The sequence below is a fragment of the Novosphingobium profundi genome (assembly GCF_020524485.1).
In the GTDB taxonomy this organism is placed as follows: Bacteria; Pseudomonadota; Alphaproteobacteria; order Sphingomonadales; family Sphingomonadaceae; genus Novosphingobium; species Novosphingobium profundi_A.
In genome coordinates this window covers 55,282-282,725 of the sequence record NZ_JAIVLF010000006.1, presented here as the reverse complement: position 1 = coordinate 282,725, position 227,444 = coordinate 55,282, and the positions used below count along the sequence as shown (strand labels likewise).

General features: G+C 66.3%; 200 protein-coding genes, 2 tRNA genes and 1 pseudogene (1 of these 203 running past the window's edge). 96 read left to right on the top strand and 107 right to left on the bottom strand.

Features of this window, described 5'->3' with window-relative positions:
* Window positions 1-345 precede the first annotated feature (345 nt).
* Complete coding sequence (gene trmB, locus LC060_RS17705) at window positions 346-1,065, top strand: tRNA (guanine(46)-N(7))-methyltransferase TrmB (RefSeq protein ID WP_226637949.1); 720 nt, start codon at window positions 346-348, stop codon at window positions 1,063-1,065.
* A 167-nt stretch (window positions 1,066-1,232) separates the two neighbouring features.
* Here the strand turns inward: trmB and LC060_RS17700 are convergent, their stop codons facing one another.
* Both LC060_RS17700 and LC060_RS17695 read right to left on the bottom strand, forming a co-directional pair.
* Window positions 1,233-1,850: a hypothetical protein gene (locus LC060_RS17700; protein ID WP_052322114.1), complete on the bottom strand. Its 618-nt coding sequence runs from the start codon at window positions 1,848-1,850 to the stop codon at window positions 1,233-1,235.
* Window positions 1,851-2,097: 247 nt separating this feature from the next.
* Complete coding sequence (locus tag LC060_RS17695; protein WP_226637947.1) at window positions 2,098-4,368, bottom strand: NADP-dependent malic enzyme; 2,271 nt, start codon at window positions 4,366-4,368, stop codon at window positions 2,098-2,100.
* A 113-nt stretch (window positions 4,369-4,481) separates the two neighbouring features.
* On the opposite strand from LC060_RS17695, the gene mutS reads away from it, so the two are divergent.
* Both mutS and LC060_RS17685 read left to right on the top strand, forming a co-directional pair.
* Window positions 4,482-7,097 carry a DNA mismatch repair protein MutS gene (gene mutS, locus LC060_RS17690; protein WP_226637940.1) on the top strand — a complete coding sequence of 872 codons (2,616 nt, stop codon included), beginning with the start codon at window positions 4,482-4,484 and terminating at the stop codon, window positions 7,095-7,097.
* A 23-nt stretch (window positions 7,098-7,120) separates the two neighbouring features.
* Window positions 7,121-7,324: a hypothetical protein gene (locus LC060_RS17685; RefSeq protein ID WP_226637938.1), complete on the top strand. Its 204-nt coding sequence runs from the start codon at window positions 7,121-7,123 to the stop codon at window positions 7,322-7,324.
* A 30-nt stretch (window positions 7,325-7,354) separates the two neighbouring features.
* Here the strand turns inward: LC060_RS17685 and LC060_RS17680 are convergent, their stop codons facing one another.
* The 5 genes from LC060_RS17680 to gluQRS all read right to left on the bottom strand — a co-directional run bounded on the left by LC060_RS17680 (window position 7,355) and on the right by gluQRS (window position 10,589).
* Complete coding sequence (locus tag LC060_RS17680; protein WP_226637937.1) at window positions 7,355-7,672, bottom strand: hypothetical protein; 318 nt, start codon at window positions 7,670-7,672, stop codon at window positions 7,355-7,357.
* Window positions 7,673-7,885: 213 nt separating this feature from the next.
* The gene (locus LC060_RS17675) at window positions 7,886-8,755 is read right to left on the bottom strand and encodes a 3-hydroxyacyl-CoA dehydrogenase family protein (protein WP_226637935.1); all 870 of its coding nucleotides are present in this window, start codon (window positions 8,753-8,755) and stop codon (window positions 7,886-7,888) included.
* 76 nt (window positions 8,756-8,831) lie between these two features.
* Window positions 8,832-9,404 carry a cob(I)yrinic acid a,c-diamide adenosyltransferase gene (locus tag LC060_RS17670; protein WP_226637933.1) on the bottom strand — a complete coding sequence of 191 codons (573 nt, stop codon included), beginning with the start codon at window positions 9,402-9,404 and terminating at the stop codon, window positions 8,832-8,834.
* Between the two features lie 110 nt (window positions 9,405-9,514).
* On the bottom strand, window positions 9,515-9,748 hold the full coding sequence (locus tag LC060_RS17665) for an HIG1 domain-containing protein (protein WP_148627077.1): 234 nt from the start codon (window positions 9,746-9,748) through the stop codon (window positions 9,515-9,517).
* 4 nt (window positions 9,749-9,752) lie between these two features.
* On the bottom strand, window positions 9,753-10,589 hold the full coding sequence (gene gluQRS, locus LC060_RS17660; protein WP_226637931.1) for a tRNA glutamyl-Q(34) synthetase GluQRS: 837 nt from the start codon (window positions 10,587-10,589) through the stop codon (window positions 9,753-9,755).
* A gap of 164 nt (window positions 10,590-10,753) precedes the next feature.
* Here gluQRS and LC060_RS17655 point away from each other — a divergent pair, with 164 nt between their 5' ends.
* Entirely contained in the window at window positions 10,754-11,362 is a 609-nt protein-coding gene (locus LC060_RS17655) for an HNH endonuclease (RefSeq protein ID WP_226637929.1), read from the top strand.
* A gap of 10 nt (window positions 11,363-11,372) precedes the next feature.
* On the opposite strand, the gene LC060_RS17650 is transcribed toward LC060_RS17655, so the two are convergent.
* Window positions 11,373-12,653, bottom strand: a complete 1,281-nt coding sequence (locus LC060_RS17650; RefSeq protein WP_226637927.1) for a dicarboxylate/amino acid:cation symporter — start codon at window positions 12,651-12,653, stop codon at window positions 11,373-11,375.
* Between the two features lie 132 nt (window positions 12,654-12,785).
* Here LC060_RS17650 and glmM point away from each other — a divergent pair, with 132 nt between their 5' ends.
* The 3 genes from glmM to thiD are packed head-to-tail and all read left to right on the top strand — an operon-like array spanning window position 12,786 to window position 15,119.
* A complete protein-coding gene (gene glmM / locus LC060_RS17645; protein ID WP_226637925.1) occupies window positions 12,786-14,126 on the top strand; it encodes a phosphoglucosamine mutase in 1,341 nt (446 codons plus the stop codon).
* On the top strand, window positions 14,126-14,356 hold the full coding sequence (locus tag LC060_RS17640) for a DUF1272 domain-containing protein (protein WP_226637924.1): 231 nt from the start codon (window positions 14,126-14,128) through the stop codon (window positions 14,354-14,356). The genes glmM and LC060_RS17640 overlap by 1 nt, the downstream gene beginning before the upstream one ends.
* 13 nt (window positions 14,357-14,369) lie before the next feature.
* The gene (gene thiD / locus LC060_RS17635; RefSeq protein ID WP_226637922.1) at window positions 14,370-15,119 is read left to right on the top strand and encodes a bifunctional hydroxymethylpyrimidine kinase/phosphomethylpyrimidine kinase; all 750 of its coding nucleotides are present in this window, start codon (window positions 14,370-14,372) and stop codon (window positions 15,117-15,119) included.
* 150 nt (window positions 15,120-15,269) lie between these two features.
* On the opposite strand, the gene LC060_RS17630 is transcribed toward thiD, so the two are convergent.
* A complete protein-coding gene (locus LC060_RS17630) occupies window positions 15,270-16,142 on the bottom strand; it encodes an LOG family protein (protein ID WP_226637920.1) in 873 nt (290 codons plus the stop codon).
* A gap of 83 nt (window positions 16,143-16,225) precedes the next feature.
* Between LC060_RS17630 and LC060_RS17625 the strand changes: the two genes are divergently transcribed.
* The gene (locus LC060_RS17625) at window positions 16,226-17,296 is read left to right on the top strand and encodes a S66 peptidase family protein (protein ID WP_226637918.1); all 1,071 of its coding nucleotides are present in this window, start codon (window positions 16,226-16,228) and stop codon (window positions 17,294-17,296) included.
* 23 nt (window positions 17,297-17,319) lie between these two features.
* Here LC060_RS17625 and LC060_RS17620 read toward each other — a convergent pair whose 3' ends face one another.
* The 8 genes from LC060_RS17620 to LC060_RS17585 all read right to left on the bottom strand — a co-directional run bounded on the left by LC060_RS17620 (window position 17,320) and on the right by LC060_RS17585 (window position 30,357).
* On the bottom strand, window positions 17,320-17,700 hold the full coding sequence (locus tag LC060_RS17620; protein WP_226637916.1) for a hypothetical protein: 381 nt from the start codon (window positions 17,698-17,700) through the stop codon (window positions 17,320-17,322).
* A gap of 296 nt (window positions 17,701-17,996) precedes the next feature.
* Complete coding sequence (locus tag LC060_RS17615; RefSeq protein WP_226637914.1) at window positions 17,997-21,029, bottom strand: TonB-dependent receptor plug domain-containing protein; 3,033 nt, start codon at window positions 21,027-21,029, stop codon at window positions 17,997-17,999.
* A gap of 557 nt (window positions 21,030-21,586) precedes the next feature.
* Window positions 21,587-23,566, bottom strand: a complete 1,980-nt coding sequence (locus LC060_RS17610) for a TonB-dependent receptor (RefSeq protein ID WP_226637913.1) — start codon at window positions 23,564-23,566, stop codon at window positions 21,587-21,589.
* A gap of 65 nt (window positions 23,567-23,631) precedes the next feature.
* Window positions 23,632-26,766: a WD40/YVTN/BNR-like repeat-containing protein gene (locus LC060_RS17605; RefSeq protein ID WP_226637911.1), complete on the bottom strand. Its 3,135-nt coding sequence runs from the start codon at window positions 26,764-26,766 to the stop codon at window positions 23,632-23,634.
* Window positions 26,767-26,820: 54 nt separating this feature from the next.
* Window positions 26,821-28,164 carry a M20/M25/M40 family metallo-hydrolase gene (locus LC060_RS17600; protein ID WP_226637909.1) on the bottom strand — a complete coding sequence of 448 codons (1,344 nt, stop codon included), beginning with the start codon at window positions 28,162-28,164 and terminating at the stop codon, window positions 26,821-26,823.
* Between the two features lie 166 nt (window positions 28,165-28,330).
* Window positions 28,331-29,818 (bottom strand): DUF2779 domain-containing protein, encoded by a 1,488-nt coding sequence (locus LC060_RS17595; protein ID WP_226637908.1) that lies wholly within the window; start codon window positions 29,816-29,818, stop codon window positions 28,331-28,333.
* A 75-nt stretch (window positions 29,819-29,893) separates the two neighbouring features.
* Window positions 29,894-29,978, bottom strand: a tRNA-Leu gene (locus LC060_RS17590).
* Window positions 29,979-30,075: 97 nt separating this feature from the next.
* Window positions 30,076-30,357, bottom strand: coding sequence for an integration host factor subunit beta (locus LC060_RS17585; protein ID WP_039390108.1), 282 nt, complete (start codon window positions 30,355-30,357; stop codon window positions 30,076-30,078).
* Between the two features lie 354 nt (window positions 30,358-30,711).
* Here LC060_RS17585 and LC060_RS17580 point away from each other — a divergent pair, with 354 nt between their 5' ends.
* The 4 genes from LC060_RS17580 (at window position 30,712) to LC060_RS17565 (ending at window position 35,878) form a co-directional block, all read left to right on the top strand.
* Entirely contained in the window at window positions 30,712-32,298 is a 1,587-nt protein-coding gene (locus LC060_RS17580; RefSeq protein WP_226637906.1) for a peptide MFS transporter, read from the top strand.
* Between the two features lie 66 nt (window positions 32,299-32,364).
* Complete coding sequence (locus LC060_RS17575; RefSeq protein ID WP_226637904.1) at window positions 32,365-33,747, top strand: amidohydrolase; 1,383 nt, start codon at window positions 32,365-32,367, stop codon at window positions 33,745-33,747.
* Window positions 33,744-35,045, top strand: a complete 1,302-nt coding sequence (locus LC060_RS17570; protein ID WP_226637903.1) for an amidohydrolase family protein — start codon at window positions 33,744-33,746, stop codon at window positions 35,043-35,045. The genes LC060_RS17575 and LC060_RS17570 overlap by 4 nt, the downstream gene beginning before the upstream one ends.
* Window positions 35,046-35,119: 74 nt before the next feature.
* Complete coding sequence (locus LC060_RS17565; RefSeq protein WP_226637901.1) at window positions 35,120-35,878, top strand: SDR family oxidoreductase; 759 nt, start codon at window positions 35,120-35,122, stop codon at window positions 35,876-35,878.
* A 128-nt stretch (window positions 35,879-36,006) separates the two neighbouring features.
* Here the strand turns inward: LC060_RS17565 and dxs are convergent, their stop codons facing one another.
* The 5 genes from dxs to purH form a co-directional block, all read right to left on the bottom strand.
* Window positions 36,007-37,941, bottom strand: coding sequence for a 1-deoxy-D-xylulose-5-phosphate synthase (gene dxs, locus LC060_RS17560; RefSeq protein ID WP_226637899.1), 1,935 nt, complete (start codon window positions 37,939-37,941; stop codon window positions 36,007-36,009).
* Window positions 37,942-38,089: 148 nt separating this feature from the next.
* Window positions 38,090-38,593 (bottom strand): Fur family transcriptional regulator, encoded by a 504-nt coding sequence (locus tag LC060_RS17555; RefSeq protein ID WP_226637897.1) that lies wholly within the window; start codon window positions 38,591-38,593, stop codon window positions 38,090-38,092.
* 68 nt (window positions 38,594-38,661) lie between these two features.
* Window positions 38,662-38,811: a hypothetical protein gene (locus LC060_RS17550; protein ID WP_213499743.1), complete on the bottom strand. Its 150-nt coding sequence runs from the start codon at window positions 38,809-38,811 to the stop codon at window positions 38,662-38,664.
* 193 nt (window positions 38,812-39,004) lie between these two features.
* Window positions 39,005-39,226 carry a hypothetical protein gene (locus LC060_RS17545; RefSeq protein ID WP_213499741.1) on the bottom strand — a complete coding sequence of 74 codons (222 nt, stop codon included), beginning with the start codon at window positions 39,224-39,226 and terminating at the stop codon, window positions 39,005-39,007.
* 30 nt (window positions 39,227-39,256) lie between these two features.
* Complete coding sequence (gene purH / locus LC060_RS17540) at window positions 39,257-40,849, bottom strand: bifunctional phosphoribosylaminoimidazolecarboxamide formyltransferase/IMP cyclohydrolase (protein WP_226637895.1); 1,593 nt, start codon at window positions 40,847-40,849, stop codon at window positions 39,257-39,259.
* Window positions 40,850-41,500: 651 nt separating this feature from the next.
* Here purH and LC060_RS17535 point away from each other — a divergent pair.
* A complete protein-coding gene (locus LC060_RS17535) occupies window positions 41,501-41,890 on the top strand; it encodes a hypothetical protein (RefSeq protein ID WP_226637893.1) in 390 nt (129 codons plus the stop codon).
* Between the two features lie 111 nt (window positions 41,891-42,001).
* On the opposite strand, the gene LC060_RS17530 is transcribed toward LC060_RS17535, so the two are convergent.
* From LC060_RS17530 to rpe, 3 genes are all read right to left on the bottom strand, one after another.
* Window positions 42,002-42,385 carry a hypothetical protein gene (locus LC060_RS17530; protein WP_226637890.1) on the bottom strand — a complete coding sequence of 128 codons (384 nt, stop codon included), beginning with the start codon at window positions 42,383-42,385 and terminating at the stop codon, window positions 42,002-42,004.
* A 306-nt stretch (window positions 42,386-42,691) separates the two neighbouring features.
* Complete coding sequence (locus tag LC060_RS17525; RefSeq protein WP_226637888.1) at window positions 42,692-44,533, bottom strand: heparinase II/III family protein; 1,842 nt, start codon at window positions 44,531-44,533, stop codon at window positions 42,692-42,694.
* 110 nt (window positions 44,534-44,643) lie between these two features.
* Window positions 44,644-45,306, bottom strand: a complete 663-nt coding sequence (rpe, locus tag LC060_RS17520) for a ribulose-phosphate 3-epimerase (protein ID WP_226637887.1) — start codon at window positions 45,304-45,306, stop codon at window positions 44,644-44,646.
* Between the two features lie 310 nt (window positions 45,307-45,616).
* Between rpe and LC060_RS17515 the strand changes: the two genes are divergently transcribed.
* Window positions 45,617-46,108 carry a DUF2141 domain-containing protein gene (locus LC060_RS17515; protein WP_226637885.1) on the top strand — a complete coding sequence of 164 codons (492 nt, stop codon included), beginning with the start codon at window positions 45,617-45,619 and terminating at the stop codon, window positions 46,106-46,108.
* Between the two features lie 236 nt (window positions 46,109-46,344).
* Here the strand turns inward: LC060_RS17515 and LC060_RS17510 are convergent, their stop codons facing one another.
* The 3 genes from LC060_RS17510 to LC060_RS17500 all read right to left on the bottom strand — a co-directional run bounded on the left by LC060_RS17510 (window position 46,345) and on the right by LC060_RS17500 (window position 49,287).
* Complete coding sequence (locus LC060_RS17510) at window positions 46,345-47,088, bottom strand: nucleotidyltransferase family protein (RefSeq protein WP_319005444.1); 744 nt, start codon at window positions 47,086-47,088, stop codon at window positions 46,345-46,347.
* Between the two features lie 53 nt (window positions 47,089-47,141).
* Window positions 47,142-48,131: a hypothetical protein gene (locus tag LC060_RS17505; RefSeq protein ID WP_226637883.1), complete on the bottom strand. Its 990-nt coding sequence runs from the start codon at window positions 48,129-48,131 to the stop codon at window positions 47,142-47,144.
* 91 nt (window positions 48,132-48,222) lie between these two features.
* The gene (locus LC060_RS17500) at window positions 48,223-49,287 is read right to left on the bottom strand and encodes a diacylglycerol/lipid kinase family protein (RefSeq protein WP_226637881.1); all 1,065 of its coding nucleotides are present in this window, start codon (window positions 49,285-49,287) and stop codon (window positions 48,223-48,225) included.
* A gap of 250 nt (window positions 49,288-49,537) precedes the next feature.
* Here LC060_RS17500 and LC060_RS17495 point away from each other — a divergent pair, with 250 nt between their 5' ends.
* From LC060_RS17495 to LC060_RS17485, 3 genes are read left to right on the top strand one after another with little or no spacing between them, the layout of a single operon-like run.
* Entirely contained in the window at window positions 49,538-50,710 is a 1,173-nt protein-coding gene (locus tag LC060_RS17495) for a CDP-alcohol phosphatidyltransferase family protein (RefSeq protein ID WP_226637879.1), read from the top strand.
* A gap of 2 nt (window positions 50,711-50,712) precedes the next feature.
* Entirely contained in the window at window positions 50,713-51,141 is a 429-nt protein-coding gene (locus tag LC060_RS17490; RefSeq protein ID WP_226637877.1) for an HIT family protein, read from the top strand.
* A gap of 19 nt (window positions 51,142-51,160) precedes the next feature.
* Window positions 51,161-52,315, top strand: a complete 1,155-nt coding sequence (locus LC060_RS17485; RefSeq protein ID WP_226637876.1) for a glycosyl transferase — start codon at window positions 51,161-51,163, stop codon at window positions 52,313-52,315.
* A gap of 86 nt (window positions 52,316-52,401) precedes the next feature.
* Here the strand turns inward: LC060_RS17485 and LC060_RS17480 are convergent, their stop codons facing one another.
* The gene (locus LC060_RS17480) at window positions 52,402-53,148 is read right to left on the bottom strand and encodes a sugar phosphate nucleotidyltransferase (protein WP_226637874.1); all 747 of its coding nucleotides are present in this window, start codon (window positions 53,146-53,148) and stop codon (window positions 52,402-52,404) included.
* A gap of 151 nt (window positions 53,149-53,299) precedes the next feature.
* Here LC060_RS17480 and LC060_RS17475 point away from each other — a divergent pair, with 151 nt between their 5' ends.
* The 6 genes from LC060_RS17475 (at window position 53,300) to LC060_RS17450 (ending at window position 63,690) form a co-directional block, all read left to right on the top strand.
* The gene (locus tag LC060_RS17475) at window positions 53,300-54,643 is read left to right on the top strand and encodes a lipopolysaccharide biosynthesis protein (RefSeq protein WP_226637872.1); all 1,344 of its coding nucleotides are present in this window, start codon (window positions 53,300-53,302) and stop codon (window positions 54,641-54,643) included.
* Window positions 54,644-54,690: 47 nt separating this feature from the next.
* Window positions 54,691-55,908 carry a M20 metallopeptidase family protein gene (locus LC060_RS17470; protein ID WP_226637867.1) on the top strand — a complete coding sequence of 406 codons (1,218 nt, stop codon included), beginning with the start codon at window positions 54,691-54,693 and terminating at the stop codon, window positions 55,906-55,908.
* 292 nt (window positions 55,909-56,200) lie between these two features.
* The gene (locus tag LC060_RS17465; RefSeq protein WP_226637866.1) at window positions 56,201-59,797 is read left to right on the top strand and encodes a hydantoinase B/oxoprolinase family protein; all 3,597 of its coding nucleotides are present in this window, start codon (window positions 56,201-56,203) and stop codon (window positions 59,795-59,797) included.
* A gap of 136 nt (window positions 59,798-59,933) precedes the next feature.
* A complete protein-coding gene (locus LC060_RS17460) occupies window positions 59,934-61,535 on the top strand; it encodes a carboxyl transferase domain-containing protein (protein WP_226637864.1) in 1,602 nt (533 codons plus the stop codon).
* A gap of 2 nt (window positions 61,536-61,537) precedes the next feature.
* The gene (locus LC060_RS17455; protein ID WP_226637863.1) at window positions 61,538-61,855 is read left to right on the top strand and encodes a DUF3088 family protein; all 318 of its coding nucleotides are present in this window, start codon (window positions 61,538-61,540) and stop codon (window positions 61,853-61,855) included.
* Window positions 61,852-63,690 (top strand): acetyl/propionyl/methylcrotonyl-CoA carboxylase subunit alpha, encoded by a 1,839-nt coding sequence (locus LC060_RS17450; protein ID WP_226637861.1) that lies wholly within the window; start codon window positions 61,852-61,854, stop codon window positions 63,688-63,690. The genes LC060_RS17455 and LC060_RS17450 overlap by 4 nt, the downstream gene beginning before the upstream one ends.
* Window positions 63,691-63,923: 233 nt before the next feature.
* Here the strand turns inward: LC060_RS17450 and add are convergent, their stop codons facing one another.
* The 4 genes from add to LC060_RS17430 all read right to left on the bottom strand — a co-directional run bounded on the left by add (window position 63,924) and on the right by LC060_RS17430 (window position 70,569).
* Window positions 63,924-65,051, bottom strand: a complete 1,128-nt coding sequence (gene add / locus LC060_RS17445) for an adenosine deaminase (RefSeq protein ID WP_226637860.1) — start codon at window positions 65,049-65,051, stop codon at window positions 63,924-63,926.
* Between the two features lie 32 nt (window positions 65,052-65,083).
* Window positions 65,084-66,400 (bottom strand): NCS2 family permease, encoded by a 1,317-nt coding sequence (locus LC060_RS17440; RefSeq protein ID WP_226637858.1) that lies wholly within the window; start codon window positions 66,398-66,400, stop codon window positions 65,084-65,086.
* Window positions 66,397-67,527 (bottom strand): nucleoside hydrolase, encoded by a 1,131-nt coding sequence (locus LC060_RS17435; RefSeq protein ID WP_226637856.1) that lies wholly within the window; start codon window positions 67,525-67,527, stop codon window positions 66,397-66,399. The genes LC060_RS17440 and LC060_RS17435 overlap by 4 nt, the downstream gene beginning before the upstream one ends.
* A 96-nt stretch (window positions 67,528-67,623) precedes the next feature.
* Entirely contained in the window at window positions 67,624-70,569 is a 2,946-nt protein-coding gene (locus LC060_RS17430; RefSeq protein ID WP_226637855.1) for a TonB-dependent receptor, read from the bottom strand.
* A 243-nt stretch (window positions 70,570-70,812) separates the two neighbouring features.
* On the opposite strand from LC060_RS17430, the gene LC060_RS17425 reads away from it, so the two are divergent.
* Window positions 70,813-71,769: a LysR family transcriptional regulator gene (locus tag LC060_RS17425; protein ID WP_226637853.1), complete on the top strand. Its 957-nt coding sequence runs from the start codon at window positions 70,813-70,815 to the stop codon at window positions 71,767-71,769.
* 159 nt (window positions 71,770-71,928) lie between these two features.
* Here the strand turns inward: LC060_RS17425 and LC060_RS17420 are convergent, their stop codons facing one another.
* From LC060_RS17420 to LC060_RS17320, 21 genes are all read right to left on the bottom strand, one after another.
* Complete coding sequence (locus LC060_RS17420; RefSeq protein ID WP_226637851.1) at window positions 71,929-73,311, bottom strand: McrC family protein; 1,383 nt, start codon at window positions 73,309-73,311, stop codon at window positions 71,929-71,931.
* Window positions 73,308-75,968, bottom strand: a complete 2,661-nt coding sequence (locus LC060_RS21080; RefSeq protein ID WP_226637850.1) for an AAA family ATPase — start codon at window positions 75,966-75,968, stop codon at window positions 73,308-73,310. The genes LC060_RS17420 and LC060_RS21080 overlap by 4 nt, the downstream gene beginning before the upstream one ends.
* A complete protein-coding gene (locus LC060_RS17410) occupies window positions 75,969-79,358 on the bottom strand; it encodes a TM0106 family RecB-like putative nuclease (protein WP_226637848.1) in 3,390 nt (1,129 codons plus the stop codon).
* A gap of 88 nt (window positions 79,359-79,446) precedes the next feature.
* The gene (locus LC060_RS17405; RefSeq protein WP_226637846.1) at window positions 79,447-82,089 is read right to left on the bottom strand and encodes an AAA family ATPase; all 2,643 of its coding nucleotides are present in this window, start codon (window positions 82,087-82,089) and stop codon (window positions 79,447-79,449) included.
* A complete protein-coding gene (locus LC060_RS17400) occupies window positions 82,086-83,204 on the bottom strand; it encodes a metallophosphoesterase family protein (RefSeq protein ID WP_226637844.1) in 1,119 nt (372 codons plus the stop codon). The genes LC060_RS17405 and LC060_RS17400 overlap by 4 nt, the downstream gene beginning before the upstream one ends.
* A gap of 110 nt (window positions 83,205-83,314) precedes the next feature.
* Window positions 83,315-83,533, bottom strand: a complete 219-nt coding sequence (locus tag LC060_RS17395) for a hypothetical protein (RefSeq protein ID WP_226637842.1) — start codon at window positions 83,531-83,533, stop codon at window positions 83,315-83,317.
* A 58-nt stretch (window positions 83,534-83,591) separates the two neighbouring features.
* On the bottom strand, window positions 83,592-84,530 hold the full coding sequence (locus LC060_RS17390) for a metallophosphoesterase family protein (RefSeq protein ID WP_226637841.1): 939 nt from the start codon (window positions 84,528-84,530) through the stop codon (window positions 83,592-83,594).
* 84 nt (window positions 84,531-84,614) lie between these two features.
* Window positions 84,615-87,107, bottom strand: coding sequence for a TonB-dependent receptor domain-containing protein (locus LC060_RS17385; RefSeq protein ID WP_226637839.1), 2,493 nt, complete (start codon window positions 87,105-87,107; stop codon window positions 84,615-84,617).
* A gap of 81 nt (window positions 87,108-87,188) precedes the next feature.
* Window positions 87,189-88,172, bottom strand: a complete 984-nt coding sequence (locus LC060_RS17380) for a FecR family protein (protein ID WP_226637838.1) — start codon at window positions 88,170-88,172, stop codon at window positions 87,189-87,191.
* On the bottom strand, window positions 88,130-88,702 hold the full coding sequence (locus LC060_RS17375; RefSeq protein ID WP_226637836.1) for an RNA polymerase sigma factor: 573 nt from the start codon (window positions 88,700-88,702) through the stop codon (window positions 88,130-88,132). The genes LC060_RS17380 and LC060_RS17375 overlap by 43 nt, the downstream gene beginning before the upstream one ends.
* Window positions 88,703-89,243: 541 nt before the next feature.
* Window positions 89,244-91,451, bottom strand: coding sequence for a TonB-dependent receptor (locus LC060_RS17370; RefSeq protein ID WP_226637835.1), 2,208 nt, complete (start codon window positions 91,449-91,451; stop codon window positions 89,244-89,246).
* Window positions 91,452-91,540: 89 nt separating this feature from the next.
* Window positions 91,541-91,723 carry a hypothetical protein gene (locus tag LC060_RS17365; protein WP_226637834.1) on the bottom strand — a complete coding sequence of 61 codons (183 nt, stop codon included), beginning with the start codon at window positions 91,721-91,723 and terminating at the stop codon, window positions 91,541-91,543.
* Window positions 91,720-92,916 carry a PepSY-associated TM helix domain-containing protein gene (locus LC060_RS17360; protein ID WP_226637833.1) on the bottom strand — a complete coding sequence of 399 codons (1,197 nt, stop codon included), beginning with the start codon at window positions 92,914-92,916 and terminating at the stop codon, window positions 91,720-91,722. Before LC060_RS17360 ends, LC060_RS17365 begins: the two co-directional genes overlap by 4 nt.
* 179 nt (window positions 92,917-93,095) lie before the next feature.
* Entirely contained in the window at window positions 93,096-93,722 is a 627-nt protein-coding gene (locus LC060_RS17355) for an FMN-binding negative transcriptional regulator (protein ID WP_226637832.1), read from the bottom strand.
* Window positions 93,723-93,773: 51 nt separating this feature from the next.
* Window positions 93,774-95,348: an amidase gene (locus LC060_RS17350; RefSeq protein ID WP_226637831.1), complete on the bottom strand. Its 1,575-nt coding sequence runs from the start codon at window positions 95,346-95,348 to the stop codon at window positions 93,774-93,776.
* Between the two features lie 31 nt (window positions 95,349-95,379).
* Window positions 95,380-97,395, bottom strand: a complete 2,016-nt coding sequence (locus LC060_RS17345) for an alpha/beta fold hydrolase (protein WP_226637830.1) — start codon at window positions 97,393-97,395, stop codon at window positions 95,380-95,382.
* 93 nt (window positions 97,396-97,488) lie between these two features.
* Window positions 97,489-100,431, bottom strand: a complete 2,943-nt coding sequence (locus tag LC060_RS17340; protein WP_226637829.1) for a TonB-dependent receptor — start codon at window positions 100,429-100,431, stop codon at window positions 97,489-97,491.
* A 188-nt stretch (window positions 100,432-100,619) separates the two neighbouring features.
* On the bottom strand, window positions 100,620-101,711 hold the full coding sequence (locus tag LC060_RS17335; RefSeq protein WP_226637828.1) for a FecR family protein: 1,092 nt from the start codon (window positions 101,709-101,711) through the stop codon (window positions 100,620-100,622).
* On the bottom strand, window positions 101,708-102,268 hold the full coding sequence (locus tag LC060_RS17330; protein WP_226637827.1) for an RNA polymerase sigma factor: 561 nt from the start codon (window positions 102,266-102,268) through the stop codon (window positions 101,708-101,710). The genes LC060_RS17335 and LC060_RS17330 overlap by 4 nt, the downstream gene beginning before the upstream one ends.
* A 98-nt stretch (window positions 102,269-102,366) precedes the next feature.
* On the bottom strand, window positions 102,367-103,269 hold the full coding sequence (gene ctlX / locus LC060_RS17325; protein ID WP_226637826.1) for a citrulline utilization hydrolase CtlX: 903 nt from the start codon (window positions 103,267-103,269) through the stop codon (window positions 102,367-102,369).
* Window positions 103,270-103,301: 32 nt separating this feature from the next.
* The gene (locus LC060_RS17320) at window positions 103,302-104,333 is read right to left on the bottom strand and encodes an ornithine cyclodeaminase (RefSeq protein WP_226637824.1); all 1,032 of its coding nucleotides are present in this window, start codon (window positions 104,331-104,333) and stop codon (window positions 103,302-103,304) included.
* 117 nt (window positions 104,334-104,450) lie between these two features.
* On the opposite strand from LC060_RS17320, the gene LC060_RS17315 reads away from it, so the two are divergent.
* On the top strand, window positions 104,451-104,879 hold the full coding sequence (locus tag LC060_RS17315) for an Lrp/AsnC family transcriptional regulator (RefSeq protein ID WP_226637822.1): 429 nt from the start codon (window positions 104,451-104,453) through the stop codon (window positions 104,877-104,879).
* Between the two features lie 180 nt (window positions 104,880-105,059).
* On the opposite strand, the gene LC060_RS21075 is transcribed toward LC060_RS17315, so the two are convergent.
* Complete coding sequence (locus tag LC060_RS21075; RefSeq protein ID WP_226637816.1) at window positions 105,060-105,341, bottom strand: zinc-binding dehydrogenase; 282 nt, start codon at window positions 105,339-105,341, stop codon at window positions 105,060-105,062.
* Between LC060_RS21075 and LC060_RS21070 the strand changes: the two genes are divergently transcribed.
* Window positions 105,267-105,566 carry a hypothetical protein gene (locus tag LC060_RS21070; RefSeq protein ID WP_226638251.1) on the top strand — a complete coding sequence of 100 codons (300 nt, stop codon included), beginning with the start codon at window positions 105,267-105,269 and terminating at the stop codon, window positions 105,564-105,566. The two genes, LC060_RS21075 and LC060_RS21070, sit on opposite strands and share 75 nt — an antisense overlap.
* Window positions 105,567-105,990: 424 nt before the next feature.
* Here the strand turns inward: LC060_RS21070 and LC060_RS17300 are convergent.
* The 4 genes and pseudogenes from LC060_RS17300 to LC060_RS17285 form a co-directional block, all read right to left on the bottom strand.
* Window positions 105,991-106,635 (bottom strand): annotated as a pseudogene (locus LC060_RS17300) (transposase).
* A gap of 60 nt (window positions 106,636-106,695) precedes the next feature.
* Window positions 106,696-107,376 carry a hypothetical protein gene (locus LC060_RS17295; RefSeq protein ID WP_226637813.1) on the bottom strand — a complete coding sequence of 227 codons (681 nt, stop codon included), beginning with the start codon at window positions 107,374-107,376 and terminating at the stop codon, window positions 106,696-106,698.
* Window positions 107,363-108,556: an MvaI/BcnI family restriction endonuclease gene (locus LC060_RS17290; RefSeq protein ID WP_226637812.1), complete on the bottom strand. Its 1,194-nt coding sequence runs from the start codon at window positions 108,554-108,556 to the stop codon at window positions 107,363-107,365. Before LC060_RS17290 ends, LC060_RS17295 begins: the two co-directional genes overlap by 14 nt.
* A complete protein-coding gene (locus LC060_RS17285) occupies window positions 108,549-109,979 on the bottom strand; it encodes a DNA cytosine methyltransferase (protein WP_226637810.1) in 1,431 nt (476 codons plus the stop codon). The genes LC060_RS17290 and LC060_RS17285 overlap by 8 nt, the downstream gene beginning before the upstream one ends.
* A 266-nt stretch (window positions 109,980-110,245) precedes the next feature.
* Between LC060_RS17285 and LC060_RS17280 the strand changes: the two genes are divergently transcribed.
* From LC060_RS17280 to LC060_RS17260, 5 genes are all read left to right on the top strand, one after another.
* Window positions 110,246-111,889 carry a nuclease-related domain-containing DEAD/DEAH box helicase gene (locus tag LC060_RS17280; RefSeq protein ID WP_226637809.1) on the top strand — a complete coding sequence of 548 codons (1,644 nt, stop codon included), beginning with the start codon at window positions 110,246-110,248 and terminating at the stop codon, window positions 111,887-111,889.
* 111 nt (window positions 111,890-112,000) lie between these two features.
* Window positions 112,001-115,258, top strand: a complete 3,258-nt coding sequence (locus LC060_RS17275; protein WP_226637807.1) for a DEAD/DEAH box helicase — start codon at window positions 112,001-112,003, stop codon at window positions 115,256-115,258.
* Window positions 115,236-117,098: a DUF1998 domain-containing protein gene (drmB, locus tag LC060_RS17270; RefSeq protein WP_226637805.1), complete on the top strand. Its 1,863-nt coding sequence runs from the start codon at window positions 115,236-115,238 to the stop codon at window positions 117,096-117,098. Before LC060_RS17275 ends, drmB begins: the two co-directional genes overlap by 23 nt.
* Window positions 117,099-117,100: 2 nt before the next feature.
* Window positions 117,101-118,390 (top strand): AAA family ATPase, encoded by a 1,290-nt coding sequence (locus LC060_RS17265; protein WP_226637803.1) that lies wholly within the window; start codon window positions 117,101-117,103, stop codon window positions 118,388-118,390.
* Window positions 118,387-120,006, top strand: coding sequence for a hypothetical protein (locus tag LC060_RS17260; RefSeq protein ID WP_226637801.1), 1,620 nt, complete (start codon window positions 118,387-118,389; stop codon window positions 120,004-120,006). Before LC060_RS17265 ends, LC060_RS17260 begins: the two co-directional genes overlap by 4 nt.
* 163 nt (window positions 120,007-120,169) lie before the next feature.
* Here LC060_RS17260 and LC060_RS17255 read toward each other — a convergent pair whose 3' ends face one another.
* Window positions 120,170-120,376 (bottom strand): helix-turn-helix domain-containing protein, encoded by a 207-nt coding sequence (locus tag LC060_RS17255; RefSeq protein WP_226637799.1) that lies wholly within the window; start codon window positions 120,374-120,376, stop codon window positions 120,170-120,172.
* The gene (locus tag LC060_RS17250) at window positions 120,373-120,777 is read right to left on the bottom strand and encodes a hypothetical protein (RefSeq protein ID WP_226637797.1); all 405 of its coding nucleotides are present in this window, start codon (window positions 120,775-120,777) and stop codon (window positions 120,373-120,375) included. Before LC060_RS17250 ends, LC060_RS17255 begins: the two co-directional genes overlap by 4 nt.
* 669 nt (window positions 120,778-121,446) lie before the next feature.
* On the opposite strand from LC060_RS17250, the gene LC060_RS17245 reads away from it, so the two are divergent.
* Window positions 121,447-121,809, top strand: coding sequence for a hypothetical protein (locus LC060_RS17245; protein ID WP_226637795.1), 363 nt, complete (start codon window positions 121,447-121,449; stop codon window positions 121,807-121,809).
* 21 nt (window positions 121,810-121,830) lie between these two features.
* On the opposite strand, the gene LC060_RS17240 is transcribed toward LC060_RS17245, so the two are convergent.
* The 3 genes from LC060_RS17240 to LC060_RS17230 form a co-directional block, all read right to left on the bottom strand.
* Window positions 121,831-122,760 (bottom strand): HEPN domain-containing protein, encoded by a 930-nt coding sequence (locus tag LC060_RS17240; protein ID WP_226637793.1) that lies wholly within the window; start codon window positions 122,758-122,760, stop codon window positions 121,831-121,833.
* Window positions 122,761-122,844: 84 nt separating this feature from the next.
* Window positions 122,845-123,129: an RNA polymerase sigma factor gene (locus tag LC060_RS17235; protein ID WP_226637785.1), complete on the bottom strand. Its 285-nt coding sequence runs from the start codon at window positions 123,127-123,129 to the stop codon at window positions 122,845-122,847.
* Window positions 123,126-124,013, bottom strand: coding sequence for an ArdC family protein (locus LC060_RS17230; RefSeq protein ID WP_226637783.1), 888 nt, complete (start codon window positions 124,011-124,013; stop codon window positions 123,126-123,128). The genes LC060_RS17235 and LC060_RS17230 overlap by 4 nt, the downstream gene beginning before the upstream one ends.
* A gap of 555 nt (window positions 124,014-124,568) precedes the next feature.
* Here LC060_RS17230 and LC060_RS17225 point away from each other — a divergent pair.
* Window positions 124,569-125,069, top strand: a complete 501-nt coding sequence (locus LC060_RS17225) for a Panacea domain-containing protein (RefSeq protein WP_226637781.1) — start codon at window positions 124,569-124,571, stop codon at window positions 125,067-125,069.
* 44 nt (window positions 125,070-125,113) lie between these two features.
* Entirely contained in the window at window positions 125,114-125,830 is a 717-nt protein-coding gene (locus LC060_RS17220; RefSeq protein WP_226637778.1) for a hypothetical protein, read from the top strand.
* A 67-nt stretch (window positions 125,831-125,897) separates the two neighbouring features.
* Here the strand turns inward: LC060_RS17220 and LC060_RS17215 are convergent, their stop codons facing one another.
* Both LC060_RS17215 and LC060_RS17210 read right to left on the bottom strand, forming a co-directional pair.
* On the bottom strand, window positions 125,898-127,127 hold the full coding sequence (locus tag LC060_RS17215; RefSeq protein ID WP_226637777.1) for a tyrosine-type recombinase/integrase: 1,230 nt from the start codon (window positions 127,125-127,127) through the stop codon (window positions 125,898-125,900).
* A 197-nt stretch (window positions 127,128-127,324) separates the two neighbouring features.
* Window positions 127,325-127,398, bottom strand: a tRNA-Gly gene (locus LC060_RS17210).
* A 193-nt stretch (window positions 127,399-127,591) separates the two neighbouring features.
* Here LC060_RS17210 and LC060_RS17205 point away from each other — a divergent pair.
* Window positions 127,592-129,457 carry a methyl-accepting chemotaxis protein gene (locus LC060_RS17205; RefSeq protein ID WP_226637776.1) on the top strand — a complete coding sequence of 622 codons (1,866 nt, stop codon included), beginning with the start codon at window positions 127,592-127,594 and terminating at the stop codon, window positions 129,455-129,457.
* Between the two features lie 4 nt (window positions 129,458-129,461).
* Here LC060_RS17205 and LC060_RS17200 read toward each other — a convergent pair whose 3' ends face one another.
* Window positions 129,462-130,550 (bottom strand): bifunctional transcriptional activator/DNA repair enzyme AdaA, encoded by a 1,089-nt coding sequence (locus LC060_RS17200; protein ID WP_226637775.1) that lies wholly within the window; start codon window positions 130,548-130,550, stop codon window positions 129,462-129,464.
* Window positions 130,551-130,849: 299 nt separating this feature from the next.
* Here LC060_RS17200 and LC060_RS17195 point away from each other — a divergent pair, with 299 nt between their 5' ends.
* Window positions 130,850-131,059: a GXWXG domain-containing protein gene (locus LC060_RS17195; RefSeq protein ID WP_226637773.1), complete on the top strand. Its 210-nt coding sequence runs from the start codon at window positions 130,850-130,852 to the stop codon at window positions 131,057-131,059.
* Between the two features lie 110 nt (window positions 131,060-131,169).
* Here LC060_RS17195 and LC060_RS17190 read toward each other — a convergent pair whose 3' ends face one another.
* Window positions 131,170-131,637, bottom strand: a complete 468-nt coding sequence (locus LC060_RS17190) for a TlpA family protein disulfide reductase (protein WP_226637772.1) — start codon at window positions 131,635-131,637, stop codon at window positions 131,170-131,172.
* Between the two features lie 172 nt (window positions 131,638-131,809).
* Here LC060_RS17190 and argH point away from each other — a divergent pair, with 172 nt between their 5' ends.
* The 4 genes from argH to LC060_RS17170 all read left to right on the top strand — a co-directional run bounded on the left by argH (window position 131,810) and on the right by LC060_RS17170 (window position 135,620).
* Entirely contained in the window at window positions 131,810-133,183 is a 1,374-nt protein-coding gene (argH, locus tag LC060_RS17185; RefSeq protein WP_226638236.1) for an argininosuccinate lyase, read from the top strand.
* 22 nt (window positions 133,184-133,205) lie between these two features.
* Window positions 133,206-133,463 carry a hypothetical protein gene (locus LC060_RS17180; protein ID WP_226637770.1) on the top strand — a complete coding sequence of 86 codons (258 nt, stop codon included), beginning with the start codon at window positions 133,206-133,208 and terminating at the stop codon, window positions 133,461-133,463.
* A gap of 67 nt (window positions 133,464-133,530) precedes the next feature.
* Window positions 133,531-134,790: a diaminopimelate decarboxylase gene (lysA, locus tag LC060_RS17175; RefSeq protein ID WP_226637768.1), complete on the top strand. Its 1,260-nt coding sequence runs from the start codon at window positions 133,531-133,533 to the stop codon at window positions 134,788-134,790.
* A 35-nt stretch (window positions 134,791-134,825) separates the two neighbouring features.
* The gene (locus LC060_RS17170; RefSeq protein ID WP_226637766.1) at window positions 134,826-135,620 is read left to right on the top strand and encodes a bifunctional precorrin-2 dehydrogenase/sirohydrochlorin ferrochelatase; all 795 of its coding nucleotides are present in this window, start codon (window positions 134,826-134,828) and stop codon (window positions 135,618-135,620) included.
* Window positions 135,621-135,764: 144 nt separating this feature from the next.
* On the opposite strand, the gene LC060_RS17165 is transcribed toward LC060_RS17170, so the two are convergent.
* From LC060_RS17165 to pyrE, 9 genes are all read right to left on the bottom strand, one after another.
* On the bottom strand, window positions 135,765-136,316 hold the full coding sequence (locus LC060_RS17165; RefSeq protein WP_226637764.1) for a CAP domain-containing protein: 552 nt from the start codon (window positions 136,314-136,316) through the stop codon (window positions 135,765-135,767).
* A gap of 114 nt (window positions 136,317-136,430) precedes the next feature.
* A complete protein-coding gene (ruvX, locus tag LC060_RS17160; RefSeq protein ID WP_226637762.1) occupies window positions 136,431-136,904 on the bottom strand; it encodes a Holliday junction resolvase RuvX in 474 nt (157 codons plus the stop codon).
* Window positions 136,904-138,067, bottom strand: coding sequence for a DUF3089 domain-containing protein (locus LC060_RS17155; protein WP_226637760.1), 1,164 nt, complete (start codon window positions 138,065-138,067; stop codon window positions 136,904-136,906). Before LC060_RS17155 ends, ruvX begins: the two co-directional genes overlap by 1 nt.
* Before the next feature lie 58 nt (window positions 138,068-138,125).
* Window positions 138,126-139,304 carry an AI-2E family transporter gene (locus LC060_RS17150; protein WP_319005442.1) on the bottom strand — a complete coding sequence of 393 codons (1,179 nt, stop codon included), beginning with the start codon at window positions 139,302-139,304 and terminating at the stop codon, window positions 138,126-138,128.
* Window positions 139,301-140,221: a signal peptidase I gene (lepB, locus tag LC060_RS17145; protein WP_226638234.1), complete on the bottom strand. Its 921-nt coding sequence runs from the start codon at window positions 140,219-140,221 to the stop codon at window positions 139,301-139,303. Before lepB ends, LC060_RS17150 begins: the two co-directional genes overlap by 4 nt.
* A gap of 18 nt (window positions 140,222-140,239) precedes the next feature.
* Window positions 140,240-140,662 (bottom strand): holo-ACP synthase, encoded by a 423-nt coding sequence (acpS, locus tag LC060_RS17140; RefSeq protein WP_226637758.1) that lies wholly within the window; start codon window positions 140,660-140,662, stop codon window positions 140,240-140,242.
* Complete coding sequence (locus LC060_RS17135) at window positions 140,659-140,925, bottom strand: hypothetical protein (RefSeq protein ID WP_039390190.1); 267 nt, start codon at window positions 140,923-140,925, stop codon at window positions 140,659-140,661. Before LC060_RS17135 ends, acpS begins: the two co-directional genes overlap by 4 nt.
* Window positions 140,922-141,665 carry a pyridoxine 5'-phosphate synthase gene (locus LC060_RS17130; protein ID WP_226637756.1) on the bottom strand — a complete coding sequence of 248 codons (744 nt, stop codon included), beginning with the start codon at window positions 141,663-141,665 and terminating at the stop codon, window positions 140,922-140,924. Before LC060_RS17130 ends, LC060_RS17135 begins: the two co-directional genes overlap by 4 nt.
* A gap of 71 nt (window positions 141,666-141,736) precedes the next feature.
* Window positions 141,737-142,321: an orotate phosphoribosyltransferase gene (pyrE, locus tag LC060_RS17125; RefSeq protein ID WP_226637754.1), complete on the bottom strand. Its 585-nt coding sequence runs from the start codon at window positions 142,319-142,321 to the stop codon at window positions 141,737-141,739.
* A gap of 207 nt (window positions 142,322-142,528) precedes the next feature.
* Here pyrE and coxB point away from each other — a divergent pair, with 207 nt between their 5' ends.
* From coxB to LC060_RS17080, 9 genes are all read left to right on the top strand, one after another.
* Complete coding sequence (coxB, locus tag LC060_RS17120; RefSeq protein WP_413465132.1) at window positions 142,529-143,521, top strand: cytochrome c oxidase subunit II; 993 nt, start codon at window positions 142,529-142,531, stop codon at window positions 143,519-143,521.
* A 35-nt stretch (window positions 143,522-143,556) separates the two neighbouring features.
* Window positions 143,557-145,242, top strand: coding sequence for a cytochrome c oxidase subunit I (gene ctaD, locus LC060_RS17115; RefSeq protein WP_226637752.1), 1,686 nt, complete (start codon window positions 143,557-143,559; stop codon window positions 145,240-145,242).
* 110 nt (window positions 145,243-145,352) lie between these two features.
* Window positions 145,353-146,273 carry a heme o synthase gene (locus LC060_RS17110; protein ID WP_213499660.1) on the top strand — a complete coding sequence of 307 codons (921 nt, stop codon included), beginning with the start codon at window positions 145,353-145,355 and terminating at the stop codon, window positions 146,271-146,273.
* Window positions 146,274-146,281: 8 nt separating this feature from the next.
* Entirely contained in the window at window positions 146,282-146,425 is a 144-nt protein-coding gene (locus LC060_RS17105) for a hypothetical protein (RefSeq protein WP_226637750.1), read from the top strand.
* 3 nt (window positions 146,426-146,428) lie between these two features.
* On the top strand, window positions 146,429-147,061 hold the full coding sequence (locus LC060_RS17100) for a cytochrome c oxidase assembly protein (protein WP_226637748.1): 633 nt from the start codon (window positions 146,429-146,431) through the stop codon (window positions 147,059-147,061).
* Window positions 147,062-147,144: 83 nt separating this feature from the next.
* Window positions 147,145-147,966 (top strand): cytochrome c oxidase subunit 3, encoded by an 822-nt coding sequence (locus LC060_RS17095; protein WP_226637747.1) that lies wholly within the window; start codon window positions 147,145-147,147, stop codon window positions 147,964-147,966.
* A gap of 261 nt (window positions 147,967-148,227) precedes the next feature.
* Window positions 148,228-148,791 (top strand): SURF1 family cytochrome oxidase biogenesis protein, encoded by a 564-nt coding sequence (locus LC060_RS17090; protein ID WP_226637745.1) that lies wholly within the window; start codon window positions 148,228-148,230, stop codon window positions 148,789-148,791.
* A gap of 149 nt (window positions 148,792-148,940) precedes the next feature.
* Window positions 148,941-150,341, top strand: coding sequence for a threonine synthase (thrC, locus tag LC060_RS17085; RefSeq protein ID WP_226637743.1), 1,401 nt, complete (start codon window positions 148,941-148,943; stop codon window positions 150,339-150,341).
* Between the two features lie 17 nt (window positions 150,342-150,358).
* Entirely contained in the window at window positions 150,359-151,246 is an 888-nt protein-coding gene (locus tag LC060_RS17080; RefSeq protein WP_226637741.1) for a class I SAM-dependent methyltransferase, read from the top strand.
* Between the two features lie 336 nt (window positions 151,247-151,582).
* On the opposite strand, the gene LC060_RS17075 is transcribed toward LC060_RS17080, so the two are convergent.
* Window positions 151,583-151,981, bottom strand: a complete 399-nt coding sequence (locus LC060_RS17075) for a VOC family protein (RefSeq protein ID WP_148629212.1) — start codon at window positions 151,979-151,981, stop codon at window positions 151,583-151,585.
* Between the two features lie 322 nt (window positions 151,982-152,303).
* On the opposite strand from LC060_RS17075, the gene LC060_RS17070 reads away from it, so the two are divergent.
* On the top strand, window positions 152,304-152,885 hold the full coding sequence (locus tag LC060_RS17070; protein WP_226637739.1) for a hypothetical protein: 582 nt from the start codon (window positions 152,304-152,306) through the stop codon (window positions 152,883-152,885).
* Window positions 152,886-153,119: 234 nt separating this feature from the next.
* On the opposite strand, the gene LC060_RS17065 is transcribed toward LC060_RS17070, so the two are convergent.
* The gene (locus tag LC060_RS17065) at window positions 153,120-153,347 is read right to left on the bottom strand and encodes a hypothetical protein (RefSeq protein WP_226637737.1); all 228 of its coding nucleotides are present in this window, start codon (window positions 153,345-153,347) and stop codon (window positions 153,120-153,122) included.
* Between the two features lie 73 nt (window positions 153,348-153,420).
* On the opposite strand from LC060_RS17065, the gene LC060_RS17060 reads away from it, so the two are divergent.
* From LC060_RS17060 to LC060_RS17035, 6 genes are read left to right on the top strand one after another with little or no spacing between them, the layout of a single operon-like run.
* Entirely contained in the window at window positions 153,421-153,753 is a 333-nt protein-coding gene (locus tag LC060_RS17060) for a hypothetical protein (RefSeq protein WP_226637735.1), read from the top strand.
* Between the two features lie 48 nt (window positions 153,754-153,801).
* Window positions 153,802-154,173, top strand: coding sequence for a dihydroneopterin aldolase (locus LC060_RS17055; RefSeq protein WP_226637733.1), 372 nt, complete (start codon window positions 153,802-153,804; stop codon window positions 154,171-154,173).
* Between the two features lie 10 nt (window positions 154,174-154,183).
* Entirely contained in the window at window positions 154,184-154,519 is a 336-nt protein-coding gene (locus tag LC060_RS17050; RefSeq protein WP_226637731.1) for a Rossmann fold domain-containing protein, read from the top strand.
* 8 nt (window positions 154,520-154,527) lie between these two features.
* Window positions 154,528-155,532: a GTP 3',8-cyclase MoaA gene (gene moaA, locus LC060_RS17045; RefSeq protein WP_226637729.1), complete on the top strand. Its 1,005-nt coding sequence runs from the start codon at window positions 154,528-154,530 to the stop codon at window positions 155,530-155,532.
* Window positions 155,533-155,539: 7 nt separating this feature from the next.
* A complete protein-coding gene (locus tag LC060_RS17040; RefSeq protein ID WP_226637727.1) occupies window positions 155,540-155,782 on the top strand; it encodes a MoaD/ThiS family protein in 243 nt (80 codons plus the stop codon).
* Window positions 155,779-156,258 (top strand): molybdenum cofactor biosynthesis protein MoaE, encoded by a 480-nt coding sequence (locus tag LC060_RS17035; RefSeq protein ID WP_226637726.1) that lies wholly within the window; start codon window positions 155,779-155,781, stop codon window positions 156,256-156,258. Before LC060_RS17040 ends, LC060_RS17035 begins: the two co-directional genes overlap by 4 nt.
* Window positions 156,259-156,805: 547 nt before the next feature.
* On the opposite strand, the gene LC060_RS17030 is transcribed toward LC060_RS17035, so the two are convergent.
* Window positions 156,806-157,360: a hypothetical protein gene (locus LC060_RS17030; protein ID WP_226637724.1), complete on the bottom strand. Its 555-nt coding sequence runs from the start codon at window positions 157,358-157,360 to the stop codon at window positions 156,806-156,808.
* A gap of 361 nt (window positions 157,361-157,721) precedes the next feature.
* Between LC060_RS17030 and rplU the strand changes: the two genes are divergently transcribed.
* From rplU to LC060_RS17010, 4 genes are all read left to right on the top strand, one after another.
* Window positions 157,722-158,018: a 50S ribosomal protein L21 gene (gene rplU / locus LC060_RS17025; RefSeq protein ID WP_039390312.1), complete on the top strand. Its 297-nt coding sequence runs from the start codon at window positions 157,722-157,724 to the stop codon at window positions 158,016-158,018.
* A gap of 26 nt (window positions 158,019-158,044) precedes the next feature.
* Window positions 158,045-158,317: a 50S ribosomal protein L27 gene (rpmA, locus tag LC060_RS17020; protein WP_226637721.1), complete on the top strand. Its 273-nt coding sequence runs from the start codon at window positions 158,045-158,047 to the stop codon at window positions 158,315-158,317.
* A 256-nt stretch (window positions 158,318-158,573) separates the two neighbouring features.
* Window positions 158,574-159,155 (top strand): GNAT family N-acetyltransferase, encoded by a 582-nt coding sequence (locus tag LC060_RS17015; RefSeq protein ID WP_226637719.1) that lies wholly within the window; start codon window positions 158,574-158,576, stop codon window positions 159,153-159,155.
* A gap of 228 nt (window positions 159,156-159,383) precedes the next feature.
* Window positions 159,384-159,962 carry a GNAT family N-acetyltransferase gene (locus LC060_RS17010; protein WP_226637717.1) on the top strand — a complete coding sequence of 193 codons (579 nt, stop codon included), beginning with the start codon at window positions 159,384-159,386 and terminating at the stop codon, window positions 159,960-159,962.
* Window positions 159,963-160,162: 200 nt separating this feature from the next.
* On the opposite strand, the gene LC060_RS17005 is transcribed toward LC060_RS17010, so the two are convergent.
* Both LC060_RS17005 and LC060_RS17000 read right to left on the bottom strand, forming a co-directional pair.
* The gene (locus LC060_RS17005; protein WP_226637715.1) at window positions 160,163-160,924 is read right to left on the bottom strand and encodes a YgfZ/GcvT domain-containing protein; all 762 of its coding nucleotides are present in this window, start codon (window positions 160,922-160,924) and stop codon (window positions 160,163-160,165) included.
* A 51-nt stretch (window positions 160,925-160,975) separates the two neighbouring features.
* A complete protein-coding gene (locus LC060_RS17000) occupies window positions 160,976-161,893 on the bottom strand; it encodes a LysR family transcriptional regulator (protein ID WP_039390316.1) in 918 nt (305 codons plus the stop codon).
* A 219-nt stretch (window positions 161,894-162,112) separates the two neighbouring features.
* On the opposite strand from LC060_RS17000, the gene LC060_RS16995 reads away from it, so the two are divergent.
* Complete coding sequence (locus LC060_RS16995) at window positions 162,113-162,832, top strand: pirin family protein (protein WP_226637713.1); 720 nt, start codon at window positions 162,113-162,115, stop codon at window positions 162,830-162,832.
* Between the two features lie 107 nt (window positions 162,833-162,939).
* The gene (locus tag LC060_RS16990) at window positions 162,940-163,530 is read left to right on the top strand and encodes a nitroreductase family protein (RefSeq protein WP_226637710.1); all 591 of its coding nucleotides are present in this window, start codon (window positions 162,940-162,942) and stop codon (window positions 163,528-163,530) included.
* A gap of 129 nt (window positions 163,531-163,659) precedes the next feature.
* Here the strand turns inward: LC060_RS16990 and LC060_RS16985 are convergent, their stop codons facing one another.
* The gene (locus LC060_RS16985) at window positions 163,660-164,019 is read right to left on the bottom strand and encodes a hypothetical protein (RefSeq protein ID WP_226637708.1); all 360 of its coding nucleotides are present in this window, start codon (window positions 164,017-164,019) and stop codon (window positions 163,660-163,662) included.
* A 169-nt stretch (window positions 164,020-164,188) separates the two neighbouring features.
* Between LC060_RS16985 and LC060_RS16980 the strand changes: the two genes are divergently transcribed.
* On the top strand, window positions 164,189-165,523 hold the full coding sequence (locus tag LC060_RS16980; RefSeq protein ID WP_226637706.1) for a dihydroorotase: 1,335 nt from the start codon (window positions 164,189-164,191) through the stop codon (window positions 165,521-165,523).
* 3 nt (window positions 165,524-165,526) lie between these two features.
* Here LC060_RS16980 and rarD read toward each other — a convergent pair whose 3' ends face one another.
* The gene (rarD, locus tag LC060_RS16975; RefSeq protein ID WP_226637705.1) at window positions 165,527-166,444 is read right to left on the bottom strand and encodes an EamA family transporter RarD; all 918 of its coding nucleotides are present in this window, start codon (window positions 166,442-166,444) and stop codon (window positions 165,527-165,529) included.
* Between the two features lie 307 nt (window positions 166,445-166,751).
* Here rarD and LC060_RS16970 point away from each other — a divergent pair, with 307 nt between their 5' ends.
* On the top strand, window positions 166,752-167,195 hold the full coding sequence (locus LC060_RS16970; protein WP_226637703.1) for a glycine zipper 2TM domain-containing protein: 444 nt from the start codon (window positions 166,752-166,754) through the stop codon (window positions 167,193-167,195).
* 379 nt (window positions 167,196-167,574) lie between these two features.
* The gene (locus LC060_RS16965; protein WP_226637701.1) at window positions 167,575-168,300 is read left to right on the top strand and encodes a hypothetical protein; all 726 of its coding nucleotides are present in this window, start codon (window positions 167,575-167,577) and stop codon (window positions 168,298-168,300) included.
* Between the two features lie 168 nt (window positions 168,301-168,468).
* On the opposite strand, the gene LC060_RS16960 is transcribed toward LC060_RS16965, so the two are convergent.
* Window positions 168,469-169,881, bottom strand: coding sequence for a succinylglutamate-semialdehyde dehydrogenase (locus tag LC060_RS16960; protein ID WP_039390322.1), 1,413 nt, complete (start codon window positions 169,879-169,881; stop codon window positions 168,469-168,471).
* A 142-nt stretch (window positions 169,882-170,023) separates the two neighbouring features.
* Window positions 170,024-171,445: a protein adenylyltransferase SelO family protein gene (locus LC060_RS16955; protein WP_226637699.1), complete on the bottom strand. Its 1,422-nt coding sequence runs from the start codon at window positions 171,443-171,445 to the stop codon at window positions 170,024-170,026.
* Window positions 171,446-171,648: 203 nt separating this feature from the next.
* Here LC060_RS16955 and LC060_RS16950 point away from each other — a divergent pair, with 203 nt between their 5' ends.
* The 5 genes from LC060_RS16950 (at window position 171,649) to LC060_RS16930 (ending at window position 177,569) form a co-directional block, all read left to right on the top strand.
* Window positions 171,649-172,551: an alpha/beta fold hydrolase gene (locus LC060_RS16950; RefSeq protein WP_226637698.1), complete on the top strand. Its 903-nt coding sequence runs from the start codon at window positions 171,649-171,651 to the stop codon at window positions 172,549-172,551.
* Between the two features lie 29 nt (window positions 172,552-172,580).
* Window positions 172,581-173,720 (top strand): glycosyltransferase, encoded by a 1,140-nt coding sequence (locus LC060_RS16945; protein WP_226637696.1) that lies wholly within the window; start codon window positions 172,581-172,583, stop codon window positions 173,718-173,720.
* 117 nt (window positions 173,721-173,837) lie between these two features.
* Entirely contained in the window at window positions 173,838-174,692 is an 855-nt protein-coding gene (locus LC060_RS16940) for a tetratricopeptide repeat protein (protein WP_226637695.1), read from the top strand.
* Window positions 174,693-174,715: 23 nt separating this feature from the next.
* Window positions 174,716-176,095 carry a PQQ-binding-like beta-propeller repeat protein gene (locus LC060_RS16935; RefSeq protein WP_226637693.1) on the top strand — a complete coding sequence of 460 codons (1,380 nt, stop codon included), beginning with the start codon at window positions 174,716-174,718 and terminating at the stop codon, window positions 176,093-176,095.
* 106 nt (window positions 176,096-176,201) lie between these two features.
* Window positions 176,202-177,569, top strand: coding sequence for a methyltransferase family protein (locus LC060_RS16930; RefSeq protein WP_226637690.1), 1,368 nt, complete (start codon window positions 176,202-176,204; stop codon window positions 177,567-177,569).
* Window positions 177,570-177,584: 15 nt separating this feature from the next.
* On the opposite strand, the gene LC060_RS16925 is transcribed toward LC060_RS16930, so the two are convergent.
* The 3 genes from LC060_RS16925 to LC060_RS16915 all read right to left on the bottom strand — a co-directional run bounded on the left by LC060_RS16925 (window position 177,585) and on the right by LC060_RS16915 (window position 181,427).
* A complete protein-coding gene (locus tag LC060_RS16925; protein WP_226637688.1) occupies window positions 177,585-178,958 on the bottom strand; it encodes a glutamate--cysteine ligase in 1,374 nt (457 codons plus the stop codon).
* A 76-nt stretch (window positions 178,959-179,034) separates the two neighbouring features.
* Complete coding sequence (locus tag LC060_RS16920) at window positions 179,035-179,787, bottom strand: 16S rRNA (uracil(1498)-N(3))-methyltransferase (RefSeq protein WP_226637686.1); 753 nt, start codon at window positions 179,785-179,787, stop codon at window positions 179,035-179,037.
* Between the two features lie 230 nt (window positions 179,788-180,017).
* Window positions 180,018-181,427 (bottom strand): M20/M25/M40 family metallo-hydrolase, encoded by a 1,410-nt coding sequence (locus LC060_RS16915; RefSeq protein WP_226637684.1) that lies wholly within the window; start codon window positions 181,425-181,427, stop codon window positions 180,018-180,020.
* A gap of 114 nt (window positions 181,428-181,541) precedes the next feature.
* On the opposite strand from LC060_RS16915, the gene ubiA reads away from it, so the two are divergent.
* Window positions 181,542-182,492, top strand: a complete 951-nt coding sequence (gene ubiA / locus LC060_RS16910; protein WP_264191958.1) for a 4-hydroxybenzoate octaprenyltransferase — start codon at window positions 181,542-181,544, stop codon at window positions 182,490-182,492.
* 21 nt (window positions 182,493-182,513) lie between these two features.
* Complete coding sequence (locus LC060_RS16905) at window positions 182,514-183,188, top strand: SOS response-associated peptidase (RefSeq protein ID WP_226637680.1); 675 nt, start codon at window positions 182,514-182,516, stop codon at window positions 183,186-183,188.
* 8 nt (window positions 183,189-183,196) lie between these two features.
* Here LC060_RS16905 and LC060_RS16900 read toward each other — a convergent pair whose 3' ends face one another.
* Entirely contained in the window at window positions 183,197-183,568 is a 372-nt protein-coding gene (locus LC060_RS16900; protein WP_226637678.1) for a VOC family protein, read from the bottom strand.
* Window positions 183,569-183,853: 285 nt separating this feature from the next.
* Between LC060_RS16900 and soxR the strand changes: the two genes are divergently transcribed.
* Window positions 183,854-184,294, top strand: coding sequence for a redox-sensitive transcriptional activator SoxR (soxR, locus tag LC060_RS16895; RefSeq protein WP_226637676.1), 441 nt, complete (start codon window positions 183,854-183,856; stop codon window positions 184,292-184,294).
* 168 nt (window positions 184,295-184,462) lie between these two features.
* Here soxR and LC060_RS16890 read toward each other — a convergent pair whose 3' ends face one another.
* From LC060_RS16890 to LC060_RS16870, 5 genes are all read right to left on the bottom strand, one after another.
* Window positions 184,463-184,987: a DUF3598 domain-containing protein gene (locus LC060_RS16890; protein WP_226637674.1), complete on the bottom strand. Its 525-nt coding sequence runs from the start codon at window positions 184,985-184,987 to the stop codon at window positions 184,463-184,465.
* A 309-nt stretch (window positions 184,988-185,296) separates the two neighbouring features.
* Window positions 185,297-188,719: an AAA family ATPase gene (locus LC060_RS16885; protein ID WP_226637673.1), complete on the bottom strand. Its 3,423-nt coding sequence runs from the start codon at window positions 188,717-188,719 to the stop codon at window positions 185,297-185,299.
* A 45-nt stretch (window positions 188,720-188,764) separates the two neighbouring features.
* Window positions 188,765-189,526, bottom strand: a complete 762-nt coding sequence (locus LC060_RS16880) for a DsbA family protein (RefSeq protein ID WP_226637671.1) — start codon at window positions 189,524-189,526, stop codon at window positions 188,765-188,767.
* Between the two features lie 127 nt (window positions 189,527-189,653).
* Window positions 189,654-190,439 carry a DsbA family protein gene (locus LC060_RS16875; RefSeq protein ID WP_226637669.1) on the bottom strand — a complete coding sequence of 262 codons (786 nt, stop codon included), beginning with the start codon at window positions 190,437-190,439 and terminating at the stop codon, window positions 189,654-189,656.
* Window positions 190,436-190,978, bottom strand: a complete 543-nt coding sequence (locus tag LC060_RS16870; protein WP_239026257.1) for a DUF721 domain-containing protein — start codon at window positions 190,976-190,978, stop codon at window positions 190,436-190,438. Before LC060_RS16870 ends, LC060_RS16875 begins: the two co-directional genes overlap by 4 nt.
* Before the next feature lie 80 nt (window positions 190,979-191,058).
* Between LC060_RS16870 and LC060_RS16865 the strand changes: the two genes are divergently transcribed.
* The 3 genes from LC060_RS16865 to nudC are packed head-to-tail and all read left to right on the top strand — an operon-like array spanning window position 191,059 to window position 194,376.
* Complete coding sequence (locus LC060_RS16865; protein ID WP_226637667.1) at window positions 191,059-192,126, top strand: A/G-specific adenine glycosylase; 1,068 nt, start codon at window positions 191,059-191,061, stop codon at window positions 192,124-192,126.
* Window positions 192,127-192,176: 50 nt separating this feature from the next.
* The gene (locus tag LC060_RS16860) at window positions 192,177-193,433 is read left to right on the top strand and encodes a serine hydrolase domain-containing protein (RefSeq protein WP_226638231.1); all 1,257 of its coding nucleotides are present in this window, start codon (window positions 192,177-192,179) and stop codon (window positions 193,431-193,433) included.
* 1 nt (window position 193,434) lies between these two features.
* Window positions 193,435-194,376, top strand: coding sequence for an NAD(+) diphosphatase (nudC, locus tag LC060_RS16855; RefSeq protein ID WP_226637665.1), 942 nt, complete (start codon window positions 193,435-193,437; stop codon window positions 194,374-194,376).
* A 182-nt stretch (window positions 194,377-194,558) separates the two neighbouring features.
* On the opposite strand, the gene LC060_RS16850 is transcribed toward nudC, so the two are convergent.
* A complete protein-coding gene (locus LC060_RS16850) occupies window positions 194,559-194,963 on the bottom strand; it encodes a DUF1489 family protein (RefSeq protein WP_226637664.1) in 405 nt (134 codons plus the stop codon).
* Window positions 194,964-195,019: 56 nt separating this feature from the next.
* Entirely contained in the window at window positions 195,020-196,495 is a 1,476-nt protein-coding gene (gene mgtE / locus LC060_RS16845; RefSeq protein ID WP_226637661.1) for a magnesium transporter, read from the bottom strand.
* A gap of 196 nt (window positions 196,496-196,691) precedes the next feature.
* On the opposite strand from mgtE, the gene LC060_RS16840 reads away from it, so the two are divergent.
* Together LC060_RS16840 and LC060_RS16835 are read left to right on the top strand one after the other, a co-directional pair.
* Window positions 196,692-197,156, top strand: a complete 465-nt coding sequence (locus LC060_RS16840) for a peptidylprolyl isomerase (protein WP_039390356.1) — start codon at window positions 196,692-196,694, stop codon at window positions 197,154-197,156.
* A 154-nt stretch (window positions 197,157-197,310) separates the two neighbouring features.
* Window positions 197,311-198,018 carry a rhomboid family intramembrane serine protease gene (locus LC060_RS16835; RefSeq protein WP_226637659.1) on the top strand — a complete coding sequence of 236 codons (708 nt, stop codon included), beginning with the start codon at window positions 197,311-197,313 and terminating at the stop codon, window positions 198,016-198,018.
* A gap of 79 nt (window positions 198,019-198,097) precedes the next feature.
* On the opposite strand, the gene LC060_RS16830 is transcribed toward LC060_RS16835, so the two are convergent.
* The 4 genes from LC060_RS16830 to LC060_RS16815 form a co-directional block, all read right to left on the bottom strand.
* The gene (locus tag LC060_RS16830; RefSeq protein ID WP_052322151.1) at window positions 198,098-198,982 is read right to left on the bottom strand and encodes a LysR substrate-binding domain-containing protein; all 885 of its coding nucleotides are present in this window, start codon (window positions 198,980-198,982) and stop codon (window positions 198,098-198,100) included.
* Window positions 198,983-199,045: 63 nt separating this feature from the next.
* Complete coding sequence (locus LC060_RS16825; RefSeq protein ID WP_148627708.1) at window positions 199,046-199,963, bottom strand: hemolysin family protein; 918 nt, start codon at window positions 199,961-199,963, stop codon at window positions 199,046-199,048.
* A 23-nt stretch (window positions 199,964-199,986) separates the two neighbouring features.
* Window positions 199,987-200,478 carry an rRNA maturation RNase YbeY gene (ybeY, locus tag LC060_RS16820; protein WP_039390360.1) on the bottom strand — a complete coding sequence of 164 codons (492 nt, stop codon included), beginning with the start codon at window positions 200,476-200,478 and terminating at the stop codon, window positions 199,987-199,989.
* 320 nt (window positions 200,479-200,798) lie between these two features.
* Window positions 200,799-201,851 carry a PhoH family protein gene (locus LC060_RS16815; RefSeq protein ID WP_226637657.1) on the bottom strand — a complete coding sequence of 351 codons (1,053 nt, stop codon included), beginning with the start codon at window positions 201,849-201,851 and terminating at the stop codon, window positions 200,799-200,801.
* 361 nt (window positions 201,852-202,212) lie between these two features.
* On the opposite strand from LC060_RS16815, the gene LC060_RS16810 reads away from it, so the two are divergent.
* Together LC060_RS16810 and LC060_RS16805 are read left to right on the top strand one after the other, a co-directional pair.
* Window positions 202,213-202,704 (top strand): RcnB family protein, encoded by a 492-nt coding sequence (locus LC060_RS16810; protein WP_226637655.1) that lies wholly within the window; start codon window positions 202,213-202,215, stop codon window positions 202,702-202,704.
* A 334-nt stretch (window positions 202,705-203,038) separates the two neighbouring features.
* On the top strand, window positions 203,039-203,671 hold the full coding sequence (locus tag LC060_RS16805) for a hypothetical protein (RefSeq protein ID WP_226637654.1): 633 nt from the start codon (window positions 203,039-203,041) through the stop codon (window positions 203,669-203,671).
* Between the two features lie 35 nt (window positions 203,672-203,706).
* Here LC060_RS16805 and LC060_RS16800 read toward each other — a convergent pair whose 3' ends face one another.
* From LC060_RS16800 to LC060_RS16790, 3 genes are all read right to left on the bottom strand, one after another.
* Complete coding sequence (locus LC060_RS16800) at window positions 203,707-204,414, bottom strand: alpha/beta fold hydrolase (RefSeq protein ID WP_226637652.1); 708 nt, start codon at window positions 204,412-204,414, stop codon at window positions 203,707-203,709.
* A gap of 19 nt (window positions 204,415-204,433) precedes the next feature.
* Window positions 204,434-205,780 (bottom strand): tRNA (N6-isopentenyl adenosine(37)-C2)-methylthiotransferase MiaB, encoded by a 1,347-nt coding sequence (gene miaB, locus LC060_RS16795; RefSeq protein ID WP_226637650.1) that lies wholly within the window; start codon window positions 205,778-205,780, stop codon window positions 204,434-204,436.
* Window positions 205,781-205,843: 63 nt separating this feature from the next.
* Window positions 205,844-206,743 (bottom strand): bestrophin family protein, encoded by a 900-nt coding sequence (locus LC060_RS16790; protein ID WP_226637648.1) that lies wholly within the window; start codon window positions 206,741-206,743, stop codon window positions 205,844-205,846.
* A gap of 367 nt (window positions 206,744-207,110) precedes the next feature.
* On the opposite strand from LC060_RS16790, the gene LC060_RS16785 reads away from it, so the two are divergent.
* The 9 genes from LC060_RS16785 to tatC all read left to right on the top strand — a co-directional run bounded on the left by LC060_RS16785 (window position 207,111) and on the right by tatC (window position 214,670).
* Window positions 207,111-207,467, top strand: coding sequence for a DUF4168 domain-containing protein (locus tag LC060_RS16785; RefSeq protein WP_226637646.1), 357 nt, complete (start codon window positions 207,111-207,113; stop codon window positions 207,465-207,467).
* Window positions 207,468-207,708: 241 nt separating this feature from the next.
* Complete coding sequence (gene argS, locus LC060_RS16780) at window positions 207,709-209,457, top strand: arginine--tRNA ligase (protein WP_226637645.1); 1,749 nt, start codon at window positions 207,709-207,711, stop codon at window positions 209,455-209,457.
* A 39-nt stretch (window positions 209,458-209,496) separates the two neighbouring features.
* Window positions 209,497-210,405 carry an SPOR domain-containing protein gene (locus LC060_RS16775; RefSeq protein ID WP_226637643.1) on the top strand — a complete coding sequence of 303 codons (909 nt, stop codon included), beginning with the start codon at window positions 209,497-209,499 and terminating at the stop codon, window positions 210,403-210,405.
* A 105-nt stretch (window positions 210,406-210,510) separates the two neighbouring features.
* Window positions 210,511-211,524 (top strand): beta-N-acetylhexosaminidase, encoded by a 1,014-nt coding sequence (nagZ, locus tag LC060_RS16770; protein ID WP_226637641.1) that lies wholly within the window; start codon window positions 210,511-210,513, stop codon window positions 211,522-211,524.
* A gap of 108 nt (window positions 211,525-211,632) precedes the next feature.
* On the top strand, window positions 211,633-212,418 hold the full coding sequence (locus LC060_RS16765; protein WP_226638230.1) for a segregation and condensation protein A: 786 nt from the start codon (window positions 211,633-211,635) through the stop codon (window positions 212,416-212,418).
* Window positions 212,415-213,065 (top strand): SMC-Scp complex subunit ScpB, encoded by a 651-nt coding sequence (gene scpB / locus LC060_RS16760; protein WP_226637639.1) that lies wholly within the window; start codon window positions 212,415-212,417, stop codon window positions 213,063-213,065. Before LC060_RS16765 ends, scpB begins: the two co-directional genes overlap by 4 nt.
* A gap of 66 nt (window positions 213,066-213,131) precedes the next feature.
* Window positions 213,132-213,374 carry a twin-arginine translocase TatA/TatE family subunit gene (locus tag LC060_RS16755; RefSeq protein WP_226637637.1) on the top strand — a complete coding sequence of 81 codons (243 nt, stop codon included), beginning with the start codon at window positions 213,132-213,134 and terminating at the stop codon, window positions 213,372-213,374.
* Window positions 213,375-213,395: 21 nt separating this feature from the next.
* On the top strand, window positions 213,396-213,857 hold the full coding sequence (gene tatB, locus LC060_RS16750; RefSeq protein ID WP_226637634.1) for a Sec-independent protein translocase protein TatB: 462 nt from the start codon (window positions 213,396-213,398) through the stop codon (window positions 213,855-213,857).
* Between the two features lie 15 nt (window positions 213,858-213,872).
* The gene (gene tatC / locus LC060_RS16745) at window positions 213,873-214,670 is read left to right on the top strand and encodes a twin-arginine translocase subunit TatC (RefSeq protein WP_226637632.1); all 798 of its coding nucleotides are present in this window, start codon (window positions 213,873-213,875) and stop codon (window positions 214,668-214,670) included.
* A gap of 155 nt (window positions 214,671-214,825) precedes the next feature.
* Here the strand turns inward: tatC and LC060_RS16740 are convergent, their stop codons facing one another.
* Window positions 214,826-216,562: an amidohydrolase gene (locus LC060_RS16740; RefSeq protein WP_226638229.1), complete on the bottom strand. Its 1,737-nt coding sequence runs from the start codon at window positions 216,560-216,562 to the stop codon at window positions 214,826-214,828.
* 29 nt (window positions 216,563-216,591) lie between these two features.
* Complete coding sequence (locus tag LC060_RS16735; RefSeq protein WP_226637630.1) at window positions 216,592-217,560, bottom strand: NAD(P)-dependent oxidoreductase; 969 nt, start codon at window positions 217,558-217,560, stop codon at window positions 216,592-216,594.
* A gap of 125 nt (window positions 217,561-217,685) precedes the next feature.
* Between LC060_RS16735 and LC060_RS16730 the strand changes: the two genes are divergently transcribed.
* The 7 genes from LC060_RS16730 to LC060_RS16700 all read left to right on the top strand — a co-directional run bounded on the left by LC060_RS16730 (window position 217,686) and on the right by LC060_RS16700 (window position 226,999).
* Window positions 217,686-218,939 carry a threonine ammonia-lyase gene (locus tag LC060_RS16730; RefSeq protein WP_226637627.1) on the top strand — a complete coding sequence of 418 codons (1,254 nt, stop codon included), beginning with the start codon at window positions 217,686-217,688 and terminating at the stop codon, window positions 218,937-218,939.
* Between the two features lie 264 nt (window positions 218,940-219,203).
* Window positions 219,204-220,043 (top strand): arginyltransferase, encoded by an 840-nt coding sequence (locus LC060_RS16725; RefSeq protein ID WP_226637626.1) that lies wholly within the window; start codon window positions 219,204-219,206, stop codon window positions 220,041-220,043.
* 217 nt (window positions 220,044-220,260) lie between these two features.
* The gene (truB, locus tag LC060_RS16720; protein WP_226637624.1) at window positions 220,261-221,178 is read left to right on the top strand and encodes a tRNA pseudouridine(55) synthase TruB; all 918 of its coding nucleotides are present in this window, start codon (window positions 220,261-220,263) and stop codon (window positions 221,176-221,178) included.
* A gap of 5 nt (window positions 221,179-221,183) precedes the next feature.
* Window positions 221,184-221,453 carry a 30S ribosomal protein S15 gene (gene rpsO / locus LC060_RS16715; RefSeq protein ID WP_039390382.1) on the top strand — a complete coding sequence of 90 codons (270 nt, stop codon included), beginning with the start codon at window positions 221,184-221,186 and terminating at the stop codon, window positions 221,451-221,453.
* A 259-nt stretch (window positions 221,454-221,712) separates the two neighbouring features.
* Window positions 221,713-223,986 (top strand): polyribonucleotide nucleotidyltransferase, encoded by a 2,274-nt coding sequence (gene pnp, locus LC060_RS16710; RefSeq protein ID WP_226637621.1) that lies wholly within the window; start codon window positions 221,713-221,715, stop codon window positions 223,984-223,986.
* A 149-nt stretch (window positions 223,987-224,135) separates the two neighbouring features.
* A complete protein-coding gene (locus tag LC060_RS16705) occupies window positions 224,136-226,262 on the top strand; it encodes a hypothetical protein (protein WP_226637618.1) in 2,127 nt (708 codons plus the stop codon).
* Entirely contained in the window at window positions 226,232-226,999 is a 768-nt protein-coding gene (locus LC060_RS16700; protein ID WP_226637616.1) for a DUF3142 domain-containing protein, read from the top strand. The genes LC060_RS16705 and LC060_RS16700 overlap by 31 nt, the downstream gene beginning before the upstream one ends.
* On the opposite strand, the gene map is transcribed toward LC060_RS16700, so the two are convergent.
* Window positions 226,990-227,444, bottom strand: partial view of a type I methionyl aminopeptidase gene (gene map, locus LC060_RS16695; protein ID WP_226637614.1) — the 3' portion only. The gene runs 376 nt beyond the window's last position; the window shows 455 of its 831 coding nt (coding positions 377-831); its start codon lies off the right edge, out of view — the gene reads right to left on this strand; the stop codon is at window positions 226,990-226,992. The two genes, LC060_RS16700 and map, sit on opposite strands and share 10 nt — an antisense overlap.

Sequence of the window (227,444 nt, the reverse complement as noted above, 5' to 3'; positions counted from 1 at the left end):
TTCGCCCCGCCTTGGTGGGGGTATGGCCGGGCCGGGGCGTGCGTGCAATTCGTCCTTTGCGTGGTTTCAAGGAACGAAGCCATCTGCGGACAAGGATGGAAAGGTGATTCCGAGGGCCATCGCCCTCGGGCTCCCCGAACTGTCGACCTCTGGGTTCTCGCGCCACGTAGCCTGAGAATGGTGAGGTCGCCCATTTGGGGGTCAAGGGGTAATAACCCCTTGAATCAGGACTTCCTTCTTCATCTCTTCTATATTTGGCCTTGCCGCAGGAAAGCTAGGCCCTGCTGCCCCGCCTGCCACGTGCAATATTGACCCGCACGCGCTTGCCTGCCAGTGCCGCGGCCCATGACTGCGCACAAACCCGGCGATCCCACGACTCTCAACCGCCTCTATGGCCGCTCCAAGGGCAAGCCCTTGCGTGCGGGCCAGCAGGGCCTTGTCGACAACCTCCTGCCCAAGATTGCGATGCCCGAGGACGGGCCGATCACGGCCGAGGGGCTGTTTGGCGATGATCGCCCGCTCCACTTCGAGATCGGCTTTGGCGGCGGCGAGCACATGGCCGCGCGTGCCGACATGCTGCCCGGCCACGGTTTCATCGGCGCCGAGCCCTTCATCAACGGGGTCGCGCAGGCGCTGATGCACGTTGCGGGCGATAACGGCGCGCATCCGCCGCTCGGCAATGTGCGCATCCACCACGGCGACGCGCTGGAAGTCCTTGCGCGCATTCCCGACGGTTCGCTCTCGTTCCTCTACCTGCTGCACCCCGATCCCTGGCCCAAGGCGCGCCACGCCAAGCGCCGCATGATGAACGATGGTCCGGTGGACATGTTCGCAGCCAAGCTCAAGCCCGGCGGCGAGTTCCGCTTCGGCACCGACCACGCCATCTACCTGCGCCATGCGCTGATGGTCATGCAGCGCCACACCGACCAGTTCGAATGGCTCTGCGACAAGCCCCTCGACTTCCAGAAGCGCCCGGGTGGCTGGCCCGAAACGCGCTACGAGGCCAAGGCCCGCGCGGTCTACAAGCACGAGGTCTGGTACTTCCGCTACCGCCGCAAGGGCTGAGCGGAAAATCAGGAAAATGGTTCCGAGGGCCATCGCCCTCGGGCTCCCCGAACTGTCGACCTCGGGGTTCTCGCGCCACGTGGCCTGAGAATGGTGAGGTCGCCCATTTTGGGGTCAAGGGGTGATGACCCCTTGAATAGTTGTCTTCTTGTTCTTTTCGGACAGGCTCAGAGGTACTGCTGCACCTTGTTGAGCAGATCGCGGCGGCGGCGGCGCTGGCGGATCTGGTCGGTGGCGATGCTGAGCGGCTGGACGCGCGGGCCCTTGGGCACGTTGCGTTCAAAGTGGAAGCTGCGCGTCGCGCCCACGGGCAGGTCCTCCAGCGCGTAGAGCGCGACCACGGTAAGGTCGAACTGGTCGACCTCCTCTTCCTGCACGTCGGTTTCCTCGTTGGCGTCGAGCAGGGTGCGCACGATGTCATCGAAGTGGCCGATGTTCATGAACTGGCCGGTCGCAAGGCTGCCCTGGCCCATGATCGAGCGCGGGTCTTCGCCAAGGTCCCCGGGCAGTTCGCGCAGGTCCGTGAGCGCCAGTTCGATCTGGCGTCCGCGCACATGGACTGTCGCGATGAGACTGGAGACGTAGAGCGGCTGGCTGCTCATGTTGGTGACGAGGCAGCGGCTGCGCATGCCCCGGCCCGCAGCGCGGGTGATGAGGATCGTCGAGCGCTTGGTGCCCCGGAACTGGACCAGCAGCAGCTGCAGGTAGATCACCCAGACGATCAGCATGGCAAAGCTGAGGGCAACGCTGACGACCTGCGTGTTCCCTGTAAACCATTGCCACACGGGGCACCTCCTTGATCCGATGCTGCGAGCCCGTGCCGCAGCGAGGGCCAGCCTTTAGGATGGACCCGGGGTGGGTCAATTGAAATTCGCGCCGATCAGGCGGCGTTCGGGCGCTGGATGGCGCTTCGCAGGCCAAGCGTTGCAAAAAGGCCCCGGCAGGAGGGTCCTGCCGGGGCCTTTTTGTCAGGTGTCGCCGGGAACAGGGCCGTCCGGGAAAGCGGCCCCCTCCGGTTGCGTTGCCGCGGCCTCAGCCGGCGATGCCGGCAGCCGCAAGCACGGCGCTCGTCAGAACGTCGGGCGCGATCGCGGTCATCGGTACGATCTGGACCGGCTTTTCCATGCCCAGCAGGATCGGACCGATCGAGGTCGTGCCGCCGATCTCGCGCAGCAGCTTGGCCGAGATGTTGGCCGACTGCAGACCCGGCATGATCAGGACGTTGGCCGGGGCCGAGAGGCGGCAGAACGGGTAAAGCGCCATGATCTTGGGGTTGAGCGCGGCGTCGGGAGCCATCTCGCCTTCGTACTCGAAGGGCACGTCGTCACGTTCGTCGAGGATGTGCACGGCATCGCGGGTGCGCTCGACCCACTGGCCCTCGGGGTTGCCGAAGGTCGAGTAGGAGAGGAACGCGACGCGCGGTTCGTGGCCCATGCGCTTGGCGACCGAAGCCGCTTCGGTGGCGATGATCGCCAGTTCCTCGGCGCTCGGACGCTCGTTGATGGTGGTGTCGGCCAGGAACACGGTGCGGTTCTTGCCCACCAGCATGTGCATGCCGAAGGGCAGCTTGTCCGGGGCCGGATCAAGCACGCGGCGCACGTTCTTCATCGACTGCGCGAAGGGACGCGTCATGCCGGTGATCATGGCATCGCCCACACCCATCTTGAGCAGGCCCGAGGCGAAGGTGTTGCGGTCGGTGTTGACCATGCGCTGCACGTCGCGTTCCAGATAGCCACGGCGCTTGAGGCGCGCGTAGATCATCTCGACCATCGGCGCGACGTGGTCGGACACCATCGAGTTCTCGATGTGGAAGCTCTCCGGGTTGGGCACGCCCAACTCGCCCATGAGGTCGAGGATGTTCTGGGTGCGGCCGACCAGGATCGGTTCGCCGTAGCCGAAATCGCGGTACTGGATCGCGGCGCGCAGCACCACTTCGTTGTCCGCTTCGGCGAAGATCACGCGCTTGGGGTTCGCGCGGACCTGCGCGTAGACCGAACTCAGCACCGAGGTCGTCGGGTTGAGGCGGCCCTTGAGCTGCAGGCGGTAGGCGTCGAAGTCCTCGATCGGGCGCTGCGCGACGCCCGAATCCATCGCCGCCTTGGCAACGGCAGCGGGCACCACTTCCATCAGACGCGGGTCGAAGGGCGCGGGGATGATGTAGTCACGGCCGAACTGCTGGACCGCACCGCCGTAGGCCGCCGCGACGTCCTCGTGGACCTGCTCGCGGGCGAGTTCGGCGATGGCCTTGGCCGCTGCGATCTTCATCTCTTCGTTGATCGCGGTTGCCGACACGTCGAGCGCGCCGCGGAAGATGAAGGGGAAGCCCAGCACGTTGTTGACCTGGTTCGGGAAGTCCGAACGGCCCGTGGCGATGATCGCGTCCGGACGCACGGCCTTGGCCTCGTCGGGATTGATCTCGGGAACGGGGTTGGCCATCGCGAAGATGATCGGCTCGTCGGCCATCTTCTTGACGTATTCGGGCGGAAGCGCGCCGGCGGCCGAGAGGCCGAGGAACACGTCGGCGCCGACCAGCGCCTCTTCCAGCGTGCGCGCTTCGGTGTTGGCCGCGTGGGCGCTCTTCCACTGGTCCATCTGCTCGGTGCGACCCTGGTAGATCGTGCCCGAACGGTCGCAGATGATGACGTTGTCGTGGCGCACGCCCATCGACTTGATGAGCGAGGTGCAGGCCAGCGCCGCCGCGCCCGCGCCGTTCACCACGACCTTGATCTCGTCGATCTTGCGGCCGGTGATGAGGCAGGCGTTGATGAGGCCGGCTGCGGTGATGATCGCGGTGCCGTGCTGGTCGTCGTGCATGACCGGGATGTTCATGCGGTCGCGCAGGGTCTGCTCGATCACGAAGCACTCGGGCGCCTTGATGTCTTCAAGGTTGATGCCGCCAAAGCTCGGCTCCATCATCGCGATGGCTTCGATCAGGGCCTCGGGGTCCTCGCTGTTCAGCTCGATGTCGATCGAATCGACGTCGGCGAAGCGCTTGAACAGGACCGCCTTGCCTTCCATCACCGGCTTGGACGCAAGCGCGCCCAGGTTGCCCATGCCCAGGATGGCCGAGCCGTTGGAGATGACCGCGACGAGGTTGCCCTTGGCGGTGTAATCGTAAGCCTTCTGCGGATCGTCGGCGATGGCCTGGACAGGCACGGCGACGCCGGGCGAATAGGCGAGCGACAGATCGCGCTGCGTTGCCATCGGCTTGGATGCGATGATCTCGATCTTACCCGGACGGATTGTCTGGTGGTAAAACAGAGCCTCGCGCTCGGTAAACTGGACCTTGCTTTTCTCGGACAATGAATTTCTCCCGGATGAGCGAGGGCCGATAACGAAAGATTCCGGGACGCGATAGGGGAAAGGCAAGGGGCTTGCGCTTCACAAGCCCCGGGGAGCGGGGCTAACGCAGCGCCATGAGTTCCGGCGCAACACCCATGATGGCCCAGTATCTCGCGCTTCGCGAGGAAGCTGGCGAATGCTTGCTGTTCTACCGTATGGGGGACTTCTTCGAGCTTTTCTTCGAAGATGCAAAAATCGCAAGCCAAGTTCTCGATATCGCACTCACCACGCGCGGTGAGCACAACGGAACCCCGATCCCGATGTGCGGCGTGCCGGTCCATTCGGCCGAAAGCTACCTTGCCCGGCTGATCAAGGCGGGGTGCCGCGTGGCCATCGCCGAGCAGACCGAGACGCCCGCCGAAGCCAAGAAGCGGGGAGGCTCCAAAGCCCTTGTCGCCCGCGATATCGTGCGCTTCGTGACGGCGGGGACGCTGACCGAGGAGGCTCTCCTCGAACCGCGCCGGGCGAACGTTCTCGCCGCGGCCTGCGAGGTGCGCGGCGTGATCGGTCTTGCCGCCTGCGACATCTCGACCGGGCAGATGGTGCTTGAGGAATGTGCACCTGATCGCTTTCTTGCAAGCCTTGCACGTCTGGGCGCGCGCGAGCTTGTCGTGCAGGACGGCTGGGAACTGGCGCCCGAGGACGCAATCGGGCGTTCGGGCCATGAATTCTCCTCCGAAGGCGGCGAGGAGCGCCTGAAGGGCATCCACGGCGTGTCCACGCTCGACGGCTTTGGGGCCTTCACCCGCCCGATGCTGGCCGCCGCCGGTGGCCTCATTGCCTATCTCGACCATGTCGGGCGCGGCGCGCTGCCGCTGCTGCTGCCGCCCGAGGCGCGTTCGGGCGAGGCGACGCTGGCGATGGACGAGGCCACGCGCGCGAGCCTGGAAATCCTCGAATCCGCGCAAGGTTCGCGCAAGGGCAGTCTGATCGACGCGGTCGACCGCTGTGTGACCGGTGCGGGTGCGCGCCAGCTGGCTGAGGATCTTGCCGCCCCGCTGACCGAGCGCACCGCGATTTCCGCGCGTCTCGAACTGGTCGGCTGGCTGCATGAGGACCCGATGCTGCGCGAGGACCTGCGCGCGGCGCTGCGCGCGCTGCCGGACGTGGGCCGTGCGCTGGGCCGCGTGGTTGCAGGGCGCGGATCGCCGCGTGACCTGGGCCAGCTGCGCGATGGTCTGGCCGGGGCCCATGCCATCGGTGGGCGCCTTGCGGGCCGCGAGGATCTGCCGGTGCTGCTCGACAGCCTGCTTCCTGTGCTGGGCGGCCATGTCGCGGGCTGGGGCGAAATGGTGGAGCACTTCACCCGCGCGCTGGTCTCTGCGCCGCCGACCGAACGCGGGCAGGGCGGCTTCATTGCCGAAGGCTACGACGCCAGCCTCGATGAGCTGCGCGTCACCTCGGGCAACGCGCGCAAGGCGATTGCCGCGCTTGAGGCGAAGTACCGCGAGGATACGGGCGTTACCGCGCTCAAGATCAAGCACAACAACGTGCTGGGCTACTTCATCGAGGTGCCCTCGCGCCACGCCGACACACTGATGCAGGCCGAAAGCGGCTTTACCCACCGCCAGACGATGGCCGGGGCCATGCGTTTCAACGCGCTGGCGCTGCACGAGGAGGCGAGCCGCATCACCGAGGCGGGCGCCCATGCGCTCGCGGCCGAAGAGGCCCACTTCGAAGCGCTGGTCGAAGAGGCGGTCGCCGCGCGGCAGGTCATCGCCGCCACCGCAGCCGCGCTCGCCCGCATCGACGTTGCGGCCGGACAGGCCGAGCGCGCTGCGGAAGGGGGCTGGGCACGCCCCGAAGTGGTCGAGGGACTTTCGCTGGAAATCGAGGGCGGGCGACATCCCGTCGTCGAGGCGGCCCTCAAGGCGCAGAACGAGCGTTTCGTCGCCAACGACTGCCGCCTCGCCAGTCACGATCGGCTCTGGCTCATCGGCGGCCCCAACATGGGTGGTAAGTCGACCTTCCTGCGCCAGAACGCGCTCATCGTCCTGCTCGCGCAGGCGGGCGGGTTCGTTCCGGCGGACGCGGCGCGGATCGGTCTGGTCGACCGCCTGTTCAGCCGCGTCGGCGCTTCGGACAACCTGGCACGCGGGCGCTCGACCTTCATGGTCGAAATGGTCGAGACCGCCGCGATCCTCTCGCAGGCGACCGAGCGCAGCTTCGTGATCCTCGACGAGGTCGGGCGCGGAACGTCCACCTACGATGGTCTGGCTCTTGCCTGGGCAGTGGCCGAGGCGGTGCACGAGACCAACCGCTGCCGCTGCCTTTTCGCGACCCACTACCACGAGATGGCGCGCCTTGCCGAAACGTGCGAGGCGTTGTCGCTCCACCATGTGCGGGCGCGTGAGTGGAAGGGGGAACTGGTGCTCCTCCACGAGCTGGCCGAAGGTGCCGCGGACCGCAGCTATGGCCTCGCCGTCGCGCGCCTTGCCGGGGTTCCCCCCAAGGTCATCAGCCGGGCCAAGTCGGTGCTCGAAAAGCTGGAAAAGGGCCGCGCGGAAACGGGCGGCCTGGCCGCCGGTCTTGGCGAGCTTCCGCTGTTCGCCGCCGCCGAAGAGGCGCGCGAGGAAGCCTGCGACAGCTTGCGGGAAAAGCTGCGCGACATGGATGTCGACGCGCTTGCCCCGCGCGACGCACTGGAAATTCTCTATGATCTCAAACGCGAGGCGGGAACCGAGGATTAACCGGGAAGGTCCACAAGGGGGCCATGATGTTTCTCGGTCCGCGCCTCACCCGCGTCTTCCGCAGCCGCTGGCACGCTCTCTTCTGGGCGGCCAGCGTGCTGCTGACCGCCTACTGCACTGTCCCGGCGTCCGAAGACGGGGGGCGCGACAAGCCGGAAGCTGTCGCCAAAACGCATGGCAAGCATAAGAACCCTTGGGCGATAGAAACGCCCACCTCTCCCGATTGATTTTCGTGTTTCTGACGAGAGGTCCTAGCCTCAACTGCCGTCGGACGCCAGATCCGGTTCGGGCGCGCTTTCCCGTCCGTAGCGGTCTTCGAGGTCATCCATCGCCTCTTCGCCGGCGTAGGCGGACATGTCGATGGTGCCGCTCGTGTCCATCTGGCGCATGTGGTCAACCAGATCCTGCGCGTTCGCGCCGTCGAGGCTGGCGGAGAGCTTTTCGCTCTGTTCGAGCCCCAGCACCGAAGTCGACTGGTTCAGGGCCTGCTCAGCCACTTCCTGCGCCTGCATGGGCGCATCGGCCTGCTCGGAGTTGACCGTCTCGGGGGCGAAGTCGTCGTTACGTTGGGCCATCGGATATCTCCTTTGACATCTGTAACGGAGCGGATGCGAGTCGCGTTCCCCGTGCAGGGATAACGAAGAAGGGAAAAGGAGGATTCCGAGGGCCATCGCCCTCGGGCTCCCGGACCAGTCAACCTCACTTCCCGCGCGCTGCGGCAGCCGAGAATGGTGAGGTCGCCCGTTCTGGGGTCAAGGGGCGATGGCCCCTTGAATCCTCTTGTTCTTTCAGCGGGTAGGGACCGGCTCGTCCCCCGAATAGTCATAGAACCCCTTCCCGCTCTTGCGGCCGTACCAACCCGCCTCCACGTACTTCTGGAGTAGGGTGGCCGGACGGTACTTGGGATCGCCGGTGCTCTCGAAGAGGACCTTCATGATCTCGAGCAGGGTGTCGAGGCCGATGAAGTCGGCCAGCGTGAGGGGCCCCATCGGGTGGTTGGCACCAAGCTTCATCGCCGCGTCGATGTCCGCGACATTGGCAACGCCCGCGCCCAGCACGCAGATCGCCTCGTTGAGCATCGGGCACAGTACGCGGTTGACCACAAAGCCGGCCTCGTCGCCCGCGAGGACAACCGTCTTGCCAAGTTTCTCCCCGAACGCCTTCATCTTGGCGATGGTGTCCTCGCTGGTGGCAAGGCCGGGGATCACCTCGATCAGGCCCATGACCGGCACCGGATTGAAGAAATGCAGGCCGCAAAAGCGCGTGGGGTCGATCGTGCCTGCCCCCATGCGGGTGATCGGGATCGAGCTGGTGTTGGAGGCCATGAGCGCGCCGTCCTTGAGCACCTTGCCCGCCGCCTCGAAGATCTTCGCCTTGATGTCCTCGCGCTCGGTCGCGGCCTCGATAATGAGGTCGCACTCGGCCATCGCGGCGTAGTCGCCAGTCGGCGTGATGCGTGCAAGGAGTGCGTCTGCATCGCCTTGCGTGATCTTTTCCTTGGCGATCAGGCGGCCCAGGCTCTTCTCGATCTTCGCCTTGCCCTTTTCGGCCGCTTCGAGGCTGATGTCGGTCAGGACCACGTCCATGCCCTTGCCCGCGACGGTCTGGGCAATGCCCGTGCCCATGATTCCTGCACCGATGATACCGATTGTCTGCACGCTGTGTGCTCCCTCTCGAACGTCTGGCCGCAGGGACGCGCAGGTCCGGGGCCTTGTGGAAATTACATCTGCCGCATTAGCGGTTCTGCCCGGGCACCCACAATACGTCGCGCGCGCCGTTTTCGTTCAGCGCGCGGGCGAGCACGAAGAGGTAGTCGGACAGGCGGTTGAGATAGGCAAGTGCGGCCGGGTTGACAGGCTCGTCCCCCGCCAGCGCGGTCGCACAGCGCTCGGCGCTGCGGCATCCCGCGCGCGCGATGTGGACGCGTGCCGCCGCTTCGCTGCCGCCGGGCAGGATGAAGCTGGTCAGCGGCTGGAGCTCGGCGTTGACCGCGTCGATGGCGCCTTCCAGCCAGTCGACCTGGGCGGTGACCATGCGCAGGGTCATCTCGCCCGGGGTGAAGTCCTCGCCCGGGGTCGCGAGGTCCGCGCCAAGGTCGAACAGGTCGTTCTGGATGCGCACGAGGTTGGCCCTGTGCGGGGCCTCGGTATCGAGCGCGCAGACCGCGAGGCCGATCGCGCTGTTGACCTCGTCGACGCTGCCGATGGCCTCCATGCGCCGCGCGTGCTTGGGTAGGCGCGATCCGTCGACAAGGCCGGTGGTGCCGTCATCGCCGGTGCGGGTGTAGATCTTGTTGAGTTTGACCATGGTTCTCTCTCGCCGGGGTGTGGCCGTCCCTAGTCCGTCGGTCAGGCGAATGCACCTCCCAAAGGGAGGGCAACTGCTTGTCGGATCGCTCAGGAAAGAGGTGGCGGCGCTTAGCGTGCGAAGGCCAGGAGCAGCGCGCAGACCAGGACTGCAGCGGCCTGATACTTGATGCGGTTGAACATCATCCGGTTCTGCATCTGCTGGCTTTTCGACGGGCCGGTCTCACTGGGATCGCGGTTGAGGTCCTCCTTGGTGCCATTGAGGAAGGCGATGATCCCGCGCACCAGGCTGATCACGACCGCGATCATCAGGGCGACAATGACGATGACGAGTAGAGTGTACATGGCCTCAGGCTACGCCTTCGCCCAGCGAAAGGCCAGCGGGGAAGGCATGGGCGCGCAAGGCCGCGGCGAGCGCGGGGCCGTCCTCGCCCGCACGGCGCCGGTCGGCGAGCGAGGGCGAGCCGCGCCGCTTGGCAAGCTTGCGGCCATCCGCCTCGACCAGCAGGGGGTGGTGGTGCCAGGTGGGCACGGGCAGGTCGAGCAGCGCCTGGAGCAGGCGGTGGATGTGGGTGGCGCCGAACAAGTCCATGCCTCGGGTGACGAGGGTGACGGCGTCTGAGGCATCATCAAGCGTGGCGGCGAGGTGGTAGCTGCCCGGAAGGTCCTTTCGCAGCAGCACGACATCGCCGTAGGGCGCCGGATCGGCCTGCTGCACTCCGGCCCGTTCGTCTTCCCAGATGAGGGGCCCGGCGCGTGAGATCGCTGCCTCCATGTCGATCCGCCAGGCCGCGCCTTCGGGATCGAGGGTGCGGTGCTTGCAGGTGCCGGGGTAGACTGGCCCATCGGGTCCCATTTGGGTGGCGGCGGCGGCTATTTCGGCGCGCGTGCAGCGGCAGGGATAGAGAAGCCCCATCGCCTTCAGGCGCTCACCTGCGGCGACGTGTGCGCCGACGTTGCGCGACTGGATGCGCACCGGTCCGTCCCAAGTGAGGCCCAGCCAGGCAAGGTCCTTCAGCGCCTCTTCGGCGAGTTCCTGGCGGCTGCGAGCCCCGTCGATGTCCTCGATGCGCACGAGGAATTCGCCGCCGCGCGAACGGGCCAGATCATGCGCGACGATGGCGGCATAGGCATGGCCCAGGTGAAGCGAGCCGTTGGGGCTGGGCGCAAAGCGTGTACGGATCATGAAAAAGGCTCGTGAATTGAATATGATGTTCTGAACAGCGCGCAGGTGTTCGTCGCATTTCGGCAGGGCTGTACCATAGGGGACTTGACGCCGAGTCGCGCAAGTGCTGCAAAAGACTTCATGTGCTGCCATGAACTTGTCATCACGGCCTGCGACAGGAGGCCATGCTCAGATCGGAGCTGATGGAGCGCGCGGCCCGTTTCCGCAGCGCGGAGGATGATCCCTCCCGAAGTCTTTCGGACTGCCCTGCGCTTGTTCTCAATGCGGATTACACGCCGCTCTCCTATTACCCGCTCAGTGTCTGGCCCTGGCAGACCGCGATCAAGGCGGTGGTGCTGGAGAAGGTGGACGTGGTCTCGTGCTACGACCGGGCGGTGCGCAGCCCCAACTGGACGATGCAGATCCCCTCGGTGATCGCGCTCCATGACTACGTCAAACCGTCCGAGTTTCCCGCCTTCACGCGCTTCAACCTGTTCCTGCGCGACAAGTTCACCTGCCAGTACTGCGGATCGCCGCACAATCTGACCTTCGACCACGTGGTCCCGCGGCGTCTGGGCGGAAAGACGAGCTGGGAGAACATTCTCACTGCCTGCTCGCCCTGCAACCTCAAGAAGGGCGGGCGCACGCCCAAGCAGGCGAACATGCCGCCGATGGTTGCGCCCATCAAGCCGACCAGTTGGCAGCTGCAGGACCGGGGCAAGGCCTTCCCGCCCAACTACCTGCACGAGACCTGGCGCGACTGGCTCTACTGGGACATCGAGCTGGAGCCCTAGGCTCAGGGTCCTAGTGGACTGTTGGCGCGTCTGGCGCGGCATCGTCCTCGTCTCTCTCTTCCGCTGCTACCGCCGTCGTCACCGCGACGTCCATCGTCACGTTGCCCAGCGTGCGCATGATGTCGGGCAGCATTTCCACGGCCACAAGGATGCCGAGCGGCCAGAGCGGCGCGCCCATGGCCGCCGCAATCGGCCCGGTCGAGGCAATGAAGCTGACCGTACCGGGGAGCGAAACCGTGCCGAAGGTGGTGACGAAGGCGACGAGAACGCCCGCCGCGATGGCGCTGGCCGAAAGCTCGTACCCGGCCAGCTGCGCGGCGTAGACGGCGACGCCCACGTTCATCGCCGGGCCGGTTGCGCGAAACAGCGTGACAGCAAGGGGGAGGGCAAATTCGGCCGCCGTGGCCGGAACTCGCAGCGCCCGTGCGGCGGCCAGCATCGCGGGCAGGCTGGCGAGCGAGGACTGGGTGGAGACGGCCACCGCCTGTGCAGGCAGAACCGCGCGGGCAAAGGCGCCGAGGTGCCGCCGCCCGACCAGCACCGCCAGCGGGTAGGCGGTGAGCAGGAACACCGCACCCAGCGTCGCGACGAGCAGGATGTAATGGCCCAGCGTTCCGATGGCCGCCGCGCCAGTCCGGGCGGCGAGCGAAAGGCCAAGGGCAAAGACGCCGAGCGGCGCGAGCTTGAGCACCCATCCGATGACGACGATCATCGCGCCCGCCAGCCCCTCGAACAGGAGGGCCAGTTGGCGGCGCGGTTCCTCGGCGAGGCGGGTGGAGGCCAGCGCAAAGAGGGCGATGAAGACGATCACCGGCAGCATCGCGTCCTCAGCGGCTGCGCCCAGCACGTTGGAGGGGACGAGTGAGCCGAGGAAATCGCCCAGGCCGGGGAGGTTGGCTTTGGGCGTCTCGCCGTGCCCGGCAAGATCGAGCGCGGGGGCGGGAAACAGGCGCAGGAGAAGCGGCATCAGGAGGCCGCCGAGGCAGGCGCTGGCCGCCAGCACGCCTACGATGAGACCGAGCGTGCGGCGGGCCATGGCGCCTGCCTGCGCGGCCGCGGCGGTCTCGACGATGCCGGTGAACAGGAGGCCGGCGACCAGCGGCAGAATCGTCATCTTGAGCGCGCGCAGCCACAGGTCGCCCAGCGGTTCGGCCAGAATCAGGATATCGCGCAGAGGTGCCGAACCCTTGAACAGGGCGCCCGCGGCCAGCCCGGCCAGAAGACCGCCCAGCGTGAGGAAACCCGGAACGCGGATCTCAGGCATGCGGCTGGCGCTGGAAGGCTCGGTCATCAAGGTCCCTGGTCATGTCTGGAAGGGGGTAGGAAAAGGCGCATCCGGGTGAAAGGACGGGCGAGGGGGGTGACATTACCAGTCCGGCGCGGCATGGCAATTTGCAAGACGCACGGCAGGTGACGGACAGGCATGAACAAGCAATTCTTCGGAACCGACGGCATTCGCGGCCGCACCAACCAGGGGGCGATGACCGCCGCGACGGCCGCCAAGGTCGGCCAGGCGGCGGGCAAGCTGTTCCAGCGCGGCACCCACCGCCACCGCGTGGTGATCGGCAAGGACACGCGCCTGTCGGGCTACATGCTCGAGAACGCGATGACCGCCGGTTTCACCAGCGTGGGCATGGACGTGATCCTCCTGGGCCCGATGCCCACGCCTGCGGTCGCGCTGCTCACCCGCGAATTGCGCGCCGATGTCGGCGTGATGATCTCGGCGAGCCACAACCCTTACGAGGACAACGGCATCAAGCTGTTCGGCCCCGACGGTTTCAAGCTTTCCGACGCCGACGAACTGGCGATCGAGAAGATGCTGGGCGAAGACCTGGAGCTTGCCGATGCCGAAGACATCGGCCGGGCGCGGCGTATCGATGACGCGCGCGGGCGCTATATCCACGCGGTGAAGGCCTCGCTGCCCAATACGGTGCGGCTCGATGGCCTCAAGATCGCGGTCGACTGCGCCAATGGCGCGGCCTACCAGGTCGCCCCTTCCGCGTTCTGGGAACTGGGCGCCGAAGTGGTGACCGTGGGCGTGACGCCCAACGGCAAGAACATCAACAAGGCCTGCGGCTCGACCCACCCCGAACTGCTGCAGGAAACGGTCGTATCGGGCGGCTGCGATATCGGCATAGCGCTCGATGGCGATGCCGACCGGCTGATCGTCGTCGACGAGAACGGCAAGGTCGTGGATGGGGACCAGATCATGGCGCTGCTCGGCACGCAGATGGCCGCACGTGGCAAGCTGTGCGGCGGGGGCGTGGTCGCCACCGTCATGTCGAACCTGGGCCTGGAGCGCTATCTTCAGGGCCTTGAGCTGACGCTGGAGCGTACCAAGGTGGGTGACCGCCACGTGCTTGAACGCATGAAGTCGGGCGGTTTCAACGTGGGTGGTGAACAGTCGGGCCACATGATCCTGCTTGACCATGCGACGACCGGCGATGGCACCGTGGCGGCCCTCCAGGTGCTGGCCGCGCTTGTCCAGTCGGGCAAGAAGGCGAGCGAGGTGCTGCACCTCTTCGATCCGGTCCCCCAACTCCTGCGCAACGTGCGCTTTGCAGGCGGCAAGCCGCTGGAGGATCCGCGCGTACAGGCTGCCATCGCCGAGGCCGAGAGCACGCTGCGCGGCGAGGGCCGCCTCGTCATCCGTCCCTCGGGCACCGAACCGGTGATCCGGGTCATGGCCGAGGGCGATGATGCCGCCAAGGTCGAGGCGGCGGTCGCTGCGATCTGCGCCGCCATTGAAGAGGTAGCCGGCTGATGGCTCTGGAAATGCGCCCCGATTGCGCGCGCTGCGGCGCCGATCTTCCCGCCGAGGCGCCCGGCGCCTTCATCTGCTCGTTCGAGTGCACCTACTGCGCCGAGTGCGCCGAGGATCTCGACGACCTGTGCCCCGAATGCGGGGGCGAACTGACCGACCGCCCGACCCGCGCCAAGAAGCACCACGACGCCGCGCCCCCGTCCAAGGTGCGCCGCTACACGGCGAAGTGACACGCCTCAGGCCATGACCACACCTCCTCGTATTCTTTCGATCGCCGGCTCGGATTCCTCAGGGGGAGCGGGCATCCAGGCCGACATCAAGACGATCACGATGCTGGGCGGCTACGCCATGACCGCGATCACCGCGATTACGGCGCAGAACACCTGCGGGGTGACCGACGTCGTCGCGCTCTCGCCCGAGATGGTGGGCGCGCAGATCGACGCCTGCATCAGCGACATCGGGGTCGATGCGGTCAAGATCGGCATGCTGGGCTCGGCCGAGATCGCGCATGCCGTCGCCGCGCGGCTGGAGGCGCTGGGCGTGCCTGTCGTGTTCGATCCGGTCATGGTCGCGACATCGGGATCGGTGCTGGCCGACGCGGCGACGATTGCGGCCTTCTCCCGGCTTATGGCCTGCGCCGCGCTGACGACGCCCAATGTGCCCGAATTAGAGGCCCTGGGCGGCGATGCGGCCCTGGAAGCCAAGGGCGTGGCCTACCTTGCCAAAGGCGGCGATGCCGAAGGCGACGTGGTCGAGGATCGCTTGATGGTGCCGGGCAGGGACCCGGTCATCTGGCGCGCACCGCGCATTGTCACCCGCCACACCCACGGCACCGGCTGCACGCTTTCGAGCGCGATTGCGACCGGACTTGGACAGGGAATGTCGCTGCCCGAGGCGGTCGAGGGCGCGCGTGAATTTGTTCGCCGTGCCCTCAGCGCGGCCCCGGGGCTGGGCGCCGGGCATGGCCCGATGGGCCACCAGGCGGTCCGATAAGTTCAGGAAAAACAACTTGATTCAAGGGGCCATCGCCCCTTGACCCCGAAATGGGTGACCTCACCTCTCTCAGCCAAGTTGGCGCGCAAAAGGTGAGCTAGACAGTTCGGGGAGCCCGAGGGCGATGGCCCTCGGATTCATCGTCCTGCCTCACCCGCAGTCGAGATCGTAGAAGGCACGGATCGCCTTCCACCCGTCCTCGGCGGTTTCGCACCAGGTAAACAGGTCGAGGTCCTTGCGGGCGATCACGCCTTCCTCGGCCAGCGCCTCGAAGTTGATGACCTTTTCCCAGAACTCGCGTCCGTAGAGCAGCACCGGGATCGGTTTCATCTTGCCGGTCTGGATGAGGGTGATCATCTCCAGCATCTCATCGAGCGTGCCAAAGCCGCCGGGGAAGACCGCGACCGCGCGGGCGCGCAGCAGGAAGTGCATCTTCCTCAGCGCAAAGTAGTGGAACTGGAAGGAGAGGCGCGGCGTGACGTAGGGGTTGGGCGCCTGCTCGTGCGGGAGGACGATGTTGAGCCCCAGCGATTCCGCGCCGACTTCGTGCGCGCCGCGGTTGGCCGCTTCCATGATCGAGGGGCCGCCGCCCGAGCACACGACGAACTGGCGCATGCCCTTTTCCACCAGACCGCACTGGCTGGCGATGCGGGCGAGCTTGCGCGCTTCCTCGTAGTACTTCGCCTTGGCGACGAGCCGCTCGGCGACCTTCCTGTCCTCGTCGCTGGTGGCCTTCGCGAGCACGTCGTCGCACTTTTCGGGGGAGGGAATGCGGGCCGAGCCATACATGACGAGGGTGGAGCCGATGTTGGCTTCTTCCAGCAGCATCTCGGGCTTGAGCAGTTCAAGCTGGAAGCGGACCGGGCGCAGTTCGTCGCGCAGCAGGAAATCGGTGTCCTGGAAGGCCAGCTGGTAGGCTGGGTGCTGCGTCTGCAGGGTGCCGGTCTGTTCGCCGGCGAAGGTGGCTTCCTGTTCCGCCTTGTAGAAGCGGCGGTCGGTGAGTTTCTTTTCTTCTTCTGTCATTTGCCTATCCATGGACCGGGAAGGCCGGTCCGTCGAGAGATTTGCCGAGACGCCGCCGCGGGGCGTGGCTAGGGTGCCACACCATGCAGTCCAGACGCCAATGCCTGAAAACCGTCGCGACCTTGGCCGGGGGGCTTGCCCTTTCGGGCTTCCCATTTGCCGCCACCGATCACGCGCATGCGAAGGACAACGCGGGCAGGGGCGAAAGGCTCCGCGCCCCGCGCCTGCGGCCCGGCGACGGGCTGGGCCTGGTCGCGCCAGCGGGCTTCATCGGCGACCGGTTCGGGATCGAGGAAATCGCCGAGGCCGTGCGGGCGATGGGGCTGGAGCCGATCCTGGCGCCGAACCTGACTGCGCGGGCGGGCTACCTTGCAGGTGAGGACGCGGCGCGGGCCGCTGCCTTCATGGAGACCTGGCAGGATCCGCGCGTAAAGGGCGTCATGGCCGTGCGCGGCGGCTGGGGCACAGCGCGCATCCTGCCCCGGCTGGACTTTGCCGCGCTGCGCCGTAGTCCCAAGCTCTTCACCGGTTTCAGCGACAACACCGCGCTCCATGCCGCGCTGGCTGCCCATGGCTGCGCGCCCAGCGTGCATGGCCCCAACGCTTCGGCCAGCTGGCCGCCCGTGGCCTGGGACAGCTGGCGTGCCCTGGCCTTCGAGGGCGCAACGCCCACGCTTACGGTTACAGGCTACACAGGTCCCAGTCTTGGCGGAGGCCGCCGCACCCCGCGTGTCTTTGCGGGCGGACAGGCGCAGGGACGCCTTCTCGGCGGTAATCTCAGCGTGCTCTCGGCGCTGGTCGGCACGCCCTATTTCCCCGACATGCGCGGCGCCGTCCTGTTCCTGGAGGACACCAACGAGTCCGAGTACCGGATCGATCGCATGCTGACCCAGCTTGCCCTGGCCGGTGTCCTGAAAGGTCTGGCGGGCATCGTCTTCGGACAGTGCACCAATTGCCGCAACCCGGGACCCGGCTATTCCAACTTCACGATCTACGAGGTGCTCGACCAGCATTTCGGGAAGCTCGGCATTCCGGCCTTCCAGGGCCTCTCGATCGGCCACATTGCCGCGCAGGCGAGCGTGCCGGTGGGCTGCCAGGTGCGCCTCGATGCCGATGCGGGCACGCTCGAGGTCCTCGAACCGGTCGTGACCTGAACGGCCGTCCCATTTCGGGTGGGTCAGTCCCGCTCTCCGGGCAGCGCGTAGCGGCGCACGAGATCCCCGTAGACATAGAGGTCGAGCGGTTCGGCGAACTCCAGCCCGGCGCAGTGCGCGTTGGACCAGGCGACGAAGGCAAGGGCCGGGCGCTGGCCGGGCAGGGCAAGACGCACCGCCTCATCGGGTTCCAGCCCCTCCACCCCCTCGATCCGGGCGCCATAGGGGGTGAGATCCTTCAGCATGACCGTGCTGCTGGAAATGGTGCGGCGAAAGCGCGCCAGCATCTCGACATGTTCGCGCGGCGCCCGCCGCCCGAACGGCGAACAGGGCGCTTCGGGCGCCGCCTCGACAAGGCTCTCGGTTCTATCCCGCGATGCTGCGGGGAACAGGGCACGGACCATCCGATCTCCTTCCGGCCATTCGGTTAGCCAGCCAATCAAGCGGCCTGGAGAGGCAATCTAGGTCGGATAGGGTTAGCGGATCGCAAGCGGCAGCCTATGGATATGCACGTGGTCTGCAGGCACGAAAAAGGGGCGGCCTCGTGGGGAGGCCGCCCCTTCTCGGGGCCCGGTCTATCCGGCGGGAGGATGCGCTGCGATCAGGGTTTCAGGCAACCGCAGCGGGGAACCGGACGACGGGCGCCGTCCTGTCCGACGATCAACAAGGGACCGGACCGCCGGACGAGACGTGAGTTGCCTTAGAAGTCCACCTTCGCGCCGATGCGGAAGTAGCGGCCCATGAAGAGACGATCCTGCCATGCGGCGTTGAAGTTGTAGATGCCGTAGGCGGCGTTGGGGTCGTACTTCGGCTTGCCGTCGAGGATGTTCATGACATCCGCGTAGAGCGTGAACTTGCCGTCGCCGATCTTCGTCTCGGCGTGGCCGTCGAGGTTGAAGGTGCTGGGGCCATGGCACTGCACGGCACGGCCGCTGTCCGGGTAGGTCACGAGCTGACCGGCTGCGGCGCTGGCTTCGCAGTCCTTGTAGGTGCCACCGGCATCGGACGCGGTGCTCGAGTAGCCGCTGGTGTAGTACGCGGTGAGCGTCACGCTGGTCTGCTCATCGAAGTCCAGCGTGTTCTGCCACGAGGCGCGGAAGCGCGGCGCGCCCGAGCACGAGGTCCAGTTACAGCCACCCAGCGAGCCATCGAAGCGGTTGATCGTGCCGTCGATGTCCTGCTGCAGACGGATCAGGTACGAGGCCGTGGCGTTGGTGCGCCAGGTGATCGTGTCGGTGATCCCGAAGTAGGCCGAGCCCGAGAAGTCGATACCCTTGCCGAGCATCGAGTTCGCGTTCTGGAACGAGCTGCCGACCTCGCCGATCAGCGGAAGCGCGCCGAGGTTCTCCGGATCGGGTGCCCCCTGCGTCACGGTGATGCCCGGCATGTCCACCTGGCCGTTGTTGCCGTAGTAGGCGGCATAGAGCGCATCGGTGGGGTTCACCGAGGTGATCAGGTTCTTGATCTTGGTGCGCCAGTAGTCGACCGTCAGCGTGATGTTGCGGGTCGGCTGGATCACCGCGCCGAAGGTGTACGAGGTCGACTTCTCGGACTTCAGGTCCGGGTTGCCGGCCGAGGTGATGCCCAGGTTGTAGCCGCCCTCGTAGTAGCCGGGGTTGCTCGCGTGGGCCGCGCAGAAGTCCTCGAAGGCCGCGTTGCTGCAGTTGATCGTGGCGTTGATGTAGCCGGTCGAGGGCAGCTGGAACGATTCGTTGAGGTTCGGGGCACGGAAGCCCTTGGTGAACGTGCCGCGCAGCTTGAGCTCGTCGATCGGCTGGAATTCGGCCTCGAACTTGGGCGCGAAGTTTTCCTGGCCGGTCGAGTAGTGGTCATACGAACCGTCGGCCTTCACGCGGAACTCGTCCATGATCGGAACCGAGATCTCGTAGGCCGCCGACCACACGTCGCGGTGGCCCTTCACGCCGATGGCGTTGATGCCGTAGTAGCGGTCCGCCGGGTTGACGTCGTTGGGGGCGTTCGAGCTCGGGTTGTTGATCGACTCGTAGCGGTACTGGCCCTGGATCGCGACGTTGACCATGCCGCCGGGCAGTTCGAACACGTCCTTGCTGAGGGTCGCCATGACCTGCGCGAGCTTTGAGGTCGCGCGCTTGTGCTGGTCGGGGAACACGCCCTGGATGGCTTCGGCGGAGTTGGCCGAGGGATCCATGAAGTTGTAAGTGCCCTGCGCCACCGCGTCCATCAGCCCCTGGGCGTTGATGTAGCCGGTGTTGGTGACGTCCAGCGTGACTTCCGAAGCGGTCGCGCCGATCATGTAGTCCCAACCGTCACCGAACGAGCCGTCGACGCCGCCCGAGATGCGGTAGGTCTTGGCGTTGGTGTAGGTGTAGCGCGGCATGTCGGGCATGCCGAGCAGGCGGGCCGACTGGCCCTGCGCGGCAAACGGGTTGTTCGGGTTGAGCGTGCCGTTGCTGGCATCGCAGCCGGTGCCGGTCAGCTGGTTGTCGGCCGAGAGCGTGCCCACGCCGTTCGCGCAGACATAGGCGGGCAGGTAGATCTGGCTGATCGTGACGCGGTCGCCGCCTGCGGCCGTGCGGCCCGTCCAGCCCGAGGGGGCCATGCGGTTTGCCGTGGTCACGTTGTAGTAGTTGAACATCAGGAACGCCTCGGTGAGGTCGTTCAGGCGCACCGTGCCGCGCAGCGTGCCACCGATACGCTTGGTGCGCGCGGTGTAGGCCTCGTAGTCGTTGGTGAGGTCCTGCTGGCAGACCACCGACGGAGTGCCGGCGATGCCCTGGGCCTGCTGCTCGGGGGTGAGCGTGACCGCGTTCAGGCGGCCGCAGCCCGCAGCCGGGTTGAGCAGCTGGTAGTCGCCCTGCGCGACATAGTTGCCGTCGGCGTCCTGCGTGAAGGGCTGGACGAAGGGAACGATGGTCGACTGGATGCCGTTGAAGCCGCCGTCAGCCTGGATGCCGTTGCGCACGCTGTTGGTCAGGCAGCCGTCGGTCGGGCCGCCGCAGATCGAGGACTGGTCGGCCGTGCTCCACGGACCCTTGCGGGCCGAGAGGTCCATTCCGGCGTTCTTCTGGTACTCGAAGTTCGCGTAGATGTTGAAGCCCTGGTCGTCGAGATCGCCGTAGCCGTAGGTGCCGTTGATGCGCTGCTCGTCACCGTCGCCGCGCTGCGAGACGCCCATCGAGGCATCGAGGTGCAGGCCCTGGATCTGGCGCTTGGTGATGACGTTGACCACGCCCGCGATGGCGTCCGAGCCGTAAGTCGCCGAGGCGCCGTCAAGCAGCGTGTCGACGCGGTCGACAACCGAACCGGGCATCGAGTTGATGTCGACGATGTTGCGCTGGCCGTCGTCCGCAAGCGGGTAGTAGGCGGTGCGCATGCCGTCGAACAGCGTCAGCGTGTAAGCGTTGTTGAAGCCGCGCAGCGACGGGGCGGTGGCGCCGGTGGTGAAGCCGTTGCCCGACCAGCTGGCGGGAATCGTGCCCGCGTTGTTGGCCGTCAGCGTCTGCAGCGTGTCGGCGACGGTCTTGATGCCGCGTTTTTCCAGATCGTCCGAGGTGATCGAGACGACCGGCGAGGCCGTGGCGGCCGCCGGGTTGCGGGTGATCGAGCCGGTGACGATGATGACATCGTCGGCGCCTTCACTGGCGGCCGGGGCCGGAGCGGTGGCGTCCTGAGCCTGGGCGGTGCCGCACAGCAGTGCGAAAGCGGTCAGGCTGGTGGCGCCGCGCAGCGCGGCCTTCCGGAAAGTGGTTGTCACGTAGTTGTCCTTGTCCCTTGGAGCCGGGCAGCGTGGGGGCGCTGGGGGATCCCGGCTCGGTTGCAGGGCTTTCGTGATCGGCGGTCGCGAAAGCCGTGAGCGCTGCCTGTTGGCGGGCAGGGCAGGGACGTTCAACGCTTTTGGAAATGTTCAAGAAATATATTTGCGAGGCGTTGCAATCATGCAACGCTTTGGTTTTAAATAAAAAATGTATCCGTTTGCGAAATTGATCCAACAAGGCACGGGAGGTGTAGAAACAAACTGCAACAATTTGTCCGTACGTAAGACGGGCGCATTGTGCGACGCAATATTTGCAGGAAAGCAGATATCATTCCTCTCCTGAGTTCGATTGCGTCTGTCAACTGATGTGGGAAATGTCCTCTGGATTTTTCGCAGGCGCAGTGTGGCGAACAAAATTGCCATAAAAGTGCAATAAAATTTCCGTCTGTGCCAAGAACTGACGTGCCGCCAGATCCCATCGTCGCACGGCTATCTCGAGCGTCCGGCGGGCGTTAATGGCAAGGCCCGGATCTGTTGCCCCGGACCTCGAGGATGGGTCAGAGCACCTTGAAGCCGACCAGCAATGTGCGTCCAGGCCCGGGAAGGCCGAGTTGCGGGGTGACGACTTCGTCGGTGAGATTGGCCAGGTTGACGAAGAGCCGCAGCGGCAGGCTAGGCCCCTGAAGTGTGTAGCTGGCCTGCAGGTCGAACGTGGTGGCGCGGCCGAGCGGGACGAGCGTGCCGTCCGCGTCCGCGGACCAAGCGCGTCCGATGTGTCGCGCGCGCAGCCATCCGGCAATGCCTGCCGGACCCGTGTAGCGCGCGGTCATCGTGGCGAGGAGGGCAGGCCGTTCGGCAAGGCGGTTGATCTGGCCTGGCGGGGGATCCTTGCGGCGGGTGCGCGTCCAGGTCAGGTTCCCGCTCAGGGCAAAAGCTTCGCTGGCCTGCCAGTTGCCCCCGGCCTCGAGCCCCTTTACCTGTGAACCTGGAAGGTTGATGCGCTGGCGCAGGCCGTCAACCCGGTGCTGGTCGATGGTGTCGTCAAGGTCCTGGAGGAAGGGGACAAGATAGAAGGATGAGCCCTCGCCGCCGGTCCATTCCGCTCCCAGTTCGGCGCTGACGATGGTCTCGGGGCGCAGGTCCTCGTTGGCCAGGAAGCGGTTGATGCCCGACCCGAACAGTTCGCGCATCGTGGCGGAGCGCGTTTTGCGGCCAAGGGCGGCCCGCAGTGTCCAGCCCCCGCCTGCGTCGGCCAGGAGCGCAGCGCGTCCGCTCCACGCGCCCACGTCTTGGATCCGGGGAAACGCGCCCGTGCGCCGGTATTCGACGACGTCGTAGCCCACGCCTAACTCGGCGCGCAGCGCCCGGCCAAAGGCATATTCGAGCTCGCCCCCCAGGCTCCAGGTGCGCTGGGTGTAGCGAGCGGTGGGGCCTAGCCCCGCTGGCAGGACATTGGCGTCATAGTCGGCATCGCGCTGGCGGTGGGTCGACTGCAGGAAGTTGAACGAGCCCTCGAACGTGGCTGCACCAAAGCTGTGCTGCAGCAGTTCACGAAGGCCCCAGGTCCGGTCCCGGTCGGCCTGGAGGCTGTCGCGCGCGGTGTAGCTTGCCTCGGCATAGGCCACGATGTCCTGGTCGAAACGCTGGACCCAGCCGGTGCTGTCGAGCGTGGTCGCCGGACCGAGCGGGGAATGCAGGTTGGCGGTCAGGACCGTGTGGGCGATGCCGTTATAGCGCCAGTGACGCGCCCCCTCCGTGACGTTGCCTTCCGGTGCGATGCCCTTGTCGCCCCAGACGTGGAAGGCGGTCACGCGCAGGTCCTGGCCGGCAAGATCGGTTTCGAAATGGGCAAAGACATCGCCCAGGCGCCGGTCGGTGTTGGTGCGAAGGTCGCGGTCGTCCTGCGCATGGGGCAGGTTGGCTCCGCGTGCGAGCGCGATCCCGTCGCGCGCCGAATAGCCCCCGCCCAGTAGCGCTGGCCCTGCGCGTATGGCGACGGTGCCGCGCGTCAGGTTGCCGGTGCCATGGGCAAGGCTGCCCCCGTCACGGTTCCGAGCCCAGAAGCTGATCGCGCCCAGCGCGTTGACGCCGTAGTGCGGAGCCAGCGGGCCCGCCGCGCTCTGCACGCGGCCCACGAGGCCAGCTGGAAGCAGCGAAAGGTCAAGCCGGTTGTCCCAGGGGATATTGAGACTGGCCCCCTCGAAGAAGGTGGAGAGCTGGCGTTCGCTCGCACTGCGTAGCACCGCGATGGCCTCGCCGCGCGAATTGACCGGGATTTGCACGGCCGGAAGGCTGGCGGTGAGCTCGTCGAGCGTGGTTGCATTGAGTTCCGCGATCCGTGCGGCCGATATGTCATGGCGGGTCTCGAAGGCGGCGAGCGGGCCGAGGTTCTCGTCGGCCTGGACCACGATGGTCTCGGAGATGGTAAGCCTTTGGGCTAGGGCAGCTTGCGGCAGGCCCAGGGTAAGCGCGCATCCCGCAGCGAGCGCGCGGGATGCGCGTCGTAGCGGTACGGAGGGAACGAGAGGCCGGGTCAACAAAGTGCGGAACGTCCTTTGGCCATGCGCTGCGTCTTGCGCATGCCTTGGCGGGATGGCCGGCTTCAGGTCTCCGGGACGGGGGGGGCGCCCTGAAGGTAGGCGTTGAGTTCGGCTGGAGTGACCGGCCCCAGCGCGGCGTCAAGGTCCTGCACGATCCCACCCAGGGCCTGGCGCAATTCGGCAAGGCGCACGACGGCGTCGCGCCCGACCGGTTGGTCGGCCGCTGTGGTCTCCCGGTAGAGGTAGGTCACGTGGGTCTCGAGGCCGGGCTGGCTGTAGCGGATCGGCGGGGTCAGCAGGCGCTGCGCGATGGGGGTGAGCGTCGCTTCGGCCACGCGGCCCGTGGCCTGGGCCCGGCGCAGACGCCAGGCCGCCAGTCTGGTGTCGTGGACCAGCGCCAGTACGCTCCGGTTGTGCGCGAACTGGGCTTCAAGGTCGGCCTGGGTGACCCCGCTTGCGACGATGCGCGGGTCCTCAACCACGGTGAGCGGCTGGGTGGCGGTAAAGCCGCCTTGTTCGATGCGCACGCTGTAGGAGCCCGGCACGGCCATCGGACCTTGGGGGAAGTGGTCGGTCTTCGTCATGTCGGTGAGCAGCGTGCGGCTCTCCGGCGTAGTGGCAAGGCCAAAGGGCTTGCCGGTGGTGCGCAGGTCCCAGATGAAACGGTGCATGCCCGGGTTCGCGTCGGGATGGGCGGAGGTGCGCGCGCGGTAGCCGCCCGAGGTATGGCCTGCCCCGTCCTTCTTCGGGCTATCCCCGGCGCTGGTGAAGCGGCGGACCAAGTTGCCCTGATCGTCGAGCACGGTGAGGGTAAGTGGACCTGAAGCGCCGGGGGCCAGGTAGTAGTCGATCTCGGCCCCGGGCAGGACATGGCTCGGGCCTTCGCCGGGGGCGGGCCCCTTGTCGGCGCGGGCGTTGACGCGCACCGCTTCGACGGGCCGATAGAGGCGGCTGGACGAGGCCGAGGTTCCGGCGGGGGGCAGCTGGCGCAGGACGCCAAGGTTGTCGAGGATCCAGAAGCCGCGCCCTTGCGTCGAGAGCACGAGGTCGCCGTGCGCTAGACGCAGGTCGGTGATAGGTGTTGCCGGCAGGTTGAGCTGGAAGGGCCGCCAGTTGGCCCCCCGGTCAAACGAGACATAGAGGCCGAACTCGGTGCCCGCGTAGAGAAGGCCCGGGCGCTCCGGGTCCTCGCGGATGACGCGGGTCGGCTCGTCCGCGGCGATGCCGTTGGTCCCGTCGGTCAGCCTGGTCCAGGTCCGGCCGAAATCATCGGTGCGGTAGAGGTAGGGCGCGAAGTCGCCAAGCAGGTAGCGGTAGATCGCGACGTAGGCGGTGCCCGCCGCGTGCTTGCCCGGATCGATGTTCTGGATGCGTCCGCCTTCGGGCAGCCCCTCAGGCGTGACGTTGGCCCAGGTCTTGCCGTCGTCCCGTGTGACCCAGACCAGCCCGTCGTTCGAACCGGCCCAGATGACGCCCGGCTGCACGCGGCTTTCGCGGATCGCGTAGAGCGTGGAGTAGACCTCTTCGCCCGTGGCATCGCGGGTGATCGGCCCGCCCGAGGCCTTCTGCGTGCCCTCGGGCGTGGCGGTGAGGTCGGGGCTGATGACCTCCCAGCTTTCGCCCCCATTGCGTGAACGGTGCACGTACTGCGAGCCGTAGTAGACGGTGTCGGGATCGGTGGGTGAGGTCTCGAGCGGGGCGACGCGCTGGAAACGGTAGCGCAGCTGGTCGGGATCGTTGCCGTAGAGCGATTCGCTGCCGATCCAGAACTGTTGCTCGTTGCCGTTGGTGCGCATGTCGAGGCGGGAGAACTGCCCTTTGCAGCCGCCCCAGACCACGTTCGGATCGTCGGTTTTGGGGATGATCGGGCCGGTCTCGCAGCCCGGGCCGATGAGGTAGTCGGGGCGGTTCTGGCCCAGCGGCTGCGAGGGCACGATGACGGTCGTGTTGTCCTGCTGCGCGCCATAGAGGCGGTAGGGGAACTGGTGGTCGACCGCGACCTGGTAGAGCTCGGCCGTCGGCTGGTTGGCCTGCGTGCTCCAGTGGTCACCGCCGTCGAAGGAGACGTTCGCGCCGCCGTCGTTGGCCTGGATCATGTTGGCGGGATCGGCCGGATTGATCCAGACGTCGTGGTTGTCGCCGTGGGGCACGGGGCGGGTGATAAAGCTCTGCCCTGCGTCCACCGACTTGAACCAGCCTTCGTTGCCGACGTAGACGATATCCGCGTTGCTGGGGTCGACTCCCAGCGTGGTGTAATAGAAGGGCCGGGTAATCAGGCGCTTTTCATCGTTCACCCGAGTCCAGCTCGTACCCTCGTCGTCCGAGCGGTAGAGGCCGTGGCCCGGGTCGGCCTCGATCAGGGCGTAGAGGCGGGAGGGGTCGGCGGCGCTCACCCCCACGTTGGCGCGCCCGAACAGGCCGGTGGGCAGGCCTCCGCCCAGCTTTGCCCAGGTGTCGCCGCCATCGGTGGACTTGAAGATGCCCCCGTCCAGACTGCCCGAGATGATGGTCCAGGGCTTGCGGAGCCCGTGCCACATGGTGGCGTAGAGGACGCTGGGATCGCCTGGCTTGAATTCGATGTCGGCGGCGCCCAGCGCGTCGGAGAGGAACAGGACCTTCGTCCAGCTCTGGCCGCCGTCGCGGGTGCGGTAGACGCCGCGCTCCGGATTGTCCGTGAACGGATTGCCCGTGGCCGCGACGAAGACCTCGTCGGGGTCTTGCGGGTTGATGCGGACGGCCGCGATCTGGCCCACGTCACGAAGGCCGATGAACGTCCAGGTCTCGCCCGCGTCGGTGGACTTGTAGATGCCGCGCCCGATTGAGACGTTGCTGCGGATCTTGGAGGAGCCGGTGCCCGCGTAGACGATGTCGGGGTTGCTCGCGGCCACCGCGACCGCGCCGATCGAGCCTACCTTTATCTGCCCGTCGCTCACGTTGTTCCAGGTGTGCCCGCCGTCGGTGGTCTTCCAGACCCCGCCGCCGGTCGTGCCCATGTAGTAGACCAGAGGTGCGCCCTCGACGCCCGTCACCGTGGTGACGCGCCCACCGCGCCAGGGGCCGACCTCGCGGTAGGCAAGGCCCGCCCATTCGCTGTCCTGATAGGTCGGCCGGTCCTGGGCCAGGGCGGGCGTAGGCAGAGCTGTCGTGGTCAGGGCCGTGCTCGCGGTAAGCAGGGCCAGCGTGCGGATCAGTTTCATCAATCCCCCCTTTAAAATGTGTCGTGGCGCCAGGCGCTCGCGCCTCCTTCGGATCTAGTCGGCCTCGGCGAGGAGCAGCAGCGTGGCGAGCCCGGCGCTCATGCTGGCAAGGTCGCTCGCGCGGTCGAGTTCCAGGTACTCGTCGAGCGAGTGCGCGCGGTGCGTGGTGAAGCCTGAGCCAAGCGTAACGGCCGGAATGCCCAGGCTCATCGGGAGGTTGCTGTCGGTCGAACTGCTGCCGTAGCGGACCTTAAAGCCCATCGCCTCGCTGGTGGCGCGCGCATATTCGACGATGGGCGCGGTGCGCTGGGTGAGGCCGACCGGACGGTCGCCGATGAGCGTGGTCTCATAGGTGATCTCGCCTTGCTCGGTTGAGCGCGCGGCGTTCTCGCGCGCGGCGGCGCCGGGCAGGATGGCGAGGAAGGCGGCTTCCTCTTTTGCCAGCTCCTCGGCGCTCTCCGAGCGCATGTCGACAGTCATCGAAGTCGCGAAGGGGATCGAATTGACCGAGGTGCCGCCCTCGACGATCCCCACGCTGTAGGTCGTCTTCGGCGAGGCGGGGACCTGCATCCTGGCGAACTGGGTGATCGCATCGCTCATTGCGTAGGCAGGATTAACCAGTCCGAAAGCCCCATAGCTGTGCCCACCAGGGCCCTTGAAGGTCACCGTGTAGCGCTTGGAGCCGATGCCGCCATGGGTGATGCGCCCGGCCTTGCCCGGCTCGAAGGAGATGAAGGCGTCGATCTTGCCCGCGTAGGGGCCTTCGTTGAAGAGATGGCGCATGCCGCGAAGGTTGCCCGGGCCCTCTTCGCCCACATCGCCCAGGAACAGGATGTCGGCCCTGGTCGTGTACCCGGCCTTGTCCATGGCGCGGATGAAGGCGAGGAGCACCGGCAGGCTGCTGGTGTCATCGCCGATCCCGGGGGCTGTCAGGCGGTTGCCCTCGCGCTTAACGGTGACATTGGTGCCTTCGGGGAAGACCGTGTCGAGGTGTGCGGCGACCGCGATCAGCGGGCCGCCCCCCGAACCCTTGCGCAGACCCATGACATTGCCTTGGGCATCGGTCTGGACCTTCTCGAGTCCGGCCGCCTTCAGCATCTGCGCGTAGGCCGCGGCGCGCCGGGCTTCCTTGAACGGGGGCGCCTCGATCTCGGTCAGGGTGATGAGATCGGCGACAATGGTGTCGTAGTCGGCGGCGAGCGATTTTTGGGCGGCTTCGAACCTGGGGCTGGCGAGGAGGCGGCTGGCCTCGTTGTCATAGTCCTGCGCCGCGGCGGGCAGGGGTGCCAGCGCAAGGGCAGCCAGGCTGGCGGCGAAGCTCCATGCACGTGCTTTTGTATGTGTATGTGGAAGCGCGGACGCATGGCAGCGTGCCGGAAGGACGTGCTGTGTGGTCATGAAATCGGCGGTGCCCCTGTCTGTGTTCGGACGCGCGCGCCTCGCGGTGCGGATGGAACGGCGCGGCGATGCCCGAGCTACTGTACCGATGGTACGGGCGCTGACAATGCGCCGGGATCAGGGCGGGATCAGGTATGGTCCCAACTTTCACGGGCCGAGGCGGCCTCTATTCGTTCGCGCGCCCTTCCTGTGAGGCGGCAAGTCGCCGGGCGAGGACCACCATCGCCCAAGTGTCGCGGGTGCAATAGGCCCGCAGCGCCTCTTCCAGCGCGCGGCGGCGCTCGGGCGAGGTGGCGGGCGAACTGGCTTCCAGAAAGCTGTCCTGAGCCATTGCGCCGTCCTGAACGGCAAGCTGCGTGTAGGCGAGCTGCGGCGCAATCGTGGGCAGCACCGCCTTGATCGACCAGGAGCCACGCTGGTCGCGGTGGTACCAGTGGTTGCGGGCGACGGGGAGCAGGTCGACCGTGCGTTCGGCCCGCGCCATCAGGGGGGCTTCGAAGGCAGGGACCTGGCGTGCCAGCGCGCGCAAGATCGCGCGTTCGAAACCGGCGTTGTAGGCAATGATGGTCGCGTTGGGCGGGATCGTGCGCGCCAGTGCCTCCGCGCAGCCCGGCCGCGGGTCGTTGCCATCGACGCACAGGTATTGATGGTGGGCCATCGTGCCATCGGCCTGCTCGAGGTGGAGCGAGAACTGGAAGGGCACCTGCTGGTAGGGTTTGGTGCCCGCCCAGAGCGGAACCGAGGCGGCGATCGTCTCGAAATCGAGCCAGGCGCGCGGCCAACTCCAGGACGCCATGGCGCGGCGCGCACCCTGGGCGTCATGGAACGGGGTGCCGCTCTGGGTGGCCGCCACGATGCGGGCCTCGCGCGGCTTGGCCATTGTCGCTGCGTCGAGTTCGAGAAGGTCGCACACGCCCTTGCGGGCCCACTTGCGTCCGCCTCCGTCCGGCAGAAGCGTGACCGGCCATTCAGGCGCGCCCTCCAGCGCCTGGCAGTGCGGGGCGAAGGGGCAGGGGGCTGGCTTGCGGCAATGCGGACCGGTCGGACAGTCCGGTTCTGGTCCCGAAACGACCCGGCGGGCTTGCCCGAGCAGATCCGCCATGTCGGATTGCTGCGCGCGCGCGGAGGCGGTGACGTCGGTGTCGGTGAAGAGGCCGCGATACTCCCCTGGCGTTTCGAGAACGAAGTTGGAAGCGATATGGCGGATCTGGGCGCGCGAGATCGCTAGCCCACTCTGTTCGAGGGTCCACATCTGGGCCGCCAGCCTGGCGACATGGTGGGGTTTGGGCTTGGTGGCTCTGTGGACGGCGGTAAGCCGCCAACGCCCCGGCGCCAAGGGATCGCGGGTGAGCAGGTCTGTATCGGCCACGAGGCCTTCGTGGACGAACCGGGCCTCGAAGATAGGACCTGGGTGTCCGGCGGCGAGGATCTGGCGGGTACGTCGCAGGGCCGTTTCGTGGCATTCGTGAGGTCCCAGGCGGATGCCTGCGTTTTCGTCGTCCCGGGCCAGTTCGTGAATGTCGAAGGGCGCGCTCTCGAAATGGGGCGTGGCTCGCGCGAACTCGGGGCGATGGACCTCCAGCCAGAGACGACGCGGGCACTGGGCCAGCGCGGCCAGATGGCGCGGGCGCAGCAGCCGATCAGGGCCGGGCAACGTGAGGATCGAAAGCAGGCATCGACAAGGAGCGCTCCACGGGCAGGCCGCGCTCGGCCGTCCCGGACAGGCGTATGGTGCGGGCGGCGGGACTCGAACCCGCACGATCAAGGATCAGGGGATTTTAAGTCCCCGGCGTCTACCATTCCGCCACGCCCGCACAGGCGTGGGCAGCGATCTGGCAGATCGCGGGGCTGGCGGCAACGGGGAACTTGCAGGCGCGCGCGAAGCTCCGGGCCCCGGCGCGGCCCGCCTGGTCAGGTGACGTTGAGGCGGGCGCGCATTTCCTTGCCCGGCTTGAAGTAGGGCACGCGCTTTTCGGGGACCTCCACGCTTTCGCCGGTGCGCGGGTTGCGGCCTACGCGGCTGTCACGGTGGCGCGTCGAGAAGGCGCCGAAACCGCGCAGTTCCACGCGACCGCCATCGGCGAGGCGCTGGCCGATCTCGTTGAAGAAGGTGTCGAGCGCGCTTTCCACGTCCTCGGCACGCAGTTCGGGATTTTCCTTGGCGAGTGCCTGCAGCAGTTCGGATCTGATCATTGCATCCCCCAATTGCACCGGGTCCGACCACGCCGGACATTCCGGAACTGGTTCCAACAGCGGCCCGAAAAAAGGGCCGCACCCCTTCGAATCATAAAATTGCGTATTCAAACGTCCGCGTCGAAAGGGAAAATGACATTTCATGGCGCATGACGCAACGCCTAACCTTTGCCCGTCCATTTCCGGGGCGAATCGCGGGCCTTCGCGCCGTGACATGGGTGTGCACGAGGCAAGGTCCCCCCTTCACAATGACCGTTTTGGCGCTAGGCTCGCCCGTCATACGCGGCCCGCGCCCCTTTGCTGTGCGGCGCACAGGGCCGAACAACACGATCAATCAAGGGAATTCCGGGGTCGATGGCGACACACTATGCCGAAAGCGGGGATGCCCGCGGCACCATATTGGGGCATCCGAAAGGCCTCTTCGTCCTGTTCTTTGCCGAGATGTGGGAGCGCTTCTCCTACTACGGCATGCGCGCGCTGCTCATTTTCTATCTGACCAAGCACTGGCTTTTCTCGGACGGGGAAGCGGGTGTCATCTACGGCGCCTACACCGCGCTCGTATACATCACACCGGTGCTGGGCGGCTACCTTGCCGACCGCTATCTGGGGCAGCGCAAGGCGGTCGCCTACGGCGCGATACTTCTGACATTCGGCCATTTCCTGATGGGCTTTGAAGGTTCGGGCGGACAGGATGCGGCCAGCCTCAACGTGTTCTGGCTGGCGCTGGCCTTCATCATCGTGGGGTCCGGCTTCCTGAAGGCGAACATCTCGGTGATCGTTGGTCAGCTCTACCCGCGCACCGATGCGCGCCGCGATCCGGCCTACACCATTTTCTACATGGGCATTAACCTCGGTGCCTTCCTCGGTTCGCTGCTGTGCGGCTATCTGGGCGAGGTCTACGGCTGGTCCTATGGTTTTGGTGCGGCGGGCGTGGGCATGCTGCTCGGCCTTGTCGTCTTCGTCGTCTTCAAGCCGCTCCTGATGGGCCGCGGTGAAGCGCCCAAGCCCTTGTCGAAGGGCTTTGAATGGGCGCTCTACGGCGTCGGCCTCGTGGCCGTGCTGGCTTGCTGGTGGCTGGTGCAGAACCAGGCCGTGGTCGGCACGCTGCTTGGTATCTTCGGCGGCATTCTGGTGCTGGGCGTGATCCTCTATTCGGTCGTGAAGCTGCCCGGACATGACCGCGACCGCATCTTCGCCGCGCTGTTCCTGATCTTCGTGTCGATCGTGTTCTGGGCGCTGTTCGAGCAGGCGGGCAACTCGCTTTCGCTCTTCACCGATCGCGAGGTTGACCGCAACATGCTTGGCTTTGAGGCGCCTGCCTCGATGTTCCAGTCGCTGAATGCGGCCTACATCTTCTTGCTGGCTCCGCTCTTCGCCGGGGTCTGGACGATGCTGGGCCGCCGCGGGTTCGAGCCTTCGGCTCCGTTCAAGTTCGGTCTTGGCGTGATCCAGGTGGGCCTTGGCTTCCTCGTCCTCGTCTGGGGCGCGAAGGCTGCGGGAATGGACAACGCCGTGCCGGTGCTTTTCATTTTCCTGATCTATCTCCTCCACACCACAGGTGAGCTGTGCCTCTCGCCGGTCGGCCTGTCGGCGATGAACCGACTGGCGCCCGCACACATGGCCTCGCTTATCATGGGCACCTGGTTCTTCGCTTCGGCGACGGGTAACTTTGCGGCGGGCCTTATCTCGCAGGCGGCCGGCGGCGATGGCCTCGAAGGCGGCGAAGCGGGCAAGGAACTGGTGCTGGGCGTCTACAACACGGTGGGGTGGTATGGCGTGGGGATCGGCGTTGCCGTTCTCGTCCTCAGCCCGCTGGTGAAGCGCCTCATGCACCTCGACAGCTTGCGCGACGACGGCGCGGAGGACGATCTTGCCGGGCAGGGCGAAGCGGGCCTCGAAGCCCAGGAAGGCGGCGTTCACCCCGAGGTGAAGCCAAACTAAGGACACAACCCTCCGGCCCGGTCAGCAATGATCGGGCCGGAGTTCTTTCAAGCAGGGGCATGACACATGAGGATGACGTCGCAGATCGGGCGGTGGAGCAGCGCACTGGCGCTAACCCTCGCGCTTACGCTGGCGCCGGGCGCGCAGGCGAAGACGAAGGACAAGGACGCCGAGGCGTCGCGCGAGGTGCCCTACGCCTCGACCTACAAGGCCTATCCCGGGCGCCCGACCGCGCTCGTGGGCGCCACTGTCTATGACGGGCGCGGGGGGCGGATCGACAACGGCACGGTGCTCTTCGCCGAGGGCAAGGTCGTGGCCGTGGGCGCGTCCGACCTCGCCATTCCCGAAGGCTACGACCGCATCGATGGCACCGGCAAGTTCGTGACGCCGGGCGTTATCGACGCGCACTCGCATCTGGGCGACTACGCCTCGCCCGGTGTCGATGCCAATTCGGATGGCAATGAGGCGACCGCACCGACCACGCCCGATGTCTGGGCCGAGCATTCGGTCTGGCCGCAGGACCCCGGCTTCAGCCGGGCGCTGGCCAACGGCGGGGTGACCTCGCTCCTGATCCTGCCCGGTTCGGCCAACCTCATGGGCGGGCGCTCGGTCATGCTCAAGAACGTGCCCGCGATCACCGTGCAGCAGATGAAGTTCCCGGGCGCGCCCTATTCGCTCAAGATGGCCTGCGGCGAGAATCCCAAGCGCGTCTACGGCTCGCGCGGGATGAAGCCGTCCACGCGCATGGGCAACTTCGCGGTCAACCGCCAGACCTGGATCGACGCCAAGGCCTACATGGAAGGCGACCACGAAAAGCGCGACCTGGCCAAGGAAACGCTCGAGGGCGTGCTGAAGGGCGAGATCCTCGTCCAGAACCACTGCTACCGCGCCGAGGAAATGGCGCTCGTGCTCGATATGGCGAAGGAGGCGGGCTACAAGGTCACCACCTTCCACCACGCGGTCGAGAGCTACAAGATCGCCGACATGCTGCGCGAGGCGGACGTGTGCTCGGCGGTCTGGGCGGACTGGTACGGCTTCAAGATGGAGGCCTACGACGGCATCCCCGAGAACGCCGCGCTGATCGCCAAGGAAGGTGCCTGCGTGGTCATCCACTCGGACGACCAGAACGGCATCCAGCGGCTCAACCAGGCCGCGGCCAAGGCGCAGGCTTCGGGGCGCCGGATGGGGATTGAGATCCCCGACGCCCAGGTCATTTCCTGGTTCACCTACAACGCGGCCAAGGCGGCGGGCATCGCCGAAAAGACCGGCAGCCTCGAGGAAGGCAAGATGGCGGATGTCGTCCTGTGGAATGGCGATCCGCTCTCGGTCTACACCCGCCCGGAAAAGGTCTGGATCGATGGCGCAATGCTGTTCGACGCCACCAATCCCCGGATGCGTCCGGTCAGCGATTTCGAACTTGGTCAGCCCGGTGAAGGAGACGTGAAATGAGCCGTATCCTCGCATTTGCCGCCAGCCTGGCAGCCATCGCCGCGCCGCTTGCCGCGTCCGCGCAGGACCTTGCCGTCACCAACGCCACGCTGGCGACGGGCGATGGCAGCGAACCCGTCGAAGGCGCGACCGTGCTCGTCCAAGGGGGCAAGGTCGTCGCTGCTGGCGTGGGCGTTGCGGTCCCGGCCGGGGTCGAGACCGTGGACGGCACCGGCAAGTGGGTGACGCCCGGCATCTTCGCGGCGGTCTCGGACATGGGCCTGTGGGACGTGCAGGCGGTTGGCGACAGCAACGATCTTTCCGCCGACAAGAGCCCGTTCAACGCCAGCCTGGACGTCGTGCCCGCCTTGAACCCGGCCAACGAGCATATCGCGGTCAGCCGCGAAGGCGGGGTGACGCGCGCCAGCGTAACGCCGTTCCCGGGCAACGCGATCTTTGCAGGGCAGGGTGCGCTCATTGATCTGGGCGCGGACGCCGCACTCGTCGACACGCCGCGCGCCTTTCAGCTCGTGGTGCTGGGTGAGGGCGGCGCGCGTGAGGCTGGCGGCAGCCGCATGGCCGCGCACGTCACGCTGCGCAATGCGCTGCGTGAGGCGAAGGCACTTGCAGGTGGGGCGGCCTCGGTCGAGCGGGCCTCCGATGCGCTGCTGACTCACGCGGATGCGGTGGCTCTCGCGCCTGTCCTCTCGGGTGAACAGGCGCTCTACGTCCATGTCGAGCGTGCCTCCGACATTCGCGCCGTGCTGGCCCTCAAGAGCGAGTTTCCCGCTCTCAAACTCGTGCTGATCGGCGCGAGCGAGGGCTGGATGGTCGCAAGCGAGATTGCCGCGTCGGGCGTCCCGGTCCTGACCATGCCGCTGCGCGACTTGCCGGAGCAGTTCGAGGTGCTGGGCGCGACCCAGTCCAACGTCGGGCGCATGGTCCAGGCGGGCGTCAAGGTCGGTATCGGCCTCTTCGCGGGCGACAACCAGCCCCGCCGCGCGACCGAGCAGGCGGGCAACCTCGTGGCCCTGACCAAGCTGCCGGGCGCGAGTGGCCTTACCTGGGCGCAGGCCTTCGCCGCGATCACTTCGATCCCGGCCGAGATCAGCGGCATGGGCGGCAAGGAAGGCGTCCTGGCGCCTGGTGCGGTCGGCGACGTGGTGATCTGGGACGGCGATCCGCTGGAGCTCTCCTCGGCGCCCGAGGCTGTCTACATCGACGGGGTCAAGCAGCCCTTCGACAGCCACCAGGCACGGCTGCGCGAACGCTACAAGGACCTGGATCGCACCTACCTGCCCAAGGCCTACGACTGGTAAATTTGCAGCATCGACACTTTCGCGCTCCGCAGGCGTTCCTCCCCTGAAGCGAATAAGGGACACACTAGGACATCATGCGGATCGCGATCGTGACGGGCGGCGCCCAGGGTATCGGCAAGGGGGTGGTGCTCCACCTTCTTGGCACGGGGTGGAAGGTGGCCGCCTTCGACCGTGACGAAGAGGCGCTGGCCGAACTTGCGGCCGAGTGCGGCAGTCAGCCGCTGCTGACCCAGGCCGTCGATGTGGCGGACGAGGATGGCATGGCGCACGCCTTTGCGCAGGTCGCGCAGTGGACGGATCATGCCGGTCTCGATCTCCTCGTTTCCAACGCCGGGATCGCGGATCCGGTCTCCGGGCCGATCGAGGAGCTTTCGCTGCAGGAATGGCGGCGCTGGCAGGACAGCCACGTAACAGGGGCGTTCCTGGCCGTGCGGGGGGCGGTCGCGCCATTGCGCGCGCGGAAGGGCAGCATCGTCCTCATGGCGTCTACCCGCGCGCTCCAGTCCGAACCCGATACCGAGGCTTACGCGGCGGCCAAGGGCGCGCTGTGCGCGATGACCCACGCGCTTGCCGTCAGTCTTGGCCCCGAGATTCGCGTCAACGTGATCCTGCCGGGCTGGATTGAGACGGCCGACTGGCAGAAGGCCAGCGCGCGTGGCGAACCCGAACACCGGCCCATTGATCGCACGCAGCATCCTGTGGGACGTGTCGGCGTGCCTGCGGATATCGCCGGGGCTGTCGAGTTCCTCGCTTCGGATGCGGCGGGCTTCATTACCGGGCAGCAGTTCGTCATCGATGGGGGAATGACGCGCAGGATGATCTACGCGCATTGAAAGAAGACCAATGATTCAAGGGGCCATCGCCCCTTGACCCCCAAAATCGGCAACCTCACCTTATCCCCGCCAGAATAGCAGGTGGAAGGTGAAGTAGACTGAGGTGGGAGTGCCGAGGGCGCTGCCCCTCAGGCCCTGGCTTCGCTCACGCCCTGGCTGTTGTGGCGCAGGGCCGAAAGCACGGTGTCGACGATCTGCGGCGCGTTGAGGCCGGCATCGTCGTACTGCTTCTCGGGCTTGTCCTGGTCCTGGAACACGTCGGGCAGGCGCATGGTGCGGATCTTGAGACCTGCATCGGTAAGGCCCTCGTCGCTCGCCATGGTGAGGACGTGGGCGCCAAGGCCGCCAATCGAACCCTCCTCCAGCGTGATGACCACTTCGTGGCTCAGCATCAGGCGGCGGATGAGATCGGTGTCGAGCGGCTTGGCAAAGCGCATGTCGGCCACTGTCGTCGGGAGGCCCTTGGCCTCCAGCGTGTCGGAGGCCTTGAGCGCCTCGCCAAGGCGCGTGCCGAGCGAGAGAATGGCGACCTTGCCGCCCTTTTCCGCCGAACCGCGAACCACGCGGCCCTTGCCGATCTCGAGGCGCAGCGGGGTCTCGGGCAGTTCCACGCCCACGCCGTTGCCGCGCGGGTAACGGAAGGCGATGGGGCCACTGTCATGCTGCGCGGCGGTGTGGGTCATGTGGACCAGTTCCGCTTCGTCGGCAGCGGCCATGACGACCAGATTGGGGAGCGTCGCCAGATAGGTGATGTCGAACGAGCCCGCGTGGGTGGCGCCGTCTGCACCGACGAGCCCGGCCCGGTCGATGGCGAAGCGCACCGGCAGGTTCTGGATTGCGACGTCGTGCACGACTTGGTCGAAGGCGCGCTGCAGGAAGGTCGAGTAGATCGCGCAGAACGGGCGCATGCCTTGCGCAGCGAGACCGGCTGCGAAGGTCACGGCGTGCTGTTCGGCAATGCCGACATCGAACGAACGCTCGGGGAAAGAGGAGGCGAACTTGTCGAGCCCGGTGCCCGAGGGCATCGCGGCGGTGATCGCGCAGATCGTGTCGTCCTTCTCGGCCTCGGCGATCAGGGCCTTGGCAAAGACGCCGGTGTAGCTGGGCGGACCGGCGGGGGCCTTGGTCTGCTCGCCGGTGACGACGTTGAACTTCTGGACGCCGTGGTACTTGTCGGCCGCATCCTCGGCGGGCTGGTAGCCCTTGCCCTTCTGCGTCACGACGTGGAGCAGGATCGGGCCTTCGCCCGCATCGCGCACGTTTTCCAGGACCGGAACCAGCGAATCGAGGTCGTGGCCATCGAGCGGGCCGACGTAGTAGAAGCCCAGTTCCTCGAACAGGGTGCCGCCCATGGCAAGTCCGCGGGCGTATTCGTCGGTCTTGCGGGCGGCCTGCGCCAGCGGGCGCGGCAGGCGGCGGGCAAACCGGCGAGCAAGTTCGCGAAGCCCCAGGAACTTGCCCGAGGAGACAAGCCGCGCGAGGTAGGACGAGAGGCCTCCGACCGGCGGCGCAATCGACATGTCGTTGTCGTTGAGGATCACGATCAGGCGGTTGCCCGCGGCCTCGGCGTTGTTCATTGCCTCGTAGGCCATCCCGGCGCTCATCGCGCCATCGCCGATCACCGCGATGCCGCGTCCGGGCACGCCCTTGATCTTGTTGGCCATGGCAAAGCCGAGCGCGGCCGAGATCGAGGTGGAGCTATGCGCAGTGCCGAAGGGATCGTACTCGCTCTCGGAGCGCTTGGTGAAGCCCGAGAGGCCGCCGCCCTGGCGCAGCGTGCGGATGCGGTCACGGCGACCGGTCAGGATCTTGTGCGGATAGGCCTGATGGCCCACGTCCCAGATCAGGCGGTCGGCGGGCGTGTCGAAGACGTAGTGCAGGGCCACCGTGAGTTCGACGACGCCGAGCCCGGAGCCCAGATGCCCACCGGTCTGCCCCACGGCCGAGATCGTCTCGGTGCGCAGTTCGTCAGCAAGCTGGCGCAGCTGGCCGGGCGCAAGCGCACGCAGGTCTTCAGGGGTGGAAACGGTATCGAGGAGGGGCGTTGCCGAGCTGGCGTTCATCAGGTTAGCCTTACACGTGTGCGGCGGGCATGTCGATCTGATCGACTTCGGAGCCATCGGGTCCTAACGGCCGTCCGTAAGGATTGTGCCAAGGAAAAGTCAAGAAATTGGCGGGCGTTTCAAGTTGGCACTGGAAAAAGAGGGCGCCTCAACTGCATGAAGCGCAGGTCCCGCGCAGTTCGACGACCGGGCGCACGTCGGCAAAGCCGTTGTCGCGGGCGGCCTTGATGAGTGCGCCGGTCAGTTCGTCGTCATCGATATGGACGACTTCGCCGCAGGCATCGCAGATCAGGAAGATGCAATCGTGGCGACAGCCGGGATGCGAATTGGCGATGTAGGCGTTTGCGCTCTCCACCCGGCGCGCAAGGTTCGTGCGCACGAACAGGTCGAGAATTCGGTAGACGCTGTTGGGGGCAACGCGCTTGCCGCGCAGCGCCGAAACGCTTTCGGCAAGATCATAGGCCGAGGCTGGCGTGGTGCGTTCGGCCAGCGAGGCGAACACGTCCGCGCGCATGTCGGTCCACTGTTCGCCCGCCGACACGAGCACGTCGCGCGCGGCCTTCTTCAGGCCTTCGCCGCTGTGTTCGTGGTGGCCGTGCGTGATTTCGCAATCGTCGTGAAGATCGGTGCCCATGCTTCCAATATGGGCCATCGGGCCCCGCTTCGCAATGTCGGGTGGTACCGTGGGTCCGGGCGGCTGTGCGCCGCGCACGGCGTGCCTCAACGCGTGGTGGCGGCTTCGGCCGGGGGAACCATCGAGTCCGAAAGCGAGGTGCCGGTGTCGATGCCCATGACGCCGAACACCAGCACGGCCCCACCGGCGAAGCCGAGAGCGAAGAAGCGGGCGAATTGGGTCTTGAGCAGGCGCATAGGGTATCCAGGCAATCGAGCGGTTGGGGCTAGCGATCAAAGCTAGCGGTTGGGGCGGCGCGGGCCGCCGGTTTCTTCCGCGCCCTCTTGTCCCAAAACGGCTGAGCGTCGAGTGAATAAAGGGCATCATCCGTTGACCGGACGATGAGTTGTTTCATGTGGGCGGCAGGGCGAGGAAATCGGCGGGAACGTGTCACATTCCTGTCGAAGGGCTGTGCGTTTCCATCAGCATTTCGAAGAGCGAAAGCGCGGCCAGAATCAGCACTGGCAGGGTGGCGCAACCGAAGGGAAGGCCGAGCGCGGCGATCCAGCTGGCCGGGCGCGAGAGGCGCCCCATGCGCAGCAGGATGGCCGAAATCAGGAACCCGGCCATGAAGCCGAGCGTCACGAGGGGGCCGAGCCAGAGCAAGGTCATGTGTGCAGCGGCCCCCGGCGTGTCGGTGTCTTAGTGACGGAAATGGCGCATTCCGGTGAAGACCATCGCGAGGCCCGCTTCGTTGGCCGCCGCGATCACTTCATCGTCGCGGATCGAGCCGCCGGGCTGGATGATCGCGCTGGCACCCGCTTCGGCGGCGGCGAGGAGGCCGTCGGCGAAGGGGAAGAAGGCGTCCGAGGCTACCGCGCTGCCATGGGTGCGCGGCGTGTCCCAACCGAACTTCTCAGCCGCTTCGGCGGCCTTCATCGCGGCGATGCGCGAGGAGTCGCGGCGGTTCATCTGGCCTGCGCCGATGCCTGCGGTCGCGCCGTCCTTGGCGTAGACGATGGCGTTCGACTTGACGTGGCGGGCCACGGTCCAGGCGAAGAGGCAGTCGGCCAGTTCCGCGTCGGTGGGCGCGCGCTCGGTGACGACCTTGAGATCGTCGAAGCCGATGGCGCCGTTGTCACGGCCCTGGACGAGCAGGCCGCCGGTGATGGGCTTCACATTGAGGCCGCCGCGGCGCGGGTCGGGCAGTTCGCCGGTGAGCAGCAGGCGCAGGTTCTTCTTCTTGGCGAAGAAGGCGCGCGCGTCCTCGTCCGCGTCGGGCGCGACGACGACTTCGGTGAAGATCTGGCAGATCGCTTCAGCGGTCGGGCCATCGAGAGTCTGGTTGACGGCGACGATGCCGCCGAAGGCCGAGACATCGTCGCAGGCCAGCGCGTCGTTCCAGGCGCCCAGCAGGGTGTCACCCTGGGCAACGCCGCAAGGGTTGGCGTGCTTGACGATGACGACAGACGGCTTCTGGCCCTTGAACTCGGCGGCGAGTTCGAAGGCGGCGTCGGCGTCGTTGTAGTTGTTGTACGAGAGTTCCTTGCCCTGGATCTGCTCGGCCTGGGCGAGACCCTTGGTGTAGGGACCGACCGGCGTGTAGAGCGCGGCCTTCTGGTGCGGGTTCTCACCATAGCGCAGGGTGGTCGAGAGGCGGCCGTTGACGGCGAGCATCTCGGGGAATTCCTGGCCCTGGTCGGAGAAGGCGAACCACTGCGAGATCATCGAATCGTAGGCGGCGGTCTGGGCAAAGGCGCGCGCGGCCATCAGCTTGCGGAATGCGAGCGTGGTGGCGCCGTCGGTGGCCTCCAGTTCGACCATCAGGCCCTCGTAGTCGACCGGGTCGGTGACGATGGTGACGTAGGCGTGGTTCTTGGCCGCCGAGCGCACCATCGAGGGGCCGCCGATGTCGATGTTCTCGATGATCGTGTCGCGGTCCGCGCCCTTGGCGACGGTCGCCTCGAAGGGGTAGAGGTTGACGACGACGAGGTCGATCGCGCCGATCGCGTGGTCTTCCATGGCCTTGGCGTGCTCGGCGTTGTCGCGCACGGCGAGGAGGCCGCCGTGGACCTTGGGGTGCAGCGTCTTGACGCGGCCGTCCATCATCTCGGGGAAATCCGTGATCTCCGAGATGTCCTTCACGGTAAGCCCTGCATCGCGCAGCGCCTTGGCGGTGCCGCCGGTCGAGACCAGCTCGACGCCGCGATCGGCAAGGACCTTGCCCAGTTCGGCAAGCCCGGTCTTGTCGGAAACCGAAAGCAGGGCGCGGCGGATCTGGACAGTATCGCTCATGGTCGAAAGGCTTCCTTGCAAAGAAGAGGGCGTCAAGTCTTTGCGCGCGCCCTTAGGCCGCGGACGGGACAGGAGCAAGGGTACGTGCGGCAAAAAGTGGCCCGCACGGCCGCGTCCGCACCCGAAGGGCGGACAGGGTGACACAAAGTTGACACAGGTGACACGGTCCAGGGGCTGTTACCGGCCCCCTCGTGTCACCTTCGAAAAGCGTTTGGTTTCAGGGGGAGAGGGGACATGCGACCGCCTTCGTCCGGTCTCGCACAAGGGCGCTGGTGTAGGAAAGCAAAATCCCGTGCCGCACAGAAACGAAGCAAGGCCAATGCTAGGGCCATCGCCCTCGCCCTCCCGGAATCGGACAAGGCAGGACGTGCGGTGAAGTCTGCTTCTGGGCAAAAGCGGAAGGTCTGCACCTTGGAAGCGAAAATGGAGCGATGAGTGACCGGGAAGGGTCGGGCCCGGGAGGGCCTCTATGCACTGGCGGCGGGAGTGGCCGCCAGGCGGCCCTGTCGGTCGTTCGAGAGCCGAATCGACCCGCCAGGGCGCGGCCCGTCCGGTTACGCTTGTCGATCCGATCGGCCAGCAGCCGGGATGGGTGGGAAGCCGACATACAAAGATGTAGCGCTTATCCTGTACAATCATTAGCTTGATTACATGATCAAGTATTTCCCGATCGAGAGCAAAGCACCTTGGGCAGATGCAGATGCAGCGGATCTGGTCTCATTCGATTGGCAACGAGAGACCGCTACATTCGAAATTTGGAATGATGACCGCGTCTTGGAGGTGAGCTTTCTTGGATATGGTGTAATTGTGCGAATGATGGACGAGTTTCCATTGTCTACGGAAAGCCATCCAGGGGATTGGGCTGGTCTTGTTCCCCACCACTTTGCCTACAGCGTAGAAGGCGACCCTTTTTTCGAGGCGCAATCAGAGAGTTGGCGTATCTCACAAGGATCGCCTAAGCATTATCGGTTCATTACTGGTTCCGGTTGCCTTGACGTTATTTCAAGCGGTGAACCTGCTTTTGCTCTGATTAGGCGCTGAATGTCCGCAATGGGGCGTGTGCCGAAATTCCGCCACGCGCCCATTCATGACCTTCGTCCATCGCGTCAGCGAATCCGAAACCCGCCGCGCGCTACTTTATGCATGCAGAAATTATTCAACATCGCTGTATTCTGCGACGAGTTTCGTTGTCTGGTTCTCATAGCAATATACCGGTGAGCCGCCGAGAGCGCCCCGCTCTAGCTCAAGTTCGATACAGAGCATTCCTGAGCCTTGGTTGCGTGTCGGAATAAACATTGATCGAGGCTTTCGATGTTGCAGAATTTCTGCATTGGAAGCCGTGGTCTTTCTTGCCCAACGCTCAACCGCGTCCTGAACTTGCTCATCCGTTCCAATCCACCTCTCGGCAGGATACTCTAGAACCTTCAAGGGCGAGGGGGCAGAATGTCGTGAACCTTCGAAATTGCCCAAGCCGTAGCCCGCCACGAGTAACGCCGAGGAATAGATCCCGATAAGAACGATCGTTTGGATACGCATTCAGCATCTTTGCACCCTTGATGGACTGCAGCAATACTGGCGGCAACGGGCCGATGGCTATCCTCAGGTCGGCTGCTGAATTCAGACATTCGCCTACCGGCCCGGCGTTGGCGCTCCGACAGGAAAACCGGAACGTCCGCATCTGGGAACGCGAAATTGGCGGCTGAGAGTCTTGAATGGGTCGAAACTGCGACGTTGCGGGTGAGCATAAGCGCCCGGTTCGCATTGCGCTCGACAGTGCGGGGAGCCCGAGGGCGATGGCCCTCGGATTGTCTTCTCTTCCGATCTTGCAGAACCCCGGTGGGTTCAGCCCATCTTCTTGAAGAGCCAGCTGAAGGTGCCGCCGCCGCGCGAGGCGAGGCCCTGGAGGACGATCTGGTGGGTGGCCTGGGGGCGGCCCTGGCCATCGACCCAGAGCGAATCCTCGATCTCGACGGTGCCTGCGCCTGCGCGGAACTGCCAGTAGCTGCCGTCGGCAAGGACGAGGGCGGCGCCCTGGCCGTCCTCGGTGGGGGCAACGGTGACTTCGGGGGCGAGGTGGAAGCGGATCGCAAAGCCGACCTTGCCGCGCTTGGCCTTGCGGCCTGAGGGCAGGAGCATGTCTTCGCCGCGCAGTTCGGTGCCGTCGTCGCGCAGGATCAGGATACGGCGGTGGGTCAGCGTGTAGCGCTGGGCATAGCCGTTGTGGCTGGCCTCGAGCCGGGTGGCGCGCGCGCCGCTGTCGGTCTCCATCGTCTTGCGGTCGACATCGACGGCGGTGACGCCCTGGCCAATCGCGCCGTTGATGAGGATGGCGGTGGAATTGGCATCGTCGAGCGTCAGGGTGGAGTGCGCGGCGGTGGCGCGCAGGCCCTGGTCGAGGCGCGCGGGGACGAGCCCGCCCGCGCTCGCTGCGCCGCCGCAGTTGACGATCATGCGCTGGCGGTTGTGCGAGAATTCGAAGGCGAGGGTGGAGGCGCAGCCAAAGCGCCCGTCGCGCGGCATCGGCGGCGGGGCGGTGTCGAACTGGAGGATCGACTTGTGCGCGGCAACGCGCTGGTAGCCCCACTGGCGCACGTCGCGCAGCGGGCGGGTGCGCACGCCGCTCGCCGCGACAAGGCCATCCACGGTGTCGGCCGGGACCGCCCAGCCGCCCTGCCAGGAGCCCAGCGAACCATCGCCATGGCACAGCGCGAGGAGTGGGGGCACGAGCATCTCGATGACGTGTTCCATCGCCTCGGTGCTGTCGCGCCGCGTGGCCTGGTAGCAGTTGCGCAGGCGCACGAGGAGGGCGATCGCTTCCATCTGGGCAAGCGGGCTGCGCGAGAGGACGCCGCCGTCATCGCCCATCAGCTCGCCCAGGGCCTTCATCAGCCCGGCTTCGCCGTAGAGGCGGCGCGGGCGGCCTTCGGGCAGCAGCAGACCGCAGGCGACAAGGCCGCACCAGCCCGCAACCGCGCCCAGCGAATCCTCGGCGTGGTGGACCTGCCGGTCGAGCCAGCGGGCGGTCTCGGCAATGTGGCGCAGCATGCGCACGCGCAGCGCCTTTTCGCCCGAGAGGATGAGCGGGGCATGGACCAGCCAGTTGAGCAGGCGCGCGCCGGTGTGCCCCACCGTCCAGGCCGGGCCGCGGCTGGCCTTGCCGGTCTTGGTGGGGGCCTTCGGGTTGGCCTGGAGCCAGGATGTGAGGATGCGCTCGGCCACGGGGGCGACCTGTTCGCGGGGGCCGCAGGCTTCGAGGTCGGCGAGCCAGGCGAAGCTGTGCACGGTGCGCTCGAGCGGCGGGGGGACGCGCGCCGCGCCGCCGAAGTCGACCTGGGTGATCGGCGTGCGCGCGCCATGGACAAGGAAGTGGCCCGCGCGAAGGGCGGTGCCAGCCGCCTTGTCGCCCGGCACGGTGCCGCGCACGGTGGCGAGCAGGCGCATGCGCGCCTTCTTGCCCATCGGTGCGGTCAGCATCGTGCCCGGCACGCCCAGCTTGTAGGCAAAGCGGATCAGGCGTTCGCCCGCGCTGACGGTGGGCGCCGCAAAGTCGACCAGCGCAAGCGCGCGGCCGGTTTCGGACTGGTCGGCCCCAACGACGGGGGGCTCGGCACCCTCGGGCACGGATGTATCTCCCAGAGGCGGGTCCACGCGGCGCGCGGCGCTGTCTTCTGTGGGTTTGTACATGGAGCCCTCCTCGACGCCCGGCTCGGCGGCGTCAGCCGGTAGCGGAACGGCCGAAGGGGGCTCCTGGTTGCGCGCGGCGGCGTCGATGGGAAAATCGCGCCGCACCGTGCTCAGTCGAGGCCCTTGAGCCTGCGGATGTTGGCGGCGTAGTGATCGGGGCCGCCCTTGAAAGTGGCCGAACCCGCGACCAGCACGTCGGCACCGGCGGCCACGCACTGCGGCGCGGTGACGGCATCGACGCCGCCATCGACCTCGATCTGGATGTCGCGGCCCGACTTCTCGACCATCTTGCGCACGGCTTCGATCTTGCGCAGCTGGCTGGAGATGAAGCTCTGCCCGCCGAAGCCGGGGTTCACGCTCATGATGAGGACGAGGTCGATGTCATCAATGAGGTAGTCGAGCATCTTGGCGGGCGTTGCCGGGTTGAGCGAGACACCGGCCTTCTTGCCCAGCTTCTTGATCGTCTGCACCGTGCGGTGGATGTGGGGGCCCGCCTCGGGGTGGACGGTGATGATGTCCGCGCCCGCGTCCGCGAAGGCTTCGAGGTAGGCATCGACCGGCGAGATCATGAGGTGGACGTCGAAGGTCTTGGCCGAGTGCGGGCGCAGCGCCTTGACCACGGCCGGGCCGATCGTGATGTTGGGCACGAAATGGCCGTCCATGACATCGACATGGATCCAGTCGGCCCCGGCTTCATCGATCGCGCGCACTTCTTCGCCCAGGCGGGCAAAGTCGGCGGACAGGATCGACGGGGAAATGAGCGGCGTGGTCATGGATCTCGTGAAACTCCTCTAGCCATCCAGATACGGCACCCCATGTTGGGGCGACAAGGCGGGATCGGGCCGTTTTCCACACACGATGTGGGGTTTGCCTCCGATCCGGATCGACGCGCGGATAGCGCCTTTCGCCCCGCGTGCAAGCCCATGTAGGGTCTCGCGTGTCCGGAGTGCTTGAAATTCAGTGCCTATTCAGCGCACCAGGCCTAGTTACCTGCTTCAAGGCCTGCCGGTTGTGCAGGCGCGGCCCTGTCCGCTGTGAGGACAGAGCGCCGGAAAAACGAGTTGTCTTGAGGATTGGATCGATATGATTCGACACAAAATGGGCGCCTTCGCGCTGGTCGGCCTCCTGGCCGTGGCAGGCGCGGCGCCCGCATCCGCGCAGTTTCGCAACGAGATTTCGAATGACTTGCGCAAGTGCACGAGCGCGAGCGGGCCGGGCCTGCTCGTCACGGTCGACGGGGTTAAGGCCTCGCAAGGGAACATGCGCGTGCAGTCCTACCGTGCGACCAAGGCCGACTGGCTCGAGAAGGGCCACTGGCTCTCGCGCATCGAGGTTCCCGCCAAGGCGGGCACGATGACCTTCTGCCTGCCCGTGCCGGGCCCGGGCACCTACGGCGTGGCGGTGCGCCATGACCTCAACGGCAACGGCAAGACCGACATCACCGAGGATGGCGGGGCCATGTCCAACAACCCCTCGATCAACATCTTCAACCTGGGCAAGCCGAGCTACACCAAGGTCGGCGTCGAGGTCGGCTCCAAGGTGAAGTCGATCCGGGTGCAGATGAAGTACATGTAAGGGGCGGGGAAAAGTCTTCTTTTCAAGGGGCCATCGCCCCTTGACCCCAAACCGTCTTGCGCACATTGCGCCGGGATCGCCGCGCGTGAAGCGCAAACTCAGCAGGCATGAGGGAGAGGGGCAAAGCCCCTCAATTCGATAGTCCCTTTCCTCTGTCGCGCTCCGGTATCCGGCCCACTTGCGCTCGACAGTTCGGGGAGCCCGAGGGCAATGGCCCTCGGAACTCATCTTCTTGCCTACTGGGTCTTTCGTGCGGCCAGAATCGTGCGCACGTCGACAAGGTCCGAGGGCTTGTCGACATCGACTGCGGCAAGGCCGTCGCGCGCGGCGACACGCACGGCCGCCACCCCGATCTTGCCGCCGAGTCGGGCAATCGCCTCGGCCATGGTCAGGCGTCCCAGCGCAAAGCGCAGGAGGATGCCGGGGCCAAGGCGCAGGGCGATGCGCCAGGGGCGCTTGCGGTCGGCCTCGACCGCCTTCCAGGTTTCAATGGCCGCGTCCGCGCCGGGACGGGCGAGGAGGAACAGGTTGCAGCCCGACCAGGCGCCGTCAGCCATCTTGAGCCAGGTGCGCTTGCTGCCGGGCAGCGCCGTCTCCACCGCCTCGCGCCGCGCAAGCAGGATCGCGACGTCCGCCGCCTCTCCCGCATCCGCCACGAAATCGGTGATCCACTGCGCGTCGAGCAGCGCGTGGTCGGCGGTGGTGACGAGCATCGGCGCGCCGAGGTGCGCGAACCCGGCGGCGACGCTGGCGCTGGGGCCTGCCTCGGCGGGCAGGACTTCGCAGCCCAGGTCCTGCGCCAGCGCGATGACTTCGGGCGTGCTGGTGATGACGGCCACGCGCGCGATCTTCGCAGACTTGAGGGCGGCCACGACGCGCGCGAGCATCGGCTGTCCGTCGATTTCGATCAGCGCCTTGTGCGCGACACCTTCCGCGCTGGCGACGGGATCGGGCGCACCGGGGCGCGAACCGGCCAGCACGAGAGCGCTCAGGGGGCGGGACTGAGCGGGGGCGGGAGAACCTTGGGCAGATGTCACGCGGCGCGGTCGTCCGTATCGTTGGGGGCGTTGGCGGCCGCGAGGCTCGCGGCCTTGCGCGCGCGCCACACGCTCCACAGCACGCTGGGCGCGGCGAGCACGGGGTGGCGTTCGCGCCAGGGCGTGATGAGGACCGGCACGCCGGTGTGGCGCTCGATCTTCCAGGCGGCGTAGCGCGCGGCGCCCTCGAACGTGGTCGAAGCCTTGATCAGGCGCAGCACGTTGTACGGCTTGCCCAGCCGTTGGCGGCGCTGCCACCAGCTGAGGATACGCGCCTTCGCGGAAGCATCCAGTTCGGGCCGGATCGTACCCTGGGGCCCGCCGCGCGCGAAGGGGATCCCCTGGGCGACAAGGGCGAGCGGGAGCAGGCCGTCGAAATGCTCGCGGTTGGCCGAAAGGATCGAATCCTCGCGCCCGGCCTTCTCGACTCGGAATTCGGCGGCGTAGGTCGCGCGGAACAGGGCGCGCCAGTAGTCTTCAGGCGTGCCAGCGTCCGGGCCGAGCGCGACGGCCAGGCGTGCGGCGGTCTTCGCCGCGCCCGCGACGGCTTCTCCGGCGGCGCGCGAGGCGGCGCGGTCGTGGCTCCAGACCAGCGCGCTGGGCTGGACGAAGCGGGCCCAGATGGTGGTGTCGAGGCGCTCACCGGCGGCGGCCGCGCGGAAGGTTTCGAGCGGCATCGTCGCGACCTTGGCGCGCAGGTCCGCGTCCGGGAGCGCGGTGCCGTCGGGCGCGGTGTCGGCGGGCGTGCAGCGCCATTCGTGGTAGCTGACGCGCGGCCAGATCTTCTCGACCTGCGGGGTGTCGGTCAGGACATAGAAGTCGAGCACGCCCTCCAGCGAGCCGGTGCGCAGGTTCGAGCCGTAGAACAGCACGGCGAGCACGGGCACGGGGGACTGTGCGGCAAGACGGTGCGCGAACGCCGCCACGGCCGGTTCCACCGGGCGTTCGAGTGCGGTCCGGATCCGCCCCAGGAGGTCTACGCTCATGTCCTTATGCTCAGGCAAGGACGCCTCGAAATCAAGACAGATGGAGAAACGGGTGGAAATGCCTGCGCCAGAAGGCGCGTGCAGGATGGGGTCAGGGCACCACGAAGGTCAGCTGTGGGCCTTCGTCCATGATGTAGCGCCCGGCCGGGAAGGCCTCGCCATCGAGGATGAAGGGGCCTTCGATGTCCATATCGACGTCGCTGGTGGCAAAGCGGTGCAGGCCATGGCGGCCCAGCAGGCGTCCGCCCAGGCCCATCATCACCAGCGGCGCGAGGCCCAGCACGAGGCGGCTGGCGCGGTCGAGCACGAGGAGCTTGAGGCCCGGCGCCACCTTGCGGCCGAAGGGGCGCATGCCGAGCGGGAAGCGCTCGAAGGTGGTGGCGATGGTGAGGAAGCGGCGGTCGGTTTCGCCGCTGCCGCGCTTTGCTCCGGCATGGGGCAGCGCGCGGCCCGTCAGGCGGTCGACAAGACGCGTGGGCGTGCCCCGGCGCCAGGTGTTGCCCTTGCGGCCGAAGAGCGCCTGGAGGATGCCCGAAAGGATCGAGATGCCCACCGCCAGCGAGTTGAACGCACCGCGGCGGTGCGCTTCCTGGCCCGCTTCGGTGCACAGCGTGTAGACGCCCGAACCCAGGATGAAGCCCTGGACCGCGGCGAGGCCGGTGTCGGCGGCATCGGCTGACGTGATGCGCAGCGGGTGGCGGGTGACCGTCTTGCCCTTGTGGGCGGCGGCCAGCGCCTCGGTCAGCGACCATTCGCCGGGAAGGCCCAGGTCCACCGTCAGCGCGTTGGTCTTGCCCTTGGGCAGCACGATCAGGCGGGGCCAGTCCTCGCCGAAGATCTCGGTGCCGCAGGTCAGCACGTCGCGCACGGTGCCGTCGCCGCCGTCGATCACGAGGTAGTCGATCCCGCGCCGGGCAAATTCGCCGAGCGTGTCGAGCAAGGCCTTGCGATCGCGCGGAGTTTCGGTCAGGATGTTCGAACAGTCCGCCATTTCCGCGGCCTTGCCCTTGTTGCGGTGGCTGCGCGGATTACGGATGATGCCCACGAGCGGCACGGCGCGTCCGGCCCGGGCACGGGCGACCGCTGTGCGCGAAGGGCGCTGCACGCGATTGCCGAAACGCGGCATCGCTTCAAATTCGTAGATTGATCCGTTCACGCGCTCCACATAGGCATTCGCGCGGAAAAAATCATCCCGAAATACGCTCTGACACATTTGTGTGACATATTGATGGCTGTTTTGCGCCCAAGTGATGCCTTGATGGCACGAAATGATGGGTGCGCTGCGGCAAAGTCAGGGCGCTGTTCGATCCCGGTGCGTTGCACTCGGGCACGCCTGGCCGACTCGCGCAAGGCCAGCCCGTTGCCCGCCGATTGCCAGTCTGTGCAACTCGCAGTAGGGGCCAATCATGGCACAAGGTGAAAATACAGTGGGCGGCCCGAGGGTGGCCGTGGTCGTCGGGCACAACGACGTGATCCTGTGGGGCCTTTCGGTCACGGAGCGGGTCGGACGGATCGCCCGCGCCTCTGGCCTGGAGCTGGCCGCGCAGGTTCCCGACGCGCTTGCAGAACCGGGCTGGTCGGGTGCGATCCTGGCCCATGCCGATTTCGCCTGGGATCCCTCCTGGTTTCGCCACGTCCTCGCGCACCCGGGCATGGTGCTGACGCTGGGCGGTGTGCCCGCGCTCGCCCATGCGCGCTCGGGCGAGGAAGCGGCCGCGCTCGCGGCGGCCATGCGCGGCGAGGCGGGGCAGGGGCTTGCTCTCCCGGGGCTGCAGGTCCTGGCCTTCGAGGATGGCCCGACCATCGAGAACAAGCAGCTGCGCAAGCGCGAGACTCCCTTCCTCATGCCGCTGCGCGCCGACAACGTGCGCGCGATCGAGCGGGCCAGCTATTTCGGCGCCTACAAGGGCGTGACCGACATCCTCACCAAATACCTCTGGCCCGAATGGGCGCTGGTGCTCACCCGCATCTGCGCGCGCTGGCACGTGACCCCCAACATGGTGACTTTCGTGGGCGCGGTGTTCTGCGTGGTCGCGACGGTGCTGTTTGCCTACGGCCATTACTGGGCGGGCATGGCAACGGGTCTCGTGTTCATGGTGCTCGACACCGTGGACGGCAAGCTCGCGCGCTGCACGATCACCTCTTCGGCCTGGGGCAACGTCTTCGACCACGGCATGGATCTGATCCACCCCCCGTTCTGGTGGTGGCTGTGGGCGACGGGCCTCGCCAGCTGGGGCCTCGCCTACGATGACGCCACGTTCTGGTGGATACAGGGCGTGATCCAGCTGGGCTACTGGGTCCAGCGCGCGATCGAGGGCATCTTCATGCAGCAGGCCGGCGGGCTCCACATCCACGTGTGGACGCGCTTCGACAGCTGGTTCCGCCTGATTACCGCGCGGCGCAATCCCAACATGGTGATCCTCTTTGTCGCCATGCTCTTCGCGCGTCCCGACATTGGCCTTGCCCTGGTTGCGGCATGGACCGGGCTGAGCTGTGCCATTCATGCGGTGCGTCTGGTCCAGGCCCTTGTCTACAAGGCGCGCGGGGGGCAGATAACCTCGTGGTTGGCGGAAGGTTGACGATGCACGCGACGCTCGAGAAATTTGGTTACCCGGCAAGTGAAGTGAAGGCTTACGAGCACTGGGTGGTCCTCGTCCGGCCCGCCCAGCCTACGCTTGGCAGCCTGGTCCTGGCCGCGAAGAGTACGGCGACTGCGTTTGGAGAGCTGCCGGCGGGGGCCCACGCCGAACTGGCCGAAATCACGCGCGACATCGAGGGTGCGCTCGCCACGTTCTCGGGCTATGAAAAGCTCAACTACCTGATGCTGATGATGGTGGACCCGCAGGTCCACTTCCATGTCATTCCCCGCTATGAAGGCGCGCGCGAATGGCAGGGGATCACCTTTGCCGATGCCGGTTGGCCCGGCCCCCCGGCGCTGGGGGACGCGCACAAGCTGACAGGCGAGGAGCCGGACGCGATGCGCGCCGCGCTCCAGGCGCTCTGGGCCTGAGCCGAACCCACTTTCCGACATGTCCCGGATTGCCTTTTCGCTGGTCGGCGGCGCGCACCAGTTCCTGCACGGTTTGCCGGTAGCCGCCGCGCTCTCGCGGCGCGCGGGCGTGGAGGTCGAAGCCTTCGTCGCACGGCGCTGCGATGCAAGGGCCGCGCGCGAACTGCTGGTCCAGCTCGATGGCCCCGCGGTCCAGGTGCGCGAGATGTCGCTGCCCGGCTGGCTCGAGGCGCTCGCGGCCCGGGGTGGTGCGCAGTCTCCGCTCAAGGTCCTGCGCCTGGCCCGCTGGGCGGCCACGCTGCGCGGCTTCGATGGCATCGTCGCGCTCGAACGCACCTCGGCGTTTCTGAAGCAGCTGCCCGGCCGCTGCCCGCCGCTGGTCCAGATCCCGCATGGCGTGGGCGGTGCGCGGCGTGCGGGCGGCGGCGGGGTTGACCGGCGCCTTGCCCTGTTCGACCGCGCGCTCGTTTCGGGCGAGGCGGACCGCGCCTCGACCGTCGCGCTGGGCCTCCTCGAGGATGCCCAGATCGACGTGGTGGGGCAGGTCAAGCTGGCGGGCCTGCGGCGCCTGGGCCGATTGGAACGCCACCGCCTCTTCGCCAACCAGCGCCCGACCGTCCTCTACAACCCCCATTTCCACGCGCGGCGCGGCACCTGGAAGACCTATGGTCGTGCGCTCATCGAGGCGCTGCGCCGCGATGGCCGCTTCAACCTCGTCGTCGCGCCCCACGTGCGTCTGTGCGAAGGCATGGGCGAGGCCGAACGGGCCCAACTGCGTGGCCTCAGCGATCCCGACTGGCTGCTGGTCGATCCCGGCTCGCAGGCTTCGATGGACATGACCTACACGCTGGGCGCGGACATCTATCTTGGCGACTTCAGCAGCCAGCTTTACGAATGGCTGATCTACCAGCGTCCCTGCGTGTTCATCGATCAGGTTGGCGATGGCGGGCGCGACGACACGAAACTGCCCGAGATGTGGAGCACGGGCGAGGTCGTCCACCGCATCGAGGACGTGCTCCCGGCGCTCGAGCGTGCCAGCGCGCGCCACGGAGAGTTCGCCCCCCACCAGGCCGAGATCGTCCACCATGCCGTGGGCGATCCGAACCTGCCCTCCGACGAGATCGCGGCGGCGCGTATCCTCGCGATGCTGGAGAGTGCGCGCGAAGAGGCCTGACGGGCAGGGGGGAAGTCAAAGAAAACGTGATGCCCGAGGGCGATGGCCCTCGGAAATCGCCTTTTTCGACTGTCAGGCTGGCGCGATCAGGCGGCCCACTGGTCGGTGAGCCGGGTCGCGATCTCGATGTCGTTGAGGAAGTCGACTTCGGCCCAGTCCATGCCCTCGATCGAGAGCGTGCCGACCTTGCCGGTGGGCGCGATCGAATCGATGACCTTGAGGTACCAGTGCTGCACGCCTTCAGGCGTGCGCATGGCCTTGCGCACGGTTTCGCGGAAGAGGTCTGCGCCTTCGCCGCGGAAGGCCAGGAAGCCGATCGATTCGGCGTTCGACTGCTCGGCGGTAAGCGTCTTGCCGATATGGACGAGGCGCCCCTCGGGCGTGCGTTCGACCTTCATGTCGTCGCTGTCGTAGCCTTCGGCCTTGACGTCGACGGTGACCGCGATGGGCCAGGGGTTGGGTTCGGCCAGCACCGCGCGGGCAATGTCTTCAGAGACCAGCGTGTCGCCGTTCAGGATCACGAAGTCCCCGCGCATCGCCTCGCGCGCGATCCAGCACGAACCCAGGTTGTCGGCGACCTTGAAGAAGGGGTTGAAGCGCACCGTGATCTCGACGCGCGGGTCCTCGATGGCGGCCAGGTGGGCTTCGAGCATGTCGGTCATGAAGCCGGTGACGACGTCGATCCGCTTGATCCCCGCGCGCGCCAGCATCTCGATCTGCCAGGCGATCAGCGAACGGCCCGAAAAGTCGATCAGGCACTTGGGGCGTTCGGCGGTGAGGGGGAGGAGGCGCGAGCCCTGGCCGGCGCTCAGGAGGATGGCATGTTCGATCATGGGGGTCACTGCATGTACTTTGGGGGAGGCCTAGGCCTCTAGCGCGCGGCGCGGCGAAGGGAAAGGCAAACGCGCCGTTTCGCGTCGATTTGCGCGCGCGGTATGTATCCACGGCTTGCAAGTCGGCGCGCGCTCGTCCACATGCCCGCCAATGTCGGCCAAACCCAACCGCCCGAAGACCGAATCTTCGCTGGGGCGGATCCTTCGCAACACCGCCTGGCTGCTGGGCGGCAAGGGATTCGGTGCTGTGTGCAGCATCGCCTACCTTGCCATCCTGACGCGCACCCTGGGCCTGAAGGACTTCGGCCACTTCTCGCTCATTTTCGGAACCGCGCAGGCGATCATCGCGCTGACCGGTTTCCAGACCTGGCGGGTGGTCGTGCGCTATGGCAGCGCGCACGTCCATGAAAAGGAATGGGGCCGCTTTGGCCGTCTCGCCATGCTGTGCGGGGGGCTCGACGCCATCGGCGCGGTGCTCGGCACCGTGGTCGCGGCGGTTGCGATCTTCGGCTTCGGGCACATGCTCGAATTGAACCAGGCCTACGTCAATGTCGCCTTCTGGTTCTGCTGCGCCTCGCTCTGGGCGCTCGTTTCCGCGCCTACGGGCGTTGTGCGCGCGCTCAACCGCTTCGATGCGGCGGTCTATGTCGAGGCGGTGGTGCCCACCGGACGCCTTATCGCCGCGCTGGCGATCTGGTTTACAGGACCCAGCGTGGCCCGCTTCCTGTTCGCATGGGCCGCAATCGATATCGTGGAGGCTGCGCTCTACTGGATCGTCGCGCGCCGGCTCTGCCCGGAGGGTATCCGCCTTTCCAATTTCTGCCGCCTGCGCACGGCCTTGCGTGAGAACGAGGGGCTCGCCCACTTCTTCCTTGTCTCCTACTTCGGCTCTTCGATCGACGCGCTGATGAAGAACGGCCCGCTCCTGATCGTGGGTGGCTGGGTCAGCACGAGTGCGGCCGGTCTCTACCGCCTCGCCTCGCAGCTCTCGCAGGCGATGAGCAAGCTCTCGACCCTGCTCACCCGCTCGGTCTACGCCGAGGTTGCCCACGTCAGCGCGTCGTCCGAGGCCTCCGAGTTGCGCAAGCTGGTCGGCCAGACCAGCAAGATCGCGGGCGGCGCGGCGCTGCTCGTCGTGCTCCTCGCGCTGGTGGCGGGCAAGTACCTGTTGCAGCTCATCGGCGGCGACGATTTCGAGCAGGGCGCGGCGATCCTCGTCCCGCTCGCCATTGGTGCCAGCTTCGATCTTGCCAGCGTCTCGTTCGAGCCGGTGCTCCATTCCACGGGCCGAGCCAACCTCTCGCTCTTCGCGCGCGTGGTCGCGCTGGTGGCGATGGGCATCAGCCTCGTCTTCCTGATCGGCTTTGGCTCGACGGGCGTCGCCTGGGGCGTCGCCATCGGCGGGGCCTGCTCGTACCTGTTCATGGGCGGTCTGGCGCTGCGCACGCTGCGCCGTCTTGAGCGCGAGGAAAAGGCCGCCGCAGCGGCGTCCTGATTGCGCGCAGCGCTCGACACCTCGCGCGCCGTGCGTATCATGGCGCCATGAGTGTTTCCATCGAGGCGGACTGCCCCGCCGCCATTTCCGAGCGCATCGTCGCCCTGCGCCGCGCGATCCATGCCGAGCCCGAACTGGGCCTCCACACGCCCCTGACGCGCGACAAGATCCGCGCCGAGCTGGCCGACCTGCCGCTCGAATGGGAGGAGGGGCCCTCGACCACGGGCCTTGTCGCGACCTTGCAGGGGGGCGCGGGACCGGGCCGCTGCGTGCTCCTGCGCGGTGACATGGACGCGCTTGCCATGCCCGAGGAAACCGGGCTCGATTTCGCCTCCACCATTCCGGGCGTGATGCACGCCTGTGGGCACGACACCCACGTCGCCATGCTGGCGGGCGCGGCGCGGTTGCTGGCGGGCAAGGCGGACAGGCTGACGGGCGAGGTGCGCTTCATGTTCCAGCCGGGTGAGGAAGGCTGGCACGGCGCGCGCTACATGCTCGACGACGGACTTCTGGGTGGTCCCGGTACGTCCCGCGCCCTGCCCGAGGCCGCCTTCGCGCTCCACATCATGCCCAACGCGCGCCACGGCATGATCGGCGGGCGGGCAGGGCCGCTGATGGCTTCGGCCGACCAGCTGGCGATCACCGTCAAGGGGCGGGGCGGACACGCCTCGATGCCGCACGACACGATGGACCCGATGCCCATCGCCTGCGAGATCGTGGCCGCCATCCAGACCATGGTTGCGCGCCGGTTCTCGGTCTTCGATCCGGTCGTCGTCACCATCTCCAAGATCACGGCAGGCAGCGCGCACAACGTCATTCCCGACCATGTCGACATGCTGGGCACGATGCGCTCGCTCTCGGCCACCAACCGGGCGCGGCTGCGCGAAGAGGTGACCGGGCTTGCCGCCGGGATCGCCGGGGCCCACGGCCTTGCCGCCGAGGTCGAGATCATCGAAGGCTTCCCCGTTACCGTGTGCGATGCGCGCGCGGTCGACTTCGGCGAGGGCGTGGCCCGCGACCTGTTCGGCGCCGACACTTTCGAACGCCTCGCCAACCCGATCATGGGCGCGGAGGACTTCGCCTATGTGCTGGAGAAGACACCGGGCGCGATGTTCTTCCTGGGCGTGGCGGCTGAGGGCGATGACTGGAGCCAGTGCTGCGGTATCCACTCGACCCGGATGATGGTCGATGAAAGCGTTCTTCCCCGGGGTGCATTGTTCCTCGCTGGCCTCGCCGAGCGCTATCTTGCGACGGGGTGGGCGTAGGAGAACGTAGAAGAGCAAGGATGAATCCGAGGGCCATTGCCCTCGGGCTCCCCGAACTGTCGAGCGCAGTTGGGCCGGGCGGCGCGGTTCGGGGGTGAGAGGTCTCGTCTCGATAGGGATTGAGGGGCTTTGCCCCTCTATTTTCTGTCCGCCATCCTCACGTTTCGTGCGCTCCGTTCAAGGCACGAACTGCCCAGGACGGTTTCGGGGTCAAGGGGCGATGGCCCCTTGAATCATTCCCTTCTTCCCACTTCGTTTGCGCTTTCCCCCCTTGGTCGCCATGTAGGTCCCCATGACGGACAACTGGCAATTCTGGGTCGATCGCGGTGGCACATTCACAGACGTGGTGGCGCGCGCGCCGGACGGGCGGTTCGAGCGGCTGAAGCTTCTGTCCGAGGACCCGGGCCGTTACGAGGACGCGGCGGTCGAGGCGATGCGCCGCCTGACGGGCGTTGCACAGGGCGATCTTCCGCCCAGCGAACTGCGGCTGGGTACTACGGTTGCTACCAACGCGCTGCTGGAGGGCAAGGGCGAGCCGGTCCTGCTTGCCATCACGCGCGGCTTTGGCGATGCGCTGCGGATCGGCACGCAGGAGCGCCCGGACATCTTCGCGCGCCACATCGCTCTGCCCGACCCGCTCGCCGCGAAGGTGCTGGAGATCGACGAGCGCATCGGCGCGGACGGCACGGTCCATCGCCCGCTGGATGAAGCGGCCGCACGCGCCGGGCTCGAAGCGGCCTTTGCGGACGGGTTTCGCGCCATCGCCGTCGTCCTCATGCACGGCTATCGCCATACGCAGCACGAAGCCGCGCTGGCCAAGCTGGCGCAGGAGATCGGCTTCACCCAGGTTTCGGTCAGCCACGAGGTCGCCCCGCTCATCAAGCTCATCGCGCGCGGCGATACCAGCGTGGTCGACGCGCATCTCTCGCCCGTTCTGGATCGCTACATCGACGGGCTGGAGGCCGGTCTCGGGCCTCATGTCGATGCGCTCTACATGCAGTCGAACGGCGGGCTGACGACGGGCGGCATGCTGCGCGGCAAGGACGCGATCCTGTCCGGGCCTGCGGGCGGCATCGTGGGCATGGCGGCCATCGCGAAGGAAGCCGGGTTCGACGAGGTCGTCGGCTTCGACATGGGCGGTACCTCGACCGACGTGTCGCACTATGCGGGCGAGTACGAGCGCGACAGCGAGACGCGCGTGGCGGGCAACCGTGTGCGCACGCCGATGATGCGGATCGAGACGGTGGCCGCGGGCGGCGGCTCGGTCTGCGCTTTCGATGGCGCGCGCTTCCTGGTCGGTCCCGAGAGTGCGGGCGCGGTGCCGGGCCCGGCCTGCTACCGGCGCGGCGGCCCGCTTGCGGTGACCGACTGCAATCTGCTCCTGGGCAAGCTGCGCCCCGCGCATTTCCCGCATGTCTTCGGGCCCGAGGGCGATGAACCCCTCTCGCTCGAGGCCGCGCAGGCGCGCATGGACGCGATCCTCGCCGAGGCCAAGGCCGCAACGGGACGCGAACTTACCCGCGAGGAGGCCGCCGAGGGCTTCCTGGAAATCGCGGTCGCCAACATGGCCAACGCGATCAAGACCGTCTCGCTGCGCCGGGGCCACGACGTTACCCGCGCGGCGATGGTGACCTTTGGCGGAGCGGGCGGGCAGCACGCCTGCAAGGTCGCCGACGCGCTGGGGGTGACGACGGTCGTATGCCACCCGCTCGCCTCTGTGCTCTCGGCCTACGGCATGGGCCTCGCTGACCGCCGCGTGCTGCACGAGCGTACGCTCGGCCTCGACCTTTCCGAGGAGAGCAAAGCCGCGCTTGATGAGGCGGTGGCGGCGCTGGGCAAGGCCGCGCGCGCAGACCTTGCCGCACAGGGCGTCCCCGAAACCGCCATCACGCTCGAAGCCTCGCTCGCAATCCGCCCGCGCGGCAGCGAGAGCACGATTTCGGTCCCGCTCGGCGATCTCACGCAGATGCGCACGGCCTTCCACGAGGGCTGGGACAACCTCTTCGGCTTCGCGCCGGGCGAGGATCTTGTCGCCGAAACCCTGCGCGTCGAGGCGGTTGCGGGCGGACATGCAGGGGGCGGCGCGGTGATGCCGCTCCCCGCCACCTCGGGCGCGGCGGCCGAGACGGTGCCGGTCTGGACCGGCGGCGCGCGCCACGAGGCCCCGCTCTACCACCGCCGCGACCTTGCCGAAGGGTTTGCCGCAACGGGCCCGCTGCTCGTCGTCGACGATGTGTCCACCACTGTCGTCGAACCCGGCTGGTCGGTGCGCGTCGATGCTGTGGGCAATCTCATCCTGTCGCGCAGCACGCCGCAGCAATCCGCGCTCTCTTCCAGCACCGAGCGCGATCCGGTGCGTCTCGAGATCATGGGCGCGCTGTTCATGGCGATTGCCGAGGAAATGGGCGCGGCGCTGCAGCAGTCGGCGCGCTCGGTGAACATCCGCGAGCGGCTGGATTTCTCCTGCGCGCTGTTCGATGCGGCCGGAAATCTCATCGCCAACGCCCCGCACATGCCGGTTCACCTCGGCTCAATGGGCGAATCCGTGCGCACGGTGCTGGAGCGGCGCGGAAACGCAGCCGACGGGCGCGGCATTCGGGCGGGCGACGCCTATGTCCTCAACGCGCCTTACGATGGCGGCACGCACCTCCCCGATATCACCGTGGTCATGCCGGTCTTCGCCGAGGAGGACGACGACGCGCCTGCCTGGTTCGTCGCCGCACGCGGGCACCACGCGGACATCGGCGGGATCAGCCCGGGCTCGATGCCCCCGCGCAGCCGCACGCTGGACGAGGAAGGCGTGCTGATCGACAACGTGCTCCTCGTTGACCGGGGCACCCTTCAGGAAACGGCGATGCGCGCGTTGCTGGCCTCGGGTCCGCATCCCTCGCGCGCGATCGAGCAGAACATCGCGGACTTGCGTGCCCAGCTTGCCGCGTGCCGGCGCGGCGCCTCAGAACTGCGCCGCATTGCAGGCGAGCAGAGCCGCGCGATGGTCGATGCCTACATGGGCCACGTCCAGGCCTATTCCGAAGAGGCCGTACGCCGTCTGATCGAGCGCCTGACGGACGGCACCTTCGTGCTGGAGATGGACAACGGCGCGCAAATCCACGTCGCTGTCACCATTGATCGCGACGCGCGAAGCGCCGTGATCGACTTTGCCGGAACCTCGCCCCAGCTGCCCGACAACTTCAACGCGCCGCTGCCCGTGGTGCGCGCGGCGGTCCTTTACGCGGTGCGCACGCTGATCGACGATCCGGTGCCTATGAACGAGGGGTGCCTGCGGCCCATCGCGGTGCGCGTGCCCGAAGGCTCGATGCTGCACCCGGTCGCGCCCGCGGCGGTCGTTGCGGGCAATGTCGAGACCAGCCAGGCGATTACCGATGCGCTGTTCGGCGCGCTGGGCGCCATGGCGGCTGCGCAAGGCACGATGAACAACTTCACCTTCGGCGACGCCGCGCACCAGTACTACGAGACGATTGCGGGCGGTTCGGGCGCGGGCCCGGACTTCGACGGGACCAGCGTGGTCCAGACCCACATGACCAATTCGCGCCTGACCGACCCGGAGGTGCTGGAAACCAACTTCCCGGTCCTGCTGGAGGAATTCTCGATCCGCGCCGGTTCGGGCGGGGCGGGCCAGCATCGCGGCGGTGACGGCGCGGTGCGCCGGGTGCGTTTCCTGGCACCCATGCAGGCGGGCATCCTCTCGCAGCGCCGCAAGGTCGCGCCCTTCGGGCTGGCCGGCGGCGGTGATGGTGCGGCGGGCATCAATCGCATCGAGCGCGCGGATGGCCGCGTCGAGGAGCTGGGCCCCACCGCGAAAGTGGACCTCGAACCGGGCGACGTCTTCGTGATCGAGACACCGGGGGGCGGCGGCTTCGGGGCCTGATAACGCCCCCCCGTTACCCGCCGTACAGGGCAACCTTTGCCTTGCGCGGCGCGTTTGTCCTGTGCCACCATGCGCGAAAATAAATTAGGCACGGGAACAGGATGATGTCGCGTTTGCGAAATGAGAGTGCGCTGCGATGAGCGGGCCGGTCTTGCCCACGACGCTCGATCCCAGCGCGCCGGACGCGCAGGCGCGCACCCGGCACAACCGCGCTCTGGTCGAAGATCTGCGCGAACGCGTGGCCCGGGCCGCACTGGGCGGCTCGGCGAAGGCGCGCGAACGCCACGAGGCGCGCGGCAAGATGCTTCCGCGCACCCGCGTGGAAGCGCTGCTCGATGCGGGCGCACCGTTTCTGGAGATCGGCCAGCTGGCCGCCAACGGCCTCTACGATGACGAAGTGCCCGGGGCAGGCATCATCGCCGGGATCGGGCAGGTCTCGGGGCGCACCTGCATGATCTTTGCCAACGACGCGACGGTAAAGGGCGGCACCTACTACCCGATGACGGTCAAGAAGCATCTGCGCGCGCAGGAGATCGCCAAAGCTTGCCGCCTGCCGTGTATCTACCTTGTCGATTCGGGCGGCGCGAACCTGCCCAACCAGGCCGAGGTCTTCCCCGACCGCGACCACTTTGGCCGCTTCTTCTTCAATCAGGCGCAGATGAGCGCTGTCGGCATCGCCCAGATCGCCTCGGTCATGGGCAGCTGCACGGCGGGCGGCGCCTATGTGCCGGCCATGTCGGACGAGACCGTGATCGTGCGCGAGCAGGGCACGATCTTCCTCGCCGGTCCCCCGCTGGTCGAGGCCGCGACGGGCGAAGTGATCTCTGCCGAGGAACTGGGCGGGGGCGAACTGCACGCGCGCACCTCGGGCGTGGCCGATCACCTCGCCGATGACGATGCCCACGCGCTCTCGCTCGTGCGCGACATCGTCAGCCACCTGGGGCCGGGCGAGCGCGCCAATGTGGAGCGCCGCAGGCCGCGCGCGCCGCTCTATCCGGCCGAGGATCTCTACGCGCTCATCCCCGAGGACGTGCGCGCGCCCTACGAAGTGCGCGAGGTTATCGCGCGGCTGGTCGACGGCTCGGAATTTCATGAATTCAAGCCGCTGTTCGGCTCCACGCTCGTCTGCGGCTTTGCGCATATTCACGGGTTCCCGGTCGCGATCCTTGCCAACAACGGCGTGCTCTTTTCCGAATCCGCGCAGAAGGGCGCGCATTTCATCGAGCTGGCCTGCCAGCGCGGCATTCCGCTGCTGTTCCTCCAGAACATCTCCGGCTTCATGGTCGGCGGCGCCTACGAGGCCGAAGGGATCGCCAAGCACGGCGCCAAGCTGGTGACCGCAGTCGCAACCGCGCAAGTGCCCAAGCTGACTGTCATCATCGGCGGCTCGTTCGGGGCGGGCAATTACGGCATGTGCGGGCGCGCTTACGACCCGCGCTTCCTCTTCACCTGGCCCAACGCGCGCATTTCGGTGATGGGGGGCGAGCAGGCCGCCTCGGTGCTCGCCACCGTCCACCGCGACGCCAAGAGCTGGAGCGCGCAGGAGGCCGAGGACTTCAAGGCCCCGATCCGCGCCAAGTACGAGGCCGAGGGTAACCCCTATTATGCCACCGCGCGCCTGTGGGACGATGGCGTGATCGACCCGGCCCAGACCCGCGACGTGCTGGGCCTCGCGCTCGGCGCCGCGCTGGAGGCGCCGTTCCCCGCAAGCCCGCAGTTCGGCGTGTTCAGGATGTGATGATGACGATTTCCAAGGACATTCTCTACGTACTCGACACCGATTGGGCCGACCCGGCGCTGGGCGGTGTGCGGCGCTTCTACTGCAAGGATTGCGTGACGGTGGAGGGGCTGCTCGCCCTCTTTCCCGAGCGCGCGGCCGGGATCGAAGTGGTGCGCGTGCCCTGGCCGCGCCCGCGTCAGGCCGTGATCGACCGGCTGGGCGAGGCGCACCAGGACCTTCCCGCGCTGGCCTTTGCCGAGGGCGGCTTTGCAGGCGATGTCGAAAGCGTGCTCGCCGCGCTCCACACCCGCCATGGCTTTCCGGAGCGCCATCCGTGATCGGCGCGCTCCTTATCGCCAACCGGGGCGAGATCGCCTGCCGCATCATCCGCACCGCGCACCGCATGGGGATCCGCACCATCGCGGTCCATTCCGATGCGGATGCTGAGGCGCTCCATGTCCAGATGGCCGACGCGGCGGTGGCGATCGGTCCCGCGCTTGCCAGCGAAAGTTACCTGCGCGCGGACAAGATCCTCGCGGCGGCACAGGCTGCGGGCGCGGATGCGATCCATCCGGGCTACGGCTTCCTGTCCGAGAACGCGGACTTTGCGCAAGGCGTCCTCGATGCCGGGCTGACCTGGGTGGGCCCGTCCCCCGCCTCGATCCGCGCGATGGGCCTGAAAGATGCGGCCAAGGCGCTGATGGAAAAGGCCGGTGTGCCGGTGACGCCGGGCTATCTGGGCGAAGACCAGTCGCCCGAGCGGCTGGCCCGCGAAGCCGAGGGCATCGGCTATCCGGTGCTGATCAAGGCGGTTGCGGGCGGCGGCGGCAAGGGGATGCGGCTGGTCGAGGACGCGCAGGGCTTCGCCGACGCGCTCGCCTCGTGCCAGCGCGAGGCGCGTTCCAGCTTTGGGAACGACCGCGTCCTGATCGAGAAGTACATCGCAACCCCGCGCCATATCGAAGTGCAGGTCTTCGGCGATACGCTCGGGTCCGTCGTCCACCTCTTCGAGCGCGACTGCTCGCTCCAGCGCCGCCACCAGAAGGTGATCGAGGAAGCGCCCGCGCCGGGCATGGACCCGGCCACGCGCGAGGCGCTGTGCGCCGCCGCCGTGCGCGCGGCCAAGGCGGTCGACTATGTGGGCGCGGGAACCATCGAGTTCATCGCCGATGGCTCGGGCCCGCTCGATGCCGAGAAGATCTGGTTCATGGAAATGAACACGCGCCTCCAGGTCGAGCATCCCGTGACCGAAGAGATCACCGGGGTTGACCTTGTCGAATGGCAGCTGCGCGTGGCGAGCGGGGAACCGCTCCCCGCCGCCCAGGAGGACCTCTCCATCTCGGGCTGGGCGATGGAGGCACGCCTTTACGCCGAGGACCCCGCGCGCGGGTTCCTGCCCAGCACCGGGCGGCTGGAAATGCTCGAATTCGGGGACGCTCCGGGCGGGCGGATCGAAACCGGGGTCGAGGCTGGCGATACGGTCTCACCGCATTACGATCCGATGATCGCCAAACTGGTCGCGCATGGCGACACGCGCGAGGAAGCGCGCGAGAGGCTGTGCGACATGCTGGCCGAAAGCGCGGTCTGGCCGGTGAAATGCAACGCGCCCTTCCTTGTGCGCGCTCTTGAACATCCCGAGTTCGTGGCGGGCACGGTCGATACCGGCCTGATCGGGCGCGACGGTGAAGAGATGGCGCAGCCCTCAGCGCCCTCGGCCGAGACGCTGGAAGCCGCCGCGCGCGCGCTTGTCCCGGCCGATCCGCTGCTGGGCTTCCGGCTCAACGCCGCGCCCCGGCGCACCGCGCGCTTTCTGTTGGATGGCGAGCCATGCGAAATCGCCTTCGAAGGCGGGAGCGAAGACCCCGTCGAGGCCGTCCTGCTCGCCGAACGGGGCGAGGCCTGGCAGCTGACCCACTGGCGGCGCGATGGCGCGCACGGCGCCAGCGCAGGCTCGGGCGCGATCCTGGCGCCGATGCCCGGGCGGATCATCGCGGTGGCTGTTAGCCAGGGTGATGAGGTCGTGCGCGGGCAGAAGCTCGTGACGCTCGAAGCGATGAAGATGGAGCACACCCTCGTCGCGCCGTTCGATGGCGTGGTGGGCGAACTTGCCGTGCGTGAGGGGCAGCAGGTTGCGCTGGAGGCGGCGCTGGCGCGGATTGATGAGGTGGAGTGAGTAGAAAAGAGAGAATCCGAGGGCCATCGCCCTCGGGCTCCCCGAACTGTCGAGCGCAGCTGTCTCCTGCCGCGTTGGTGGAGATGGGAGAGGTCGGCATCGCAAATATTGAGGGTCGAAGCCCTTCTAAAATTATCTGAAACCTACCTCACGTTCCACCCGCTGCGCAGGCCGCGAAAGCTGAGGCCGCCGAGTCCGGGGTCAAGGGGCGATGGCCCCTTGAAAACCTCTCTTTAACCTTGAAGCGCCTGCGCCAGCAAAGTGTCGAACTCCCCAGGCCAGGTCGCACTCCACTGCGCGCGCAGATCCTCGCTCGCCCACGAGCCTTCGATCCCGTTCAGCATCATTGCGCGCAGCTGGGACAGTTCGAGGCCGAGGTGGCTGTAGAGCAGCTGCCAGGCACCCGCGGGCGTGACCTGGTGGAGCGTGGGATCGTCGGAATTGGGGTGCAGTTTCAGGCCCATCTCGGCCATGCGGCGGATTGGGTGGTCGAGTGCCCAGCGCTCGTGGTCGAGCGTGCGCAGGTAGTAGGAATTGGTCGGCACGATGGTGAAGACGAGGCCGCGCGCGGCGTAGTCCTGCGCCAGTTCGGGGTTGTCGATGATGGTGTAGCCGTGGTCGACGCGGTCAACGCCAATGGTATCGACGGCCATCGCGACATTGGTCCAGGGCATGCCGAATTCGCCCGCGTGGGCGGTGGTGCGCAGGCCGTGTTCCTTGGCGAGTGCGTAGGCCTTCGCGAACATCTCGGGCGGACGGTTGTCCTCGCGGTAGTCGATGCCGATGCCCACGACCTTGGGGTGGGGGTGGGCGATCATCTCTTCGACCATGAACACGGCTTCCTCGGCCGGGGCCTCGCGGTCGATCGAGGGGATGAGCAGCGAGGAAATGCCAAAGTCCGCCTCGGCCTGCTCCATGCCTTCGAGGATACCCGCGACGGCCTTGGCGTAGGGCAGGCGTCCGTCGCGGATGGTGGCGGTGGGGTTCCAGAAGAACTCGGCGTGGCGCACGCTCTCACGCGCGGCGTCCTCGAGGTACTCGTAAGTGATGCGGCGCAGGTCCTCGGGCGTCATCAGGAGGTAGTCCTCCAGTGCGCGCAGCACGCGCAGCACGCCGACCGGGCGCTCGCCTCGGGTATAGAAGGCCTCGATCTCGGCGCGTTCGAGCGGGGCCTCGTACTTCGCGACGAGGTCGAGGAAGGTCTCCTTGCGCACGGTGCCAAGCAGGTGGCAGTGCAGCTCGACCTTGGGCATCGCCACGAAGAAGGCGCGCAAGGCCGCATCGACGTCGCGCCCGATCGGGGACGCGGGGACGCAGCCGATCGCGAGTGGGGCGACCGAGGGGGAGGGGGTCTCAGGCATGGGTTATTCCCGGTATGCGGCGCAGGCCTGCGTCAGTGAAGCGTGGCTGCGGTGTAGAAGTAGTAGCCGAGCGGAAGGCTGAGGACGAAGAGGCCGACAGGGATCTGCCGCCAGCGCCCCGCCAGCACCTCGACGAGGACGTGGACGAGCAGGCCTCCGGCGATGCCGGTGCCAAAGCTGTTGGAAATGAGCGTGAGCAGCATCATCGCGATGGGCGCGAAGAGCGAGATCGTGTCCTCGCCCGGGGCCTGGCGGATGGTGCCCATCATGGCGATGCCGATGAGGATCAGCGCGGGCGCGGTGGCCTCGCGCGGGATCGCCATCGCAAGCGGCATGGCAAGCAGCGTGGCGGCGAACAGGACGGCGGCGACCATCGGGGTCATGCCGGTGCGCCCGCCCGCCTCGACGCCCGCGGCCGATTCGACGAGCGCGGTGCCGCCCGGAACGCCGACGAGCGGACCGAGCGTGGCGGCGAGCGAATCGATCAGGAACGGGCGCTCGATCTGCGGGAGGTTGCCTTCCTTGTCGGTGAGGCCCGCCTTGCCGCCGATGGCGAGCGTGGTGCCCAGCGTCGAGAAGAATTCCGAGGCGAAGAAGGTGAACATGTAGGGCAGCGCAACGAGGCTGATCGCGCCCAGCATGTCGACCTTGCCGGTGACCGGCGCGGGCGACTGGGGCAGCGAGAACACGCCGTCGAAGCGGGTGAGGCCCAGCGGCACGCCGACCAGCGCGGCAACGACGATGCCCGCCAGCACGGCGCCCGGCACACGGCGGGCCTGGAGCGCGATGGCGACGGCGAGGCCAATGAGCGCGCAGACAGGGCCGGGCTGGCCGAAGTCACCGAGTTTGAGCGCATGGCGCGCGACGTCGACCGAGACGAGGCCCGCGTCGCGGCAGCCGAGCATGGCGATGAACAGGCCGATTGAGGCCCCCAGCCCCAGCTTGATCTGCGGGGGGATGATGCGCACGACCATGCCGCGCGCGCCGGTCAGCGTCAGGACCACGAAGGCGATCCCTGAAAAGGCGGCAATGCCAAGGCCGGTCTGCCAGGGCACGCCCTCGATCTGGGCGAGCGTGATGCCCAGGATCGCCGAGCCGCCGATGCCCGGCCCCACGATGAAGGGCAGGTTGGCGTAGAAGGCCATGGCAAGGCTGCCGATGGCCATGACGAGGATGACGCCTGCGGTCACCGCCGCGCGGTCCATCCCGCCGCTCGAAAGCAGCGAGGGAATGACGACGATGAGATAGGCCGCCGCGAGGAACGTGGTGAGCCCGGCAAGCGTCTCGCGTGCGGGCGTGGTGCCGCGTTCGCTCAGCGCAAAGCGGCGTTCGAGGAAGCCTGCGATCACTGCTGCGCCTGCGCGATGAAGTCCTTGAGGAAGCGTTCCTCATCGATGCCCAGGATCAGGTGGACGGGGCGCTCGCCGGCATTGGGGGCCATGTCGTCCTTCCACACCTGCGGCTCGCCGTAGTGCATGCCGGGCATGGTATCGACGTCCATGCGCACGACCAGTTCCTCGGTGACGAGCGAGCGGTCGATGGCGACGGCAACGGTGATCTCGTCCCACAGCGGCTGGCCGAGGCGCGCGTAGGTCTCGAAGTAGGTCGCGACCGGGGTTCCGGCCTTGCCGATGCGCTTGGCAACTTCGGGCGTGACCTTCACTTTGGAACTGACGTTGCCGACCAGCGTGATGCGCTTCCACGGCGCGGTGAGCACGATGTGCGCGGCCTCGGGGTCGAACAGGAAATTGAAGTCGGTCGAATAGTCGGTGTTGCCGGTCGCCCGCCCGATGGCGGTGTCCAGCTTGCCCGGTTCGATCACGATCTCCCTGGCCAGCGTCGCGATGTCCGGTGCGACACGAAGGGCCAGCGCGATGTTGGTGAGGGGGCCGGCCGAGACGATCGTGATCTCACCGGGGTGCTGGCGCACGGCCGACACGAGCGCGTCGACCGCGCCCGTGTCGGCGACCGCGACGCTGGGCATGCCCTCGGGCATGGGGGGGACCAGGTCGGGGTCTTCCGGGTGGTACGTGCGACCCGGACGGGGCGTGCTCCACGCCCCCTTGAAGGGAATGCGCCCGTAGCGCGCTTCCCAGTTGGCCATTTCCGCCTGTGTGCGCAGCAGGGGCATCTTCGCGCCGGGATGAACCGGCACGTCGGTGCGCCCAGCGATCTCCAGGAAGCGCAGGAGGTGCTGCGTCTCCTCGGTCATCCAGGCATCGCCCGTCACTACGCCCACGCCCATGAGGTCCACCCGGGGATCGCGCAGGAGCGGGATCATCGACTGGATATTGCTCTGGCCGGGGCCAAGGAAGTCGTTGTCGAAGAAGATCCGGACCTTGCCGCCCTGCAGTGCCTCTGTGGGGGCAGAGGCGGGCGCGGCCGTGGGGGCGGCGGCGTCCTTTGCCAGCGCCGGGACCGTGGGGGCGATCGCCAGCGCCATGGCGGCAAGGAGGGAGGAGAGGATCTTCGTCATGTCACGCGTTTCCCTGGACAGGAGCGGAAAAGTGGCCCCCCGGACGCGCCGGATGGGGGGAAGGGGGACGCGTCCGGGAAGTTCAGGTTGCCAGCCTCAGAACTTGGCCGTGACGCTGGCGAAAAGATAGCGGCCAAGTGCATCGTACATGCCCGCGAAGAAGGCGCCGTTCGAGGTCTGCCCGCTGGTGCTGGCGGTGAGCGGCGGATCGCGGTCGAACACGTTGTTGACGCCCAGGCGCAGCGTGTAGCTGTCCTCGATGAAGAAGCTGGCGGCGAAATCGATGTAGTCCATCGCCTTCAGCTTGCCGTCGTAGGGCTGGTAGCTGCCCGAGAGGAAATCGGCATCGCTCGCGCGGTCGTTGCGGGTCGAGCCGATGTGGCGCCAGGTGGTGGCGAGCTTCACGTTGCCATCGGGCGCGGTCCAGTCGAACTGGGCGCGGTGGCGCCAGGTCGGGATCGGCTGGCCGCAGGTTGCGCCGAAGTAGCCGTCGCAGCCGTAGGGCTGGGTGCCCGGCACGATCTCGACTTCGTACGTGTTGGTGCGCGTGCCCGAGAAGGTGACCGAGACGAGACCCAGGTCCGCGCCGAGGAGGTCGTAGAGGTCCTGGCGGGCCGAGGCGGAGACGTCGATGCCGGTGGTCTTGAGGTAGCCCGCGTTGACATTGGTGGTCAGCACGTAGCCGCTCGTCACCAGCGAGCCGGTGGCCGGGTTGCGCTCGATCTGGTCGCAGAAGGTCCCCGCCTCGATGCACTGGCTGAGCGTGATCGTGGCCGGGATCGTGGTGATCAGGTCATCGACCTTGATGTCGAAGTAGTCCGCGGTCAGCGTCACGCCGGGCAGGAACGAGGGCGTGAGCTGGATGCCGAAGGTCTTGGTGTTCGACTTTTCCGGGCTGAGGTCGGGGTTGCCGCCGACAAGGGCGCCCGAAAGCTGGCCTGCCGCCGGAGCGATCGAGCCGTACTGCGCCGCCGTCACGCCCGAAGCCGCACAGGCCTCGAAGGTGGCGACCGGGTTGGTGCCCTCGCACGGGTCGGAGAGGCGCGCGGTGCTCACGCGCTGGGGACCGTAGAGCTCGACCAGGTTGGGCGCGCGCACGGCGTGCTGGAAGCTGGCGCGCAGGCGCACGTCGTTGACGGGCATCCACTCCGCCCCGGCCTTCCAGGCGACGGTGTCGCCCGCGGTCGAGTAGTTGGAGTAGCGGATGCCGCCTTCGAGCGCGAGGCTTTCGAGGAAGGGGCGGTTCTCGGCCAGCGGCACGCGGATCTCGCCGTAGACTTCCTTGACGTCGAACGAGCCCGAGATCGGGTATTCGCCGCCCGAGTTGCCCGCGACATCGCGGCTGGAATAGTGCGTGTCGGGGGTGAAGCCGATGCGCTCCTTGCGGTATTCCGCGCCGAAGGCGACGCTGATCGGGTTCGCGGCGAGGGGCAGGGTGAGCCCGAGGTCGCCGGTGACCGAGCCGCTGACGATGCTCTCTTCGGTAAAGCCGGTGCGAGTGAAGGTACCCTGCACGTAGCCCAGCGCTTCCTCGGTCACGCCGGTGGGCGCGAAGATGTTGAGCGGAACGCAGGCCGGGTCCGAGCCCTCGCACACGATCTCGCCATTGGCACCGGGCACGGCGCGCAGCGCGTTGGCAAAGCGCGCGAGCGAGATGTCGCCGGTGAGGCGCGAGGAGTAGTTGGTGCGGCCGTACTGGGCGTAGGCGTCATAGGTCCAGCCCGGCGCGAACTCGCCGCGAAGGCCGCCCACCGCGCGGTAGGAGGTGTGGTTGGTGTAGTCGTGGCGCGAGCCGCCCGGCGCGTTGCGCATCGAGACGTTGACGGTGGCATCGTCCTGCGGACCCAGGCCTACCGAGTTGCACATCAGGTCCTGCTGCTGGGCCGAGAGGTACGGGTTGGAGCAGTTGATGCTGTGCGCGACGGTGAAGATGCCGGTGGGCGAGAGGCGGATGTCCGCCTTGTCGCGCATGTACATGAACTCGCCATAGACCTCGACTGCGGGCGAGATCTCGAAGTGGCCCATGATGTCGGCGTTGATGCGCTCGTCGGGGGCCTGCAGGTCGTAGGTGTTGCCGTTGTTGAAGCCGTCCGAGCTCTGGTAGGGGCGGAAGCCCTCGCCGCCCAGCGTGTAGCTGCCGCGCGTGGTGCCCGTCGCCGGGTCGGTCAGCTGGAACTGCGCCGGGTAGGTCGTGGACGAGAGCGAGCAGGCGTAGCCGGTCGCGTTGGCGCGCAGGTTGCAGGTCGCAAAGTCGCGCGAATCGGTGCCCACGCCGTTGATCTTGCGGTAGTTGACGAAGGCGGTGATGTTGCCGCGCCCGTCGGCAAAGTTGGTGCCCGCGGTCAGCGCGAGGCTGGTCTGGAAGCCGTCGACCGTGCTGCCGGTGGGCACGCGCTGGCCCGCCGCTTCGGCGACCGAGGCAATCGAGTTGCCGTTGTCGTGCTGGAAGACGCCGGTGCTGCCGTCGAATTGCAGGCCCTCGAAGTTCTGCTTGAGCTGGAAGTTGACGACACCGGCCAGCGCGTCCGAGCCGTAGACCGCCGAGGCGCCGCCGGTGACAACGTCGATGCTCTCGACCAGGGCTGCGGGGACGTTGTTGATGTCGGCGGCCTGCGCGGCCGAGCGGGCGGGATCGCCCTGCATCAGGCGGCGGCCGTTGATGAGGACGAGCGTGCGCTGGTTGCCGAGGTTGCGCAGGTTGATCGTCGCGGTGCCGCTGGCACCCACGGTGCCGCCGCGGTTGCCGCCGCCCTGGTCGGCGTAGACCTGGGGCAGGGTGTTGAGGAGGTCCTCAAGACGCGTTGCGCCGCGCTCGGAGATGTCCTCGGCGCCAACGGTCGAGATCGGGCTGACGCTGGTCGCGTTGGGCGAACGGATGCGCGAGCCGGTAACGACGATCGCCTCCGAAGCGCCCTCGGCCGGCGCGGCGGCCAGGTCCTGCGCGGCGCCGGCGGCGGGCACGAGCGCCAGGAAGGTGGCGCTGAGAAGTGCGCTGCGACGGCGCGCGAAGATGGACCCAACGGTGTTGGCAACAGACGACATGACTGACCCCCTGGAAAGAACTTCGGACCCCTTGCGGGATCTCCCGTGCCACCCGCATCCCATGGCAGACCCGGCATGGGGGATGGAACGGGCCGCCGGAACCCTCATTTTTTCGCACCGGCGGTCTGGATGGGGCGGACCCTATGGTGGCCCGGTTATCAGGGGAAACTGTTTATATTTATCATTCTATAAATCCGTATTATAGGAAGGGCGGTCCCGCGCAGAACGGAAGTCACCCCCGCCATGTCCACACCCGCCGTGCCGCCCTCGGGGCCTGTGCCTAACTCCCCGCCGCACATGCCGATTTCGATACGGCAACTGCGCTTTTTCGTGGCCTTGAGCCAGACCGGCAACTTCAGCCGGGCGGCCGAGGCGATGGCGGTTTCGCAGCCGGCGCTCAGTGCTTCTATCCGACAGGTGGAGACGATTCTCGGTGTACGGCTGTTCGAGCGCACGACTCACCGGGTGAATCTGACCGAGGCGGGCGAGGCCCTGCTGCCTCACGCCTGGCGCCTCCTGACGACGGCGGACAACGCCTTCCAGGACATGAACGACACGCTGCGCCGCCGCACGACGACGGTGCGGATCGGGACGATGCCGTCGGCGCTCCCGGCGCTGGCGCAGTTCGTCGCCGGGCTCGACCAGGATGCGCGCGCGATCAGCGTCGACATCACCGATGGCACCAGCGACACGCTCATCACCGGGCTCCAGCGCGGCGCCCTCGACATGGCGATCTGCGCGACCACGCTGATCGAGGAGGGTCTCGCTGGCACCCCCCTGATCGAGGACGAGATGGCCCTCGTGCTCGGCGCCGAGCATCCCCTTGCCGCGCGTGGCAGCGTAACCTGGGCGGAACTTGCCGGGCTTGAAGTGGTCCATTTCCGCTCTGGCAGCATCGGCGAGATCAGCACGGCGGCGATGCGCGAGGCCAACATCGTCCATTCGCGCCACTACCGTGTCGATCACATGGAATCGCTGTTCGGCCTTGTCGCCAGCGGCCTTGCGGTCGGGGTCATGCCGCGCCTCTACGTGCGCGGCTACGACCCTGCGCGCCTGGCCGTCGTCGCGCTGACGGGCCCCATCGTGCGCCGCCGTCTGATCTTTCTCCACCGGGATCGCCTTGCCGAGGAACACCCCGAAGCCGCCGCTCTCGCCCGCGATCTCGTCAAGGCGCTTCCGGCTGCCCTTCAGGCCAGCTGACCGCGCACCAGGGCCCTTGGGTGCACGAACGCCAGATGGCTGGCGCCGGCCGGATTGGGCGAGGGCATATCATCGGGCAACACGTCGAGGATCATCGCGTGCTTGGCGATGAAGGAATGAAGGCTGGCTGTCGCGCGTAGGCGTGGGGCCAATCCGCTTTCAGGCCGCAGAATGCAGCGGCGAACGCTGAGGCGGATCGAGGGTCGGCACGATGAGATCGCGCAAGGCGTTTGCGATCGTGCGGGGGGATCCCGCCATGTCCACGGCGCCGATTGAAAGTGTCTTCCCGCCATCGGGGTGCAGGCTGAACGTGCGGAGCGTCCTGCTGCCACGGCCCGGCCGCGCGGGATAGAGCAGCATGAGCTGGTCGCAGCGGTGAACATGGGCATAGGCCATCATCTGGTAGACGTCGCCCTGGCTGACGCCGCCCTTGCCGGACAGCACGGCCGCCTCGCCATGGGCATCCGGCTCCTGCTGCCCCCAATGCCCATGCGCAAGGTGATCGGCGTCGAGCGGCTTCCACTTGGTGTCGATGATGGCCACGGTTCGGGCGCCTTTGCGGATGACGATGTCGGGGCGCATCTGGAAGAAATTGCGGCCGTTCTCGTGCAGGCAGTATTGGCTCTGATCCTGGGCGCGCACATCATAGCCCTGTTCGCCAAGGCTGTGCCGCAGCAGGTTCGCCACGGCCTTTTCGAACAGATCGTTCATCGGGAAGAGCAGCGAATGACCTTGCGGTCCCGCTGCGTGATGCGCCGTCGCCTGCCAGTCCTGGCCAAGCAGCATGCGCGCCAGCTTCAACAGGCTTTCCCAGCGCCTGTTCGAGCGGTCGATGGTGATGTCCTGCCAGGGCAGGCGGCCAGGCGCCAGCAGGGTCACATCGTCGAACGCGAAGCGCAGCTCGTCGAGCAGACGCGCCGTTGACAGCGTGCGGGTGCGTTTGCGCAAGGTCACGATGGTGCAGGCCATCACCTGCATCAGCGGGATGTCGCTGTCGAACTCGTCATAGCGGCATGACAAACGATCAGGACGCACGGCATTGACGGTGAACTGGCGCGTCACGTCGAGCCGTCCGCGCAGCGCGCGCAGGTCATCTTCGCGTGCGAGATAGTGGCGCGGCAGCCCTTGTCGGACCTGCGCTGCAAGGCGCCTGGCGAAGATACGGATGAACAGGTCCAGCAGGCTCTGGGCGTCGCGCGCCATGGCCGCCGCTTCGCCTTCGGCCAGCTTCAGATCGAGCGCGAGATCGATCAGGGAGACGAGCCGCGCGCGCACGGTAGGTGCATCTTCTGCAGGGCTCGTCGGATCGATCTTGGGCAGGATTTCCAGGCTGATCCCCGGCGCGGAGAGCACGCCCACCATCTGTGCGCATTTCACATGATCGTGATAGTGCGTGAGGATGGCGTGCCCGTCCTTGCCGCCGAGCGGATGGGCTTTGGCGGCACGCTCCAACGCGAGGGCTTCGCTGCGCGAGAGCACGTTCTCTTCGCCCTCTTTCGCAACCTTTATCCGACCCCATTCGGGGCGAGAGACGTGTCTCATGCCTCTTCGTCGAGTTCGTCTGCAGGGCCCTCGTCCGACACTTCTACACGTCCCGCGATCAGCGTCGTGTAGGCATCCTCGGCAAAGTCATCACGCACCCGCCAACGGGTCCGTGCTTCGCTCATGGTGAAGGACTGGAGCTTCTCCAGCCCACGCGGGGCCCTGAGCGGCCTTCCCTCCACGAAGCCGGTGCCCAGGACGGCGGCGATCATGCCCCAGTCCTCGAAGAAGAACTCCTGCAGGAGCGGGATGATCTTCTCGCGCATCACGCCATCGACGTCTTTGCGCGTGGTGCAGCCGATGAAGAAGGCATGGCCGATGCGATGTTCGCGATCGAGCAGATACTCGATCCGCTCGTTGATTGCGGTGAGCACCTTGCCGAGCGCGATGCCGGTTGCGCGCTCGGCCTCCTGAAAAGCCGCCACAGTCACATCGGGCGCCAGTTCGCGGAACGTGAAACGCCGCCGCAGCGCGGTATCGAGCCGCGCGATCGAACGGTCGGCCGTGTTCATCGTGCCGATGATGTGGAGGTTGGCAGGCACGCCGAATTCGCGCCGGGAATAGGGCAGCGTAACGGTAAGCGCATTGGTCATGCCAAGCCGCTTGTCCGGCTCCAGCAACGTGATCAGTTCGCCGAAAACCTTGGAGACATTCGCCCGGTTGATCTCGTCGATGATGAGGACGAATTGGGGAATGTTTGCAGGGCCTGCGGCCTGCGCGCTCTCGGGTGCCGGCTCAATGTCGAATTCCTGGGGGTCAGAAACATTCGAAAGAAGTGTCTGCAGTGCACCGCGTTTGAGGAACTCTTCGCGAAGACGATAGCACGAGCGCTGCGTGAAGGGACGGGAATAGACCGTGTCCACGGCTATCGGGTCGTCGAAAACCTTCAGCCAGCGTACCGGTCTCTGATTGGTATATTCCGCAGCGGGTGCGAAGGAATAGTCTCCGGTCACTTCGGCGATGGCCCGGATTTGCGTATTCCCGGCGGAGATCAGAACCAGATCCCCCACTTTCATGCTGACCCGGAAGCGGTATGTCTGGCTGATGTTGCCATCATTTCCGTTGGTGCCGGGATGATCCTGGTTCCAGCGAGCGTGAATGGCCTCGTAGGTATCGTGATCCGTCCAGTCGATGCCGCCGCCCCAGCCCAGTGATATGACGCCCGTTTCCAGTGCGTCCTCGTAAATATGCTCCTCGATCCCGGCTCTGCCGAGCGACATCTTGAAGACCTGGCGTTGCCCTACGTCGAGGCGGACCGGCTTCGATCCGCTTGCGGCCTTGTCCGGGAGACCTGCGGCTTCTTCGGCCAGACGTGCGATCTTGCGGAAAATTCCGGCGGCAGGGACGAGTTGAAACCCTCCGGACGATGAGGAGTCCTCACCTTCGCTCGATTTCGTGTCGGGCCGCAGGCCTTCAACGAAGTCCTCGTATGCCATGGACTGGTGAAAGGTGAGGAAGGCGATCCGGTTCTCCTTCTGGAGTCTACGGTAGAGCGCCATGAGCTCGTCGCGATCTTCCGGTACGTTTTCATCGCATAGGCGCACGGCTTCCTGCGCAGTTGCGTAAGTCTTGCCGGTTCCGGGCGGGCCGTAGAGGATGAGGTTGGTGGGCGTGCTCACGTAAGACCCTTCTGGTGTGGTGTCTGTGACGATCTCATCGGCCCTGAATTCATCGGGCCAGTAGCCCGCCCGGGGCGGATCGACGGGAAGTCTTGCAGAGATTTCGGAAGATCGGCTCTGGAGGGCAGAGCATAGCTGCGAGACGGCATCACTCGTGAAGGGAACCTGCCGTTCCTCGATCAGACGTACCGCGTTGTTTTTCTGGTTGAGGTTGACCGCGGCCTCCTGGGCGCGAAGGTATCCGATAACGGCATGGGCCCGCGCTGCGCCCTTGTCCCGGCGGCCAAAGCGCACCGGCGTGTGGTCGATATTGACGAACCACCAGTCGAGACCGGCCTGATGTACGGCTATTGCGATTCGAACAAATTCTTGCTTCTGATTCTCCGTCCAGTTGGAAATTGCTTCGTTAAAATAAGAGTTTACCCGAAAATGTTGGAGAATAGCAGCTTCTCCGATGCCTCCACTAAGATCGAATATAAAATGCGTGGCAGGGCTGTCTTTTGCTCCAATTCGTTCTGGTGGAGGTAGGTCGGCCATATTCAAGAATTTTTTATTTGTCAGGGATTGGAAAACATTCCGCCAATTTTTTTTTAAGGCGAGCGCGTCATTGACGGTGCCTACATGTACTTTGACGCTTGCCTCGTCTCGCTCGCGTGCTGGTTCAATGTAATGCTCTAAAACGTGGAGCCGAATCCGGTCGGCATTTCCCTCGCCGTGCTCTTCGCCGGACAAGAATGCGCCATAGCGTTTCAACCAACTCTGCCAGTAAGATAGCCGCCGGTCAGCGGCCTTCGATTCAGGGAGAAGAATTCGGGAATAGTCCCCACCCTGTCGTGCATTCTCCCTTAGTTCGCCAAGCTTCTGAATCAGCGACACGAACCGGTCGGCTGTATAAGCCTCCTCGAGATCCGCGAACGTAAAGCCTAACCTCGAGAGATTTTGCTCAATCTTTCGCAGCGCGTGGATTCGGACGTTTAAAGCCTTGGTCGATTCAGCGCCACCGTCTGTCAGCCACTCTTTGAACTCGATTTCCCGCACTTACATCCCTTCCTCCGCCACATGGGCGAGCGTGTTGACGAGCCTCAGGTGCTCCACCGATTTCGCGTCGAGTTCGAGGAGGCGCGGGTTGGCGAGAACCAGCGCCAGCGTCCGTGCGCGGCTGATGGCGACGTTGAGGCGGTTTTTCGAGTAGAAGAAGTCGACGTGGCGGGGCAGGTCGTCGGGTGAGGAGGTCGTCAGGCTGACGATCACCACTTCGGCTTCCTGGCCCTGGAACTTGTCGACCGTACCTATCTGGGCGGCTTCGGGCAGGGCCTCCCGGAGGGCGTTCACCTGCATGTTGTAGGGCGCGACGATCAGGATGTTGGCCCAGGCGATGCGGCCTGGCTTGCCCGCGCGGTCGATGAAGGGCGTGCCGATCAGCTCTGCGCACAGCTCCTTTACGCGCAGAGCCTCGGCATCGCTGCGCTGGCCGCAGTCCTTGTGGTCCTGTTCGAGGAACCGGATGCCGTGGGGGGCAAGCGCGGGGTCGTGGCCGTCCTTCAGCTGCAGCGTCTGGTTGGCGCAGGCGGACAGGGGCCTCAGGCGTCCGTCATAGACCGCGCCCGAGATGAAGTCGCAGATCTCGGGGTGCATGCGCCAGGAGGTGTCGAGCAGGATGCCGCGATCGGGCGCGACGGTGGCTTCGCCCTCGAGCAGGTAGTCGAGCGCGGAAAGCCCGCTCTCTCCGGGATGCGCGCCCTGGATGGGCTGGCCCAGCTGCATCTGGTCGCCCACCAGCACGATGTTGCGGGCCGAGGCGCCCATGGCGAGGAGGTGGCCGAGCGAGACCTGCCCCGCCTCGTCGACGAACAGATAGTCGAGGGTCTGGTCCATGTCTTCGCTCGCGAAGAGCCAGGCCGTCCCGCCGACCAGATCGGGGTGATAGTCGATCACGTCCTTGTTGGTATAGACGTCGGTGATGATCGTGCCGCCAAGTTCGCTGTCCGGACTGGTTTTGCTGGCTTTCTTCACGCCCGAGAAGGTCTGGCCGGTTTCCAGCGCCACCTCCTCCACCTTGGCGAGCAGGTTGTTGATCGCCTTGTGGCTGTTGGAGGAAACCCCCACGCGCTTGCCGGCCGCAATCAGCGCGAGGATGGCGTGCGCGCTGGTGTAGGTCTTGCCGGTGCCGGGAGGCCCTTGCACGAAGAGCGCGCTGTCATCGAGCGCAAGGCAGCGCAGCGCGGTGGCCTCGACCAGCGTTTCGCCTTCGCGGACCATGGGGCCACCTGACCAGTCGTGCAGGCGCGGGGGCGTGCGCGCGATCAGGTCGAGGAGAGCGGTGTAGCGCGTTTCGCCCGAGGCCCAGGCCCCGGCCACGCGCTTGACCGCGTCGCGCAGGGCGCTGGTGTTGATCGGCGCGCCCGGGATCAGTGAGCCGACCTCAGGGAACGCTTCACCGGCTTTGAGCTTGCGCTTGAGAGTGAGAACGCCGCGCCGGGTATCGATTTCCTGGATTGCGCCAAGCGGCACGAGGGTGGGTGCGTGGAGCACCTGCGTGCCCTTGCGCATCTTGGTGTCCTGCGGTGGGAAGCTGTAGCGCGCCACGGTGTTCTGCTTCTCTTTCCACTGCCACTGGTCTTCGTGTTCGGGCGAGGGGAAGGGGCGGATTGCGCCGATGCATTCGCCATCCTCGACCAGATCGTCAGGATCGGCTTCGGCCCGATCGAACATCGACCAGTACGCGGGTTTGTCGGCGCGGCGGTGGAACTGGGTGAGGTGGGCGACGAGTTCGCGGCCTTCCATGCTCGGCGGCAAGGGACCGGCGTGGATGGCCGCGATGAGCGCTTCGGCGGCGGCCTGGGCTTCCAGAGCGGCTTCGCTCTGTTCGGCCTCCATCGCCTTGGCAGGTCCCACGCTGCGCCAGGGCAGATCGTCCGGGCGCAGGGAGATCAGCCAGTCGCGCAGGGCCTCGGTGTTCTCGCAGTCGACCTTGTTGTAGGCGAGAATGTCGTCGAGGATGGCCTGATCGCCGCCATTCGCGCCGCCGGTGTCCTGCCAGTTCTTGTATTCGATGATCGAGTCGGCCGCATTGGCCACGTTTTCCCCGCGTTTTGGCGCAAAGAACGTCTCCATGGTCTTGAGCGAGAGGTTGGGCTCGCTGGTGCGGATCGACTGGCGCAGCACGCCATACAAATCGACCAGACGCCGCTCGCGCAGCAGCTTGTCCACCGCGTCCTCGCGACTGGCGTGGAGCGTGGACAGGCGGCGCAGCGCGGTCACTTCGTACGGCGCGTAGTGATAGATATGCGCGCCCGGATTTGCGGCGAGATGCGCGACCATCCAGTCGACCGTGCTTTCGAAGGCGAGGCGCTCTGCCACATGGTCATGCCCCCAGCGGAAGCGGAATTCGGGCCGGGTGTCCTCGCGATAGTGAATGCCCCAGAGGTACTCGAGGCCGCCCTGGGTGAGTGGATCGCCTTCCAGATCGAAGAACAGATCGGCCGGATCGGGCGGGGGAAGCTGGGTGAAGCCGCGCCCGTCCTCCACGGGGAGGCGGACGACCCGGGCCTCTGCGCCTTCGCGGCGTTCACGCTGCAGGATCGCCTGTTCGCGCAGCTTGGCAAAGGTCTCGCGTGCCATGCGCGGCACGCGATGGTCGGGATCGGCGGCGGCCAATTGGGCCAGGGTGGTGATGCCGTCGGCTTCGAGTTTCAGGCGCTGGGGCGTGCCAAGGCCAGCGACGAAGGAGAGGTGATCAGCCTCCTGCCACACCGCATCGCAATGCTCGCGCCAGCCGCACAGCGAACAGGCCGAGCAGGGCTCGGGGGTGGAGCCGGCCGCTCCTGTCTCGATGAAGTCCAGGTAGCGCGCCTGTGCCGCCTCGAGCGTGTAGGCGAATTCGGCCAGGCGAAAGCTCTCGGTTTCGCCTGAGCCGAGCGCGACATGGACGCGCCGGGGCACCATGCCCTGCACCCGCGCCATCATCTGCGCATAGAGGCCCAGCTGCACGATGTAGGAGGGCTTCACCGAGCGGGCGAGCTTGGTATCGACGGGCTCGTACGACCAGGCACCAAGCTCGGAGGGTGTCTCCACCCGGATCAGGAAATCGGCAAAGCCATGCCAGGGCGGATCGTAGAATGTGGCCTGAAAGATGGCCGGTGCGCCCGCGCGCATGGCCTTTGCCGTGGCTGCGGCGCGCGCCTCGAGCGTGCCGGTGGTGGCAATCTCGACCAGCCCGCCACCGGCCTCCAGACGGGCCCGGTAGGCATCCTCGTGATCGAGGCCCTGCTGCTGCACGCGCTTGGCCAGTTCATCGTCTTCGGCTCGTTCCGGGAGAGCTTCAGGGTCGCGCAGGCGCAAAAGATCGAGCGCGCTCGCGTGGCGGCAGGCCAGGAAGCGGACAAGGTCCGAAGGCGAATGCAGAAGCGTGTCGGAATAGGTACGCAAGGTCTTGAACAAACCTCCTGAATACGAAGACGGTGAGGTGCGGCCTTGTGGGGTTCTGGCGTCGGCCTAGGTCAGACGCCGGATCTGGTCACAGGCGAATGCGGTTGGCCTCCAGATGGCGGAAAGCGCGTTCGCGGCAGGTCAGCACGATGACCTGCATCGTTTTGGCCACCTCTCCCAGCAGATCGAGCATGGCATCGAGGCGCATGTCGTCGGCGTAGACCAGCGGATCGTCGAGGATCAGCGAGACGGGATGCCCCTTCTCGTGCAGCATTTCGGCAAAGGCGAGGCGCGTAAGGATCGCGAGTTGTTCCTGGGTGCCGTGGGACAGCGTGCCGGTCGCTTCCTCGCGTCCGTGGCGCCGCAGGATGCCGAGCGCCAGATCCTCGTCGAAGTCGGCCTGTGCACCTGGTAAAATGCGATCGACATAACGCGCCGCACGCCGGGCGACGGGGCCCGTGATCGTCTGCGCGCTCTGGCTACGGGTCTCCTCCAGAGTGCCGCGCAGCAGTTTGAGCGTCGCGACATCGAGTTCGACGCGGTCGAGCGCCTGCGCGGCATCGCTCAATTCGTCGCGTGCGGCGGCCAGTTTCTCGCCAAGGCCCTGTCCGCCTCCGCTTTCAACCTTGGCGCCAAGGCGGATGACCTCCTCCTTGATATTGCGCGCGTCCTGCTGGGCGGCCCGTGTGCGCGCCTCGTGCGCGGACAACTGGCGCTCAACACTGGCCGGGTCGAGCCCTTGCGCCAGGTCCTGTGCCTTGCGGTGCTCATGGCTCTTCATCGTCAGCGCTTCGCGGGCGCGGGTGAGACGCTCTTCGCGGTCGGCAAAGGCGGGATCGCTCTCGATGGCGATACGGTCTCTCTCCGCGTGCTCAAGGGCGGATTGCGCCGTGCCCTTGGCAACCTGGAGCGGCGTATGCGCCTCGACAGACGTGTCGAGCGCCTGCTGGGCCAACTGGTGGTCCGCGTCGGCCCGGGTGAAGGTTTCCTCGGCCTCGTGCAGCGCGGCGTCCAGTGCTTGCATATCGGGAAGGGGGTGGTCCTCCTGGTCCTCCTCTCCTGCGCTGTCCGCCGTCAGGGGATGGGTGGTCACGAAGTCGGCCAGGGCCTGTGGACCTGCGGCAAGGTCGAGTTCGGAATCGGCGGGAGCCTCGCCAGCGATGCGCTTGGCCAGCTTATCCGCGTCCAATTGCGCGGCCTTGCTTTTGAGAGCGTGCTCACGGGCCTCGCGGCTGCCCGAGACGCCGTGTGCCTTGCAAAGCGCGGCAAGGCTGGCCTGGGTTTCATCGAGGGCCTCGTGCGCATTGGCGAGCGCGAGCGGCGGGCGCAGCACCAGTTCGCCTCCGCCGGGAAGCGCAATGCGGGTCTCGCGAAGGACGCTCCATTCGCCCGGCTCCATCGGTGCGCCATCGCGCAGAAGGCCGTTCGCCTCGCCGATCAGTTCGACCCGGGTGCCGCCGGCTTCCAGCATGGCGCTGTGGCGCGCCAGCGCCTGTTCAAGGCGCTCAAGCTCATCGGCCAGATCGGCAGGTGGCGCGCTCTGGGCGAGTGCGAGGAGGCCTTCGCGTTCCTCCTGCAGCGCGCAGATGGCGCGGTGGCGTTCATGCGCGGCCTGGATGCGCTGTGCGCGGCGCTGCGCGCTGATGCGCCGGGCGCCCTCCTGCTGCGCCTTACGGGCATTCTCGCGCGCCGTGCGGGCGTCATCCAGCGCCCGCTTGGTCGTGTCCTTGCGGGACCGGGCTTCGGCCAGTTTCCCGGCATGGGCATCCATGTCCGCCCGCGCACGTTGCAGCGTCTCGTTGGCGTCTTCCAGGGCTTGGGCGGCGCTGCGGTGGCGTTCGTCGAGCGCCGTCAGCTTGTCGAGCGCGTCCTGGCACCGGGTGACTTCGGCCTCGTGCACGCGCAGCGTCTGCGCGGCAGAGCGGGCCGCTTCCAGCTTGTCCGTGAGGTCTTTGCGGGTCTGCGCATCGGCGGCCGGATCAATGTCCCGCTCGATGCTGGCAAGCCGACGATTGGCCTGTTCCAGCTCCTCGAAGGCCTGTTCCAGGGCTTGCGCGCGCTGCTCGATCTCGGCGAGATTGGCGCTCGCCTTTTCGTGCCGGTCGAGAGCCTTCTTCCAGGCGCCATTTGCGGCGGGCTTCCCGGTCCGGGTCATCAGCGTGGCGCACTGGGCTTCGATACGGGCGCTGACCGCATCGAAGTGGGCCGAGCCAAGCAGCGCGCCAGCCTGCTGTTCAAGCGAGTTGCCGATCAGCGAGGTAACCCGGCCCGCCGGGGCCTCGATGGTCAGGCCCTCGGTCTGGGCCACCCAGAGCATGCCCAGAACCCCGGACAGCTTCGTGTCAAAGCCGCCCTGCTCGAAGCCCAGGAGTTCCTGCAAGGCATCCTCGGCCTCCGCGCCCGAAACGCGGCTGCCGTCGGGGCGGGTCAGTTCGGCCTGCTTCTGCTTCAGGAAGCGTTTGGTCAGGCTGTAGTCGCCCGAGTCCAGCGTGAAGTCGAGCGAGATGTGCGGGGCGACATCATCGCCATGCGGCTGAAAGGCCTTGATCTGTTGGGTCGCAGAGGTGTGGCGCAGGAACAGCGCGGCGCGCACCGCCTCCATCACGGTGGACTTGCCCGTCTCGTTGGGCTCGATCACGATGTTGAGGCCCGCACCCAGTCCCTCGATGGCGAGGGGCGCGCGAAACTTGCGGAAATTTTCCAGGCCGATGCGGCGAATGACAAGGCTCATCGCGTGGCCTCCTGGCGGTTGGCTTCGATGAAGAGTTTTTCGAGGGCGCGGCGGGCGATGGGAGCCTCGCTGCCGCCGGTCTCGATCATCTCGCGCAGGCGCACGGCGGCCCGGCCGATGAGGCCCTCGCTTTCCAGGCTGGCCATGTCGTCCTCGCTGGGCGTCACGGAAAGATTGCCCTCGCGCGTGTCGAGGAAGCGCAGGCGATGGGTGAGGTCGTCGTGCAGGCGGTTGACGATGCGGGTCTTGTCCGTCAGCGAGACGATGCCGGAAACCGTGAGCTGGAGCAGCGTGGCCGCGGGATCGACGCTCTCCAGGAACGCGTTCACCTGCGCCTCGAAGCCGGTGGCATCGGCAAAGGGCCAGTCCGCCACCTGCCAGGTATAGCGCGCGGTATCGAGCACGGTGACGGTAGGGGCCGCACCCGCTTCGCATTCGACCAGCAGGCAATGTCCCGGATCGTTCGCCTCGCGCGGGAAGCGGTCCGGCTCGGGCGTGCCAGCATACCAGGTACGCGCATCGACGCGCAGGGTCCCGTGCCAGTCTCCCAGCGCCAGATAGTCCAGCCTCGCCTGCTTGACCCGGTCCGGCGCAATCAGGTTCGCGGCATCGCCCTGCGAGGAAAAGTCGCGGATCGAACCATGGCCAAGGCCAATGCGCAGCGCGCCTGCGGGTGTCTCCATGGTATCGAGCGCGGCGGTGGGATCATCGAGCGTGTGGCGGCGCAGCAGCGGGGCCGGCAGCAGCCATGCGCCCGGTTCCATCTCCTGGGCCTCGCTTTCGCTCAGAACGATGATGTTTGCGGTTTCGTGCTTGCGCACACGGTCCCACAAGCCCCTGTTGCGCGCGAAATCGTGGTTGCCGGGCAGCAGCCACCAGCGGCAGGCATAGCGGGCCATGCGGCTGACAGCCTGGATCACGGTGCGTTCGTCCGGGCCCTCGGTGTCGAACACGTCGCCAGCCACCAGCACGTGCGCGGCCCCGTGACGGTCGGCCAGCTTGCCGATCGTGTCGATCACGTCAAAGCGCGCTTCGCCCAGCGCCGCGCGGGTCTGCTCGTCGAACCGGCCAAAGGATTTGCCGAGCTGCCAGTCGGCCGTGTGAAGGAATCGCATGATGAAGTTCTATCCGTGTCGCTGCTGGCGTCCAAGTGAAGTCCGCTAGAGGCGATGGTTATGACAAAAGCGGTCGCTCTGGCAGTAATATCATATTTTCTAGTTGGTTATCAGGTTTGATGGCCCGGCCAGGCGGCGCCGAGGCCGGTGGCCAGAGCTTCCATCAGGCGTGTCGCGTCAGGCCCGGCCCGGTGCGGCGCGCGATGGTCTGCAAGAAACCGGTTCATGCGCGTACGCCCCTGCGCGTCCAGCCTGTTCGTCAGCATGGCGATATCGCCAAAGCGCAAGGCGAGTGGCTGGCCCGCGGCACGGCGCAGCGTGTCGCGCAACCGGATGCCTTCAACGGCCGGCGTCTGCCCTGCAACCCATTTTGCGCGACAAAGCCAATCAGATGGGCACATCCTGACGGTCGGGGACATCGAAGCCGTAGGTACGGAAGGAGGCCCAGACGTCCTCTCCGGTAACTGCGATTTCGCAATAGCCCTCGGGTGTGCCGAGAAACGAGCCTTGCCAGTCCGCGCCCGCCACGGCGCCTGGCGAAATGAAGTGCAGGCCGTTCAGCGTGATCTGCTCGAAAACATGGCTATGGCCCTGCAGAACGGCAATGACGTTGTAGTCCTGCAGGACGCGCAGGACCTCGCGGGTGTTGACGACGAAGGTCCAGTTGTGCGGGGTGTTCAGCCACGAGACCGGCTCGTAGCATCCCAGCGCCGTCACCAGCGGGATATGCGTGACCACAATGATGCGCTGGCCCCGGGGCTGCTGCGCGAGGTCCGCCCGCAACCAGGCGAGCTGGTCCTCATCGATGCGGCCTTCGTAGTTGCGGTCATCGGTCAGGCCGATCGAATCGAGCACCACGAAATGGACGCCCTTGTGGTCGAAGGCATAGTACCTTGGTCCGAAGTGCGCGGTGTAGAAGGCTTTGCCGTAGTCCGGCGCGTCGGGCGCAATCCCGCTCTCGGCAAAGACGCCGAGGCAATCGTGGTTGCCGATGGCATGGTGGACCGTTTTGCGCAGGTGCTTGCGTTCAGTCCGCTGGTAGAGGTCCATCAGCATCGTGGCGCGTTCTCGGTCCACGCCGAGGGCGTCCTCGATGTGATCGCCGCCATGGATCGCAAAGTCGCAGTCGCTGGCCGAGATCTGTTCAAAGCACATCGCGCAGGCCCGGTCCGCGCCCCCTTCGGGCCGGATATGGGTGTCGCTGAGGAAGGCAAAGCGAAAGGCATCCTCGCGCCCGGGCGCTTGGCTAAGGGCAGGTGTGAGTAAGCCGGTAAGCGACAAAGCGGGCGCGCCCAGGGCGGCATGCAAGAGGTTGCGGCGGTTCATGGCAGAAGCTCCTGGCTGGAACGAAAACGACGAGGCCGACGCCGCGGTGTGCGCGCGTCGGCCCCGAAGCTCCTGGGGGGGAGATCAGAAGTGGAGGCGTACGGTGCCGAAGACCTGGCGCGGCGCGGCGGGCTGCAGCGTCGTGTAGGTTCCGCCCGGGTCCGAGGTGACGAAGCCTGCAGTGCCGGTCGAGGCGATGTAGCGCTTGTCGAAGAGGTTGTTCACGTTGACCTGCACTTCGATACCGCCGGCAAAGCGATAGCCCGCCGAGGCGTTGACGTTGACCGCGCCGGGCAGCTTCGCATCGTTGAGGTAGCTGTAGTAGCGCGCGCTGCGGTAGTGCGCGGACACCTGACCCCAGAGGTGACCATCGTCGTAGTCGAGGTCGATGTTGCCGACATTCTTCGGCGAGGCGACGACCTGCTTGCCCTTGGTCGGCACGATGTCGCCGCCAAGCGGCTGCACGTCATCGTCGTAGCTGGCATCGTTGTAGGCCCAGCTCCCGTAGACTGACCAGTTGGGAGCAAACTTCCAGTTCGCGGCCGCCTCGACACCGCGCGAAGTCACGCTACCCACGTTCTGGAGGACGTTCTGGTTGCCCACGATCGTGGCGCTGATCGAGGAGGCCAGCAGGCGATTGGTGAACTTGACGTAGTAGCCGGTGAGCGAGAACTGGACGTCGCGCCCGTGGAAGCGGTAGCCACCCTCGAAGGTGTTGGTCATCTCGGGCTTGAGGTCGTCGCGGATGTAGTCGAAGCCAGCCTGCGAACTGCTCGAGAAGGGACCGCTCGAGGCCGAGGCGACGAAGGCCGCCATGTTGCGGGTGTAGTCGGCAAAGATCTCGTGCTGGCCATCGAAATCGTAGAGCATGCCAACCGTGGGCAGGAACCAATTCTGCGCCTTGATCGAGCCATCCATCGGCTTGTTCGCGGTAATCGTGCGGGCCGAACTCTTGGAGACAACGCCTTTGACCCCGGCATTGAGGCGCAGGCTGTCGGTGGCCTGCCAGGTATCACCGATGTCGAGCTGGAGCGTGTCGGTGTCGAAGACGTAGTGCCAGTTGGTGACGAAGGGGTCGGAGTAGAACTGCTGGAAATTGGGCGGGGTAACGCCCTCTTCCAGACCATAGAGGTGCGAGGCCTGCTCGAAGCGGTTGTGTTCGTACCACACGCCGCCTTCGATGGTGTGATTGCCCGCCTCGAACGAAAGGCGGGAGATCACGCCCTTGCGGTTCACGTCATAGCGCAGCGCCGAGACCGAGACCGGCGAGCCGCCGTAGGCTTCGGGCGTGGGATCGTAGGGGTCGGCCCAGGTACCGATACCATGGTCGAGATGGATGTAGCCGGTGGTCGAGCCCGACAGGCGCGAGCCGATATCGTAATCAAGCCGTTCATAGGCCAGCAGGTCGCGCCGCACGCCGCCGCCGTTGTAGACGGCATCGTCGGCGTTGACGTAGGGGGCGGGCACGGTGCCACCGTTCTGGACCACGCGGGCGAGGTCCTCGGCCAGCGCGAAGGTCGGCACGTTGTCGAAATGCCAGCCGTACTGGTCGATCTTGGCGAGCGAGAGGTCGTTGTAGTCGTCCTCGCGGCGGTCGATCAGGTTGAGAAAGGTGGTCGAGGTCACATTGTCGCCCAGCGGCTGGACGTACTTGGCGTTGAGCTGGTCCTGCTCCTGCTTGCCCCAGCCGCGCCACTTGCCCTGTTTGTCGTGCGCGTAGGCGACCATCAGGCGCCCACCCCAGGGCAGTTCGCCCGAGTTCACCCGCGCGAAGCTGTGCCAGGAATTTTCGCTGCCGTAGCTCTGCGCAAGGTCGATGCCGAAGTCCGAGGTCGGCTCGATCGAGGTGAAGTCGATGGTGCCGCCGATGTTGCTGGTGGAGGCCGTACCCAGCGCACCGCTGCCCTGCGAAAGCGTCGCCCCGCCGTTGTTCTCGCTGAGAAGGGCGCGGTTGATCGAGAGACCGTTGTTGTTGCGGTACTGCATGTTGCCGAGCGGCACGCCGTCGAGCGTGTAGCCCATCTGGTCGGTGATGAAGCCGCGGATCGAGATCTGCGTGGCGGCCTCATACGTGCCGTTGGCATCGGAGGAATCGAAGTTCACGCCGGGCAGGCGATTGAGCGAACGCAGCGGCGAGGCACCCGCCGTGCTCTTGCTCATGGCCTTGGGGGTGACGGTCTGCACCTGGCGCGACTGGCCATAGCCCAGGACGACAATTTCCTCCTCCTGCGCAGCGGCCGCAAGGGGCGTTTCCGGAGTCGAGGAAGCCGTAGAGGCGGCCTTGAGCGCGATCAGCGTGGCGCTCTGGCTGGCCACGACCAGCCCTTGGTCCGCGATCAGGCGGCCGAGCGCCTCGTCACGGGTGTAGCGACCGCGCAGGGCCGCAACGCGGCGCCCCTGCACCGCATCATACGGAAACGAGAGATGCACCCCGGCCTGCCGTGCGAACGTGTTGAGCGCGCTCGCCGTATCCGAGGCGGCAATGTCGAAGGAAAACGCGCGCGCTGTATCCTGCGCATGGGCAGCCGCGGGCAGCACGGCTGCCAGCATGGCAGTCGTCGTCAGGTACTTGAACATGAAATTGGACCCCACAAAGTGCTATTGTCGGGGCAGGGATGAATGGCGCGAAGGAAACCGCCATTCGCGCTGGAAAAAAATTCAGCTGCGCGTGAGAACGATGCTGCCGGTGTCGTCGCGGCGGGTGCGGATGGCAAAGGAGGTCCGCAGCGCCTGCAGGAATTCGGCCGGGTTCGAGGTCGCGAAGGTCCCGCCGACGCGCAGGCGGGAGAGGCCGGGATCGCCGATCACGATCTTGTCCTCAAGGTAACGGTTCATCTCCGAAAGGGCATAGTCCAGGCTTTCGCCGTTAAGGACCAGCGTACCGCTGCGCCACGCGGTGACGCGGGCCATGTCCTCTCCATCATCGCGAACACTGGCCTTACCCGCAGTGGCAAGCGCGGTCTCTCCCGTGCGCAGGCCATGTCCGTTCGCGCCGAATGTCCCGCCCCCTTCAAGGACGGTGAGCTCGCAACTCGCGTCTCGGATGCGGGCGTTGTAGATGCCGGGCATCAGGTGGAAAGTTCCGCCCTGGGTGAGAAGCGAAAGCCTGTGCGCAGCGGTGAGACGAATGGCGATCTCGCCGCGTTCCAGCCAGAGCTTGAGCGGGTCTCCGTCCTTCCAGAAAATACGGCTGTCGGTGTTGAGATCGACGGTCATTGCCGAACCGCTCGTCACTCTGGCATTTTCCCCGACGCCGGTACGTGCGCTCTCGCGGGCGGCCGCGCGGTAGGTCAGGCCTGCGGCGCCAAGCGCAAGCGCGCCGACGGCGAGCCCGGCGCGAAGAACCTTGCGGCGGCTGCCGCGTGTCGCGGGCGCATGGTCTGCAGCATCGTCCATGCCCTCCTGAGGGGAGCCTGCATCCAACGGTGGTGCGGATGGGGTGTCTTCAAGAAGGCGCATGTCGCCCATGTCGCTCCACGCGCCTGCAACCTCGGCAAACGCGGCCGCATGGCGTGGGTCAGCATCGCGCCAGGCTTCGAAGGCGCGCACGTCCGCGGTGCCGGCATCGAGGCCGACAAGCCATCCTGACGCGATCTCGATCAAGTCGATACGCGTCGTGTCGGGGCTGGAATTCTCGGGCACTCTACCTCCGGTCGTGCATTATCGTCACGCCGTGCTCGCGTTACAAGGGCAAGACCCTTGGCCAGATGCTTTTCGACCGTGGAAAGCGAAATGGAGAGTGCCTCGGCAATCTGTCCAGGTGCCATCCCCTGGATCTTGCGCATGTGCAGAACCCGCCCGCATTGAGGGGGCAGGCTCTCCATGATGCGGGCAAGCTGGCGCAGTTCCGAGCGGCCGGAGGAGACCATGAAGGCATCGGGCGCCGGGTCGGCTACGTCAAGCGCTTCGAGCGAGGCCAGATAATCGATGCGCACGACATTCGCCCGGCGCAGCCGTTCCAGGGCAAGGTTGCGCACGATCGTGAGCACGAAGCCGCGCGGGGACTGGATCGCGTGGAAATCCTGCGTATCCAGGACCCGCGCATAGGCCTCCTGAACGAGGTCGTCGGCTTCGTCGCGGCCGCAGAAATGCGCGGCACGCGCCCGGTACGCCGCAGCATGGGGCAGCACTTCGGATAGGAACCATCGGTCGATGTCGCGTAGCCAGCCCAAGGCGCACTCCTGTTTGCTGGGCGGCGCTTAGGTGTTCTTTTTGACAGCTTCGGGACATCGAGATTGCGCGTTGATGATGTGGCGGCGCCCTCAAGGCATGGATGCGCGAAGGTGGGCCTGGGAGGATACACATAGGAAAACCGCTGAAGTACGATGCCGCGAATGCAGGGGGTATTCGCGAAGCAGCTACGCGCCAAAAGATGCGGTTCGAGCGAAGAAACCCAGAGGGCTGCAACGGCCCTTCGCATCCGCGATGCGCCTCAAACTGGCCTGCCCGCCAAGCTTCTCCAAACTGTCACAGCAGATATCGCGGGATCAGGGCATCGTGCGCTTCGATCCCGATGGCAGTCGCGACACGAATGCCTGCAAAAATGCCATGGCAGCATGCAATCCCTGCGTCGTCATCCCTGCCCCCGCCTTCGCCATGTGCAGGCCTTGTCCGAAAATAGGGGGGCGGGGCTTCTCGCGGCCTCTACCATCGCAACGCATCTGCCATTCCAGGGCGGGCTTGGCCCCCCCTGGAACATGTGCTGAAGTCGGCCTAGAAGTCGATCGAGGCCGAAGCCTTGAAGGTGCGCGGAGCGCCTTGCAGGAGGGCCGCGCTTGAGGCTCCGAATGCCGAGGACCAGTAACGGGTGTTCGCCACGTTATCGACCGTGAAGCGCAAGGTGAGCGGCTTGTCGCCGGCATCGAGAACGTAGCGCGCGCCAAGATCCACGCGGGTCCAGTCATCAAGTTCGAGGGTGTTCGCTGCGTTCACCCACTGCTTGCCGGTGTAGACAACGCGCCCGGTCAGGGTGGCACCGAAGGGCAGGTCCCATTCGACGTTGGCGTTGGCCATCCATTCCGGAACCCCGATCGCGCCATTGCCCTCGTTCACCGCGCCCGACGTCCGGCGCAGTTTGGCATCGGTATAGGTCGTGCCCGCGATAACCCTGAGGCCCCGGGTGATCTCGCCGTCCATGCTGAACTCGATACCGCGATTGCGCTGTTCGCCGTAGATCCCGTAGGTGATGGCGTTCGCGTTGGTCGGGGTCGGCGTCGAGATGCTGAAGCCGCTTGGACGGTCGATCTGGAAAGCGGCGAGCGAGAGGTTGAAGACGCCCAGGCGCAGCTTGGCGCCCGCCTCGTACTGCTTGGTCTTGAATGGGGCGAAGACCTCGCCGGGATTGGTGAGGTTGGTGTCCATGCTCGCCCGGTCGCCCTGGACCAGGCCTTCGGCGCGGTTGGCGAAGAACGAGAGACCCTCGACAGGCTTGAAGACGACGCCGACGACAGGCGTGACCGCGCTTTCATCGTAGGTGGTGCTGAGCGCGCCGTCGGCGTAGGCGTAGCTCTTCGTGGTGATCGACTGGAGACGCATTCCGGCGGTGATCAGGAGGCGGTCCTGCCACAGGCCCATGGTGTCCGAGACGAAGACGCTGCCCAGCCGGTTGCGGGTGATCGGGAAGGGATCGTCGAGATCACCGCCCGCAAAGTGGTAGCCATCGGGCCGCGCGACCTGCGGCGTATCATAGAGATTGGTGGCGATGGGCGCGGAAAAGTCCGAACCGCCATAGACGAAATCGTACGCCGTGCGCGCCACCTGCCAGATGTACGAGGCACCGACGTTGAACTCGTTGGTGACCCCCGCGGCGTCCAGCTTTACGCGAAGCCCTCCGGTCGCGGCTTCGTTGTTGGAGGTATAGGGGATGTAGGAGGCGCTGCCGTTGGCCGCGCCCGTCACCGCGTCGGTGACCGTGAGGCCGCTGTAGACACCTTCTTCCGAACCATCGCGCGCGCCGAACGAGGCGTAGAGCATGGCCTTGTCGGAAAGGTCGTATTCCGCGCGCAGCGTGCCGAAGATGTCACGCAGCTTGGAATAGGTGAACTGCTGGCCATAATTGTGCGATGCGCCCGGAACACGCGGGATATCGGTGACGCCTGCTCCCAGCGAGACGGTCGGGCGCTGGCCGCGGACCTCGTAGCGCTGGTAGGCAAGGTCGAGGAACAGGCGGGCGCGCTCGCCCCGGTAATCGAGGCTCGCGCCGATCACGTAGGCGCGCCGGTTCTCATCGTTGATGGCGACATCGCCCGAGCGCACGGCACCGTTGATCCTGAGGCCCCATGCGCCGTCGCCAAAGCGGCGCGCGACATCGAAGCTGCCGCCGAAGTGGCCGCTGGAGGTGTAGTTGGCCGTCGCCCGGGTGAGGGGGGTATTGCCTGCCGTCTTGGTAACGAGGTTGACGCTGCCGCCCAGGCCCGATCCCCCCGGCGCTGCGCCGTTGACGAAGGCGCTGGCACCGTTGAGCACCTGCACCTGCGAATAGAGTTCGGGCGCGACCAGCTGGCGCGGGGTGATGCCATAGAGGCCGTTCAGCCCGACATCGTCGCCATAGAGCGTGAAGCCGCGTATCACGAACTGCTCCGAGGCGTTGCCGAAGCCATAGGTGGTGCGCACCGAGGGATCGTTCTCGAGCAGTTGGCCCAGCGTGTTGGGCTGCTGGTTGAGGATGAGCGTCTCGCCGTAGCTCTTGATGCTGAAGGGCACGTCCAGCGCGTCCTTCTCACCCAGCACGCCGAGCGAACCGCCGCGGATCACTTCTGTGCGGTTGCTGCGCTGGGCCGTGACGATGATGTCATCGTCGCCGGACGCGGTGTCGGACGCCGTATCGGACGCCGTGTCGGTCTGGGACCAGGCCGGGGCTGCGGACACGAGGGTCAGCGCCGATACCGTGGCGAGGACGGCAACGCGGGTGGAAAGGCTCATTTCGGCTCCCTTGGGGAATGTTGGCTATCGTTGCTGGCCGGCTAATGCGAATAAGTTGCAGAATCAATCGTGAATTTGCCAGCGCGTGATCAGCTGCGGCGCCGGGCCCAGGCCCAGGGGAGAGTCGCCACTGGCAGACCGAGCGCCGCCCACGACAGCGCATCGCGCAGGCCATCGCCGGTGAGCGCGCAAAGCAGGCCGGCAAGGCTGGCCACGGCGATGCAGGCCGGGGCGGCGAAGACCTGTCGCAGCGGCTGACGCGCGCGCTTCATCGCGCCGCCTCGCGGGTCAGGGCCTCGCGGGTCAGGGCCTCGCGGGTCAGGGGCAGAGCGCTGCGTACATCCTCGCCGGATCGGCGCGACCGGCGCCGGGCGAGCCAGAGATAGAGGCCGCTGCCCAGGATCACGAGGGTGAAGATGTCGAGGATTGCCCAGATGATCTTGAGCGGCAGCCCGCCGTAGTCGCCAAAATGGAGCGGCTGCGAGAGGGCGAGCGCCTTGGCGTACCAGGGCATTGGCGCGCTGGCGGTCAGCGCGCCGGTTCGCGCATCGATCAGGGCGACGGTCAGGAGATGTTCGGTCAGCGGGGTGTCGCCCTGGAAGAAGATGCCGTAGTGGTGCCCCGAACTGTAGTTGCCGCCCGGGAATCCGATGAACTGCGGGTTGCGGCCGGGGAGGGCCTTGCGCGCATTCGCCATCGCTTCGTCGAGCGACCCGTAGTCGGCAGGCGCGAGCGCGGCCTGGCCTGAATAGGTCGAGATCATGCGGGCAAGCTCGGTTGCCTTCCACGAGGCATTGATCGGATCAGCGAGGGTATTCACCACGCCGGTCAACCCCACGACGAGGGTCCAGGCCAGGGCGACGATCCCCAGCAGGTTGTGATAGTCCAGCCATTTGACGCGCCGGCTGCGCGAGGTGCGCAGGCTGCCGAAAGCGAGTTTGCGCATGAACGGGGCGTAGAGCACCAGGCCTGAGACAACCGCGACCGCGAACAGCAGGCCCATGGCGCCCAGGAACAGCATGCCCCCTAGCCCCAGGAACATGTCGGTGTGGAGTTGCAGCAGGAAATGCATGATCCCGCTTTCGTCCAGCGCGGAGACCAGCTTTCCGGTGGATCGGTCGAGCACCATCACGGTCATGTCCGCGCCTGGGGAATCGGGCCGCGGCGCGGTGGTGACGGTCATCAGCGGCTGGGTGTTGTCGAAGGCCATGAACGTGGGCACTTCGCCGGGGCGGCTGGCAAGGGCGACCTGCAGCATCCGGTCGAGCGGCAGAAGCCCGCTGGCTTCGCCAGACGATGCGACACCGGGCATTCCCACGTCGGGCGTGCCTTCGCTCAGCACGTCGATCTCGTCGTGGAAGATCAGCGGCAGGCCGGTCAGGCACAGCATCAGCAGGAATGCCGTGCAGACAAGGCTGCTCCAGGTATGGACCACGTCCCAGGCGCGAAGGGTGCTGTTTTTCACGCCCGCGGCCTAGTGCTTCTGCGAGCGAGTTGCAACTGGTGGATCAAGAGGCGGCGCGTCGGCTACGAGCGCGCAAGCCGCCGCATCTAGCGTGCTCGCGTCAGGCCGAAGGCGGCGGCGATGCCGATGGCGACGGCGCAGTAGCCGGTGGTGCGCCGCGCCGTCGAACCGATGCCCGCTCACAGCCGGGGCACATCCTGCGCCGCAGGCGCGAGGCGACCCGCGTTGGCGCGGTGCATCGCGGCGGCAAGCTTCGTACCCTCCAGCCCGGCGAGGATTTCGCGCAAGGTGGGCAGGTCCTCGTCCTGTCCCAGCTTGAAGCGCAGGTCCCTGTCGGTGATCGCGGCGCGAAAGCCGATGATCCGTGACAGCATCTGCGGCGCGCGCGATCCCGCATCCTCCATGCGCCAGGGCACGGGCCGGTCCGCCTCGGCCTCGTCGACCAGCAGGCGCACGGCCTCCTCGGTGCCCACCTCGCGCAGTTCGACCTCGAGCGTGAGCACGGCGACGGCGTAGTTCCAGGTCGGAACCCAGTGGGCCTTGGAAACATGGCCGGGCGAGACATAGCCCTGCGCTCCCATGAACAGCGCCCAGGCGCGGGGCTCCTGGCGCAGGGCCGCGACCTGCGGGTTCGTGCGCGCGCAATGGCCGATAAGCGCAACGACCTCTCCGTCCGGGCCGGTCTCGGCGACGAGGGGAAGTGCAGATGCATCGAAACCCTCTGCGCCCGAGGTGACGAGCCAGGCCAGCGGGTGGGAGCGGATGAGGTCGGCAAGGTCGCCCGGGGCGCCTGTCGGAAAGGTCATGTGGAAAGCCTTATCAGGAAGGGGCGTGCGGGCGCGTCCTGCATGGGAAGATCAGGCGCGCAGCACGGGCGGGCGGGCCTGTGCGATCCAGGCGCTGGCCTGCTCGTAGGCGTGACCCAGTTGCAGGACGGCCAGGTCGGCGTTGCGCGGGCCGATCAGCTGGATGCCGATGGGAAGATTCCCCGCGCCGCCGAAACCTGCCGGAATGGCGAGGACCGGCAAAGCGGCCATGGTGGCAGGCAGGGTAACTTCCATCCAGCGGTGGTAGGAATCCATACGGCGTCCGGCGATCTCGTGGGGCCAGTGCTGGTCGACATCGAAGGGGAAGACCTGCGCGGTCGGGAGCGCAAGGAAATCGTGGCGCGTGAACGCCTTCTGGAACGCCTTGGCGATGCGGGTGCGGCCTTCGCTTGCAGTGACCAGCTGCGGCGCGGTCTGGCGCTTGTAGCCTTCGACTTCCCAGATCGCTTCGGGCTTCATCAGACGGCGCGTTTCGGGATCGTCGTAGAAGCCCTGAAGGTCGGCGCCTACCGACCAGTGGCGCAGCGTGACGGCGGTCTGCCACATTGCCTCGGCGTCTTCGGACAAGCTCGCCTCGCCTACTTCCATGCCCAGGGATGCGAAAGCACCGAGCGCCTTCTCGCAGGTCTCCAGCACGCCCGCTTCCATGGGGAGCGCGCCGCCCAGATCGCCCAGCCACCCGATGCGGGCGCCCTTCCAGTCGCGCGCGAGCGGCTGCGCGAAGAGGGCCGGGTCGTCGTCCTGCGCGAAGGGCGCGCGTGGATCGGGGCCGGACTGGACCGACATCAGCAACGCTACGTCCTCGACATGGCGGCCCATCGGTCCTGACGTTGCGAAGTTCTGCCAGAACAGGTCGGTGTTGGGGAGCGAGGGAACCCGACCCCAGGAAGGGCGGAAGCCGAACACATTGTTCCATCCGGCCGGGTTGCGCAGCGAACCGCCGAAGTCGCTGCCATCGGCCAGTGGCACCATGCGCAGCGCCAGCGCCACCGAGCCGCCCCCGGTGCTGCCCCCGGCGGATTTGCGCGGATCGTAGGCGTTGCGCGTGATCCCGAAGACAGGGTTGTAGGAATGCGAGCCCAGCGCGAACTCGGGCACGTTGCTCTTGCCCACGAAGATCGCTCCGGCCGCGCGCATGCGGGCGACGACCAGCGAATCTGCGTCGGGAACGTTGTCCTTCAGGATCGGCGAGCCTTGCGTGCTGGCGATGCCGCGGGTGGAGGCGGTGTCCTTGACCGCGTGAGGGAAGCCATGGAGAGGTCCGTGAAAGCGGCCCTTGGCTGCGTCCTCGTCCAGCCTGCGGGCCTGGGCCAGCGCGGCATCGCCATCAATCCGCGAGACGATGGCGTTGAATCTGGGGTTGAGCGCATCGACCCGTTCGAGATGCGCGGACATGACTTCGCGCGCCGAGAGTTCCTTGCGGCGCAAGGCCTTGGCGAGCGAGACCGCGCTCATGTCGAGGATGTCATTCACAGGCGCATTCTCCCTGGAAGCGGCCAGCACGGCCGGAGCGGTGAGGGCAGAGCCCAGGGCAGGGGCCAGCGCGGCGGAGCGGGTCAGCACGTCGCGTCGGCGCAGGCCCACAGGGGTGGTTGCTTGTGTCATGCCGAAGTCTCCTTGTCACAGGGGTACAGGGTCACAGGTGCGCATCGAACCAGGCGAGCACGCGCTCCTGGATGTCGCGTTGATGATCGGGGCCGCCGATCCGGTGCGGCTCGCCCGGATAGGTGACCATGCTGGCTGGCTTTCCGAGCAAGCGCAGGCCGCGATAGAAGGCGAGCCCTTGCGAAAGGGGGACGCGCGCATCTTCTTCGCCATGGAGGACGAGCACCGGCGCCTCGACCTTGTCGAGCGCGCGCAAGGGAGCGGACCGGTCCATCCGGGCGATCGCTTCGGGCGGAAGGCCGAAATAGGCCGTCACGAAGTCGGGCGTGTCGGTGGCGAGCGCGAGCGTCAGCGGATCGGTGGGCGCCGCGCCGATCACTGCGGTGCGAAAGCGGCGGTCGTGGGTCACCGCCCAGGCCGAGAGGAAGCCGCCGTAGCTCCAGCCTCCGATGCCCAGACGTGCCGGATCGGCGATGCCGCGCGCCACCAGCATGTCGACGCCGTCGGTCAGGTCCTGGTAGTCCCGCGTGCCCCATCCTGAGATAACCCCGCGCGCATAAGTGTTGCCCTGACCTGCCGAACCGCGCGGATTGGGCAGGAGGACCGCGTAGCCGTGGCTGGCGAGAAGCTGCGCCCAGTCGATCCAGCTGCCCTGCCAGGCCGTAGCCCAGGCTTCGTGGGGGCCACCGTGCGCGAGGACGACCGTCTTGCGCGGGCTGCCTGGAACGTGGTCGGGGGGGAGCACCAGCACGCCATAGATCGTCTGGCCGTCACGCTGGCTGGTCCATTGCACTTCCTCGACGGTGCCGAGCGCAACCCTGCGGACCTGGGGGTTGAGATCGGTAAGTGCGGTGAGCCTGGCGTCCCCGTGTATCCAGATATCGGCAGGACGCTCGGGCGTACTCGCCGCGAGGGCAATCTGGCCGTCCGCCGCCACCGAAAAGTCCGTGATGCGTCCCTCAAAGGGCAGGTACGGGCTGGCCCGTCCGGTCCCGGCGTCGATGCGGACGATCTGCTGGCGGGTATGAATGACGGCGCGAGCAAGGAGCGTGTCGGCCTCGCCCGACCATACGATCTGCCGGATCGTGCCGTCGAGATCGGCGCCGACCTTGCGCACTCTACCCGAGGCGACGTCGGCGACGAAGGCGTCGATTCCAATGGTCCCCTGTGCCGGAGCGGTGAAGGCGACCTTGCGGCTGTCCGGTGACCAGCTCGCTCCGCTATAGGCGCTCTTGCGCAGGGTGCGCAGGCTCGCGCAGCTCGCGACATCGAGCACGCGCAGTTCGGAATGGTAGAAGCGGTCGTTGAGGCCCGAGGTCGCGGCCGCGCGAACCGCGATGCGCGTGCCGTCGGGCGACCAGCTGACATCGGACAGGGTGCGCCCCTTGACCGCGATGCGCCGCACGGTGCCCGAGGCCAGGTCCTGGATCCACAGGTCGACCGGGACGCCCGGCGCATCGACCTCCTGGATCGGGTGGGCGGTCTCCTCGTGCGGTGCGCGCGCCAGCACCGCCAGGCTCTGGCCGTCCGGGGCCCAGGCAAAGCTGCGCACGCCATCTGCGAAGCGCGTGACGGGGCGAGGTGCCTCGCGGCCGGGGCGCACGATCCAGATCTGGCGCGTCGCGGTGCCGGTCGCATCGTCCGGTGCCTTGCGGTTCGAGATATAGGCGATGGCCGTGCCATCGGGCGACCAGCGCGGGCTCCCCTCCTTCCACGTGCCCTGCGTCAGGCGCACCGGGGGCGAGGCGCGGTCGTGCGCCGCGATCCAGATTTCCGAACGCTCCGGCGCGCCCGTCGCCAGGCGGGGCTGGGTGACGTAGAGAACCTGCGTGCCATCGGGCGCTATCTGCGGGTCGTGGACCCCGGTCAGGCCCATGATGTCGTCCGGTGTGATGCGGCGTTCGACCTGCAAACTCCGTGCGGGGGCGGCCGTGTCGTGAGGCGCGGCGGTCTGGCCGGAGGTGGCAAAGCCGAGACTGGCGGCCAATGCGCCTGCCAGCACAATCGGCCGGAGTTGCGCGGTTGCCGCGCGCGAAAGGTCCTTCACCTGCGATGCCCTCTTGCGATCTACGGGATGTTCAAGGCGCGAAAAAGGACTGCGGGGCAGGTACGCGTGCCCCGCAGTCCGGTCGGGACCCGATCAGAACTCGAGGCGGGCGCCGATCGTCATGTACCGACCGATCACGTCGTAGTACGGCGTGAAGGTGGAGTAGATCGGCGGGTCCTTGTCGAACAGGTTGGCGACGTTGCCGTAGATTTCCAGCGACTTGCCGCCGGCAATCGCGACCTTCTGGCTGAGGTTGAGGTCGAAATACATGAAGGCGGCGTAGTCGTTGTTGGTCAGCGTGGGGCGTGTGCGGTCCCAGTACCCGGCCGAAATGAACCGCCCGCGCACAAGGCCACTGAACCCGTCGCTGGCATAGCCGACCGAGAGGTTGGCGCGCAGACGCGGTGTGCCGTCGCTGAAGGCATAGCCCTGCGTCCCGACGTACTCGATCTTGGTGATGTCATCGTCGCGGGTGAAGCTGTTCACCCAGGTCCCGATGAGACGCACGTCGATCCGACCGTTCGCCGAATTGTTGAGCGGCAGGCTATAAGCCACCTCGGCGTCGATCCCGTCGGTCTTGAACTGCGCGAGGTTGACCTGCGAGGACGTGATGCTGGTGATCCGGCCCGCGCTGTCACGGTTGATGTAGCCGCACAGGTTCGTGTTGCCCGCCTCGCAGCGGTCGACGATGTTCTGTCCGCCCAGCGTCGAGATGACATCGTTGATCGCGATGTTGAAGTAGTCGATCGAGGCGGTCAGGCCGGGAAGAGGCGCCATCGTCAGGCCCGCGGTCCAGGTGTTCGCCAGCTCGGGCTGCAGCTGCGGATTGCCGCCGCCGTAGATCAGGGTGCTGGTGGTCCCGGCATCCGGATTGCGCGGATCGACGATGCCGCCGTAGCTCATCGTCGGGGTGGTGTAGAGCTCGGTAAGATTGGGAGCGCGGATGTCGCGCGAACGGGTCACGCGGCCGATGACGCCCGGAAAGAACTCGTTGGTCAGCCCCAGCTTCCAGGACCAGATCGTACCGCTCGTGCTGTAGTCGGAGGCGCGCACCGCGCCGTTCAGCTGCAGATTGCGCAGCAGCGGGGTGTCGTGGACGAGCGGGAGGACGATTTCGCCGAAGGCTTCCTTGACGTTGTAGCTGCCCGAAAAGCCGCTGAAGTTGAAGGTGCGGAAGGCACCGGCTGCGTCCATCTCGCTGATGTTGGCGCGGGTGGAGAGACGGCGCCCCTCGACGCCCAGGGCAATCGAGACTGGGCCTGCGGGCAGGTCCACCGGCTCGCCGCGCAGCGAGGCGCCATAGGTGTCGAGCTTGTCGAGCCCGTTGAAGCGCGGCGTTCCGGTCGTGTAATCGATGGCGGCCTGGCTGGGCGCGCCCTCGCCGAAGAGGTTGACCGGCACGCAGCCGCTGACGCCCTGGGTCAGCTGGACACGGCAGACCGGCGCGCCGGTGGCCGGGTCGATGACGGCGTCGACCGCGTTGGCGAAGTTCTCGGCGATGAGGAAGCCGGGCGTGCGCAGCTTGTTGCGGTATTCGCCGTGGCTGTAATAGGCACCATAGCGCCAGCGTCCGTCGCCAAAGCTGCCATCCAGGGCGATCGTGCCCTGGATGTTGCGGCGGTCGACGTCGATGTCCGCGAAGGCAAGATCGCCGTTGAAGCGTGACAGCGTGAAGCTGTCCTGTCCGGCCGCGGCCAGTGCCTGGCGGATATCGCTGTTGAGAAAGGCGTTGTCGGCCTGGATCGTCCAGTTGTCGATGTGGCTGCCGAACCAGGCATAGGAATTGTAGAAGCGCGAATAGCGAAGGTCTGCGCTGATCTGCAGCGTGTCGGTCAGCTCATAGGACGCCTTTCCCATGATCGCGTAGCGGCGCTGGGGCGTGACGAGCACGCTGTAATCGTCGTTCGAAGGGCCTTCACCGCCGATCATGCTGCTGCCGACGACCGTGCCGATGTCGGGAGTGCGCAAGGTGCCGTCCGGGTTGAAGCCTTGCCCCTGCAGCACGCCCGAGGTGATGTAGCCGCCCTTGAGGCGCGTGGCATAGCCGATGCCCGGCGTCAGCGTGGTGTTGCCAAGGCTCGACCAGCGGCCGGTGTTGGCCCGGTCGGTGCGCCGGGGAATGCCCTTGTTGTCGACGTATTCCCCGCCGATCACGAAATGGCCGCGACCATCGGCGAAGCTCGTCCCGAACTTGCCCGAGATGCCGTACTCCTGCGCGTCCCCGCGCGAGGAAATGCCGCTGTGGGCGCCCAGACGGACGCCTTCGTAGTCGCTGTCGACGATGAGGTTGACGACGCCTGCGACCGCGTCCGAACCCCAGGCGGCCGAAGCGCCGCCCGTGACCACATCGACGTTGGCGATCATGATCGAGGGAACCGAGTTCAGGTCCCCGTCGACCAGCCGGCGGCCATCCATGAGCAGGAGCGAGCGCTGCGCGCCAAGGCCGCGGATGTTGATCGGAAAGCGCCCCGCGCCGGTGTTCGTGCTCGACGTCACCGGGGACTCGGCGGCTTTGAACTGGGGCAGGTCGGCGAAGGCGGCGCCCAGGTTCGGACGGCTCACGACCTGCAGGTCGGCCTGCGTCATGCGCAGGAGCGGAGTGGGCGATTCGTAGCCCGGAAGATCAATGCGCGAGCCCGTCACGACAATGCCTTCACCCGAAGAGCCCGGCGCACTGGCGGCGTCCTGGCGGGTCGCGGAGGGCGCACTGTCCGCGCGTTCGATGCGATACCCTCCGCGCGCATTGGCCACCGCGCGAAGGCCGCTTCCCCGCAGCAGGCGGGCAATGGCATCCTCGCTGGCATAGCGACCGCGCAGGGCAGGCGCTGTCCGGCCTGCGGCAAGATCGGGCGCGACGACGACCATGATGTCGGACTGGCGCGAGAACTCCAGCAGGCTGGAGGCCAGCGCCTGGGCCGGGATATCGAACTGACGCACCTGCGTCTGCGCCATGACCGGCGTGGCCGTGGCGAGTGCCGACACCGAAACCCCGAGCGCCGAGGCCAGCACCAGACGCGACTTGAATAGGCTCAACATTTGCATTTCCCCCTGATCCGTCCCTGAACGGTGGCGCTGCCCGGTGCCGCGACGCAGTGTCCGCATGCACCGACCAACACCCCGATGACGCACGCGGACAGGCGATCGTCAGGGGGTGGGTGAAATTTTTTTGTCACAAGGGAGCCACACGCGATGCAATATGTCGGGAGAACGGGGTCGCGAGGTTCTCAGCGGCGGGCGCGGTCAAGACGGAAGGCGCCGTCCGGGGTCTCCTGCGCCGTGACCGGAATGACCCCGTCAAGCGCGCTGACGAAGGCGGGGATCTCGCTGACCTTGAAGGCGGCCGTGACGCGCAGGTCCCCGATGGCCGGATCGCGCATCGTCACTCCCGGCGCGTAGTAGCGGTTCACGTCGGAGACGAGATCGGCAAGCCGCACGTTGTCATAGACGAGGCGGCCCTCGCGCCAGGCCCCGGGGGAGGGGGCAGGCGATGGCGGGGCTGGACGCGATGCTCCGGCGGGCATTTCGCCAGATGGGCCCGGTGCTGCCAGGCCCGGTGCTGCCAGGCCCGGTGCTGCCAGGCCTGGTGCGGCAGTGGTAAACTGGACCTCGGTGCGCTCCCCAGCGCGAAGCCGGGTGGCGCGCAAAGGCGCTCCATCGCCTCCGGGATGGGCCACTTCGACCTTGCCCTGGAGCACCGCGACGCGCACCGACTGGTCGGTGAAGTTGACGTCGAACTTGGTGCCCAGCACGCGCACGCGCGATTGCCCGGCCTCAACAGTGAACGGCCGGCTGGCGTCATGGACGACCTCGAAGAACGCTTCGCCGCGGGTCAGCGCAACGCGGCGCTGCGCATCGGCAAAGCGTACCTCGAGCGTGGAGGCTGGCGCGAGGGTCACCTGCGAGCCATCAGGCAGCGTGATGAGCCGCGTCTCGGCAAGGCGTGTCTCGTAGCGTTCCGGTGCAAGCGGGCGCAGCAGCAGCGAGATGGCCACGACAGCGACAAGCACGGCGGCTATCGCGGCCCATGCCATCGGGTGCCGTCCGAAACGGGTAAGGGATGAGCGCATAGGCGCGCCGTCCGCCTGAGCTTCGGGCGGTGGCGGGGCCAGATCGGCGAGGCCTTCCAGGGCGGCGATATCGCCCCAGGTGCGCGAAAGCTCCTGCCAGGTGCGTTCGTGGCGCGGGTCGGCCGCGCGCCAGGCATCGCGTTCGCGCCGTTCCTCCGCGCCAAGCTCGCGTTCACTGGCCAGCACGACCCAGTAGCTCGCCAGCTCGTCGATACGGTCCCTGTCTTCGCGGGCGGCCTGCGACGTCATGTTTCTTCCTCCGCCTCCCTCAGCGCGCGCTCGCACTGCACGAGTGCCTGGGCCGCGTGCATCTTCACCAGGGTCGGCGAGCATTTGAGTTGGCGCGCTATCTCTGCGTAGCTTACGCCGTGAATGCGGTTCATAATCAAGACCTGTTGCCGGCGGGGATCCATCGCGCGGATTGTCCGCTCGAGGATCTGCCATCGTTGCTTTGCCGATAAGACGCGCTCGGCATCGCAGTCGTCATGCAGGGCGCCCAGAATCTTTTCGCCCTCGGCATGGTCGCTGCGCACTTTCTGGCGGCGGCGCTGGTCGAGGACGTAGTTGCGCGCCGAACGGGCCAGGAAAGCCTCCGGGCTCTCGATGGCATGACGGTCCTCGCGCACCGCAAATTTTTCGAAGGCGATCTGGACCACGTCTTCCGGATCGGGGGGACCGGGCCCGAAGTTCGCCGCGACATAGCGGCGCAGCCGGTCCCTGTAGCCGCGATAGAGCCGATCGAGCTCCTCGCCCGAACCGGTCGGGGCGGGCGTGACGACGTCCTTCGATGTGGATTTGGAACTCATTGAAGACGCCGCTTCCCTTCACGCGCGAGGGGACCAAATCCCGGAGCGGGATGCAAGTGCGCTTTTTTACATTGCCACGATCCGGGAGATGGGGGTGCTCAGGAGGCGGGACGCGGCGCGAGGTGGATGCCTGCCAGCATGCAGCGGACCGAACCTCCGGCCATTTCGATGGTCGGCACGTCCAGGGGGACAAGGCGGGCGGCCCGCTCCAGCCGGGCGATCTGCCTGGCATCGAACGCGCGCAGAGCGCGCGACGACAGCGCGATGACCGGCCCGGAGCGCCCGTCGAGCTCGATCAGGTTGCCGCAGAATTCGCCGACCTGGTGCTGATCGATGGCGATCAGCTCGCGCCCATTGCCGGTCAGCCGGGCGTAGAGTTCATCGCGGCGGCGCGCATCGCGCAGCGTGTCGAGACCCGCGACGCACAACTGCGTGCCAATGCTGAGCATGACGTTGGTATGGTAGATCGCCATCCCGTCTGCGTCCGTTGCCTCGAACATCATCGGCTCAAAGGCAAAGCGGGTGCAGAACCGCTCGAGCAGGACCTCGCTGGCGCGGTTGGAACGGGCCGCATAGGCCACCCGTTCGCAGTGGTCGAGCACGATGGCGCCCGTGCCTTCGAGGTAGAGGCCGTCATGTTCCAGCCCCGACCAGTCGGTCACTTCCTGGACACGGTAGGCCCGCTTGAGGAAGGTGACGATGTCCTCGCGGCGTTCGGAACGGCGGTTGGGCGCGAAGAGCGGGAAGATCGCCAGATGCCCGCCCGAGTGGGTCGAGAACCAGTTGTTGGGAAAGACCGAGTCGGGCGTCGCCGCCTCGCTGTCCTCGAACAGGTGGACCCGGATCCCCGCCGCCTCCAGTCGGTCCGCCGCGCGCGAAACTTCGGCATGGGCGGCCTCGGCCAGCGCCGCGCGGGCATCGGCCTGGATCGCGACCGTGCTCTGGAAGGCGTTGTCACATCGGGTTTGCGGGTTGGGCGCGAAGAAATGGGGGCGGATCATCACGACCGCCCCGGGCGCCTGGACCGAGGGCATCAGGCCTGTGCGGGCTGGCGAGGCGCGAGCAGGCCGAACAGGTCGCGCGGGTCCTGCGGTTGGGCAATGAGATCGAGCTCGGTGTGCGGCGCGTGTTCGGGCAGGAGGTCGTAGAGATAGCGCAGCGCCGAAAAGTCCTCGATGCCGAAGCCCACCGAATCGAAGATCGTGATCTCCTCGTCGCTCGTGCGCCCGGACGCCTTGCCTGAGAAGACCGACCACAGCTCGGTGACCTCGAAATCGTCCGGCATCTGCTGGATTTCGCCTTCGATGCGGGTTTGCGGGGTATACTCCACGAAGACACGGCCGCGCTGGAGGATCTCGGGGGCAAGCTCGGTCTTGCCCGGGCAGTCGCCGCCCACCGCGTTGATGTGCAGCCCTGCGCCGGTCATGTTGGCGCTGAGGATGCGCGCGTTCACCTTGTCTGCGGTGACGGTGGTGACGATGTCCGCGCCGATCACCGCCTCGTCGGCGGACGGGGCGATTACGACCTCAAGGCCGCTGTCGGCGAGGTTCCGGGCGAACTTGCGCGAGGCGGCCGGATCGATGTCCCAGGCCTGCACGCGGGTGATGCCCAGCAGGGCCTTGAACGCGGTCGCCTGGAATTCGGACTGCGCGCCCTGTCCGATCATGGCCAGCACACGCGAGGCGGGGCGGGCGAGGTAGCGCGCGGCCAGGGCCGACATGGCGGCCGTACGCAGTGCGGTCAGCAAGGTCATCTCGCTGACCATGACCGGGTAGCCGGTATCGACGCGGGTGAGCACGCCCAGCGCCGCGACCGTCTGAAGGCCCGCGGCGGTGTTGCCGGGATGGCCGTTCACCTGCTTGAAGGCGAAATATTCACGATCGGCCGCAGGCATGAGTTCGATCACGCCGCCGGGCACGTGGCTGGCGTAGCGCGGGGACTTGTCGAATTCCTCCCAGCGCTCGAAATCGGCCTCGATCCGCTCGGCGAGGCCGCGCAGGAAGGCCTCGAGGCCGACCGCTTCGACGATCTGGGCAAGATCTGGAACGCCAATGAAAGGTACCATGCTGTGTCTCCTGATTTTCGCTCAGGATAGGCAGGCAGGTTTCATGGTGAATGTCGAAAATGGCTACATTTGTGCTGGATATTAGGCTATTTGCATGGTCGTGATGAGCAATCTGACATGATATCTCTCGACAAGCTGGACCAGAGCCTGATCGGCATCCTGCGCACCGATGGCCGCGCGCCTGTGTCCAAGATCGCGCAGATTCTGGGCGTGTCGCGCGCGACGGTCCAGACCCGGCTCGACCGTCTGGTGCAGAGCGGCGCGATCCTGGGCTTTACCATCCGCGCGCAGGAGGAAGCGCCTTCAGGGGCGATCCGGGCGATCATGCTGGTCGAGGTCGCCGGCCGTTCGACCGATGCGGTGATCCGCCTCCTGCGCGGGATCCGTGAGATCCATGCCCTGCACACCACGAACGGCGCCTGGGACCTTGTCGCCGAGATCGTCAGCCCGACGCTGCCCGACTTCGACCGGGTCCTGCGCGAGGTACGGATGATCGAAGGCGTGCTCAACAGTGAGACGAGCATTCTGCTGCGATCGCTGGCATAGCACTGGCGATCTGCAGGTATCCGACCTTTGTCATTTCGAATGAGAAATATCGCTCTCGGCCTGTTCCGCGTCCTTCGAAGGGAAAAGCGGCCGGTCCGCTCTCGAGGCTCGGAAAATGGTGGCTGAGCGTCTGATAAGGTCGGAACTTTCCAGCAGTGTCCTCTTAGGGCAACGATACTCCTATGTCGTGGTGAGTACGAGTTTGCCTTGGATACCCCCCATTAAGGCCCGCTCATGGGCTCGGGCCGTGTCCACAAGGGGATAGCGGCTGTCGAGGACAACCTTGACATCGCCCCGCGCCAGAAGCTCTGCCGCCCTGGCCAGTTGCGCCCCGTCTGAACGGACCTGGGTGCTGGAAACCGTGATACCCAGTTCGCGGGCTTTGGCGTGGCCCTCAACCTTCCTGGCCGCCCTCAGACGCGCAAATATCGCCCCACGCTCCCGCGGGCTTGGCAGCTTCACGCCTGGTTCGACACGGTCGAGGGGCGTTTCGTGCCGGTAAGTACCGTGCGCGGCGCTTGGGATAACATGCGCAAGGAGCTGGGCCTTCCTGGCCGCGGCGAGGCTGGCCCCAAGTTGATACGCCGGTCTATGGCAACGGTCGCACGTAGACGGCTGGGAGAGGCGCAATGGGTGCAGGGGGAGATGATGCTGGGGCACAAGAAGGCATCGACCAGCGACCTCTAAGCGCTCCCTGACCCCTCTCACCTGGGCGGTGCGTTGGCTGTCACCGAGGACATCATCGATGATATCGAAGAGCTGGCGCCAGGGGCGTTTACCGCAGTCTTACCGCAGAGTGATTCGCGGTAAACTCAGGAAACCCGCAGAAAAGCGCTGGAGCGGTGAAGGGAAACCAACTAATCTGTTTTCTATTTAAATTTCAGAATCTTATAAGTTATATGTCAAAAAGCACCCCCAGCCGATCCCGGGAATCTTTTGGCTGAAATTGGATTGCCATGGATGAGGTTGGCTGGGAGCATACCTCGCCGCATCACTGAGCTATTCATAATCTACCTTCTAGCCAGCTGCACTGACCCCATTTTCGATGAGATCGCTGATAGCTGGGGCGGCTGGAACTTTTTGCAAACCCCTTAGGCTCAGGGCTCGTTGATCAGAGCCAGAAGATCACGGTAGCTGCGAGAGCGAGGGTTGAGAAGAATACGGTCGGATCGCGATTGTAGCGGGTTGCGACATGACTTCAGGCATTCGAATATGATCTCGATGCGGTTATGCCGTTCGTATCGGCGCTTGTCGTATTTGGTTGGCATAGAGCGAGATCTGCGGTCGGGAAAGCAGGGTTTGAGGCTCTTTCGCTCGAGCGCGTCCCGGAACCATTCGGCATCAAGGCTCGGGGCGGCCAGCGTCCATTGTGCCTTGGGAAAGTCATCGAGCAAAGCTGCTGCGCCGATGTGATCCTTCATCTGGCCCCCGAGATCTCCTATTGCCCCAAGCCTGGAAGCCGTGCGGTGAGCCTTGAGACAGGTCGCATCGACCGTGATAGTCTGCAGTTCGGCGCGCTGGGAGGATAGCCCTTCGTCCACACGCCCAACTCGCCCAAACGTTTTCACTGGTTATACAATGTCTTGTGCGGCCAGTATTCCTTGAACGCATCTTGCCAGCGCAGGCCGTTCCGGTTGACGAAGATGATCCCACTCAGGACCTGCCGGTCATCAACCCGGGGCTTGCCGTAGCTTCTAGGGAAATATGGCGAAAGACGCGCCATCTGATCGTCCGTCAGCCAATACAGGTCGCTCATGCTCAGTCTCTTCGCGGAGGCTGAATCACAGCACGGCCTGCCAATCAATGGGTTCTGAGCCTAGGCCGCTTTGAACGCGCACCTTCTGGAAACGAAACACGATTGGCAGTCGGGCGCGCGCGCGCAACAAGTCAACGCGGCATGGTCAAGCACTGACCAATTGACCACTTTCGGGTCGCCTCGCCTCACCAGCCACCTGCAAGCTTGCTGAAGCCAAGGGTCGTACCGGATGTCGGCGAGTTTGCGCGGACGCACGAAGCGCTCCACCACGCGCGCCATGTTCACGTCGATGAGAGGAAACCTCCCTCCATGCTGGAACATCAAGATCGCGTGGGCAACGTACTGGCCAACGGCAGGCACCTGCAGGAGCTCCTCGTAACGGTTAGGAAACATGCCGTCATGCTCGGCGGCATATGCCGCGAGTGCACGCAACGAGGCGGTCCTGCGTTTCCATAGGCCGAGCGGCTTGAGGAACTCCTCGAGCTCTTCGCCTGGCGCGTTCGCGAGTTCGTGCCAACCCGGGAATCGCGTGAAGAATCGGTTGTAGAAGCTTGCGACTGTCTCGGCCCGGGTCCGCTGGAGCAAGACTTCCACGCAAACGAGCTGGTAGAGCGGCGTACCCGGCTCGCGCCATGGGAAGGACCGGCCGCCACCCTGCCGGTACCAGTCCGCGAGATCGGCCGCGAGGAGCGTCAGCTTTCGCTTTTCGCCGGTCCCGAGGACCGTGTCAGGCGAGGACATGGACATTGGATGGCGGGAACAGTGCCGGGAAGTCCTTTTGCTTGATCTTGAAGAGGTAGCCGTGGTCCCTGACCAGTTGCTTCTCGCCCCTCTGGCTCATGAGGTAATCGACCGAGATCACGCCGCTTTCCAAGAGCGCTTGGAAATTACGCACGTTCGGTGAGCGCGTGTGTTCTACCTGCATGTAATGGAAATGCTCGTCTGCCCCTTTACCGCGGCAGCGCGCACCGACCCAGAAAGTCTGGGGATGCTTCTCGCGCAGCCTGCCTTTCAAGACCTCGAGGGGCCAAGTGACTACATGCGCGCGTCGTTCATCCTCGGCTCGTACGTGGTCCTGCCTCAGCCAGTCCTTTTCCGTGTCGACGCTCAGCATGAACCCGAGGGAGTTTGGAGCCTTCGCGTTGATCTCGCAATTCAAGCGAAGCTTTCCATTGCGATGGTACCCAAAGGTGCTGAGGAGGTTCCACGCCGAGCCGACCGGGCTGACCGTCCAATCGGGCGACTGCGAGAATAGCGTGGATCTGGTGGGAGCCCGCTTGATACGCTTCGCCTTGAGCTCGATCCCCTTGAAGTCGGGCGTCTTCTCGGCATTGGCTGCGATGCCGAGCAAGGTCTCCAGCGTCATGCCGACGCCGGTGTCGCCCGGACGTAGCGTGCGAACGAACCCCTGCGCGGCAATCTTCCTCAGCGCATCGAGCAATTCGCCGACGACAGGGTCCTCGCCTCGCCGGTACTTTACCGCGATATGCCCAAGGGGGCTGCTAGCATTGTCGAGGGATGCTAAGACCTCAGGCCGGCTCGCGTTGACCACGTAGAGGTCGCCTTCGTGCTCGAAGACGGCAAGCAAGTTGTAGGGATCGGCATAGCGCCGGAGCAGGGCGAACCAGATACGCGGGTCGCCGGACTTCGTCTGGGGACGATACAGGGATACCGTCGATTCCATGAGGCGATCGGGCTCGACGAAGTAGGCCCTACGGACCACCTTGTTCTCCGGGCCTTGCGCCTGACCGTCGAAATCGTGGATGCCGGTCGACAGGAGATAATCCCGCACGTTGGCGGTCGCGTCCATGATCGACTTCTTCAGCCCCGTATCGGTGGGGACCAAGAGCGCTACGTCGATCTCGTGCCGCGTGAACGCGGCGAGGACATCGCCGACGTCCGTGTCACTCTTCTCAAGCACGGGTTCCCACGGCCTCGTCCAGAACCTTGCGGAAATGCTTGCCGACGGCCTCGGCGAGGCCAACGGGAACGGCATTGCCGATCTGCGTGTACTTGGGAACCTCGCGGTCGAAATTGCCTTCGAGCGGGTTCCCTGCCCGGCGGATACCACCGGTCGTCCGCTTGCCCGAGAACTCGTACCAATCGGGGAACATCTGGAGCCTTGCCCATTCCCTCACGGTGAGGATGCGCGGCTGGCTAAAATGGACGTAATCGTCCGGAAGCGAGGTTGCCGTCATGTTTGGCTCAGCATTCCCCCAACGCGGCTTCAAGATGCGCTGCGAGAATTTCTTGGTTTGCGCATGGGCAGGAATCTCGCCGCCGTTCGCCAGCATGTAGTCGAACTTCTCGACTATCTCGCGCTTGTGCTTGCTGTACTCCTGCTCCGTCAGCTTGCCTGCCCGAGAAGCGGCCCAGGCCGGCGGGGTGCGGAAGCCCTCCTGCAATTCATTCATCGGCTTGCGCGGGTAGGCAGTGGTTTCGAACGAACCGGAGGAGAAGTCGCCGCTTCGCAGGATCTTCGTGATATTGGGGTCGATGAGGTCGCCAAGCAGGTCGACGAGGTCGGGAAACGATCCCGGGTTCGGGGAAGGCAAGAACCCGCATGCAACAGCATCTTCAGAGTCCGTGTCTTTGTCGAGAAAGCTACATGCCTCGAGAATGTCCTTGCGTATTCCAACGAGCAGCACGCGGGGGCGGTTCTGCGGAACGCCGTAATCCTTGGCGTAGACCAACGACCACCGGACCTCATAGCCCGGGATCTTGCGGAATTCATCCAAGACGTCAGGGAAGATCTTCCGCGATCCCTCGCGCGTCCAACGGGAGGTCAAGAGTCCGCGTACGTTCTCGAACAGGAACATGCGAGGACGAAGCCGGTCTATGATCGTGGTCATCCTCGCGTAAAGCCGGTTGGAAGGCAGGGCTTCCTTGTCGACCGCGTAAGAACGCCTGATACCAATGCCCGAGTACCCTTGGCAAGGAGGGCCGCCGGCGACGAGGTCGAGGTTGCTGAGCTTGCCGTAGCTTGCTTGCTCGAAGCGCAAGTCGACTTCGCTCATACAGCCGAGATCGTTGACCAGCTTCTCGAGGCGCTTTCCCTTGAGTTCGTGCGCATCGTGGCAGCGAAGCTCGGCATTCTCAGAGAAGCGCATGCCGCCGAGCTCGTGCCCCCGGTTGCGCAGGTAGGTTGCCATCGCGTCCTTGTCGAGCTCGTTGACGAAGACCGTCGTGAAGCCGGCGTTCTCGAGTCCGGTGCCAAGCCCGCCGCACCCGGCAAACAAGTCGACCGCGGAGTAGATCGATCGGGTCGCCGTTGGCGCTTTGGCGGAAGTCAGCGGGGGTGCGGTCATCCCGTCCTTGTCGAGGGTCTTGATATCGAGAGTCATGCCATATTTGCTAGCACGGGGGGCGGCGGTGGTCCAGGTGTTTCGCTCGGTTTTCAGACTTTTTCAGTTGATTGATGTCGCGGGCTTGCGGGGCTCATGTTGCTGCCTTCCTTCCTGTCTGGCGTCGTATTGCGAAGGGGGGGGGGAATAGAACGGGAGCCCGTCTTGAATAAGAAAAATTGGCGGGCTATCAATCCCTTGTGTGGTTCTTAAGAAGTTCCCGGCTATTCAACTTGGCATTCGGGGGGGGCGATTCTCGGGGGTATATGAAGCTAATTCCTGCGCAATTTTTAGGGTGCGATTCCGCCGCGGAGCGGAGGGTATTCGGATTCCTGACGGAAGTGGGCTTTAGTGCCTACGACGTTGCGCTTCACTCGCTCAACATCGGTCACCACGAGTACAAGCGATGGGGGGAAGCGGATTTCTTCCTGATCGGGCGGCGCGGCATTCTCCTTCTCGAGGTGAAGGGAGGTCGGGTCGCATGCAAGGACGGTATGTGGGAATTCACCAACCGCAACAACGAAATGAACCGCAAGAAGGAAGGCCCCGCCGAGCAGGCTAAGTCTGCATACTTTTCGCTGGAGAATAATTACCTCAATCCCAAGTTCTATCGCGAGTTACGCGGAGTACCCCGCGGTTGGGCCGTGGTGTTCACCGATATCCCTAGGCTGGCCAAAGACGGTTCAACCTTGTTGCCCGAGCATCCAGATGAGATCACTGCTTACGAAGAAGACTGCAAGGGTCACAACTCGTTCAAGAAATTTTTGGCGAGGGCATATGACCACTGGGCATCGAAACAAAAGAATGCGGTTGAGCTCTCGCCGCAACTGGTCAAGGGGATCTCGGATTCGCTGCGCCCGAACTTCGAACGCGTTCCTTCTCTGAACAGTCAGTTGCGTGACATGGGGCAAAGACTCTACCAGTTCACCGACGAGCAATACGAAAAGCTCGACGCCATTTCCGAGAATGAGCGGATACTCGTCGCGGGGGGGGCAGGTACCGGCAAGACGTTCGTAGCGGCCGCTTGCGCACGTTACGAAGAAGCAGAGGGGCGCTCGGTTCTCTTCCTAACCCGTAGCAGCTACCTAGCTAGTTTCCTATCTAATCAGGGATTACCCAGCGGGGTGACTGTCGCCACGATCGACGAAGTCCAGGGGTTTCGCGATGAAGGGAAAGCATGGGACGTGCTCTTGGTCGATGAAGGGCAAGATCTTTGCTCATTAGAATGCATCGACCTGGTGGACGGCGTATTAGCTGGAGGTTGGGAGAGCGGTCGCTGGCGATGGTTCGGCGATCCCAATTACCAGGTGTCCCCAAGTTTTCCGGTGGATCAAAATTGCCTCGAATACCTTAAGTCCAAAGGTGTCGTGACTAACCTCAAAAACAATATTCGCAACGCCGGAAAGATCGTCGAGGCAATCAAGTTCTTGGCGGGAGCAGATGTCGGCAAGCCAAGCAGCAAGCCTGATAGCGGGATCGTCGACCTCCAACTGGTCGAGGCCGAAAGCGAAATTCTTCCCCGAGCAGTCGCAGCGGTCCGAAAATGGTTGAGTGACGATGACAAACTCCCGCGAAACTCGATCGCGTTTCTGGTGCCTAGCAGTGCTGAAATCCCCAAAGCCGTGGACCTCCTCAACTCGAAGAACGTGCGGTCCGAAGTATTGAGCAAGCGGGCCCTTGGCGGCAAACCTCGTGACTGTGTCCTCGTTGCGGCGATCGAGGACTTCAAGGGCTTGGAACGACCGCTTGTTTGCGTAGCAGGACTGGGTCAGGAGCACGGTTTTGCCTCGTGCGCCTACAAGGGAATTTCGCGCGCGAACCATGGCCTAACACTGGTCGCGACCCGCGAGGCTGTGGCCGAACTGACTGGCAAGGCCGCCAATCATGGCGCGTCCAAGGGGGGAGATTGAATGCTAGGCAGGGACAAAGTCCTTCGCGAAACGCGCCGCAGGCTCATTGGGCCGGGTCTTGGCAAGCCCGGACCCAGCGGGACCCATGAGGACGAGATCATCGAAGGGCGAATGAGCCTCGCCTACATGCAAGGCATGCTCTTCCCGCGCGCAGAGCGCTCCCCTGCTGACCTTGGCGGGGACGAAGCGGAGGACGCCTCCGACGAGGATGTTGATGATCCGCTGAGCATGTCTAGTGCGATGTTGCCGGCGTCGATGGGGATGTCATTGTGCATTGCGCCGGGCAGCAAGGTGAAGATCACGGTCGACGCAGCCGTCTACGAACAGGCTGAGCCGAGGGAAGATGCTGAAAACCCCGAGGCTGCCAAGGCAAAGGCAAAGGCCGCGGAAGCCCCGGTCCCGGCAGATGCATCTCTCGATGCGAAGTCAGCGAGGCGGCGAAGCAAGGCCGATGGGCGGTGGCAACGTCGCGCGTTGGCCCGGGCATCGCAAGCTGTTGACGCAACCGGCTTGGAGACCACCCTCGTCCTCGAGGATCACGCGACACTGGAAGTGCTCGCGCGAACCTTGCCAAGTGGCGACGTTCTCCTGACAACTAGCCTCTCCAACGTCCACGAGGCGAAGAACGCGAGATCAAGCGAGGACACCCTTTACCAGGTTTCAATTCGAGCCGAGCCCCTCGAAGGCCAAATCCTCAAGTACCCGGCGGCCCGGTACGTTCCACCCACGGACGAGGAGCGTGAACTCCGGGTCATTTACGGTGAGCAACGCCCCTATGCCGTTGGACACGGGGTGGCGACCGATTGGAAACTTGAAAATGACAAGTGCGAATGGGTCTGCACCGAAGCTCTTCCCACCGCCCACGTTTGGCGGCCGGTCTTCGACAACCTGTCGATCGCAAGGGACGGTGAACTCATTTCCTTCGACGACGACGAATTGTTCAAGATCGCGCCCCTTGCCAACGGTGACCTCTCCGGTCCCGAGCTAATCGAGCGCCTAACGGGATTGGTCGATTTCTACGAAGAATGGATAGCTTCGCAGGCCGCGATACCGGTTGACTCCGAACTGGCAGCCGACGCCTCCAGAATGATCGGACGATGCGAGCGAAGTGCCGAACGCATGAAGGATGGTATTCGCATCCTTCAAAGCGACGAGAGCATCGCCCGCTGCTTCATGCTGGCGAACCGCGCGATGCTCATGTCGATGTCCCACGCGGGCCGGGCGACCGGCCGGGGGCGCGAAGACGGAATGCAGGGGCCCTTCGCGCTTGGAAAGGCAGAAACTGACCCGATCGACTATTTCGAGAATCCCGCGCAGTGGCGCCCGTTCCAGCTGGCGTTCTTTCTTCTCGTCTTGCCTTCGCTCGCGGGAAAAGAACTTCCCGATCGTGATCTCGTTGATGTCATCTGGTTCTCGACCGGCGGCGGTAAGACTGAGGCATACTTGTTCGTTTCTGCCTTCGAGCTATTCCGGAGACGGATTCTCGAAGGGAAAGCGGGCGGCGGAACCGGGGTCATCAACCGCTATACCTACCGCTTCCTGACCGCCGACCAGTTCCAACGTACTGCCGGCGTGATCTGTGCCATGGAAATGATAAGGCGCGAATTGACCGCTTCGGGCGATCCATCGGTTGGCGAGGAAGAATTCTCGATCGGCCTATTCGTGGGGGGCGAAGTTAGCCCAAATTCCTTTGCTGGCAGCCATGACGGGGCGATGTCGAGGACGCAAGAGCTTCTGGATTCGAGCCAACCTCGCGACGCGAACCCTTACCCCATCGAGAGTTGTCCATCGTGTGGGACCCTGCTCGTTCCAGAAGAGAAGAAAACGAAGCCGGATGGTAGCCCTGATGAGGCCTATTACGGGTTCGTTGCGACCGCCAACAGTTTCACGACGAGGTGCCCGGAAGAGGACTGCGCGTTCCACGGGGGATTGCCGGTCTACTTCGTCGACGAGCAGTTGCTCCGCGCACCGCCTTCGTTTTTGCTCGGGACCATCGACAAGTTCGCAATGATCCCTTGGAAGGAAAACGGCGGGGTCCTGCTCGGACTCGGCACGAAGTGGTCATCACCCTCGCTCGTGATCCAAGACGAGCTGCATTTGATCTCGGGCCCGCTCGGGACCCTGGCAGGGATCTACGAAGCCGCTTTCGAGACCCTGATGGCAGCCGGAGGAAAGCCGCCGAAAGTGATTGCCTCTACGGCAACCATAAGGAACGCTTCTGTCCAGTGCAGGAGGATATACGGTAGGCCATCGATGGTGTTTCCGTCACCCGGTCTGCGCGCGGAGGATTCCTTTTTCTCGAAGCTCGATACGGGCAACAAGGAAAGGTCGAGACTTTATGCCGGGGTGATGGCGCAGGGGCTTCGATCGACTGTCGCGGCCTCTTGGACGATGGCAACGCTACTCCAGTCGTCATACGAACTCGTTGAAGCCGGCGAGCTAACCGCGAACGAGGCAGATTCTTACTGGACGTTGGTAGCTTACCATAACAGCAAGCGTGAACTGGGTCGTATCGTCAACGCCACCCGAGACGAGATTCCAACGCGCATGAAAGTCTACGCGTCAGACGAGGCGGTCGAACGGCCATCGAACTTCCAGGTGCTAGAACTGAAGGCCCACGCGGAGACACCGGTTCCGAGGGCGAGACAATTGTTGGCCCGACGGCATAGGCCAGAACAACCCGCGATCGACGTGGTCCCGTGCACCAACATCATTTCGGTCGGCGTCGATATCGACCGTCTCGGCATGATGATGGTGAACGGTCAACCCAAGCTCAGTGCAGAATACATCCAGGCGACGAGCCGGGTGGGACGTGGCGCAGTGCCCGGCCTTGTCTTGGCTGCCTATTCTCCGAGCAAGCCAAGGGACCGCTCGCATTACGAGTCTTTCCGCGATTACCACGAGCGCTTCTACAGCTTCGTCGAACCAACAAGCGTCACGCCCGGAGCCTTGCCAGCGATTGAACGGGGGCTTCACGCGGCCTTGGTCACGGCCGTGCGCCACGGGACAAGGCTAAGAAAAAACGCGGCAGCTAGGCAGTTCGATCCCGCTGAGCCGCCGGTTGCAGCTATCATCGAGCGCCTCGAGCAGCGCCTGTTGAGGGCCTACGACGGACCACGCGAAGCCGAAGAGCGGGATCGTATCTCGGCGAAGTTGACCGAGAAAGTGAAGGAGTGGGCCCGATGGGCAAGCGCAGTGGAAGGGCTGCAGTATACGTTTGCCAGCAACCAGCAGCGCCCGCACTTGCTCGTTCGCTACGGTAACAAGAAGATCGACGGGGCAGGCTGGCACACGCTGCAATCGATGCGGCACGTCGACAAGGAAATTATCTTGGAGGACATGGCACTTGCCCAAGCCAACAATTCGTAGCGCGCAGCTCATAAGCCCATTCGGTGTTGGCTCGCTATGCGAGATCGACGGCCAGTCCTTTTTCGTCCGTGGCACGGGAAGCTGGGCGAAGGGCTACAATCTCGAGAAGATCGAGGTGGGATCACTCACCGATTGGCTTCGGCCTCGCCAGCTGAGAAAGCCAACGGAATCAGTCGCGATATTGCGGTTCCCGCATTGGCACTTCTGCCCGGAATGCCGCAAGATGACCCGGTGGACCCCGGAAAAAGACAAGCAAAACCTAAAGGATGACGGCAGTCTTCCCAAGCCAACCTGCGATGGCGGCAAGTGCAAGAATGCCAGGCTGGTTCCCATGCGGTTCGTGGCGGCATGCGACAACGGTCACATCGACGAGATTGATTGGTACTGGTGGGGGCACCGGTCGCACGAGCCCGCGAAAGATGGTGCTTGCAGTCGTCAAACCGCGAGGCTCCACTTCGAGGTAACTGGCAAGAGCGGCGGTGACTTCTCAAGCATGGTCATACGGTGCAGTTGTGGATCATCGGGTAGCTTGGAGGGAATTGCAGATGGCCCGCTCCCGCAGAAATGCCGTGGCTACCAACCCGGAGAGCAATCATCGACTTGCGTAGACCCGGACAACAAGAGGAATCCCGGGGTTCCGAAGCCGCTCTACATGGAGCCGCGAGGTTCCAGTTCCCTACACTACGCCTCCGTGATCTCCGCGCTCGATATCGACGGCGACACGGAGAAGGATAGCTGGGAAAAGCTCCGTGCCGACGCGATTTACAAGAGCACCTTGCAAACGGCGAGGATGCTCGCGGACTTGCAGGGCGGCGATACAACCATGGCGATCCAGGCCACCCGCCCAAACCTCGAGGCTCGCGCTATCGATGTCGGTATCACCTTAGAGGATGCGCTTGCGTGCTTCGAAGTGGACCTAGGAACTAGTCCAGCCGAAACTGGCCCCACCCCTCCGGCAGACGAGATCAGCCAGCAGAGCATTCTCGATCAGGAATTTCCCGTCCTTGCGAACCCCAAGGGACAGAATTCCCGGTGGCTCATCGCCCGACCAGAGAAACCGACTTCGCGCTTCGGTCTCGACGATCTCTTCGAACGCTTCGTTAGGGTCGAAAGGCTCCGCGAGGTCCGTGCATTCCGGGGCTTCCAGCGGCGCAACGTCTCGGATAAACACGCCATGATCTCGCCTTCGCTGGGACGGCAGCAGCCTGACTGGTTGCCGGCCATGATGGTGCTTGGCGAAGGCGTTTTCTTGGAATTCTCTAACTCTGCGATCGCTGGCTGGAGGAAGGAAAACGAAGAGCAAATCGAGGAGTTCACCCAGTCACATCTCGTGAGTGCCGAGGCGCTGGGATTGCCGGGACGCATGGGGTTCAACGCGAACCCGACATTCATCATGGTCCACAGTTTTGCCCACTTGCTCCTAAACCAGCTGTCCTTTGACTGCGGATATTCTTCGACCTCGTTAAGAGAGCGAATTTATTGTGGAACAGACTCTGAGCCGTATGCTGGGCTACTCATCTACACGGCGGACTCGGATGCCGAGGGATCCATGGGTGGTTTGAGCGAGATGGGGGCGCCCGAAAGACTCGAGGATGTTATCTACCGCGCCGTGTCTCGCAGCCAATGGTGTTCCGGCGACCCGGTTTGCCGCGAACTCGACGCACAGGGTGTTGATGGATTGAACCGTGCAGCGTGCCACGCGTGCTCGCTTGTCGCGGAGACGAGCTGCACTTTTTCGAACGTGCTCCTCGATCGTGTTTTGGTGTCCGGCGACGGACGAAAGAATGGGCGAGATGTTCGGGAGCCGGTAGGTTACTTCAGCAAGGTTCTAGGGGGCTAAGGATGCGGTTTCCCTCGCTAAGTGATCTCGATCGAGAACAGCGTCGTATTTACGGCAATGCACCGGCCGACGGGGCGATCTTGGTCGTGGGCCCGCCGGGCACCGGGAAAACGGTTATGGCTTTTCACCGTGCCCAGAAGCTCGGGAAGCTTGGTCAAGACCCGCATGTTATTATGTATAACAAGGTGTTGGCCAAGTACACGTCCAGCAGGTCCAACGTGGCTCCTGATGTCGGCGTGAGTACGATGCATACCTGGGCAGGTAAGTGGTGGAAGCGGGCGACGGGCTCTTGGCCTCCGATGATCGCCGGTGATCGCTGGGCCCACGATTGGCCCGATATATGCGCCCGGTCGCTCAATGCTATCCAAAAGGGGGCCAGCCGGAAGTTTACCTGGGGGCATCTCATCATCGACGAGGGGCAAGACTTTCCTCCCCAGATGTATATGGCCCTCGGGATGATGCTGAAGCAAATGGATGCGCACGGCGTCGCGGCTCAGATGACGATCTTCGCAGACGACAACCAGCGTTTGCAGGCTGCCCGGAACAGCCGGATCAAGGATATCAAGGATCATCTTTTCCTCGGTGTCGCGGCCGATCGAGTTTTCAGCTTGAAAAAGAACTTTCGGAACACGCGGCCAATTGCCCAGTTTGCCAAGCATTTCCAAGTCGGAAACGAGAGCGGTATAGCAGAACTGCCGGATGCAGACGGTGAGAACCCGCAGGTTGTCTTCGCTGCCAACGACCGGGACATCGCTGATTTCATTGCGCGAAAGGCGAAGATCAATCCGGGCAAGCAGGTCGGCGTGATCGTCTACGGTGGGACTACGGACGTTAAGCGGGCCTACAATCAGGTCAAAACGCGCGTTAGCGAGCTGGCCAAGCCCCCGCACTTGCAGATGTACCTCAGCGGAAACAGTACGCACACCGACCAGTCGCTGGACTTTGAAAGTGGCAACACGATTACCTTCCTCCATGCACAGTCCGCCAAGGGTCTAGAATTCGACATCGTCTTCTTCCTCGGCATGGAAGGAATGAGCGTCGATACCTCGGGCTTTCTGAACGAGCGCATGGCACTCTACGTTATGAGTTCCCGAGCCCGTTCCGAGCTCTACATCGCGTTCAAGGACATAGATCCAAGGGCCGCTCCACCCGCATCGTTTCGCTTGTTACCTCGTCCGAGCATGGATCTTTGCCGGTATGTGGGGCTGGGATCTCTCGACCAAAGTGTCAGGGTGTTCCAAGACGCCATCGAGGCAAACGATGATTTCGAAGAAGTGGAGGCAGCCGAGTGACAGACGATAAGCGCGAACTCGAGCTCGATTTCGAACCGAAAGCCAAAGGCAAGGCATCAAGCTGTGAACTCCTCGTGCCCATCCACGCCGACAATTTCGCCCTTGCGTTGGCGTCTGGTTACCTTGGTGGATCATTGAAAAGCGATGCGGCACTGGACCTGCAGAGTTACGCTGCCAACGGGTTGTTCGCTTTTAGTGGCGAGGTTCCCGCCTGGGCAATCTCAGAGGGTGAAGCTGGGGATAGGGTCCTGCTCAGCCTTGCAGGAAAAGGAGGGGGCGGGGCGGGACCTAGAACCATGGAATTACTTGGTGGCCCTGAGAGAATAACGGCTGTCAGGTCGGCCTACTTCCGGGACGAGGCCTCGTTGGCGAACTTCAACGCATCTTACGACGCATTTCCCGATGTTCCCATGAACATCGTCGAACTCGCAGCGAAGTGGCCGGTTTGCGAATCTGGCGAACGCCCTACAGATCTACAAGAGCTTCCGGTCGAGCAGCCGAGTAGACGAAGCGACCTCGACTTTCTCGGGGGCTTAGCCGCGGGAATCATCGACCTCTTGTCGGAAAACACCTTCGATGAGGCGATCCGCAAGTTCCTCCACGAACCTGGAACCGATATTGCTGAGAACGGTCGACGCCTCCTGCTTGCGCTCGAACCTCGTACTTCGCAGGTCGATGTCTCGATCTGGACAGCGACTATCGAGGCGCTGCGATCTCGTTTCGGCAAGCGCGGCTTTGATAGACGCGAATTCCTTGCAGATGTCGAAGGCCGCTTGGCAGATCATGGCCCAGAAGCAGAATCCTGGGTCCGCGGATGCCAAAAGGTCATCGATGCCGAGATCGACATTCCTAGCTTGGCAGATAGTGAAAAGATCGGCCGCCGGGCTGCGCTAGCGATTATCCTGTCTCACGAGCCGTCTGGCCTTGAGGAACTCGAAAGCAACTTCGAAACTGGCCCGCGGGTACGAGCCTTGGTCACCGCGGCGGTTTACGCCTTTGCCGGGCTTTCGCGGATCGCCAGTAGGCTAAAGTCGCCTGCACCAAGAATGGATGCCGTACTTGAGTTAGGAGATCGAATGGTCACGGGTGAACCCGTCCGTGTCGAGATCGTGACATCCAAGACCGGCGCAGACCTGACCCGCCATCAGGTCATCAAGATTGGCGGGAACAGCGTGCTTGAACGGCAGGTGGAACCGCCAGCATACATGGTGATGCTCAAGGCCAGGATACAAGAGGCCGGCTACAAGGTGGAACTGGATGGTGCCTCCGGGCAGATTGGCATTCGCCCAGGCAGCGCGAAGGGTGAATTGATCATGGTAGAGGATTGCTCGCGGTCGTCACCGGGAAACCCCATCGTGAACCTAGTTCTGCCGATCGCTACCTTGGGCGCCCGCCCAACAGTCGCTTCGTTCAAAAAGCTCATGGCCACGGCTTGGGAGAATGCTACGACTGTCGCCCTCCGCGAGGTCGGCGACACCGAGGAAGTAGTTGCAATGGCAAGCTTGCCGCTTGCTACGCTGGACCGCGACGAGCTTAACTTCCACGTCGAGCGTTTACTTCTGGTATCAACGGAACTCGGTGGTAAGAAGCGCAAGGGACGTCGCGTCAAGAACTAGCACTACTTTAGCAAAAGTTTATTTTTCGGGAATCCCATGGCGGCGACTGCGTGATTCATAGGGAGTCAGCTTTGATGGAGGGCTGGCGATGGAAGAGGCGTGTAAGGCGGATCTTGAACGGTGCCTTGCGCTATATCTGGAAGCCTTGGGCTGTAGATTTACATTACGAATTAGCTGATCCTCGTCCCACGTCGATCAGGTCCTTCAAGCTGGCATAGGGCACAAGCGTCATGGCCCCGACCTTGACGACTTCGATGCGGCCCTCTGCAATCAGCTCGTAGAGTTTCGAACGGCCGATGCCGGTCAGTCGGCAGGCTTCCGGAATGCGAACGGAAATTGGCTCGATCGGCAAGCTGGTCTTCTGGATCATAGATCAAACTCCTGTTGGTCCGCGCGCCCGGATGGGCTGGTCATTTGCCGACCGCTTGCCTCGTCCCGGTCCACCGTATTGCGCACCGATTGGCCGGACCTTTCGGAATCGACGTGAGCTCGCGCCTTGCCCTGAGAATGGCGTTGCGACGCAGCGGGCAGATTGGCGTCTAAAAGGATATTGATGATCCGATCGAGCTTGGCCTCAATCTGTAGGGCTTGGCAGTCTTGACGAGCGCATACGCCCATGACCGGAGTTTGGGTGTGCTGCTCGAACCAGGCGGCCAATGCCTTGGTCAGGATGAGGGTTTTCGAGTTTCCGGGCTCGGCAGCCGCCTTCGCAAGGCTCGCGGAAAAGCCCTCGGGCAAGTAGAATTGATGGCGGGTTTTGGCTGTCGGCATGCACGCGAGATTGCACGATGGCGCGCCTGTTCGGCAGGGCCTGTCCGGTGCCGATCGGTACCTTTGTCGAACCGCAATTCCTGAGCCAGGCACGCTTGCCAACCGCCAGCCCCAAACGCACCCGTGACGCGCACTTTTGCAAGGCATGTTTACGTGCCTGTTTGAACGCAATCCCGGCTGCCCCGCAGGCCGCGCCAGTCGATGACTGCCCTGTCCAGAGTAAGGGTGCGACTGGCGGACAAAATGCCGCATCGCCGCCTCGTACTTTCGAGACGCCATAGCCCGCGCTTTGCCAGCGCGAATCCACGGGATCTCCCGTCGCAAAGGCTCGGCGCAAAAGCGGATCGGCCTCCAGGCACGGGCGCTACTAAAATCTAGCGCCAGCCCGCATTGCAGCCAGCCGAATGAGCCATGTGAACCGGCGTCACGCCATGTCTCGCAAGTGTCTCGCCCAAACAGCGACTATCTCTCTAAAAAACGACGTGCAGACAGATGCTTACGGGTGGTGCGAGACACCCTTTTATCTTGCCCTCGCCACCATTTCCTTCCCTCATGCTTTCTCCCGCCTTGCCTCCACTTGCCTCCCCCTCCCAATCCCTCATCCTTTCTCATGTTCGCTGTATGTTCTATTTTTGTGGTCGAACGTGAGTCGGATGGAGGCATGACAGCATGGGTGTTCAGATCGAGGTTGGAGGGCGATCGAGCTTGGTCCTGACGGGCGATATCGAGACACGTCTCGATGTCCCTGCGCGCGGGATTGCCGAGGGGTTTTCGCTGGCGTTTTCGGACGGAACCTTGCTGCGTGGGACGTTCCTGGAGGATGCCTCCACCTGCCGTTTTACCCTCGCGGTCGAGGGTGCGGCGCAGGTTCGCATCACGCGTAACGGAGACGGTGACCGGGTCGATCTGAACTGGAATTTCGCGTGGATCACGCTCGCTTGCGGCCAGGAAACCCTGCAGCCGGAAGCAGCCGATGCCGAGGAAGATGTGCTGCAACTGACGCTCGACATCGTGGTCGAGGAGAGCGTCTAAAGGGGAATGGAAGCCAGCCGGTCAGCTGGCTTCGCGGGCGGTCTCTTCGAGCTGGGCGATGCGCTCGGAGCACACGGTCTGGACGACGCGGCCAAGCTCTTCAACCTGTTCGCCGAGCCAGGTCAGCTCTTCTTCGCTCACGGTGTAGTGCTTGGAGTAGCGCGCCTTGACGTAGGCTTCCTTGAGCTTCTCGAACATGCCGCGCTGCCAGCGGTTCTCGCGCGGCCAGGCGTAGACCAGCCGGGGATCGAGACGCTCGGCCTGGGTGCGCAGGAACGCCAGATTGTGGACGTGCGGGGTGTAGAAGGTCGAGACCAGCAGGACGCAGTGGTAGAGGCTTTCCGAAGACTGATGCAGCAGGAAAGCTGCTTCCTTCGGAAAATCCTGACCTCTCGCATCACAAGCGAGCTTGTATTTCCGCATGGCTGCAGGAAACCACTCCCCGTAGTACTCCTTCGCCAGATCCAGCGCCGCATGCGGGGTCTTGGGCTTGGGGGTCGCCAGTTCGCTGTCGTCGGCCTCGTAGAGCGCAATGCCGTCGCGAGCGATGTCCATGAAGAAGTACCGGCCCTGGGCGAGCCCATCGTTCACTTCCTGCATGGTGTGGACGATGAAATTGACCGGCGTCTTGAGGCTCTCGGTAATGCCGTATTCGCGCATCAGCCGTTCATCGACGCGGGTCCAGTACTTGACCCGGTCGGTCAGCCGCTTGTCGCTCACGATCACCAAAAGATCGTAGTCCGACTTGTAGCCCTTGGCGGTGTGCGGCTCGTCGATCCAGTTGCCCCGGGCATAGCTGCCGTAAAGCACGATCTTGAGGATGCGCCCCTTCTTCTTCCAGTTCTGCGTCGAGAGCGCGAAGGCGTCCTCGAATTCCTCGAAGACGATCTGCACCACGCGTTCGAGCTCGCGCTGCTTGTTCGCCGGGAGATGGTCGAGGCTCGTTTTCATGGGCACAGACTCGCGCCTAACATCCTTGCTGCCAAGTGCAAAATGAAGGCGGCCGGGGCCCTGTGGGCTCCGGCCGCGCGCATATCACCATCCCTTGCGCTCCTGACGCCGCAGAGAACTGGCGATCATTTCGATGGCATGGGCGAGATGGGTCTCGGCCTGCGCGTTCGAGATACCAAGTTCGTCCGCGATCCGGGGCACGTTCAACCCTTGGATGCGGGCCAGACGAAAGGCCGCGTGCTCGGCATCGGGAAGCGAGGCCATCGCGCGCATATATCGCCGGTGCCGGGGATCGGAGACCTCGGCAAAGGCGCCCCTGAGCGACACCTCCCGGATACGCTGGACGAGGAAGGCAAGAGGCCGGATCATGCCGCCTCCTCCCCGAAGGCAAGGAGGTAATCGGCGGCCTTGCTGGCGGCACTGGCCGCGCGAAAGATCGCCTTTTCGTCCTCGCGCAACACGGCAAGCCACGCACCGATATAGTCGGAATGCCGCACGCTTGGCGCGATCCCCAAGGAGGCACAGACAAAGGCGCTGGTCATCTCGGCGACCAGTTCCTCCCGGCCATACTTCGCGGAGCGATAACGGCCCGACTGGTCCCGGTTGAGGCGGGTAGAATGCCCGGTCCAATGCCCCAGTTCGTGCAGCGCGGTGCGGTACCAGTTGATCGGATCGGGGAAAGCGACCTGTGGCGGCACCATCACGAAGTCTTCGGCCGGGGCATAGTAAGCCTCGCGCCCACCAATCCGAAAGTCCGCGCCTGACAGCGTGATGATCCGGTCGGCCTCGATCCGCGTCATGACCGGATCAGGCACGCTCGCGGCCGCCCCGTCCTCGATAGGAAGCCCTTCGCACTGGTCGAGATTGAAGACCGTAAACCGCTTGAGGAACGCCACGGTGCGCGGGTCGCGGTCCTCGCTCCGGGCCTTTTGCGCCTCGTCCTTGGGTGTGAAACGATCCGCGTAACAAATGACCGTTCCCTTCTCCCCGCGCTTGACGTTGCCGCCTGCCTTCTCGGCCTGCTTGTAGGTAAGCCAGCGCTGCGAGGAATAGCCGCCCCCGATCCCGGCCGCCCACAGGATCAGCACGTTTATGCCGCTGTAGATGCGCCCGGTTAGCCCGTTGTGCGGCATCGTCACCGGGCACCGCGCCGCGTCCCACGGCTGCACCCACGGCACGCGGCCTTCCTCCAGTTCGGCAATGATCCGGCTCGTGACTTCTCCATAGAGGCTCTGACGATTGTCCTTGGCCATGCTCCTTCACTCCTTCCTTCAACCGCCATTGACCGGCGCCAGGGTGGCGGGGGGCGGCAGGAGCGAACCAGCAGCCCCGCCGGCAAAAGGCGGGGCGCACCTGCAAGGCCGTAACAACGTGAAGGACCCGAGAGCGCAGCGGCCGGGTTGCGCCCCGTCGAGGCGGGGCTATCGGGCAGCGACGCCCCCCGTCACCTTGGAGCCGACAAAGGCCAACGCCGCCGCGCGGGTCAGCGCGGCGACCGCTGAAGGGATGCAAGCCGCATCCCGCCCTGACAGGGATCGTCACGGCTCTGCCGACGAGACGGCGGCGTAGCCGGTGGCTCGGTTGAGCGACAGCGAAATAGAGCCCGGCCGTGCCATAGGCGCGGGTCAGTCAGTGCTTCAAAGGATCAAAAAACAACGAGCTGGAGCTCAAGCCCACGGCTTCATTTCCGCAAGCGGCGTATGCCTGCTCGTATCGCCAGCGGACCGGTGATAGCTTCGATTGCGCGGAACCCTCTTCATCTGTACCGGCAGCCGCGCACGGGCCAATGAAGAGCTCATGAGATAGCAATGTACGACGCCAGACAAGTTGCCAACTATCTACTGGACTGCGCAGAGGATCGCGGAGTGGTGCTCACTAACATGGGCATACTCAAACACATCTACTTTGCTCACGGCTGGCACTTGGCCTCGTTCGATACGCCGCTGATTTCGAATCGCATTGAAGCTTGGGAATACGGGCCCGTCATCAAGGCCGTATACGACAGCTTCAAGGTTTACGGAGCAGGGCCGATCACCAGCCGTGCAACCATGATGGACCTGGATACGGGCGAGGTCACGGAAGCACGGGCAGACTTCTCTGCTGAAACCGAGAAGTTGCTCCGCTCCATCTTGCGGTATTACTCGGGTTTTGGCGCCTTTGAGCTGTCCGATCTCACCCATGTGCCTGGAGGGCCATGGGATAGGGTATGGAATGCCGGAGACGGCAAGGTCCGGTTGAACATGGAAATCTCGAATGAGTCCATTCGCCGTCATTTCATTGAGCAGGGGAAAACGGCAACTGTGCAGTAGCAGCCGCCTTTGTTCACTGCGCACATAATGGTAAAGATCCGTTCATGGCTTTACCGATTCCCCCACTTCAAGACGTGGTCAGGTTAACTGGTCATAACGTCGAAACGACAGCTGCCAACCTTAGGCGCTACTACCGCACAACCGGAGCTGTCTGGGGCTACAGCCCAGCCAAGCGGGTGGCGCGAACTGTATTCAGTTCCTCCATTTCGCGCCAGGCAGCTGTTCGCGCCTGTGGTTCCACCGGCAACAAATTGGGGCGGCCATACAACGAGGAAGTTGGAGGATTGATCTGGGATGCCGCGCAGGGGCGCGGAGATCTCCTGTGCCACGTCCTTTCACCGCAGAAACTCAATCTGCGTCCTGACTTCGCGATTACCGTCGATCCTCTGTTTTTCTTTCGCGAGAATGGCAGGACCACTCTTTTCTACCTTCAGCCCCGGCGGGGTCACGTGCCTGGTCGCGATGGCTTGCGGATGATCGCCAGTACGATCATGTCGCTCTTCGCAGTCGATCAGCTGAGCGACGCAGATTTGCTTTTGCTCGATCTGAGCGCTCCTGAAGGATGTAAAGAACGCAGTATCAAGCCGTACACCCTTGCGGACCTTTCCCTTCTGGAATCGGGGGAAATGGAGGCGTTCTTTCAGCGATTTGTCGACGCGCATGATATACTCACGGCCGAAGGGGTGACCCGTAAAGAGCGGCGCAAGCAGCCCCCGCGCGATCTTGGAGATGACCTGTTCGGCGGTGATCTCCGCGCCTGACACGGACTTCTCTCAGTGGAAGGTCTGTTTCGTTGAATCGCGTCGCGCGCGCTCAGATGTACGGAACCTATATGCGACTTTTGGACACCCGCTTGGGCTGGCCGTCATCGCGCCTTTCATCGAGATAATCGCTCCACCATTGCGCCATCTCGACCCGTTCCTTCCAGTGAGCGCCACGGTGATATGCCGCCCGGACCTTGTCGCGGTCCCCATGCGCCAGCGCACGTTCGATGGCGTCGGGATGCCACTTGCCGCTTTCATTGAGCAGGGTGGACGCCATAGCCCTGAAACCATGGGCGGTCATTTCATCGCTGGCGTAGCCGAGACGGCGCAAGCCAGCGTTGATCGTGTTGTCGCTCATAGGTCGGCGACGCGACCGGATGGAAGGAAACACGTACCCTTCCGGCCCCGTCAGCGCCTTGGCGTCTTCAAGCAGGGCGAGGCTCTGGCGAGAAAGCGGGACCAGATGGTCTTTTCGCATCTTCGTCTTCGCGGCGGGGATCCTCCAGAGTGCACCATCGAAGTCGAACTCTGACCATTCGGCGTGGCGCAACTCGCCAGGGCGGACGAAGACATGGGGCGCCAACTGCATCGCCAGTTTGGTCATGGGCTGACCTTCATAGCCTTCAATCGCCCGCAGCAGTTCCCCAACGCGCTCCGGGTCGATGATCGCGCCATAGTGGGTGACCGTGGGCGTGGTTAGCGCGCCACGAAGGTCGCGGGTCGGATCGGAAGGAATACGGGCGGTGGCGACCGCGTAGCGGAAGACAGCGCCAGCAAGTTGGAGCGTGCGACGCGCGCTTTCCAGCTGCCCCTTCTTCTCGATTCTGCGAACGGCGGTCAAAACGTCTATTGGTTGGATATCGGCTATCGGCATGTCTCCGATCGAGCCGCGTAGCAGCGAGAGAAGGTACTCACTGCGGTTGGCCGTCGCGGGTGCCCAAGCCTTGGCGCCATCGCGTTTGCGCTTGGCACAATACTCCTCGGCGACGGAGGTGAACGTCGTGGCCGAGGCCATTTCCGCGCGCATCTTGTCACGCCGCTTTTCTATCGAAGGATCGCGCCCGTCGAAGACCAGCTCACGCGCACTGTCGCGGCGGCGGCGGGCTTCGGCCAGGCCGACGGTTGGATAGGTGCCGATCGCGAGCGCCTTTTCCTTGCCGTGGATGCGATACTTCACGCGCCAGAGCTTTCCCCCTGTCGGTTTCACCAGCAGGAAAAGGCCAAGCGCGTCGCCCAGCTTGTAGGGCTTCTCTCGGGGCTTCGCGTTTCGGATCGCAATGTCGGTAAGTGGCATATTTCAGCGCCTTTCCCGTTACGAGTCCCCCACGATGGGGGTCTCTCTCACTGGCCCAGACGACGAAACCCCAAAGTACCCCCAAAATTTCCTGGATGCAGGTGGAAAAGGGCGGTCAAATCCGGACGAAGCGGAGCGCAAAAGCCCCGGATTTCCGGGCTTTTATACCATTCTTCGGATGATTTTTGAAGGGGGGATGGAGCGGGTGAAGGGAATCGAACCCTCGTCGTCAGCTTGGGAAGCTGCTGCTCTACCATTGAGCTACACCCGCGAAGGGAAGCTCGATTGCACCGGTTTGGTCGTTTGGTCAATGGGGTTTTGCGGCGGGGCCGGGTTCGCGGGGGCTCGGGGCGTCATCGAGGCTTGCGTATTCCTGCGGGGGGGAGCCTTCAGGGCTTTGTTCGAGGGCGCGTGGTACCCGCGCCGGGGCCACGACAGGGCGTGGCGGGAAGACGGACATCGCGATGGTACTGCTGGGCAATCTCAAGATTCGGACGGTCACTCTGGTGACGACGCTGCTGATCGGCGCGCTGGCGCTTGTGAGCGGGGCGATGGCGCTGCGCTTCATCGATGGGCTGGGCGAGAGCCTGTCCTATTCCTCGGACAACACCGTGCCCAGCCTGTCGGTCCTGGGCGAGGTCGCGCAGCACCAGGCGCAGGCGCGCATCCTCATCTCGCAGCACATCCTGGCCGACACGCGCAGCGAGACGCGGCGTATCGACGAGGAGCTAGCAACGACGCTCAAGGAAACCGATGCGCGGATCTCCAGCTACAAGAACCTGGTGTCCGATGCCGAGGAGGAAAAGCTCTTCAACCAGTTCACGGCAACCTGGAGCGAATGGAAGAACGAAGTGCAGGCGGTGCGCTCGGCTTCGATGGGTCTGCGCACCGAAGAGGCGACCGGGCTCTACAACCGGGACTTGAAGCCGCTGGGTTACCGTCTCGATTCGCTGGTGAAGGAGGAATTCGCCTACAACGTGGAGATCGGCAACGCCGCGGGCGAAGAAGGCAAGGCGACGGTCGCGAGCTCCTTCAACTGGATCGTGGGACTGCTGGTCCTGATCGGCGCGGCCTGCGTCCTCGTCCTGGTGGTGATGACCAACCGCGTGGTGCGCCCGCTCGCCGGGCTGACGCGCGCGATGGAGGACATGGCGCGCGGCGACCTCGAGCGCGCGGTGCCCGGGCGCGAGGGACGCGACGAAATCGGCGCGATCGCCCGCGCGCTCGAGGCCATCAAGGAGGCCGTTGCCGAGCGCGCCCGCAAGCGCGCCGAAGAGGCGGCCGAGTCCCAGCGGGTCGTCGTCGAAGAACTGGCTGGAGGGCTCGAAGCGCTGAAGGGCGGCAAGCTCGATTGCGCGATCACCACGCGCTTCCCGCAAGATTACGAGCGTCTGCGGGTCGACTTCAACGAGACCGTGACGAGCCTCGCCAGTGTGCTGGGTGACGTCGCGGGCGCGGCGGACAACGTCAACAATGGCGCGGGCGAGATCGCCAGCGCCGCCGACGATCTGGCCGGGCGCACCACCGCGCAGGCGGCCGCACTCGAACAGTCGGCTGCGGCAGTGCGCGAACTGCGCGAGTCGGTCTCGGACACCGCCCGCGTGGCGCAGGATGCGCGCGACAACGCGCAGGCGACCGAGCGCGAGGCCGAGGATGGCAGCCAGATCATGGTCCGCGCGAGTACCGCGATGGAGGCAATCTCCAAGTCCAGCCAGCGCATGGCCGAGATCGTCACCCTGATCGACGGGATCGCCTTCCAGACCAACCTCCTGGCGCTCAACGCCGGGGTCGAGGCCGCGCGTGCGGGCGAGGCGGGCAAGGGCTTTGCGGTCGTCGCGACCGAAGTGCGCGCGCTGGCCGAGCGTTCGGCCGAGGCCGCGCGCGAGATCAGCGGGATCATCCAGACCAGCGGCGGCGAGGTGCACAACGGCGTCGAAATGCTGGGTCAGACCCGCGAGGCGCTGGGCAAGATCGTCACGCGCACCGGGGAACTGGCGAACATGATCGGGCGCATCGCGGAATCGGCGAACGAACAGGCCAATGCCATCGGCCAGGTCGATCAGGTCGTGGGCCAGATGGATACCACGACCCAGCAGAACGCGGCACTGGTCGAGGAATCGACGGCCGCCTCGCGCAGCCTGGCGCAGGAAGCCCAGCGCATGGGCCAGCTCGTCGGGCGTTTCGATCTTGGCGCCGGCGCGCGTGGCAGCATGGGCGGGGCGAATGTCCAGCATCTGCCCGTGCGCAGCCCGGCGCGCGCACCGTCACCTGCGCCAGCCCCGATGACGCAGGGCAACCTCGCCGTGCAGGACGATTGGGCCGAGTTCTGAGAGTTCAGGCGGCCTCGTCGCGGGAAGTGGCCGCCCTTTGCTCACGCAAGCTGCGCTCGATCTCGATCAGGCGCTGCTTGCGCCACAGGCCGCCCGCATAGCCGGTGAGTGAGCCGTCCGCGCCGATCACGCGGTGGCACGGGATCATCAGTGCGATCTGGTTCGCGCCATTGGCACGGGCGACCGCGCGCACCGCGCGGGGGCGTCCGATCTGGCGGGCAAGCTCGCCATAGCTGCGGGTTTCGCCGGGGGGGATCGTGCGAAGGGCCTCCCAGACCTGCCGGGTGAACGGCGTCCCGGCCATGGCGATAGGCGTCTCGAAGGTACCTGATTGCGCCGCAAAGTATGCGGAGAGCTCGTGGCTGGCCTGCTCGATGGGCCCGAGCGCGCCGATGCCGATCCGTGCGTTGGTCCCGGCCTGGAGCTTCTTCAGCTCGGCGGGCAGGCCCTTGCGGTCAACGAATTCGAGCAGGTGCAGGTGATGCGCGGAGGCGACCGCGATCATGTCGCCCAGCGGCGTCGGGACCCAGCTGGCGCGCAGCAGCCCCTCGCCGTGGACGAGCTCGCCCGGTGCGCAGCCCAGAAGGCGCGCGAAGGCGGCGCGAAAGGCGCTGGGGGATTCAAAGCTGGCCTCCAGCTGCGCCTCGACCACGTTGCCGCCCTCGGCGAGCGTGGTGAAGCCTTCGCGCACCCGGCGCTGGCGGGCCATCTCCAGGAAGGTCATGCCGAAATGGCGCTTGAAGGCGCGGCGTACGGTCGAGGCATCGAGCCCCATGGCCACGATGTCACCCTCGCTCCAGCGTCGGGCGGGCTGGCGGTCGAGCGCGGCCAGGAGTGTCTCGATCACCGGCTCGGCCTTGGCGGCGGCTTCCAGCGGGTGGCAGCGCTTGCAGGGCCGGAAGCCAGCCTCGATGCATTCCCCGATAGTGGGGCGGAAAATGCAGTTCTCGGGGCGGGGCTTACGCGCGGGACAGGTCAGGCGGCAGAACACGCCCGTCGTCGAGACGCAGACATAGGCCTGCCCGTCGAAGCGCGCATCGCGGGCGAGCAGGGCGGCATAGAGCGCCGCGTCATCGGGAAGATCGAACAGCATGGCCCCCTTGTACCACTTTGGCCGTAGTCGTGGCGCCGGATTTCGGGCGTCTATTTCGTGCAGGTAGGAAGGTGTTGGAAGAAAAGGCTTTCCGAGGGCCATCGCCCTCGGGCTCCCCGAACTGTCGAGCCCACCTTAGGCGCGCTGCCTTGGCTTGGATGGGTAAGGTCGCCCATTCTGGGGTCAAGGGGCGATGGCCCCTTGAATATCCTCCTTCCTGCTTCCTCATTTCAATTTACTTATCTAGATAAATAATTCATGATCCGCGCACAAACAAAGTGACATGGGAGAGATGTGCCGTGGATTTCTCGCAGGCCCTTGCAGCTGGATCGGTCACGCCCGAGCAGGCTTTCGCGCTCTTCGATGCGCTGGAACCGGTCGACCTTCCCTTTCTGCTCGGCACCTGGCGTGGCGATGGCCTGACGGCGCGGCGATCCGGGAACCTATTTTTTCGTGCTGCGACGCGAAGAGTAGAAAAGGTCTTTTTTCAAGGGGCCATCGCCCCTTGACCCCAAAACGGGCGACCTCACCTCTCTCGGCTTCCATGGCGCGCGCAAGGCGAGGTGGACGGTATGGGGAGCCCGAGGGCGATGGCCCTCGGATTCTTTCCTTCGTCTTCTTACGACTTCGCCTCGGCGATCAGCTTCAGGGCCTCGGCACTTGTCCAGTCATTGCCGCCGGTCCAGCGCCACACTTCCTTGCCGTTGGCGTCGAACAGGATCGTGACGGGCAGGTTCCCGCCGTACTGGAAGGAGAGGTCGGCTTCCTCGTCGATCCAGGGCTCGACGTTGTCGAGTTTGCGGCGGCGTAGGATCTCGACGACCTTGCCCGGCTGGCCCGCGTCCTGCGAGATCGGCAGGACGGTGACGCCCAGGTCGTCCTCGCGCCCGATCAGGGTGTTGAGCGTGGGCAGTTCCTCCACGCATGGCGCGCACCAGGTTGCCCACAGGTTGACCAGCACCGGCTTGCCCTTGAGTGAAGTCAGGTCGAGGCTTTCCCCGCTGGGATCGCTCAGCGAGATCACGGGCATCGGCTCGCCCTTGTGCGAACGATCCAGCTTGCCTTGGGCACTGGGCGCTGCGGGCACGGTGGGCGCCTCTGCGCCCCCGCCTGCCGGAGCCTGCGAAGCTGTCGGTTGCGCGTCGGGTGCGCTTTGCCTATCGCAGCCCGCGAGCAGCAGGGCACAGGACCCGGCACACGAATACAGGACGAGCGACTTGAGCGATTTGGACAATGGCACGGGCGGGGGCTCCAACCAGATGTGGGGCGGACGGTTCGCAGAAGGACCGTCGGCGATCATGCGCGAGATAAACGCGTCGATTCCCTTCGACAAGGCACTGTGGCGTCAGGACATCGCGGCAAGCAAGGCGCACGTCGCGATGCTGGGCACGCAGGGCATCGTGACCGCGGATGATGCGAAGACCATCACCGAGGGCCTCGACAAGGTCGCCGCCGAGTACGAAGCGAACGGCGTTCCGGAAAACTGGGACCTCGAAGACATCCACATGACGACCGAATCGCGCCTGGCTGAGCTGATCGGTCCGGTCGCGGGGCGCCTCCACACCGCGCGCAGCCGCAACGACCAGGTCGCGACCGACTTCAAGCTCTGGGTGCGCGAGGCGATTGACGAGGTCGATGCAGGGCTTGAGGCACTGCAGAAGGCGCTGGTTGCGCAGGCCGATGCCCACGCGGCCTCGATCATGCCTGGCTTCACCCACCTCCAGACCGCGCAGCCCGTGACGCTCGGCCATCACCTGATGGCCTACTACGAGATGATCGCGCGCGACCGTTCGCGTCTGGCCGACAACCGCACGCGCATGAACCGCTCGCCGCTCGGCAGCGCGGCGCTGGCGGGTACGGGCTTTCCCATCGACCGTGAGATGACCGCAAAGGCGCTGGGCTTCGACGGGCCGACCGCGAACAGCCTCGACACCGTCTCGGACCGCGATTTCGCGCTCGACTACCTGATGGCCGCAGCCCAGTGCTCGCTGCACCTCTCGCGCCTGGCCGAAGAGTTCATCATCTGGGCGAGCCAGCCCTTCGGCTTCGTGCGCATGGCCGATTCGCTTTCGACCGGCAGCTCGATCATGCCGCAGAAGAAGAACCCGGACGCCGCCGAACTGGTGCGCGGCCATGCGGGCCGTATCGCGGGCTGCCTCACCGGCCTGATGATGACCATGAAGGGCCTGCCGCTTGCCTATTCCAAGGACATGCAGGACGACAAGCCGCCTGTCTTCGAGGCGCACGGCCTGCTCGCGCTTTCGATTGCGGCGATGACCGGCATGGTCGCGGACAGCGATTTCAAGACCGAGCGCATGCGTCAGGCCGCCGAGATGGGCTTTGCCACCGCGACCGATCTTGCCGATTGGCTGGTGCGCGAGGGCGACATTCCCTTCCGCGAGGCGCACCACATCACCGGCGCGGCGGTGAAGCTGGCCGAAGGGCGCGGCGTCGCGCTCGACCAGCTGCCGCTTGAAGATCTGAAAGAGATCGACAGCCGCATTGACGAGCGCGTATTCAAGGCGCTCTCGGTCGAGGCGTCGGTCGCCGCGCGCATGTCGCACGGGGGCACCGCGCCCGACCAGGTGCGCGCGCGTGTGGCCGAGGCCCGCGCCGCGCTCGGCATGGCCTGAGGGCAGGCGAGGAGACACGGGAATGCGCAAGGTAGCGGCTCTTCTGGTCCTGGCGGCGCTGGCGGCCTGCGGGCAGCGCGCGGATCTCGCGGTCAAGGAAGGCGGCAGCCTGCCGCCCGCGCCCTATGGCCGCGAGCAGAAACCGGGGCCGGGCGAACTGCTCACCCACCCGACCATCGCCATTCCCAAACGCAGCGTCGAGCTGCGCACGCGCTCGGAGGAACGGGAGGACGATCCTTTCGATCTCCCCCCGCCCGAGCGCGCGGTCGATCCGCAGTAATCCCGCCTTCCAATGCAGCGGCCCGCCACGGCGGCGGGCCCACACCGAATTCTCCGACAGGAACATCATGGACCATTTTCAGCTGATCGACGGCGAGCTTTGCGCCGAGCAGGTGCCGCTGGCCGACATAGCCCGCAACGTCGGCACCCCCGTCTACGTCTACTCGCGCGCCACCTTCGAGCGCCACGCCCGCGTCTTTCGCGAGGCGCTCTCGGGCCTGCCGAGCGTCCACATCGCCTTCGCAGTGAAGTCGAACCCGAACCTTGCCGTGCTGCGCCTGCTGTCGAAGGAAGGCTATGGCGCGGACGTGGTCTCCGAAGGCGAGATGAACCGTGCGCTGGCCGCTGGAATGCCCGCCGAGGACATCGTCTTTTCGGGCGTCGGCAAGTCGAAGCGCGAGCTGACGGCCGCGGTGAAGGCCGGGATCGGCCAGTTCAACCTCGAAAGCGAGGAAGAGGGCGTCGAACTGGCGGCCATCGCCTCCGAACTTGGCGCCACGGCGACCTGCGCGCTGCGCGTCAACCCGGACGTCGATGCGCGCACCCACGAGAAGATCTCGACCGGCAAGGCCGAGAACAAGTTCGGCGTCTCCTATGACCGCGCCGCCGGGATCTACGCGCGGCTCTCCGCGCTCGAAGGCCTCGACATGCGCGGGCTGGCCGTCCACATCGGCAGCCAGATCAGCGACCTCGAACCCTCGCGCCAGGCCTTCGTGAAGATGGGCGCGCTGATGGAGGAACTGCGCGCGCAGGGCCTCTCGGTCACCCACATGGATCTGGGCGGTGGTCTGGGCGTCCCCTACAAGGGCAACGAGAGCCTGCCCACGCCCGCCGACTATGGCGCGATGGTGGTCGAGGTGACCAGGGGCTGGGACGTCACCGTCATGTTCGAGCCGGGCCGCGTGATCTCGGGCAATGCGGGCGTGCTCGTCTCCGAGGTGATCCGCGTCAAGGAGGGGACTTCCGCGCCCTGGATCGTCGTTGATGCCGCGATGAACGACCTTGCCCGTCCGGCGATGTACGATGCCTGGCACGACTTCGCGGCGGTCAAGCCCACGGGGGAAACCTTCACGGCCAATGTCGTGGGCCCGATCTGCGAAAGTTCGGACACCTTTGCCAAGAACCGCGAGGTCGACGTGGTGAAGGCAGGCGATCTCGTCGTCTTTCGCACCGCGGGTGCCTATGGTGCGACGATGGCCAACACCTACAACAGCCGCGCGCTGGTGCCCGAGGTCATGGTCGATGGTGACAGTTGGGCGCTCGTCGCGGGGCGCATCGAGCCCGAGACGATCCTCGCGGCCGAAAGCGTACCGGACTTCCTCGCCTGATTGAGGCCCACGCGCAGGCTTGGTAAGGAGCGGCGATGATCGACAATCTGCCGCTTTTCCACGCCGTCCGGGACCGGCCCGTCCTCGTTCTCGGGCGCGGCGAGGCCGCTTTGGCCAAGCGCCGCCTTGTCGAGCGCGCGGGCGGCCTCGTGATCGACGATTTTCGCGAAGGGCTGCTGCGCGGCGCGCGGCTTGCCTTCATCGCGCACGAGGAGGAAGAGCTTGCCACGCGCGATGCCCGCCGCGCGCGCGGGGCGGGCCTGCTTGTCAACGTCACCGACCGGCCTTCGCTGTGCGATTTCACCGTCCCCTCGATCCTCGACCGTACGCCGGTCCTCGTGGCCTTCGGGACCGGCGGGGCCTCGGCCGGGCTCGCCAAACACCTGCGCCTGCGCCTTGAAACGCTGCTCCCGCAGTCGCTCGGCAAACTCGCCGCCGCCTTGCGCGATGCGCGCGGAGCGTTGCGTAGCCGCTGGCCGAGTGCGGCCGACCGGCGCCGGGCCATTGATGCTGCGCTGACCGCAGGAGGTCCGCTCGACCCCTTGCGCGAGGACAGCGCGGACAAGGTCGCCGACTGGCTTTCGGGCACCGTCCAGGAGCAGGCGCGGGGCCTGTTCGAGATCGCGCTTACCAGTCTCGACCCGGACGACCTGACCCTGCGCCAGGCCCGCCTCATCGGCGAGGCCGACACCTTGGCGTGCGAGCCGGGTATTCCGGAGAGCCTGCTGGTGCGGGCGCGGGCGGACGCGGTGCGCCAGGGGATCGAGAACGGCGCTGCGGTAGAGGCCGATGCGGGGCTGACTGTGGTGATGCGGGCGCCAAAGGGTTAGAAGAAGGCGATTTTCCAAGGGGCCATCGCCCCTTGACCCCAAAACGGGCGACCTCACCTTTCACAAGCTACGTGGCGCGCGGAAGGTGAGCTGGACAGTTTGGGGAGCCCGAGGGCGATGGCCCTCGGATAAATATTCTTCCTTCTACTCGCGCGCGCGCGATCTGGCGAAACGCCGGTTCGAAGCCAGCTCCGCCGTGGTGTAGGGGCTTTCGTTCCAGACGTTGCCCGGGGGATCGTAGCGGCACACGAGGTATTCGTGGTGGGCGCTCTGGGCGAGGGCGCAGCCGACCGCGCTCGTGCGTGCCCAGATCATTTGCGTGTAGTGGCCCACGCGCGGGAAGTTGGCCTGCCAGGAGGTCCGGGCGCGCAGCGCGGTCTTCTCGCGGGCCCAGCCCGAGACCATGTCCTGGACCCGATAGGCCCCGCGTGTGCCCATCCACAGGTTCTCGCCCGTGTCGTGGTTGGATGTGTCGTGGCTGAAGGTGCCGGTGGCCGCGAGCCGCTGCGCCCAGCCTTGCGCGTCGCGGGCGAGCCTGGGGCTCCAGCGCAGCGGCGCGGCGCCGACGGCGGCGCGTTCCTGGTTGTGGATGGCAAGGACGGTATCCGCAAAGTCGGTCCTGTCCGGAGCCCCGACCGCCACGGAGCCATTGCCCGATACCGCCACGGCTGCGGCGGCGAGTATGCCCAAACCCATCTTGCAACCCCTGTGTTGGTGACACCGACGCCTAGCGGCGCGTTCCTGACTGTTTCCGGAACGAAGGGGGGAATGTGGGCCGAAAGTGTTAATATCCGATGCGTGGGAGGGGGCTCAGAACATGCCCCCGGCCAGCCCGTCGATGGCGCCCTGCAGGATGACGGCGGCGGCCGCGCTGTCGATGCGCTCCTTGCGCTTGGCGCGGCTCATGTCCTGGTCCAGAAGGCCGCGTTCGGCGCCCATGGTCGACCAGCGTTCGTCCCACAGCAGGATGGGCAGGCCCAGCGCGGCGAGGTTGCGCGCGTAGGCGCGGCTCGACTGCGAGCGCGGGCCCTCCGAGCCATCCATGTTGAGTGGCAGGCCGATGACGATGCCGGTGATCGAACGCTCCGCGACAAGGGCGGCGAGCGCGGCCTTGTCGGCGCCGAACTTGCCGCGCTTCAGCGTCTTTCCGGGCGAGGCGAAGCGCCAGCCCGCATCGCAGAAGGCGGTGCCGATGGTCTGGGTGCCGAGGTCAAGGCCGAGGAGCGCGCCTGCGTTGGGCAGGGCATCGCGAAAGTCGAGCGCGCTGGTGGTGACAGTGCTCATCAGCGGACGGCCTTCACCTTGGGGGCGCTTTCCTCGGGCGCTTGGTCCTGCGCGGCAAGCCAGGCGGTCAGCCGCTTGCGGGCATCGGCGCGCAGGTTCTCCCAGAACAGCAGGATGTCGTAGACGTGGTAGTTATTGCCCGGCAGCACGTAGTCGCCCAGTTCCAGCTTGGGCGGCGCGCCGATGTGCAGGAAGTTGTCGAGCTCGCAGGTGGCGGGCACGACCTGTGGGACCAGCGTGCCGGTCTTTTCGGCAAAGTCGGGCACCAGCGTGCCGGTGTTGGCGCGCGCGTCCGCCGCGCCATCCTGCGCGCCGATCAGCGGGTTGGTGCACAGGAACGGGCTGCCATCGAGCTTCTGCCCGTCAAGCCCGGTCTGGCGCAGGTAGCCTGCCGTCAGCGCGGAAGTGTCGGCCGGATCGGCGACCGAGAGCCAGGAGAGCACGCAGCCCGCCTGGTTGTCGCTGGTGCACTGGGGCAGGCCCATCTTCGGGAGGTCATGGTCGAGCGAGACCGGCCAGCCGGGCAGGTAGGCCGCGGCCACACGTTCGGCGACGGGCGTGCCCGCCACGTGGTCGCGCAGCAGGCGGCGCAGCAGCAGCGCACCCTGGCTGTGGCCGACAAGGACGATGGGGCCTTCCGGGTTCTCGCGCAGGAACACGGCAAAGGCGCTTTCGAGGTCGCCGTAGGCAAGGTCCAGAGCCTGCTGCGCCTCGGGACGGGCGGTGAAGAAGGCGCCGATCGTGGCCTGGCGGTAGCGCGGGGCCCATACATCGCCGGCCGCGGTAAAGGCGCTGGCCATGGTCTGCGTGAAAAGCGCGGCGCGCGCGTTCGCGTCCTCGTTGTCGAGCGGCGCGTTCCAGTGCGCCTTCTCCATGTAGCTGGTGGGATGCACGAAGAAGATGGCCGCGCGGGCCGAGCCCACAGGTGCCGTACTCGCCCCTTCGGGCAGCCACTGCGCGGGATCGTTCTGAAGGCCGGGCCGCGCAACCCACATCGCGGGCGCGTCCCAGTCGCCCTCGGGCTTGGCGGGCCGGGTCTCGAACTCGCCCGAGGGGACGAAGGTGAGCTCGGTCAGCTCGTCCGACCAGAAGGTGAGGGCGAGGCGTGCGGCCACGAAGAGCACGAGGCACACGGCGACGACATAGAGGAACTTGCGGGCCATGCTCTCTCCTGTTGCCGGTTCGGCCGGATCGGTCAAGCTTCGCCGGAGAGAGCAGGCCTTACGCGTGCAGCGCGCCTGCAGGATCGGTGTCGGCCTCGGGCGGGGCCTGCGTTCCGGGGGGCAGCACGCGGTTGCGCGCGGCCTCGCGCTCCAGCCAGATCTTGAGCATGGCCACGAGCGGGTCGGCAAGCGCGAGGCCCAGGATACCGAACAGGACGCCCAGGATCAGCTGGGCGGCCAGCACCAGCGCGGGCGGCAGGTCGACCGTCTTGCGCGCGATCATGGGTACGATCACGTAGCCGTCGATGAGGTGGACGATGAGGTACACGAACATCGTGTAGAGCCCCATCTCCATGCCGCCCGAAAAGCCCACGAGGATCATGATCGCGCCCGAGATCGGTGCGCCGATGTTGGGGAGGAAGGCGAGGAGAGCGGTGATGATGCCCAGAAGCGCGGCCATCGGCACGCCGTAGGCCTCCAGCATGGCCCAGGTGAACAGGCCTTCCACGCTCATGCCGATGACGCGGCCAAACAGCAGGCGGCGCAGCGCCGCCCCCATCGCGCGCGCGGTGCCCTCGAAATGGTCGCGCCGGTCGACCGGCAGGAACCAGCCCACACCGCGGCGGTAGAGGCGCGGCTCGAGCGCGAAGTAGATGCCCAGGACGAGGATCAGGAAGAGCGTGGTGACCGCGCCGATGAGGCCGCCGACTACCGCCGTGACCTGGCTCATCCCGCCCATCGCCTCACGCGCCATGGAGCGCAGGTCCACCGCTGTGACATGGAGCCCGTGGCCGCGCAGCCAGTCGAGCGCGAGGTAGTATTGCCCTTCGATCGTGGCGGGCAGTTCGGCGGCCTGGACCGCGATCTGGCTGCCGGCAAAGCGCGCGATCCACACCACCGCCAGCAGGGCAAGGGCGAGCACGATGGCCACGCACCAGGTGCGCCCGAGCGGCACCACCCGGCCCATCAGGCGCGCGCCGCCATCGAGCAGCGCGCCGAAGACGATACCCCCGAAGATGACCAGCAGCGATTGCGAAAGGAAGATTGCCAGCGCGAAGAGCAGAAGCACGCCGATCCATACGAAGGCCTTGCGCGCCTCGGTGCGGATGAGCGGATCGGCGATGTCGGTGGGGCCCACCCGGCGCACGCGTGGGGACGTGTCGGGGGTGGAGGCAGGCGCCGCAGGTTCCTCGGCGCCCTGAGGGGGCTGCGGGGGCTCCCCCGCAGCAAGGCTCACTGCGCGGCCTTGCTCGCGTCGAGGGCGGGGCGCAGGCTGGTGAGGGCGCGGCCGGGGCGCAGCGCGCTCCACCAGGTCAGCGGGTTCCAGGTCTGGGTGCCATCGAGCGAGAAGGTGATGAACTCGGCGCGCCCGCCGATGTCGGAGAGCGGCACCGGGCCATTGAGGCCGCCACCGGGCACTCCGGCCCAGTCGTCGAACGGGGCACGGCTGTCGGACGAGCGGTCACGGTCGTCGCCCATCAGGAAGACGTGGCCTTCGGGCACGAGGGTCTCCGGGTAGTTGTCGAGGCGCTGGTTCATGTAGTCGATGACGTTGTAACTCGCGCCGTTGGGCAAGGTTTCCCGGTAGGTCGGCATTTCGTAGACCTCGCGGCCCGAGGGCAGGCGGGTGCGGAAGGCTTCGAAGCCGTCGTAACAGTGGCCCACTTCCTGCCCGTCGCACTGGAGCGCGGGATCGGCGTCAAGCTGCGTGGCGGGCACGACCTCGCGCGGGATGAAGCGGCCGTTGAGGCGAATGCGCCCGTCGATCACCGCGATCCGGTCGCCGGGGCGGGCGACGACGCGCTTGATGAGGTCTTCGGTGCGGTTGCCGGGCACGACGATGACGATGTCGCCGTATTCGGGCGTGGAGCCCAGAATCCGCCAGTCGCTGCGCGGCAGGGCGTGGAAGCTGATCGAGGACCAGTTCCAGCCATAGGCGTATTTGGAGACGACCAGCCGGTCCCCCACCAGGAGGCCTGGCATCATCGAGATCGAGGGAATGTAGAAGGGCTTGGCCACGAACGAGTGGAACGCCAGCACCCCCAGCAGCATCAGTGCAAGGCCGCGCACCTCGTGCAGCCAGTTGACCTTTTCCTTGCCCCTGGCCTTGGCGGATGTGGAGCTTTCGGAAGAGGGGGCGGAGGGTTCGCGCATGGTCTGGGACAAGAAACTCTACTCGGCAGCGGCGGATGAGGCGAGCGGGCGCGCCTCGATGACGACGAAAGCCTGCGCCCATGGGTGATCGTCGGTGAGCGTGAGGTGAACCACGGCTTCGTGCCCGGCAGGGGTCATGGCATCAAGCCGCTCCTTCGCGCCGCCCGACAGGGCCAGCGTGGGCGCGCCGGAAGGGGCGTTGACGACGCCGATGTCCTTCATGAAGACGCCCTGCTTGAAGCCGGTTCCGACCGCCTTGGAATAGGCTTCCTTGGCGGCGAAACGCTTGGCCAGCGTGCCCGCGATGGTGTGCGGGCGCCGGGCGGCCTTGGCACGCTCCTTTTCGGTGAAGACGCGGTGGAGGAAGCGGTCCCCGTAGCGTTCGAGCGAATTGGCGATGCGCTCGATGTTGCACAGGTCCGAACCCAGGCCGATGATCACTTGCGCCTTCTCCTGTTGCGCCAGTCTGCACGAATGCGCTCGGCCGCGGTCAGCGCGGGGCCCGAGAGCACGAAGACGGCAAAGCCCCAGCCGATGAGCCCCAGCCCCGAGAAGATCGGGTGCGGCTCGAACGGCCGTCCGGCGCGGTAGTCGCTCCAGAGGGCAAGTGCCGTCGTGATGCAGGCGACTATGGGGACGAAACCCAGGCAGACAAGGCGGATGCGGCGTTTGAGGCGCGTAAAATCCGCGCCTTCACGTTTCACCGGACCTCGTCCATCAGCGCGCGCATCTTCGCGATGCTGGCTTCGAGCCCTGTGAAGATGGCCTCGCCGATGAGGTAGTGGCCGATGTTGAGCTCGGCGATCTGGGGGATGGCGGCGATCGGCTGGACGTTCTCGTAGGTGAGGCCGTGGCCGGCGTGGGGCTCGATCCCGTTCTTGGCGGCGAGCGCGGCCATGTCGGCGATGCGCCTGAGCTCTATTGCCACGTCCGGGCCGGTGGCATGGGCGTATTCGCCAGTGTGCAGCTCCACCACCGGCGCGCCGAGCTTCATCGCGGCCTCGATCTGGTGCGGCTCGGGGCCGATGAAGAGGCTGACGCGCACGCCCGCCTCGGTCAGCTTGCCGACAATGGGGGCGAGCTGGTTGTGCAGGCCGGCGGCATCGAGCCCGCCCTCGGTGGTGCGCTCCTCGCGCCGCTCGGGCACGATGCAGGCCGCGTGCGGGCGGTGCCTGAGCGCGATCTCCAGCATCTCCTGGGTCGCGGCCATCTCCAGGTTGAGCGGCAGGCCGGTGGCGTCCTGCACGCGCTGGATGTCACCGTCGACGATGTGGCGGCGATCCTCGCGCAGGTGCACGGTGATGCCGTCCCCGCCCGCCTGCGCCACGATCTGCGCGGCGCGGGCCGGATCGGGATGGAGCCCGCCGCGCGCGTTGCGGATGGTGGCGACGTGATCGATGTTCACGCCAAGGCGCAGATGCGCAGGGTGGTGGACGCTGGACACGGGAGGCGGGCCTTTGCGTTGCAGGAGGGGAACGGCGGGGACGGCGCCCGGGGGGGCGGGCGCCTTGCGGGTCAGGGCTGCTGGCGGCTGCCCGGCTTGATCGCGGGGGTAGCGGCGAGCTCGGCCGGAAGCTCGTCCTCGGCGTAGGTCGGGAAGCTGAGCGCGACGAGCGGGTAGAAGGGAACGCCCAGGTCCACAGCACCCGCCGAACGGTCGACGAGGGCCGCGGCCGCGATGACCTTGCCGCCGGCCGCTTCAATCGCCTTGATCGCCTCGCGGCTCGACTTGCCGGTGGTGACCACGTCCTCGACCATCAGAACCTTGTCGCCCGGATCGAGCTCGAAGCCGCGGCGCAGCTCGAAGGTGCCGGTCGGGCGCTCGACGAACATGGCATCGACCTGGAGCGCACGGCCCATTTCCTGGCCGATGATGACCCCGCCCATCGCGGGCGAGACGACCTTCTGGATCTGCTTGCGCACGTCGTGGGGGAGCGTGGCGGCCAGCGCGACGGCCAGGCGTGCGGCGCGGTCGGGGCTCTGCAGGACGCGCGCGCACTGCAGGTAGTGGGCGCTGTGGCGGCCCGAGGAAAGAAGGAAATGTCCTTCCAACAGGGCCTTGCTGGCGCGGAACTCGGCGAGGACCTCTTCTTCCTGCATGGCGGTCAACTTCCTTTCATTAAAAACACGTAATTCGGCGGCCTTGCGCGGCGCCCAAAGTCAAAAATTCCCTAGTAGCGCTTGAGACGCGCAGCAAGCGCGCGTATAGGCCAAGATGGAAGGGGGGCAAGAGCCTCCGCATTTGGGGTGCGTGCAGGCGGGGCGATTCGCGTGTACGTTTATAAGAGAAACGGAAGAGCTATAACGATGATATCCGGACACATCGCCCGCTCACCGCGCCTTTTGGGGAAGGCCTGTATTTTTTCCGCAGCTGCATTTCTGGCCGCGCCCGCACTGGCGCAGGAGGAAGGCAGCTACACGCCGATGACGCCGACCGAAGGCGTGGGCATGCCGACGCCGGGCGGGATCGGCTTCCAGGACCAGTACTCGCCGCTGGGTGAATACGCGCTGCAGATTCACAACTACGCGCTGATGCCGATCATCACGATCATCACGCTGTTCGTGCTCGCGCTGCTGATCTGGGTCGTGGTGCGCTACAACCGCCGCGCCAACCCGGTTGCCTCCAAGACCAGTCACAACACCGCCATCGAAGTCGTCTGGACGATCCTGCCGGTGTTCATTCTCCTGGGCATTGCGGTCCCCTCGATCGATCTCATCGCCAAGCAGTACAAGCCCGCGCCCAAGGAAGCGCTGACCATCAAGGTCACCGGCAACCAGTGGTTCTGGACCTATGGCTATCCCGACAATGGCGAGTTCGAGGTGATCTCGAACATGCTCAACATCCCGGGCCAGCCGGTCATCAACAACGGCGTGCGCGAAGTCGGTTCGCAGGCCTGGGACGGCCCCTCGCACCTCGAGGTCGACAACCGCCTCGTCGTGCCCGCGGGTGAACCGATCCGCCTGCAGATCACCGCGGCCGACGTCATCCACTCGTTCGCCGTGCCCTCGCTGTGGTTCAAGCTCGACGCGGTGCCGGGCCGCATCAACGAGAAGGTCCTCTTCGTCGAAAAGCCGGGTGTCTACTACGGACAGTGTTCGGAACTGTGCGGCGCCAAGCACGGCTACATGCCGATCGCGCTCGAGGCGCTCCCGCGCGAAAAGTACAACCAGTGGGTCCTGACCCATCCCGGCGCCGTGATCGACGGGCGTGAAGAGCCGGCCGCGGCCGCACCGGCGGGCGAGGGCGAAACCGTCCCGGCCGACATGCCGGAAGATGCCGCCACCGAAGCTGCCGTCTGACGGCCCCGCGAACGCAAGGATTAGGGTTTACCACCATGGCAACCACCGCAGACCAGTTCCAGGGCCACGTCGCAGACCACGGCCACGATCACGGGCATGACCACCCGGGCTTCTTCGCCCGCTGGTTCATGTCGACCAACCACAAGGACATCGGCACGATGTACCTGATCTTCGCGATCATCGCGGGGATCATCGGCGGCGCCTTCTCGGGGATGATGCGCGTCGAGCTTGCCGAGCCGGGCATCCAGTACCTCGACATGTTCGCCAAGTGGTTCGGGGCCGAGAATCCCGATTTCACCACTACGCTCCACACCTGGAACGTGCTGATTACCGCGCACGGCCTGATCATGGTCTTCTTCATGGTCATGCCCGCGATCATCGGCGGCTTTGGCAACTGGTTCGTCCCGATCATGATCGGCGCGCCGGACATGGCCTTCCCGCGCATGAACAACATCTCGTTCTGGCTGACCGTGGCGGGCTTCATCTCGCTCTTGTGCTCGGCTTTCGTGCCGGGCGGCACGGGGCTTGGTGCAGGCACTGGCTGGACGGTCTATGCGCCGCTCTCGACCTACGGCTCGCCCGGGCCTGCCGTCGATTTCGGCATCTTCGCGCTGCACCTTTCGGGGGCTGGCTCGATCATGGGCGCGATCAACTTCATCACCACCATCTTCAACATGCGCGCGCCGGGCATGACGCTCCACAAGATGCCGCTGTTCGTGTGGTCGGTGCTCGTCACCGCGTTCCTGCTGCTGCTCTCGCTGCCGGTCCTGGCCGCGGCCATCACCATGCTTCTGACCGACCGCAACTTCGGCACGACCTTCTTCGATCCGGCGGGCGGCGGTGATCCGGTGCTCTACCAGCACCTGTTCTGGTTCTTCGGCCACCCCGAAGTCTACATCATGATCCTGCCCGGCTTCGGCATCATCTCGCAGATCATCTCGACCTTCTCGAAGAAGCCGGTCTTCGGCTACCTCGGCATGGCCTACGCGATGGTCGCAATCGGCGTCGTCGGTTTCATCGTGTGGGCGCACCACATGTATTCGACCGGCCTTTCGGTGAACACCAAGATGTACTTCACCGCGGCCACCATGGTCATCGCAGTGCCCACCGGCGTGAAGATCTTCTCGTGGATTGCCACGATGTGGGGCGGCTCGATGGAGTTCAAGAGCCCGATGATCTGGGCCATCGGCTTCATCTTCCTGTTCACCGTGGGCGGCGTCACCGGCGTCGTGCTCGCGAACGGCGGTGTCGACGACAACCTGCACGACACCTACTACGTCGTCGCGCACTTCCACTACGTGCTCTCGCTGGGCGCGGTGACCGCGCTCTTTGCCGGCTTCTACTACTGGTTCCCGAAGATGAGCGGGAAGATGCACTCGGAGTTTCTCTCCTACGTGCACTTCGCGGTGTTCTTCGTGGGCGTGAACATGATCTTCTTCCCCATGCACTTCCTGGGGATGCAGGGCATGCCGCGTCGCTACCCGGACTATCCGGAAGCCTTCACCTACTGGAACCACATCGCGACGATCGGCTACATGGTCATGGCCGCCTCGCTGGTGGTCTGGTTCGTGAACATCGCCTACGCCTTCCTCGCGGGCCGCAAGGCCGAGGACAACTACTGGGGCGAAGGTGCGACGACGCTGGAATGGACGCTGACCAGCCCGCCGCCGTTCCACCAGTTCGAGACCCTTCCGGTCATCGAAGAGGCAGCGCACCACTGATCGGTCCCGGTTCCTTCCAACGGCGCACACGCGACGATTTGCCGGGCCTTCGGGTCGGGCAAATTGTCCGTCTCGCCTGAAAGGCACGAACGGTGTATGGGCACGCCACCATGACCACCTCGATTACCCCCCCGAATCCGGCTCCCGCCCGGCGTCCGGCCGAATGGCGTGACCTCATCGCGCTGACCAAGCCGCGCGTGATGAGCCTTGTCATCTTCACCGGCCTGTGCGGCCTCATCGCCGCGCCTACGCGCATCCACCCGGTCCTCGCCTTCACCGCGATCCTGTGCATCGCCATCGGGGCGGGCGGCGCGGCCGCGCTCAACCAGTGGTGGGAAGCCGACCTTGATGCAGGGATGAAGCGCACCGCCAAGCGCCCGCTCCCGCAAGGCCGCCTCGACCGCACCACTGCGCGCGACTTCGCGCTGGTGCTGTGTTCGGGCTCGGTGTTCCTGATGGGCTTTGCGATCGGCTGGCTTCCGGCCGCGATCCTGGCCGTCTCGATCGTCTACTATTCGGTCATCTATACGATCTGGCTGAAACCCCGCACGCCGCAGAACATCGTCATCGGTGGCGGCGCAGGCGCGTTCCCGCCGCTGATTGGCTGGGTCGCGGCGACGGGCGAGATCACGCTTATGCCGGTGGTGCTCTTTGCCATCATCTTCATGTGGACGCCGCCGCACTTCTGGGCGCTCGCGCTCTTCGTGAAGAGCGACTACGCCAAGGTCGGCATTCCGATGATGCCGGTCGTCGCGGGCGAGAAGGCCACGCGCCGCCAAATCCTGATCTACTCGGTGCTGCTCCTGCCGCTCACGATGGTCCCCTGGTGGATCGGTGGCACGGGCCTCGTCTACGGCGCGAGCGCGTTCGTGCTGTCCGCGCTGTTCCTCGCGCTCTCGGTCCGCGTCGGTCTGCGCACGCGCGGCGAAGAGGACACGATGAAGCCCGAGAAGCAGCTGTTCGCCTACTCGGTCATCTACCTATTTGCGCTCTTTGCCGCGCTGGTGCTCGACCGGTTCATCGTCATCTGAGGGAGTTTATGGACGAGGAAAAGCCTGAGACCCCCGCGCCCGATACCCGCAGTGTCGAGCAGATCCGCAAGGACCGCAATCGCGTGCTCGGTCTGGGACTTGCCGCGTTCGTGGTCCTCGTCTTCTTCATCTCGATCGCGAAGATGAGCTGAGCCATGGCGAGCCTGTCCCCGCCCCACGATGTCACGAGCCAGGCCGCGCAGACGCGCCGCCGCAACCGCAAGGTCGGCCTGATCGGTCTTTCGATGGCGCTGGGCATGCTGGCGCTGGGCTTCGCGGCGGTCCCGCTCTACCGCATTTTCTGTCAGGTGACGGGCTATGGCGGCACTACCCAGCGCGTCGACGGGGCGACCGCGCAGTCTGTCCAGGTCGCCGCGCGGCCCATGTCGATCCGTTTCGACGCCAATGTCGCGCATGACATGCCCTGGAATTTCAAGCCGCTCCAGACCACCCACGACATCACCGTGGGCCAGCGCGACATGGCGCTCTTCGAGGCGACCAACACCTCGGACAAGCCCGTGACCGGCACCGCCAGTTTCAACGTGGAACCTGAACAGGCGGCCAAGTATTTCAACAAGATCCAGTGCTTCTGCTTCACGCAGCAGACACTCCAGCCCGGCGAGACCGTGAAGATGCCGGTGCTCTATTACGTCGATCCGGCGATCCTTGGCGATGAAGACAACAAGGACGTCGAGCAGATTACGCTCAGCTACACCTTCCACCTCAACGAAGTTCAGACATCTCCTGCGGATGCAAAGGGTCTGGACCGCATAGCGGCGGGAAGTTAAGGCTCATTTGGGGACCGTTTCATCCGGCACGTGGCGCCGGGCGGAGCGGCTAGAACAGTTTCGATAAACGGGGATGAAGGCACATGGCCGGTACCAAGAACCACGATTACCACATCCTGCCGCCGGACATCGCGCCGCTGGCGACCACGCTGGGCGCGCTGATCTTCACCTCGGGCATGGTGCTGTTCATGCACGACATGCCCGGCGGCGCCTTCGTGCCGTGGATGGGCCTGGCGCTTCTCATCGCCTCGATGTGGATGTGGTTCGCCAAGATCGTCCACGAAGCGCGCGCGGGCGACCATACCCCGGTCGTCCAGCTGCACCAGCGTTACGGCATGATCCTGTTCATCGCCTCGGAGGTGATGTTCTTCGTTGGCTGGTTCTGGGCCTTCTTCGATTTCTCGCTGTTCCCCTCCACGCTCACCGAGGTGGTTGACGGACAGTGGCCGCCCAAGGCGATCGAGGCGGTCATGGACCCCTTCGCGCTGCCCCTGCTCAACACGCTGATCCTGCTGACCTCGGGCACCACGGTGACCTGGGCCCACCACTCGCTGATCCACGGCGACCGTGAGGGCCTCAAGAAGGGCCTGTGGGCGACGATTGCGCTGGGCGTCCTGTTCAGCGCGATCCAGGGCTATGAGTACCTGCACGCGCCCTTCGGCTTCGGCGGCAACACTTACGGCTCGGCCTTCTACATGGCGACCGGTTTCCATGGCTTCCACGTCATCGTCGGCACCATCTTCCTCGCCGTGTGCCTCGTGCGCAGCTACCAGGGCGACTTCACGCCGCGCCAGCACTTCGGCTTCGAGGCCGCGGCCTGGTACTGGCACTTCGTCGACGTCGTGTGGCTGTTCCTCTTCGTCGCGGTCTACATCTGGGGCGGCTGGGGCTATCCCACGCACTGATCCGCGCCGGTCTCGCAAAACCAGGAAAGGGCAGCCCGCGTTCGCGCCGGCTGCCCTTTCGGTTTGGCGCGGCCTCCAGTGTGATTGTAAGTGGAAAATTGATTCCGAGGGCCATCGCCCTCGGGCTCCCCAAACTGTCTACCTCACCTTTCGCAGGCTGCCATGGCTGAGTAGGGTGAGGTCGCCCGTTTTGGGGTCAAGGGGCGATGGCCCCTTGAATATCTCTTCCTGATTTCCCTGCCTGCTGAAAAGGCTCCGACCATGCGCTCCATCCCCATTATCTCCACGCTGGTCGTGCTCGTGGCCGTCGGCGTGATGATCGCGCTCGGCCTCTGGCAGCTGGAGCGCCGCGAGGAGAAGGCTGACCTGCTGGCGCACTACGCCGGGGCGGCAGGCCGTACGCAGGAGATCGCGTGGCCCCGGCAAGGTCCGGGCACACAGGTGCTCTACCGCCGTGCCCATCTCACCTGCACCGCCGTGACCGCGACGAGCGCGGTGGCGGGCCGCAATCGCGACGACGAGACCGGATTCGCGCGCACCGCGACTTGCGCGCTGGCGAGCGGCGGCGAGGCGCGGGTGGTGCTGGGCTGGACCCGGCGGCCCGATGGCAAGGGCACCTGGCAGGGCGGTGAGGTCCACGGCGTGATCGCACCGGGCCCGCGCCTGGTGGCCGATCCGCCGCTGGGCGGATTGGAGGCGAACGCGCTTCCCGACCCGTCCGATCTGCCCAACAACCACCTCTCCTACGCGGTCCAGTGGTTCGCCTTTGCACTGACCGCGCTGGTCATCTACGCAATGGTCTTGCGCCGAAAGGTGCGTTCGTGAGCCTTGCGTTTCGTGAGCCCGCGTTTCACAGCGGCATTGCCTTGCCGCTTCGCGGGCGCTAACCGCGCCTGCAAAGGCCGCGGGAACACCGGGCAGAACCACCGAGCAAGGTCCGTTTCGGCAGGCCGTATCCGACGAACAGGGAAGTCATGGACTACATCAGCACCCGCGGCAGCGCACCGGCGCTCGATTTCGAAGGCGCAACGCTGGCTGGCCTCGCCAGCGACGGCGGGCTCTACGTTCCGCGCGAATGGCCGCGATTCTCCAAGGACGAGATCGCGGGCATGGCCGGGCTCTCCTATGCCGAGCTCGCCGCGCGGGTCATGGCGCCGTTCGTCGGCCAGAGCCTGACCTACGAGCGTCTTCTCGAACTCACCACCGAGGCCTATGGCCGATTCGCGCACAAGGCGGTGACGCCGCTCAAGCAGCTCGACGAGCAGCACTGGGTGCTCGAACTGTTCCATGGCCCCACGCTCGCTTTCAAGGACGTCGCGCTCCAGCTGCTCGGCCTCTTCTTCGAGGAATTCCTCAGCCGTTCGGACCGCAACCTCACCATCGTGGGCGCGACCTCGGGCGACACCGGCTCGGCCGCGATCGACGCGGTTGCGGGCCGCGCCAAGGTGGACATTTTCATGCTCCACCCGCACGGCCGCGTCTCGGACGTGCAGCGCCGCCAGATGACGACGGTGCTTGCGCCCAACGTCCACAACATCGCCATCGATGGTTCGTTCGACGATGCGCAGGCGATGGTGAAGCGCATGTTCAACGATACCGCGATGACCGACCGCTTCGCGATCGGCGCGGTGAACTCGATCAACTGGGCGCGCCTGATGGCCCAGGTCGTCTACTACTTCGCCGCCGCGCTCCAGCTCGGCGCGCCCGAGCGCGAGGTGGCCTTCTCGGTGCCGACCGGCAACTTCGGCGATGTCTTCGCGGGCTATGTCGCGGCGCAGATGGGCCTGCCCGTCGCCAAGCTGGTGGTTGCCACCAACGTCAACGACATCCTGCACCGCGCGCTCTCGAGCGGCGACTACTCGCAAGGGACCGTGACGCCGACCGCCGCGCCCTCGATGGACATTCAGGTCTCCTCCAACTTCGAGCGCCTGCTGTTCGACCTTGGCGGGCGCGATGGCGCGGCCATGGCCGAGCAGATGAAGGGCTTCGAGGCGACGAAGGCGATGCAGCTTTCGAACGCGCAGCGCGAAGGCGCGGCTGCGCTCTTCCAGTCGGCCCGCGCCGACCAGGACGAGATGGCCGAGACGATCCGCTGGGCCTGGGAGAACTGCGGCGAGTTGATCGATCCGCACACCGCCTGCGGCCTCTTCGCCGCGCGCACCGCCGGGATCGACGCGAAGACGCCTGTCGTCACGCTGGCGACCGCGCACCCGGCCAAGTTCCCCGAGGCGGTCGAGCGTTCGACCGGCCACCGGCCGAGCCTGCCCGCGCGCGTGGGCGACCTGTTCGACCGCGAGGAAAAGTGCACGAAGCTGCCGGGTGACTATGACGCGGTGACCGAATTCGTCGCGGGGCTTGCCGCACCCAAGGTCTGAGGGCTAGGGCACGGCCCATGGCAACGCTCTTAACATCCCCCGTCCTGATGATCGGCGAAGGCTGGGACGACTACGGCCTCGTCGATTCGGGCCATGGCCGCAAGCTCGAACGCTATGGCGACCGCCGCTTCGTGCGGCCCGAACCACAGGCGATGTGGAGCCCGCGGACCGAGGCCTGGGATGCGGACGGCGAATTCGTCCCCGGTTCGGACGAGGACGGCGGGGGCAAGTGGCTCTTCGATCGCGAAGTGCCGCGCGAAGGCTGGCCGCTCGCGTGGAACGAGGTGGCCTTCACCGCCAGCTGCACGCCGTTTCGCCACCTCGGCTTCTTCCCGGACATGGCGCCGGTGTGGGACTGGATGCGCGCGCAGCTGTCCGGGCGCGACGATGCCGAGACGATGAACCTGTTTGGCTACACGGGCGTCGGCACGCTGGCGCTCTCCGCGCACGGACGCGTCACCCATGTCGATGCCTCGAAGAAGTCGGTCGCACAGGCGCGCGAGAACGCCGCGCTGGCAGGCCTTGAGGATCGCCCGGTGCGCTGGATGATCGACGATGCCGCCAAGTTTGCGGCGCGCGAAGTACGCCGCGGGCGCCGCTACGACGGCATCATTCTCGATCCGCCCAAGTTCGGCCGCGGTCCCGGCGGCGAGACCTGGCGCCTCGAAGAGAACCTGCCCGAGCTCCTGTCGAACTGCCGCCAGCTGCTCGACAGCGACAGCCGCTTCCTGTTTCTCACCGTCTACGCGGTGCGCATGTCCTCACTCGCACTGGCCGGGCTGATGGACGAACTCTTCGCAGACCTCCCCGGCACCATCGAACACGGCGACCTCTCCGTGCGCGAGGACGGCGAAGGCCGCCTCCTCCCCACCGCCATCTTCGCGCGCTGGTCGAACCCGGCATAGGGGAGTGGCACGTCCCTTGCCCTATCCGGCGGTCTTATCGAGCGCCCGTCACGTGGCCAAGAGAAGCTGGAAGAAACTGATTCCGAGGGCCATCGCCCTCGGGCTCCCGGAACTGTCGAACGCAGCTTTGTCCTTCCAAGTTCATTTATGAACGAGGGCGTAGACGGGCCGGTAGCGAAATTTCCGCATTTCGACAGAAAGTGCTGTCAGTTGCCTGTCCGCTTTCAGGCAAAGCTATGGCGTGCTCCCATGACCGAAATGGGGTGGAAAGCGGACATTCGCGGGATCGCATGATCGAAGTCCGCTAGTTTTAGAAGCAGACTCATGCTGGACGGATCAGGCAGGAAAATGAATTCCGCACAGTTTGTTGCCGTCGGGGTCACGAAAATAGGCCAGTTCGATGGTGCCCATGGAGGCAGTTTCGCGTGGTCCGGGCGGAGCTTCGATGGAGGTTCCGCCAGCGGCAACGGCGGTATCGTGAAGCTGCTTCACCTGCTCGGGCGAGTCGCAGGAAAAGGCGACCGTGCTGCCGTTGGCGACGCTTGCCGGTTCGTCGTTGATCGGCTGGCTGACGATGAAGTTGGTTCCGTTGCCGTTATTGTAGATCAGACGGATATGGCCGCTGTCGGCGATGTTCCGCGTCCCTTCCCCTGCACCCAAGGTGCCGAGCACCGTGTCGTAGAAGCGCTTGGATCGCTCAATGTCGTTCGATCCGACCATGGTGTGAAAAAGCACGCATACTCTCCTGAAGGCTGATCGACTTCCGATCGCCATTAGCGGTCTCACCTAACAGGCCCGTAACCCGCAGTCACTCCCGGCCCTATAATGTCCGCTATCGGTCGTTAGCAGACCGGCCGCTTTTTCGCGCTCTAGGCTTAGCCCAAGCGGAACAGGTGACCGCATTCGAGCAATGGAATTGAGGTGCTGGACTGCGACAATGGGCGCGTTGCCGTCGAGCGCACCCTGCACCAATGTTATCGCTTCCAATCATTGTGCAGCAATGTCTCTCTCGCTACTTTCGTGATGAAGTTAGTAAACGCGGGGGTAAGACATATTGGTGAGCTGCGGAAATTCTCTTATCCAGTGGTGCGAATTTGATTGGCCGTCCTTTGCTACATTGGCGAGTGGCTTAGCTGCCGTTATCGGCGCGGTTGTCGTGGGCTCTAAGCAGGTCGGTATTGCCAGAAGACAAGCCGACATCACTGATAAGCAGGCCGACATATTGGACAGACAGGTCAAACTGGAAGAAGCGAAACTACGTGCCGAGCTCTTCCAGCGGCGCTTGGCGACTTTCGAGGCGACTGCTGACTTCGTTCTCCATATCGCCGCGTTGCAGGAACAGGATGAGAAGGCTGACGCGCGGATCAGTTTGTTCGCGGAGAAGATGCGCGAGAGCCAGTACCTTTTTGAAGATCCAGCAGTCTATGAGCGACTGCGCGAAATTTTCGAAATGGGCAATAAATCACGGACGGACCGCGCCGTTGCGCAAGCTTATCGTGAAGAACAGAGGCCTGATCCTGACCGAGCGGCACGGCAAGAGCGCATGCTGAACGTTCCGACCTGGACCTTCGCGACTCTGGAAGAGCTTTCTGAGCTTTTTCGGCACGACCTTTCCATATTACCGCGAAGCACGCCGTAATGATGTTGCCTCCCGTCCGTCGGACAATCTTCCAGTTGAAACGGAATAAGGTGGTAGGACTGGAATCCGCAGCATGATCGTCTTGAATGTCCGCTCCTAGGCGTACTTGGAACTTGGTGGAGCGACCAACTAGGGCGCATTCCCGCCGCATGTTCCACTGAAAGCTCGCGCTCGGCTGCAACCCCGCCCAAACCTCACCGATTCCGGGAGCCCGAGGGCGTTGGCCCTCGGAAACTATCCTTCTTCCTGCCTCTCCTCCTGCGTCTTGATCGCCTGGTAGGCCGCCTCGCGCGCTTCGGGTTCGAGGGAGAGCAGGTAGCGTTTGGCCTCCTGGAACGTCAGCAATTCGCGCCCGTCGACGCAGATGGGCCTCGTGCGCGCGTTGAACAGGCGCGCGAGCAGGCGGCGCTGCGGGCGGGGGAGCGTTGTGTCGCTCGCGGGGGTGTCTTGTGGGGCGGTCATCGCATTAAGTCCTGTCACAGCGGCGCGCTCTATGCCAACAGGGCGCGCGATCAAGCCTTATCGAAAGCACACCATGGCCCGCAAACGCCGCAATGACTGGGAATTGGACGACGAGACCGAGGAAGAGGCCGCGCCGCCGCCCGACTGCTGGCTGTGCGGGCGGGTGACCGGGGCGGAGATCGTCTGGCACCATCCCATTCCCAAGAGCCGGGGCGGCAAGGACACGGTGCCGATGCACCCGATCTGCCAGCGCACGATCATCACCCACTTCACCAACTCACAGCTGGAGCGTTTCGGGATGGAGGCGCAGGGGCTTCTGGACGATCCGACCATTGCCAAGTTCGTCGCGTGGGTGGCCAAGAAGGACCCCGATTTCAACGCGCCGATCACGAAGAAGAAGCGTTAGGGCCTACGGGCACTTTCCCTGCGCGGCCAAATCGCACTAAGGGGCGCCATGACCGATTCGCTTATCCTTGAAGTCGCCGACTTCGAACAGGACGTCCTCACCGGGATCTATTCCGAAGAGACCGGCAAGCCGCAGCCGCTGCGCTTCACGATCTCCGTGGCTCTGAAGCCGGCGCCGCACTACACGCCCGACACCCCGCTCGAGGCGAGCAAGAACTACATGGACCTGAAGTTCGCGGCCTCGGGCGCGATTCCCGAAGGCGTCCACTTCACGCTGATCGAGGCCGTGGCCGACCATGTCTGCGACACGCTCTTCCTGCAGGACGCGCGGATTACCGCGGTCACCGTCAAGATCGTGAAGCTCGCGATTGCCGAGGCGGGCGAGAAGATCGGCATTACCCTGACCCGGCACCGCCGCTAAGGGCATGGGCATGGGCGAGCTGCTCTATGTCGGCCCGCTGGCCGAGGATCCGCTTGAGGCGTCGAGCGATTTTCACGCGCGTGTCCTGCCCGGCGTCGAGCTGACACTGGGGGGCGGGGCGGACCCGCTGACTCTGGTCTTCGAACCTGCGGGGCCGGATCACCGGGCCTGGCGGCTCGCCACCGTGCAGGGGCTCGCCCGCCGCTATGCCCCTTCGCGCGTCAACGCGGTGGAGACCGACAGCATGGAGGCGCTGACCGCGACACGGCAGTGGCTGGAGGGCGTGCAGGCGATCACGGGCCAGCTTTTCGCTCTCGATGGTAATGGTGCCATGTCAATGGTATGACGGGGCAGATGACCTCAGCTGCTCCCCTTGTCGACCAGTTCCAGCGCCGGATCACGTACCTGCGCCTTTCGGTAACCGATCGGTGCGATCTGCGCTGTTCCTATTGCATGCCCGAACGCATGACCTTCCTGCCGCGCAAGGACGTGCTCAGCCTTGAGGAACTGCACGAGCTCTCGCTCGGCTTCATTGCGCGCGGCATCCGCAAGATCCGCCTGACCGGTGGCGAGCCGCTGGTGCGCCGCGACATGATGGAGCTGGTCCAGGCGCTGGGGCGCAAGATCGGCGACGGGCTGGATGAACTCACGCTCACCACCAACGCCACGCGCCTGGCCGAATTTGCCGATGGCCTGGCGGCCGCCGGGGTGAAGCGCGTCAACGTCTCGCTCGACACGCTCGACCGGGAGGGCTTCGCCGCTCTTTCGCGCCGCGATTCGCTGCCGCAGGTGCTCGAAGGCCTGCAGGCCGCGCGCGAGGCGGGGCTTTCGGTCAAGCTCAACACGGTCGCCCTGAAGGGCATCAACGAGGCCGAAATCCCCGACATCATCGCCTGGGCACATGGGCAGGGCTTCGAGATCACGCTGATTGAGGTCATGCCGCTGGGCGAGGTGGAGGAAGACCGCTTCGATCACTACCTGCCGCTCTTGGCCGTGCGCGAGGACCTGGAAAAGCGCTGGACGCTCCAGCCCAGCGAGCACCGCACGGGCGGCCCGGCGCGCTATTTCGATATTGCCGAGACCGGTGGGCGCTTGGGGCTCATCACCCCGCTCACCCAGAATTTCTGCGAGGGCTGCAACCGCATCCGCGTGACCGCGACGGGCCAGCTCTACGCCTGCCTTGGTGGAAACGAGCAGGTGGACCTGCGCGCGGCGCTGCGCTCGGACGCGCCCGAGCGGGCGCTTCAGGACGCGCTCGATACCGCGATGCGCATCAAGCCCGAACGCCATCACTTCGCCATTGAGGAACCGGGCGCCGCGCCAGCGCTTTCCCGTCACATGTCGATGACCGGAGGATAAGGCGAAGATGGCGCTCAACATGGTGTTTCTGGGCAAGCTCGAAGACGTCGCAGGCTGCGGCGCGCGCGAAGTGGAACTGGCTGGCACGCTCGACGAGGCGATCGACAGCCTGGGCCCGGAACTGGCAAGCGCCTTGCGCGAACCGCGCGTGAAGCTCGCCGTCAACGGCATCCTGCTTCAGGACCGTGACGCGCCGGTGCTGCGCGACGGCGATGAAATCGCCTTCCTGCCCCCGGTCTCCGGCGGATGAGCGCAGGGCCGACCCGCAGCGACGTCCGCCTGCTGACCGAGGCTTTCACCCCCGGTGAGGAAGTGGATCGCTTTACCCGCGCCCATCCCGCAGCTGGCGGCATCGTCAGTTTCCTGGGGCAGGTGCGCGCGGGCGGCGGGGTCGAGGCGCTCGAACTCCAGCACTACGAACCGCTCACGCTTCCCGCGATGGAGGAACTGGCCGCCCAGGTGCGCGGGCGCTGGGCCCTCGATGGGCTCCTCATCCTGCACCGCAGCGGCGAGATGGCACCGGCCGATCCCATCGTGCTGGTCGCTGCGGCCGCACGCCACCGGCGCGATGCCTTTGCTGCGGCCGACTTTGCGATGGACCACCTCAAGAGCCAGTCCTGGTTCTGGAAGCGCGAGAAGGTTGGCGGCACCTGGCGCTGGATCGAACCGCGCGAGGAAGATTTCGAGGATATCGCCCGCTGGGACAGCGCCGTGGCCGGGAGCTAAGAAGGCAGATCTTCAAGGGGCCATCGCCCCTTGACCCCAAAACGGGCGACCTCAGCTTTTTCCGCGCCCGCAGCTTGCGGAAGGTGAGGATACGCATCGGATGATCCTGGAGGGGCTTTGCCCCCCATATCCGCCAACGCGGTGGGAGACAGCTGCGCTGGACAGTTCGGGGAGCCCGAGGGCGATGGCCCTCGGAATCATCTTTTCTCGCAATTCCCTTCATCGCGTGCCTCTGGCCTGCGGTCTTACGCGAAATGCCCAAAGTTGATCCGCATCAATTCCCCCCATCCCAAGCCATGGCAAGCCATCCTCCAGGCCCTGCACGAGACTGTCTGAGGGTACATGGTCTTCTCGTCGCTGGAGTGTGCGCGCCTCGTCATGGTGGCAGCGCACCGCCGGTCGGGACCTTTGCGGTTTTGACCACCTGATCCTGGAATGCCGGTGCCGGGGGGCTTGCAGGCGTTTTGCGGATCAGGCGTTCGGGAACCCCTTCTCGCCTGTGCGGGGAGGGGTTTTCACGTTTTGCGGGCCTTTCATCCCGCGGCGATCAACCCGCGAGGCGTGCCGAGAGACCGTCGATCACCGAATCCTGTGCCGAGATGATTTCGCTGACCGTATCGCGTGCGGCCGCGATCGATTCGGCCTTGGGCGAAGGGGCAAGCGGGGCTTCGTCGCGCGCATCGACATAGAGTTGGTCGAGTTCGGCCAGCGCGGTCATCGCGTGCGAGCGGTGGCTTTCGAGCGCGGCGAGCGCGATCTGGGCCGCGCTCCACGAATCGCTGGTGCGCCCGCCCGCTGCGGCGACCGCGCGCTGGGCCCTGTTCTTTTCATCCGCAAACTGGCTGTCCGCGGTGCGCGCCATCGCGACCAGGCCGTCGAGGCGAGTCGCAAGGTCGGCGCTGGCAGCAGGCAGTTGGGGCGTTTCGGCTTCCTCGGCCTTGCTCGGGCGCGCGCGCATGTTGCGTTCGACCTCGCGGATCGAGAGCGAGGGGTAGTCGCGCGTGCTGGCGCACCCGGAGGAAAGAAGAGCCACCGCAAGCGGCAGGGCAAGCGCGGCAGGGCGCGGGAAACGGCGGATGAAGCGGGCAGGGCGCGTGGTCATGGCGCCGCTCATAGCACGCGCGCGCACGGGATCGACAGCGAATCGCTTGGCGCTCCACGCGTTTCGTGCAAAGGAGCGCGCGATAGCGGGCGCCATGGTGGCGTCCGGTTGGAAAGCCTCGGGCGCCTTTTCGCATATGGGAAGGCGCAGGAGAGCCGACTCTTTCGGTTGACACGAATCGTCGTGTGCCCTAACGGCTCGCTCTCTTTCCGGCATCGCGCATTCAGATCCTCGATTTGCAGCGTGTATGTCGGTGCGTCGCCCGCAAGGCTTCCCACGGTTCTTCGTCGGACCAAAGCGGCCGGGGCAAAAACATTGTTTCGGCTCGTTTCGGGCACACACGAGATTAGGTAAGGGCACCATGTTCGCAGTAGTGCGCACGGGCGGCAAGCAGTATCGGGTTGCCGCCGGAGACAAGATCGCGGTTGAAAAGCTGGCTGGTGAAGCTGGCGAGACCATCACGCTGGGTGATGTTCTGATCGCAGGCAAGGACGGCGATGTCGTCGACGCGTCGAAGGTTTCGGTTTCGGCCGAGATCATCGCGCAGGCCAAGAGCGAGAAGGTCATCGTCTTCAAGAAGCGTCGCCGCCACAACTATCGCCGCAAGAACGGCCACCGCCAGCAGCTTACGCTGCTTCGCATCACCTCGGTCGGCTAAGCGCCGAATTTCGAAAGGAAAACGAGATGGCACATAAGAAAGCAGGCGGCTCGTCGCGTAACGGCCGCGACTCCGTTGGCCGCCGCCTTGGCGTCAAGAAGTTCGGCGGTCAGGAAGTGATCGGCGGCAACATCATCATCCGTCAGCGTGGCACGAAGGTGTACCCGGGCGTCAACGTCGGCATGGGCAAGGATCACACCCTGTTCGCGCTGACCGAAGGTCGCGTACGCTTCCACGATGGCAAGCTTGGCCGCAAGTACGTGTCGGTCGACGCTGCGATGGCTGAAGCCGCCGAATAAGCGGATGGTCGCCATAGGGGCCATCCGGACAGGATGGCCCTGCCGAACCTTGTAAGGTTTCGGCTGCACGAGGGAGAGGGCCTGGCCTGTCTCCCTCTTTGCATGTCTCCCTCATTTCATCGCTTTTGTTGACCGGCACGGCCGGCGACGGGGCTCGAACCTCCGGGATCGCCGCGCACCTGTGGATGCGGCGTAACCGGGTTGTCACGCGCAGCGCCTAAGCGGCCCGCGCGGGGCTGATGAATGGAGAGAGACAATGTTCCTTCGCAGCGAACGGCTGTTCCTGCGGCCCGGCTGGGCCGAGGACCGGGACGAACTCTATGCCGCGATTGCGGATCCCGAGGTCGTCTGCAACCTGGCGTCCGCCCCCTGGCCCTATGCGCCGGGCGATGCCGCGCGCTTCCTGGCGCGCCCGGCCGAGCACGGCCTGCCCACCTTTCTCATCACGCGTCCGGACCTTCCCGGCGCCCCGATCCTGGGCTGCATTGGCCTTGCCAATCTCGGTGACGGGGCCGCGCAGGGCGACGGTGTCGAGCTGGGCTACTGGATCGCACGCGCGCACTGGGGCCGGGGCTATGCCAGCGAAGCGGCGCGCGGGGTCCTTTCGCTCGCCCGTACGCTGGGTCACACGCACCTTGTTGCGAGCCACTTCATCGACAACCCCGCCTCGGGTGCGGTCCTGCGCAAGACCGGTTTCCGGCCTACCGGACGCCTTGTCGAGCGCTACAGTTCCGGCCGGGGCGAAAGCGCCATGGCGCTCGAGTACACGCTCGCGCTGGAAGATGGGAGCTCGGACGGGGACGCGGGCGATGCAGGCATGGTCCGCAAGGCGGCCTGAAATCCACGCTGGGGCCTGTGCGAATCGGGTGGTGCGATCCACCCGGCGATTCGCCGCCTGAAGGCAATCCGCAGGGCACCGGAGCCTCCTGCTGTCGTGTTCTTAATGTCCAGACTTCAGACCCTTTACGGCAGGAGCGAAGCTCTTTTGCGCAATTTCCGTGCAATGTGAGTTTGGGTGTTGCATAAGGCTGGTTGCGGAAAAGAAAAAACGACGGAGAGACGTACGATGTTCATCCGCACGGAGAGGTTGTTTCTGAGGCCCGGCTGGCCGGAGGATCTCGAAGATATCTTCGAGGCCCTCAATTCGGATGCCGTGCCCCGTACACTGACTGTGCCCGGGTTGCCCCGGTCCCTTGGTGAGGTGCGCGCGCTGCTGGAAGGCGAGCGTGACCAGCGCCTGCCCCAGTTCATGATCTATCTGCGTGCGCCGGGAGGGGCGCGCCTGGTGGGTCATATCGGCCTTGTGGCCGGGGAGCGCGGCGAAGTGGAGCTTGTCTACTGGATCAAGGGCCGGTTCTGCGGCCTGGGCTTCGCCCGCGAGGCGGTGCGGGCCATGCTCGACCACGCCCGCGCGCTGGGCCACCACCGTATCGTGGCCTACGAGCCGCTCGACAGCGAGAGCGACGCGCGCGTTCTGCTTGCCGCAGGCTTCGAGGACAGCTTCCGCATCGAAGAGCGCTTCAGCGCGGCGCGCGGGGAAGCCGTTGCGGTGCGTTGCTACGAGGCCCCGCTCGAATGGCGGGTAATGCCCCCACTCGGCCGGGTTGCCTACGAGCGCAGCAGCGCGCAGCCGCTCAGCGCCTGAAGAAAAAGGGATGCAAGGGGCCATCGCCCCTTGGACCCCAGACTCGGCAACCTCAGCTTTCTCAGCTCCCGCAGCTTGCGTAAGGTGAGGAGATTTAGGAGGGGCTTTGCCCCTCCATATCCGCCAACGCGGCGGGGTACAGCTGCGCTGGACAGTTCGGGGAGCCCGAGGGCGATGGCCCTCGGAAAATCCCTTCTATCCTACTCCGCCTCGTCCTTCGTCAGTTCCATCCAGCCCGGCACGCACTCGGCCGGGATGTCCGCGACGCGCAGGTGATCCACCGCAAGGCCAAGGTCGGTGTAGGCGGCACGGCGGCGTTTCTCGTTCGAGCTTTCGAGCGGGACCACGACCAGGCGGCGGTTGATCTTCTGGCGCCAGTTCATGCGCGCGGTGTTTTCCTGCCCGACGTAGCAGCCCTTGGTGAAGCTGACGCCGTGCAGTTCGGTCGCGTTGCATTCCAGCCAGAGCAGTTCGCCATCGCCCAGTTCCGCGCGGCCCTCGCACACGCCGTGCTTGAGGCGATGCGCGCGCCAGGCTTCGTCCGCGCCGGTCACGATATCGTCCGGGTCGTTGGGGTCGAAGGGCGCGATCCAGCGTTCGCCCAGCGCGGAGAGGCGCGGGTCGGAGGCCGCGCCGTCGCCGGTGTGGGGGCGCCAGTGGACGACGAGGTGATCCTCGCGCGCGATGTCGATGGCGCGGCGCAGGCGATACATCGAGAGGCGCTTCACCAGCGCGTCGGCGACATTCGCCTCGCAGTCGATCAGGAGGTCATCGCCCGAGGGCCAGACCAGGAAATCGAACAGGACCTTGCCTTGCGCTGTAAGCAGGCCGGCCCAGACGGGCAGCGATCCCTTCACGTCGGAGGTGACGAGTCCCTGCAGGAAGGCGGCGACGTCTTCGCCGGTGTCGGGGCGGGCGGAAAGCCGGATCACGGCTCGGTCGAACAGTCGGGTGGCGCTCATGTCTGAGCACATGGGGAGATTGCGGCCAAGTGCAAGATCCCAAGCTGCGAATCAGGCCGTGCTGGCGGCGTGTTCCGCAAGGCGCGTGCGCAGTTCCTCCAGCACCCACAGCGCGGCGGGGCCGGGCCGGTTGTCGCGCCGCCACAGCGCGAGGAGGTGGTAGGACATCATCCGCCGCTCAGGCAGGTCGAGCGCGACGAGCGTGCCATCGGCAAGGTCGCCGCGCACCGCATCGCGCGGCATCGAGCCCCAGCCTATGCCTTCGCGCAGCAGCGCGTGCTTGGCGCCCAGATCGGCAAGGCGCCAGGTGTGCGGGCTCATCACCGCGAAATCATGGCCCTGCGTGAGCGTTGAGCGGTCGGTGAGGACAAGCTGGAGATGGCGGCGGGTGTCGCCCGGAGCGATCCGGGCCTGCTGTGCGAGCGGGTGCGAGGGCGCCGCGACCGGCACCATTTCCACCGCGCCGATCACCTCGCGTTCGAAGTCGCCAAGCTGGGGCAGGTCGGGCCCGGCGATGGCGAGGCTGGCGCGGCCCTCGATCAGCGAGGCGGCCACCGCGCCCAGCGCCTCGATGTGAAGGCGCAGCGGCACGCGCGGGTAGCGCTCCTGGAAGGCGCGCAGGAGGGGAGCGAGGACTTGTCCGGGCACCATGACGTCGACCGCAAGCGCGAGTTCGGCCTCCAGCCCCTGGCGCAGGCTGCGCACGCGGGCGAGCAGCGCCTCGCTGTCCTCGCGGATGATCTGCATGTCGGCGAGCAGGGCCCGCCCGTTCTTCGTCAGCACGGGTTTGCGCGAGCCTTCGCGTTCGAACAGCACCAGATCGAGCTGGGCTTCGACTTGCGCCACGGCATAGCTGACGACCGAGACCGCCCGTCCCAGCTTGCGCGCCGCGCCTCCAAAGCTGCCCTCCTCGACGACGGCGAGGACGATGCGCAGGTGGTCGAGACTGGGGGTTACCAGGTTGGGCATTCAAGATCCTTGAACATTTCTATCTATTTTATCGCAATTTTCCGATCAAATGAAAACGCCTATCTGGGACGAGACACGCGAAAGCGCCCCTCCCATCGATCCCCGGGGCCCTTCGGTTCGCAAAAATGGTCCGCCAGAGCCCTTCAAGGGCCGGACCGCCCTTTCGAGGGGGCGCCGCAAGATGGGACGGCGGCCTCTTCGCCCCAGGAGTTGAATAGCATGATCGAGCTGCGTCCCTTTGCGGGGCTCGGAGCGGCCAACCATGGCTGGCTCGATGCCCACCATCACTTTTCCTTTGCCAACTACCATGACCCCGCGCGCACCAACTGGGGGCGCCTGAGGGTCTGGAACGATGACACCATCGCGCCGCAGACGGGCTTTCCCCCCCACCCGCACCGCGACATGGAAATCGTTACCTATGTGCGGAAAGGCGCGATCACCCACCAGGACAACATGGGCAACGCGGGCCGCACGGTCGCGGGCGATGTCCAGGTGATGAGCGCGGGCACCGGCATCCAGCACGCCGAATACAACCTGGAAGCCGAAGAGACCCAGATATTCCAGATCTGGATCCTGCCCGACAGCCGCGGCGGGGCGCCGGATTGGGGCACACGGCCTTTCCCGAAGGACGACCGCGCGGGCCGCTTCGTGGCGCTTGCCAGCGGGCAGGACGGCGATGGCAACGCGCTGCCGATCCGCGCCGATGCGCGCGTGCTGGGCGCGACCGTTCCGGAGGGCGAAACCGCGCACTACGAAGCCGCGCCGGGCCGCCATCTCTACCTGGTCTCGACGCGCGGGCGTATTCGCGTGGCCGATGGAGCGTCAGGGGGCGAGGCCGTGGAGGCTGAGGCGCGTGATGGCGTTGCGATTACGGGCCTTTCCAGCCTCGCGGTAACCGCGCTAGAGGATGCGGAAATCGTCCTGGTGGATGCCGCCTGACGGTTTTGGCGAAGGTTGCCAGCGCGCCGACTCTCTCGGCGCGCTAGTGGTCTTTGCTGTCATCCCTTTCGCCTCTCTCCCATCCCGATTGCCAAGGATATCCCGACATGACTGCCCAATCGCTCGGACGCACTGCCCACGCCAAGGTCGAGAAGCTGATCGTTGATCGCTGGTCGCCCCGCGCCTTCGATGGAAGTGCGATTCCCCAGGAAGATCTCGACGTGATCTTCGAGGCGGCCGGTTGGGCGCCCTCGGCGTACAACGTGCAGCCCTGGACGTTCCTCTACGCGGTCAAGGGCGATGCCAACTGGGACCTATTCCTCTCGCAGCTGATCGACTTCAACAAGGGCTGGGCGCAGAGCGCCTCGGCGCTGGTCTTTGTCGTCTCGGACACGCAGATGCGCTCGGAGAAGGGCAATTCGGACAACTACAGCGCCAGCTTCGATGCGGGCGCGGCGTGGATGGCTGCGGCCCTGCAGGCGCAGGCGCTGGGCTATCACACCCATGGCATGACCGGCATCAAGTTCGGCGAAGCCGAAGCGGCGCTTGGCGTGCCCGCCGACCATCGCCTCGAAGCGGCCTTCGTGATCGGCAAGATCGGCGACAAGGCGACGCTTCCTGACTACCTGCAGGACCGCGAGGCGCCGGTCGGCCGCAAGGCCGCCAGCGAGATCGCGCGCGCGGGCACGTTCGCCTGACGGGATAACCCGGCAGGCACCCCGGCACCTGCCAACCACCACCATCACCGGCGGGTACCGAACCGGGCCCGGTCTGTGGGCCGATCTTCTGGCAAGGTCGGCGTGCGGGCCGGGCCTTTTCGCGTGCGCTCAGAACGCGACCTTGACCCCGACCATGACCCGGTTGCTCACCATTCCGTTGGGCAGCCCGTACGAATCGACGTGGACGTCGGCCTCGATATTCTCGGTCAGCTTGATTGCCGCGCGGGGCGGGCCGTTCCGGGAAGGCTCGAAGTCCTGCGCGCCGGGTATCGTGCCCAGGCGCTCGGCCTCGGGATCGGGGGCGCAGACCACGATCTCGCCGGGCCGCGAGGCGGGCGCACAGCGCCGCTGTACTGCGCTGAAATCGATTGTGTTTTCCTCGGTGCCGAGGTCCGCAAGGTCAAAGCTCTGCGCCGTGCTCTCCTGGGAGAGGATCGGCGGCGCAGGCGCGGGCTCGGCGAGGGGCATGGGCGCTCCTGTTGGACAGATGTGCAGGGCAAATTGCCCTCCAATTGGGGCCGAAAGAGGGCGGTTTGGCGCTCTCGTGCCTTGCGCGCCCTGCGCGCCGGTCCTAGTTCGACGTGCATGACCCCCGCCTTCACGCGCGGGACCCCAAGACAGAAGAGGCGCAAGCGACATGACTGACCCGGCTGACATGGCACCCGAACTCGTACTTTCCGGCGGCACCGTGCACACGCCCAGCGGTTCGGGCGTGGCGGACGTTGCCGTGCGCGGCGGCAAGATCCTGGGCGTGGGGTCCTACCCCGATGCCGCGCGCCGCATCGACTGCACCGGGCTCGACGTGCTGCCCGGCGTCATCGACAGCCAGGTCCACTTCCGCGAGCCGGGCCTCGAACACAAGGAAGACCTCGAGAGCGGTGGCCGCGCGGCGGTCATGGGCGGCATCACCGCCGTCTTCGAGATGCCCAACACCAATCCGAACACCGATTCGGTGATGCGCATCCAGGACAAGCTCGACCGCGCCTACCACCGCATGTACTGCGACCACGCCTTCTACGTGGGCGCAACCGCCGAAAACGCGCCTGACCTCGCCGATCTGGAGCGCATTCCGGGCACTGCGGGCGTCAAGATCTTCATGGGCGCCTCGACCGGTAACCTGCTCGTCGCCCACGATCCGGAACTGGCCCGCGTGCTGGCCAGCGGTACGCGCCGCGTCGCGATCCACTCCGAGGACGAGGACCGCATGAACGCGCGCAAGGGCGAGCGGGTCGAGGGCGATCCCTCCAGCCACCCGGTCTGGCGCGACGATGAGAGCGCGATGCTCTCCACCAAGCGCATCCTGCGCCTCGCCCGCGAGGCCAAGCGCCCGATCCATATCCTCCACATCACCACGCCCGCCGAGCTGGAGCTGATCGCCCAGCACCGCGACATCGCGACCTGCGAGGTGACCCCGCAGCACCTCACGCTCTGGGCCGAGGACGCCTATCCGCGCCTGGGCTCCTACGCGCAGATGAACCCGCCGATCCGCTCCAGGGCGCACCGCGACGGGCTGTGGCACTGGCTCCAGCAGGGCGTGCCCGACGTGCTGGGGTCCGACCACGCGCCCCATACCAAGGAGGAAAAGGCCAAGAGTTACCCGGCGAGCCCCTCGGGCATGCCCGGCGTGCAGACGCTGCTGCCGCTGATGCTCGACCATGTCGCCAAGGGCAACATGACGCTCGAGCGCCTGATCGACATGACCTCCTCGGGCGTGCAGCGCGTCTTCGGCCTTGTCGGCAAGGGCCGTATCGCGACCGGATATGACGCCGACTTCACCGTGATCGACCGCAAGGGCACCTTCACCATCACCGAGGACTGGCTGGAAAGCCGCTGCGGCTGGTCGCCGTTCACCGGCATGGAGCTGGAAGGCCGCGTCGTCGGCACCATCGTGCGCGGCCACACCGCGATGTGGGAAGGCCAGCTGGGCGAGCGCGCACAGGGCGAACCGCTGCGCTTCGCAGGCGCCCTCTAAACTTCAGGCTGCCTTTGGTCTCGCTCCTGCGCGTGTCCGCTTGCGGCGGCGCAGGAGGTCGAGGCTGAACAGCACGATCGCGCTCCAGATGAAGGCGAAGCACACGATCTGGGTCGTGCGCACCTCTTCGCGGAAGACGAAGACGCCCAGCAGGAAGACGAGCGTGGGCGTCACGAACTGGACGAAGCCCAGCGTCGAATAGTCCATGCGCCGCGCGGCAATGGCGAAGAGCAGCAGCGGCAGGCCGGTGAATACCCCGGCGAGCGCCAGCAGGGCGTCGGTCGTGAGCGACTGCCCCAGGCTCGACCCCGCAGGTGACAGCGCCTGGTTGGTGACGATGGCGATCCCCGGGATCAGCAGGAACAGCGATTCGACCGCGAGCCCGGGCAATGCCTCCACCGCCACGCGCTTGCGCAAGAGGCCGTAGCAGCAGAACGAGAGGCTGAGCCCCAGGCTCACCCACAGCATCGTCAGCGCATTGAAGGCGAGGATGGCGACGCCGAGCGCGGCCAGCGCCACCGCACCCCACTGCAGGCGCGAGAGCCGCTCCTTCAGGAAAAGTGTGCCCGCCAGCACGTTGAGCAGCGGGTTGATGTAATAGCCGAGACTCGCGGCCAGGACGTGGCCGCTCTGCACCGCCCAGACGTAGATCGTCCAGTTGGCCCCGATGAACAGCGAACTGGCTGCGAGGATGCCCAGCGTGCGCGGATTGCGCAGGGCCGTCAGCACCGCCCCGATGTTGCGCCGCCACAGCACCAGCACCGCGCAGAAGGGCAGCGTGAAGACAATGCGCCAGCCCACCATCTCGAACGCGGGCACATGGCGCAGCGCCGCGAAGTAGAGCGGGAACAGGCCCCAGAAGACATAGGTCCCCAGCGCATAAGGCAGGCCGCTGGCAGGGCTTGAGGTAGGGGCGGTCATCGGGGGGACTTTCGAGGAGGGGCAGGCAGGGGGCCAGAAGAATAGGGAAGGAAGGACTTTTTCAAGGGGCCATCGCCCCTTGACCCCCGAATTGGTGAGTTCACCTCTCTGCGCCAGCGTGGGGTGTGGAAGGTGAATTCGGCAGTTTGGGCCGCGACCCACCCCCGCAATCGTATCATTTCGTCGCAAAAGGGGAATCTGACAGCGCCGTTGCACTCCGTTCAGCTTCGATGCCCTAAACCTGAATGCGTACCGCGGATAGGCCCCCGTCCACCGGGCCCGGGTCCCGCAATCGAGGAGAACACCGATGCACGCATTCTTCAAGGCAACCGCGCTGGTGGCGGCGAGCGCCAGCATCGCCACCGCTGTTCCCGCTTCGGCGGCCATCCAGAGCCAGGCCGCGCAGCCTGCGCCTGTGGCGTTTAGCGCGTTCGAGGTGAACCAGACCGATACGCAGAGCTATGGCCGCGACCGTCACCGCTATTCGCGCGAGGACCGCCGCCGGGGTTATGGCCGCACCAACTATCGCGGCTACGACCAGCCCCGCCGCGTGTGGCGCGGCAACAACGGGCGCTACTACTGCGAGAAGAAGGACGGCACCACCGGCCTCCTGATCGGCGGTGCGGCGGGCGCGCTCCTGGGCCGCGAGATCGACGGCGGGCGTGACCGCACGCTCGGTACGGTGCTCGGCGCGGCGGCAGGCGCCCTGCTTGGCCGCGAGGTCGATCGCGGCGGCCAGCGCTGCCGCTAAGCGCCGCACAGGCTCACGTGCTGCGGACAGGGGCGCTCCGATCGCTCTCTCCCTCTCCTGATGGAGCGGCCCTGTCCCGACCGTGACCTTCCCCCAATTCCCGAAATCCCTGTCCGCGCGGACGGCGACGCGCTGGTGGGGGCACGCCCTGCGGTGCAGGCACGCTTCACGGCCTGCCCGCGTGGGTGGAAGGGCGTCTGCACCTCATGTGCAGGCGCCCTTTTTCGTGTGCGGTATCTCACCCTTCGCAAGGATTGCGCGGGGCCGTTTCCCGAAATGGGACGCCGGGGGGCAAGGCGCTGGTCTTAACCTGCCTTTTGCCCTTTGAGTGCATGTCCCCGGTGCCATCAGGCACGCGGGCAGGAAGGATACCGGGACGATGCAGGAGTTTGTGCGAGGAAAGCGGACGGGCGGCTGGGCCTGCGCGGCGCTGGCGAGCGTTCTCCTGGCCGGCTGCGGCACCTCCGAGGAGCCGACCTCTCCGGCCAGCGATCCGGCGATGAGCGGGGCTCTGGGGGAGGACATCATGGTCGACCCGGAAATGGCCGGCCAGGCCGGCGCGGCGCTCGAGGCCGAGGAGGGCGAGGTGAGCCTGCCCCCGGCGGACCGCTCGCCCGAGGCCATCCGCGACGCGCGCGCGAAAGCCGAAAAGCTGGTGGGCCACCCGATCAAGCCCGCGCCCGAAGCGCGCCAGGGCGGGGTCAATGTCCTCACCGAAAGCGCGGCGACCGCGGCGCAGGTGGCCAGGGCGACGAAGCTGGCCAAGACCGACTGCACGACCAAACTTGCCTTCTCGAACACCTGGGCGGCCAAGGTGCCCAAGGCGCTTCCCGTCTACCCGCGCGGCGCGGTGCAGGAAGCGGCCGGTGTTGCGGGCGAGGGCTGCGCGATGATCGTCGTGAACTATGCAACGCCCATCGGTGCGGGCGATGTCGTGGCCTTCTACCACGCCATGGCCGACAAGGCGGGCTACAGCGCGCAGGTGCGCCGCACCGGCAAGGACTACGCCATCGGCGGGCGCAAGGGCGATGCCGCCTATGTCGTTTACGCCGGGCCGTCCGGCCCGGGCACGACCGAGGTCGATCTCGTGACCACCGGCAAGTAGGGGGCAGAGCCGAAGAGGGTCATGATTCAAGGGGCCATCGCCCCTTGACCCCAGAATCGGCGACCTCACCTTTTTCAGCCACGGTGGCGCGTGCAAGGTGAGCCAGACAGTTCGGGGAGCCCGAGGGCGATGGCCCTCGGATTCATCCTTTTTGACTTGTTCCTCAGATCAGGACTTCAGTCCCACGCCGATCACCGCGCGGGGCTGTTCCATCTCGCCCGAGGTGACCGGGTAGGCGCAGTAGTCGGCGGCGTAGTAGCCGGTCGGGCGGTGGTTGCCCGAAAGGCCGATGCCGCCCATCGGCGCGGCGTGGCTGGGGCCCACGGTCGCGCGGTTCCAGTTGACGATCCCGGCGCGCATGTTGGCCCAGAAGCGGTTGTATTCCTGCGGCGTCCCCCCGATCAGCGAGGCGGCGAGGCCGAAGCGGGTGTTGTTGGCCTCTGCGATGGCCTGGTCGAAGTCGTCGACCTTGATGACCTGCAGGATCGGGCCGAACAGTTCGACGTCGGGGCGGCTGGCCATCGCGGTCGTGTCGATGATCGCAGGCGAGAGGAAGGGCAGAGTGCCCTCGGGGCGCTGGAGGTGCTTGATCGCCTTGCCGCCGTGGCTCATCAGGTAGAGGAAGCTTTCCGACAATCCGTCGGCGGCCGCGTTGTCGATGACCGGGCCCATGAACGGGGCGGGCTCGTCGAACGGGGCGCCCACGATGATGCGGTCGGCAAGGCTCTTCACCAGCGGCACGATCTGGTCGTAGAGCGAGGCCTTGACGATCAGGCGCCGCGCGGCCGTGCAGCGCTGGCCCGCAGTCGCAAAGGCGGACTGGACGATGAGCGCGGCCGCATCGGCAAGCTTGGGCGTGTCCCACATCACCATCGCGTTGTTGCCGCCCATTTCCAGCGCCACGATCTTGTCGGGGCGGGTGGCGAGCTTGCGGTTGATGGCGATGCCGGTCGGCGCGGAGCCGGTGAACAGCACGCCGTCGATCCCGTCGTGGGCAACAAGGCGCTGGCCTTCGCCCGGGCCGCCCGGCGCGAACTGCATGACCGCGGCCGAGACCCCGGCGCGCTGGAAGCAGCGGGCAAGCAGTTCGCCCGAGGCCGGGGCCTTCTCGCTCGGCTTGAAGACGATGACGTTACCCGCGATCAGCGCGGGCACGATGTGCGCGCCCGGCAGGTGGCAGGGGTAGTTGAAGGGGCCCAGCACGACGAGCACGCCGTGCGGCTTGTGGCGCAGCGCCATCTTGCCCTGGAGCGCGGAGTCGAGTTTGCGCTGGCTGGTGCGCTCGGCATAGGCGCGGATCGAGATCTCGACCTTGGCGATGACCGCCTCGACCTCGTTGTGGGCCTCCCACAAGGGCTTGCCCACCTCGCGCGCGATGGTGCGCGCCAGCGTGTCGGCTTCCTTGCGGACCTCGTTGGCGAAGCGGCGCATGAGTTCCATGCGCGTGGTCAGCGGCTGGGCGGCCCAGGCTGGCCAGGCCCGCCGTGCGCGCGCGACGACATCGTCGACATCGCAGGGCTTGCCGCGCCAGACTTCGGCACCCGTCGCCGGTTCCAGAGAGATGATATCCGGTGCGCTCACGTTCCCGGCCGTTCCCCGATCGTTTGTCTGTGCTTATGCACGTTACTGTGAAGTCCCCTTAGAGCCTGCGATCCCTAAGGGGAAGAAGTTGGAAATCCTGCATTCCCTTGCACAGGTATCCCTACCGGGTTCCTAATGCGAGTTACAAAAGCGCGTAGCGGCCTGCTGGCTTCGGTTTTGCCCCCAGCTGGTCCCCCAGCGCCCGGATCGCTTGTATCTTGGCCTCGAGTTCGCTCCAGTCGTCGTGTTCGGCGATGGCGGCCCAGACGCGCTCGACTTCCTCGATGTGGAGGTCGGGTGGGGTGCCCTCGTGCCAGAACGGATCGTCGAGGCTGGCGGCGGGGGCATAGGCGGCGAGGCGCTGGCCGAAGGCGTCCTCGCCTGCATTGCGGGCCGCGCGGTAGTGGAAGAAGAAGCGGTCGGGCGAGAAGCCGGTCTCGACCATGGCGTCCTCGGCGGCCTTGATGAGTGCGGTGTCGGCCTCCTGCCCGCGCGACTGGACGCCCAGGCGCCAGCAGAAGCGCCGCGCCATGGCCGCCTGGTAGAGCGGGGCAAAGCGGTCGAGCGCGGCGATCAGCGGCTTGGTTTCGGCAAGCGGGCTCAGCGCCTGGGCCAGCTGGCCGCAGTTCCACAGGAGCGCCTCGGGCTGGCGGCCAAAGGCGTAAAGGCCGGTGCGGTCGAAGTAGGCGGCGGTAAAGCGCGGGTCCCAGCGCGGCGCCCAGCGCCAGGGGCCGTAGTCGAAGCTTTCGCCCGAGATGTTCATGTTGTCGGTGTTGAGGACGCCGTGGACGAAGCCCGCGACCATCCAGGATGCGGCAAGATCGGCAAGACGCTCGACCACCTGGTGGAGGAGCACGATCGCGGGATTGGCGCGGTCGGGCGCGTCCTCGGGCGGCTGTGTGCCGGGGTACTGGGCCAGCGCATAATTAACGAGACGGGAAAGGTGCTCGGTCTCTTCCAGCGCGTAGAGGCGCTGGAACGAGCCGATGCGGATGTGCCCGTGGGAGAGGCGCACCATGACCGCCGAGCGGGTGGGGGAGGGTTCATCCCCGCGCCACAGTTCCTCGCCGGTCTCGACCACCGAAAAGGTCTTGGAGGTGTCGACGCCCAGCGCCTCGAGCATTTCGGTGGCAAGGATCTCGCGCACGGCTCCTTTAAGCGTCAGGCGCCCGTCGCCATCGCGGCTCCAGGGTGTCTGGCCCGAGCCCTTGGTGCCCAGGTCCAGCAGGCGCCCGTCCGGGCCTCCTTCGCGCATCTGTGCGAACAGGAACCCGCGCCCATCGCCAAGGTCGGGGTTGTAGTTGCGGAACTGGTGGCCGTGGTAGCGCAGCGCGAGGGGGCGGGGGAGATTGCCCTCCAGCGGCTCGAACCGGCCGAAGTGGGCAATCCACTGGTCCTCGCTGAGCTCGCCAAGGCCCACCGCCTGCGCCCAGCGGTCGTTGCGAAAGCGCAGCGTGTGCGCGGGGAACTGGGCGGGCGAGACCGGATCGGCCAGCCAGTCGGCCAGCGCGGTGATCGGGGTGTCGGGGCAGTAGGGGGCGGACGCGGGGGGGGAGCTTGCCATCCCTCCTAGGTGGACGTCCCCGCGCGCGGCTTCAAGCGCTAAGCGCACCCGCAGCGCGCAGGGCGAGCGTCCCTTCGCGGCGCCTCGGCCAAGCCGGGTGTTCAGATGGATCGGGGAGGGCTATCAGTCGCCTGCCCCTGGCGCCGGCGATGCGCAGAGCGCCAGGCAACCGCAACAGGACGAGACCGGGACGCAATCGCGACATGACCAATACCGAGGAACAGCTCTGGGAGGATCGCTACTGGTCGAGCGCGGACGGTCTCAAGCTTCATTACCGCGACTATCTTCCCGCCAGCGCGGATGGCGCGCAGGTGCTGGACGAGGCGCGCCCCGTGGTGCTGTGCCTCCATGGCCTCAGCCGCAACGCGCGCGATTTCGACGGCCTTGCCCCCCACCTGGCGCATCGCGGCTGGCACGTGCTGTGCCCGGACCTGCGCGGGCGGGGGGAGAGCGACTATGCGAAGGAGGCCTCCAGCTACGGCCCTGTCCAGTACGTTGCCGATATCCTCGATCTCATCCGCCACGAGGGGCTGCAGAAGGTCGTCGTCATCGGCACCTCGCTGGGTGGGCTGCTGGCTATGGGGCTGGTCCAGGAGATCCCCGAGCGGATCACAGGCGCGGTCATCAACGATGTCGGCCCCTGGCTCGAACCGGCGGGCATGGAGCGCATCCGCGAGTATCTGGGGCAGGGGCGCAGCTATCCCACCTGGGTCCACGCTGCGCGCGGGATCGAGGACGCGCACGACGGCTCGCACCCCGACCAGCCATTGGACTTCTGGATCCGCATGGCCAAGCGGCTGATGACGCTTTCGAGCAGCGGGCGCGTGGTGTTCGACTACGACATGAAGATCGCCGAGCCGGTGCTCGACATCGACCTTGCCGACCAGCCCGACCTGTGGCCCTCGTGGGAGGCGATGGCGGGGCGTCCGCTGCTGGTGGTGCGCGGCGAACTGTCGGACGTGCTCTCGCTCAAGACCCTGGCGCAGATGCTGGAGCGGGTGCCCGGCGCCGAGGCGCTGACGCTGGCCCACGTGGGCCACGCTCCGACGCTCGACGAGCCCGAGGCGCTCGCCGCGATCGAGGCGCTGCTGGCGCGCACGCTCTGAGCGGGGCGGGGACAGGGAAGGGGGCGCCTGTGCATTTCCTGCACCTTCATTCGGGCTTCAACGCAGGCGGCAAGGAACTGCGCGCGGTGCGCCTGATGCAGGCGTTCGGGCCGGACATCGCGCACACCGTGGTCTCGGCCCAGCCCGGTGCCTATGGTGCGGCCGATGTGCTCGATCCGGCCTTGCAGGTGACGCTGGGGGGCGATTTCCCCGCGCTTCAGGGGCGTCCCACACCTGCCCGCCTGAGGCGCATCGCCCGGGCGATGCGGGGGTACGACCTTGTCCTGACCTACAACTGGGGCGCGATGGATGCGGTGCTGGCGCACCGTCTCTTCGCCCGGCGCCTTGGCCTGGGGCCTCTGGTGCACCACGAGGATGGCTTCAACGAGGACGAGGCGGGCGGGCTCAAGTGGCAGCGCAATCTCTTCCGGCGCGCGGCGCTGGCGGGGGCGGCGGCGCTGGTCGTGCCCTCGCAGCGCCTTGCCGCCATTGCGCGGGAGGCCTGGCATCAGCCTGCGTCCCGCGTGCGGCTGATCGGCAATGGCATTCCCACCGCGCGCTATACCGCGCGCCCGGCTCCCGATTCCCTTCCCGGCCTCACCAAGGCGCCCGGCACGTTCTGGCTGGGGACGCTGGCGGGCCTGCGCGCGGTCAAGAACCTGCCCCGGCTGGTGCGCGCCTTCGCCGCGCTGCCGCAGGCATGGCAGCTGGTGATCGTGGGCGAGGGGCCCGAACGCACCGCGATCCTCGCCGAAGCGCAGCGGCTGGGGGTGGCCGAGCGTGTCCACCTGCCCGGCTTCGTCGCCGATCCGGCGCGCGTGGTGGGGCTCTTCGATCTCTTCGCGCTTTCGTCCGACAGCGAGCAGTTTCCGATCTCGGTGGTCGAATCGATGGCGGCGGGCCTCGCCATTGCCGCGCCGGCCGTGGGCGACGTGGCGGCGATGGTGGCTGGGGAAAACCGACCCTTCATCACCCCGGCCGGCGATGAGGATGCGCTGGCCCGCGCGCTGGGCGAGCTTGCCGGGGACGGGGCCCTGCGCGCCCGGGTCGGAGCCGCCAACCAGGCCCATGCCCAGGCCTTCTACGATGAAAACGCGATGATTTCGGCCTATCGGGAAACTTACGCAGCGGCTATGGGAGACGCGCAAGGCTGGCCCTTGCCGTCCTGACAGACCCGTTCAGTTCCGCTTCAGAGCGGGACGTGCAGCGATGATGGCCGTTGAAAAGCCGCATTCATACGCTAAACAGCCCCAAACCCACCTCGTACCGCAGAAAGCGCCCCGATCTTGGCCCTGCCACCTGACACGAATTCCGCCTCCACCGGCTCCGACAAGAACGACAAGGCCGCCGCCCGCAAGGCCGCGCAGCAGGACGTCTTCGTCCGCGAGGTCGACGATGCCCTGCGCCAGGACCAGATGGAAAGCTTCCTGAAGGGCAAGGGTCTGGCGCTCGCCGTGCTGATCGTGCTCGTCCTCGCAGGCTTTGGTGGCTGGCTCTACTGGAACCACCACCAGAAGACCCTGCGCGAAGAGCACGCCGAGGCCTATATCCAGGCGCTCGACAGCGTCCAGGCGGGCAATCTCGATGATGCCAAGGCCAAGCTCCAGGCGCTGAGCGGCGAGGATGCCAAGGGCAACGCCGTGCCCGCCAAGCTCATGCTCGCCGCGATCGCGCAGGAGCAGGACGACGTCGCCGGTGCCGCCAAGATCTACGAAGGCGTCGCCGCCGATGAGGCCGCCCCCAAGCCGCTGCGCGACCTCGCCACTGTGCGCCTTGTCGCGGCGCGCTTTGACGAGATGAAGCCGCAGGACGTGGTGGACCGGCTCAAGCCGCTCGCCGCGCCGGGCAACGCCTGGTTCGGTGTCGCGGCCGAGATGGTCGGCATGGCCTACCTCAAGATGGACAAGCCCGACCAGGCCGGTCCCCTCTTCGCCGAGATCGCCAAGGACGAGAACGCCAGCGAAGGCCAGCGCAGCCGCGCGCGCCAGCTGGCCGCCGTGCTGGGCGTCGATGCCGTGCCCGACGTGGTCGATGCGCGCGGCGAGGCGATCGAGGACGCTGAAACCGCGTCCGAACCCGATGCAGCGCCCAAGGGCGCCAAGGCGCAGGCCGCCGACAGCGGCGATACGGCCGCCGAATGAAATCTACCTGTAAGGATAAAGGCATGACCGCAGTCGACCTGACCCATCGGGCCCCGCGCCGCGCCGTGTGGCGCCGCCGCGCCGCTCCGCTTCTGGCGCTCGCGCTGGTGACGGGCCTTTCGGGCTGCAAGCTCTTCGGCGGTGGCGGGGACGGTGGTCCCAAGACCCCGACCGTGGGTGAGCGTATCCCCATCCTCTCGCGCATCGAGAGCGGCGCCGAAGTCGATCCCTCGATGGCCGGCGTCTCGGTGATCCTGCCGCCCGAACAGGTCAACGCGACCTGGGCGCAGGGCGGTGGCAGCGCCAGCAAGTCCTACGGCCACCTCGCGCTATCCTCCAGCCCGTCCGAGGTCTGGAGCGCCAGCATTGCAGGCTCCACGCAGCGCGCGCGCCTCGCCGCCTCGCCGGTGGTGGGCGACGGGCGTCTCTATGTCGTCGACACGCGCGGTGTCGTCCACGCGTTCAACGTGGAGACCGGCAGCGAGGTCTGGACCAAGAGCTTCAAGGTCTCCGGCGAAGACGAGAAGTCGATCTTCGGCGGCGGTGTCAGCTTCGATAGCGGCAAGGTCTTCGTCACCACGGGTGTGGGTGAAGTGGCCGCGCTTGACGCGCGCACCGGCGAGCAGACCTGGTCGGTCAAGCCCGCAGGCCCCTTGCGCGGCGCGCCCACGGTCGCTTTCAACGCGATCTACGTGATGACGCAGGACAACCAGATCTTCGCGCTCAACGCGGCCGACGGCAAGGTGCTGTGGAGCGAATCGGGCTCGATCACCCAGTCGGGCGTCTTCGGCGTGGCCTCGCCCGCCGCGGCGCGTGGCACGGTCATCGCGGGCTATTCCTCGGGCGAGCTTGTGGCCTACCGTTACGAGAACGGTCGCCAGCTCTGGTCGGACGCGCTTGCCCGCACCTCGATCTCGACCGAGGTGGGCAGCCTTACCGACGTCGATGCCGATCCCATCATCGACCAGGGCCGCGTCTTCGCGCTGGGTCAGGGCGGGCGCATGGCGGCGTACGAACTGCTCACCGGCCAGCGCGTGTGGGAGCTGAACCTGGCGGGTATCTCCACCCCGGCGGTCGCGGGTGACTGGGTCTTCACGCTTGACGACAAGGCCGAGATCCTCGCGATCTCCCGCGCCAACGGCAAGGTGCGCTGGCTGACCCAGCTGACGCGCTACGGCAATCCCAAGAAGCGCAAGAACCCGGTGTTCTGGGTCGGCCCGGTGCTGGCGGGCAACGCGCTGTGGACGGGCAACTCGGACGGCGAGGTCTACCGCATCGACCCGGCAAGCGGCGAGGAAACCCTCTTCACCAAGGTCAAGGACGCGGTCTCGCTCGCCCCTGTGGTGGCGAATTCGACGCTCTTCGTGCTCGACGATTCGGGCCGCATCACCGCGTTCCGTTAAGAACGATGGGGCGCGTGTTCGGCTCCGGACATGCGCCCATCCCCTTTCTTTGCGCCGTTTCCCTCCGTTTCGGTCGCTTTAACCAATTGCGGGTAGCTCTCCTGGCATGACGAGCCAGAGGGACACGGGGGATAGCGAGACAGGCGCACAGCGTCCGGCCAGTGACGTGTCGGCGGGTGTCGGCCTTGTCGGGCTGGCCGCGCTCCTGTGCTGGCTGCTGATCTGCCGCAACTGGGCGGGTTTGGCGCAGGCTTTCCACATTCCCGGCCCCCGTGCCCCGATGAGCGGCCCTTACGCCTCGCTCGCCGCGCTCTTCGTGACGGGCACGGCGATGAGCCTCTATTCGCTCCTAGTCGACAAGGTTCACCGAAGCCCCTCCACCGGTATTGACTGGGCCCGCCCGCGCCCTTGGCGCGCGGTCCGGGAGATCTCGATCACCAAGATCGCGGGGCTCTGGGCGACCTGGATCGGGATCGGCCTCTTCTACTGCATCGCGCGCTGGTACTGGGACGGGCAGTATCTCTTTGCCATGCAGGTGATCGGCGCGGCGGCGCCGGTTCTGTTCCTCCTTTCGATCCCCTATGTCCTGTGGCTCGACCGGTTCATGGTCGAACCGCGCGATGCCTCCTGGCACTTCGGCGCGCTCCTTCTGGGCCGCGAGGCGTGGGAGGCGGAACAGGTGAAGAAGCACTGGCGGGCCTGGGCGATCAAGGGCTTCTTCGGGGCCTTCATGATCTCGATCCTGCCCGGCGGCTTTGCCCAGATCGTCGAGGCGGACCTGTCGCGGATCGGCTCCGACCCGGTCGAGACGGGCTCGCTCCTGATCGGCCTTCTCTTCCTCATCGACGTTCAGATCGGCACGGTCGGCTACATCTTCACCTTCCGCCCGCTCGACGCGCATATCCGCAGCGGGAACCCGTTCCTCGCGGGCTGGGTGGCCGCGCTTCTGTGCTATCCGCCGTTCGTGTGGGGCACGATCGGGCGTTCGGACGTGCTGGGCTATGAAGTCCACACGGGCGGGTGGGCCTACTGGTTGGCGGGCTACACGCCGCTTCTGTGGCTCTGGGCAGGGCTGATGGTGGTGCTGACCGCGATCTACGCCTGGGCAACCTTCGCCTTTGGCCTGCGCTTTTCCAACCTGACCTATCGCGGCGTCCTGACGAACGGGCCCTACCGCTTCACGCGCCACCCGGCCTATCTGTCGAAGAACGCCTTCTGGTGGCTTTCGACGCTGCCCTTCCTCGTCACCAACGGGTCGCTCACCGACATGGTGCGCAACACGGTCCTGCTCGCCATCGTCAGTTCGATCTACTTCTGGCGCGCGAAGACCGAGGAAGCGCATCTCCTGCGCGAGGATGCCAAGTACCGGGAATACCACGCGTGGATGGCGCGCAATGCCTTCATCACGCGCACTATCAGCGCGCTATGGGCCCGCTTTGCGCCCAAGCCGGTGCCTGCTCAGGCCGCCGAGTAGGGCGGCCTGGCCGGATCAGAAGCTCTTGACCTTGTAGACAGGGGCGATCTCGCCCTGCCACTCGCCATTGTAGAGGTCGAGCAGGCGCTGGGCGGGAACCCGGCCGCTGGCGACGATCTCTGCCAGTGGTTCCAGGTAGCCGGTCTCGTTGTCGCCGCTGGCGTTGAGGCGGCCGCGCGCGGCAAGCCCCTGCCGCGCGATGTCGAGCACTTCGCCCGCGATGTCGCGCAAGGTGCCGCCGGTCGGGATCGGCGCGTCGAGGCCGAGCTTGGGCACCGAGGTGCGCAGTGTCTCGCGCCCTTCCATGTCCCAGTCCTTGACCAGGTCCCAGGCCGCGTCGAGCGCGCCCTGGTCATAGAGAAGGCCGACCCACAGCGCAGGCAGCGCGCAGATGCGGTTCCACGGGCCGCCATCGGCGCCGCGCATTTCCAGGAAGGACTTGAGGCGCACTTCGGGGAAGGCGGTGGAGAGGTGGTCGTTCCAGTCCGAGATGCGCGGCTTCTCGCCGGGCAGGACCGAAAGTTCGCCCTTCAGGAAATCCCGGAAGGACAGGCCAGCGGCGTCGATGTACTTGCCGTCGCGGAAGACGAAGTACATCGGCACATCGAGCATGTACTCGACATAGCGTTCGTAGCCGAAGCCCTCTTCGAAGACGAAAGGCAGCATGCCCGTGCGTGCCGGGTCGGTGTCCGACCAGATGTGGCTGCGGTAGGAGAGCATGCCGTTGGGCTTGCCCTCGGTGAAGGGCGAATTGGCAAAGAGCGCGGTCGCCAGCGGCTGCAGCGCCAGCGAGGTGCGGAACTTCTGCACCATGTCCGCCTCGCTTGAATAGTCGAGGTTGACCTGGATGGTGCAGGTACGCAGCATCATGTCGAGGCCGAGCGAGCCGACGCGCGGCATGTGCCGGGTCATGATGTCGTAGCGGCCCTTGGGCATCAGCGGCAGGTCCGCGCGGGCCTTGTCGGGCCACATGCCAAGGCCGAGGAAGCCCTTGCCGAGCCGCTCGCCAATGGCCTTGACCTGGTTGAGGTGGCGCCCGGTCTCGGCGCAGGTCTGGTGCAGGTTTTCCAGCGGGGCGCCCGAGAGTTCGAGCTGTCCGGCCGGCTCCAGGCTGACGGTGCCGTCCGCACCCTTCATCGCGATGACCTTGCCGCCCTCCAGGATCGGCTCCCAGCCGAATTCCTCAAGCGCGAGGAGCAGGTCGCGGATGCCGCCTTCCTCGTCGTAGGAGGGGGCGTGGTGGTCGCTCGTGTCGTAGACGAACTTCTCGTGCTCGGTCCCGATCCGCCACGCCTCGCGCGGCTTCTCGCCCGCGGCCATCGGCGCGGCAAGCTGGTCCAGGGTCTCGATTACCGGATCGTCACGATCCGAAGCCTCGCGGGTACTCATGGGCCCGGAGGTAGAGATGCGAAGGCCTTAGCGCCAGCCCCATTTTTGTTTCCAGGCATACAATATGGCTAGGTATTCACACGGTGGACCAGTCGCCCCGCGTTGCCATCCACACCGCGCAGGCCGCGATCGTGGCGGTTTCGCCGCGCAGGATGCGCGGGCCCAGCGTGATTGCGCGGGCGGCGGGATGGGCGCGGATCGCGGCGCGCTCGGCGTCGTCAAAGCCGCCTTCCGGGCCGACGAGGAGCGCCGCCGGGCCATCGTGCGCGGCAAATTGCGCAGCGGCCGGTTCCCCGCCCTGTTCGTCGGCAAAGAACAGCGCGCGGTCCTCCGGCCAGTCGGCCAGCAACGCGTCGAGCTTCACCGGCCCTGCCAGTTCGGGCAGCGCGGTGCGCGCGCACTGCTCGGCCGCTTCGGACACGATGGTCTGCGCGCGCTCGGAATTGAGCTTGTCGGCGACGCAGCGCCGGGTCAGCACCGGCTGGATCCGCGCGACGCCCAGTTCGGTCGCCTTTTCCATCACGAGATCGAAGTTGGGCTTCTTCAGAAGCGCGGCGCAGAGCCAGAAATCGGGCACCGCCTCGCGGTCGCGCAGCTTGTCACGCAGGGCCAGGGTTACATGGCGCTTGCCCGCGTCGAGCACCTCGGCCGCCCATTCGCCGGTCACATCGTCGCACAGGATCACCGCATCGCCTGGGCCCACACGCATGACCCGCGCGAGGTAGTTCGCCGGGTTGCCGTCAAGGCGCAGCTCCTGCCCCTCGGCAAGCGGTCCGGGAACGAACAGACGGGGGGCCGAACGCGGCGGCCAGGCGGGAGTGGCAGGCATGGGCGGATCTCGTTGCAGCGAATCTGCGCGCTTTAGAGGGGGCGGGCGGGGGAGATCAAAGAGAAAGATCGAGGGAAGATTGAATAAAAACAGGTCCGAGGGCCATCGCCCTCGGGCTCCCAAAATCGGCGACCTCACCGTTCTCGGCCAAGGCGGCGCGACAAAGGTGAGCCAGACAGTTCCGGGAGCCCGAGGGCGATGGCCCTCGGAAATTCCCTTCTCTTACCTGCTTACTTCAATAGCGTGCGCAGCAGCGTCTCCCACTGCTTCACCGCGGGATCGAGTGTGGCGAGCGGCAGGCGTTCGTTGAGGCCGTGGGCGAATTCGTCCTTGGGGTCCATGAACACCGCCGAGACGCCGAAGGCGGGGATGCCCTTGGAGCGAAAGTGCATCGAATCGGTCGCGCCTGCGCTCATGCCCGGCACGATGGAGAGGCCAGGTGCGCGTTCGTGGACGGCCACTTCGACCGCCTCCATGACGTCTGCGCGCAACGGGCTCTCGATCGATTCGAGCGTGCCGTTGTCCTGGAAGGCGATGGTGATGGCGGGATCGGCAATGACCTGGGCCAGCGTCTCCTGCACCTTGGCGCGCGAGGTACCCGGGAAGATGCGGCAATTGACGTTGGCGCTGACCGACTGGGGGAGCGCGTTGGGGGCGTGGCCGCCCTCGATCATCGTGGGCACGCAGGTCGTGCGGATGAGGCCGATATATTCGGGCCGCGCGGACAGCGTGGCGGCGGCCTTCGCGTCGGTCGGATCGGCGATGAGCGCGCGCATGGCGGGGGCCACCTCGGCGGGGGCGGCCTCCACGCTGCCCTCGAAGTAGGCCTTGGTCAGCGGGCTGACGGTGACCGGGAACTTGTAGGCCCAGATCTTCTCCATGGCCGCGCTCATGGCGGCGATGGCGTTGGTCGCGCCCGGGCGGCTGGAGTGGCCGCCGGGGTCGGTGAGGGTCAGCTTGTAGTCGGCGTAGGTCTTCTCGCCTGCCTGCACCTCGTAGACGAAGGGCTCGCCCGCCTCGTCGAGCGTTCCGCCGCCCGAATCGGCGTTGAGGACGAGATCGACCTTGCCCGCCTCGTGGACGATGGCGCTGGCCATGGCGGCGGTGGTCGCCATCTGGGTTTCCTCGTCGCCCGAGAAACCGAGCACGATGTCATGTGCGGGCACCCAGCCCTCGCGGCGCAGCTTCATCATGGTCGCGGTCACGATGGAGAGTCCGGCCTTGTTGTCGAGCGAGCCGCGCCCGAACAGGTAGCCGTCCTCGATCACCGGGGTGAAGGGATCGCGCTCCCAGTCTTCGGGCTTGGCCTCGACGACGTCCATGTGCGCGATGATCGCGGTGACCGGCGCCTTGCGGTCGCGGCCCGGGTAGCGGGCAAGGAGGTAGCCGGTCTCGCCCTGGGGCACGAAGGTCACTTCGTCCTCGGCGAATCCGGCGTCGAGCAGGCGCGCCTTGAGCTTGGCGGCGAGCACGGGGACCTGTCCGCGGCCCTGGACGGTGGGAATGGCGACGGCTTCCTGAAGAACGGTGAGAGCCTCGCGGCCCGCGGGCGTCTCGGGCGCCTGGGCCATCGCGGGCGGCGTGGCGAGTGCCAGCACGCTTCCCATCGCGGTGCAAAAGGCGAGTGTGTTCAAGCGCATCGTTTTCGTGTCCCCCGTTCGTGATCGCGTTGTGAGCGAGCCTGTGTTGTTGCGCGTTCGCGCACCCGGCGCAACGCCAAAGCGGCCAGGCTGTGTGCATGGGACACGCAGGACATGACAGGGGCGTCCCGATCCGGTATTTCCCGGGGGGTGAGTGATCCTACCTTCGTCCCCGACAGCCAGCAACGTGGCCTCGTCGCGGCTCTGCCGCCGCAGCTTCGCGATTACGCGATGCTGGCCCGATTCGACCGTCCTATCGGCTGGTGGCTGCTGTTCTGGCCTTGCGCGTGGAGCGTGATGCTGGCGGGCGGCGAGCAGCGCCTGGGGCTTATCGCCTGGCTGCTGGTGGGCTCGATTGCCATGCGCGGCGCAGGCTGCGTGCTCAACGACATCGTAGATGCCGACCTTGACCGCAAGGTGGCGCGCACCGCGCAGCGCCCGGTGGCGAGCGGGCGGGTGAGCAAGAAGGCGGCCTGGGGCTGGCTCTTGCTGCTGTGTGCGGTGGGCCTTGTGGTTCTCTTCCAGTTGCGCCTCGAAGCGCAGTTGGTGGCGCTGGGTAGCGTGGCGCTCGTGGCGGCCTATCCGTTCATGAAGCGCATCACCTGGTGGCCGCAGGCCTGGCTCGGCATGGTCTTTACCTGGGGCGCGCTGGTCGGCTGGATCGAGATTCGGCAGGACCAGCTGGGCGCGCTGGCCGCGCTCTATGCGGGCTCCATCGTGTGGTGCATCGGCTATGACACGATCTACGCCATCCAGGACCGCGAGGACGACGCACTGGTGGGCATCCGCTCGTCCGCACGGCGGCTGGGCCAGCACGTGCGCCTGGGCGTCGGCGGCTTCTACGCGCTGGCCGTGGCGTTCTGGGGGCTGGCCTTCTGGACGGTGCGCCCGGACTGGGTCGGTCTGATGGCGCTGGTGCCCGTCGCGATGCACCTGGGCTTCCAGGTCGTGACGCTGGACACCCAGGACGGCGACAACGCGCTGGCGCGGTTCCGCTCGAACCGGGACCTGGGTTTCGTGATGGTGCTGGCCTGCTGGGTGGTGGGCAACGCCGGCGTCGTCTGAAGACGCGCCCCAACGGCCATCATGTGCAATCTCTACCGCATGACCAAGGGCACCGCCGAGGTTGCCGCCCTGTTCGAGGTTCTGCCCCAGGAGGGCGCCAACTTCGCCGAGGAAGTCTATCCCGGCTACTCCGGCCTCGTTGTTGCCGAGGGCCACGCGCAGACGATGACCTGGGGCTTTCCGCTGGTGCTGAAGGGCCGGCAGGGCCAGCCCCTCAAGCCCAAGCCCGTCACCAACGCGCGCGACGACAAGCTGCACACCCGTTTCTGGAAGGACAGCTTCGTCCACCGCCGCTGCCTGGTGCCCATCACACGCTGGGCCGAGCCCGAGGGCAAGGCGGGGCAGATGACGCGCACCTGGTACGGGATCGAAGGGGTGGACACTTTCGCGGTTGCAGGCCTGTGGCGTGAGAGCCCGGAATGGGGCCGGGTCTACACCCTGGTCATGGCGCCCGCCTGCGAGCAGATGGTCGATGTCCATGATCGCATGCCCGTCCTCCTCCCCCGGCGCGACTGGTCCCGCTGGATCGAGGCCGCGCCGGAAGAGGCCTTTGGTCTGTGCGTTACCTCCCCGGCGCCGCTGACGGTGGAGCGAACACGGCGGCTATGGACCGGCGCAGGCGATCTGCCAGCGTCGGGTGAACAGGGCGGGGAGCTTGGCGGGGACACGGACGAGACCATGCCCCGGCTTCTCTGAGCACGGGCTCATTCATAGCTGACCACCTCGAATTCGATGTGGTCCCAGTCGAAGAAGTAGAAGCGCCGCCCCGGCTCGTAGTCACCATGGTTGAACGGGGTGAGCCCGGCCGCGATCACCACCGCCTCGGCCGCGTCGAGATCGTCCACCACCAGTCCGATGTGGTTGAGCGGCTGGCCCTTGGCGAACCCTGCGTGCGCCTTGCGGTCGGTGTAGAGAGCGATGTAGCTGAATTCCTCGCCGAAATGGATCGTCTCACCCCCATTGATGGCGGGCCCGCGCCAGCGCTCGTGCCAGCCGAGCAGGCTCTGCAGAAGACGGGACGAGCGATCGATGTCGCTGACGGTGATGTTGGCGTGCTCCAGACGGCCCCGGGCCATGGTGTTTCTCCTTTTTGTGTCACCGGCGAATCAACCGGCTTGGAGAAAGTGAAAGTTCAAGTTAAGTTGAGATCAAGCGCAAAATGTGCGGCCTGTGTGAAAACGGCCTTAGCGGCTTAGGAAGAAGGACTTTTCAAGGGGCCATCGCCCCTTGAACCCCGGAATCGGCAAGCTCACCTTTGTCGACCCAGGCGGCGCGACAAAGGTGAGCTCGACCGTTTGGGGAGCCCGAGGGCGATGGCCCTCGGATCTATCCCTTTCTCTTCTCAATTCCCGGAGACCGCGATGCCCAGCTTCATCACCATCGGCGAACTGGCCCGGCGCACGGGCGTGAAGACCTCTGCGATCCGTTTCTACGAGGAGAAGGGCCTGCTCCAGGCGCTGCGCACGAGTGGCAATCAGCGGCGCTTCCTGCGCTCGGACATCCGGCGGGTGAGCTTCATCCTCATCGCGCAGAAGCTGGGCCTGCCGCTTGCCGAGATCGAGCGCGAACTGGCGCGCCTGCCGCAGGGGCGGACCCCGAGCGCACAGGATTGGGCGCGCATCAGCCGTTCGATGCGCCGCGCGATCGAGGACCAGATCGCCATGCTCGAGCGCACCCGCGACCGGCTTGACGGGTGCATTGGCTGCGGGTGCCTCAGCCTTGCCAAGTGCCAGCTCTACAACGCCGAGGATGTGAAGGGGCGGGAAGGCCCGGGGCCCCGGCTGGTTCTGGCAAGCGACTGATACCCCATGAAAAAGGGGCCGCGCTTCGGCGCAGCCCCTTGCTGTATCTGGCGAAGGCAAGGCCTCACGCCAAGGCACGATGAGCTTGTCTCATCGGGGCTTGGTTAAGCCCGTGCGGCGCTTGAGCAATTCCAAGGCGTGATGCGTCAGCATCTTAGCGCCTTGGCCTCAGACGTCGGGCGCGTCCTCGTTGGTGAAGTTCTGCCAGTCGGGGGTGATGAACTTCTCGTCGATCAGCGTGCGCTGGTAGCAGATGCCGTCGCGGAACCACTGCCAGGTGCGCGAGCGGTGGGTGCGCGCGTCGTTGTTCTGGATCATCTCGTAAAGGTAGATGCCCGGCTCGTTCTTGCGGGTCCAGTTGAGGCAGGTCGAGCGGTTGTAGTCGTCGGGCTGCATCTCGGCGGCCCAGCCCTTGATGAGGTCGTTGTCCCACCAGATGCGGCCATCCTTGTAGACGGCGGGGAAGTCGCGGACTTCCTTGCGGCCATCGTCCCAGAAATAATAGTTGGTCTGGTGGTAGTGGTCGACGCCGTCCTTGTGGATCAGGCGGCAGATCAGGCGCGAGCGGTGCTGGTCGACGAGTTCGCCGGTCTTGGCATCGTAATAGCGGTACCAGCCTTCCCAGACACCTTCGTTCGAGGCGAGGATCGGCATGGCTTCGCGCACGCCGGGCTGGTTGATCAGGTCGGTCACGGGTACTCTCCTTCCGGGGGATCTTGCGCGCCACTTGCGTGGCGACGTGGGCCTATTCTTGGAGGATCGCGGCGCCGGGGGAGATGCCTTTGCGGGGCTATCCGGGGTGCGATCAATTGGTATGCTATTAAGCCAATTGATCGGTGGGGCAAGTGTTTTGGATGAAAGATAAACGAACATTTCCGAGGGCCATCGCCCTCGGGCTCCCCAAACTGTTCACCTTACCTGTGTCGCGCTACGTGGGCTGAAGGGCGTGAGGTCGCCCATTTCCGGGGTCCAAGGGGCGATGGCCCCTTGAATCCTCTTTTTCTACTCCGCCGCGAGCAGCTCTTCCGCGCCGCCCAGGTCCACGCTGACAAGCCGCGAGACGCCCTTTTCGACCATCGTGACACCGAACAGGCGGTGCATCCGGCTCATCGTCACCGCGTTGTGGGTGACGATGAGGTAGCGGGTCTGCGTCTCACGCGTCATGGCGTCGAGCAGGTCGCAGAAGCGTTCGACATTGGCATCGTCGAGCGGGGCGTCGACCTCGTCGAGCACGCAGATCGGCGCGGGGTTGGTGAGGAAGAGCGCAAAGACGAGGGCCACTGCGGTCAGCGCCTGTTCGCCGCCCGAAAGCAGAGTGAGCGACTGGAGGCGCTTGCCCGGCGGCTGGGCGTAGATCTCGAGGCCCGCTTCGAGCGGATCGTCCGAATCGATGAAGGCGAGGTGCGCATTGCCGCCCATGAATAGCTGGGTGAAGAGGCGCTGGAAGTGCGCGTCGACCGCTTCGAACGCGGCGCGCAGGCGTTCGCGGCCTTCGCGGTTGAGATTGCCGATCGAGCCGCGCAGGCGCGCGACCGCCTCGGCCAGTTCGTCCTTCTCGCTGACCGAGGTTCCCAGCTGCGCTTCGGCGGCGGCGAGTTCGTCGGCGGCGACGAGGTTGACCGGGCCGATCCGCTCGCGCTCGGCGGAGAGTTTTTCCAGCTGCGCATTCTCAGCCTCGGCGGAGCCCACGTCGGCGGCGGTGAAGGCGTAGCGCTCGGCCAGGATCGGGGGCGGGCACTGGAAGCGCTCGCCCGACAGGCGCGCAAGTTCGACACGGCGCGCGTCCTCGTTCTCGGCGCGCGCGTTGGCCCCGGCGCGCGCCTCGCGTGCGCTGGCGAGTTCCTCCTGCGCGGCGGCGAGCGCGGTGTCGGCCGCTTTCGCAGCCTCCTGCGCGGTCTCCACGGCTTCTTCGGCACGGGCGAGGTCGTCCGCGAGTCGGGTGCGGACCGCTTCGGCCTCGGCGATCTGGTCGTGGAGCGCGTCCGGTTTGGCGGCGACGATGCGCCGTTCGGTCTCGATCTCGTCGAGCCGCCCGGCCATCTGGGCGAGGCGTGAGGCGGCATCGCCTGCCCGGGTCTGCCAGTTGCGGATGTCGCTGGCGTGCGCGGCGTGCCGCTCGCGCGCGACGGCGAGCGCCTGGTCGTGCGCGGCCAGCTGGGCGGTCGCGGCCTGGTGCGCCTCGCGTGCCTCGGCGTTGCGGGTGCGTGCGGCCTCGAGCGCGGCGCGGCCCGCCTCGGGATCGGGGAGGCCCGCGCGCTTCGCTTCGGCCTGGGCAAGCTCGGTTTCGGCGACCTCGCGGCGCTGGGCGAGGTCCTCCAGACCCGTATCGAGTTCGGTGGCCCGGGCGGCGTGGCGTTCGCGCGCGGCCTCGGCCTGATCGACGCGGCGCAGCGCGGCGCGTTCGGCGTTGGTGGCCTCGGCTGCCGTGCGTTCGGCGGCCACGATTTCGCTTTGGAGGGCGGACAGCGCGGCCTGCGCGCCCGTCTGCTGCGTTTCGGCGGACGTGACGGCCGCGCGCAAGGGGGGGAGGCGCTCCTCCAGTTCGGCGAGCCGGTTTTCCGCTTCCAGTCGCGCGGCTTCGGCCCCGCCTTCGCCGCGCGCGACAAAGCCGTCCCAACGCCTGAGCACGCCGCCGAGCGTCACAAGCCATTCGCCCGGCGCGAGCGCGCGGCCATCGTCCTTGGGCGCAACATGGACGAGCGCGAGCCGGGCGGCCAGTTCGTCCGGGCATTCGGGAACGTGGGCGGCGAGGCTGTCCGCCACGGCGGGAGGGGCCACAGCCCCGCTCCAGAAACGGCCTTCGGCTCCGTCCACGAGCCCGAGGGGCACCTTGGCGTCGCGTCCCAGCACGGCGGCGAGCGCGCGTTCGTAGCCGGGCTCGGCGCGCAGGGCGTCGAGCGCGCGGGGGAGGCCATGGGCGGCCTTGGCGCCCTTGGCACGGGCCTCACGGTCACGCACGAGGGCGGCGTGCTCGCGCTCCACCCCGGTAAGGTCGGCGCGGGCGCCCGCCAGCGCGGAGGCGGCGGCGTCACGCTCGGCCTGCAGCGCGCTCTTGCGCTGCCCCAGCGCCTCCAGCGCGGTGCGTGCCTCGGCCAGCATGGCGCTGGCCGCTTCGGCCTCGGTGTGGGCGGCGGCGAGGGCCGTGTCGGGATCGTCCTCCTGGGCGAGGGCGGCGCGCTGCTGCTCCAGCTTTGCAGCCTCGGCGGCAAGCCGGTCGAGGCGGCCCTGCGCCTGCTCCAGTTCGGCGGCGGCGATGCGCCATTCGGCGTCGACCCCGGCCTGCGCGGCGGTGGCCTGGGCAAGGTCGAGTTCGGCGCTGCGCGCGGCGCGCTCCACGCCTTCCAGTGCGTTGGCAAGGCGCGGGCGCAGGGCCTCGTCCTCGGCCAGCTTTGCAGCGCCCTCGGACAGGTCCGTCTCCAGCTTCGCCAGCGCTTCGGCGGCTTCGCGCGTGACGCGGTCGGCGTGGTCGCGGTCCTCCTCCAGCCGGGCTTTCTGGCGGTCGAGGTCGGCGCGGCGCTCTTCGGCCGCGTCCAACTGGTTGGTGAGGGTGGCAAGACGGTGGGCCTGGGCCTGGACGTCGTCGCGCCGGTCGGTCTGCTCGTCGCGCGCAGTGACGAGGCCTTGCGCGGCGGTGCCTTGCGCCTTCTGCGCCTCGAACGCGGCGCGCTGGGCAGACCCGACACGGGTGTCGGCGGCATCGGCCTCCCTCTTTGCGGCCTCGGCGGCGGCGGCGGCATCGCGCCAGCGCGCATAGAGGAGGCGCGCCTCGGCGTGGCGGATTTGCTCGGAGAGCTGTTTGTAGCGCTCGGCCGCTTTGGCCTGGCGGCGCAGCCCGGCAACCTGCTTGTCGAGACCGGCCATGATGTCTTCGAGCCGGGCGAGGTTGGTCTCGGTCGCGCGCAGCTTCTGCTCGGCGTCCTTGCGGCGCACGTGGAGGCCCGAGATCCCCGCGGCATCCTCCAGCATGGCGCGGCGCTCGGCGGGCTTGGCGGCGACCACCGCAGCGATGCGGCCCTGGCTGACAAGCGCGGGGCTGTGCGCGCCGGTAGCGGCATCGGCGAAGATGAGCGCGACGTCCTTGGCGCGCACGTCGCGCCCATTGACGCGGTAGGCCGAGCCTGCGCCGCGCTCGATCCGGCGCACGACTTCCAGCTCTTCGTTGTCCTCGCTGCGGGCCTGGAGGACGACTTCGGCAAAGGCGCGCGCGGGACGGCCCGAAGTGCCCGCGAAGATCACGTCCTCCATGCCCCCGCCGCGCATCGACTTGGGCGAGCTTTCGCCCATGACCCAGCGCAGCGCTTCGAGGAGATTGGACTTGCCACAGCCGTTGGGGCCCACGACGCCTGTCAGGCCGGGCTCGATGTGCAGTTCGGAAGGTTCGACGAAGCTCTTGAAGCCGGTGAGCTTGAGACGCCGGAAATGCATGGCGGCCCTACGCCCGCTCGGGGCAGGGAAGGACCGCCCGTAGCATCAGCGCGCGCCAGCCTGCTGCAGCTTGGCTTCGAGCGGCTCCCACTCCATCGAACCGACGTTGGCGCCGTTGATGAAGAAGGTGGGGGTGCCGGTGACGTTCTTTTCCTTGCCGGCCGTGTCGGTCTGATCGGCGAGCGCCTGCGCGGTCTCGGTATTGGCGAGGCACTGCGCGCCCTGCTCCTTGGAGATCCCGCGCGAGGCGAAGAACTCGGTCATGCCCGCAGCCTGTGCAAACGCGGCGAACTGCTTGTCGCGCGGCATTGCGCCGATCTGCTGGAGATTTTCCTGCCCGAACGCGTCGAGGTTCTCGAACATCTTGGGCTGCCAGGCCCAGAACTGCTCGGCCAGCGGGATCACCGCCTCGTCCGAGCCGCAGGTGGCGAGCATCGTGGCCGCGAAGTCATAGGGGTTGAGCATGAAGAAGCGGATCTCGTAGCTGACGCGCCCGCTCTTGATGTAATCATCGCGCAGGTCCGCGAAGCTCTCCTTGGCGAACTGGGCGCAGTGCGAGCATGACAGCGCGCCGTATTCGACGAGCTTGATCGGCGCCTCGGGGTTGCCCATGCGGTAGCCGCCGTCCTCGGTCTTGGTGATGACGCTGGCCCATTCGGTGCCCTCGGGCGGCGCGACGGTGGCGAGCGCCTCGCTGGCGACCGGCGCTTCGCTCTCGGCGGCCTTGTCGCCGCAGGCCGCGAGGCCAAGAGCGAGCGGGGCCACGAAGAGGCCGAGGGCGATCTTGCGCAGGGCAGGGGAAGTCATGTGTCGCGAATCCTTGGTTGATGAAGCAGTCTGGCAGAAACCGGGGGCAAGGTTGAGGGGCGCGCAGGCCCCCCTCGCCATCTATACACAGTTGGGGGGGCACAGTTGGAGGCGGTAAGGGGCGGTGTCAGATCTGCCCGGCGGTGTTGGCGGCAAGCGCCTTGGTGATCGCGGCGGACATGTCCTTCCACTGCGTCGCCTGGAGCGGGCCGCCCATCGGGCTCTGGAGGACCTTCCCGTCCTTCGTGGCGTAGAGGACCTTGCCGTTGATGACGATCCCGGGCGTTCCGGTCAGCTTCAACTGCGAGGCGGCGTTGTACTGCGCCATGACCTTGTCGAGCTGGGCCTTGTCGGCGAGGCACTGGTCGGCCTGGCTGCGGGTCACGCCGAAGTGGGCGACCTTCACGTAGAAATCGAGGTCGCTGGCGATCGCGCGCAGGCGCTGGGGCAGTTCGCCTTCGGCCCAACGCTTGCGCTGCGCTTCGCTGGCCGATGCCGCCTTGGGCAGCCAGGTGTCCTGCGAAGCGAGGAAAGCGTTGTGGCGCACGAAGAAGGTCTTGGGATCGCCGCAGGAAGTAAGGAGCGCAATGGTGATGTCGACCGGGTTGCGCACCAGGTTCGAGACGGTGAGCGCGACTTTGCCCTGCGGGATGACCGTGGTGCGCAGGACCGGATCGGATTCGCGGTGGAGCGCGGCGCAGTGCGAGCAGGTGTAGCTGATGTACTCGGTCACCTTCACCGGCGCGGCGGGGTTGCCCAGCGTGTAGCTTCCGTTGCCCGTCACCGTGACCTGCCCATTGCGGTTGGTCTTGCCTTCGGCCGCGCTGGCAAGCGTCGGCGTGGCGAGGCTGCCCGTCGCCAGAGTAGCCGCGCCCAGCGCGAGGAGGGAGAGAGTCTTGGTGGCAGGTGTCATGTCTCGTCGTTCCGTTCGGCTTTGGCGCCCATGCTGCGGGCCAGCGATTCCAGCACCGCGCGCAGCTCCGGATCACCGATGTCGCGCAGCGATTCGCCCAGTTCGTAAGGTACGGGTTTGAGAGAAGGCGGCGCGGCCCGGCTCTGCGTGGCAGGCGGCGGCTTAACCTCGCCTTGCCGGATCTTGACCTTGGCGACCGCCTTGTAGCCGAAGAAGCGGTTCACCCGGTCCATGATCTCGGGGATCACGTGCTGGATCAGCGTGGCGTGGGCGGGCTTGACCACCAGTTGCAGGATGCCGTCGCACTTCTCGCCGGGAGGGAAGCGGATCGCCTCGGGCGTACACACGCGGGCGTGGCGCGCGCCCACGATCTCGGGCCAGCGCGTCACCACGCTCGACTGCACGAAGCCGAAGCGGCGAAAGGCGGTGCGCCCGACATTGGGCATGAGGTCGCTGATCGCGCGGGCCTGTCCGCCGCGCGCGCGTTCGAAAGCCTTGGGCGCGGCCTTGCCCTTGGTCTTGCTCGGCTTCTTGTCCACGTTGCTGTCCAGAGTCTTGCTTTGCCTTTTGCGCGATTTGGGCCGTTCCCTTGCGCGCCCTCCAATGCCATAGGGGGCGCATGGACGCCAGCCGCGAAACCACCGCCGAGCGACTTCTCGACTGGTACGATGCACATGCGCGCACTCTGCCCTGGCGCGCGCCACCGGGAACCCCCGCGCCCGATCCCTACCGCGTCTGGCTGTCCGAGGTCATGCTCCAGCAGACCACGGTGGCCGCGGTGAAGGAGTACTTCGCCAAGTTTACCCGCCTGTGGCCGAGTGTGAGCGACCTTGCCGCCGCGCGCGACGAGGAGGTCATGGCCGCCTGGGCGGGGCTGGGCTATTACGCGAGGGCCCGCAACCTGCTGGCCTGCGCGCGCGAGGTGGCCGCGCGCGGCGGGGCTTTCCCCGAGACCGAAGTCGAGCTGCGCACGCTGCCGGGCCTTGGCCCCTATACTGCTGCTGCGGTCGCCGCGATTGCCTTTGGCGCGCGCGCGGTCGTGGTCGATGCCAATGTCGAGCGTGTCGTCTCGCGCCTCTTTGCGATTGAAACGGCGCTGCCCGCCAGCCGTCCCGAGATTCGCGAACGCACCGACGACATCACGCCGCAAGCCCGCGCGGGCGACTTTGCCCAGGCGATGATGGACCTGGGCTCGGGCATCTGCACGGTGCGCGAGCCCAAATGCCTGCTCTGCCCGCTCTCGGAAATGTGCGCGGCACGCGCCTCGGGCGACCCGGCGCGCCTGCCGGTGAAGGCCCCCAAGAAGGCGAAGCCCACCCGCACGGGCCGCGCCTTCTGGATCGAGGCGCGGATCGCAGGCGAGGACCACGTCTGGCTGGTGCGCCGCGCGGGCAAGGGAATGCTGGGCGGCATGCGCGCGCTTCCCGACGATGGCTGGGCCGCGCGGCAGGACGGTCACGGCGAGGATCTGGCCGAGGGGCCTTGGGAGCCGGCGGGCCGGGTCTCGCATGTCTTCAGCCACTTCGCGCTGGACCTGCGCCTCGCCATCCACGCCGGGGCGAGCCCGCCTGAGGACCTGGGCGAGGGCGAGTGGTGGCCGCTTGAAAAGCTGGACGAGGCCGGGCTCCCCACGCTCTTTGCCAAGGCCGCGCGGCTGGCGCTCGCGCACACGGGAGAGGACGCGTGAGGCGCGAGGTCGAGGGTTTGCAGCATGCGCTCGACCGGCGCCGTCTTCTCATGCTGGGCGCGGCCGCCGGGCTGGGCGCGCCACTGCTCCCCCGGCTGGCGCTTGCCGCGCAGGATCGCGACCTGATGCCGCGCGTACGCGCGGTCCTCGCGCGCTGGACCGGGCCGGGGCGCTTTCCGGGGATGATCGCGACGCTGGGGCTTCCAGGGCAGGCGCCCGAATATGCCCTCTCGGGCATGCAGAGCTTCACCGAAGATAGCGCGATGCGGCCCGACAGCCTCTTTCGCATCTATTCGATGACGAAGCCCGTCACCGGCATGGCCGCGATGCAGCTGATCGCCGATGGCCTGCTCGGCCTTGACCAGCCCCTGCACGAAATCCTGCCGGAATACGCGGACATGCGGGTGCAGGACCGCTACGACGGGTCGCTCGATGCGTTGCACGCCGCGCCCCGCGCGATCACCATCCGCCACCTCCTCACCCACACCGCCGGGATCGGCTACACCATCGTCCAGAAGGGGCCGATCAAGGACCTGATGGAGCAAAAAGGCCTGATCCCGGGGCAGGTCAGCCGTCTGAAGGTGCCGGGTATCTTCAACGGCGAGACGGTGGGCAGCCTCGACCTCTTCGCCTCGCGGCTGGCGCAGGTGCCGCTGGTGGCCGATCCGGGCACGAAATGGATCTACTCGATGGGGCTGGACCTGATGGGCCGGGTGATCGAGGTGGTCTCGGGCCTTTCCTTCGACCGGTACCTGCGCGAGGTGATCTTCGCGCCCGCGGGCATGGAGAGCACCGCCTTCCAAGTCCCGCGCGAGGAGGCGGGGCGTCTGACCACCAATTACGGGGCGCTCGGGCAAGGGCTCGTGCCCATCGATACGGGCGCGGATTCGATCTATCTCGATCCCCCGCCGTTTCCTTTCGGCGGGGCGGGGTTGGTCAGCACACCGGCCGACTATGACCGATTCCTGCGCCTGCTCGCCCAGTTCGGTGAGCTGGACGGGCGGCGCATCCTCTCCGAACTCGCCGTGCGCACGGGCACCCGCAACCTCCTGCCTGAAGGCGTCACTGGCCCCGTCACGCAAGGGCGGCCGTCCGGCTTCGGCGCGGGTGGGCGCGTGGGGATGGGGCCGGAGAGCGGTATGTTCGGCTGGTCGGGCGCGGCCGGAACGGTGGCCATGGTCGACATGGCCAAGGGGCTGCGCTCGCAGATCTTCGTCCAGTTCATGCCGCCCGAGGCCAGCCGCCTGCTTCCCGAATTCCAGTCGGCGCTCAAAGCCGACGTGACCGCGCTCCTGGAGAGAACCTGACATGCCCGCCCGCCCCGCCACCGTCCCGATCGCGCCGATTTCCTACGCCGGATCGCCGCTCGACCGAGCCGATCACATCCGCACCAACCCCGAGGCGCTGGCGCAGCTGCGTGGTCCCGGCGCGCGGGTGCTGCTGCTCGACGGGCTCGACCCGCTGCTGACCTCGCACGACACGCTGCGCTGGGGCGGTCTTGATGCCGTGTCGCCCGAGGCCGAACTGGTGTTCCTGGGCCTCGACGGCGAAGGCGCGGGCCGCCGCGCCTGTTTTGCGCCTGTCCCTGTCGTCCAGCCGGGCGAGACCCCGCATGCAGGGCCCGCCAGCTGGAGCGCAATGGCGGTGCTTTCGCATGAGGAACTGGCGATCTACGGCGGCGCCCGCGCGCTTGTCGGCTGGCACGCGCGGCACCGCTTCTGCGCGCAGTGCGGCAGCGAAACCGTGCTCGACAAGGGCGGTTGGCAGCGCACCTGTACCTCTTCGGCCTGCGGCGTGCCTCATTTTCCGCGCGTCGATCCGGTCACGATCATGTCGGTCGAGCATGAGGACCGGCTGCTGCTGGGCCGCCAGCCGCGCTTTCCCGAAGGGCGCTACTCCGCGCTTGCCGGGTTCGTGGAACCGGGCGAGACGGTGGAAGAGGCGGTCGCGCGCGAGGTTTTCGAGGAAGCGGGCGTGCGCGTCCATGACGTGACCTACATCGCCAGCCAGCCCTGGCCATTTCCCTCCTCGCTGATGATCGCCTGCCACGCGGTGGCCGAGGACGATGCCATCACCATGGACGAGACCGAACTCGACGACGTGCGCTGGTTCACCCGCGCCGAAGTCGAGGAAGCCGTCGCCGCCAAGACCGAGCGGGGCGAGGCGGGCCTCGCCTTCGATGCGCCTTCGCAGAGCGCCGTGGCCTATGTCCTGCTCAAGTGGTGGCTGGATCGCGGGCCGGTGGAATGATCGGGAAAGATGTGAAGCTTTAGGAAAGACAATAGAAGCAAGTCTTTTTTCAAGGGGCCATCGCCCCTTGACCCCAGAACTGGCGACCTCACCATTCTTAGCCAGGGCGGCGCGGGAAAGGTGAGGTCGCCAGTTTGGGGAGCCCGAGGGCAATGGCCCTCGGAATCATCCTTCTGACGTCTTTAGACCAGCCCCAGCTTCATCAGTTCGCGCGCCAGCTTGGGGGGCATGATGTCGCCGCTGTCCTCGCCATCGGTGAGGTCGCGCGGGGCGTCCTCGTCCTTGAGGTAGCGCCAGCCCTGGTGGGCGCGCTTGGGCTTGGTGACGACCGGGATCAGCCGGGGTTCGAGGCGGATGTCCCAGCGCCCGTCGCTCTCGCGCTGTTCGAAGCCCAGGATCGGGGAGCGTCCGATGAGCGCGTGCTCGAAGATCCAGTAGAGCGATCCGCCCACCATCTCCTCCTGCCGCTTGGGCACGTAGCGGGTGGTGAGGCGCGCCTCGCCGAAGGGCGCGTGGCTTTCCAGCCAGGCGCGCAGATCGGCGGGGCTCTGGGCGGCAAAGGCAATCTTCGTCATGTGCAGCGGCATGACAGGCTAGATAGGGAGGATGGGCGCGAACGCCAACACGGTTCTTGCGCGCGCGCTCAGCCGACCAGCCCGGACATCGTGGCAAGGCCCAGGAAGACGAGGAAGCCCATCGAATCGGTCGTCATCGTCACGAAGACCGAGGACGAGATCGCCGGGTCGGCGTTGAGGCGTTCGAGCGCGAGCGGGATCAGCACACCCGCCATTCCCGCGATCACGATGTTGGTCATCATGGCCGCGGCAATCACCCCGCCCAGCATCGGGTTGCCGAAGATCAGCGAGACCGCGATGCCGATGATGACGGCAACGGTGCCGCCATTCAGGAGCGCGATGGTCATCTCGCGCCGGACCGCGCGCCAGGCGTTACTGGGGGTGAGCTGGTTCATCGCGAGCGCGCGCACGGTGACGGCCAGCGTCTGCGTGCCCGCGTTGCCGCCCAGCCCCGCCACGATCGGCATGAGCGTGGCGAGCGCGACCATGGCGGCGATGGTGTCCTCGAACATGGCGATGACCGCCGAGGCGAGCGTTGCGGTGAGCAGGTTCGCGATCAGCCAGCGCACGCGCCCCGACCAGGCATCGCGGATCGGCTCGTTGATGTCGCCATCGCCTGCACCGGAGAGGAGCAGGGCGTCCTCGCCCGCTTCCTCGGAGATGATGTGGACCACGTCGTCGACCGTGATCTGGCCGATCAGGCGGCCCGAGGTGTCGACCACCGCGGCCGAGATCAGCGCGTACTTCTGGAAGCGCAGCGCGACCTCTTCCTGGTCCATGTCGACCGGGATCAGCGTCTGCTCGCGCTTCATCACGTCGTAGAGCGGGATGTTGCGCGGGCAGCGCAGGATCCAGGACAGGACGCAGGTGCCGATCGGGCGGTGCATCGGATCGACGATGAACACTTCCCAGAACTCGGTCGGCAGTTCGCGGTGTTCGCGCAGGAAATCGATGAGGTCGCCCACGGTCATCGTCTCGGGCACGGCCACGAACTCGCGGCTCATCATGCGCCCGGCGGATTCGTCGGGGTAGGACAGCGCCGATTCGATGGCCGCGCGGTCTTCCGGCTCCATCTCGGCCAGGACCGCGCGCTGGTTGTCCTCGTCGAGGTCCTCCAGCATCGCGACGGCATCGTCGGTGTCGAGCTCGCCTGCAAAGCCCGCGACGACTTCGGCGGGCAGCGTCTCGACGAGGAGCTCGCGCACCCAGTCGTTCAGCTCGGCGATGACCTCCACGCCCATGAGGTCGCGGATCGAGCGCGCCAACACCGGGCGCTCGTCGGCATCGACCAGCTCGAACAGGTCGGCGATATCGGCGGGGTGGAGCGGTTCGACCAGTTCGTAGACGCGGTCGAAGTCTTCCTCCCACAAGGCGTCCTTGACCGCGCGGACATAGTCGGCCTTGAGGCGGTTGTCCTCGTCGAGGCTTTCGCTCTCGGCTTCGGGCTCACCGTCCGGATCCTCGGGAAATTCGGACGCATCAAGGCTCTGGTCGCGCAGATCCGCGTCCTCGATGCGTTCGTCCTTGAGATCCGTATCGCTCATGGGGCGGGTCTACGCGGCAATTTCGCAATTGCAACAGTTCCCCCCGGCATGGATGAATTTCGTGCACGCCGGCTGCGCGGAACGTGACAATGGCGCACCATCGCCTATATCGGGGGCCGGTTCACATGGCGCCCGCCCCCGCGCGGCCTGCCAGCACACCTAACGGCCCGCATCCGCGCGGCGACAGGAGTTTTCGATGGCTGATGAATTTCTCACCTTCACGCTCGACACCGGCAACGGCGAAGGCGGTGACGTCAAGATCAAGCTGCGCCCCGACCTGGCCCCCGGCCACGTTGAGCGCATCAAGGAACTGACCTCGGAAGGTTTCTACGACGGTATCCTCTTCCACCGCGTGATCCCCGGCTTCATGGCGCAGGGCGGCTGCCCCAACGGCACCGGCATGGGCGGTTCGGACAAGCCCGACTTGCAGGCCGAATTCAGCGCCGAGCCGCACGTGCGCGGCGTGTGCTCGATGGCCCGCACCAGCTACCCGCACTCGGCCAACAGCCAGTTCTTCATCTGCTTCGACGATGCGCGCTTCCTCGACAAGCAGTACACCGTCTGGGGTGAAGTGGTCGAAGGCATGGACCACGTCGATGCGCTGCCCAAGGGCGAGCCGCCGCGCGAGCCGGGCAAGATCGTGAAGGCCGCGCTCTCGTAAGATTGCGGGCCGCATCCGTGTCCCCTTGCGGGCGCGCGGATACGCTGAAAAAGGGCGCTTCCTCTTGAGGGAGCGCCCTTTTTTCATGGGCGTGATCCAGAACACACCCCTGCGGCGAATCGCTTGATACCATCGTGCCTTGATGGAGGGTGTGATGAGCAGCGAACGGGTGGCGGTGCACATACGCGCAGAGGAGTGCGGGACCGGGCGGGAGGAGCGCTCTGGCCCCGTGATTGCCTGGCAGGACTATGCGCCCAGCTGGGCGCTGCTCGGCTTCATGGTCTACGTCTTCGTCGTGCGCCTGTTCGACACCGACCACATGCTGGCCTGGCGGGTCTCGCACGAGGCGATCGCAGGGGGGCACCTCGCCACGCTGCAGATGCACATGTTCGCCCATGCGTCCGCGCTGCACCTGGCGATCACGGCGTTCGCCTTCGTGCCGCTCGCCGCGCTGGCGGTGCATCGGCTGGGCGGAGGGCTGTGCGCCTGGCTGCGCCTGGGCCTGCTCTTCGAGGCAAGCGGGCTGGCCGGGGGGCTGGCCTATCTTGCGCTCCACCGCGCCGGGGCTGAGGGCCTGCTCGGCGCCTCGGGCGTGGTGTTCGGACTGATCGGCTTCCTCGCCCGGCACAAGGCGATGCGTGCGGGCGTGGGCGAGGTCTGCTCGGTGGCGATGGGGCGCGAGGTACTGGCCATGGCGCGGACCCAGTTCTGGGCGGTCTGCGCGCTGGGCGGGGTGCCGGTGCTTTTCGGGGCCGCCTCGGGCCTGGCCTGGGAGGCCCATCTGGGCGGCTTTGTCACCGGGTTCCTGCTTGCCCCGGCCCTGGTGGCGCTGGGCAGGGCGGGTGCTTCCGGCGAGGGATAGACCGACGGGCCGGATCGCGCTGATCCGGCCTGACGGACGTAAGGGGGGCTTGCGGTGTTCGGGCCGTGGCCCGGACGTTCTAGAGGCCGGCCTGCTGCAGCCACTCGTGGAACATGCGCACGGGCCGCGTTTCGAGCGCCTTGGGGCGGCACACGAACCAGTAGCGGTAGGGGCTTTCCACATCGATGTCGTAGAGGCGCGCGAGGCGGCCGTCGTTCGAGCGGCGGAAGTGGTCATCGTGCATGATCGCGATGCCCAGTCCCTGCGCGGCGGCTTCGAGGACGAGCTGTCCGGAATCGAACTTGTCGACCGAAGCAGGCTCCAGATCGGGCAGGCCGATCGCCTTCTTCCAGGCATCGAGGCTGTCGGGCAGGTCCTGGTGGATCAGGAAGGTCTGCTTGGAGAGCTTGTCCTTGTCCGGGCGCGGTCCCAGGTCGTTCGCCATCTCGCGCGAGACGATGCCGTAGACCTTGTTGTGGTCGAGCTGGACGCGGTAGAAGGCCGGGTCGGGTTCCTTGGCCAGGATCACGGCGGCATCGAGCGTGTCGCCCACGCGCGCTTCGAGGTGCGTGCCGGTGTCGATGTCGATGTGCAGGCGCGGGTGCAGCTTGCGCAGCTCGGGCAGGCGCGGGAACAGGCGCTGACCACCGAACAGCGAAGGCACGCCCAGGTGCAGGCGCAGCACCTGGCCGCGGTCGATCTGCGATTCCACCGCCTCGGCCAGCTCTTCAAGCTTGGGGCCGACGACGTTGTAGAAGGCCTGGCCTTCGTCGGTCAGCTTCATCGCCTGGTGCTGACGGGTGAACAAACGCTTGCCGGTGAAGTCCTCGAGAGCGGCGACACGGCGGGAGAGGGCGGACGGACTGAGCGCGAGCTCGTTCGCGGCGGCCTTGGCGGAACCTAGGCGGACGACGCGGACGAACGCTTCAAGCGCGCGCAGTGGGGGAAGTCGACGTACGGGCAATGTCTCTGGTCTTTTCGCTTCGGTTCACCGCGCGCGGGAGTGCGACGGTGTGCATGGGTACTCTCAGTCTTCCTCTCGGACGGGCTCTTCGAGAGGCGGGTGGAGGCGAAGCCTCGTGACGTGCCGCTCGTTGCCGTCGGTAATTTCTATGCGCCAGCCGCTGTCGTGCTCCAGGATCGTGCCGACCTGGGGGACCTGCTCGGCGAGGACGAAAGCCAGGCCGCCCAGAGTATCCACGGCTTCCTCGATCTCGGCAAGGCGCGGGTCGATGCGCTCGGCAACGTCCTCGAGTTCGGCGCGCGAATCCGCGTCCCAGACCCCATTCTCGAGCGGCACCAGCCACTCTTCGGCGGCCTCGTCGTGCTCGTCCTCGATATCGCCGACGATTTCCTCGACGAGGTCCTCGATGGTGATGATGCCGTCGGTGCCGGTGTACTCGTCGATGACGACGGCGAGGTGCACGCGCTGGGCGCGCATGTCGGCCAGGACGTCGAGCGCGCCGCGCGCCTGGGGCACGAACAGCGGCCGGCGCAGCAGGCTTGTCCAGTCGGCCGGGGCGGGTTCCCCGCGCGCGAGGATCGGGAACACGTCCTTGATGTGGATCATGCCCTTCACGTCATCGAGCGATTCGCCATAGACCGGCAGGCGCGAATGGCCGTGCTCGGCGAAGGCCTCGACCACTTCGTCGAAGCTGGCGGAAGCGGCAATCGCCACGATCTCGCCGCGCGGGATCGCGATGTCGTCGGCATCGTGCTCGGAAAAGTGGAGGAGGTTGCGCAGCATCTGGCGCTCGAGCGGCGACAGGTCGCCGCTGGGCGCCCCGTTTGCGTCGGTCTCGCCCTCATGGTTGTTGATGACGTCTTCCAGCTGCGCGCGCAGCGACTGGTCGGCGTCCCCCTGGAACAGTTTGCGGAATGCACGCCAGAGCGTGCCGGTACTGTCCCCGTCTCCTGGGTCGGTGTGGCGGCCATTTTCGGCCATCGTGATTGGGTATCCCTCGAAGGTTAGTTGCGGTCCCCATATGGGTCGGCAATGGCAAGAATCGCAAGTGCCTTTGTTTCGAGCGCCTCCATGGCCTCGGCATCGGCGTCGGAAATCTCATGGTCGAGGCCCGCCAGGTGGAGCAGGCCGTGGATCAGGAGGTGTGTTGCATGCTCCTGAATAGAAACATTTTTCTCGCTTGCTTCGCGCGCGCAGGTCTCCGCGGCGAGGGCGATGTCACCCAGCATTTCGGGCGGGCCGTCTTGCTGTAAATTCAACAGTTCGACACGTTCCAGCATGGGGAAGGAAAGAACGTTGGTGGGCTTGTCCTTGGCGCGCCACTCGCGGTTGAGCGTGTGCACCTGCGAATCCGAGGTGAACAGAACGCTGGTAAGCAGCCGTTCGTGGCCCAGTTCGGGAGCCACCTGGACGAGCGCCTCGAGCGCCCGTTCGGCCAGATCCACCCAATCGGTGTCGCCGGGCCAGGGGGCTTCGATGTCGATCTCGAGTTCCATCGCCGCCCCTTAGCGCTCCGAAGCGTCCGGGTCGAGCGGGGAAAAGCGGGAAATCGGCCCTTTTTGCAATCGATATTGCATGTCGCGCGTCACACCAAAGTCACGAAACGCAAGGCAATCGTGCAGGCCGAAAGGTCTGTGCGCAAACTGCAAGGGCGCCTGGCAGGGAGTAAGGAAGAGATGTTCCGAGGGCCATCGCCCTCGGGCTCCCGGAATGGTCTGGCTCACCCCTGTCGCGCCGCGTTGGCCGAGGATGGTGAGGTCGCCCATTCTGGGGTCAAGGGGTGATGACCCCTTGAACTCGTGTCTTCCTGCTTTGCTCAGCTCTCGTCGTACTGCGAAAGCGGTCCCTCATAGGCTTCGACGATGCGGCCCACGATGGGGTGGCGCACGACGTCGGCGGCCGAGAAGCGGGTAACGGCGATGCCGTCCACGCCTTCGAGCTTGGTCACGGCATCGGCGAGGCCCGACATGCGGTCGCCGCCGGGGATGTCGACCTGCTTGGGGTCGCCACACACCACCATGCGGCTGTTCTGGCCGAAGCGGGTGAGGAACATTTTCATCTGCTCACGCGTGGTGTTCTGCGCCTCGTCGAGGATGACGAAGGCATCGGCCAGCGTGCGCCCGCGCATGAAGGCGATCGGCGCGATCTCGATCTCGCCGCTGGCGAGGCGCCGTTCCACCTGTTCGGGCGGCATGCAGTCATAGAGCGCGTCGTAGAGCGGGCGCAGGTAGGGATCGACCTTGTCCTTCATGTCGCCGGGCAGGAAGCCCAGCTTCTCGCCCGCCTCGACCGCAGGGCGCGAGAGGATCAGGCGCTGGACCGAGCCGGTCATCAGCTGCGAGACGGCCTGGGCGACCGCAAGGTAGGTCTTGCCCGTGCCCGCGGGGCCGAGCGCGAAGATCACGTCCGACTTCGACAGCGCGCGCATGTATTCGATCTGGGTGGTCGAGCGCGGCACGATGGTCTTGCGCCGGGTGCGGATCATGATCGGCGGGCCCTTGCCGCCGTTGTCCGCATCGCCGGTGATGATGCCATCGAGTGTGGGTTCGGCCGACATCGAGATGAGCGCCTCGATCGCGCCTGAATCGAGCTCCTGGTGACCCTGTTCAAGCTGCCGGTACATGCCCGTCACCGTTTCGCGCGCGCGGGCGACAGCGTCTTCGGGCCCCTCGATCTGGATCTTGTTGCCGCGCGCGGCGATGTAGACGCCGAGGCGGTTCTCCACCTGCACGAGATTGGAATCGAACTGTCCGAACAAGGCCCCCAGCAGCGTGGGTTCGTCGAATTCCACTTCGACACGGGCGCGACGGTGGGTGTCGGGCCTCAGGTGCACCGTATCGTTGTCGGCGCGGGCTGCTTTACGGGCCATGCGTTCCTTTCTGATGAGGATGGTTTGCTTCCAAGGCGAAAGATGGCCCTGTGCGCGCCCGCTTGCAAGAGGGGCGTGGATCGCAGGGGCGTTGGCAGTGGAAAAGAATCAGCTCTCAAAGTCCTCTCCGAGCATCGCTGAGGCCGCGCAATCTATCGGATCCTGAAATTATTTTCAGATGGTTGCTGCCCCGATCTGGCGGCCGATCCCACGCATTTGTGCGGGTTTCTCGGGACCTGTCGCAGCGCTGCGACACTGCTGAGCGCTGGCTGTACGGCCCACTCTCTCTTCGTTCATCTAAGGTAGTTCAAACCTGAATGCCCAGACCGCCACCCCGGCTGCATGTTGAAGGAGTTTTTTCATGCGTAAGTTCATCCTGATGGCCCTTGCCGCCAGCGTTGCCGTTCCCACCCTGGCGGTGCCGACGATGGCCTCGGCCCAGAGCTACCGCGAGGCGCGCGAAAGTCAGCGCGCCGTGCGCGAGGCGCGCCGTGACCTGCGCCAGGCCGAGCGCCATGGCGACCGCCGCGATGTCCGCGAGGCCCGCCGCGACGTGCGCAGCGCGAGCCGCGAGGCCCGGCAGGACTGGCGCGACTACCGCCGCGGCCACCGCAACGTCTACCACCGCTCGGCCTATCGCGGACCCTCGGGCTATCGTTACCGCCCGGTCGCGGTGGGGCACCGTTTCCAGCCTGCCTATTACGGTAGCCGTTACTGGGTGAACGACTACGCCCGCTATCGCCTGCCCGCGCCTCGCGCCGGTGCGCGCTGGGTGCGTTACAACAACGACGTGGTTCTGGTGAACGTCCGCAATGGACGTGTTCTCACCGTCTACAACGGCTTCTTCTGGTAAGTTTCCCTCTCCAACGAGTCCCCTACGGCGGCCCCGGTGCGCAAGCACCGGGGCCGCTTTGTATTTGGGGGCTGCGGAAGGGAGAGGGAGAGATAGTCAGAAGAGAGATATCCCAGGGCCATCGCCCTCGGGCTCCCCAAACTGTCGAGCTCACCTTCCACGCGCTACCGCGGCTGAGAATGGTGAGGCTGCCCATTTCGGGGTCAAGGAGCGATGGCCCCTTGAAATGATACCTCCCTTCTCCCCTCGAAAAGATGCGCCTTTGCGGTGAGTTGGGGCCTGCTCCGCGCAGGTGTGCTTGCCCGGGGCGCACAGGGCCGATAGCCTGCGTACCATGAACCAATCTCTCGTGGCTTCGCCTGCCGCCCCGTCGGCTCGTCTCGGTCTTGCGCGCAAGGGTGTTCCCGTAGCTGCGCTCGCGCTCGCGCTGGCACTCGCGGGCTGCAAGGGCGATGCGCCGCCGGCTGGGGAGCCGAGCGCGACGGCCAGTGCGGGGGCGTCCGACACGCTCGTCGCGGATCCCGAGGCCTTCGTGCAGAACTATGTCGAGGAAGAACTGGGCGGCGATCTGGGCGTGGTGCACGTCAATAGCGCGAAAATGGACCTCGATGGCGATGGCACCGAGGAAGTGCTCGCCTACGCCAGCGGGGCGATGATGTGCGGGACGGGTGGGTGCAATCTGCTCGTGCTCAAGCCCGAGGGCGACAGCTTCCGGATCGTGGGCGATCTATCGGTCGTGCAGCTGCCTGTCGGCGTGCTGGACAGCACGACCAACGGCTGGCGCGACCTTGCCGTTTCGGTTTCCGGCGGGGGCATGGCCGCGGGTATCCGCCGCGTGCCTTTCGACGGAGAGCGCTACGCCTCCAACCCGACGAGCGCCGGGATCGACGAGGCGGCAGGCATGGGCACCGTGCTCATCACGCCCGACGATCTCAATCCGCCCGAGGACGCTGACGCGCAGCCCTGAATCGGGGCCCTGAGGCGGGGCCAGAGCCGGGCGCGTCAGGCGGCGAGCCAGTCGCGCAGGTGCACGGTGACCGCCGCGCCCTGTTCCATCGGCGCCATGTGGCCGCACTGCTCCACGAGTTCGAGCCGCGCACCGGGTGTGTGGGCGGCAATGTCGCGGGCGCGCTGAGGCGGTGTGAGCTTGTCCTGCGCGCCCGCCAGCACCAGCGCAGGAACATTGATCCGGGCAAGGTCGGCGTGCGAATCGGGGCGGGCCATGATCGCGCGCTGCTGGTTGGCGTACGTCTCCAGTCCGACGCCGAGCGCCATGGCCACGACCGCTTCGGCGGTGGTGCGCTCGGCATCGGGATGGACGAGCCGCCGCAGGCTGCCGCGCAGCACTGCCTCCAGACTGCGCTTGCGCGCCGTGGTGATCGCGGCCTGGCGCAGCCGCGCCGCGTCGGCATCGTCGGCGCCCGCGCTGGTGTCCAGAAAGGCGATCCGGCTGACCCGCTCGGGGGCCTGGCGCCAGATTTCCATCGCCACGTAGCCCCCCATGGAAAAGCCCGCGAGCGCGAAGCGCGGCGGGGCCGCGGCAAGGATGCGGCGCGCCATGGCGGGCAGGGTGTCGTCGTGCAGCGTGTCGCCGATCATGGGGGCGGCGATGTCGGCAAGCCCTTCGACTTGCGCGGCCCACAAGGTCTCGTCGCACGACAGGCCCGGGACAAGCACGAGCGGCTGGCGCGCCTCGGCGCCCCTCGGCATGGCGGTCATCGTTGCAGGGTCAGGCCGAGGCGGGGACCTTCAGCGCGCCCGCGATCGAGTTGGGCCCGGCTTCGACCAGCTCGACGGTGACGACATCGCCCACGGCGACATCGCCCGTGAAGTGGACCGATTGCAGCCAGGGCGACTTGCCCAGCCACTGTCCGGGATGCTTGCCGCGCCGCTCGACGAGGACTTCGCAGGTCTTGCCGACAGAGGCGGTGTTGAAGGCGTACTGGTCGCGGTTGAGCGCTGTCTGCAGGCGCCTCAGGCGCTCGTCCATGACGGGCATGGGGACCTGATCGCCCATCGTCGCGGCCGGAGTGCCCGGGCGCGGCGAGTACTTGAAGCTGAAGCACTGGGCATAGCCGACCGTATCGACCAGCTTGAGCGTCTCCTCGAACTCGGCGTCGGTCTCGCCGGGGAAGCCGACGATGAAGTCGCCCGAGAGCGCGATGTCGGGGCGTGCCTTGCGCACCTCTTCCAGGATGGAGAGGTACTTCTCGACCTGGTGTGCGCGGTTCATCGCTTTCAGCACGCGGTCGCTGCCCGACTGCACGGGAAGGTGCAGGAAGGGCATGAGCTTGGCGACATCGCCGTGGGCCTCGATCAGGCCGGGCGTCATGTCGTTGGGGTGGCTGGTGGTGTAGCGGATGCGGGCCAGATCGGGGATTTCGGCCAGCTCGCGGATGAGGCCGTCGAGCCCGACGCTCTGCCCCTTCGCGTTCTCGCCGGTCCAGGCGTTGACGTTCTGGCCCAGGAGCGTGATCTCGCGCGCGCCGGCCTCGACGAGGCGTTTGGCCTCTTCGATCAGGTCGGCGTGCGGGCGGGAGATTTCCGCGCCGCGGGTATAGGGCACCACGCAATAGGTGCAGAACTTGTCGCAGCCTTCCTGCACGGTGAGGAACGCGGTGGGCCCGGAGCGGCGGCGCTTGGGCAGCGCGTCGAATTTGGTCTCGGCGGGCATGTCCGTGTCGGTCATGCGCTGGCCTTGCGAGGCCGCCTTCACCATGTCGGGGAGGCGATGGTAGGCCTGCGGGCCGACAACCATCTTCACGGCCGGTGCGCGCGCCATGATCTCTTCGCCCTCGGCCTGCGCGACGCAGCCTGCCACCGCGATCAGCGGTGAGGAGCCATCCTCGCGGCGCAGGCGGCCAATGTCCGAATAGACCTTTTCGGCTGCCTTTTCACGGATGTGGCAGGTGTTGAGGACGACGAGGTCGGCATCCTCGCCCTCGGGCGCGGGGGTAATCCCCTGCTCGGCCAGGAGTTCGGCCATGCGATCGCCGTCGTAGACGTTCATCTGGCAGCCAAAGCTCTTGACCCGGTAGGTCTTCGGATTCGCAGGGGTGGGCGCAGAATTGGACATGGCGCGCCGTTACACGCCTTTGCGCGGGTTTTGAAGAGGGAGAGGTGCCGGGAGCGGCGCGCTTCAGTTCAGCACGTAGCCGTCCGGTTCGAGGACAGGGGGCAGTTCGCGGTGGCCTGCGGTGTGGAGCAGATCGCGTTCGATGGTGCGGACCATGGCGGCAAGCGGCAGGTCGTTCTCGTCGCGGCCGAAGGGATCGCTGAGCTGGTCGCCCAGCGCATCGAGGCCAAAGAAGGCGTAGGCGACAAGGAAGGCGGGGAAGGGCGCCCACCAGCCCAACTGCGGGACCAGCGCGAAGGGCAGCAGCAGGCAGAAGGCATAGGCCGTGCGGTGGAGCAGCAGCGAATAGGAGAAGGGCACCGGCGTCGCCTTGATCCGCTCGCACCCGCCCTGGACCGAGGCCATTTCGCTGAGCTGGGTTTCCAGCACCGAGTAGTGGATCGCATCGATCACGCGTGCATCCGCCAGCGCGCGGCAGCCCATGCCGACCGCGCGCAGGACCGCGTCGGTGGGATTGGGTGCGCTTGTCCAGTCCGCGTCGCGCGCGGCGTGGCGGGCAATGGCGGCGACTTCGTCCTCCTCGCGAAGGCGCGCGGCAAGTCCGGCGGTGAAACCCGCGAGCGTCTCGAGCAGCGGGGCAGCCTGCGCGCGCTCCAGCGTCGCGGTCTGGCGCGCGAAGCTGCGCGTGGCGTTGATGAGGCGCCCCCATAGCTGGCGGCCTTCCCACCAGCGGTTGTAGCACACCGTGTTGCGAAAGCTCATGAAGATCGAGAGCGAGAGGCCGATCAGGGTGAAGGGCATCGCGTGGAGCGGGGCCAGCCAGGACGGCGCGGCCTGTCCGATCAGAACGGCAATCAGCGAGGCCGCCAGCACGACGAGAAGCGGGCGCAGGATCTGCGGCAGGATCGAGCCGCGTGTGGCGATCAGCACATCGCGGAAGCTGGGGGTGTTGCGTACGATCATTGGGGCAGGGCTCTGGATGGAGCGCGACTCGCGCCGGGAATGGACGCTTTAGCCAATCCGAAGGACAGTTCCGAGGGCCATCGCCCTCGGGCTTACCGAACTGTCTAGCGCACGTTGCGCACGTCATGGTTGCTGCAAAAGGCGAGCTTGCCGATTCTGGGGGCAAGGGGCGATGGCCCCTTGAAAGGTCCTGTCCTTCTGGCTTTCGTCGCGGCTGAAGAACGGCCTGACAGCGCAATTTGTTGCCTGTTTGTCAATGGCTTCGCTTTGTCTCGGGAGAGCCACGCGGCGTCAGGTGCGCGCTTGCATCGAGGTCTCGCGTGCCGAAATTGAGGCTCGAACGTGACGAAAACGATCGGAGAACGACATGAACCGCATGAAGCTTGCCCTTGCGGGCACCGCAGCCCTTGGCGCCGTCGCAACCGGCGGTGCCGTCCAGGCCCAGAGCGCTCCGCAATCTGCCCCCCAGCAGGCGCCCGGCGCATCAGCCTCGAGCGCGGATTTCAGCGACCAAGAGGTGAAGCAGTTCGCCACCGCCGCGGTCAGCATCCAGAACATTCAGAAGGACACCGCGGCCTCGGCCGAGGAGAAGCAGACCAAGATGGCGGGCGCCGTCCAGAGCTCGGGCCTGTCTCCTGAGAAGTTTAACCAGATCGCGGTCGCCTCGCGCAGCGACACGACCCTCATGCAGCGCATCCAGTCGGCCGCAACCGGCAATCCGTGATGGCTTAGTGCCGTGATGCGCTGATGTGGCCCTGCAGGGCCGCATGGACCGGGAGGCCGCTGCGTCTCCCGGCTGTCTCCTCCCGCCTTTGCCCCTCTGATTCCGGCGGGTCGGGAGACAGGGAAAAGGCAGGTGTCCTCCGGGATGCCTGCCTTTTTTCGTGGGGGACCGCTTCGCGGCGCGCGCCCGGGCGCTACGGCCTGTTCCCCTTTTCGCAAACTTGGGCTATCCGCGCGCCATCATGACCACGATCCAGACCCTTTACGCCGCCTTCGCTGGCCACCTTTCGACCGCGCTCGACGCGCTGGAAGCCGCAGGAACCCTGCCGGGCGAACTGAAGCGAAGCGCGATCACGGTCGAGCCGCCGCGCGATCCCTCCCACGGGGACCTGGCGACGAACGCGGCGATGGTCCTGGCCAAGCCTGCCAAGATGAAGCCGCGCGACCTTGCCGAGGCGCTCGTCGCTGAACTTTCGAAGCTCGATGCGGTGACCTCTGCCGAGATCGCGGGTCCGGGCTTCATCAACCTGCGCCTGGCACCTGCCGCGTGGATCGACGAGCTGGGCGCGATCGCATCGCTTGGCGCGGACTACGGCCGCTCGACCCTGGGCGGGGGCAGCACGGTCAACGTCGAATACGTCTCGGCCAACCCGACCGGCCCGATGCACATGGGCCACTGCCGCGGCGCGGTAGTCGGCGATGCGCTGGCGACCCTGCTCGAATACGCGGGCCACAAGGTCATCAAGGAATACTACGTCAACGACGCGGGCGCGCAGGTGCAGGTCCTCGCGCGCTCGGCGCACATCCGCTACCGCGAGGCGCTTGGCCTGGGCGAGGCGGTGATCCCCGAAGGGCTCTACCCGGGGGACTACCTGAAGCCGGTGGGCGCGAAGCTCGCCGAAGAGTTCGGCGACCAGTACGCCGAGGCGCCCGAATCGGAATGGCTGGCCCTGTTCCGCGTGAAGGCGGTCGCCGCGATGATGGACATGATCCGCGCGGACCTTGCCCAGCTGGGTATCCGCCACGATGTGTTCAGCTCGGAAGCCGAGCTGCAGGCCAGCGGCAAGCCCGCCGAGGCCGAAGCGTGGCTGCGCGAACGTGGCCTGGTCTATGACGGCGTCCTCGAAGCGCCCAAGGGCAAGACGCCCGAGGACTGGGAGCCGGTCGAGCTGCCGCTGTTCAAGTCGACCCAGTTCGGCGACGATCAGGATCGCCCGATCAAGAAGTCGGACGGGACCTGGACCTACTTCGGCGCCGACCTCGCCTATCACTTCCAGAAGGCGCAGAGTGCCGATGCGCTCGTCGACATCTGGGGCGCGGACCACGCCGGGACGGTCAAGCGGATCAAGGCTGCGGTCAAGGCGATGACGGGGGCGCAAGGCGAGGCGACTCCCTTCGAGATCAAGCTGGTGCAGATGGTTCAGCTCCTGCGCGACGGCGAGCCGGTCAAGATGTCCAAGCGTTCGGGCAACTTCATCACTATCGCCGACATGGTCGAGGAAGTGGGCAAGGACGTGGTGCGCTTCACCATGCTCACGCGCAAGCCTGACGCGCAGATGGACTTCGACTTCGCCAAGGTGGTGGAGACGAGCAAGGACAACCCGGTCTTCTACGTCCAGTACGCCCACGCGCGTATCCAGTCGATCCTGCGCAAGGCCAAGGCCGACCTCGACACGGTCGCTTCGGCTGAACATGTCGCCCTTCTGGGCGAGGACGATCTGGAGCTGGCCAAGCTGCTCGCGCAGTTCCCGCGCGTGATCGAGGCGGCCGCCATCGCGCGCGAACCGCACCGCGTGGCGTTCTACCTCCACGATCTGGCCGCCGCGTTCCATGGGTATTATAACCTGGGTAACGATAGTCCGGAAAAGCGGATTGTTAACGCATCGGACGTTAACCTTACATCCGCGCGGCTGTTCCTGGCCGTGCAGGTGGGGCAGATCATTCGCAACGGCTTGGCGCTTCTGGGCGTCGAGGCCGTGGAGGAAATGTGATTTATGACGCACGGGGCTTCGGACAGGACTGAGGACGGCATGTCCGCGGCAAATGGATCGGGCGCGGGGCCGGGTGCAGGTACCGGTGGGGCCTGGACCTCCGCCAATGGCCTGGGCACCGATCCCCAGGCACCTGGTGCCGAGCCCGACCCTTTCGGGCCCGATCCCTTCGGTGCCGAGCACGATCCCTTTCCCATGCCCGGCGCTGCCCCGGCTGCGGGCGTCGCGGCGAGTTTCGGCACGGCCGCTCCCGCCGCCTCCGAAAGTGCCGACGAACTGGATCTGGGCGATGGCGAGATGCGCCTGCCCTGGCTCGAAGGCGATGATGAGGACTACGAGGACGAACGCGGCGGGATGGGCCAGACCACGATCCTGCTGCTGGCCGCGCTCGTCGCCATTGCCCTTCTGGGTGGCGGCATTCTGTGGGCGCTGGCCGGGCGCTCGGATGACGAACTCGTCGCCGATGGCGGCGTGATCGAGGCGCCTGAGGAACCCTACAAGACCCGTCCCGAGAACCCCGGCGGCGAAGTCGTGAGCGGTACCGGCGACACCAGCTTCGCGGTGGCCGAAGGCCAGTCGCGCACGCCCCAGATTGCCGAGGAGGAACTTCCCGAGCCCGGCTTCGATGGTCTGGAGGAGGACGAACCCAGTGCCGCCGCGCCTCAGCCCAAGCCCTCGCCTACCGCCAAGGCGGAGGAGCCCGCGGCGCCCAGCGGCGTGGGTGTCCAGGTCGGCGCCTACACCTCGCGCGAGGGCGCGGAGAAGGGCTGGCAGACGCTGAAGGGCCAGTACGCGCCTTTTGGGGAGATGAGCCACCGCGTGGTGCAGGGCCAGGCCGATATCGGTACGGTCTATCGCCTCCAGGCACTTCCGGGCGATCTCAAGGCGGCCAAGGCGCTGTGCGCAGACATGCGCGGCGCAGGGCTCGCCTGCCAGGTCAAGAACTGAGCGGAACATCACGGCGGGCGGGTGCGGCGTACCCGTCCCGCGCTCGTCCACACATCGTGCATCGGGCGTGCTTGCCTGCCTGCGCGGATTGGGCGATAAATCGGCATGGTTCCTGCGATTTTCGGCCTTTCGGGGCACGTCCTCACGGCGGATGAAGCCGCCTTCTTCCGCGACGCCGATCCGGCCGGCTACATTCTCTTCGGGCGCAATGTCGCCGACCGCGCCCAGCTGCGCGCGCTGACCGATGCGCTGCGCGATCTGCATGGCCGCGACGACCTTTTCATCTGCATCGACCAGGAAGGCGGGCGCGTGGCGCGCATGAAGCCGCCGGTCTGGCCCGCCTATCCGCCGGGCGAGGTGTTCGACCGCCTTTACGACCATGCCCCCGCCACCGCCATCGAGGCGGCGCGCGCCAACGGCGAGGCGCTTGGACTCGATCTGGCGCAAGCGGGCATCACGGTCGATTGCCACCCCTCGCTCGATGTGCGCCAGACAGGCGCGCACGATGTCATCGGTGACCGCGCCTTCGGCCATGATCCGATGCGCGTGGCCGCGCTCGGCCGTGCAACGCTCGACGGCCTGGCCCGCGCGGGCGTGGTGGGCTGTATCAAGCACATTCCCGGCCACGGACGCGCCATGGCCGACAGCCACAAGGAACTGCCCACTGTTACTGCCAGCGCGGAGGAGTTGGAGGTTGACCTGCGGCCTTTCCGTACGCTGGCGCACGCGCCCATCGGGATGACCGCGCACGTGCGCTACACCGCCTGGGACGCGGACAATCCGGGCACGCTCTCGCCCTTCGTGGTGCAGGAGATCATCCGCGGGCGCATCGGCTTCGACGGGCTGCTCCTGACCGACGATCTCGACATGGAGGCGCTTTCGGGCTCAGTGCCCGAACGCGCGGCGCGCGCCATTGCGGCGGGCTGCGACATTGCGCTCAACTGCTGGGCAAAGATGGACGACATGGTGGGGATCGCGAAGGTGCTGCCCACGATCACGCCCGAAGCCTGCGCGCGACTGGAGCGGGCCATGGCCTCCTGCCCCGAAGGCGCGGGCACCGGCGATCACGCCGCGCTCATCGCCCGGCGCGAGGCGCTGCTGGCGCAGGGCGTCGCCTGAGGCGTGGCCGGGGACGGCGAACCTTCGCCTTCGCGCGGCGTGCCCCGCGAGCCGGGCCCCCGTGATTCGGTCGGGCGTGATCCGGTCGGGCGTGATCCCGGCATCGCGCTGGGCGAAGCGGAAGCGGTGTGGGATGCGGTCTCGCCCGCCGAGCAGCGCCGCCAGGCGCTCTACATTGAGATCGAGGGCTGGGAAGGGCCGCTCGACCTCCTGCTCGATCTCGCGCGGCGCCAGAAGGTGGATCTGCGCCGCATTTCCATCCTCGAACTCGTCGATGCCTATCTCGACTACATCGACACGGCGGGCGAGATGCGCCTCGAGATCGCGGCGGACTACCTCGTGATGGCGGCCTGGCTGGCCTATCTCAAGTCCTCGTTGCTGCTCCCCAAGGAGGAACAGCCCGATCCCAGCCCCGAGGAGCTGGCGATGCGCCTGCAACTGCGTCTCCAGCGCCTGGGTGCCATGCGCGAGGCGGCGGCCCGGCTGATGGGGCGCGACCGGTTGGGGCGCGACGTTTTCCCGCGCGGTGCGCCCGAGGGGCTGCGGGTGGAGAAGCGCAACGCCTGGCAGTGTTCCTGGCTCGACCTCGTGCGCGCCTATGGCGATGTGAAGCTGCGTGCCCAGCCCGCCGTCCATCACGTGCGCGAGCGCATGGTGATGAGCCTCGACAGCGCGATTGCGCGGGTCTCGGCAATGGTGGGCGTCGCCCTCGACTGGATGGAGCTGCGCGAATTCGTGCCCCCTTCCAAGGAGGACTGGGCCGATCCACAGCTGCGCAAGTCCGCGCTCGCCTCCAGCTTCGTCGCCGCGCTGGAACTTGCCAAGGCGGGCAAGGTCGAACTGGTGCAGGAGAGCGTCTTCGGGCCGCTCCAAGTGCGGGCGCTGCCGACATGAGCGCGCCGGATACCCCTGTACCCGATGATATGGAACGCGCGGTCGAGGCGACGCTGTTCGCGGCCGAGGCGCCGATGACGGCCGAGCAGATCTCGCGGCATCTGGGCGATGGCGAGGTGCGTCCGGCGCTCAAGGCACTCCAGGCGCACTACCAGGGGCGTGGCATCCAGCTTGTCGAGCGGGGGCGCCACTGGCACTTCGAGACCGCACCCGACCTGGCCCACCTCCTGCGCCGCGAGAAGGAGGAGGTGCGCCGCCTCTCGCGCGCGGCAACCGAGGTCCTGGCCATCGTGGCCTATCACGAGCCCGTCAGCCGCGCCGAGATCGAGGCGATCCGCGGCGTGCAGACCGCCAAGGGGACGCTCGACGTGCTGATTGAGGCGGGCTGGGTGCGCACGGCGGGGCGCCGCGAGGTTCCCGGCCGGCCCGTGATCTACGCCACGACCGACGCATTCCTGGCGCATTTCGGGCTGTCTTCGCGCAAGGAATTGCCCGGACTTGACGAATTACGTGCAGCGGGGCTGCTCGAAGCGGTCGATGATGCTATGGTAGAGGACGCATTGCGACCCGGAATTTCAGCGGAAACCCAAGAAGGTGACCGTCCTGCGACCGAACCGGGTCTAAACGATGACAGGCTTTCAACTTAGTTGGAAAACGCCTAGATGACCCGTGAAGGGCCGGAATCGGTCGCACGTATTTTTGGAGTTGGGATAATGGGTAGCTTCTCGATCTGGCACTGGCTGATTGTCCTGGTGATCGTGCTCGTGCTGTTCGGTCGCGGCAAGGTCTCCGAAATCATGGGTGACTTCGGCAAGGGCATTAAGAGCTTCAAGCAGGGCATGAACGAGGACGAGGACGAGGCCAAGCCCGCCAAGTCGGACACCAAGCCCGCGCAGATCACCTCGGCCGACCCCGCGCCCAGCGCGAGCGAAACCACCAAGAGCGACCAGGCCTGAGCCTGACGGCCGGATACGGCTATGCTGGATATCGGAGCCACGGAACTCCTGATGGTCGTCATCGTGGCGGTCGTCGTCATCGGGCCCAAGGACATGCCCCTGGCGATGCGCACGGCGGGCCGCTGGATCGGCAAGTTGCGCAAGGTCACGGGGCATTTCCGCGCCGGGATCGATGCGATGGTGCGCGAAGCCGAGCTCGAGGAGATGGAGCAGAAGTGGCGCGAACAGAACGAGGCGATCATGAAGGCGGCCCCCAAGCTGCCGACCGCCGAGGAGATGGAAGCGCCGCGCAAGGCCAAGACCGACGCCGAGAAGGCGAACAACGTCGAGGGTGACGCCCCGGCAGAGCCTGAGGCGCTGCCCGCCCCCGAACCGGCGTCCACGTCCTCTGGCGAGGCTCCTGCGCCGTCCGCAGCGACGCCGCAAGCCAGCTCCGAGCCCCAACCCGTGCCGGCCTCCGACCCGGCCCGCCCCGCGTCCTGATCGAGCATTCGCGCCATGGCCTTCAAGATTTCCGACATCGACGATTCGCAGGCTCCCCTGCTCGATCACCTCGTCGAATTGCGCGCGCGCCTTGTGCGCGCGTTTCTGGCCTTTGGCGTTGCCTTTGGCATCTGCTTCTATTTTGCCGACGATATCTTCGGCTTTCTGGTCCGCCCGCTGACCGCCGCCTTCCCGGCGGGTGAGGGCAAGCTGATCTACACCAAGCTCTACGAAGCCTTCTTCGTGGAAGTGAAGATCGCGGTCTTCGCGGCCTTCTTCTTCAGCTTCCCGGTGATCGCCAACCAGATCTGGGCCTTCATTGCGCCGGGCCTCTACGCCAAGGAAAAGAAAGCCTTCCTGCCGTTCCTGGTGGCGACCCCGATCCTTTTCACGATGGGCGCGGCGCTGGCCTACTACGTGGTCATGCCGACCGCCTTCCACTTCTTCCTGGGCTTCCAGGGAAGCGCGGGGGGGCTCCAGCTCGAGGCGCTTCCGGGCACCGGCGATTACCTCTCGCTCGTCATGCAGTTCATCCTCGCCTTCGGCATCAGCTTCCTGCTGCCGGTGCTGCTGATGCTGCTCAACCGCGCGGGGATCGTGACCCGCACGCAGGCTGTGGCCGCGCGCCGCTACGTAATCGTCGGGATCTTCGTGGTCGCCGCGATCGCGACCCCGCCCGACGTGATCTCGCAGGTCCTCCTCGCGGTGCCGCTGTTGCTGCTCTTCGAAGGCACGCTGCTCCTCATGTGGTTCACCGAACGCCGTGATGCGAAGGTCGCGGAGGATGATCCGGTAGAGGCTCCGGCGGAGTAAGCGTTCCAGAGGTAGAAGAGAGTGATTCCGAGGGCCATTGCCCTCGGGCTCCCCGAACTGTCCAGCTTACGTCGCGCGCGCGGCCCTGGCCGAGATCGGTGAGGTTGCCGAGTTTGGGGTCAAGGGGCGATGGCCCCTTGAAAATACACTTCGTACTACCGCCCTTTCTGGCCGTCCTCGATGTCTTCCTCGGGCCGCAGCGCGTCTTCGCTTTTCGCGCTCTCTTCCGCGGCCCAGGCCTGCTGGCCGCCGATCCAGGTTTCCTTGACCGTGAGGTCACGCAGGGCTTCGGGGCTGACCGTCATCGGGTCCTTGTCCACGAACAGGAAGTCCGCGCGGTAGCCCTTGGCGATACGTCCCAGGCGGTCCTCGGCGAACATCGCGTAGGCCGCGCCCGTGGTGTAGGCCGAAAGGGCGGCTTCGCGTGAGATCGTCTCCTGCGGCTGCCAGCCGCCGAAAGGCTGGCCGTCCGCGCCCTGCCGGGTCACGGCAACCGCCATGCCGGTGAAGGGGCGCGCGGGTTCGACCGGGGTGTCCGAGCCGAAGGCGAGCGTGGCCCCTGCATTGGCAAGCGATTTCCAGGCATAGGCGCCGGACAGGCGCGCCGGGCCCAGGCGGGCTTCGGCCATGGTGCGGTCGCTCGCCTCGTGCTGGGGCTGCATCGAGGCGATGGTGCCGTGCGCGGCAAAGCGTGTGATGTCGGCGGGGGCGAGGATCTGCGCGTGTTCGATGCGCCAGCGCCGGTCGCCGGTGTAGGTCGAGGACAGTTCGTCGAGCGCGTCGAGCACGACCGCGTTGGCCTCATCGCCGATGGCGTGGACCGCAACCTGGAAGTGGTCGAGCGCGGCGCGGCTCATCATGTTGGAAAGCTGGGTTTGCGAGAGGAGCGGCAGGCCGCGCGTTTCAGGATCGTCCGCGTAAGGCTCCTTGAGCCAGGCTCCGCGCGAGCCGAGCGCGCCATCGAGGAAGAGCTTCACACCGCTCAGGCGCAGGCGGTCGTCGTAGACCCAGGCCGAGGGGCCGGGCCCGCCGATAAGCTCCATGTTGGCAATCGAATCGGCGTAGGAGACGATGCGCACGCGCAGCCGTCCGGTGTCGCCCGCGCGGCGGAACGCCTGCCAGTCCTCGATGCTGGTGCCCATGTCGGCAACCGCGGTGACCCCGTTCCTGAGGAAGTCGAGCTGGGCTTCGGCCAGCGCGGCGTCGCGGTCCTCGGGGCGCGGAGCGGGGAGCTTGGCCTCGACCAGTTTGGCGGCCGCATCGACAAGGACGCCCTCGGGTGCGCCCGAAGCGGTGCGCACGATGCGCCCGCCTTTGGGGGCCTTGGTCTTGGCGGTGATGCCGGCCGCTTCGAGCGCGGCGGTGTTGGCCCAGCCTCCGTGCGCGTCGACCCGGGTCAGCCAGGCGGGCTTGCCGCCGGTCACGTTGTCGAGTTCGGCGGCGGTCGGCAGACGGCCCAGACCCCACTCGACCTCGTTCCAGCCCGTGCCCAGAATCCAGGGCGCCTCGGGATGGGCGGCGGTCCAGGCGGCGATGCGTGCCAGCGCCTCGTCGAGCGAGTGCGCCTGCGACAGGTCGAGCGTCAGCTTGGAAAAGCCCAGCATCATGACGTGCGTGTGCGCGTCGATCATGCCGGGGACCACCACCTGGCCCTCACCATCAAGGCGGTAGTCGGCGTACTTCGGGCGCTTCTCGCCCTCGTGATAGACCTCGGCGACGTGGCCGTCAGGCGCGATCAGGAAGCCGTCGAAGTGCTCGATCCCGCCCTTGCCGTCGGGCGAGAGTCCCTCGATGTTGTCGATGAGCGTGCCGGGGACCGGCTTTTCGACCTCTTCGGCCTTCTTCTTCTTGCGGGCTTCGGCGGGCACGGCGACGAGCGCCGTTCCCAGCATCGCGGTCAGAACCGCACGGCGAGCGAATGTCACGGACGGCTTTTCCTCGGCAGCCGCTTGACGATGGCGCTGGTGTCGAGACGCCCGCCGCCCATTGCCTGGATCTCGGCGAAGAACTGGTCGACGAGCCCTGCGACGGGGAGCGAGACGCCCAGGCCCCGGCCTTCCTCGAGGCTGAGCCCCAGGTCCTTGCGCATCCAGTCGATGGCGAAGCCGAAGTCGAATTCGTCCGCGTCCATCGAGGACCAGCGGTTGTCCATCTGCCAGGACTGCGCTGCGCCGCCCGAGATCGCCTCGTAGACCTTGTCCATGTCGAGGTGCGAGGCCTGCGCGAAGCGGACCGCTTCGGCCAGCGCCGCGATGTTGCCCGCGATGCAGATCTGGCAGGCCATCTTCGCAGTCTGCCCTGCGCCGGCCTTGCCGACATGGACGATGCGGCTGGAGTAGGCCTCCATCACCGGACGGGCGGCCTCGATGGCCGCGTCGCGCCCGCCGCACATGAGCGTGAGCGTGCCCTGTTCGGCGCCGATCTGCGAGCCGGTCATCGGTGCGTCGACGCACTGGATCTGGAGGTCGCGCGCTTCGACCGAGATCTGGCGGGCGATGCGCGCCGAGACGGTGGTGTGGTCGATGAAGGTCGAGCCCTTGCGCATCGTGCGAAAGGCCCCGTTGGGGCCGAGCACGACGTCGGCGAGATCATCGTCGTTGCCCACGCAGGTGATCACCACATCGGCGTCGAGCGCGGCGTGCGCGGGGTTGGCCGCGACGCGCGAGGCGAGGCCCGGGTTCTCCTCCTGCCAGCGCTTCAGCCGGTCGGGGGAGCGGTTGTAGATCGTCAGTTCATGGCCCGCCTCGGCAATGTGCCGCGCGATTTCGCCGCCCATCACCCCAAGGCCGATGAAGGAGACCTTGCGCGGTTCCACAGGAGGCCGCTCCAGCGTGGTTTCCTCGCCGGTCTGCGGCTCCTCGGCGTGTGCATCACTCATCTGTTCGGTCATGGCCTTGTCCTTAACGTGTTTTGGCCAAATGCAAACCGTCCTGCGACGGCGCTGCGCCCAGTCGAGAGGATAGGCGGCCCTTTGCCGCCTTTCAATTCCCCGGTAATTCCTTTAGGCGCCCCCGGATGGAACAGCCTGTATCGAAGCCTGCCGAAACGGCCGCAGACGCGGTCCTGACCCTCGATGATGTCCGCGCGGCATCGGGGCGCATTTCGGGCAATATTGTCCGTACGCCCACGATGCGCAGCCAGACGCTCAGCGAGATTACCGGCGCCGATATTTGGCTCAAGTTCGAAAATCACCAGTTTACCGCATCTTACAAGGAGCGTGGCGCGCTCAACGCGCTCATGCAGCTGAGCGAGGAGCGCAAGAGCCGGGGCGTCATCGCGGCCTCGGCCGGCAACCACGCGCAAGGGCTGAGCTACCACGGCACGCGCCTGGGCATCCCGGTCACCATCGTCATGCCGCGCACGACTCCGCTCGTAAAAGTCATGCAGACCGAGAGCGTGGGCGGCAAGGTCGTCCTTGAGGGCGAGAGTTTCGACGATGCCTACGCCCACGCCCGCAAGCTGGAGGCCGAGCACGGCTACACCTTCGTCCACCCCTTCGATGATCCGCACGTCGCGGCCGGGCAGGGCACGGTGGCGCTGGAAATGCTCGAGGACGTGCCCGATCTCGACACGCTGGTCGTGCCGATCGGCGGGGGTGGCCTCAGTTCCGGGATGGGCACGGCTGCGCGCGCGCTCAAGCCCGAGATGAAGATCTACGGCGTCGAGGCCCAGCTCTACCCCTCGATGTACAACGCCCTCAAGGGCATGAACCTGCCGATCGGGGGCGATACGCTGGCCGAGGGCATCGCGGTGTTCTCGCCCGGCGCGTTCACCTCGCGCACCCTGAAGGGCCTGCTCGACGACATCCTGCTGGTGAGCGAGCCCAAGATCGAGAGCGCGCTGGCGCTGCTCCTCCAGATCGAGAAGACGCTGGTCGAGGGCGCGGGCGCCTGCGGTCTGGCGGCCCTGATGGACAACCGCGACCTGTTCAAGGGCCGCAAGGTCGGCATCGTGCTCTCGGGCGGCAACATCGACACGCGCCTGCTCGCCAACGTGCTGCTGCGCGATCTGGCCCGGTCGGGGCGCCTCGCGCGCCTGCGCATCGGTCTGCAGGACCGCGCGGGCGCGCTGTTCAAGGTCGCCAAGGTGTTCCACGAGCAGAACGTGAACATCATTGAGGTCTTCCACCAGCGCATCTTCACGCACCTGCCCGCCAAGGGGCTGGTGACCGAGATCGAGTGCGAGGCACGCGATTCGGCGCAACTCGACGCGCTGATCGCCGCGCTCCACCGCGAGGGCTACGAAGTGCGCCGGGTCGAGACCGACTGAACCTCCCGTCCGGGCTTCTGCCCTGGGGGCCTTCCGGTCCCGCGCGGCGACCAGGGTAGGAATACATGGGGTGAAACCCGGCCCGATCCGGGACAAGGCTCCGGGATGGCGTGAATTTCGCGCGATCCCGGAAGCGCTTGCGCCACTTTTGTGGTTAAAACACTTTCAACGGCGGATACGCTCCTGCATATTTGCCGGAACAAGGGGCCTTCGCGGTGCCTTGATCGACCACGCAAGTAAGAAACAAGAGGACGCAGCGCCCCCGTGACGGCACCGGTTCGATTTCCCCGCTTCTTCGTGACCAGCCCCGCGCCGTGCCCCTATCTGCCGGGCCGGAGCGAACGCAAGGTGTTCACGGAGCTCAAGGGGCCGCACGCGGATTCGCTCAACGATGCGCTCAGCCGCATCGGCTTTCGCCGCAGCCAGACCGTCGCCTACCGCCCCTCCTGCATCGACTGCAGCGCCTGCATCTCGGTGCGCGTGGTCGCCAGCGAGTTTGCCGCCTCCTCTTCGCAGAAGCGCGCGCTCAAGGCGAACGACGATCTGGTCGTCACCGTCTGCCGCCCCTGGTCCACCAGCGAGCAGTTCGAACTGCTCCAGGCCTACCTTGCCGAACGCCATCCCGAAGGCGGGATGACCGCGATGGACGAGATCGACTACGCCGACATGGTCGAGCATACCCCCGTCACCAGCTATGTGGTCGAATACCGCGAACCGTCCGAGGACGGGGTGACGCCGGGCCGCCTTGTCGGCGCCTGCCTGACCGACCGCCAGTGCGACGGGCTGTCGATGATCTACAGCTTCTATGACCCGCAAAGCCCGCGCAAGGGCCTGGGCAACTACATCATCCTCGACCACATCCGCCGCTCGGTGGAGATGGGGCTGGGCTATGTCTACCTGGGCTACTGGGTCGAAGGTTCGGCGCGCATGCAGTACAAGGTGCGCTACCGCCCGCTTGAAAAGCTGGGCCGCGCCGGGTGGGAGCGCATGGCGCCTGAAGACCAGGACCGCCTCATCGCCGACGCCGTCGCCAATCCCCGCAAGGACGAGAGCCTGGGCTCCACGATGGGCAAGGACGGGATGACCGCCATTTCGCGCGACTGAGGCGCCATCACCTCTTGATCCCAAACCCGGCGACCTCACCCGTCTCAGCCAAGGCAGCGTGCGAGAGGTGAGTTGGACAGTTCGGGGAGCCCGAGGGCGATGGCCCTCGGAATCCGTTTTTCCTTCCTGGATTTGCCCGTGTTGACAAGCCCGCCCGCTTTGCCTCTTGGGGCGCCATGACGATGAACGCCCGACTTTCCTTTTGCGAGGTGCGCTGATGCCCCATGGCTGGATCATTCTCGACAAGCCGGTGGAGCTGGGCTCCACACAGGCCGTCGCCGCGGTCAAGCGCAACCTGCGCGAGGCGGGGTTCAACGTGAAGCTCAAGGGCGGGGTCAAGGTCGGCCATGGTGGCACGCTCGATCCGCTGGCCTCCGGCGTCCTTCCCATTGCGCTGGGTGAGGCGACCAAGCTGACGGGCCGGATGCTCGATGCGGATAAGACCTACCTCTTCACCCTGCGCTTTGGCGAGGAGACCGACACGCTCGATGCCGAGGGCAAGGTGATCGCGACGAGCGATGTCTTCCCCAGTGCGGAAGAGCTGGCCGCAGTCCTCCCGCAGTTCACAGGCCCCATCACCCAGGTCCCGCCCGCCTATTCCGCGCTCAAGATCGACGGCAAGCGCGCCTACGATCTGGCGCGCGCGGGTGAGGAAGTCACCCTCAAGTCGCGTGACGTCACGATCCACGCCCTTGAGATCCATGGCTTCGATGCCAATGACGGGGTGACCTTGCAGGCGCAGGTCTCCAAGGGGACCTATATCCGCAGCCTTGCACGCGACATCGCGCACGCGCTGGGAAGCTGCGGCACGGTCACCATGCTGCGCCGGATCAAGGCCGGGCCCTTCGACCTCTCGGGGGCGATTTCGCTGGACAAATTGAACGAAGTCGGTAAGGGCGCGCCTCTTGAGCAGTTACTCTTGCCGCTGGAGGCGGGGCTGGACGACATCCCGGCCATCGACCTCGACCCGGAGCAGGCAAGGGCGGTCCGACAGGGCCGTGTTCTGACCGGGATGCCCCAGGATGACGGGCTCTACTGGGCACGGATGGAAACCCTTCCGGTCGCGCTGGTGGAGCTTTCACACGGCGACGTCCGCGTGGTCCGGGGGTTTAACCTCACAGATGTCGCGGAGTGAATGACATGACGGTTACTGCCGAAAAGAAGACGGAAATCATTACGGACAACGCCCGCGTTTCGGGTGACACCGGATCTCCGGAAGTTCAGGTCGCGATCCTCACCGAGCGTATCCGCAACCTGACCGAGCACTTCAAGGCTCACCACAAGGACAACCACTCGCGTCGCGGTCTTCTCGCCATGGTCAACAAGCGTCGTTCGCTGCTGGCCTACCTCAAGAAGAAGGACGTGCAGCGTTACAACGACCTGATCCAGAAGCTGGGTCTGCGTAAGTAACAGCCAAATGTTTCGGCCCGCCTCTGGCGGGCCGTTTCATATTTCCGGCCAGCGTACGGGACCTATCCACCTGCGTTCCCCGTTGTGCTAAGGAAGACCCCGCCGGGGCCGGATGGCCGGCCCGGGCACCGAAATAGACAGGTATCCTCGCAATCCGGCGAGGGGCCTTCGGGGCATGACAGGCCCCGTACCGGACCGGGACGGCATCCCCGGCAGTAAATCCCGCAGGCAATAGGGCCGGCGGGCTGAGGAATATTCTATGTTCGACGTCAAGACCGTATCGATGGAGTGGGGCGGCAAGACCCTCACTCTCGAAACCGGCCGCATCGCCCGCCAGGCGGACGGTGCCGTTCTCGCCACCTACGGCGAAACCGTGGTGCTCTGCGCGGTGACCGCCGCCAAGTCGGTGAAGGAAGGCCAGGACTTCTTCCCGCTGACCGTGCACTACCAGGAAAAGTTCTCGTCGGCGGGCCGTATCCCCGGCGGCTTCTTCAAGCGTGAGCGCGGCGCGACCGAAAAGGAAACGCTGACCAGCCGCCTGATCGACCGTCCGGTGCGCCCGCTGTTCCCGGAAGGTTTCTACAACGAAATCAACGTCATCTGCCAGGTCCTGAGCTATGACGGCGAAACCGAGGCCGACATCGTCGCGATGATCGCCGCTTCGGCTGCCCTCACCATCTCGGGCGTGCCCTTCATGGGCCCGATCGGCGCCTGCCGCGTCGGCTTCGAGGATGGCGAGTACACGCTCAACCCCAAGCAGACCGCCGCCCTTGAGAACGGCCGTCTCGACCTCGTCGTTGCCGCCACCGGCAACGCCGTGATGATGGTCGAATCGGAAGCCAAGGAGCTGACCGAGGACGAGATGCTGGGCGCCGTCATGTTCGCGCATGACGAGTGCAAGAAGGTCGTCGACCTGGTCATCGACCTTGCCGAGCAGGCCGCCAAGGACCCCTGGGAAATCGACCTGTCGGACAACACCGCCGACATCAAGGCGAAGCTCAAGAAGGCTGTCGGCAAGGACGTTGCCGCCGCTTACAAGCTGACCGACAAGTCGGCCCGATCCAAGGCCCTCAACGAGGCGCGCGCCAAGGCCAAGGAAGCCTTCGGCGAGGAATCGGCGCAGACCCAGATGGTCGCGATCAAGACCATGAAGAAGCTCGAAGCCGAGATCGTTCGCGGCGCCATCCTCAAGGACGGTACGCGCATCGACGGCCGCAAGCTCGACCAGGTCCGCCCGATCGAATCGATGGTCGGCTTCCTGCCGCGCACCCACGGCTCGGCGCTGTTCACCCGCGGTGAAACGCAGGCGATCTGCACCACCACGCTCGGCACCAAGGACGCGGAACAGATGATCGACGGCCTCGAAGGCCTGTCGTATTCCTCGTTCATGCTGCACTACAACTTCCCGCCCTACTCGGTCGGTGAAGTGGGCCGCTTCGGCGCGCCGGGCCGCCGCGAAATCGGCCACGGCAAGCTGGCTTGGCGCGCGCTGCACCCGGTGCTGCCCGCCAAGGAAGACTTCCCCTACACCATCCGCATCCTCTCGGACATCACCGAGTCGAACGGTTCGTCCTCGATGGCGACGATCTGCGGCGGCTGCCTCTCGATGATGGACGCGGGCGTTCCGCTGGCACGTCCGGTTTCGGGCATCGCCATGGGCCTGATCCTCGAAGGCGACGACTTCGCGGTTCTCTCGGACATCCTGGGCGACGAGGATCACCTCGGCGACATGGACTTCAAGGTCGCAGGCACCGAGAACGGCATCACCACGATGCAGATGGACATCAAGATCGCCGGCATCACCAAGGAAATCATGGGCAAGGCGCTCGAGCAGGCCAAGGCCGGCCGCGCGCACATCCTGGGTGAGATGACCAAGGCCCTGGGTTCGGCCCGCACCGAGCTTTCGGCCCACGCGCCGCGCATCGAGACGATCCAGATCGACAAGTCGAAGATCCGTGACGTCATCGGCACCGGCGGCAAGGTCATCCGCGAGATCGTCGCCGAAACCGGCGCCAAGGTCGACATCGACGACGAAGGCGTGATCAAGATCTCCTCCTCCGACATCAACCAGATCGAGGCCGCCAAGGCCTGGATCCAAGGCATCGTCGAGGAAGCCGAAGTCGGCAAGATCTACAACGGCAAGGTCGTCAACATCGTCGACTTCGGTGCCTTCGTGAACTTCATGGGTGGCAAGGACGGCCTCGTCCACGTCTCCGAAATGAAGAACGAGCGCGTCGAAAAGCCGACCGACGTCGTCAAGGAAGGCCAGGAGGTCAAGGTCAAGGTCCTCGAGATCGACAACCGTGGCAAGGTCCGCCTCTCGATGCGCGTCGTCGACCAGGAAACCGGCGAAGAGCTGGAAGACACCCGTCCGCCCAAGGCGCCGCGCGGCGACCGTGACGGCGGTGGCCGTGGCGGTGATCGCCGTGGCCCGCGCCGTGGTGGCCGTGACGGCGGCCGCGACCGCGGTCCGCGCGGTGGCAACGAAGGTGGCGATCCGGGCCACATGCCCGCCTTCCTCAAGGAAGACTGATCACCACCTCGGACCTGTCCGAACGAACCTGGAAAGGCCCTGCGAAAGCGGGGCCTTTTCTTTTGTCCTATGGACTTGTGAGGGGCGTTCCCGGCAGGGTATTCACCCGAGTGGGGACAGCAGGCAGGCAGGTAGGGGGCACAACGCAGATGCGCGGAAAGATCAGGCACAAGGCTCTGGCGCTGGCGACAGGGACTGCACTGGCTTTGGGATTGCCGAGCGGTGCGGGGGCCAGCGGGGACTTCGGTTGCGCGCCGAGCTGGCGTCTGGGTCTCTCCGATTATGAATGCGCCGGCGTTCCCTTCCTGTCGGCGCGCAACGATACCCGCACCAACCTCTCCTGGCTGATGATGGAGGCGGGGGGCGGTATCCCGAAGAAGGCCGGATACCCTGCGAACTCCTGGGAAACCGCGCCGCTCGGCCATGTCTTCCTGACCTGGGAGGCCATGCGCAGCGGCTTCTGGCCCGGAGCGCAGGCCGAGGAAGAGACCTGGCCGCTGCCCGCCTATAGCGGCACCTTGTGCCAGACCCTGGCGAGTGGAGGCGAGGCTTTCGCCGCAGCCCTGGCCGACACGCCATCCATTTCCGAGGCCGAACGCGGGGCGCTTGTCGGCGCGCGCGCCAACCTGAAGGCGGCGTGCGACGGGGCGCAGGAGCCGTCCACCTGGCCGGCCTCCGTCACCAGCCCGGCAGGGCGCGAGTATCTCGCTTACCTGAAGGGCGCGCGGGCCTTCTACGCCGAGGACTTCGGCTCTGCGCGCGCCACCTTCGCGGGGTTGGAAGGCAGCGGGCAGGGCTGGGTGGCCGAGACCGCGCGCTACATGCAGGCGCGCACCGCGCTCGCCGCCGCGCAGGTGCCCGCCATCGACGAATGGGGCTGGTACGACAACACGAAGACCGATGCCGCGCTGGCCGCGCAGGGGCAGGCCGCGCTCGAGGCGTATCTGCGCACCTATCCCGAAGGGCGTTACGCGGCCTCCGCGCGGGGGCTCACGCGCCGGGCCTTCTGGTTGCGCGGCCAGCGGCCCGAACTGTCCCGCGCCTATGGTGCGCTGCTGGAGCGGGAGAGCGCCGCCGACCCCGCAGCGGCCCACCTGATCGAGGAAATCGACACCAAGCTCTTCTTCGAGGCGGCCGGGGATGGCGAAATCGACAGCGCGCTGAGCCTTGCGACCTGGGACCTGCTGCGCCTGCGGGCAAGCGAGCCGGTGATGTCCGAGCGGCGCACCGCGCGTCTGGACGCGGCGGAACTTGCTGCGCAGGCGCCGCACTTTGCCGGGCATCCCAAGCTCTACACCTACCTCCAGGCCGCGCAGGCCTTCCATGTTCAGCGCGACTATGCCGCCGTCCTGAAGCTGCTGCCCGACGAGGCGCGCAAGGGGCAGTACACGCCGCTGGCCTTCAGCGCGCAGATGCTGCGCGGCCTGGCGCTGGAGGCCTTGGGCGATTCCAACGCGGTCGGCTTCTGGGAGCAACTGGCGAAGGGCGCGGACCCGCGTTTCCAGCGCCCGGCGGTCGAACTTGCGCTTGCCCACCACTGGGAGCGCAGCGGCGAACTGGCGAAGGTCTTTGCCGCGAACAGCCCCGTCCAGGTGCCCGAGATTCGGGCCATTCTCCTGGAGCACGTCGCCGACGGGGCAACCCTGCGCGCGCAGGCGAAGGCGGGCACGAGTGGGCTGGAACGCGAGGTCGCGGCGATGACGCTCCTCTACAAGGACCTGACACGCGGGCACTTTGCTGACTTTGAGCGCGACCGGGCGCTGGTGCCGCAGAGCGCAGGGCGTGAGGGCTGGATCGGGGGATGGCTGCGCGATGCGGCCCGCCAAGTGCCGCTCGGCAGCTTCACGAAGGGCCGCTGGCAACAGGATTTCGCCTGTCCCGCGCTGGCCGATACAGCGCAGAGGCTCGCGCGCGATGGGTCCGATCCGGGCGCACTCCTGTGCCTCGCAGACTTCTACCGGCTCAACAATTTCGATAGCTACATGGCGGGCGAGCGCTGGCGCGGGCGCGAGGAACTGGGCGGTACGCCCTCGCGCTTTGCGGGCGAGTTGACGGACCGCGCGGCGATCTATGCGCAGGTGCTGGCGGGTTCGCGGGCGAGCGCGCAGGAACGGGCCTATGCGCTCTACCGCTCGGTCATGTGCTACGCGCCCTCGGGCAACAATTCGTGCAGCGCCACCGATGTCCCCGAAAGCCAGCGCAAGGCCTGGTTCCAGCGCCTCAAGCGCGAGTACCCCAAGAGCCGATGGGCGACCAAGCTCAAGTTCTACTGGTAAGCCGCCGCGCGCTGCTGGGCGCAGGCGTCGCGGCGTTCGCGCTGGCGGCCTGCGGGACACGCCGGGACGGCCCTGTCCGCGCGCGCGACTACGAGGCGTTTTTCCTATGGGCGGGCGTCGCTCCTCCGCCTTGGCTGGAAGAGGCGCCTCTGGTCTATCTGCTGGCGGGCGAGGTGCGCGCCACGCGCACCAGCGCCTACGGCCCCTTGCGCGCCGTTCCCCGCGTGACGGGGCCGCGCGTGTGGATGAGCGTGCGGGTCGAGCGGCTCGACTGGGAGGAGGGGCTCTACGCGGCGGTGCTGGGCCAGTTGGAACGCTGGGCGGCGGCGGGCAATGCGGTGGAGGGCCTGCAGATTGACTTCGACGCCGCGACGCACGGGCTTGCCGGGTACGCGCAGTTTCTGGAAGGTCTGCGGGCGCGCCTCCCTGCGCGTTTCAAGCTGGGCATCACCGGGCTGATGGACTGGAGTGCGGGAGGTTCGGCGGATGCGCTCTCCAGCCTTGCCGACTGTGTCGATGAGATCGTGGTGCAGACCTACCAGGGCCGCGCGACGATTCCGGGTTACGAACGCTACCTGGCTTCGCTCGAACGCCTTGGCCTGCCTTACCGTGTCGGGCTGGTCGAGGGCGGCGAGTGGCGCGCCCCGCCGGGCCTGGAGGCCGGGGCGGGGTTTCGCGGCTATGTGGTGTTCCTGGTCGGCAGCGCACAGGCCGCCGAAGGCGCGCCTCAGGCGTAGGGCGGCTTGTGGCGTTCGCGCGGGCTCAGCGTGAAGATCTCGCAGCCGTCCTCGGTAATGCCGATCGAGTGCTCGAACTGGGCCGAGAGCGACTTGTCGCGGGTCACCGCGGTCCAGCCGTCGTTGAGCAACTTCACCGCCGGTTTGCCGAGGTTGATCATCGGCTCGATAGTGAAGAGCATGCCCGGACGGATTTCCGCGCCGGTGCCCGCGCGCGCGGCGTGGACGACTTCGGGCGCATCGTGGAACAGGCGGCCGAGGCCATGGCCGCAGAACTCGCGCACGACGCCGTAGCGGTGCGATTCGGCGTACTGCTGGATGGCCGCGCCGATGTCGCCGATGTGGTTGCCGGGCTTGGCCTGTTCGATGCCGATCATCAGGCACTCGTAGGTGACCTCGACCAGGCGGCGCGCCTTGAGCGAGGGCTCACCCGAGAAGTACATGC

Excerpts from the sequence above, each read along its gene's own strand:
- trmB (WP_226637949.1), top strand. The coding sequence starts at position 346 with ATGACTGCGCACAAACCCGGCGATCCCACGACTCTCAACCGCCTCTAT.
- mutS (WP_226637940.1), top strand. The coding sequence starts at position 4,482 with ATGAGTTCCGGCGCAACACCCATGATGGCCCAGTATCTCGCGCTTCGC.
- LC060_RS17685 (WP_226637938.1), top strand. The coding sequence starts at position 7,121 with ATGATGTTTCTCGGTCCGCGCCTCACCCGCGTCTTCCGCAGCCGCTGG.
- LC060_RS17680 (WP_226637937.1), bottom strand. The coding sequence starts at position 7,672 with ATGGCCCAACGTAACGACGACTTCGCCCCCGAGACGGTCAACTCCGAG.
- LC060_RS17670 (WP_226637933.1), bottom strand. The coding sequence starts at position 9,404 with ATGGTCAAACTCAACAAGATCTACACCCGCACCGGCGATGACGGCACC.
- LC060_RS17665 (WP_148627077.1), bottom strand. The coding sequence starts at position 9,748 with ATGTACACTCTACTCGTCATCGTCATTGTCGCCCTGATGATCGCGGTC.
- gluQRS (WP_226637931.1), bottom strand. The coding sequence starts at position 10,589 with ATGATCCGTACACGCTTTGCGCCCAGCCCCAACGGCTCGCTTCACCTG.
- LC060_RS17655 (WP_226637929.1), top strand. The coding sequence starts at position 10,754 with ATGCTCAGATCGGAGCTGATGGAGCGCGCGGCCCGTTTCCGCAGCGCG.
- LC060_RS17650 (WP_226637927.1), bottom strand. The coding sequence starts at position 12,653 with ATGACCGAGCCTTCCAGCGCCAGCCGCATGCCTGAGATCCGCGTTCCG.
- glmM (WP_226637925.1), top strand. The coding sequence starts at position 12,786 with ATGAACAAGCAATTCTTCGGAACCGACGGCATTCGCGGCCGCACCAAC.
- LC060_RS17640 (WP_226637924.1), top strand. The coding sequence starts at position 14,126 with ATGGCTCTGGAAATGCGCCCCGATTGCGCGCGCTGCGGCGCCGATCTT.
- thiD (WP_226637922.1), top strand. The coding sequence starts at position 14,370 with ATGACCACACCTCCTCGTATTCTTTCGATCGCCGGCTCGGATTCCTCA.
- LC060_RS17630 (WP_226637920.1), bottom strand. The coding sequence starts at position 16,142 with ATGACAGAAGAAGAAAAGAAACTCACCGACCGCCGCTTCTACAAGGCG.
- LC060_RS17625 (WP_226637918.1), top strand. The coding sequence starts at position 16,226 with ATGCAGTCCAGACGCCAATGCCTGAAAACCGTCGCGACCTTGGCCGGG.
- LC060_RS17620 (WP_226637916.1), bottom strand. The coding sequence starts at position 17,700 with ATGGTCCGTGCCCTGTTCCCCGCAGCATCGCGGGATAGAACCGAGAGC.
- LC060_RS17605 (WP_226637911.1), bottom strand. The coding sequence starts at position 26,766 with ATGAAACTGATCCGCACGCTGGCCCTGCTTACCGCGAGCACGGCCCTG.
- LC060_RS17600 (WP_226637909.1), bottom strand. The coding sequence starts at position 28,164 with ATGACCACACAGCACGTCCTTCCGGCACGCTGCCATGCGTCCGCGCTT.
- LC060_RS17585 (WP_039390108.1), bottom strand. The coding sequence starts at position 30,357 with ATGATCAGATCCGAACTGCTGCAGGCACTCGCCAAGGAAAATCCCGAA.
- LC060_RS17580 (WP_226637906.1), top strand. The coding sequence starts at position 30,712 with ATGGCGACACACTATGCCGAAAGCGGGGATGCCCGCGGCACCATATTG.
- LC060_RS17575 (WP_226637904.1), top strand. The coding sequence starts at position 32,365 with ATGAGGATGACGTCGCAGATCGGGCGGTGGAGCAGCGCACTGGCGCTA.
- LC060_RS17570 (WP_226637903.1), top strand. The coding sequence starts at position 33,744 with ATGAGCCGTATCCTCGCATTTGCCGCCAGCCTGGCAGCCATCGCCGCG.
- LC060_RS17565 (WP_226637901.1), top strand. The coding sequence starts at position 35,120 with ATGCGGATCGCGATCGTGACGGGCGGCGCCCAGGGTATCGGCAAGGGG.
- dxs (WP_226637899.1), bottom strand. The coding sequence starts at position 37,941 with ATGAACGCCAGCTCGGCAACGCCCCTCCTCGATACCGTTTCCACCCCT.
- LC060_RS17555 (WP_226637897.1), bottom strand. The coding sequence starts at position 38,593 with ATGGCCCATATTGGAAGCATGGGCACCGATCTTCACGACGATTGCGAA.
- LC060_RS17550 (WP_213499743.1), bottom strand. The coding sequence starts at position 38,811 with ATGCGCCTGCTCAAGACCCAATTCGCCCGCTTCTTCGCTCTCGGCTTC.
- LC060_RS17545 (WP_213499741.1), bottom strand. The coding sequence starts at position 39,226 with ATGACCTTGCTCTGGCTCGGCCCCCTCGTGACGCTCGGCTTCATGGCC.
- purH (WP_226637895.1), bottom strand. The coding sequence starts at position 40,849 with ATGAGCGATACTGTCCAGATCCGCCGCGCCCTGCTTTCGGTTTCCGAC.
- LC060_RS17535 (WP_226637893.1), top strand. The coding sequence starts at position 41,501 with ATGATCAAGTATTTCCCGATCGAGAGCAAAGCACCTTGGGCAGATGCA.
- LC060_RS17530 (WP_226637890.1), bottom strand. The coding sequence starts at position 42,385 with ATGCGTATCCAAACGATCGTTCTTATCGGGATCTATTCCTCGGCGTTA.
- LC060_RS17525 (WP_226637888.1), bottom strand. The coding sequence starts at position 44,533 with ATGTACAAACCCACAGAAGACAGCGCCGCGCGCCGCGTGGACCCGCCT.
- rpe (WP_226637887.1), bottom strand. The coding sequence starts at position 45,306 with ATGACCACGCCGCTCATTTCCCCGTCGATCCTGTCCGCCGACTTTGCC.
- LC060_RS17515 (WP_226637885.1), top strand. The coding sequence starts at position 45,617 with ATGATTCGACACAAAATGGGCGCCTTCGCGCTGGTCGGCCTCCTGGCC.
- LC060_RS17505 (WP_226637883.1), bottom strand. The coding sequence starts at position 48,131 with ATGAGCGTAGACCTCCTGGGGCGGATCCGGACCGCACTCGAACGCCCG.
- LC060_RS17495 (WP_226637879.1), top strand. The coding sequence starts at position 49,538 with ATGGCACAAGGTGAAAATACAGTGGGCGGCCCGAGGGTGGCCGTGGTC.
- LC060_RS17490 (WP_226637877.1), top strand. The coding sequence starts at position 50,713 with ATGCACGCGACGCTCGAGAAATTTGGTTACCCGGCAAGTGAAGTGAAG.
- LC060_RS17485 (WP_226637876.1), top strand. The coding sequence starts at position 51,161 with ATGTCCCGGATTGCCTTTTCGCTGGTCGGCGGCGCGCACCAGTTCCTG.
- LC060_RS17480 (WP_226637874.1), bottom strand. The coding sequence starts at position 53,148 with ATGATCGAACATGCCATCCTCCTGAGCGCCGGCCAGGGCTCGCGCCTC.
- LC060_RS17475 (WP_226637872.1), top strand. The coding sequence starts at position 53,300 with ATGTCGGCCAAACCCAACCGCCCGAAGACCGAATCTTCGCTGGGGCGG.
- LC060_RS17470 (WP_226637867.1), top strand. The coding sequence starts at position 54,691 with ATGAGTGTTTCCATCGAGGCGGACTGCCCCGCCGCCATTTCCGAGCGC.
- LC060_RS17465 (WP_226637866.1), top strand. The coding sequence starts at position 56,201 with ATGACGGACAACTGGCAATTCTGGGTCGATCGCGGTGGCACATTCACA.
- LC060_RS17460 (WP_226637864.1), top strand. The coding sequence starts at position 59,934 with ATGAGCGGGCCGGTCTTGCCCACGACGCTCGATCCCAGCGCGCCGGAC.
- LC060_RS17455 (WP_226637863.1), top strand. The coding sequence starts at position 61,538 with ATGACGATTTCCAAGGACATTCTCTACGTACTCGACACCGATTGGGCC.
- add (WP_226637860.1), bottom strand. The coding sequence starts at position 65,051 with ATGCCTGAGACCCCCTCCCCCTCGGTCGCCCCACTCGCGATCGGCTGC.
- LC060_RS17435 (WP_226637856.1), bottom strand. The coding sequence starts at position 67,527 with ATGACGAAGATCCTCTCCTCCCTCCTTGCCGCCATGGCGCTGGCGATC.
- LC060_RS17430 (WP_226637855.1), bottom strand. The coding sequence starts at position 70,569 with ATGTCGTCTGTTGCCAACACCGTTGGGTCCATCTTCGCGCGCCGTCGC.
- LC060_RS17425 (WP_226637853.1), top strand. The coding sequence starts at position 70,813 with ATGTCCACACCCGCCGTGCCGCCCTCGGGGCCTGTGCCTAACTCCCCG.
- LC060_RS17420 (WP_226637851.1), bottom strand. The coding sequence starts at position 73,311 with ATGAGACACGTCTCTCGCCCCGAATGGGGTCGGATAAAGGTTGCGAAA.
- LC060_RS17405 (WP_226637846.1), bottom strand. The coding sequence starts at position 82,089 with ATGAGCCTTGTCATTCGCCGCATCGGCCTGGAAAATTTCCGCAAGTTT.
- LC060_RS17400 (WP_226637844.1), bottom strand. The coding sequence starts at position 83,204 with ATGCGATTCCTTCACACGGCCGACTGGCAGCTCGGCAAATCCTTTGGC.
- LC060_RS17390 (WP_226637841.1), bottom strand. The coding sequence starts at position 84,530 with ATGAACCGCCGCAACCTCTTGCATGCCGCCCTGGGCGCGCCCGCTTTG.
- LC060_RS17385 (WP_226637839.1), bottom strand. The coding sequence starts at position 87,107 with ATGTTCAAGTACCTGACGACGACTGCCATGCTGGCAGCCGTGCTGCCC.
- LC060_RS17370 (WP_226637835.1), bottom strand. The coding sequence starts at position 91,451 with ATGAGCCTTTCCACCCGCGTTGCCGTCCTCGCCACGGTATCGGCGCTG.
- LC060_RS17365 (WP_226637834.1), bottom strand. The coding sequence starts at position 91,723 with ATGAAGCGCGCGCGTCAGCCGCTGCGACAGGTCTTCGCCGCCCCGGCC.
- LC060_RS17355 (WP_226637832.1), bottom strand. The coding sequence starts at position 93,722 with ATGACCTTTCCGACAGGCGCCCCGGGCGACCTTGCCGACCTCATCCGC.
- LC060_RS17350 (WP_226637831.1), bottom strand. The coding sequence starts at position 95,348 with ATGACACAAGCAACCACCCCTGTGGGCCTGCGCCGACGCGACGTGCTG.
- LC060_RS17340 (WP_226637829.1), bottom strand. The coding sequence starts at position 100,431 with ATGTTGAGCCTATTCAAGTCGCGTCTGGTGCTGGCCTCGGCGCTCGGG.
- LC060_RS17335 (WP_226637828.1), bottom strand. The coding sequence starts at position 101,711 with ATGACGTCGCAGGCCGCCCGCGAAGACAGGGACCGTATCGACGAGCTG.
- LC060_RS17330 (WP_226637827.1), bottom strand. The coding sequence starts at position 102,268 with ATGAGTTCCAAATCCACATCGAAGGACGTCGTCACGCCCGCCCCGACC.
- ctlX (WP_226637826.1), bottom strand. The coding sequence starts at position 103,269 with ATGATCCGCCCCCATTTCTTCGCGCCCAACCCGCAAACCCGATGTGAC.
- LC060_RS17320 (WP_226637824.1), bottom strand. The coding sequence starts at position 104,333 with ATGGTACCTTTCATTGGCGTTCCAGATCTTGCCCAGATCGTCGAAGCG.
- LC060_RS17315 (WP_226637822.1), top strand. The coding sequence starts at position 104,451 with ATGATATCTCTCGACAAGCTGGACCAGAGCCTGATCGGCATCCTGCGC.
- LC060_RS17295 (WP_226637813.1), bottom strand. The coding sequence starts at position 107,376 with ATGTCCTCGCCTGACACGGTCCTCGGGACCGGCGAAAAGCGAAAGCTG.
- LC060_RS17285 (WP_226637810.1), bottom strand. The coding sequence starts at position 109,979 with ATGACTCTCGATATCAAGACCCTCGACAAGGACGGGATGACCGCACCC.
- LC060_RS17280 (WP_226637809.1), top strand. The coding sequence starts at position 110,246 with ATGAAGCTAATTCCTGCGCAATTTTTAGGGTGCGATTCCGCCGCGGAG.
- LC060_RS17275 (WP_226637807.1), top strand. The coding sequence starts at position 112,001 with ATGAGCCTCGCCTACATGCAAGGCATGCTCTTCCCGCGCGCAGAGCGC.
- LC060_RS17265 (WP_226637803.1), top strand. The coding sequence starts at position 117,101 with ATGCGGTTTCCCTCGCTAAGTGATCTCGATCGAGAACAGCGTCGTATT.
- LC060_RS17255 (WP_226637799.1), bottom strand. The coding sequence starts at position 120,376 with ATGATCCAGAAGACCAGCTTGCCGATCGAGCCAATTTCCGTTCGCATT.
- LC060_RS17250 (WP_226637797.1), bottom strand. The coding sequence starts at position 120,777 with ATGCCGACAGCCAAAACCCGCCATCAATTCTACTTGCCCGAGGGCTTT.
- LC060_RS17245 (WP_226637795.1), top strand. The coding sequence starts at position 121,447 with ATGGGTGTTCAGATCGAGGTTGGAGGGCGATCGAGCTTGGTCCTGACG.
- LC060_RS17240 (WP_226637793.1), bottom strand. The coding sequence starts at position 122,760 with ATGAAAACGAGCCTCGACCATCTCCCGGCGAACAAGCAGCGCGAGCTC.
- LC060_RS17235 (WP_226637785.1), bottom strand. The coding sequence starts at position 123,129 with ATGATCCGGCCTCTTGCCTTCCTCGTCCAGCGTATCCGGGAGGTGTCG.
- LC060_RS17230 (WP_226637783.1), bottom strand. The coding sequence starts at position 124,013 with ATGGCCAAGGACAATCGTCAGAGCCTCTATGGAGAAGTCACGAGCCGG.
- LC060_RS17225 (WP_226637781.1), top strand. The coding sequence starts at position 124,569 with ATGTACGACGCCAGACAAGTTGCCAACTATCTACTGGACTGCGCAGAG.
- LC060_RS17220 (WP_226637778.1), top strand. The coding sequence starts at position 125,114 with ATGGCTTTACCGATTCCCCCACTTCAAGACGTGGTCAGGTTAACTGGT.
- LC060_RS17215 (WP_226637777.1), bottom strand. The coding sequence starts at position 127,127 with ATGCCACTTACCGACATTGCGATCCGAAACGCGAAGCCCCGAGAGAAG.
- LC060_RS17205 (WP_226637776.1), top strand. The coding sequence starts at position 127,592 with ATGGTACTGCTGGGCAATCTCAAGATTCGGACGGTCACTCTGGTGACG.
- LC060_RS17200 (WP_226637775.1), bottom strand. The coding sequence starts at position 130,550 with ATGCTGTTCGATCTTCCCGATGACGCGGCGCTCTATGCCGCCCTGCTC.
- argH (WP_226638236.1), top strand. The coding sequence starts at position 131,810 with ATGTGGGGCGGACGGTTCGCAGAAGGACCGTCGGCGATCATGCGCGAG.
- LC060_RS17180 (WP_226637770.1), top strand. The coding sequence starts at position 133,206 with ATGCGCAAGGTAGCGGCTCTTCTGGTCCTGGCGGCGCTGGCGGCCTGC.
- lysA (WP_226637768.1), top strand. The coding sequence starts at position 133,531 with ATGGACCATTTTCAGCTGATCGACGGCGAGCTTTGCGCCGAGCAGGTG.
- LC060_RS17170 (WP_226637766.1), top strand. The coding sequence starts at position 134,826 with ATGATCGACAATCTGCCGCTTTTCCACGCCGTCCGGGACCGGCCCGTC.
- LC060_RS17165 (WP_226637764.1), bottom strand. The coding sequence starts at position 136,316 with ATGGGTTTGGGCATACTCGCCGCCGCAGCCGTGGCGGTATCGGGCAAT.
- ruvX (WP_226637762.1), bottom strand. The coding sequence starts at position 136,904 with ATGAGCACTGTCACCACCAGCGCGCTCGACTTTCGCGATGCCCTGCCC.
- LC060_RS17155 (WP_226637760.1), bottom strand. The coding sequence starts at position 138,067 with ATGGCCCGCAAGTTCCTCTATGTCGTCGCCGTGTGCCTCGTGCTCTTC.
- lepB (WP_226638234.1), bottom strand. The coding sequence starts at position 140,221 with ATGCGCGAACCCTCCGCCCCCTCTTCCGAAAGCTCCACATCCGCCAAG.
- pyrE (WP_226637754.1), bottom strand. The coding sequence starts at position 142,321 with ATGCAGGAAGAAGAGGTCCTCGCCGAGTTCCGCGCCAGCAAGGCCCTG.
- coxB (WP_413465132.1), top strand. The coding sequence starts at position 142,529 with ATGATATCCGGACACATCGCCCGCTCACCGCGCCTTTTGGGGAAGGCC.
- ctaD (WP_226637752.1), top strand. The coding sequence starts at position 143,557 with ATGGCAACCACCGCAGACCAGTTCCAGGGCCACGTCGCAGACCACGGC.
- LC060_RS17110 (WP_213499660.1), top strand. The coding sequence starts at position 145,353 with ATGACCACCTCGATTACCCCCCCGAATCCGGCTCCCGCCCGGCGTCCG.
- LC060_RS17105 (WP_226637750.1), top strand. The coding sequence starts at position 146,282 with ATGGACGAGGAAAAGCCTGAGACCCCCGCGCCCGATACCCGCAGTGTC.
- LC060_RS17100 (WP_226637748.1), top strand. The coding sequence starts at position 146,429 with ATGGCGAGCCTGTCCCCGCCCCACGATGTCACGAGCCAGGCCGCGCAG.
- LC060_RS17095 (WP_226637747.1), top strand. The coding sequence starts at position 147,145 with ATGGCCGGTACCAAGAACCACGATTACCACATCCTGCCGCCGGACATC.
- LC060_RS17090 (WP_226637745.1), top strand. The coding sequence starts at position 148,228 with ATGCGCTCCATCCCCATTATCTCCACGCTGGTCGTGCTCGTGGCCGTC.
- thrC (WP_226637743.1), top strand. The coding sequence starts at position 148,941 with ATGGACTACATCAGCACCCGCGGCAGCGCACCGGCGCTCGATTTCGAA.
- LC060_RS17080 (WP_226637741.1), top strand. The coding sequence starts at position 150,359 with ATGGCAACGCTCTTAACATCCCCCGTCCTGATGATCGGCGAAGGCTGG.
- LC060_RS17065 (WP_226637737.1), bottom strand. The coding sequence starts at position 153,347 with ATGACCGCCCCACAAGACACCCCCGCGAGCGACACAACGCTCCCCCGC.
- LC060_RS17060 (WP_226637735.1), top strand. The coding sequence starts at position 153,421 with ATGGCCCGCAAACGCCGCAATGACTGGGAATTGGACGACGAGACCGAG.
- LC060_RS17055 (WP_226637733.1), top strand. The coding sequence starts at position 153,802 with ATGACCGATTCGCTTATCCTTGAAGTCGCCGACTTCGAACAGGACGTC.
- LC060_RS17050 (WP_226637731.1), top strand. The coding sequence starts at position 154,184 with ATGGGCGAGCTGCTCTATGTCGGCCCGCTGGCCGAGGATCCGCTTGAG.
- moaA (WP_226637729.1), top strand. The coding sequence starts at position 154,528 with ATGACCTCAGCTGCTCCCCTTGTCGACCAGTTCCAGCGCCGGATCACG.
- LC060_RS17040 (WP_226637727.1), top strand. The coding sequence starts at position 155,540 with ATGGCGCTCAACATGGTGTTTCTGGGCAAGCTCGAAGACGTCGCAGGC.
- LC060_RS17035 (WP_226637726.1), top strand. The coding sequence starts at position 155,779 with ATGAGCGCAGGGCCGACCCGCAGCGACGTCCGCCTGCTGACCGAGGCT.
- LC060_RS17030 (WP_226637724.1), bottom strand. The coding sequence starts at position 157,360 with ATGACCACGCGCCCTGCCCGCTTCATCCGCCGTTTCCCGCGCCCTGCC.
- rplU (WP_039390312.1), top strand. The coding sequence starts at position 157,722 with ATGTTCGCAGTAGTGCGCACGGGCGGCAAGCAGTATCGGGTTGCCGCC.
- rpmA (WP_226637721.1), top strand. The coding sequence starts at position 158,045 with ATGGCACATAAGAAAGCAGGCGGCTCGTCGCGTAACGGCCGCGACTCC.
- LC060_RS17015 (WP_226637719.1), top strand. The coding sequence starts at position 158,574 with ATGTTCCTTCGCAGCGAACGGCTGTTCCTGCGGCCCGGCTGGGCCGAG.
- LC060_RS17010 (WP_226637717.1), top strand. The coding sequence starts at position 159,384 with ATGTTCATCCGCACGGAGAGGTTGTTTCTGAGGCCCGGCTGGCCGGAG.
- LC060_RS17005 (WP_226637715.1), bottom strand. The coding sequence starts at position 160,924 with ATGAGCGCCACCCGACTGTTCGACCGAGCCGTGATCCGGCTTTCCGCC.
- LC060_RS17000 (WP_039390316.1), bottom strand. The coding sequence starts at position 161,893 with ATGCCCAACCTGGTAACCCCCAGTCTCGACCACCTGCGCATCGTCCTC.
- LC060_RS16995 (WP_226637713.1), top strand. The coding sequence starts at position 162,113 with ATGATCGAGCTGCGTCCCTTTGCGGGGCTCGGAGCGGCCAACCATGGC.
- LC060_RS16990 (WP_226637710.1), top strand. The coding sequence starts at position 162,940 with ATGACTGCCCAATCGCTCGGACGCACTGCCCACGCCAAGGTCGAGAAG.
- LC060_RS16985 (WP_226637708.1), bottom strand. The coding sequence starts at position 164,019 with ATGCCCCTCGCCGAGCCCGCGCCTGCGCCGCCGATCCTCTCCCAGGAG.
- LC060_RS16980 (WP_226637706.1), top strand. The coding sequence starts at position 164,189 with ATGACTGACCCGGCTGACATGGCACCCGAACTCGTACTTTCCGGCGGC.
- rarD (WP_226637705.1), bottom strand. The coding sequence starts at position 166,444 with ATGACCGCCCCTACCTCAAGCCCTGCCAGCGGCCTGCCTTATGCGCTG.
- LC060_RS16970 (WP_226637703.1), top strand. The coding sequence starts at position 166,752 with ATGCACGCATTCTTCAAGGCAACCGCGCTGGTGGCGGCGAGCGCCAGC.
- LC060_RS16965 (WP_226637701.1), top strand. The coding sequence starts at position 167,575 with ATGCAGGAGTTTGTGCGAGGAAAGCGGACGGGCGGCTGGGCCTGCGCG.
- LC060_RS16955 (WP_226637699.1), bottom strand. The coding sequence starts at position 171,445 with ATGGCAAGCTCCCCCCCCGCGTCCGCCCCCTACTGCCCCGACACCCCG.
- LC060_RS16950 (WP_226637698.1), top strand. The coding sequence starts at position 171,649 with ATGACCAATACCGAGGAACAGCTCTGGGAGGATCGCTACTGGTCGAGC.
- LC060_RS16935 (WP_226637693.1), top strand. The coding sequence starts at position 174,716 with ATGACCGCAGTCGACCTGACCCATCGGGCCCCGCGCCGCGCCGTGTGG.
- LC060_RS16930 (WP_226637690.1), top strand. The coding sequence starts at position 176,202 with ATGACGAGCCAGAGGGACACGGGGGATAGCGAGACAGGCGCACAGCGT.
- LC060_RS16925 (WP_226637688.1), bottom strand. The coding sequence starts at position 178,958 with ATGAGTACCCGCGAGGCTTCGGATCGTGACGATCCGGTAATCGAGACC.
- LC060_RS16920 (WP_226637686.1), bottom strand. The coding sequence starts at position 179,787 with ATGCCTGCCACTCCCGCCTGGCCGCCGCGTTCGGCCCCCCGTCTGTTC.
- LC060_RS16915 (WP_226637684.1), bottom strand. The coding sequence starts at position 181,427 with ATGCGCTTGAACACACTCGCCTTTTGCACCGCGATGGGAAGCGTGCTG.
- ubiA (WP_264191958.1), top strand. The coding sequence starts at position 181,542 with ATGACAGGGGCGTCCCGATCCGGTATTTCCCGGGGGGTGAGTGATCCT.
- LC060_RS16905 (WP_226637680.1), top strand. The coding sequence starts at position 182,514 with ATGTGCAATCTCTACCGCATGACCAAGGGCACCGCCGAGGTTGCCGCC.
- LC060_RS16900 (WP_226637678.1), bottom strand. The coding sequence starts at position 183,568 with ATGGCCCGGGGCCGTCTGGAGCACGCCAACATCACCGTCAGCGACATC.
- soxR (WP_226637676.1), top strand. The coding sequence starts at position 183,854 with ATGCCCAGCTTCATCACCATCGGCGAACTGGCCCGGCGCACGGGCGTG.
- LC060_RS16885 (WP_226637673.1), bottom strand. The coding sequence starts at position 188,719 with ATGCATTTCCGGCGTCTCAAGCTCACCGGCTTCAAGAGCTTCGTCGAA.
- LC060_RS16880 (WP_226637671.1), bottom strand. The coding sequence starts at position 189,526 with ATGACTTCCCCTGCCCTGCGCAAGATCGCCCTCGGCCTCTTCGTGGCC.
- LC060_RS16875 (WP_226637669.1), bottom strand. The coding sequence starts at position 190,439 with ATGACACCTGCCACCAAGACTCTCTCCCTCCTCGCGCTGGGCGCGGCT.
- LC060_RS16865 (WP_226637667.1), top strand. The coding sequence starts at position 191,059 with ATGGACGCCAGCCGCGAAACCACCGCCGAGCGACTTCTCGACTGGTAC.
- LC060_RS16860 (WP_226638231.1), top strand. The coding sequence starts at position 192,177 with ATGCTGGGCGCGGCCGCCGGGCTGGGCGCGCCACTGCTCCCCCGGCTG.
- nudC (WP_226637665.1), top strand. The coding sequence starts at position 193,435 with ATGCCCGCCCGCCCCGCCACCGTCCCGATCGCGCCGATTTCCTACGCC.
- LC060_RS16850 (WP_226637664.1), bottom strand. The coding sequence starts at position 194,963 with ATGCCGCTGCACATGACGAAGATTGCCTTTGCCGCCCAGAGCCCCGCC.
- mgtE (WP_226637661.1), bottom strand. The coding sequence starts at position 196,495 with ATGAGCGATACGGATCTCAAGGACGAACGCATCGAGGACGCGGATCTG.
- LC060_RS16840 (WP_039390356.1), top strand. The coding sequence starts at position 196,692 with ATGGCTGATGAATTTCTCACCTTCACGCTCGACACCGGCAACGGCGAA.
- LC060_RS16835 (WP_226637659.1), top strand. The coding sequence starts at position 197,311 with ATGAGCAGCGAACGGGTGGCGGTGCACATACGCGCAGAGGAGTGCGGG.
- LC060_RS16825 (WP_148627708.1), bottom strand. The coding sequence starts at position 199,963 with ATGGCCGAAAATGGCCGCCACACCGACCCAGGAGACGGGGACAGTACC.
- ybeY (WP_039390360.1), bottom strand. The coding sequence starts at position 200,478 with ATGGAACTCGAGATCGACATCGAAGCCCCCTGGCCCGGCGACACCGAT.
- LC060_RS16815 (WP_226637657.1), bottom strand. The coding sequence starts at position 201,851 with ATGGCCCGTAAAGCAGCCCGCGCCGACAACGATACGGTGCACCTGAGG.
- LC060_RS16810 (WP_226637655.1), top strand. The coding sequence starts at position 202,213 with ATGCGTAAGTTCATCCTGATGGCCCTTGCCGCCAGCGTTGCCGTTCCC.
- LC060_RS16805 (WP_226637654.1), top strand. The coding sequence starts at position 203,039 with ATGAACCAATCTCTCGTGGCTTCGCCTGCCGCCCCGTCGGCTCGTCTC.
- LC060_RS16800 (WP_226637652.1), bottom strand. The coding sequence starts at position 204,414 with ATGCCGAGGGGCGCCGAGGCGCGCCAGCCGCTCGTGCTTGTCCCGGGC.
- miaB (WP_226637650.1), bottom strand. The coding sequence starts at position 205,780 with ATGTCCAATTCTGCGCCCACCCCTGCGAATCCGAAGACCTACCGGGTC.
- LC060_RS16790 (WP_226637648.1), bottom strand. The coding sequence starts at position 206,743 with ATGATCGTACGCAACACCCCCAGCTTCCGCGATGTGCTGATCGCCACA.
- LC060_RS16785 (WP_226637646.1), top strand. The coding sequence starts at position 207,111 with ATGAACCGCATGAAGCTTGCCCTTGCGGGCACCGCAGCCCTTGGCGCC.
- argS (WP_226637645.1), top strand. The coding sequence starts at position 207,709 with ATGACCACGATCCAGACCCTTTACGCCGCCTTCGCTGGCCACCTTTCG.
- LC060_RS16775 (WP_226637643.1), top strand. The coding sequence starts at position 209,497 with ATGTCCGCGGCAAATGGATCGGGCGCGGGGCCGGGTGCAGGTACCGGT.
- nagZ (WP_226637641.1), top strand. The coding sequence starts at position 210,511 with ATGGTTCCTGCGATTTTCGGCCTTTCGGGGCACGTCCTCACGGCGGAT.
- scpB (WP_226637639.1), top strand. The coding sequence starts at position 212,415 with ATGAGCGCGCCGGATACCCCTGTACCCGATGATATGGAACGCGCGGTC.
- LC060_RS16755 (WP_226637637.1), top strand. The coding sequence starts at position 213,132 with ATGGGTAGCTTCTCGATCTGGCACTGGCTGATTGTCCTGGTGATCGTG.
- tatB (WP_226637634.1), top strand. The coding sequence starts at position 213,396 with ATGCTGGATATCGGAGCCACGGAACTCCTGATGGTCGTCATCGTGGCG.
- tatC (WP_226637632.1), top strand. The coding sequence starts at position 213,873 with ATGGCCTTCAAGATTTCCGACATCGACGATTCGCAGGCTCCCCTGCTC.
- LC060_RS16740 (WP_226638229.1), bottom strand. The coding sequence starts at position 216,562 with ATGCTGGGAACGGCGCTCGTCGCCGTGCCCGCCGAAGCCCGCAAGAAG.
- LC060_RS16735 (WP_226637630.1), bottom strand. The coding sequence starts at position 217,560 with ATGACCGAACAGATGAGTGATGCACACGCCGAGGAGCCGCAGACCGGC.
- LC060_RS16730 (WP_226637627.1), top strand. The coding sequence starts at position 217,686 with ATGGAACAGCCTGTATCGAAGCCTGCCGAAACGGCCGCAGACGCGGTC.
- truB (WP_226637624.1), top strand. The coding sequence starts at position 220,261 with ATGCCCCATGGCTGGATCATTCTCGACAAGCCGGTGGAGCTGGGCTCC.
- rpsO (WP_039390382.1), top strand. The coding sequence starts at position 221,184 with ATGACGGTTACTGCCGAAAAGAAGACGGAAATCATTACGGACAACGCC.
- pnp (WP_226637621.1), top strand. The coding sequence starts at position 221,713 with ATGTTCGACGTCAAGACCGTATCGATGGAGTGGGGCGGCAAGACCCTC.
- LC060_RS16705 (WP_226637618.1), top strand. The coding sequence starts at position 224,136 with ATGCGCGGAAAGATCAGGCACAAGGCTCTGGCGCTGGCGACAGGGACT.
- LC060_RS16700 (WP_226637616.1), top strand. The coding sequence starts at position 226,232 with ATGGGCGACCAAGCTCAAGTTCTACTGGTAAGCCGCCGCGCGCTGCTG.